At 64.1% G+C, this 228107-nt stretch carries 204 protein-coding genes, 8 tRNA genes and 4 pseudogenes (1 of these 216 running past the window's edge); 128 read left to right on the forward strand and 88 right to left on the reverse strand.

Annotation, left to right across the window (positions count from 1 at the left end; all coding sequences use genetic code 11):
* Both PQQ53_RS17145 and PQQ53_RS17150 read left to right on the forward strand, forming a co-directional pair.
* Positions 1-331: electron transfer flavoprotein subunit alpha/FixB family protein (locus PQQ53_RS17145; protein ID WP_408325021.1), on the forward strand; the 331-nt coding region annotated here is incomplete at its 5' end.
* A gap of 108 nt (positions 332-439) precedes the next feature.
* Positions 440-2230, forward strand: a complete 1791-nt coding sequence (locus PQQ53_RS17150) for an acyl-CoA dehydrogenase (protein WP_408325023.1) — start codon at positions 440-442, stop codon at positions 2228-2230.
* Between the two features lie 157 nt (positions 2231-2387).
* Here the strand turns inward: PQQ53_RS17150 and PQQ53_RS17155 are convergent, their stop codons facing one another.
* Complete coding sequence (locus tag PQQ53_RS17155) at positions 2388-3674, reverse strand: D-amino acid dehydrogenase (protein ID WP_408146984.1); 1287 nt, start codon at positions 3672-3674, stop codon at positions 2388-2390.
* A 169-nt stretch (positions 3675-3843) separates the two neighbouring features.
* Here PQQ53_RS17155 and PQQ53_RS17160 point away from each other — a divergent pair, with 169 nt between their 5' ends.
* The gene (locus tag PQQ53_RS17160; RefSeq protein ID WP_408146986.1) at positions 3844-4332 is read left to right on the forward strand and encodes an Lrp/AsnC ligand binding domain-containing protein; all 489 of its coding nucleotides are present in this window, start codon (positions 3844-3846) and stop codon (positions 4330-4332) included.
* A 99-nt stretch (positions 4333-4431) separates the two neighbouring features.
* On the forward strand, positions 4432-5580 hold the full coding sequence (locus tag PQQ53_RS17165) for a PA0069 family radical SAM protein (RefSeq protein ID WP_408146988.1): 1149 nt from the start codon (positions 4432-4434) through the stop codon (positions 5578-5580).
* 14 nt (positions 5581-5594) lie between these two features.
* Here PQQ53_RS17165 and PQQ53_RS17170 read toward each other — a convergent pair whose 3' ends face one another.
* Complete coding sequence (locus tag PQQ53_RS17170; protein WP_121315366.1) at positions 5595-6062, reverse strand: NINE protein; 468 nt, start codon at positions 6060-6062, stop codon at positions 5595-5597.
* Between the two features lie 260 nt (positions 6063-6322).
* Positions 6323-7507, reverse strand: a complete 1185-nt coding sequence (locus PQQ53_RS17175; RefSeq protein WP_408325025.1) for a PQQ-dependent sugar dehydrogenase — start codon at positions 7505-7507, stop codon at positions 6323-6325.
* A gap of 172 nt (positions 7508-7679) precedes the next feature.
* Here PQQ53_RS17175 and rpsP point away from each other — a divergent pair, with 172 nt between their 5' ends.
* From rpsP to PQQ53_RS17205, 6 genes are all read left to right on the forward strand, one after another.
* The gene (rpsP, locus tag PQQ53_RS17180; RefSeq protein WP_013090118.1) at positions 7680-7934 is read left to right on the forward strand and encodes a 30S ribosomal protein S16; all 255 of its coding nucleotides are present in this window, start codon (positions 7680-7682) and stop codon (positions 7932-7934) included.
* Positions 7935-8054: 120 nt separating this feature from the next.
* Entirely contained in the window at positions 8055-8789 is a 735-nt protein-coding gene (gene rimM / locus PQQ53_RS17185; RefSeq protein ID WP_408325027.1) for a ribosome maturation factor RimM, read from the forward strand.
* 25 nt (positions 8790-8814) lie between these two features.
* Complete coding sequence (gene trmD / locus PQQ53_RS17190) at positions 8815-9582, forward strand: tRNA (guanosine(37)-N1)-methyltransferase TrmD (protein WP_408325029.1); 768 nt, start codon at positions 8815-8817, stop codon at positions 9580-9582.
* A gap of 146 nt (positions 9583-9728) precedes the next feature.
* Complete coding sequence (gene rplS, locus PQQ53_RS17195; RefSeq protein WP_408146998.1) at positions 9729-10115, forward strand: 50S ribosomal protein L19; 387 nt, start codon at positions 9729-9731, stop codon at positions 10113-10115.
* A 92-nt stretch (positions 10116-10207) separates the two neighbouring features.
* On the forward strand, positions 10208-10927 hold the full coding sequence (locus tag PQQ53_RS17200) for an NUDIX hydrolase (RefSeq protein ID WP_408147000.1): 720 nt from the start codon (positions 10208-10210) through the stop codon (positions 10925-10927).
* 151 nt (positions 10928-11078) lie between these two features.
* On the forward strand, positions 11079-12017 hold the full coding sequence (locus PQQ53_RS17205) for a CobD/CbiB family protein (protein WP_408147002.1): 939 nt from the start codon (positions 11079-11081) through the stop codon (positions 12015-12017).
* Positions 12018-12151: 134 nt separating this feature from the next.
* On the opposite strand, the gene PQQ53_RS17210 is transcribed toward PQQ53_RS17205, so the two are convergent.
* The 3 genes from PQQ53_RS17210 to PQQ53_RS17220 are packed head-to-tail and all read right to left on the reverse strand — an operon-like array spanning position 12152 to position 14680.
* On the reverse strand, positions 12152-12472 hold the full coding sequence (locus tag PQQ53_RS17210) for a putative signal transducing protein (protein ID WP_408155197.1): 321 nt from the start codon (positions 12470-12472) through the stop codon (positions 12152-12154).
* Position 12473: 1 nt separating this feature from the next.
* On the reverse strand, positions 12474-13424 hold the full coding sequence (gene rsgA, locus PQQ53_RS17215; RefSeq protein WP_408155195.1) for a ribosome small subunit-dependent GTPase A: 951 nt from the start codon (positions 13422-13424) through the stop codon (positions 12474-12476).
* The gene (locus PQQ53_RS17220) at positions 13421-14680 is read right to left on the reverse strand and encodes a M48 family metallopeptidase (RefSeq protein WP_408147008.1); all 1260 of its coding nucleotides are present in this window, start codon (positions 14678-14680) and stop codon (positions 13421-13423) included. Before PQQ53_RS17220 ends, rsgA begins: the two co-directional genes overlap by 4 nt.
* A 201-nt stretch (positions 14681-14881) precedes the next feature.
* Here PQQ53_RS17220 and orn point away from each other — a divergent pair, with 201 nt between their 5' ends.
* Positions 14882-15493 (forward strand): oligoribonuclease, encoded by a 612-nt coding sequence (gene orn, locus PQQ53_RS17225; RefSeq protein ID WP_408325031.1) that lies wholly within the window; start codon positions 14882-14884, stop codon positions 15491-15493.
* A 25-nt stretch (positions 15494-15518) separates the two neighbouring features.
* Here the strand turns inward: orn and mog are convergent, their stop codons facing one another.
* Positions 15519-16172 (reverse strand): molybdopterin adenylyltransferase, encoded by a 654-nt coding sequence (mog, locus tag PQQ53_RS17230; RefSeq protein ID WP_408325032.1) that lies wholly within the window; start codon positions 16170-16172, stop codon positions 15519-15521.
* Positions 16153-16764, reverse strand: coding sequence for a ribosome biogenesis factor YjgA (yjgA, locus tag PQQ53_RS17235; protein ID WP_408147014.1), 612 nt, complete (start codon positions 16762-16764; stop codon positions 16153-16155). The genes mog and yjgA overlap by 20 nt, the downstream gene beginning before the upstream one ends.
* A gap of 355 nt (positions 16765-17119) precedes the next feature.
* Between yjgA and pmbA the strand changes: the two genes are divergently transcribed.
* On the forward strand, positions 17120-18490 hold the full coding sequence (pmbA, locus tag PQQ53_RS17240; RefSeq protein ID WP_408155189.1) for a metalloprotease PmbA: 1371 nt from the start codon (positions 17120-17122) through the stop codon (positions 18488-18490).
* 145 nt (positions 18491-18635) lie between these two features.
* Here pmbA and PQQ53_RS17245 read toward each other — a convergent pair whose 3' ends face one another.
* The 3 genes and pseudogenes from PQQ53_RS17245 to PQQ53_RS17255 form a co-directional block, all read right to left on the reverse strand.
* Positions 18636-19136 carry a dihydrofolate reductase gene (locus PQQ53_RS17245; protein WP_408147018.1) on the reverse strand — a complete coding sequence of 167 codons (501 nt, stop codon included), beginning with the start codon at positions 19134-19136 and terminating at the stop codon, positions 18636-18638.
* Between the two features lie 124 nt (positions 19137-19260).
* Positions 19261-20079, reverse strand: a pseudogene (locus tag PQQ53_RS17250) (sigma 54-interacting transcriptional regulator); the annotation flags it as partial.
* Positions 20000-20494, reverse strand: coding sequence for a hypothetical protein (locus PQQ53_RS17255; RefSeq protein ID WP_408325034.1), 495 nt, complete (start codon positions 20492-20494; stop codon positions 20000-20002). The pseudogene PQQ53_RS17250 and the gene PQQ53_RS17255, both read right to left, overlap by 80 nt.
* A 532-nt stretch (positions 20495-21026) precedes the next feature.
* Here PQQ53_RS17255 and PQQ53_RS17260 point away from each other — a divergent pair.
* Together PQQ53_RS17260 and PQQ53_RS17265 are read left to right on the forward strand one after the other, a co-directional pair.
* Entirely contained in the window at positions 21027-22421 is a 1395-nt protein-coding gene (locus PQQ53_RS17260; protein WP_408147022.1) for a sigma-54 dependent transcriptional regulator, read from the forward strand.
* 368 nt (positions 22422-22789) lie between these two features.
* Complete coding sequence (locus PQQ53_RS17265) at positions 22790-23761, forward strand: thymidylate synthase (protein ID WP_408155185.1); 972 nt, start codon at positions 22790-22792, stop codon at positions 23759-23761.
* Between the two features lie 136 nt (positions 23762-23897).
* Here PQQ53_RS17265 and PQQ53_RS17270 read toward each other — a convergent pair whose 3' ends face one another.
* Both PQQ53_RS17270 and PQQ53_RS17275 read right to left on the reverse strand, forming a co-directional pair.
* A complete protein-coding gene (locus tag PQQ53_RS17270; RefSeq protein WP_408325036.1) occupies positions 23898-26657 on the reverse strand; it encodes a DUF6600 domain-containing protein in 2760 nt (919 codons plus the stop codon).
* A gap of 215 nt (positions 26658-26872) precedes the next feature.
* The gene (locus tag PQQ53_RS17275; protein ID WP_408147028.1) at positions 26873-27586 is read right to left on the reverse strand and encodes an ArsR/SmtB family transcription factor; all 714 of its coding nucleotides are present in this window, start codon (positions 27584-27586) and stop codon (positions 26873-26875) included.
* 210 nt (positions 27587-27796) lie between these two features.
* Between PQQ53_RS17275 and PQQ53_RS17280 the strand changes: the two genes are divergently transcribed.
* Together PQQ53_RS17280 and PQQ53_RS17285 are read left to right on the forward strand one after the other, a co-directional pair.
* Complete coding sequence (locus PQQ53_RS17280; RefSeq protein WP_408325038.1) at positions 27797-27946, forward strand: hypothetical protein; 150 nt, start codon at positions 27797-27799, stop codon at positions 27944-27946.
* A gap of 193 nt (positions 27947-28139) precedes the next feature.
* A complete protein-coding gene (locus PQQ53_RS17285) occupies positions 28140-28646 on the forward strand; it encodes an acyl-CoA thioesterase (RefSeq protein ID WP_042321988.1) in 507 nt (168 codons plus the stop codon).
* Between the two features lie 284 nt (positions 28647-28930).
* Here the strand turns inward: PQQ53_RS17285 and fumC are convergent, their stop codons facing one another.
* The 5 genes from fumC to PQQ53_RS17310 form a co-directional block, all read right to left on the reverse strand.
* The gene (gene fumC, locus PQQ53_RS17290) at positions 28931-30331 is read right to left on the reverse strand and encodes a class II fumarate hydratase (protein WP_408325040.1); all 1401 of its coding nucleotides are present in this window, start codon (positions 30329-30331) and stop codon (positions 28931-28933) included.
* Between the two features lie 15 nt (positions 30332-30346).
* The gene (locus tag PQQ53_RS17295) at positions 30347-32023 is read right to left on the reverse strand and encodes a phospholipase D family protein (RefSeq protein WP_408325041.1); all 1677 of its coding nucleotides are present in this window, start codon (positions 32021-32023) and stop codon (positions 30347-30349) included.
* Positions 32024-32301: 278 nt separating this feature from the next.
* On the reverse strand, positions 32302-33264 hold the full coding sequence (gene panS, locus PQQ53_RS17300; protein ID WP_408147036.1) for a ketopantoate/pantoate/pantothenate transporter PanS: 963 nt from the start codon (positions 33262-33264) through the stop codon (positions 32302-32304).
* A gap of 276 nt (positions 33265-33540) precedes the next feature.
* On the reverse strand, positions 33541-34953 hold the full coding sequence (locus tag PQQ53_RS17305; RefSeq protein WP_408147038.1) for an MATE family efflux transporter: 1413 nt from the start codon (positions 34951-34953) through the stop codon (positions 33541-33543).
* 281 nt (positions 34954-35234) lie between these two features.
* The gene (locus PQQ53_RS17310; RefSeq protein ID WP_011489423.1) at positions 35235-35453 is read right to left on the reverse strand and encodes an RNA-binding S4 domain-containing protein; all 219 of its coding nucleotides are present in this window, start codon (positions 35451-35453) and stop codon (positions 35235-35237) included.
* Between the two features lie 320 nt (positions 35454-35773).
* Between PQQ53_RS17310 and PQQ53_RS17315 the strand changes: the two genes are divergently transcribed.
* The 3 genes from PQQ53_RS17315 (at position 35774) to PQQ53_RS17325 (ending at position 39036) form a co-directional block, all read left to right on the forward strand.
* On the forward strand, positions 35774-36229 hold the full coding sequence (locus PQQ53_RS17315; protein ID WP_408325043.1) for a hypothetical protein: 456 nt from the start codon (positions 35774-35776) through the stop codon (positions 36227-36229).
* Positions 36230-36325: 96 nt separating this feature from the next.
* The gene (locus tag PQQ53_RS17320) at positions 36326-36592 is read left to right on the forward strand and encodes a hypothetical protein (RefSeq protein ID WP_408155176.1); all 267 of its coding nucleotides are present in this window, start codon (positions 36326-36328) and stop codon (positions 36590-36592) included.
* Positions 36593-36906: 314 nt separating this feature from the next.
* Positions 36907-39036, forward strand: coding sequence for an ATP-dependent helicase (locus PQQ53_RS17325; RefSeq protein WP_408147044.1), 2130 nt, complete (start codon positions 36907-36909; stop codon positions 39034-39036).
* A gap of 99 nt (positions 39037-39135) precedes the next feature.
* On the opposite strand, the gene PQQ53_RS17330 is transcribed toward PQQ53_RS17325, so the two are convergent.
* The 8 genes from PQQ53_RS17330 to fdxA all read right to left on the reverse strand — a co-directional run bounded on the left by PQQ53_RS17330 (position 39136) and on the right by fdxA (position 43956).
* Positions 39136-39903: a DUF4088 family protein gene (locus PQQ53_RS17330; protein WP_408147046.1), complete on the reverse strand. Its 768-nt coding sequence runs from the start codon at positions 39901-39903 to the stop codon at positions 39136-39138.
* 279 nt (positions 39904-40182) lie between these two features.
* Positions 40183-40506, reverse strand: coding sequence for a branched-chain amino acid transport AzlD family protein (locus PQQ53_RS17335; RefSeq protein WP_408325045.1), 324 nt, complete (start codon positions 40504-40506; stop codon positions 40183-40185).
* Positions 40503-41318, reverse strand: coding sequence for an AzlC family ABC transporter permease (locus tag PQQ53_RS17340; RefSeq protein WP_408325047.1), 816 nt, complete (start codon positions 41316-41318; stop codon positions 40503-40505). The genes PQQ53_RS17335 and PQQ53_RS17340 overlap by 4 nt, the downstream gene beginning before the upstream one ends.
* A 200-nt stretch (positions 41319-41518) precedes the next feature.
* Positions 41519-42349, reverse strand: coding sequence for an AraC family transcriptional regulator (locus PQQ53_RS17345; RefSeq protein ID WP_408325049.1), 831 nt, complete (start codon positions 42347-42349; stop codon positions 41519-41521).
* Positions 42350-42552: 203 nt separating this feature from the next.
* Complete coding sequence (locus PQQ53_RS17350; RefSeq protein ID WP_408147054.1) at positions 42553-43029, reverse strand: CreA family protein; 477 nt, start codon at positions 43027-43029, stop codon at positions 42553-42555.
* A gap of 272 nt (positions 43030-43301) precedes the next feature.
* A tRNA-Asn gene (locus PQQ53_RS17355) sits at positions 43302-43377 on the reverse strand.
* A 62-nt stretch (positions 43378-43439) separates the two neighbouring features.
* A tRNA-Asn gene (locus tag PQQ53_RS17360) sits at positions 43440-43515 on the reverse strand.
* A gap of 117 nt (positions 43516-43632) precedes the next feature.
* On the reverse strand, positions 43633-43956 hold the full coding sequence (fdxA, locus tag PQQ53_RS17365; protein ID WP_020069367.1) for a ferredoxin FdxA: 324 nt from the start codon (positions 43954-43956) through the stop codon (positions 43633-43635).
* A 292-nt stretch (positions 43957-44248) separates the two neighbouring features.
* Here fdxA and pncB point away from each other — a divergent pair, with 292 nt between their 5' ends.
* The 5 genes from pncB (at position 44249) to PQQ53_RS17390 (ending at position 50249) form a co-directional block, all read left to right on the forward strand.
* The gene (gene pncB / locus PQQ53_RS17370; protein ID WP_408147056.1) at positions 44249-45445 is read left to right on the forward strand and encodes a nicotinate phosphoribosyltransferase; all 1197 of its coding nucleotides are present in this window, start codon (positions 44249-44251) and stop codon (positions 45443-45445) included.
* Positions 45446-45608: 163 nt separating this feature from the next.
* On the forward strand, positions 45609-46271 hold the full coding sequence (locus tag PQQ53_RS17375; RefSeq protein ID WP_408325050.1) for a LutC/YkgG family protein: 663 nt from the start codon (positions 45609-45611) through the stop codon (positions 46269-46271).
* A 64-nt stretch (positions 46272-46335) separates the two neighbouring features.
* Positions 46336-47760 carry a sodium:proton antiporter gene (locus PQQ53_RS17380; RefSeq protein WP_408325052.1) on the forward strand — a complete coding sequence of 475 codons (1425 nt, stop codon included), beginning with the start codon at positions 46336-46338 and terminating at the stop codon, positions 47758-47760.
* Positions 47761-47814: 54 nt separating this feature from the next.
* Positions 47815-48804, forward strand: a complete 990-nt coding sequence (locus PQQ53_RS17385; RefSeq protein WP_408325054.1) for a 2-hydroxyacid dehydrogenase — start codon at positions 47815-47817, stop codon at positions 48802-48804.
* The gene (locus tag PQQ53_RS17390; RefSeq protein ID WP_408325056.1) at positions 48801-50249 is read left to right on the forward strand and encodes a DNA recombination protein RmuC; all 1449 of its coding nucleotides are present in this window, start codon (positions 48801-48803) and stop codon (positions 50247-50249) included. The genes PQQ53_RS17385 and PQQ53_RS17390 overlap by 4 nt, the downstream gene beginning before the upstream one ends.
* Before the next feature lie 155 nt (positions 50250-50404).
* Here PQQ53_RS17390 and PQQ53_RS17395 read toward each other — a convergent pair whose 3' ends face one another.
* From PQQ53_RS17395 to PQQ53_RS17415, 5 genes are all read right to left on the reverse strand, one after another.
* Complete coding sequence (locus tag PQQ53_RS17395; RefSeq protein ID WP_074764961.1) at positions 50405-50680, reverse strand: hypothetical protein; 276 nt, start codon at positions 50678-50680, stop codon at positions 50405-50407.
* 82 nt (positions 50681-50762) lie between these two features.
* On the reverse strand, positions 50763-52064 hold the full coding sequence (moeA, locus tag PQQ53_RS17400; protein WP_408147067.1) for a molybdopterin molybdotransferase MoeA: 1302 nt from the start codon (positions 52062-52064) through the stop codon (positions 50763-50765).
* Between the two features lie 61 nt (positions 52065-52125).
* Positions 52126-52752: a molybdenum cofactor guanylyltransferase MobA gene (mobA, locus tag PQQ53_RS17405; protein ID WP_408325058.1), complete on the reverse strand. Its 627-nt coding sequence runs from the start codon at positions 52750-52752 to the stop codon at positions 52126-52128.
* A gap of 11 nt (positions 52753-52763) precedes the next feature.
* A complete protein-coding gene (gene moaA, locus PQQ53_RS17410) occupies positions 52764-53873 on the reverse strand; it encodes a GTP 3',8-cyclase MoaA (protein ID WP_408147071.1) in 1110 nt (369 codons plus the stop codon).
* 210 nt (positions 53874-54083) lie between these two features.
* Complete coding sequence (locus tag PQQ53_RS17415; RefSeq protein WP_408325060.1) at positions 54084-57341, reverse strand: Rne/Rng family ribonuclease; 3258 nt, start codon at positions 57339-57341, stop codon at positions 54084-54086.
* A 732-nt stretch (positions 57342-58073) separates the two neighbouring features.
* Here PQQ53_RS17415 and PQQ53_RS17420 point away from each other — a divergent pair.
* Genes PQQ53_RS17420 through PQQ53_RS17435 form a run of 4 tightly spaced genes read left to right on the forward strand, consistent with a single transcriptional unit; the run spans position 58074 to position 61189 of the window.
* Positions 58074-59099 carry an RluA family pseudouridine synthase gene (locus PQQ53_RS17420; protein WP_408147167.1) on the forward strand — a complete coding sequence of 342 codons (1026 nt, stop codon included), beginning with the start codon at positions 58074-58076 and terminating at the stop codon, positions 59097-59099.
* A complete protein-coding gene (locus tag PQQ53_RS17425; protein WP_168665143.1) occupies positions 59092-59751 on the forward strand; it encodes an HAD-IIIA family hydrolase in 660 nt (219 codons plus the stop codon). The genes PQQ53_RS17420 and PQQ53_RS17425 overlap by 8 nt, the downstream gene beginning before the upstream one ends.
* Positions 59748-60152: a Rieske (2Fe-2S) protein gene (locus PQQ53_RS17430; protein ID WP_408325061.1), complete on the forward strand. Its 405-nt coding sequence runs from the start codon at positions 59748-59750 to the stop codon at positions 60150-60152. The genes PQQ53_RS17425 and PQQ53_RS17430 overlap by 4 nt, the downstream gene beginning before the upstream one ends.
* 32 nt (positions 60153-60184) lie before the next feature.
* A complete protein-coding gene (locus PQQ53_RS17435; RefSeq protein WP_408325063.1) occupies positions 60185-61189 on the forward strand; it encodes a S49 family peptidase in 1005 nt (334 codons plus the stop codon).
* An 84-nt stretch (positions 61190-61273) separates the two neighbouring features.
* Here PQQ53_RS17435 and PQQ53_RS17440 read toward each other — a convergent pair whose 3' ends face one another.
* Both PQQ53_RS17440 and PQQ53_RS17445 read right to left on the reverse strand, forming a co-directional pair.
* On the reverse strand, positions 61274-61993 hold the full coding sequence (locus PQQ53_RS17440) for an SAM-dependent methyltransferase (RefSeq protein WP_408325065.1): 720 nt from the start codon (positions 61991-61993) through the stop codon (positions 61274-61276).
* Positions 61990-62607 (reverse strand): Maf-like protein, encoded by a 618-nt coding sequence (locus PQQ53_RS17445; protein ID WP_408147081.1) that lies wholly within the window; start codon positions 62605-62607, stop codon positions 61990-61992. Before PQQ53_RS17445 ends, PQQ53_RS17440 begins: the two co-directional genes overlap by 4 nt.
* 257 nt (positions 62608-62864) lie before the next feature.
* Between PQQ53_RS17445 and PQQ53_RS17450 the strand changes: the two genes are divergently transcribed.
* The 22 genes from PQQ53_RS17450 (at position 62865) to nagZ (ending at position 83001) form a co-directional block, all read left to right on the forward strand.
* Complete coding sequence (locus PQQ53_RS17450) at positions 62865-63509, forward strand: DUF177 domain-containing protein (protein ID WP_408325067.1); 645 nt, start codon at positions 62865-62867, stop codon at positions 63507-63509.
* Positions 63510-63610: 101 nt separating this feature from the next.
* Positions 63611-63790, forward strand: coding sequence for a 50S ribosomal protein L32 (gene rpmF, locus PQQ53_RS17455; RefSeq protein WP_006051932.1), 180 nt, complete (start codon positions 63611-63613; stop codon positions 63788-63790).
* Between the two features lie 124 nt (positions 63791-63914).
* A complete protein-coding gene (gene plsX, locus PQQ53_RS17460; protein WP_408147085.1) occupies positions 63915-65021 on the forward strand; it encodes a phosphate acyltransferase PlsX in 1107 nt (368 codons plus the stop codon).
* Positions 65021-66010, forward strand: coding sequence for a beta-ketoacyl-ACP synthase III (locus PQQ53_RS17465; protein WP_408147087.1), 990 nt, complete (start codon positions 65021-65023; stop codon positions 66008-66010). The genes plsX and PQQ53_RS17465 overlap by 1 nt, the downstream gene beginning before the upstream one ends.
* A 103-nt stretch (positions 66011-66113) precedes the next feature.
* Positions 66114-67049, forward strand: coding sequence for an ACP S-malonyltransferase (fabD, locus tag PQQ53_RS17470; protein WP_408155154.1), 936 nt, complete (start codon positions 66114-66116; stop codon positions 67047-67049).
* A 107-nt stretch (positions 67050-67156) separates the two neighbouring features.
* Positions 67157-67903, forward strand: a complete 747-nt coding sequence (gene fabG, locus PQQ53_RS17475; protein ID WP_408155152.1) for a 3-oxoacyl-ACP reductase FabG — start codon at positions 67157-67159, stop codon at positions 67901-67903.
* A gap of 154 nt (positions 67904-68057) precedes the next feature.
* On the forward strand, positions 68058-68297 hold the full coding sequence (gene acpP, locus PQQ53_RS17480; RefSeq protein ID WP_121315318.1) for an acyl carrier protein: 240 nt from the start codon (positions 68058-68060) through the stop codon (positions 68295-68297).
* Positions 68298-68516: 219 nt separating this feature from the next.
* Positions 68517-69755 carry a beta-ketoacyl-ACP synthase II gene (gene fabF, locus PQQ53_RS17485; RefSeq protein WP_408147093.1) on the forward strand — a complete coding sequence of 413 codons (1239 nt, stop codon included), beginning with the start codon at positions 68517-68519 and terminating at the stop codon, positions 69753-69755.
* Positions 69756-69851: 96 nt separating this feature from the next.
* Positions 69852-70253 carry a protein YgfX gene (locus tag PQQ53_RS17490; protein ID WP_494477699.1) on the forward strand — a complete coding sequence of 134 codons (402 nt, stop codon included), beginning with the start codon at positions 69852-69854 and terminating at the stop codon, positions 70251-70253.
* 101 nt (positions 70254-70354) lie between these two features.
* Positions 70355-70954 carry an RNA polymerase sigma factor RpoE gene (rpoE, locus tag PQQ53_RS17495; RefSeq protein WP_006051939.1) on the forward strand — a complete coding sequence of 200 codons (600 nt, stop codon included), beginning with the start codon at positions 70355-70357 and terminating at the stop codon, positions 70952-70954.
* Between the two features lie 82 nt (positions 70955-71036).
* Complete coding sequence (locus PQQ53_RS17500) at positions 71037-71657, forward strand: sigma-E factor negative regulatory protein (protein ID WP_408155150.1); 621 nt, start codon at positions 71037-71039, stop codon at positions 71655-71657.
* A gap of 4 nt (positions 71658-71661) precedes the next feature.
* Positions 71662-72705: a MucB/RseB family sigma factor regulatory protein gene (locus PQQ53_RS17505; RefSeq protein ID WP_408325162.1), complete on the forward strand. Its 1044-nt coding sequence runs from the start codon at positions 71662-71664 to the stop codon at positions 72703-72705.
* A 35-nt stretch (positions 72706-72740) separates the two neighbouring features.
* Complete coding sequence (locus tag PQQ53_RS17510) at positions 72741-74261, forward strand: DegQ family serine endoprotease (protein WP_408147098.1); 1521 nt, start codon at positions 72741-72743, stop codon at positions 74259-74261.
* The gene (locus PQQ53_RS17515) at positions 74261-74524 is read left to right on the forward strand and encodes a glutaredoxin family protein (RefSeq protein WP_408147170.1); all 264 of its coding nucleotides are present in this window, start codon (positions 74261-74263) and stop codon (positions 74522-74524) included. Before PQQ53_RS17510 ends, PQQ53_RS17515 begins: the two co-directional genes overlap by 1 nt.
* A gap of 202 nt (positions 74525-74726) precedes the next feature.
* Positions 74727-76520 carry a translation elongation factor 4 gene (gene lepA / locus PQQ53_RS17520; RefSeq protein ID WP_408155146.1) on the forward strand — a complete coding sequence of 598 codons (1794 nt, stop codon included), beginning with the start codon at positions 74727-74729 and terminating at the stop codon, positions 76518-76520.
* A gap of 18 nt (positions 76521-76538) precedes the next feature.
* A complete protein-coding gene (gene lepB / locus PQQ53_RS17525) occupies positions 76539-77432 on the forward strand; it encodes a signal peptidase I (RefSeq protein ID WP_168665157.1) in 894 nt (297 codons plus the stop codon).
* 175 nt (positions 77433-77607) lie between these two features.
* Positions 77608-78810, forward strand: coding sequence for a ribonuclease III (rnc, locus tag PQQ53_RS17530; protein WP_408147103.1), 1203 nt, complete (start codon positions 77608-77610; stop codon positions 78808-78810).
* A gap of 54 nt (positions 78811-78864) precedes the next feature.
* Positions 78865-79764 (forward strand): GTPase Era, encoded by a 900-nt coding sequence (gene era, locus PQQ53_RS17535; RefSeq protein WP_408147105.1) that lies wholly within the window; start codon positions 78865-78867, stop codon positions 79762-79764.
* On the forward strand, positions 79751-80656 hold the full coding sequence (gene recO / locus PQQ53_RS17540) for a DNA repair protein RecO (protein ID WP_408325069.1): 906 nt from the start codon (positions 79751-79753) through the stop codon (positions 80654-80656). The genes era and recO overlap by 14 nt, the downstream gene beginning before the upstream one ends.
* Entirely contained in the window at positions 80653-81417 is a 765-nt protein-coding gene (gene pdxJ / locus PQQ53_RS17545) for a pyridoxine 5'-phosphate synthase (protein ID WP_408147109.1), read from the forward strand. The genes recO and pdxJ overlap by 4 nt, the downstream gene beginning before the upstream one ends.
* Positions 81418-81440: 23 nt before the next feature.
* Entirely contained in the window at positions 81441-81902 is a 462-nt protein-coding gene (gene acpS, locus PQQ53_RS17550; protein WP_408147111.1) for a holo-ACP synthase, read from the forward strand.
* Positions 81903-81972: 70 nt separating this feature from the next.
* Positions 81973-83001 carry a beta-N-acetylhexosaminidase gene (gene nagZ / locus PQQ53_RS17555; protein WP_408325071.1) on the forward strand — a complete coding sequence of 343 codons (1029 nt, stop codon included), beginning with the start codon at positions 81973-81975 and terminating at the stop codon, positions 82999-83001.
* A gap of 114 nt (positions 83002-83115) precedes the next feature.
* On the opposite strand, the gene PQQ53_RS17560 is transcribed toward nagZ, so the two are convergent.
* The 4 genes from PQQ53_RS17560 to earP all read right to left on the reverse strand — a co-directional run bounded on the left by PQQ53_RS17560 (position 83116) and on the right by earP (position 87511).
* On the reverse strand, positions 83116-84492 hold the full coding sequence (locus PQQ53_RS17560; RefSeq protein ID WP_408325073.1) for a sigma-54-dependent transcriptional regulator: 1377 nt from the start codon (positions 84490-84492) through the stop codon (positions 83116-83118).
* A gap of 385 nt (positions 84493-84877) precedes the next feature.
* Positions 84878-85084, reverse strand: a complete 207-nt coding sequence (locus PQQ53_RS17565) for a CsbD family protein (RefSeq protein ID WP_062127806.1) — start codon at positions 85082-85084, stop codon at positions 84878-84880.
* 282 nt (positions 85085-85366) lie between these two features.
* Positions 85367-85924, reverse strand: coding sequence for an elongation factor P (gene efp / locus PQQ53_RS17570; protein ID WP_042322091.1), 558 nt, complete (start codon positions 85922-85924; stop codon positions 85367-85369).
* Between the two features lie 381 nt (positions 85925-86305).
* Positions 86306-87511: an elongation factor P maturation arginine rhamnosyltransferase EarP gene (earP, locus tag PQQ53_RS17575; protein WP_408325074.1), complete on the reverse strand. Its 1206-nt coding sequence runs from the start codon at positions 87509-87511 to the stop codon at positions 86306-86308.
* Between the two features lie 259 nt (positions 87512-87770).
* On the opposite strand from earP, the gene uvrC reads away from it, so the two are divergent.
* From uvrC to PQQ53_RS17615, 8 genes are all read left to right on the forward strand, one after another.
* Positions 87771-89948 carry an excinuclease ABC subunit UvrC gene (gene uvrC / locus PQQ53_RS17580; protein ID WP_408147120.1) on the forward strand — a complete coding sequence of 726 codons (2178 nt, stop codon included), beginning with the start codon at positions 87771-87773 and terminating at the stop codon, positions 89946-89948.
* Positions 89949-90213: 265 nt separating this feature from the next.
* The gene (gene pgsA / locus PQQ53_RS17585; protein WP_408147122.1) at positions 90214-90807 is read left to right on the forward strand and encodes a CDP-diacylglycerol--glycerol-3-phosphate 3-phosphatidyltransferase; all 594 of its coding nucleotides are present in this window, start codon (positions 90214-90216) and stop codon (positions 90805-90807) included.
* Positions 90808-91053: 246 nt separating this feature from the next.
* Positions 91054-91129: transfer RNA gene (locus PQQ53_RS17590), tRNA-Gly, on the forward strand.
* A gap of 64 nt (positions 91130-91193) precedes the next feature.
* Positions 91194-91269: transfer RNA gene (locus tag PQQ53_RS17595), tRNA-Gly, on the forward strand.
* A gap of 113 nt (positions 91270-91382) precedes the next feature.
* Positions 91383-91456 (forward strand) — tRNA-Cys (locus tag PQQ53_RS17600).
* A 339-nt stretch (positions 91457-91795) separates the two neighbouring features.
* On the forward strand, positions 91796-92545 hold the full coding sequence (locus tag PQQ53_RS17605; protein ID WP_408325075.1) for a TraB/GumN family protein: 750 nt from the start codon (positions 91796-91798) through the stop codon (positions 92543-92545).
* A gap of 155 nt (positions 92546-92700) precedes the next feature.
* Positions 92701-93681 (forward strand): sensor domain-containing diguanylate cyclase, encoded by a 981-nt coding sequence (locus PQQ53_RS17610; RefSeq protein WP_408155132.1) that lies wholly within the window; start codon positions 92701-92703, stop codon positions 93679-93681.
* 109 nt (positions 93682-93790) lie between these two features.
* A complete protein-coding gene (locus PQQ53_RS17615; protein ID WP_408325077.1) occupies positions 93791-94291 on the forward strand; it encodes a GNAT family N-acetyltransferase in 501 nt (166 codons plus the stop codon).
* Positions 94292-94403: 112 nt separating this feature from the next.
* Here PQQ53_RS17615 and PQQ53_RS17620 read toward each other — a convergent pair whose 3' ends face one another.
* The 3 genes from PQQ53_RS17620 to PQQ53_RS17630 are packed head-to-tail and all read right to left on the reverse strand — an operon-like array spanning position 94404 to position 96369.
* A complete protein-coding gene (locus PQQ53_RS17620) occupies positions 94404-95291 on the reverse strand; it encodes a cytochrome c oxidase assembly protein (protein ID WP_408147130.1) in 888 nt (295 codons plus the stop codon).
* An 18-nt stretch (positions 95292-95309) separates the two neighbouring features.
* Entirely contained in the window at positions 95310-95771 is a 462-nt protein-coding gene (locus PQQ53_RS17625) for a copper chaperone PCu(A)C (protein WP_408147131.1), read from the reverse strand.
* A gap of 19 nt (positions 95772-95790) precedes the next feature.
* A complete protein-coding gene (locus tag PQQ53_RS17630) occupies positions 95791-96369 on the reverse strand; it encodes an SCO family protein (protein WP_408147133.1) in 579 nt (192 codons plus the stop codon).
* Between the two features lie 490 nt (positions 96370-96859).
* On the opposite strand from PQQ53_RS17630, the gene otsB reads away from it, so the two are divergent.
* Both otsB and otsA read left to right on the forward strand, forming a co-directional pair.
* On the forward strand, positions 96860-97609 hold the full coding sequence (gene otsB / locus PQQ53_RS17635) for a trehalose-phosphatase (RefSeq protein WP_408147135.1): 750 nt from the start codon (positions 96860-96862) through the stop codon (positions 97607-97609).
* Positions 97610-97664: 55 nt separating this feature from the next.
* Positions 97665-99122: an alpha,alpha-trehalose-phosphate synthase (UDP-forming) gene (gene otsA / locus PQQ53_RS17640; protein WP_408325079.1), complete on the forward strand. Its 1458-nt coding sequence runs from the start codon at positions 97665-97667 to the stop codon at positions 99120-99122.
* A gap of 112 nt (positions 99123-99234) precedes the next feature.
* Here the strand turns inward: otsA and PQQ53_RS17645 are convergent, their stop codons facing one another.
* Positions 99235-101070 carry an ABC transporter ATP-binding protein gene (locus PQQ53_RS17645; protein WP_408147139.1) on the reverse strand — a complete coding sequence of 612 codons (1836 nt, stop codon included), beginning with the start codon at positions 101068-101070 and terminating at the stop codon, positions 99235-99237.
* A gap of 97 nt (positions 101071-101167) precedes the next feature.
* Between PQQ53_RS17645 and PQQ53_RS17650 the strand changes: the two genes are divergently transcribed.
* The 4 genes from PQQ53_RS17650 to PQQ53_RS17665 all read left to right on the forward strand — a co-directional run bounded on the left by PQQ53_RS17650 (position 101168) and on the right by PQQ53_RS17665 (position 104559).
* Entirely contained in the window at positions 101168-101302 is a 135-nt protein-coding gene (locus tag PQQ53_RS17650) for a hypothetical protein (RefSeq protein ID WP_408147141.1), read from the forward strand.
* Between the two features lie 489 nt (positions 101303-101791).
* Positions 101792-102856 (forward strand): glycosyltransferase family 4 protein, encoded by a 1065-nt coding sequence (locus tag PQQ53_RS17655; RefSeq protein WP_408147143.1) that lies wholly within the window; start codon positions 101792-101794, stop codon positions 102854-102856.
* A 232-nt stretch (positions 102857-103088) separates the two neighbouring features.
* Positions 103089-103943 carry a hypothetical protein gene (locus PQQ53_RS17660; protein ID WP_408325081.1) on the forward strand — a complete coding sequence of 285 codons (855 nt, stop codon included), beginning with the start codon at positions 103089-103091 and terminating at the stop codon, positions 103941-103943.
* A 151-nt stretch (positions 103944-104094) separates the two neighbouring features.
* Positions 104095-104559, forward strand: coding sequence for a DUF2214 family protein (locus PQQ53_RS17665; protein WP_408147148.1), 465 nt, complete (start codon positions 104095-104097; stop codon positions 104557-104559).
* A gap of 180 nt (positions 104560-104739) precedes the next feature.
* Here PQQ53_RS17665 and PQQ53_RS17670 read toward each other — a convergent pair whose 3' ends face one another.
* On the reverse strand, positions 104740-106617 hold the full coding sequence (locus tag PQQ53_RS17670; RefSeq protein ID WP_408325082.1) for an ABC transporter ATP-binding protein: 1878 nt from the start codon (positions 106615-106617) through the stop codon (positions 104740-104742).
* A 211-nt stretch (positions 106618-106828) separates the two neighbouring features.
* On the opposite strand from PQQ53_RS17670, the gene PQQ53_RS17675 reads away from it, so the two are divergent.
* Positions 106829-107077 (forward strand): hypothetical protein, encoded by a 249-nt coding sequence (locus PQQ53_RS17675; protein WP_408147152.1) that lies wholly within the window; start codon positions 106829-106831, stop codon positions 107075-107077.
* Positions 107078-107139: 62 nt separating this feature from the next.
* Here the strand turns inward: PQQ53_RS17675 and PQQ53_RS17680 are convergent.
* From PQQ53_RS17680 to PQQ53_RS17695, 4 genes are all read right to left on the reverse strand, one after another.
* A tRNA-Val gene (locus PQQ53_RS17680) sits at positions 107140-107214 on the reverse strand.
* 48 nt (positions 107215-107262) lie between these two features.
* On the reverse strand, positions 107263-107997 hold the full coding sequence (gene dnaQ, locus PQQ53_RS17685) for a DNA polymerase III subunit epsilon (RefSeq protein ID WP_408147154.1): 735 nt from the start codon (positions 107995-107997) through the stop codon (positions 107263-107265).
* 102 nt (positions 107998-108099) lie between these two features.
* A complete protein-coding gene (rnhA, locus tag PQQ53_RS17690; RefSeq protein ID WP_168664348.1) occupies positions 108100-108549 on the reverse strand; it encodes a ribonuclease HI in 450 nt (149 codons plus the stop codon).
* Entirely contained in the window at positions 108546-109403 is an 858-nt protein-coding gene (locus tag PQQ53_RS17695; RefSeq protein ID WP_408325083.1) for a methyltransferase domain-containing protein, read from the reverse strand. The genes rnhA and PQQ53_RS17695 overlap by 4 nt, the downstream gene beginning before the upstream one ends.
* 19 nt (positions 109404-109422) lie before the next feature.
* Between PQQ53_RS17695 and gloB the strand changes: the two genes are divergently transcribed.
* The 7 genes from gloB (at position 109423) to PQQ53_RS17730 (ending at position 119708) form a co-directional block, all read left to right on the forward strand.
* Positions 109423-110214, forward strand: a complete 792-nt coding sequence (gene gloB, locus PQQ53_RS17700) for a hydroxyacylglutathione hydrolase (RefSeq protein WP_408155118.1) — start codon at positions 109423-109425, stop codon at positions 110212-110214.
* 156 nt (positions 110215-110370) lie between these two features.
* Positions 110371-112059: a transglycosylase SLT domain-containing protein gene (locus PQQ53_RS17705; RefSeq protein WP_408147161.1), complete on the forward strand. Its 1689-nt coding sequence runs from the start codon at positions 110371-110373 to the stop codon at positions 112057-112059.
* Between the two features lie 202 nt (positions 112060-112261).
* Entirely contained in the window at positions 112262-113503 is a 1242-nt protein-coding gene (locus PQQ53_RS17710) for an MFS transporter (protein ID WP_408325085.1), read from the forward strand.
* A 453-nt stretch (positions 113504-113956) separates the two neighbouring features.
* Complete coding sequence (gene carA, locus PQQ53_RS17715; RefSeq protein WP_408325087.1) at positions 113957-115111, forward strand: glutamine-hydrolyzing carbamoyl-phosphate synthase small subunit; 1155 nt, start codon at positions 113957-113959, stop codon at positions 115109-115111.
* A gap of 180 nt (positions 115112-115291) precedes the next feature.
* Positions 115292-118546 (forward strand): carbamoyl-phosphate synthase large subunit, encoded by a 3255-nt coding sequence (gene carB / locus PQQ53_RS17720; RefSeq protein ID WP_408325088.1) that lies wholly within the window; start codon positions 115292-115294, stop codon positions 118544-118546.
* A 155-nt stretch (positions 118547-118701) separates the two neighbouring features.
* Positions 118702-119178: a transcription elongation factor GreA gene (greA, locus tag PQQ53_RS17725; protein ID WP_408146212.1), complete on the forward strand. Its 477-nt coding sequence runs from the start codon at positions 118702-118704 to the stop codon at positions 119176-119178.
* A 20-nt stretch (positions 119179-119198) separates the two neighbouring features.
* Positions 119199-119708 carry a DUF4149 domain-containing protein gene (locus tag PQQ53_RS17730; RefSeq protein ID WP_408325090.1) on the forward strand — a complete coding sequence of 170 codons (510 nt, stop codon included), beginning with the start codon at positions 119199-119201 and terminating at the stop codon, positions 119706-119708.
* Between the two features lie 146 nt (positions 119709-119854).
* Here the strand turns inward: PQQ53_RS17730 and PQQ53_RS17735 are convergent, their stop codons facing one another.
* Positions 119855-120382: a YhbY family RNA-binding protein gene (locus tag PQQ53_RS17735; RefSeq protein WP_408146216.1), complete on the reverse strand. Its 528-nt coding sequence runs from the start codon at positions 120380-120382 to the stop codon at positions 119855-119857.
* A gap of 190 nt (positions 120383-120572) precedes the next feature.
* Here PQQ53_RS17735 and PQQ53_RS17740 point away from each other — a divergent pair, with 190 nt between their 5' ends.
* From PQQ53_RS17740 to phoR, 11 genes are all read left to right on the forward strand, one after another.
* Complete coding sequence (locus PQQ53_RS17740) at positions 120573-121235, forward strand: RlmE family RNA methyltransferase (protein ID WP_121315280.1); 663 nt, start codon at positions 120573-120575, stop codon at positions 121233-121235.
* Positions 121236-121425: 190 nt separating this feature from the next.
* Positions 121426-123315 carry an ATP-dependent zinc metalloprotease FtsH gene (ftsH, locus tag PQQ53_RS17745; protein WP_168662533.1) on the forward strand — a complete coding sequence of 630 codons (1890 nt, stop codon included), beginning with the start codon at positions 121426-121428 and terminating at the stop codon, positions 123313-123315.
* Between the two features lie 83 nt (positions 123316-123398).
* Positions 123399-124298, forward strand: coding sequence for a dihydropteroate synthase (gene folP, locus PQQ53_RS17750; protein WP_408325092.1), 900 nt, complete (start codon positions 123399-123401; stop codon positions 124296-124298).
* A gap of 28 nt (positions 124299-124326) precedes the next feature.
* On the forward strand, positions 124327-125685 hold the full coding sequence (glmM, locus tag PQQ53_RS17755; protein WP_408146220.1) for a phosphoglucosamine mutase: 1359 nt from the start codon (positions 124327-124329) through the stop codon (positions 125683-125685).
* Between the two features lie 352 nt (positions 125686-126037).
* Positions 126038-127069: a phosphate ABC transporter substrate-binding protein PstS gene (gene pstS, locus PQQ53_RS17760; protein ID WP_408146222.1), complete on the forward strand. Its 1032-nt coding sequence runs from the start codon at positions 126038-126040 to the stop codon at positions 127067-127069.
* A 159-nt stretch (positions 127070-127228) separates the two neighbouring features.
* A complete protein-coding gene (gene pstC / locus PQQ53_RS17765; protein WP_408146224.1) occupies positions 127229-128230 on the forward strand; it encodes a phosphate ABC transporter permease PstC in 1002 nt (333 codons plus the stop codon).
* Positions 128227-129123, forward strand: coding sequence for a phosphate ABC transporter permease PstA (gene pstA, locus PQQ53_RS17770; protein ID WP_408146226.1), 897 nt, complete (start codon positions 128227-128229; stop codon positions 129121-129123). Before pstC ends, pstA begins: the two co-directional genes overlap by 4 nt.
* A gap of 17 nt (positions 129124-129140) precedes the next feature.
* Positions 129141-129989, forward strand: coding sequence for a phosphate ABC transporter ATP-binding protein PstB (gene pstB / locus PQQ53_RS17775; RefSeq protein WP_408146228.1), 849 nt, complete (start codon positions 129141-129143; stop codon positions 129987-129989).
* A 29-nt stretch (positions 129990-130018) separates the two neighbouring features.
* Positions 130019-130723, forward strand: a complete 705-nt coding sequence (gene phoU / locus PQQ53_RS17780) for a phosphate signaling complex protein PhoU (RefSeq protein WP_074764835.1) — start codon at positions 130019-130021, stop codon at positions 130721-130723.
* Positions 130724-130749: 26 nt separating this feature from the next.
* Positions 130750-131451, forward strand: a complete 702-nt coding sequence (phoB, locus tag PQQ53_RS17785; RefSeq protein ID WP_028199153.1) for a phosphate regulon transcriptional regulator PhoB — start codon at positions 130750-130752, stop codon at positions 131449-131451.
* A gap of 117 nt (positions 131452-131568) precedes the next feature.
* Positions 131569-132882: a phosphate regulon sensor histidine kinase PhoR gene (phoR, locus tag PQQ53_RS17790; RefSeq protein ID WP_408146231.1), complete on the forward strand. Its 1314-nt coding sequence runs from the start codon at positions 131569-131571 to the stop codon at positions 132880-132882.
* Positions 132883-132980: 98 nt separating this feature from the next.
* Here phoR and ppk1 read toward each other — a convergent pair whose 3' ends face one another.
* On the reverse strand, positions 132981-135044 hold the full coding sequence (ppk1, locus tag PQQ53_RS17795; protein WP_408155102.1) for a polyphosphate kinase 1: 2064 nt from the start codon (positions 135042-135044) through the stop codon (positions 132981-132983).
* A gap of 201 nt (positions 135045-135245) precedes the next feature.
* Here ppk1 and PQQ53_RS17800 point away from each other — a divergent pair, with 201 nt between their 5' ends.
* Positions 135246-136871, forward strand: coding sequence for a Ppx/GppA phosphatase family protein (locus tag PQQ53_RS17800; protein ID WP_408146233.1), 1626 nt, complete (start codon positions 135246-135248; stop codon positions 136869-136871).
* Between the two features lie 112 nt (positions 136872-136983).
* Here PQQ53_RS17800 and PQQ53_RS17805 read toward each other — a convergent pair whose 3' ends face one another.
* From PQQ53_RS17805 to PQQ53_RS17825, 5 genes are all read right to left on the reverse strand, one after another.
* Positions 136984-137796 carry a GNAT family N-acetyltransferase gene (locus tag PQQ53_RS17805; RefSeq protein WP_408146234.1) on the reverse strand — a complete coding sequence of 271 codons (813 nt, stop codon included), beginning with the start codon at positions 137794-137796 and terminating at the stop codon, positions 136984-136986.
* Between the two features lie 200 nt (positions 137797-137996).
* A complete protein-coding gene (sixA, locus tag PQQ53_RS17810) occupies positions 137997-138455 on the reverse strand; it encodes a phosphohistidine phosphatase SixA (protein WP_408146236.1) in 459 nt (152 codons plus the stop codon).
* A 295-nt stretch (positions 138456-138750) separates the two neighbouring features.
* Positions 138751-138827, reverse strand: a tRNA-Pro gene (locus PQQ53_RS17815).
* A gap of 94 nt (positions 138828-138921) precedes the next feature.
* Positions 138922-139080 (reverse strand): DUF3309 family protein, encoded by a 159-nt coding sequence (locus tag PQQ53_RS17820; protein ID WP_091792618.1) that lies wholly within the window; start codon positions 139078-139080, stop codon positions 138922-138924.
* Positions 139081-139620: 540 nt separating this feature from the next.
* On the reverse strand, positions 139621-139800 hold the full coding sequence (locus PQQ53_RS17825) for a hypothetical protein (RefSeq protein WP_408146239.1): 180 nt from the start codon (positions 139798-139800) through the stop codon (positions 139621-139623).
* Between the two features lie 170 nt (positions 139801-139970).
* On the opposite strand from PQQ53_RS17825, the gene PQQ53_RS17830 reads away from it, so the two are divergent.
* Positions 139971-140138, forward strand: a complete 168-nt coding sequence (locus PQQ53_RS17830) for a hypothetical protein (RefSeq protein WP_408146241.1) — start codon at positions 139971-139973, stop codon at positions 140136-140138.
* A gap of 377 nt (positions 140139-140515) precedes the next feature.
* Here the strand turns inward: PQQ53_RS17830 and PQQ53_RS17835 are convergent, their stop codons facing one another.
* On the reverse strand, positions 140516-141877 hold the full coding sequence (locus PQQ53_RS17835; protein ID WP_408325094.1) for an MATE family efflux transporter: 1362 nt from the start codon (positions 141875-141877) through the stop codon (positions 140516-140518).
* Positions 141874-142191, reverse strand: coding sequence for a DUF2288 domain-containing protein (locus PQQ53_RS17840; protein WP_408325096.1), 318 nt, complete (start codon positions 142189-142191; stop codon positions 141874-141876). Before PQQ53_RS17840 ends, PQQ53_RS17835 begins: the two co-directional genes overlap by 4 nt.
* Before the next feature lie 109 nt (positions 142192-142300).
* On the opposite strand from PQQ53_RS17840, the gene PQQ53_RS17845 reads away from it, so the two are divergent.
* Positions 142301-143035, forward strand: a complete 735-nt coding sequence (locus tag PQQ53_RS17845) for a pentapeptide repeat-containing protein (protein WP_408146246.1) — start codon at positions 142301-142303, stop codon at positions 143033-143035.
* Positions 143036-143574: 539 nt separating this feature from the next.
* Positions 143575-143829 carry a hypothetical protein gene (locus PQQ53_RS17850; protein ID WP_408146248.1) on the forward strand — a complete coding sequence of 85 codons (255 nt, stop codon included), beginning with the start codon at positions 143575-143577 and terminating at the stop codon, positions 143827-143829.
* 36 nt (positions 143830-143865) lie between these two features.
* Here the strand turns inward: PQQ53_RS17850 and PQQ53_RS17855 are convergent, their stop codons facing one another.
* The 3 genes from PQQ53_RS17855 to PQQ53_RS17865 form a co-directional block, all read right to left on the reverse strand.
* Positions 143866-144192, reverse strand: coding sequence for a hypothetical protein (locus PQQ53_RS17855; RefSeq protein ID WP_408146250.1), 327 nt, complete (start codon positions 144190-144192; stop codon positions 143866-143868).
* Positions 144193-144393: 201 nt separating this feature from the next.
* Positions 144394-145104, reverse strand: coding sequence for a peptidoglycan DD-metalloendopeptidase family protein (locus PQQ53_RS17860; protein WP_408325098.1), 711 nt, complete (start codon positions 145102-145104; stop codon positions 144394-144396).
* Between the two features lie 255 nt (positions 145105-145359).
* Positions 145360-146268 (reverse strand): aldose epimerase family protein, encoded by a 909-nt coding sequence (locus PQQ53_RS17865; RefSeq protein WP_408146253.1) that lies wholly within the window; start codon positions 146266-146268, stop codon positions 145360-145362.
* Positions 146269-146894: 626 nt separating this feature from the next.
* Between PQQ53_RS17865 and PQQ53_RS17870 the strand changes: the two genes are divergently transcribed.
* The 3 genes from PQQ53_RS17870 to PQQ53_RS17880 all read left to right on the forward strand — a co-directional run bounded on the left by PQQ53_RS17870 (position 146895) and on the right by PQQ53_RS17880 (position 150144).
* Entirely contained in the window at positions 146895-147725 is an 831-nt protein-coding gene (locus tag PQQ53_RS17870) for an undecaprenyl-diphosphate phosphatase (protein ID WP_408146254.1), read from the forward strand.
* Positions 147726-148037: 312 nt separating this feature from the next.
* Positions 148038-148114 (forward strand) — tRNA-Arg (locus tag PQQ53_RS17875).
* A gap of 776 nt (positions 148115-148890) precedes the next feature.
* Positions 148891-150144, forward strand: coding sequence for an MFS transporter (locus PQQ53_RS17880; protein ID WP_408325099.1), 1254 nt, complete (start codon positions 148891-148893; stop codon positions 150142-150144).
* A 127-nt stretch (positions 150145-150271) separates the two neighbouring features.
* On the opposite strand, the gene PQQ53_RS17885 is transcribed toward PQQ53_RS17880, so the two are convergent.
* Positions 150272-150484: a YciI family protein gene (locus tag PQQ53_RS17885; protein ID WP_408155082.1), complete on the reverse strand. Its 213-nt coding sequence runs from the start codon at positions 150482-150484 to the stop codon at positions 150272-150274.
* Between the two features lie 219 nt (positions 150485-150703).
* Here PQQ53_RS17885 and PQQ53_RS17890 point away from each other — a divergent pair, with 219 nt between their 5' ends.
* The 8 genes from PQQ53_RS17890 to PQQ53_RS17925 all read left to right on the forward strand — a co-directional run bounded on the left by PQQ53_RS17890 (position 150704) and on the right by PQQ53_RS17925 (position 157424).
* Positions 150704-151633 carry a LysR family transcriptional regulator gene (locus PQQ53_RS17890; protein ID WP_408146260.1) on the forward strand — a complete coding sequence of 310 codons (930 nt, stop codon included), beginning with the start codon at positions 150704-150706 and terminating at the stop codon, positions 151631-151633.
* Between the two features lie 114 nt (positions 151634-151747).
* A complete protein-coding gene (locus PQQ53_RS17895) occupies positions 151748-152242 on the forward strand; it encodes a cupin domain-containing protein (RefSeq protein WP_408146262.1) in 495 nt (164 codons plus the stop codon).
* Positions 152243-152276: 34 nt separating this feature from the next.
* Entirely contained in the window at positions 152277-153296 is a 1020-nt protein-coding gene (locus tag PQQ53_RS17900) for a hydroxyquinol 1,2-dioxygenase (RefSeq protein ID WP_408325164.1), read from the forward strand.
* A gap of 32 nt (positions 153297-153328) precedes the next feature.
* Positions 153329-154795, forward strand: coding sequence for an aldehyde dehydrogenase family protein (locus PQQ53_RS17905; RefSeq protein ID WP_408325101.1), 1467 nt, complete (start codon positions 153329-153331; stop codon positions 154793-154795).
* A gap of 7 nt (positions 154796-154802) precedes the next feature.
* Positions 154803-155870, forward strand: a complete 1068-nt coding sequence (locus tag PQQ53_RS17910) for a maleylacetate reductase (RefSeq protein ID WP_408325102.1) — start codon at positions 154803-154805, stop codon at positions 155868-155870.
* A 31-nt stretch (positions 155871-155901) separates the two neighbouring features.
* On the forward strand, positions 155902-156771 hold the full coding sequence (locus PQQ53_RS17915) for an intradiol ring-cleavage dioxygenase (protein ID WP_408146269.1): 870 nt from the start codon (positions 155902-155904) through the stop codon (positions 156769-156771).
* A 5-nt stretch (positions 156772-156776) separates the two neighbouring features.
* Complete coding sequence (locus PQQ53_RS17920; RefSeq protein ID WP_408146271.1) at positions 156777-157088, forward strand: YciI family protein; 312 nt, start codon at positions 156777-156779, stop codon at positions 157086-157088.
* Positions 157089-157091: 3 nt separating this feature from the next.
* Positions 157092-157424, forward strand: a complete 333-nt coding sequence (locus PQQ53_RS17925; protein WP_408325103.1) for a Rieske (2Fe-2S) protein — start codon at positions 157092-157094, stop codon at positions 157422-157424.
* A gap of 446 nt (positions 157425-157870) precedes the next feature.
* Here the strand turns inward: PQQ53_RS17925 and PQQ53_RS17930 are convergent, their stop codons facing one another.
* Together PQQ53_RS17930 and PQQ53_RS17935 are read right to left on the reverse strand one after the other, a co-directional pair.
* The gene (locus PQQ53_RS17930) at positions 157871-158254 is read right to left on the reverse strand and encodes a DUF427 domain-containing protein (RefSeq protein ID WP_408146275.1); all 384 of its coding nucleotides are present in this window, start codon (positions 158252-158254) and stop codon (positions 157871-157873) included.
* A gap of 356 nt (positions 158255-158610) precedes the next feature.
* Positions 158611-160188: an acid phosphatase gene (locus PQQ53_RS17935; protein ID WP_408155076.1), complete on the reverse strand. Its 1578-nt coding sequence runs from the start codon at positions 160186-160188 to the stop codon at positions 158611-158613.
* A 247-nt stretch (positions 160189-160435) separates the two neighbouring features.
* Here PQQ53_RS17935 and PQQ53_RS17940 point away from each other — a divergent pair, with 247 nt between their 5' ends.
* The 3 genes from PQQ53_RS17940 (at position 160436) to PQQ53_RS17950 (ending at position 163405) form a co-directional block, all read left to right on the forward strand.
* On the forward strand, positions 160436-161893 hold the full coding sequence (locus PQQ53_RS17940; RefSeq protein ID WP_408325105.1) for a cytochrome-c peroxidase: 1458 nt from the start codon (positions 160436-160438) through the stop codon (positions 161891-161893).
* Positions 161894-162486: 593 nt separating this feature from the next.
* Positions 162487-162873: a hypothetical protein gene (locus PQQ53_RS17945; protein ID WP_408146281.1), complete on the forward strand. Its 387-nt coding sequence runs from the start codon at positions 162487-162489 to the stop codon at positions 162871-162873.
* Between the two features lie 82 nt (positions 162874-162955).
* Positions 162956-163405, forward strand: a complete 450-nt coding sequence (locus tag PQQ53_RS17950; protein WP_408325106.1) for an NUDIX hydrolase — start codon at positions 162956-162958, stop codon at positions 163403-163405.
* Positions 163406-163466: 61 nt separating this feature from the next.
* Here PQQ53_RS17950 and PQQ53_RS17955 read toward each other — a convergent pair whose 3' ends face one another.
* Together PQQ53_RS17955 and PQQ53_RS17960 are read right to left on the reverse strand one after the other, a co-directional pair.
* On the reverse strand, positions 163467-164513 hold the full coding sequence (locus PQQ53_RS17955) for a transporter substrate-binding domain-containing protein (protein ID WP_408325108.1): 1047 nt from the start codon (positions 164511-164513) through the stop codon (positions 163467-163469).
* A gap of 142 nt (positions 164514-164655) precedes the next feature.
* Positions 164656-166365 (reverse strand): glutamine--tRNA ligase/YqeY domain fusion protein, encoded by a 1710-nt coding sequence (locus PQQ53_RS17960; RefSeq protein WP_408325110.1) that lies wholly within the window; start codon positions 166363-166365, stop codon positions 164656-164658.
* A gap of 677 nt (positions 166366-167042) precedes the next feature.
* Between PQQ53_RS17960 and ggt the strand changes: the two genes are divergently transcribed.
* Positions 167043-168812 carry a gamma-glutamyltransferase gene (gene ggt, locus PQQ53_RS17965; protein WP_408325112.1) on the forward strand — a complete coding sequence of 590 codons (1770 nt, stop codon included), beginning with the start codon at positions 167043-167045 and terminating at the stop codon, positions 168810-168812.
* 188 nt (positions 168813-169000) lie between these two features.
* Positions 169001-169558 (forward strand): RBBP9/YdeN family alpha/beta hydrolase, encoded by a 558-nt coding sequence (locus PQQ53_RS17970; protein WP_408325113.1) that lies wholly within the window; start codon positions 169001-169003, stop codon positions 169556-169558.
* Between the two features lie 142 nt (positions 169559-169700).
* Here the strand turns inward: PQQ53_RS17970 and PQQ53_RS17975 are convergent, their stop codons facing one another.
* A complete protein-coding gene (locus PQQ53_RS17975; RefSeq protein WP_408325115.1) occupies positions 169701-170921 on the reverse strand; it encodes a CaiB/BaiF CoA transferase family protein in 1221 nt (406 codons plus the stop codon).
* 319 nt (positions 170922-171240) lie between these two features.
* Between PQQ53_RS17975 and alaS the strand changes: the two genes are divergently transcribed.
* On the forward strand, positions 171241-173865 hold the full coding sequence (alaS, locus tag PQQ53_RS17980; protein ID WP_408153829.1) for an alanine--tRNA ligase: 2625 nt from the start codon (positions 171241-171243) through the stop codon (positions 173863-173865).
* Positions 173866-174074: 209 nt separating this feature from the next.
* Here the strand turns inward: alaS and PQQ53_RS17985 are convergent, their stop codons facing one another.
* Positions 174075-175037, reverse strand: a complete 963-nt coding sequence (locus PQQ53_RS17985; RefSeq protein WP_408325117.1) for a LysR family transcriptional regulator — start codon at positions 175035-175037, stop codon at positions 174075-174077.
* Positions 175038-175166: 129 nt separating this feature from the next.
* Between PQQ53_RS17985 and PQQ53_RS17990 the strand changes: the two genes are divergently transcribed.
* The 9 genes and pseudogenes from PQQ53_RS17990 to PQQ53_RS18030 form a co-directional block, all read left to right on the forward strand.
* Positions 175167-176588, forward strand: a complete 1422-nt coding sequence (locus tag PQQ53_RS17990) for a YbfB/YjiJ family MFS transporter (RefSeq protein ID WP_408325119.1) — start codon at positions 175167-175169, stop codon at positions 176586-176588.
* Between the two features lie 113 nt (positions 176589-176701).
* Entirely contained in the window at positions 176702-177733 is a 1032-nt protein-coding gene (locus PQQ53_RS17995; protein WP_408325121.1) for a threonine aldolase family protein, read from the forward strand.
* Positions 177734-177852: 119 nt separating this feature from the next.
* Entirely contained in the window at positions 177853-178383 is a 531-nt protein-coding gene (locus PQQ53_RS18000; protein ID WP_408146302.1) for an NUDIX domain-containing protein, read from the forward strand.
* A 206-nt stretch (positions 178384-178589) separates the two neighbouring features.
* Positions 178590-179048, forward strand: a complete 459-nt coding sequence (locus PQQ53_RS18005) for an acyl-CoA thioesterase (protein WP_408325122.1) — start codon at positions 178590-178592, stop codon at positions 179046-179048.
* A gap of 4 nt (positions 179049-179052) precedes the next feature.
* Positions 179053-179991 carry a branched-chain amino acid ABC transporter permease gene (locus tag PQQ53_RS18010; RefSeq protein ID WP_408146306.1) on the forward strand — a complete coding sequence of 313 codons (939 nt, stop codon included), beginning with the start codon at positions 179053-179055 and terminating at the stop codon, positions 179989-179991.
* Positions 179984-181300 (forward strand): branched-chain amino acid ABC transporter permease, encoded by a 1317-nt coding sequence (locus tag PQQ53_RS18015; RefSeq protein ID WP_408325124.1) that lies wholly within the window; start codon positions 179984-179986, stop codon positions 181298-181300. The genes PQQ53_RS18010 and PQQ53_RS18015 overlap by 8 nt, the downstream gene beginning before the upstream one ends.
* Before the next feature lie 67 nt (positions 181301-181367).
* Positions 181368-182114, forward strand: a pseudogene (locus PQQ53_RS18020) (ABC transporter ATP-binding protein); the annotation flags it as partial.
* A gap of 194 nt (positions 182115-182308) precedes the next feature.
* Positions 182309-183022, forward strand: a complete 714-nt coding sequence (locus tag PQQ53_RS18025) for an ABC transporter ATP-binding protein (RefSeq protein ID WP_408146310.1) — start codon at positions 182309-182311, stop codon at positions 183020-183022.
* A pseudogene (locus PQQ53_RS18030) lies at positions 183019-183204 on the forward strand (hypothetical protein); the annotation flags it as partial. The gene PQQ53_RS18025 and the pseudogene PQQ53_RS18030, both read left to right, overlap by 4 nt.
* 36 nt (positions 183205-183240) lie before the next feature.
* Here PQQ53_RS18030 and iolB read toward each other — a convergent pair.
* From iolB to PQQ53_RS18065, 7 genes are all read right to left on the reverse strand, one after another.
* Positions 183241-184041, reverse strand: a complete 801-nt coding sequence (iolB, locus tag PQQ53_RS18035; protein ID WP_408325126.1) for a 5-deoxy-glucuronate isomerase — start codon at positions 184039-184041, stop codon at positions 183241-183243.
* Complete coding sequence (gene iolE, locus PQQ53_RS18040) at positions 184038-184964, reverse strand: myo-inosose-2 dehydratase (RefSeq protein ID WP_408325127.1); 927 nt, start codon at positions 184962-184964, stop codon at positions 184038-184040. The genes iolB and iolE overlap by 4 nt, the downstream gene beginning before the upstream one ends.
* Before the next feature lie 10 nt (positions 184965-184974).
* Entirely contained in the window at positions 184975-186948 is a 1974-nt protein-coding gene (gene iolD / locus PQQ53_RS18045) for a 3D-(3,5/4)-trihydroxycyclohexane-1,2-dione acylhydrolase (decyclizing) (RefSeq protein ID WP_408153821.1), read from the reverse strand.
* On the reverse strand, positions 186945-189005 hold the full coding sequence (locus PQQ53_RS18050) for a bifunctional 5-dehydro-2-deoxygluconokinase/5-dehydro-2-deoxyphosphogluconate aldolase (RefSeq protein WP_408325129.1): 2061 nt from the start codon (positions 189003-189005) through the stop codon (positions 186945-186947). The genes iolD and PQQ53_RS18050 overlap by 4 nt, the downstream gene beginning before the upstream one ends.
* A gap of 67 nt (positions 189006-189072) precedes the next feature.
* A complete protein-coding gene (locus tag PQQ53_RS18055; RefSeq protein WP_408146321.1) occupies positions 189073-189909 on the reverse strand; it encodes an ATP-binding cassette domain-containing protein in 837 nt (278 codons plus the stop codon).
* A 13-nt stretch (positions 189910-189922) separates the two neighbouring features.
* Positions 189923-191092, reverse strand: coding sequence for an ABC transporter permease (locus PQQ53_RS18060; protein WP_408325131.1), 1170 nt, complete (start codon positions 191090-191092; stop codon positions 189923-189925).
* A gap of 146 nt (positions 191093-191238) precedes the next feature.
* Entirely contained in the window at positions 191239-192285 is a 1047-nt protein-coding gene (locus PQQ53_RS18065) for a sugar ABC transporter substrate-binding protein (protein WP_408146325.1), read from the reverse strand.
* 275 nt (positions 192286-192560) lie between these two features.
* On the opposite strand from PQQ53_RS18065, the gene PQQ53_RS18070 reads away from it, so the two are divergent.
* From PQQ53_RS18070 to PQQ53_RS18085, 4 genes are all read left to right on the forward strand, one after another.
* Positions 192561-193442: a MurR/RpiR family transcriptional regulator gene (locus PQQ53_RS18070; RefSeq protein ID WP_408146327.1), complete on the forward strand. Its 882-nt coding sequence runs from the start codon at positions 192561-192563 to the stop codon at positions 193440-193442.
* On the forward strand, positions 193435-194451 hold the full coding sequence (gene iolG / locus PQQ53_RS18075) for an inositol 2-dehydrogenase (protein ID WP_408325133.1): 1017 nt from the start codon (positions 193435-193437) through the stop codon (positions 194449-194451). Before PQQ53_RS18070 ends, iolG begins: the two co-directional genes overlap by 8 nt.
* Positions 194451-195491 (forward strand): Gfo/Idh/MocA family oxidoreductase, encoded by a 1041-nt coding sequence (locus tag PQQ53_RS18080; protein WP_408325166.1) that lies wholly within the window; start codon positions 194451-194453, stop codon positions 195489-195491. Before iolG ends, PQQ53_RS18080 begins: the two co-directional genes overlap by 1 nt.
* Positions 195492-195608: 117 nt before the next feature.
* Positions 195609-195836, forward strand: coding sequence for a sulfurtransferase TusA family protein (locus PQQ53_RS18085; RefSeq protein ID WP_041759012.1), 228 nt, complete (start codon positions 195609-195611; stop codon positions 195834-195836).
* 143 nt (positions 195837-195979) lie between these two features.
* On the opposite strand, the gene galU is transcribed toward PQQ53_RS18085, so the two are convergent.
* Positions 195980-196861, reverse strand: coding sequence for a UTP--glucose-1-phosphate uridylyltransferase GalU (galU, locus tag PQQ53_RS18090; RefSeq protein WP_408146331.1), 882 nt, complete (start codon positions 196859-196861; stop codon positions 195980-195982).
* A gap of 70 nt (positions 196862-196931) precedes the next feature.
* Positions 196932-199811 (reverse strand): valine--tRNA ligase, encoded by a 2880-nt coding sequence (locus PQQ53_RS18095; protein WP_408325134.1) that lies wholly within the window; start codon positions 199809-199811, stop codon positions 196932-196934.
* 316 nt (positions 199812-200127) lie between these two features.
* Here PQQ53_RS18095 and PQQ53_RS18100 point away from each other — a divergent pair, with 316 nt between their 5' ends.
* The 7 genes from PQQ53_RS18100 (at position 200128) to PQQ53_RS18135 (ending at position 206492) form a co-directional block, all read left to right on the forward strand.
* Positions 200128-200538 (forward strand): Arm DNA-binding domain-containing protein, encoded by a 411-nt coding sequence (locus PQQ53_RS18100; protein WP_408325136.1) that lies wholly within the window; start codon positions 200128-200130, stop codon positions 200536-200538.
* A 167-nt stretch (positions 200539-200705) separates the two neighbouring features.
* Entirely contained in the window at positions 200706-200897 is a 192-nt protein-coding gene (locus tag PQQ53_RS18105) for a hypothetical protein (protein ID WP_408153807.1), read from the forward strand.
* Positions 200898-201246: 349 nt separating this feature from the next.
* A complete protein-coding gene (locus tag PQQ53_RS35070; protein WP_459252110.1) occupies positions 201247-201816 on the forward strand; it encodes a DUF2515 family protein in 570 nt (189 codons plus the stop codon).
* Between the two features lie 89 nt (positions 201817-201905).
* Positions 201906-202208 (forward strand): DUF2515 family protein, encoded by a 303-nt coding sequence (locus PQQ53_RS18120; RefSeq protein ID WP_408325138.1) that lies wholly within the window; start codon positions 201906-201908, stop codon positions 202206-202208.
* Between the two features lie 83 nt (positions 202209-202291).
* Positions 202292-202783 (forward strand): hypothetical protein, encoded by a 492-nt coding sequence (locus PQQ53_RS18125; RefSeq protein ID WP_408325140.1) that lies wholly within the window; start codon positions 202292-202294, stop codon positions 202781-202783.
* Between the two features lie 560 nt (positions 202784-203343).
* A complete protein-coding gene (locus PQQ53_RS18130; protein ID WP_408146351.1) occupies positions 203344-205695 on the forward strand; it encodes a UvrD-helicase domain-containing protein in 2352 nt (783 codons plus the stop codon).
* Entirely contained in the window at positions 205692-206492 is an 801-nt protein-coding gene (locus PQQ53_RS18135; protein WP_408146353.1) for a 5'-methylthioadenosine/adenosylhomocysteine nucleosidase, read from the forward strand. Before PQQ53_RS18130 ends, PQQ53_RS18135 begins: the two co-directional genes overlap by 4 nt.
* A gap of 45 nt (positions 206493-206537) precedes the next feature.
* On the opposite strand, the gene PQQ53_RS18140 is transcribed toward PQQ53_RS18135, so the two are convergent.
* On the reverse strand, positions 206538-208436 hold the full coding sequence (locus PQQ53_RS18140; RefSeq protein ID WP_408325141.1) for a propionate--CoA ligase: 1899 nt from the start codon (positions 208434-208436) through the stop codon (positions 206538-206540).
* 252 nt (positions 208437-208688) lie between these two features.
* Entirely contained in the window at positions 208689-209942 is a 1254-nt protein-coding gene (locus tag PQQ53_RS18145; protein WP_408146357.1) for an MFS transporter, read from the reverse strand.
* 462 nt (positions 209943-210404) lie between these two features.
* Here PQQ53_RS18145 and PQQ53_RS18150 point away from each other — a divergent pair, with 462 nt between their 5' ends.
* Entirely contained in the window at positions 210405-212081 is a 1677-nt protein-coding gene (locus PQQ53_RS18150) for a methyl-accepting chemotaxis protein (protein ID WP_408325143.1), read from the forward strand.
* Between the two features lie 171 nt (positions 212082-212252).
* Here PQQ53_RS18150 and PQQ53_RS18155 read toward each other — a convergent pair whose 3' ends face one another.
* Genes PQQ53_RS18155 through PQQ53_RS18170 form a run of 4 tightly spaced genes read right to left on the reverse strand, consistent with a single transcriptional unit; the run spans position 212253 to position 217356 of the window.
* Positions 212253-213128 (reverse strand): efflux RND transporter periplasmic adaptor subunit, encoded by an 876-nt coding sequence (locus tag PQQ53_RS18155; protein ID WP_408146360.1) that lies wholly within the window; start codon positions 213126-213128, stop codon positions 212253-212255.
* Positions 213129-213141: 13 nt separating this feature from the next.
* Positions 213142-213342, reverse strand: coding sequence for a DUF1656 domain-containing protein (locus tag PQQ53_RS18160; protein ID WP_121315222.1), 201 nt, complete (start codon positions 213340-213342; stop codon positions 213142-213144).
* On the reverse strand, positions 213332-215542 hold the full coding sequence (locus PQQ53_RS18165; protein WP_408325145.1) for an FUSC family protein: 2211 nt from the start codon (positions 215540-215542) through the stop codon (positions 213332-213334). Before PQQ53_RS18165 ends, PQQ53_RS18160 begins: the two co-directional genes overlap by 11 nt.
* An 11-nt stretch (positions 215543-215553) precedes the next feature.
* A complete protein-coding gene (locus tag PQQ53_RS18170) occupies positions 215554-217356 on the reverse strand; it encodes an efflux transporter outer membrane subunit (protein ID WP_408325147.1) in 1803 nt (600 codons plus the stop codon).
* Positions 217357-217676: 320 nt separating this feature from the next.
* Between PQQ53_RS18170 and PQQ53_RS18175 the strand changes: the two genes are divergently transcribed.
* The gene (locus tag PQQ53_RS18175; protein WP_408325149.1) at positions 217677-218615 is read left to right on the forward strand and encodes a LysR family transcriptional regulator; all 939 of its coding nucleotides are present in this window, start codon (positions 217677-217679) and stop codon (positions 218613-218615) included.
* A gap of 281 nt (positions 218616-218896) precedes the next feature.
* The gene (locus PQQ53_RS18180) at positions 218897-219055 is read left to right on the forward strand and encodes a hypothetical protein (RefSeq protein ID WP_168661713.1); all 159 of its coding nucleotides are present in this window, start codon (positions 218897-218899) and stop codon (positions 219053-219055) included.
* A 143-nt stretch (positions 219056-219198) separates the two neighbouring features.
* Here the strand turns inward: PQQ53_RS18180 and PQQ53_RS18185 are convergent, their stop codons facing one another.
* From PQQ53_RS18185 to wrbA, 5 genes and pseudogenes are all read right to left on the reverse strand, one after another.
* The gene (locus PQQ53_RS18185; protein WP_408146370.1) at positions 219199-219918 is read right to left on the reverse strand and encodes an SOS response-associated peptidase; all 720 of its coding nucleotides are present in this window, start codon (positions 219916-219918) and stop codon (positions 219199-219201) included.
* A 271-nt stretch (positions 219919-220189) separates the two neighbouring features.
* Positions 220190-220996 (reverse strand): metallophosphoesterase, encoded by an 807-nt coding sequence (locus PQQ53_RS18190; protein WP_408153793.1) that lies wholly within the window; start codon positions 220994-220996, stop codon positions 220190-220192.
* 55 nt (positions 220997-221051) lie between these two features.
* On the reverse strand, positions 221052-222470 hold the full coding sequence (locus PQQ53_RS18195; protein WP_408325151.1) for an FAD-binding oxidoreductase: 1419 nt from the start codon (positions 222468-222470) through the stop codon (positions 221052-221054).
* Between the two features lie 268 nt (positions 222471-222738).
* Positions 222739-223185 (reverse strand): annotated as a pseudogene (locus PQQ53_RS18200) (DUF2069 domain-containing protein); the annotation flags it as partial.
* Between the two features lie 65 nt (positions 223186-223250).
* On the reverse strand, positions 223251-223853 hold the full coding sequence (gene wrbA, locus PQQ53_RS18205) for an NAD(P)H:quinone oxidoreductase (RefSeq protein WP_408146379.1): 603 nt from the start codon (positions 223851-223853) through the stop codon (positions 223251-223253).
* A 115-nt stretch (positions 223854-223968) separates the two neighbouring features.
* On the opposite strand from wrbA, the gene PQQ53_RS18210 reads away from it, so the two are divergent.
* The gene (locus PQQ53_RS18210; RefSeq protein ID WP_408146382.1) at positions 223969-225285 is read left to right on the forward strand and encodes a YihY family inner membrane protein; all 1317 of its coding nucleotides are present in this window, start codon (positions 223969-223971) and stop codon (positions 225283-225285) included.
* A 196-nt stretch (positions 225286-225481) separates the two neighbouring features.
* Here PQQ53_RS18210 and PQQ53_RS18215 read toward each other — a convergent pair whose 3' ends face one another.
* The 3 genes from PQQ53_RS18215 to PQQ53_RS18225 all read right to left on the reverse strand — a co-directional run.
* Positions 225482-225802, reverse strand: coding sequence for an Mpo1-like protein (locus PQQ53_RS18215; RefSeq protein WP_408325153.1), 321 nt, complete (start codon positions 225800-225802; stop codon positions 225482-225484).
* Positions 225803-226023: 221 nt separating this feature from the next.
* Positions 226024-226857: an alpha/beta fold hydrolase gene (locus tag PQQ53_RS18220; protein WP_408325155.1), complete on the reverse strand. Its 834-nt coding sequence runs from the start codon at positions 226855-226857 to the stop codon at positions 226024-226026.
* Positions 226854-228107, reverse strand: the 3' portion of a protein-coding gene (locus PQQ53_RS18225; RefSeq protein WP_408325156.1) for an O-acetylhomoserine aminocarboxypropyltransferase. 153 nt of this gene lie beyond the right edge of the window; the window shows 1254 of its 1407 coding nt (coding positions 154-1407); the start codon falls outside the window, past its right edge; its stop codon occupies positions 226854-226856. Before PQQ53_RS18225 ends, PQQ53_RS18220 begins: the two co-directional genes overlap by 4 nt.

Consider the following 228107-nt stretch of genomic DNA (forward strand, 5'->3'; position numbering starts at 1 on the left):
TGGTTTGGGCAATGGCGAGAACTATACGAAAGTTCTGGAGCCGCTGGCCGACAAGCTGAACGCGGCGCTGGGCGCCTCTCGCGCGGCAGTCGATGCGGGCTTCGTGCCGAACGACTATCAGGTCGGCCAGACCGGCAAGATCGTTGCGCCGCAACTGTACGTGGCCGTCGGCATCTCGGGTGCGATCCAGCATCTGGCCGGCATGAAAGACTCGAAGGTGATCGTCGCGATCAACAAGGACCCGGAAGCGCCGATTTTCAGCGTCGCCGATTATGGTCTGGTGGGCGATCTGTTTACCCTCGTGCCGGAACTGGTTAGCGAGCTCGGCTAATCGCCGCAGCGCCACAGCGCCGGGTACAAGGCGTCTGGGCGCACACGAAGGGCGCGGGACCGATCAAGTCCGGCGCCCTTTTTTTATCTAGACAGGAGGAGAACCAGAATGAGCTACACGGCGCCCATCAAGGACATGCTGTTCGTGATGAAAGAACTGGCCGGTCTCGAAAGCATCGCGACACTGCCGGGTTTCGAGGACGCGAACCTCGACACGGCTCAGGCCGTGCTCGACGAGTCGGCGAAACTGTGCGGTGAAGTGCTGGCGCCGCTGAACGTCGAGGGCGATCGCAACCCGAGCAGCTGGAAGGCTGGCGTCGTCACTGCGACGCCGGGTTTCAGGGAAGCCTTCCGCCAGTTCGCCGAAGGCGGCTGGCAAGGCGTGCCGCACCCGCTCGACTATGAAGGCCAAGGTTTGCCGAAGCTGATCGCCACGCCCTGCGTCGAGATGCTCAACGCGTCGAACCTGTCTTTCGCGCTGTGTCCGCTGCTGACCGACGGCGCGATCGAAGCGCTGCTCACCGCCGGCACCGAAGCGCAAAAGCAAACCTATGTGCCGAAGCTGATTTCCGGTGAATGGACTGGCACGATGAACCTGACCGAGCCGCAGGCCGGCTCCGATCTCGCGCTGGTGCGCACGCGCGCCGAGCCGCAGGGCGACGGCTCGTTCAAGCTGTTCGGCACGAAGATCTTCATCACATGGGGCGAGCACGATATGGCGAAGAACATCGCCCATCTCGTGCTGGCGCGCACGCCGGATGCGCCCGAAGGCGTGAAGGGCATTTCGCTGTTCATCGTGCCGAAGTTTCTCGTCAATGAAGACGGGTCGCTCGGCGAGCGCAACGACGTGCATTGCGTGTCGATCGAGCACAAGCTCGGTATCAAGGCGAGCCCGACCGCGGTGCTGCAGTTCGGCGACCACGGCGGTGCGATCGGTCATCTGATCGGCGAAGAAAATCGCGGCCTCGAATACATGTTCATCATGATGAACGCAGCGCGTTTCGCGGTGGGCATGCAGGGCGTCGGCATTTCGGATCGCGCGTATCAGAAGGCCGTCGCGTACGCGAAGGATCGCGTGCAAAGCCGCCCGGTGGATGGCTCCGCGAAACAGTCGGTCGCGATCATTCAGCACCCGGACGTGCGCCGCATGCTCGCGACGATGCGCGGCCTCACCGAAGCGTCGCGCGCGCTGGCTTACGTTGCCGCCGCGCATTGCGACATCGCGCATCTTCATCCGGACGACGCGACGCGCGCCGCGCATCAGGCGCTCTACGAATTCCTCGTGCCGATCGTGAAGGGCTGGAGCACTGAACTGTCGATCGACGTGACGAGCCTCGGCGTGCAGGTGCATGGCGGCATGGGCTTCATCGAAGAAACCGGCGCCGCGCAGTACTACCGCGACGCGCGCATTCTGCCGATCTACGAAGGCACGACCGCGATCCAGGCCAATGATCTGATCGGCCGCAAGACCGTGCGTGACGGCGGCAAGGTGGCGAAGTCGCTGCTCGCGGACATCGCCGCAACGGTTGATGCGCTCGGCACTAAGCAGGACCCGGCGTTCGACTCGATGAAGCGGTATCTGGCGCAGGGCCATCGTTCGCTGAGTGCGGCGGTCGACTTCGTGCTGGCGAATACGAAGAGCGATCCGAATGCGGTGTTCGCCGGCAGCGTGCCTTATCTCAAACTCGCGGGCATCGTGCTGGGCGGCTGGCAGATGGCGCGCGCGCTGCTCGTGGCGGCCGACAAACGCGAAGAAGATCCGGCGTTCTATGGCGCGAAGATCGCGACCGCGCAGTTCTATGCGGAGCACGTGCTGCCGCAGGCAGCGGCGCTCGAAACGTCGATTGTCAGTGCGAAGGGTGGGGAGAGCGTGCTGGCTTTGTCGGACGATCAGTTCTGACGCGACACGCCTGGCCGGATGCGCCGGCCTGGAAAAGCAAACGGCGCCTTATAAGGCGCCGTTTGCTTTTATTGCAGCGGTGCGCGCGCGATGATCGATCGGCGCGACTGGCGACTGCTTGCCGAGCGTCAAGCGACGAGGCGCCTGACGTTCGGCTTCAGGCATAGGCCGGCCGATGCGCGCCGCCGGTCTCGCCGAGATAGCGGTGTACCGACAGGTCGTCCGCCTTGATGGCGGGCTGTTTGCCCGACATCACGTCGGCCAGCAACTGGCCCGAGCCGCACGACATCGTCCAGCCCAGTGTGCCGTGACCCGTGTTCAGGAACAGGTTCGCCACCGGCGTGCGACCGACGATCGGCGTGCCGTCCGGCGTCATCGGACGCAATCCGGTCCAGAACGTGGCCTTCGACGTATCGCCGCCGCCCGGGAACAGGTCGTTCACGCACAGTTCCAGCGTGGCGCGGCGCGCCTCGCGCAATGACTTGTCGAAGCCGACGATCTCCGCCATCCCGCCGACGCGAATCCGGTTGTCGAAACGCGTGATCGCGATCTTGTAGGTCTCGTCGAGCACGGTGGACACCGGCGCGGCCGCTTCGTCGACGATCGGCGCGGTGATCGAATAGCCCTTGAGCGGGTAGACCGGAATCTTCAAGAGACCGGTGAGGAATCGGGTCGAATACGAACCCAGCGCGACCACGAACGAATCCGCGCGCACCAGTTCGCCGCCGCATTGCACGCCGGCGACCCGGTCGCCGGCCATCGCGAGCGCGTCGATCGGCGTGTTGTAGCGGAATTGGACGCCCAGTTGCTCGGCCAGCGCGGCGAGGCGCGTGGTGAACATCTGGCAGTCGCCGGTTTCGTCGCCCGGCAGGCGCAGGCCGCCGGTCAGCTTGTGCGAGACCGCGGCGAGCGCCGGCTCGGCTTGCGCGAGCTCGGCCGCCGACAGCAGTTCATACGGCACGTTGGCGTCCTGCAGCACGGCGATGTCTTTCGCGGCGCCGTCGAATTGCTGCTGCGTGCGGAACACCTGCAGCGTGCCGCCGGTGCGGCCTTCGTACTGGATGCCGGTATCGGCGCGCAGTGCCTGCAGGCAGTCGCGGCTGTATTCGGCGAGGCGGACCATGCGGCCCTTGTTCACCGCATAGCGCGCCGATGTGCAGTTCTGCAGCATTTGCCACATCCATTGCAACTGGAATTGCGTGCCGTCGAGCCGGATCGCGAGCGGTGCGTGCTTCTGGAACATCCACTTGACGGCCTTCAGCGGCACGCCAGGCGCCGCCCACGGCGACGCGTAGCCGGGCGAGATCTGCCCCGCATTGGCAAAACTGGTTTCGAGCGCCGGGCCGGCCTCGCGGTCGATCACGGTCACTTCATGACCCGCGCGCGCCAGGTAATACGCGGTCGTCACCCCGACGACGCCACTGCCCAAAACGACGACTCGCATAGCTGCTCCTGGATACTTGCAAAGAGGGTGGGAGGGCGTGCGCTCGTCGATTCGTTCGGTTTCATTCGATTCACGAGGTATAACGCTGATCGCCCAGTGTTAACCGCTATACTATTAACAGTCAGGCAGGTTTTGTTATTGTATTTTCAGAATTTTCAGCAAAAACATCATGCGTACACAGCGCCAGCCGGTCCGAGCCCTCGACAAACTCGATCACAAGATCCTGCGGCTGCTGCAGCAGGATGGCCGGATGGCCATGAAGGACCTGTCCGAGCAGGTCGGGCTATCGGTGACGCCGTGCATCGAGCGGGTCAAACGGATGGAGCGCGACGGCGTGATCACCGGCTACCACGCGCGTGTGAATCCCGCCGAACTGGGCGCGGCGCTGCTGGTGTTCGTCGAGATCACGCTCGATCACAAGAGCGGCAACATGTTCGACCAGTTCCGACGCGAAGTGCAGAAGATTCCCGAGGTGCTGGAGTGCCATCTCGTGTCGGGCGACTTCGATTATCTGATCAAGGCGCGCATCGGCGAAATGGCCGACTACCGCAAGCTGCTTGGGGACATCCTGCTGCAATTGCCGGGCGCGGTGCAGTCGAAGAGCTATATGGTGATGGAAGAGATCAAGGAAACGCTGACGATCGCGGTAGGAGATTAGCCGGGCACCTTGTCACGACAGTGGGCTCGACAAACGGCGTAAATACTGTATATTTATACAGGTATTGTGCGCCGTTTTCTGTTTTGCGTGACCTTGGCCGTGGCTAACTCCGATACCCCTTCCGCTCGAGAATTTCCGATCGCACCGCCCGCGCCTCGCAAGGGGCGCGGGGCGGTGACGAACCTGCAAGGCCGTTATGAAGTCGACCAGCGCGAAGCGGTGGACGACGGCTGGCAGCCGGCCGGGGGCGAAGAAGGCGATGAGCCCAAAGTCTTGCGCACGCAGGTCTTCGAGGAACGCGCCAAATCCATTCTCACGCGCAACGTGTCGCCGGATATTCCGTTCGGCGTGTCGCTCAATCCGTATCGCGGTTGCGAACACGGCTGTATTTATTGCTTCGCGCGGCCTACGCATAGTTATCTGGGGCTGTCGCCGGGTCTCGACTTCGAAAGCCGGATCTACGCGAAGATCAATGCGCCCGAGTTGCTCGAACGGGAACTGTCGAAGAAGTCCTATGTTCCCGAGCCAATTGCACTGGGCGTCAACACGGATGCGTGGCAGCCCGCCGAGCGTGACTTGCGCCTGACGCGCCGAGTGGTCGAGGTGCTCAGCGAACGCCATCAGCCGTTCGCGGCCATCACCAAATCGTCGCTGATCGAGCGCGATATCGATCTGCTCGCACCCATGGCCGCGCGCGGGCAATTCATGGCGGCCATCACCATCACGACGCTCGACGCGGAAATCGCGCGCACGCTTGAACCGCGCGCGGCGACGCCGTCGCGCAGGCTGCGCACGATCCGTACGCTGAGCGAGGCGGGCATTCCGGTTGGCGTCAGCATTGCGCCGGTGATCCCGTTCGTCACCGAGCCGGACATGGAGCGCGTGCTGGAGGCTTGCGCCGAGGCCGGTGCGAGCAACGCGAGCTACATCGTGCTGCGTCTGCCGTGGGAAGTGGCGCCGCTGTTCAAGGACTGGCTCGCTGCGCATTTTCCCGACCGCGCAGATCGCGTGATGAGCCGTGTGCGCGATATGCGCGGCGGCAAGGACTATGACTCTTCCTTTGCCGCGCGAATGAAGGGGGAGGGCTTATGGGCGGATCTGCTCAAGCAGCGATTTCACAACGCCGTGCGCCGTTTGGGCTTGAACCGGCGCGACCGCGGCATTCTCGACATGTCGCACTTTCGCCGCATCGAGCCGGCGCGGGCCGAAGAGCCGGTGCGCGACAATCCGCAACTGAGGCTCTTTTAGCGCGGCGCGCCCAGTCATTGCGAGATCGCTTTCGCCGCTTCCACCTGACTTTCGAAGTAAGTCTGGAACGAAATGGCGAGGCCGGTCATCAGCAGGAACGCGCCGATCAGCAGCGAAAAGATCACGATGAACACCACGGTCCAGCCTGAGCGGCTCTTGCGTTGCGTCTGCGCGTTGAACTGCGCGTCCCATTTTTCGTCCGGACGCAGACCGTAGACGATCGCGGCGAGAAATGCGGCCAGTAGCGAAACAGCACCGAGAAACGCCAGCACCCAGCCGAGGATCGAAGCCCGTTCGCTCGCCACCAGCAGCATGACGCCAGGAATGCCGATCAGCGTGCCGAGCAGATGAGCCCAGCCGAAAATGTCACGTTTGCCGTACAGGTAGAAGCGGTGGGCGCCGAGGCTGCCCAGCAGGAACGCCAGCGCGGCGGTAATCGTCTTGGATCTGAAGCGCGGGGAAGTCGAAACAAGGGTGGACATGTAGGCGTGGGCAGAGTGACAGGCGGTCAAAAGGACCGGCGCGCCGTTGGGCGCGGACCGACGCGCATTCTACGCCCGCCGCGGCCCGAAGGTCATGTGGCGGGCAGGTGGATGGCTATAAGGGATCGCGGTGTGAATGGCGCGCGTTTTCGGGCAGCGGGACGCTTTTTGTGGGGGGCAGCGCGGGGCTGACTTTTCGCGGGAGATGGGAGCGAGTGCCTTCCGCGCGAGGGGGAGCCTTCGCAGCGGGCGCCGCCGGGCTACGGCGCCGAGTACGTCACGCGATAGATCGCGCCTGCGTAGTCGTCGCTGATTAGCAGGGAACCGTCGGGCAACAGCAAGACATCGGCGGGACGGCCCCAGACGGCTTCGCCGGGCTGCAGCCAGCCTTCGGCAAAGACTTCCTGCCGCGCGTTGCTGCCGTCCGGATCGGCGATCACCCGCACAACGCGGTAACCGGCCTTCTTGCTGCGATTCCATGAACCATGCTCGGCAATGAATACATTGTTTCGGTACGCGGGCGGAAACATCGAGCCGGTGTAAAAGCGCATGCCGAGCGCGGCCACGTGTGCGCCCAGTTTGGCCACTGGCGGTGTAAATGCGCTGCAGGGATGGCCCTTGCCGAATTCCGGGTCGGGCGTGTCGCCGCCATGGCAATACGGGAAGCCGAAATCCATGCCGGCGCGCGGCGCACGGTTGAGCTTGTCGTCGGGCACGTCGTCGCCTAGCAGGTCGCGACCGTTGTCGGTGAACCACAGTTCGTGGGTCATCGGATGCCACGCGAACCCGACCGAATTGCGCACTCCGCGCGCCATGACTTCATAGTGGCTCCCGTCCGGATTCATACGGCCGATCATCGCGAAGCGGTCGCGGTCTTTCTGGCAGACGTTGCAGGGCGCGCCTTGCGGCACGTACAGCTTGCCGTCCGGGCCGAAGGCGATGAACTTCCAGCCATGATGTATTTCGCTGGGCAGCGTGTCGATCACGACGGCGGGCTTGGGCGGATCGTTCAGATGCGCGTCGATCGCATCGAAACGCAAAATCTTCGACACCGCCGACACGTAGAGCGCGCCGTCGTGCCACGCGATGCCCGCCGGCGATTCGAGGCCGGAAGCGATAACGTGGCGGCCTGTCACCCGGCCGTTTTGCAACTGGAGCGCATAGACGCGCCCGTCGAGGCTGCCTATATAGAGAATGCCCTTCGGCGAGAGCGCCATCGCGCGCGCGCTCGGCACGTCGTCCGACAGAACCTCGATATGGAAGCCCGGTGGTAATTTGATACGCTCGACCGTCAGCGCAGCGGTCGCCGACAGCATCTGGCCGGCAAGCAGCCCAGCCACCGCATAGCGCAGAACCCGGCTTCGCAACGTGCGTGGGAGACCGGCAAACCACACGACTACGAGAAAAAAAGCGGTCAAAAACGCTGTCGGCGGCAGGAGTTTCACGGGCTCTCCGTTAGGTAATTCGGGCGTTTGGGCGCGATTCGAGGATCCCGTCCGGATGGTCGATGCAACCCCGTCGCTCAGTTTGTCCCGGTAAGTGTTTGTTATGGCGTCGGTTTCCCGCTATAATCGCGTGTTTCAGTCGTTCCGAACCCCGGTTTTCAAGGATTCTAGTATGGTCATCATCCGCTTGGCTCGTGGCGGCTCCAAGAAGCGCCCGTTCTACAACATCGTCGCAACCGATTCGCGTAGCCGTCGTGACGGCCGCTTCATCGAGCGCGTTGGTTTCTACAACCCGGTCGCTACGAAGGGTGAATCCCTGCGTATCGCTCAGGATCGCCTGACGTACTGGCAAGGCGTTGGCGCGCAACTGTCGCCGACCGTCGAGCGTCTCGTGAAGGAAGCGCAAAAGGCGCAGCCGGCTGCTTAATGGGAGCTTGCATGCGTATCGTCGTCGGTTCGGCCGGCGGCTCGCGCAGCTTGCGTGAGCAGTCCGATGCGCGAGTTGGTTTACTGAAGCAGACGTCGAAGCTGGCAGCGAGGTGTTCTTATGTCTGAGCGTGATTCCGGCAGTTTAGGGCGCGTGAAGGCAAAAGCGACAGCTGCGCGCGCGAAGACGTCTGATCAGGCGCCGTTCGGTGCATTCGTCCGCAAACCGGTCGAACGAGCCGAAGGCAAGGCGCAAGCCAATGTTGCAAAAGCTGGCTCCGCTGCGGCAGAAATGCGCGCGGAAACAGTGGAAAGCTGGCCGGCCGATGCGGTCGAGGTCGGCGCAATCGTCGACGCTTACGGCCTCAAAGGCTGGGTCAAGGTAGCCGCGCATGCGGATGCCGGGCACGGCGGCGACGCGTTGCTGAGCGCGAAGCGCTGGTGGCTGTTGAAAGGCCATGAGCGCAAGTCGGCGCCGTCATTGCAGGCGAAAACGCATAGCGACAGTGTGGTTGCCCATCTGGGCGGCGTCACTGACCGCGACGTGGCGCTGGCACTGCGCGGCTCGCGCGTCTATATCAGCCGCAGTGAATTTCCGGCCCTCGACGCCGACGAATTCTACTGGGTCGACCTGCTCGGCCTGGATGTGGTGAACGTTGCCGGAGTCAATCTCGGCAAGGTTGCAGACATGATCGACAACGGTGCGCATTCGGTGATGCGTATCGAATACCCGGCTACCGACAAAAACGGCAAGCCGGTCGCAGGCGAGCGTTTGATCCCGTTCGTCGGCGTCTTTGTCAAAACGGTGGACCAGGCGGCGAAGCAGATCATCGTCGACTGGGAAGCCGATTACTAAAATCATTCGCTGAATGGAGAGAGCGATGCAGTTCGATGTCGTGACGCTCTTTCCAGAAATGTTCCGTGCGCTGACCGACTGGGGTATCACCAGCCGTGCCGCGAAGCAGGAGCGCTATGGGTTGCGTACGTGGAATCCGCGTGATTTCACCACCGACAACTACCGCACAATCGACGATCGTCCGTACGGCGGCGGCCCTGGCATGGTGATGCTGGCGAAGCCGCTGGAAGAAGCGATCCGCGCCGCGAAAGCGGCGCAGGCGGAGCAGGGCATCGGCGCATCGCGCGTCGTGATGATGTCGCCGCAAGGCGCCACATTGAATCACGACCGTGTCATGCGGTTCGCCGCCGAGCCCGGTCTGATCCTGTTGTGCGGGCGTTATGAAGCGATTGATCAGCGTTTGCTCGACCGTGTCGTCGACGAGGAAGTCAGTCTTGGCGACTTCGTGCTGTCGGGTGGCGAATTGCCCGCGATGGCGTTGATGGACGCGGTTGTGCGCCAGTTGCCCGGCGTGCTGAACGACTCGCAATCCGCGGTGCAGGACAGCTTCGTCGACGTGCTGCTGGATTGTCCGCACTACACGCGTCCCGAGGAATACGACGGTGTGCGTGTGCCCGATGTGCTGCTCGGCGGCCATCATGCGGAAATCGAAACGTGGCGGCGGCGTGAAGCGCTGCGCAATACGTTGAACAAGCGGCCCGATCTGATCGTGAAGGCCAGAAAGAACAAGATGTTGAGCCGTGCCGACGAGGCATGGCTTGCAAGTCTCGCAAAGGAAGAGTCGAAGGCGTAAAGCCGGCGGTCTTTCGAGCGGACACCAGGCGGCGCCGCACATGCGTGTACGGCGCCAGATGTGAACCCATCCTCTATCGGGGCCGTAGCCGAGCAGTTTCTGCGAGGCAGGTACGAACGCCGACAAGATGGATCTAGGAGTCAGTGATGAATCTGATTGCAAAACTCGAGCAGGAAGAAATCGCGCGCGTCCTCGGCGAGAAGGCCATCCCCGAATTCGCCCCCGGCGATACGGTGATCGTCAGCGTGAACGTGGTTGAAGGTACGCGTAAGCGTGTTCAGGCTTACGAAGGCGTCGTGATCGCCAAGCGTAACCGTGGTCTGAATTCGTCGTTCATCGTCCGTAAGATTTCGTCGGGCGAAGGCGTCGAGCGTACGTTCCAGACGTACTCGCCGCTGCTGGCAAGCATCGTCGTGAAGCGTCGCGGCGATGTGCGTCGTGCGAAGCTGTATTACCTGCGCGACCGTTCGGGCAAGTCGGCTCGAATCAAGGAAAAGCTGGTCTCGAAAGACCGCGCTGCTTCCCAGGCGTAAATGCTGTAAGAAAAAGCACCCCTTGTGGGTGCTTTTTTGTTTGCCAGGTCAAAATAGCGGCATGTCCCCTATCCGCTCATTCGAGAGACCCGTTGACCCGCCCCGTCTTTGAGCCTGAAACGCTGCCCGTCGAAGCAACCGGTGCCCATCTGCCGCCGGTGGCCGCCGAGCGCCTCACCCCTGATGGCCTGCGCACCCGCTTCGAGCAGCATCTCGACTGGACGCCTGAGCCCAGAATCGAAACGCCATGGCGCAATGCTCAGGGCGATCCGCGCGTGGCCGCGGTACTGGTGCCGCTGGTGGTCCGCAATCATGGACTGACCGTGCTGCTCACGCAGCGCGCCGACCATCTGAACGATCACGCCGGACAGGTGAGTTTTCCTGGCGGCCGTCAGGAACCCTTCGATGCCGATGCCACTGCGACTGCACTGCGCGAAGCGCAGGAAGAAGTGGGCCTCGAGCCGTCGCGAGTGGAAATTCTCGGCGCATTGCCCGACTATCTGACAGGCACCGGCTTTTGCGTGACGCCGGTGATCAGTCTCGTGCATCCGCCGTTTGCATTGGAAATGGATACGCTCGAAGTGGCCGAAGTCTTCGAAGTGCCGCTCGCGTTTCTGATGGACCCGGCGAATCACGAAGTGCGCGTGTTCCGTTATGAGGACGGCGAGCGGCGCTTTTTCACGATGCCGTATCCGCGCAGCAAATCAACGGAGCCGAGCGGGCAGGGCGGCGGCGAAGTCGGCGGCCATCATTTCATCTGGGGCGCGACGGCGGCGATGCTGCGCAACCTGTATCGCTTCCTCGCCGCATGAGTCACTGTGTGGGTCGTTGCGCGAGTTACCACACAAATTGCGCGTGACTGTGCACTTGCCGGGTGTTTGTCAGTGTCGGTGCTCAGTCGAATCCGACCCTGTGCTATCGTTATAAAACAATCGTAAAAACTTAAAAAGCACGGCGCATCGCATGACTTTTTTCTCCGTATTGCTGGCTCTGATCATTGAACAGGTACGCGCGCTGTCACCGAACAATCCGGTGTCTGCGCTGCTTCAATACCATGCGGAGTCGGCGGCGCACGGATTCGATGCCGGCAAGCCCAGGCATGGCCTGCTCGCATGGCTCGTGGTGGTGGTGCCCTGGACGCTGGTCGTCGCGCTCGTCTACTACGTGCTGTATCACATCCATTTCGCACTGGCGTTCCTGTGGAACGTCGCGGTGCTGTACTTCACGCTCGGCTTCCGCCAGTTCAGCCATTACTTCACCGACATCCACCTCGCGTTGAACAACGACGACGTGCCGCGCGCGCGCGAAATCCTGAACGAATGGACCGGGCTCGAAACGGTCGACATGCCGGTCAGCGAAATCGTCCGTCATACGCTGATTCATGCGGTGGTCGCTTCGCACCGCCACGTGTTCGGCGTGTTCTTCTGGTTCCTGATTCCGGTTGGGCCGGCGGGCGCGGTGCTGTACCGGATTGCCGAATATCTCGCGCGAGCATGGGCGCGCCCGGGCGACGAACGCACCGCCGCGTTTTCGAGTTTCGCGCACCGCGCCTTCTTCGTGATCGACTGGGTGCCGGCGCGCTTGACGTCGCTGGGCTTTGCGATCGTCGGCAATTTCGAGGACGCGATTTATGCGTGGCGCAATCATGCGCGTCAGTGGCCCGATGCGAACGACGGCGTGTTGCTGGCCGCGGGAAGCGGGGCGCTGGGCGCGCGTCTGAGCGGGCCGCTGGCCGAACCGTCGAGCCTCGACGCGCTCGCCACAGGCGATGGCGGCCCAATGCAGGTCGGCGACGACTGCACGCCGCGCACGTTGCAATCGGCGGTGGGTCTGGTGTGGCGCGCGGTCGTGCTGTGGATGATTCTGCTCCTGATGCTGACCATCGCTGTGTGGCTGGCTTGAGGCGAGCATGGCGGCAGGTCAAACATAGCGCAATAAAAAAACCGGGCACCGCCCGGTTTTTTTATTGCCTTCGACCCACGCGCAAGCCGTCTTAACCAACCTAACCGACGTTTCGCACGCAAAGCCCGCACCCCTCACCCATCCAGCGGATCACGCGCAGTCCCGCATTGCCAGCACACCGTGAACTGCGCTTCGAGCATTTCGCCGCACTGACGGCAGCGCCAGCCAGGCGAGTCCGCCGCCGGTCCATGCGAAGCCGCGTCGATCAAACGCCGGGCCATGGCCTCGTCGCGTTCATCGACGAGCCATAATTCAGGCGCGCACTGATCTGCCGGAATATCGCCGAGCGCACCGTTCAGATAGCGGTTGTGCAACTCGCACGCGATGCCCGCGGTCTCCAGCACGTTGACCCAATGCTGTCCGGTGATCAGATTCGGCGCGCGCATCAGCTTCATGTCAGCGCACGATCTGGCTGGCTTCGTGCACGAGTTGCGCATACAGCGCATGCCGCTCGCGGCGGATTCGGCCATCGGCGACCGCTTCGAGAATCGCGCAGCCCGGCTCGTGCAAGTGATGGCAGTTGTAAAAGCGGCAGTTCGGCAACAGCGGCCGGAACTCCGGAAACGCGCGCTCCAGCCGGCCTTCGGTCAGATGATGCAGGCCGAATTCCTGGAATCCCGGCGAGTCGATCAGCGCACCGCCCGTGTTGCTGTCGCCCACGTTCGGCAGCGGATAAAGCCGCGTAAAGGTCGTGGTGTGGCGCCCGCTATTCAATGCGGTCGAAATCTCGCGCGTGGCGACTTCGGCATCGGGAATCAGCAGGTTCACGAGCGTCGACTTGCCCATGCCGGACTGGCCGAGCAGCAGTGTCGAATGGCCGTGCAGATGTTCGACCAGGGCCACGCGAGCGGCCTCGGGCTGCATCTTGATCGACACCTCGACGACCGTGTAGCCCAGCGCGCGATATGACTCGAGGCGCTTGCGCGCGCCTTCCAGCGCGCCGGTCACGTCGATCTTGTTGAGCACGATCAACGGCTTTAACTCGTTCGCTTCGGCAGCGACCAACGCGCGGCCGAGCAGGTCCTCGCTGAAATGCGGCTCGGTGGCGAGCACGATCAGCAATTGATCCAGATTGGCCGCGAACAACTTCGACTTGTACTGATCCGACCGATACAGCAGATTGCGCCGTTCGCCGATCTCGACGATCACGCCTTGATCCGCGGAGGTCGGCTCGTAAATCACGCGATCGCCGACCGCCACCTCGCTGCGCTTGCCGCGCGGAAAGCATTGGAGCATCGGCCCGCCGTCTTCGGGCGCGACCAGATAGTGGCGGCCATGCGCGGCCACCACGAGGCCGCCTACGCGCGTGCTGGCCGACGCGCGCGGCGTTTTCGGGGCGCGGCTCATGCGTGCCGCAACAGTCGGTCAATCCGCTGCGACGCCGGCGGATGCGAGTAGTAGAACGCGGTGTAGAGCGGATCGGGCGTCAGCGTCGACGCGTTGTCCTCGTACAGCTTGACGAGCGCGTTGACGAGGTCTTGCGCGTCGGTCTGCGTCGCGGCGAACGCGTCGGCTTCGAACTCGTGCTTGCGCGAGCTGAGGCTGCCGAGCGGCGTGACGAAGAACAGGAACACCGGCAGCGCGAGGAAGAACAGCACCAGCGCGAGACCGCTATTGCCGCCGATCAGCGACGGCCGCACGCCCAGCCCTTCGTAGAACCACACGCATTGCGAGAGCCAGCCGAGCAAGGCGAGCATCACGAGGCTGATCGCGAAGGTGACGAGCATCCGCTTGATCACATGACGGCGCTTGAAGTGGCCGAGTTCGTGCGCGAGCACGGCCTCGATCTCGCTGCCCGACAGACGCGCGAGCAGCGTGTCGAAGAACACGATCCGCTTGGCCGCGCCGAAGCCGGTGAAGTACGCGTTGCCGTGCGCCGACCGGCGGCTGCCGTCCATCACGAAGAGACCCTTGGCGGCGAAGCCGCAACGCTTCATCAGCGCTTCGATACGGCTTTTCAGCGCTTCGTCCTTGAGCGGCTCGAACTTGTTGAAGAGCGGCGCAATGAACGACGGATACAGCACCAGCACGAGCATCTGGAACGCCACCCACACGATCCACGTCCACAGCCACCACAAACTGCCGGCCTGGTTCATCAGCCACAGCACGACGAACAGCAGCGGCAGACCGAACGCCGCGCCGAGCAGCGTGCCCTTGATGCGGTCGAGGAAGAAAATGCGCTTGCTCATCCGGTTGAAACCGAAGCGTTGTTCGATCACGAATTGCCGGTAGTAATCGAACGGCAGGTCGACCACGCTGGTGATCGCGATCACGACGGCGACGAGAGCGATCTGGCCGAGGTAGCCACGCCCGAGCCAGTCGGAGATCGCCAGATCGAGCGCCTGCACGCCGCCCAGCAGCGTGAGGCCGATCAGCACGGCCGCGCTGACGACGACTTCGATCATGGTGAGGCGGGTGCGCTCGACGGTGTAGTCGGCGGCGCGCTGGTGCGCGCTCAACTGGATGGTGCCGGCGAACTGGCTGGGCACCTGCTCGCGATGGCCGGCGACGAAGCGGATCTGCCGCGACGCGAGCCATAGTTTGGTGCCGACCATCGCCACGACGGCGATGACGAACAGAACGGTGAAGTACAGGGTAGGCATCCGGGGATTCCGTGGTATCTATGCGAGAATTATATGTTTGTTCCCGCCTCCTGGCGGGAGATACGCTTAAACCGGCCTTGAACCGATTCCAACCGCTTCAGACCGGCTCGAGCCAACGCTCATACCAATCTCAAACGAACCATCGCCGCGGCAGGCAGGCTTTCCACGAAGCCGCCGGCCGGGCCATCAGGGTTGCTCTCAATGACTGACATCCTCGCATCCACCGAACAGCCGCCGCTCGTACGCAGCGACATGAATCTCGTCTGGCTGGACATGGAAATGACCGGGCTCGAGCCCGACTCCGACCGCATCATCGAAATCGCGGTGGTGGTGACGAATTCGACACTCGACAGGATGGTCGAAGGTCCGGCGCTGGCGATTCACCAGAGCGACGAGACGCTCGCCAAAATGGATCAGTGGAATCAGAACACGCATGGCCGTTCGGGCCTGATCGACCGCGTGAAGGCTTCCACGGTCAGCGAAGCCGACGCCACCGAACAGATTCGCGAATTCCTCGCGCAGTACGTGCCGCCCGGCAAATCGCCGATGTGCGGCAACTCGATCTGCCAGGACCGCCGCTTCATGGCGCGCTGGATGCCGGACCTGGAGCGCTTCTTCCATTACCGCAATCTCGACGTCAGCACGCTGAAGGAACTGTGCCGCCGCTGGCAGCCCGCCATCTACAAGGGTTTCCAGAAGCGCGCGATGCACACGGCACTGGCCGACATCCACGAGTCGATCGACGAACTGAAGTACTACCGCGAGCACTTCCTGATCCCGTCGGCGCCGGACGCGACCACCGCCGCGGAATGAGCGCTCGACGCTCGCGTCTTTAGCGTCAAGCCGGCCGGGGCGCGCGCACCGCGTTCTTCGGCCGGAACGCCTTCACCACGTCGGCGTTGGTTTCCACATACGGCCCGCCGATCAGGTCGATGCAATACGGCACCGCCGCGAAAATGCCCGGCACCTTCACCGCACCGCGGGTTCCGCCCGCGTCCGCATCGCGCAAACCTTCCAGCGTTTCCTTGATCGACTTCGGCTGACCCGGCAGGTTGATGATCAGCGCCGCATGCTCCGCCGTTTCGCGGATCACCGCCACCTGGCGCGACAGGATCGCGGTCGGCACGAAATTCAGGCTGATCTGCCGCATCTGCTCGCCGAAACCCCGCATGTCCTTCGTCGCGACCGCGAGCGTCGCCTCTGGCGTTACGTCGCGCCGCGACGGGCCGGTGCCGCCGGTGGTCAGCACCAGGTCGCAGCCCACTTCGTCGACCAGTTCGATGAGCGTGGCGGAGATGGTGGGCGCGTCATCCTGGATCAGACGGGTGACGACTTGCCACGGCGAGCTCAGGGCCGTGCCGAGCCATTCCTGCAACGCCGGAATGCCTTTGTCCTCGTAGACACCGGTCGACGCGCGGTCGCTGATCGACACGAGGCCGATCACGATTTCGTCGGGGTGCCGGCGCGCGGGTTTATTCGTCGCGGTCGTCATCGTCGTCTTCCGGGGCGTCGTCGGCATCGGAATCGCTTTGCGCGGACGGACCGTCCGCGTTCTTGATCCACTGGAACAGCTCGCGGAAATAGCGCGGCGGCTTGCTTTGCTGCGCTTCCTTGCGGGCGTTGCGGATCAGCGTGCGGCCCTGCTGCGGATCGGCGTTCGGGTGCTGGCGGATGAACTCGGTCAGCGCGGCGTCGTCGGCGAGCAGTTTCTCGCGCGTGCGCTCGATCCAGTGGAGCTTGGCGGTTTCCGCCTTGTTGACGCCGTTGTAGGTGTCGAGCGCGGTGCGCAGCGCGGCGGTTTCCTCGTCGAGCAGCGAGCGCATCACGCGGCCGACGTATTGCACCTGGCGGCGCTTGCCTTCGTGGTCGGTGATGCGGCGTGCTTCGCGCACGGCGTCGTCGAGCTTTTCGGGCATCGGCATGCGTTTAAGCGCGTCTTTGGGCAGCGCGATCAGCGCCGAGCCCAGTTCCTGCAGCTCGTGCATCTCGCGCTTGAGCTGGGACTTGCTGGGACGGTCGTAACCGTTCTCGTCGACTTCCGGCGCAGCGGATTCGATGGGTTGAATGCGGGTTTTGCGTGTCATACCGATATTGTAGCGTGCCGCGCCCGCCGAACCCGCGCCGGGGCTGTGGATACGCCCTCGCGGCAGGCGAAGCCGCAGCCCGAAGCAGGTGGCAGGCAAGTCACGACCGACCTGCGCAAATCCCTTGGCCGCCCCCTCACTCGCCCTTGGTCAGCATGCGTTCCAACCCGCGAACCAGTCGCCGCGCAAGCAGATGAATACGAGCCCCCGCGAATGCCAGGTACGGCGGCGCGTACCTTGCTATGATCGCGGGATGCGTCAACCATCACGCACGCCACCGCGCATCTGCACGAGCATGGGCGTGGCATGTGCGAACACCTTGGGCCGCTCGGCCCCGAACAGGACGGCAACGACAATGGCAGCAGACATGGACGTCAAGCAGCGCTTTTTTCCGCATACCCAGGATGAACTGAAGGAAATCGCCTCGGACATCCTTCGTCACGCGAAGTCGCTCGGCGGCACCGACGCGGCAACCGAGATCTCCGAGGGCGACGGCCTGTCCGTGTCCGTGCGGCGCGGCGAAGTCGAGACGATCGAGCACAACCGCGATAAGATGGTCGGCGTGACGGTGTTCATCGGCAACAAGCGCGGCAACGCGAGCACCTCTGACTTTTCGTCGCAAGCGCTGAAGGACACGGTCGCGGCGGCGTACAACATCGCGCGCTTCACAGCGGAAGACGACTGCGCCGGGCTCGCCGAAGCTGAACTGCTCGAAACCGCGCCGCGCGATCTCGATCTCTATCACCCGTGGAATCTCTCCGCCGACGAAGCGGTCGAAATCGCCCGCCGCTCGGAAGACGCCGCGTTCGCGACCGATCCGCAGATCAAGAATTCGGAAGGCGCGAGCGTGTCGGCGCAGCACTCGCAGTTCGTTCTGGCCACCTCGCGCGGTTTCCTCGCGGGCTATCCGTACTCGCGCCACTACGTCGCGTGCGCGCCGATTGCCGGCAGCGGCCGCAACATGCAGCGCGACGACTGGTACACGTCGACGCGCAGCGCCGACGACCTGGCCGACCCGGAAGCGGTGGGCCGCTATGCGGCGCAACGCGCGCTCTCGCGCATCGGCGCACGCGGCCTCGATACGCGCAAGGTGCCGGTGCTGTTCGAGGCGCCGCTCGCGGCAGGCCTGCTCGGCGCCTTCGTGCAGGCCACGAGCGGCGGCGCGCTGTATCGCAAGACTTCGTTTCTCGTGGACAGCCTCGGCAAGCCGGTGTTCGCGCCGCACGTGCAGGTCGTCGAAGATCCGCACGTGGTGCGCGCCATGGGCAGCGCGCCGTTCGACGAAGAAGGCGTGCGTACCCAGCAGCGTTCGGTCGTGAAGGATGGCGTGGTGGAAGGCTATTTCCTCTCCACCTATTCGGCGCGCAAGCTCGGCATGAAGACCACCGGCAACGCGGGCGGCTCGCACAACCTGTCGTTGCGCAGCTCGAACACGCGTGCCGAGGACGATTTCGAAGCGATGCTGAAGAAGCTCGGCACGGGCCTGTTGTTGACCGAACTGATGGGGCAGGGCGTGAACTACGTAACGGGCGATTACTCGCGCGGCGCGTCGGGCTTCTGGGTCGAGAACGGCAAGATCCAGTATCCGGTCGAGGAGATCACCGTGGCGAGCACGCTGCAGGAGATGTTCCGCCATATCGTCGCGATCGGTGCGGATACGATCACGCGCGGCACCAAGCAGACCGGCTCGGTGCTGATCGAACGGATGACGATCGCCGGGCAGTAAGCGGTCAGCGGGGTTGGCCATGTTGCGGCCGCCACCGCGATAAAAAAACGCCACGCAAGGCTTTGCGTGGCGTTTTTTTTAGGGGGCCGCCTCGTCACGTCTGGTGCAAAGGCGCCCGACGCTTCAGATTCGCAGCAGGACGATCTCAGGCGTGCTTGCGTTTATACGTGACGAAGGCATAGTCGAAGTCGTTCGGCGCATCCGCGCGATGCGTCTCGTGCGCGACTTCTTCCCACTCGTTGTCGTCGAGCTTGGGAAACGTGGCGTCGCCTTCGAAGTCCGCCGAAATCTCGGTGATGATCAACTTGTCCGCCTGCCGCAATCCCTCCGTGTACAACTGCGCGCCGCCGATCAGAAACGCTTCCGGCGCCTGATCCTGAGCGGCGAGGCGCAACGCGTCCTCGAGCGTGGTGGCGGCGTCGCAGCCCTGAAAACGGCGCGTCGCATCGCGCGTCACGACGATGTTGCGGCGTCCCGGCAGCGGCCGGCCGATCGATTCATGCGTCTTGCGGCCCATGATGATGGGCGCGCCCATCGTGGTGCGTTTGAAGAACGCGAGGTCTTCGGGCAGTCGCCAGGGCAACTGGTTGTCGCGGCCGATCACGCCGTTGTTGGCGCGAGCGACGATCAGGGTGAGCGTCGTCATCGAGTGGAAAGGGGAACGTAACCGGACCGATTCTACCTGACGCGCAGGCGCGCTCCGCCCGGCGGTTCCCCCGCGCCCGCGCGCACGCAGCTCTTGCCACCCGCGCCCGCGCCGGCTGGCTGCGTCATTGTCGCGCCGTCTCATCGGCGGCGAAGACCGCCTTGTCTTCGGCGCCGCTCAGTTCGCGCAAGCCGTGCTGACCCATCAGCCGGTACAGCGTGACACGCGAAATATTCAGATCCGCCGCCCCTCGTTCAGCCGATGCCGATGGCGCAGCAACGCCGCCTCGATCGCGCGCTTTTCGGCGGCCTCGCGTGCCTGCGACAGCGTCACGGTCTGCTGCTCGCTGAAATGGGCGAGGTCGTCGGCGGAAATCAGCTTGTTCTCCGCCATCACGATCGCACGGCGCACGCGGTTGATCAGCTCGCGCACATTGCCGGGCCAGTGGTAGTTGTAGAGCGCCTCGATCGCGGACGGTGTAAAGCCGCGGATCTTGGGCGTGCTGTCGGTCTTGAACTTGTGCAGGATGTGCGACGCGAGAATTTCGATGTCCTTGCCGCGCGCCCCGCAGCGGCGGCTCGTCCACGCGCAGCGCGCACAGCCGGTGAAACAGGTCGGCGCGAAAGCGCCCGTCGCGCATCGCGCTTTCCAGGTCGACGTGAGTGGCGGAGATGATCCGCACATCGACCGGAATCGATTCGCGTGCGCCGAGCCGCTCGATCTTGCCTTCCTGCAAAAAGCGTAGCAGGCTCGCCTGGCTCTCGATCGGCAGATCGCCGATTTCGTCGAGCAGCAGCGTGCCGCCGTCGGCCGCTTCGACCCGGCCGATCTTGCGCCGATTAGCGCCCGTGAACGCGCCGCGCTCATAGCCGAACACTTCGGATTGCAGCAGATGATGCGGAATCGCGCCGCAATTGATCGCGATGAACGGCGCCTTGCGGCGCGGCGTCGACCGGAATCGGTAGCGGCAACGGCGGCGCGATCTCGTCCCACAGCGTCACCCGGCCGCCGCTGTTGCCGCGCAGCAACTGCGGCGTCGCCGCCACCATCACCATGCCGGCCGCGCCGCCGCGTTGCCGCGACAGCATCTGGTCGTCGAGCGAAATAGCGCTCACGGATTCGGTGTCGGGCGCGTTGGCGGCGAGCGGACCGGATTCGGTGGCTGTGCCGGTCGCCCAATCCGTCGACGGCGTCGCGCTGCGTTCCGTGCCGGCGAGCGGGGTGTGGGCGGCATCGGCGAATTGCGCCTGCGCAGTCTCAGCGTGGACGCCGGCGGGCAAGGCGATCAGAGCGATCGCCGCGCACAGGGCGGCGCACCGCGCAAATCTGATTGGATCGATGCGCAAAGCGATTCGCATGATGTATCTCCTTGGTGCATAGCATTTAGCGAAACGTGTGCCATCGCTCGCAATCGCCTGATACAACGGCATGCGGGCTGCGAACCTCGGAATAACTTTCGTGAAATCGGACAAAAACGTTTCAACGCTGAAACGGTCGGCACAAAATACCTATAATTCGTTAATCCAGACGATACGAATTACCTTCGCGTGGACGTCAGGAAAGCGCTTCCACTTTGTTTTATTCGTCGGCTGAATAACTGGTTATCGACCGCCAGACCTTGCTGGTAAAAGGTCCCGGATTAAATTCGCATAATTGTTTTCCAAGCGGCGCGCGTATAGTAAGCTCTCGAAAACAGCTTCAGATTTAAAAAAGGCCGATAACAGGCCGTCTCAAACACACACGCCGCTTTCTTGGGGATCAGCTGTCCGCACGGAATGGAATGGCCGTTCGGGTTTTGCTATTCGCGAATCCCGAACGAGTCAGCGTGTCTGAATCGCGGTTCAGGTGCGTGCGTCATCCTTAACGTTCGTTGACGAGAGGATCTGAATAATGGAATCCGCAACGCGGCAACTGATTTATGTTTCACGCGACCCGAGCGCGGAACTGCATACCAGGTTTCATCAGCGCGGCTGGCATGTCGAAGTCGTCGGATCGGCGCGCGATGTGCGCCGGGCGGTTCGCGCCGGAATGGCGGCGGGCGGCCTGCTCGATCTCTCGAGCGATTTCCAGCCGCACGAAATCGCCGCTTTCGAATCTTGCCTGACCATGCCGAACGTCGGCTGGGTGGCAGCCACCACGCCCGGTCAATTACAGGACGCCGCATTGCGCCGGCTCGTGCGCGATTATTGTTTCGACTATGTGACCGTGCCCTATGCAGGCGACCGGATCGTCGATTCGGTCGGGCACGCTTACGGCATGATCTCGCTGGGCGAACCGGCGTCGAACGACGGCTCGCAAGGCGCCGAAGGCGAAATGGTCGGCTCGTGCGATGCGATGCTCGCGTTGTTCCGCTCGATCCGCAAAGTGGCGATGACCGACGCGCCGGTGTTCATCTCGGGCGAATCCGGTACCGGCAAGGAGCTGACGGCGGTCGCGATCCACGAACGCTCGGCGCGGCGCAATGCGCCTTTCGTGCCGATCAACTGCGGCGCGATCCCGCCGCATCTGCTGCAATCGGAGTTATTCGGCTATGAACGCGGCGCGTTTACCGGCGCCAATCAGCGCAAGATCGGGCGGGTGGAGGCGGCCAACGGCGGCACGCTCTTTCTCGACGAAATCGGCGACCTGCCGCTCGAAAGCCAGGCGAGCCTGCTGCGTTTCCTGCAGGAGCGCAAGGTCGAGCGGCTCGGCGGCCACGGCGCGATCGACGTGGACGTGCGCATCATTTCGGCGACGCACGTCGACATGACCGCCGCGATGATCGAAGGGCGTTTCCGTTCCGACCTGTATCACCGGCTATGTGTGCTGCAGATCGACGAGCCGCCGCTGCGTGCGCGCGGCAAGGATATCGAACTCCTTGCGCGCCACATGCTGGAACGGTTCAAGAAGGATGCGAGCCGCCGTTTGCGCGGTTTCGCGCCGGACGCGATCGCGGCGCTGCATAACTATGGCTGGCCCGGCAATGTGCGCGAGCTGATCAACCGGGTGCGGCGGGCCATTGTGATGTCGGAGGGTCGGGCGATCACGGCGCGCGACCTCGAACTGGCGGAGTACGTCGAAATCGTGCCGGTGTCGCTCGCTCAGGCGCGCGAGGCGGCGGAGCGCCAGGCGATCGAGTTGGCGCTGCTGCGTCATCGCGGCCGTCTGGGCGACGCCGCGCAGGAACTCGGCATTTCGCGCGTCACGTTGTACCGGCTGCTGTGCTCGCATGGGATGCGTCATATGGAAGGCGAGCCTATGTCCTCGCCGCATGGGGATTTGCCGGCGTCGGTGCCGCATCTTTAGCGGTACTTGTTTGAGGCGTGCGGTTTTCTTGACGTCCTTTGCCCTTTGCCCTTTGGCCTTTGCCGGCCGGCTGGCGACGGGCTCTGACGGGCTTCGCCCAGGCCTGGCCGGTTTCGACGGTGTTGTCCTTCCAACCGCCCTCGAACTGCGCGCTCCCTAAGGCTTGCCCGTTGCAGAGCAAAGCCCGCTGGCGGGCGGACCGCTAACAGCCCTCGGGTCGTCGGTTCGCGGCGCTCGTCACTCCCCACTATTTTCACTTCGATGACGCCGCGACCGGGCGTCGGTGGGCTGTGCTTGTTAAAATCGGGTTTTCCGCTCAATCCCGAGGCGCGCGTTGACCGTGACTGCGTCTCGTCGAAGGAACCCGCATGAAACAATACCTGGATCTCGTCCGCACGATTCTCGACACCGGCACGTGGCAGGAGAACCGCACCGGCATCCGCACCATCAGCATGCCGGGCGCGATGCTGCGCTTCGATCTCCAGCAGGGCTTCCCTGCCGTCACGACGAAAAAGCTGGCGTTCAAGTCGGCGGTGGGTGAATTGATCGGGTTTCTGCGCGCATCGCGCAGCGCCGCGGATTTTCGTGATCTCGGGTGCAAGGTGTGGGATGCGAACGCCAACCAGAATCCGCAATGGCTTGCCAACCCGTATCGCGAAGGTCCGGACGATCTCGGCGACGTGTACGGCGTGCAGTGGCGGCAGTGGCCGGCGTACAAGGTGCTGGACGCCGGCGCGAGCGCGCAGCTTGCCGATGCGAGCGCACGCGGCTTCCAGGTGGTGACCGAATTCGAGGAAAACGGCGCGCCGAAGGTGCTGCTTTACAAGGCGATCGACCAGTTGCGCCAGTGCCTGGACACGATCATGCAGAACCCCTCCGACCGCCGCATTCTGTTTCACGCGTGGAACCCGGCGGTGCTGGATCAGATCGCGCTGCCGGCCTGCCATCTGCTGTACCAGTTCCTACCGAACGTCGCGCGCCGCGAAATCTCGCTGTGCCTCTATATCCGCAGCAACGACGTCGGACTCGGTACGCCGTTCAACCTGACCGAGGGCGCGGCGTTGCTGCATCTGGTCGGACGCCTGACGGGTTATACGCCGCGCTGGTTTACGTATTTCATCGGCGATGCGCATATCTACGAGAACCAGCTCGATATGCTGAAGCAGCAGCTCACGCGCGAGCCTTACGAGAGCCCGGCATTCGCAATCTCGGACCGTGTGCCTGAATACGCGAAAACCGGCGTGTACGAGCCGGAATGGCTGGAGAAGATCGAACCGGCGGATTTCTCGCTGGTGGGTTACCGGCATCATGAACCGTTGACGGCGCCGATGGCTGTTTGAGCGAGTCGGCGGTTGTTTCGGCAGGGCAGTAGGCAAACCCCCGCGATGTGAATCGCGGGGGTTGATTTTTTGCGCTTGCGCTTATGCCGGAGGCCGCGGCTTTAGGCGTCGAAGGAGTAGCAGGGCGTGGCCGCGCTCAGCCTTTGTGATGCTCGTCGCGATTGCCGCCGCCCGGATGCTGGTCGGCGTGTTGCTGCTGCGGCTGTGGACGCGGCTGCTGCACCTGCGCCGGACGCGGTTCAGGACGCGGCTGTTGAACCTGCTGCGGACGTGGTTCGGGACGCGGCTGTTGAACCTGCTGCGGACGTGGTTCGGGACGCGGCTGTTGAACCTGCTGTGGCCGTGGTTCGGGACGTGGCTGTTGAATCTGCTGCGGACGTGGTTCGGGACGTGGCTGTTGAATCTGCTGCGGCCGTGGTTCAGAGCGTGGCTGCTGAATCTGCGGCGGCCGCGGCTCGGGACGTGCCTGCTGCACCTGCTGCGACCGTGGCTCAGGAGTCGCCTGCTGCACTTGTTGTGGACGCGGCGGTTCGGCCCGGAACGGCTGCATCTGCTGCGGCGGTGATTCGGAACGCGACGCCTGCATCTGCGGCAGCCGAGATTGCGCCCCCGCCTGCGACAGCTGCCCAGGACGATAGTCCTGACGCCCCTGCTGCGCCTGGACCTCCGTGGGCCGCGGCACCTGCGGTTGACCCTGGGTCTGCGTCTGCGGCGAAGGCTGAACTCCCTGCTGACGCCCCTGGAGCTGCATCGCCGAATTCTCCCCAGAACGCGGCACGCCATGCGGTTGCATCCTCGCATTGCCCTGCACGCCGGGCTGCTGCTGCCCGACACCCGACGGCTGTCCGGGATGTCCTTGCGGACCACCGCGCTGCTGCGCCATTGGCGTATGCGGCTGTGTCCATATTGGCTCGTGCCCCGCGTTCACGCCCGGCTGCCGCGCTGGCTGATCCGGCATGCCGCCGCGCTGCTGCGGATAACCTCCCGGACTACCGCCGCCTGCTTGCGGCGGCCGCGGCACGCCCGCCGAGCCGCGGCCCGTTTCGCCCGCCTGCTGCGGAGGCCGGTTGTCGGCTACCTGTGGCAGCATCCCCGGACGCGCCTGCGGCTCAGCCCCATGCGGGAGGCCGGCGGCAGCACCGGAACCTCCGCCCGGCCGCTGTCCAACCTGCTGAACACCGGCAGGCGCGTGAGGCACCGGCGCGCCCTGCGCCGCACCAGGCGTGCGCCCCGCGATATGCGACTGCACGACCCGCACGTTGCGCACCGGCATCGCGCCCGTACCGGTGGCCATCTGCGCCGGCACCGAAGTCCTGACGACAGGCGGGCCGCCGCCCGGCACCCGCCCGCCGCCTTGCGCGAAACGCTGCGCGAGGCTGTCGCGATAAGCGGCGGGCAGCGCGGGACTGCGCGTCGCGACCACCGGCCGCGCCGCCACGCCCGCCGGCGGCCGGTAATTCGCATTGCGCTGACCCGGCCCGAAGCTCTCCCGTACCGGTGCGATTCCCGGGCCGCCGGCGTTGATCCGCGGATGGCGCCATTCGCGCGGGTCGACCTTTTGGGCGAAGCGTCCGACCGGCTGGCCGTGCACGAACGCCGTCGCCGGCACCGCAGTCAGGCCGCCGCGCGCGCGATAGTTGACGTACGTGTTGTGGATGTCCACATGGCGGTTGTAGTTGTTGACGATCGTCGTGCGGTTGATGCGGTCGTAGTACCCGGGGCTCCAGTGATCGTGGCCGCGCCAATGCGGATGCCACGGCTCGCCGGGGCCGAGTGGAAACCACGCGACGCCAGCTGCCACGACCCCGCCGATCGCCAGATTCACGCCCCAGTCGGCCACGCCGCCCGTGCCCGCACCCTCGTCGTCGCCGACGAACGCCACCAGCGCCGGCGCGTAGGCAGGCTGCCCGTCGGGCTCGACCGGTCCCGGCACCCATGCCCACGTATCGTCGACCTGGGCCCAGCGGCCGTAGTGATACGGCGCGAAGCCCCACGGCTGGTCGTCGACCCACGTCCAGCCCCACGGTGCCTGCCAGATCCAGTGGCCGTCGTGGTAGGGCGCCCAGCCGGCGGGCGTGGCGCGCGGCACCCACACTTCGCCGTATTGCGGGCTGTCGCGCCAGGTGCCGTTGGCGTCGAGATCCTGATAGCCGGGGATATCGCGCGATACGTAGCGCGCCGACACCGAGCGGTCTTCGGCGGCATCGCGGCTTACGGCCCACTGGTCGAGGCTGTCGAGGCCGGGCACCTGGTCGTCGGCGAGCTGTTGCAGCTGGGTACCGGTGAAGCGGACCTGCCGGCCGGCTGTGACCGGCACCTGGCCGCCGTCGCCGTAGACGGTCGCGCTGCCGCTGCGCACGGTGACGGTGGTGCTGCTGCCGTCGGGCGCGACGTCGACGCGGTAGTCGCCGGGGCCGTTCACGCCGAGCGCAAGGTTCGGCGTGTCGATCTCATACGACGAACCCGGCAGCAGTTCTCGCACGCGGGTCGACAAGGTGCCCTGGGCGACTTTCAGTTGCGCGCTGTTGTCGTCGAGATTGAGTACGTCGAGGCTGGTGGACTGCCCGAGGCGCACCGCGGTCGAGCCGATGTGCAGCTCGGAGCGCGCGTTCTGATCGTTCCAGAGCTGGTCGCCGGTGGTGAGCGGACGGTTGATCTGCGCGTACGACCAGTCGGTGGCGCCGGCGGGCTCCGTGGTCACGGCGCCGGCGGTGTAGTTCAGGCGGGCGATGCGCCCGGGCGGATCGGCGTCCTGGGTGGCGGCGGTGTCCTGCGGCGCAGGCTGGACGTCCTGCGCCCACGAGGCTTGCGAGGCGAACAGGAAAACGGCGGCCGCGATCAGCGTGTAACCCGGAATGCGGCGCCGCGAGCGGCAGCGGGCGGTGGCGGTTCTCATGACTTATCTCCTGCGGACACGGCAAACGGCTCGGTCCGTAAGTGTCCGTAAGTCACTCTACCCGTGGCGTTTGTTTCAAGGCCCCCACTTTTGTAAGGCGACCTCGCGGGCGTGTAACAAAAGGTCTCGCCGCGTGTTCCGACGCGGGTTGGGCGCCGCGATTCGTCGGCGCATTGGCGGACTATCGTCGCGCAAATCAGGCGCTTGCGATCCACTCACGCCGCGAGAAACGCATCGAAATGACGATGCCCCGCCGGCGTGATGCGCAGGATTCTCGGTCGCTCGGTCCGTTCGACCCAACCGTGCGCCGACCACGAGTCGAGCAACGCCGCGCCGAGCGCGCCGCCCAGATGCGGACGCCGCTCGCTCCAGTCGGGGCAGGTGCAGGCAAAGCGGCGCCGGCGGCTTTTCTGCACCGACATGTCGATGCCCCATTCGGCGAAGCGGGCGGCGCCCTCGGCGGTCGCTTCGAGCGTGGTGCCGTGCAGCGTCAGCAGACCGCGCCCGACGAGCCGCTCAAACACCTGCACCGACAACTCGCCCGCCATGTGGTCGTAGCAGGTGCGGGCGTAACGCATGTCGAGCGGCACGGTGCGCACCGGGCGCGGCACGGCCCGCTGGGGCGCGCTGACCTGCGCGACGTTGGCGAGCGCTTCGATCGATGCGGCAATGTCGGGCGACGCGATCCGGAAATAGCGATGCCGGCCGCGCACTTCGAGCGCGAGCAGACCGCCGTCGACGAGGCGCGCGAGATGGGCGCTGGCCGCCGACGGCGAGAGCCCGGCGATCATCGTCAGTTCGCCGGCGGGGCGGGCGCTGCCGTCCATCAGCGCCCACAGCATCGCGGCGCGGCCGGGATCGGCGAGCAGCGCGCCAATGCGGCTCAAGCCTGGGAAATGGTTCTGGTCGTCGGTGAGCGGGGCGGGCATCGGGTGTCTCCAGGGGCGGCGCGCGAGGCGCCATGCAGTCCACTGTAGCGGGCTGCGGGATTCGATGTTTCAGCGTAGCGTGAACGATCGAGTGCGGCAGCTACGAAAACCCGGTGCGCGCTCGTACTCGCAGCTGACGGGCCGGCGTTTCGGCGCCGCGCCGGCCCGCCAGGCTAGAATCGAAGCCTGTCTTTGCAGGAATACGTTGTGATGAAAACTCTTCTTGCCGTCGCGGCGGTGGTACTGCTGTTCGCTGCCTGCGCGCAGGGCGGCGGCGCATCGGGGTCGGGGTCGGGGGCGGGCACCGGCAGCATCAACATGTACGGCACGATCGACGAAGGAATCACCTTCCGCAAATAAGGCGTCCCTTGAGCGCCTGATCAACCCGCTGCGGCCACGCGCGGCGCCGAGCCCCGTGATCCACAAGCTCGCCGAAAGTCCGCAGGTCTTGCGGACGAAAATTCCGCGTCGCCACCGGCCGAACCCGTCACGCGGTCAATATTGCGCTCGTATAATCGCCTCCTTTCAATGCATCCGATTGACCGGAGTCAAGATGAGCACCCCACCCGTAGCGCCGCTGGACCGTTCGGAAACCACTTTCCGCTTTCTCGCCGAGCCGAGCTCGGTCAATTTCGGCGGCAAGGTGCACGGCGGCGCGCTGATGAAGTGGATCGACGAGACCGCGTACGCGTGCTCGGCGGTGTGGTCGGGACGCTATTGCGTGACGGTCAGCGTGGGCAATATCCGCTTTCGCCGGCCGATCCTGGTCGGCAATCTGGTCGAATTGCGCGCCCGGGTCGTGGCGACGGGACGCACCAGCATGCACATTCACGTCTCGGTGCAAGCGGGCGACCCGAAGGGCGGCGAGCTGCTGCAAACCACCGATTGCCTCGTCGTGATGGTCGCTGTCAACGAGAACGGCCATCCGGTGCCGGTGCCGGCTTTCGTGCCGCAGACCGATGAACAGAAGCGTCTCGCCAAATACGCGATGGACGTGAAGGAAGCGCTCGATGCGATCGTCGAGCTGAAGCCGGAAGAAGTGGCGCAGGGGAAAGTCTGAGCGACGCCCGCGAGGGCGCTGTTCGCGGGCCGCAAGGCCTGCGCAGGCCGTAAGCGGCCGCCACGGACCTTCATGGGCCGCTTGAAACAGGAGGAGGTTGCGCGGCACGCGATTCAACGGCGGCAGGGATCGACATAGGCCGCGAGGGTCCGCCGTCAACCTTCACGGACCGCCCGAACAGGAGCGTTCGCGCGGCCCACAATTCAACGCGCGGGTTTCTTCGACCCGCAAGCCCGCCGCGCGAGCGGCCGGCTCATCACGCCGCAAGCGCAATCCCGCGCGTTTCACCCCGCCGAATGCCCGACCATATCCTTCGGCCGCACCCATTCGTCGAACTGTTGCTCGGTGACAAAGCCGAGCGCGAGCGCCGACGCCTTCAGCGTGGTGCCTTCCTTGTGCGCCTTCTTCGCGATCTGCGCGGCCTTGTCGTAGCCGATGTGCGGATTGAGCGCCGTCACCAGCATCAACGATTCGTTCAGCAAAGTATCGATGCGCTCGCGATTCGGCTCGATGCCCACCGCGCAGTTGTCGTTGAAACTGTGCGCACCGTCGGCGAGCAGGCGCACCGATTGCAGCACGTTGTGCGCGATCATCGGCCGGAACACGTTCAGTTCGAAGTTGCCGCTCGCACCGCCGATATTCACCGCCACATCGTTGCCGAACACCTGCGAGCACAGCATCGTCAGCGCTTCGGACTGGGTCGGGTTGACCTTGCCCGGCATGATCGAGCTGCCTGGTTCGTTTTCCGGAATCGACAGTTCGCCCAGGCCGCAGCGCGGGCCGCTCGCGAGCCAGCGGATGTCGTTGGCGATCTTGTTCAGGCTCGCCGCGACGGTTTTCAACGCGCCGTGCGCGAACACCAGCGCATCGGCTGCGGCCATCACTTCGAATTTGTTCGGCGCCGACACGAAGGGCAGGCCGGTCAGCTTGCCGATCGCCGCCGCGACCTTGTCCGCGAACTGCGGATGCGCGTTCAGGCCCGTGCCGACCGCCGTGCCGCCCTGAGCGAGTTCGTACAGATGCGGCAGCGTCGCTTCCACGTGACGGATGCCATGATCGAGCTGCGCGACGTAGCCCGAAAACTCCTGGCCGAGCGTGAGCGGCGTGGCGTCCTGCAAGTGCGTGCGGCCGATCTTGACGATGTCGGCGAAAGCCTTCGCCTTGCCGTCGAGCGTGTCACGCAGCGTCTTCAGCGCCGGCAGCAGATGCTTGACGATCGCATACGCGGCGGCCACGTGCATCGCGGTCGGGAACACGTCGTTGGACGACTGGCCGCGATTCACGTCGTCGTTCGGGTGTACCTTGCGCGCTTCCCCGCGCTCGCCGCCGAGCAGCTCGCTCGCGCGGTTCGCAATCACCTCGTTGAGGTTCATGTTGGTCTGCGTGCCGGAGCCGGTCTGCCAGACTGCGAGCGGAAATTCTTCGGGATGCTTGCCGTCGATGATCTCGTCGGCCGCCTGCATGATCGCCTTGGCCTTGCTTTCGTCGAGCACGCCGAGGCCGTGGTTCACCTCGGCGGCGGCGCGCTTGATGACGGCCAGCGCGGTGATCAGCTCGGGCGACTGCTTCTCGGTCGAAATACGGAAATTCTGCAGCGAGCGCTGGGTTTGCGCGCCCCACAGACGGGCGTTCGGCACGGCGATCTCGCCGAACGTGTCGCGCTCCATTCGTACGTCTTCAGTCATGTTTGACTCCGCTTTTCAAAGTTCTGCGTTGACGGGCAATAGGGAGAATAGACCTGTTAGTGCGTTCCGGTATAACCCTGCCTGCGGGTCGAAAATGTAGGTGCGGCGCATGCCGTCGTCGACGTCGGTCCACACGAGCGGCGAGAGCGGCGCGCCGATCGAGCGCAGATAGGCGAGCTGGGCGTCGTCGGCGAGCGTGACGCGATAGCTCTGCTCGGGCGAGGTGGCGTGCTCGAAGATCTGCGCGACCTGGGCCGCGAGCGGCGGACTGTGGATCACCAGCGCCAGTTCAGTGTTCAGATTGGCCGAGCGGGGATCGAGATTCATCGAGCCGATCACCAGAATCTTGTGGTCGATCACATAGGTCTTCGCGTGCAGGCTCGCGCGCGAACGCGAACCGGCGATGCCCGCGCGCGGCGTGTCCTGGCGCGGCTTGAATTCGTACAACTCGACGCCTTGCCGCAGCAGCGGCACGCGGTACGGGCTGTAGCCCGCCTGCACCGCGACCGCGTCGGTCGCGGCGAGCGAGTTGGTCAGCACGGCGATGCGCACGCCGCGCTGCGTCAGCTCGCCGGCCGCCTTGATGCCCGCATCGTGCGGAACGAAGTACGGCGAAATGATCAGGAAGTCCTGGTGCGCGTCGCGCATCAGTTCGCCGAGCCGCTGCATCGGCGGGCTGACGTAGTCCGGCGACGGATGCTCGATCTTCTCCGGCCGATCCGCCTTGAACTCGGCGCGCGCCCACGTCAGGCCGAGTTGCTCGCTCGCGATCTGCGAGGCGAGCGGCGTCGCGTTCAGCGGTTTCGCGTTGTAGGGGTCGGCGTTGGTGCGCCAGTGCTGGCGCAAGTCGTCGCGGGTCTGGTCGAGCTCCTTCGGGTCGAACTTCTGCTTGTTCAGCGCGCGCAGCGGATACGCGATGCTGCTGTTCCAGTAGTCGTCGAAACTGGCGGAGATGTCGGATGTAATCGGGCCGGCGGCGAGCACGTCGAGGTCGCGGAACTGCAGCGTTTCGCTCGCGCTGAAATACTCGTCACCGAGATTGCGGCCGCCGACGATCGCCAGCTGGTTGTCCGCGATCATCGCCTTGTTGTGCATGCGGCGCGTGAAATGGCCGATCTGCGTGAACAGGTTCGCCGCGCGTTCGACTATGCCTTCCTGCGCGCTGCCGAACGGATTGAAGACGCGGATCTCGATGTTCTCGTGCGAATTCAGGCCCGCCATGATGCGGTCGATGTCCTTGAAGTTCAGATCGTCGACCAGCATGCGCACCCGCACGCCGTGATCGGCCGCGTAGAGCGCCGCGCCGAGCAGCAGCTTGCCGGTGGTGTCCTCGTTGGCGATGTAGTACTGCATATCGAGGGTCTTGGTCGCCGCGCGGGCGAGCGCGATGCGCATCTGCAATGCGTCGGTGCCGCTCGACAGCACACGGAAACCCGACTGCTCCGGATGCGCCGCTTCGAGCGGGGCGAGCGCGGTGCGCAGCGGGGTGGTTTCGGTGGCGGGGAGTGCACGCGTGACCGGACGCTCGAACGCGGTGGCGGGCGGTTTGGTCGCGCAGGCGCTCAGGAATGCGCTGGCACAGCACAGCAGGACGAAACGTTTCGTTGCCCCCCAAGGGGCCTTTCTCCACGATGCGGCAAATACGCGCTTGCGTTGCAGTGCGCTCTGATTCTGTTCGTGATGCCCCGGCACGCTGTCTTCCCCTTGTTTTCAGGCTTCTCGTGACGGCAGCGCGGATGGCTTGCTCACGCTGTCGAGAAAGGCATTCTAAGGGGAATCGCGGCGGGCGGCTCCGGGGCTGCCGTGTGGGCGTCCTGACGGACTTTTACGGCGAGGTGGATTGCGCGACGGCCATTGCCGGCCCGCGCAGAGCATGCCGGCAATGGCCGCAGTCGATTCGCTGCGCTCATGTCGAGCGCTGCCGCCATCGCTTTGAAAATCTGCAATGGCGGCGCGTGGGCCAGGCCGCTTTAGCTGCGCCCGGCGGCGTTCAACGCACGCTCGCCATCGGGATGCGTCGAGCCTTTCGCCGGGCGTCCCGCCCAGTGGCCCGCGAGCAGCGAGCCGGACAGGTTGTGCCACACCGAGAACAGCGCACCGGGCAAGGCCGCGATCGGCGTGAAATACAGCTTGCCGAGCGTCGCGGCGAGGCCCGAGTTCTGCATGCCCACTTCGATTGCGAGCGTGCGGCAGACGGCTTCGTCGAAGCCGAGCAGACGTCCGCCCCAGTAGCCGCCGAGCAGGCCGATGCCGTTATGCAGCACCACGCCCAGCATCACCACGAGACCGACCGACGCGATGCTCTTCTGCGTGCCGCCTACCACCGCGCCGATGATCAGCAGGATCGCGACCATCGAGATCAGCGGCAGGATCGGCTCGATCTTGCGCACGGCCTTGTGGAACAGATGATTGACGATCAGGCCGACCACGATCGGCAGCGCGACGATTTGCAGGATGCTCATCAGCATGCCGTGCACGTCGACGGCGATCGACGCGTCCACATACAGACGCGTAAGCAGCGGCGTGGCGAACACGCCGACGAGCGTCGACAGCGCGCTGATCGTCACCGACAGCGCGACGTCGCCGCGCGCCAGATAGATCATCACGTTCGACGCCGTGCCGCTCGCCACGCTGCCCACCAGCACCATGCCGGCGGTCAGATCCGGCGGCATGCGCAGCGCCTTGGCGATCACCCAGGCGGCGAGCGGCATCACGAGGTAGTGCAGCACGATGCCGGCGATCACCGGCGCGGGGCGCGTGAAGACGCGCTGGAAATCGGTGACCGACAGCGTGACGCCCATCGCCAGCATGATGATCGTGAGCAGCGTGGTGACGTGCGGCGAGATGCCGGCGAACGAAGCGGGCGAGAAGTATGCGGCGATCGAAACGAGCACGGCCCAAAGCGGAAATAAGCGGGTGACGCGGGCAAGCATGACGGGTGGTCCTTGGTTATGTTTTATTGCGAGAAACGAGGGTCGGTCGAGCGGGCCGTCGGGGCGCCGGCGGCGCGCGTTCGGAAGTCTGCCGGGAGAAAGCGGCATGCCGGGCGGGCGAGGGTGAGCCTTGGGGCGGCGCCGGCCTTTGTGGGGCGTGCTGGCGCAATCCCGGCGCGTGGCGCGGGTGCGCGCCGATGCGTCGAGCCGGCTATTTTACCTTTTGCCGCGAGGCGGCCGGCAGCGGCTGGTTGGCGGGGCAATTCGGGTAGGTGGTCAGGGCGACCCGACAGGCGGCGTAACCTGTCCGCCCGGCACACGCCGCAAGCTCAGCTTGTGAAAGCGCAGCGTCATCAGCACCGCGACGCTCGCGAGGCCGGCCGCGAGCCCCCACCACAAACCGCGGGCGCCGAGGCCGAAGTGAAACGCCAGCGTATAGCCGGTCGGAAAGCCGATGACCCAATAACCGAACGCCGCGGCGATCATCGGCACGCGGGTGTCCTTCAGACCGCGCAGACAGCCGGAACCGACCGTCTGCATCCCGTCGACGATCTGGAAGATCGCGGCCACCCCGAGCAGCGAACTCGCCAGTGCGACCGTCGCCGCGTTGGCCGGGTCGTCGAGATGCAGATAGAGACCGACGATCCAGTGCGGCGCCGCGATCAGCACGATCCCTGACAACATCATGAAGCCGACGCCGAGCGCCAGCGCGACGAAGCCCGCATGGCGCGCGGCGAGCGGCTGCCCGGCGCCGTCCCAGAAGCCGACTCTGACGTTGGCCGCCTGGCCGATCGCGAGCGGCACCATGAAGGCCACCGACGCGACGTTCAGCGCGATCTGATGGGCGGCGAGTTGCGACTCGCCGAGCAGACCGACCATCAGGCCGGTGGCGAGAAAGAGCGTCGACTCGACGCCGTAGGTGATCGCCACCGGCCAGCCGATGCCGAACAGCTCGCCCATTAGCGGCACGTTCGGCCGCGTCGCGACGACGAAATGGCGAAAGCGCGGCCGCAGATGCAGCAGCGCCATTAGCACGAGCGCGGTCAGCCAGACCGTGATCGAAGTCGCGGCCGCCGAGCCGAGAAAGCCGAGCCGCGGCAATCCCCAGGCGCCGTGGATCAGCCCGTAGTTCAGAAACGCGTTCACGACGACGCTCGCGATCGACACCCACAAGAGCCGCCGCGCCGCGCCGATCGCCGGCAGGAACGAGCGCATCAGGCCGACGCCGATCAGGCTCGCGGGCGCGCCCCAACGCAGCACCGCCGCATATTCGCCGACGTTGTGCGCGAGCAGCCCCGGCTCGCCGAACGCAAGCAGGATGTGCGACGAGAACGACAACAGGAAGAACGCCGGCACCGACAGCAGCACCGACAGCACGAAACCGGTCCAGTAGATATGCGGCACGCGGGTGTCGTCCTGCGCGCCGCGCGCATGCGACACACTCACGCTGACCGAGGTCAGCACGCCTTGCAGCAGCGTCACGACGACGAAGAACAGGTTCGCGCCGAGCCCGCCGGCGGCGAGCGCATCGGGGCCGAGCGAGCCGAGCAGGATCGTATCGGTGACGCTCATCGCCATCTGCGACAGCTGCGCGATGGCGAGCGGCGCGGCGAGCCGGGCAGTGTCGGCTGCGTGGCGGGAGAAGGTCGGCGGCCGGGTGGCCACCCGGGTGAAGCCGGATTGAGTCATGAAGCGCTTGCGGCGGAAGTGGCGACAGCGTGTCGGCGTACGCGAACCGCGCGTGGTGCTTGCCTCGCGCGCCAGCGGCGGCGCGTGTCAGCGGCAGCCCGGCAAGCGTCGGCGAAGTAATGCGCGGTGTGGGCGTGAGCCACTCGTGTCGGCTGGGGTTTGTCTGTCGAAACTGACAGCTTATTGCCTTGCATCGGCGATGTCGATCAAAGAAGCACGCTTTTGGTGCGCGGGGTACTGCGAATCTCCGGACTGCGGCCGGGGCGCGGGCAGGCGTTCAGTCAGGCCTCGTGGACCGCGATCCGCGTGTCGCCCAGCAGCACGACCTGGCCCGCGCGAATTTTGCAGGTTTTACGCGTCTCGACCCGGCCGTCGACGGTCACGGCGCCGTCGGCGACCATCATTTTCGCCGAGCCGCCGCTGTCCGCGAGGCCCGTTATCTTCAGGAGATTGTGCAGTTCGACGTAGTCGCCGGTGAGCGTGAAATCGAGGTTGGGCATGGCGTTTGCACCTTCAGGCAAAGGGTTCGCATCATAAGGCAGAAGCTTGCTCCAGATGAAATTCACGGTGAGGGCAGGCTCCGCGCAAGCAATTGCAAGCAGTTGTTATGCAATTGTCGGAAAGTGAAACCCTCCGTAACAGAGGTCGTGCATCGTGAATTTCACTCGTAAAGTGCGGCCATGTAGCAAAGCTTGCTGGATTGGCAGGATAGATCCAGTGGAAGAAGACCGGGCGAGTCACGCGGGACATACCTGCCTTGCGCGACGTCGACATGCGCTACACCGCGCCCGCGTCACAACAACTTTAGAGAGGATTTGCCATGACCAAGATTCATTCACTCCTGATCGGTACCGCCCTCACTGCTTTTGCCGCTACCGCCGCGGTAGCGCAGACCGCGCAGCCGGCTGCGGGCATCAGTGGCCAGGCACAGATCCAGACCCAGGGCGCCGATCTCGCACCGGCCGCGCCCGCCGCGCAGGGCGTCCAGCCGGTGACGCCGCCGCCGACCCGTCTGACGGCGGCGGGCTCCGCCGATCCGCTGGTGCAAAAGCGTGACGCCAACGCGAAGGCGAACGCGGAATATCGCGCGTCGAAGAAGGCGTCGAAGACCGAACTGAAGGATCAGCAAAAGGCCGCCAAGGCGCAATACAAGGAGCAGGTGCGCGACGCGAAGATCAACCAGAAGGCGGACAAGCAGGCCGCCAGCAATGAAATGAAGATGAACATGGAAGGCCAGACCGCCACCCAGGCGGACGGCGCCGACGTCAAGCATTAAGTGTGGAGCGCGGGCGGACGGCCGAGGTTGGCGCGAGGCTGGCTCGAGGTTACCTGTCACGCCGCGCTTTCGCAGCACGTTTTACGGAGGTATCGGATGAAGATCACCCAGTCGACGAAGAATCGAATGTATGCCGCGCTGCTCGCGGGCTGTCTGTCGTCGGTAGCGTTCGCTCAGGCTAGCGATCCGGCCGCCGCACCCGTCACGCACGCGGACAAGAAGGCTGCCAAGGAACAGTCGAAGGCCGACAAGAAGGCGGCTGTCGCGCAAGCCAGGGCCGACAAGACGAAAACGGACGCGCAGGCCGACGCCGACAAGGCCAGCGCCGACGCCAATGTGAAGGATGCGAAGAAGCAGCAGTAAGGCTTAGGCGCGCAAGCGAGGTGCTAGGCACTTCGCGAGCTGCGCCTTGCGTGGCCACACTTGCTGGAAGATGGCCCGTTGCGTGATGACACGCACGGGTCATTTTTTTGCGCGTGTCGGGAAACCTGTTTTTCGAGTGCACTGCGAGCGTCGTACACGGCAGCGCCTTCGCTTCAAGCCGCTGCGCAGGTGCTCACCGGCCTGTAAGCACATAACCGCAACGACCGCCGAAAAAAGGGTCGCTTGTCGTCGATGGTTGTATGGATATACAGTGTGCGTCGCCATCCTGAATCCGTTCAACGCCCAAATCCACCGTGCCCTCCGTCGCCGAATCTCCGCCGCCTTTCGACACCGCCGCCTGGCTGGCGAAGCTCAACGATGCGCAACGCGAAGCCGTCGAATACGGCGCCGATACGCCCAGCGCGCCGCCCGGCGCGCTGCTGGTGATAGCGGGTGCCGGTTCCGGCAAGACCAACACGCTCGCGCACCGCGTCGCCAATCTGGTGGTGAAGGGCGCCGATCCTCGCCGCATTCTGCTCCTGACCTTTTCGCGCCGCGCGGCGCTCGAGATGACCCGCCGCGTCACGCGCATCGCCGGCGCGGCGCTCGGCGCCCGGGCCGCGCTCGCACAAGGGCTCACGTGGTCGGGCACGTTCCATAGCGTCGGCGCGCGGCTGCTGCGTGAGTACGCCGATCTGATCGGGCTCGCGCCGTCCTTCACGATCAACGACCGCGAAGACTCCGCCGACCTGATGAACCTGGTGCGGCACGAGCTCGGGCTGTCCGCGAAGGAGCGGCGCTTTCCCGCGAAGGGCACCTGCTTCGCCATCTATTCGCGCGTCGTGAATACGGGCGCGTCGCTCGGCCATGTGCTGGAGAACGCGTTTCCGTGGTGCCGCGAGTGGGAAGCCGATCTGCGCATGCTGTTCGCCGCCTACGTCGACGCGAAGCAGAAGCAGAGCGTGCTCGATTACGACGATCTGCTGCTCTACTGGTCGCACATGGCCGCCGAGCCTGCCATTGCGGCGGACCTGTCGGCGCGTTTCGATCACGTGCTGGTCGACGAGTATCAGGACACCAACCGCCTGCAGGCGTCGATCCTGCTCGCACTGAAACCGGACGGACGCGGCCTGACCGTGGTCGGCGACGACGCGCAGTCCATCTACTCGTTTCGCGGCGCGACCGTGCGCAACATTCTCGATTTCCCCGCGCAGTTCGATCCGCCCGCGCGCCAGGTCACGCTGGAACGCAACTACCGGTCGACCGCGCCGATCCTCGCCGCGTCGAACGCGGTGATCGAACTGGCCAGCGAGCGCTACACGAAGAACCTGTGGACCGACAAGGCGTCGGCGCAACGCCCGCGTCTCGTCACTGTCGCGGATGAAGCCGACCAGGCGCGCTACATCGTCGAACAGGTGCTGGAGGCGCGCGAGCAGGGCATGAAGCTGAAGTCGCAGGCGGTACTGTTTCGCGCCGCGCATCACAGCGCCGCGCTGGAGATCGAGCTGACCCGGCGCAACATTCCGTTCGTCAAATTCGGCGGGCTGAAATTTCTCGATTCGGTGCATGTGAAGGACGTGCTCGCGGTGCTGCGCTGGGCGGAGAATCCGCGCGACCGCGTCGCCGGGTTTCGCGTCGTGCAGTTGTTGCCCGGCGTCGGGCCGGCCACGGCGGCGAAGGTGCTCGACGAGATCGTCGCGCGCGCGGGCGGCGGCAATCCCGTCGACACCGCCGCTGGTGCGCTGGCCGCGTTCACCGCGCCCGCCCGCGCGCAGGAAGACTGGCACCCGTTCGTCAAGCTGATGTCGAGCGTGTATGGGCGGCAGACGCCGTGGCCCGGCGAATTCGAAATGGTGCGGCGCTGGTACGAGCCGCATCTCGAACGCAATCACGAGGACGCCGCGATCCGTCACGCGGACGTGCTGCAGATGGAAAGCATCGCGGGCACGTACCCGTCGCGCGAGCGCTTTCTGACCGAGCTGACGCTCGATCCGCCCGACGCCACCAGCGACGAATCCGGCGTGCCGCTGATCGACGAGGACTACCTGATCCTGTCGACGATCCATTCGGCGAAGGGGCAGGAGTGGCGCAACGTGTTCGTGCTGAATGGCGTCGACGGCTGCATTCCTTCCGATCTCGGCACCGGCAGCGAGGACGAAATCGACGAGGAGCGGCGCCTGCTCTACGTGGCGATGACGCGTGCGAAAGAGGATCTGCATATTGTCGTGCCGCAGCGCTTTTACGTGCACAACCAGACGCATATGGGCGATCGCCACGTGTGGGCGTCGCGCACGCGCTTCATTCCCGCGCACCTGATGCCGTTGTTCGACGCGTATGCGTGGCCGCGCGTGCCGGTGCCGAGCGCACCGACGGCGGCCGGGCTCGCCGCGGCGGCGCGCGCGAAGATCGAGATCGGGGCGAAGCTCAGGAAGATGTGGGATTGAGCGCCGCAGCGGGCGCTCATGTGCGGTACAACGGGGAGAGTGTCGGGCCGCGCAAACGCAGCCCGGCTAGTGCGCTGTGCCAGCGCACCGCGTGCAAATTCAGCGCGACTGCCGTTGCTGCTGTTGCGGCGCCGGACGCGGCGGCACGAAGAAATTGCGCAGCCATGCCGCGAGACGGGAAAACACGTCATACGGCTCTTCGACGAAAATCTCCGGCTTGAGCAGACGCAGGTATTCCATGATCTGCTGCGCTTCCTGCTTCTGGAACGAGCCGTGCGAAATGCCCAGGCGCAACAATCCGCGCAACTCGCCGAGCTTCTCGCGCGCGGTGCTGCCCACGCTCGTTTCGCATGCCACCTTCGCCTCGTAGACCCGCTGGCGCAACGATTCGACGAGCCGCCATGCGGGCGTCTGCATGACTTCTTCGAGTGCCTGAATGTCCTGCGCCGCGCTCTTGATCTGCGCGGCGAGCGGATCGACCTGCGTCGCGTCGCCTTCCGCTTCCTTGACGATCGCCGCCGCCCATTCGCGACATTGCTTGGCGAGCTCCTCCGGGGTCCATTCCGAACGGGCGGCGAAGCCGAAACCGAACTCGCCCGCCTGCCGCATCAGGATCGCGACGACGTCGGGAAACTCCTTGTCCAACGTGCGTTTGGCCCAGGCGTACTGGCCGCCCTGCAGCATCCGTTGGACCGCGTGTTCGGTCAGCGGCACCATGTTATCGAGCAGCTTGGCGCGCAAAAAGTCCTCAAACGACGGCGTCGCGAACTGCGGGTCGAGCTTCAGCGAGACCCGCAGAAAAGCGTCGAAATCCTTGCGCAGCGACGCAATGGTCTCGTCTTTGAGCTTGAGGGTGATTTGACCCATGTGTTATCCCGTTTGATCCTGCCGCATGGCATCGTCACGTCGTCCGGCCGCTGGCGGACCCGGATGACGCGACGCCGGCCGCCGACGCGGTTGATTCCAGCGTGCTGCCGCGTAATCAACGGGACGCATCCCGATACGCGGACCTCGACTTGATATCGGCGGATTTGAGGGGAACTTGAGGGCGCGCGAGTCGGGCGCTGTAGAGGGGGGCGTCGTCCGGCTGGGCTGCGCGTGGCGCAAGCCGAGCGACGCCGATGTCGCGACGACGGGTACCCGGCGCTATTTCAGCACCACGCATTGCCAGACGAAGAACACCGTCAGGCCGACCGCGATGGTCAGCAGCGGCCGCCGCGTCAGCGCACTGACGACGACGGCGGCCAGCGCGCCAACCAGTTGCGGATTGCGCCAGGTCAGTTCGGCGTCCGCGCCGTGCGGCGAAACCGCCATCGGCACGATGATCGCCGTCAGCACCGTCACCGGCACGAAGCCGAGCGCGGTGCGCACGAGCGGCGAGAACACCAGCCGGTCGCCGAGGACGAAAACGGCGGCGCGGATCACCCACGTGATGAACGCCATACCGAGGATCAGGACGACGTAGTTCATCGCGAGGCCTCCGCGGTTTCGCGGGTGCCGCGTGCTTGACGAGTGCCGTGCGTGCCACGTGTGTTGCTTGGGTTGCTTGGGTTGCGTGTGTTGGATCGCGGCATCGACAACAGGACGCCGACCGCGACGCCCGCGAACACCGCGCCGAGCAGGCCGAGCTTGTACGGCCACGCCTGCCAGAAGAACGCTAGCGTGCCCGCGGTAGCCGCCGCCGCGATGTAGCGCAACGCGACGAGTTGCGGCACGACGATCGCGATGAAGGTCGCGACCATCGCGAAGTCGAGTCCGAGCGATTGCAGGCCCGGGAAGGCTGCGCCGAACAGCAGGCCGGTAATGGTCCAGAGCTGCCAGTTCAGGTACATGGCCAGTCCCGCACCGAAGAAATAGTGCGGGCCGACCGTGCCCGGTTCGCGATGGCGGTAGTGCTCCCAGGCGACCGCGAAGACTTCGTCGGTGAGCAACGCGCCGAGCACGCAGCGCCAGCGCGCCGACAGATGCGCGACGTGCGGCGCGAGTGTCGCGCTGTACAGCACGTGACGCAGATTGACGACGAGCGTGGTCGCCCAGATCACGGCGAAGCTCGCGTGGCCGGCGATCAGCCCGAGTGCGATGAATTGCGCGGAACCCGCGAATACGGCGAGCGACATCAACTGTCCGTGCCACAGATGCAGCGGGCCGGATGCGACGAGGGTGCCGAAAATGACACCGAACGGCGCCGCGCCGACCATCATCGGGATGATGTCGCGCGCGCCGGCGGCGAATTCTTTGAAATGGCCTGTGCGAGTGTGCTGGCCGAGGGTGGAATGGGTCAATCTTGCCTCCTTGATTGGGGAAGCATAGTGGGAGTCGAAGGGGGGAGTCTTGTACGTTCTTGCGGCGGGGGTGGGGAGTGGCTTGGTTCAGCTGAACTCAGTCCGGTGAGGTGACGTGAGTGGAAAGGCTGAAGCAGAAGGCACGCAAACGCGCATACCTCGTTCGCAACGCGCCCAGCCGCATCCCACCCAAAGCCGCCTCAAATTCCCTGCCAGCGCCCCGGGGGCACCCCGAACATGCGTCGGAAATGCCGCGTGAAATGACTCTGATCGGTGAAGCCGCTCGCCGCGGCCACATCCGCCACTGACACACCTTCGCGCAACGGCGCGAGCGAGCGCTGCAAGCGCACCTGGTTGCGCCACGCATGAGGCGGCAAGCCGGTCGCCTGCGTGAAAAGGCGCGCCGCGTGAAACGGCGACAAGCCCGCCGCCCGCGCAACGTCGGCGAGCGTAACGGGTTCGATGAGATCGCCGGTCAGACGCTCCTGCATGATCGCGACGCGCTTATCGTCGGTGGGGAGCTGGGACGGCGCCGGTTGTGTCTGCGAATAACGGACCAGCAGCGTGGACAGCGCGTCGAGCATCGCGGCTTCGGCGGCGAGCGCATCGTTGCCCGCTTCCAGCAGACGGTGCGCGCGCGCGAGCCGCATGGCGAGATCGGCATCGCGGATCACGCCGGGCGCAAAAAACGGCAGCGCCTGCGGCTTGCCGCTGAGTTCGCTCGCGAGATCGTGGATGAAATCCACCGGCGCATACATCACGCGATACCGCCAGCCCGCCTCGACCGCCTTCGAACCCGTATGGAGCTCGCCCGGATTGATGATCGGCACGCCGCCCGCTTCGGCGACGTAATCGGCGCCGCGATACCGATATCCCTCCGCGCCTGCGACGATCACCGGAATCGTGTACGCGTCGTGCCAGTGCGGCGTGAACTCGTGATCGTGATATTCGGCTGTGAGCAGGTCCGCGCCGGGCAGAAGCGGCGTGCGCCAGTAGCGGGCGGAGTCCTGGAAGCGATGGGCGGCGGTCATGATGAAGGTCCGGCAGGACGGTCAGTGTAGCGCGTCGTGAGCGCTCGCGACACAGGCCTGGCGTTTGCCGGCCGCGTGCGTTCGACTGGCCGGCGCGAACCGCGCCGTCTGACGAGCAGGGCGGTTGCGGTCGTGTGGGGCCAGGGCATTGCTGCATCGAGGCGTGCGCAGCGTGCCCCGCGCGTGTAGCGCTAGCGTGATGCCTACTTGACGGGGATGGTCGTGCCGGCCGGCATCGGCACGGCGCTCACGCTGTTTTTCGCGCTGCCGCTGACGACCCGGTCGCTGTACGTGAGATACACCAGCGTGTTGCGCTTCGCGTCGACCACGCGCACGACATGCAGCGATTTGAAGATGAGCGACATGCTGACGGAGAACACATCGGCCTGCTGTTTCACCGGTCCCGTGAAATGAAGCGCGCCGACCTGGCGGCAGGCGATCGACGCTTCGGTCGGATCTTCGGCGATGCCGAGCGTACCCTTGACGCCGCCGGTCCGCGCGCGCGACACGTAGCAGGTCACGCCTTGAACGACCGGATCGTCATAGGCCTCGACGACCACGCGGTCGGAACCCGTGATGCGGAAGTTGGTATTGACGCTGGCGACTTCTTCGCTGTGAGCCGAAGGCAGCATCAATACCGCGGCAACGGCGAGCGCGATGCGCAACGAGGTGGGTTTCATGGGTGTGCCGATATGAATATGAGCGAGCGGTTGGGCGCGAGACGCGCGCCGGCAGACTGCCATCGTATAACGGCATGCAGGAAAGAGGGCCGGGGCCGATGAGCGAGATGATCTGCGTTAGCCGCCGCCGTTGTCCGCGAGCAGGCAATACGGAGCCGGCGACAAAACCGCGAGCCTCGAGCGGACCATGATGACGATCCAGCGATCAAATCCAGTGACGCGCGGCGCACGAAAAGAAAAAGGCCCGCACGGATGCGGGCCTTTCAAAATTTTGGCTCCTCGACCTGGGCTCGAACCAGGGACCTACGGATTAACAGTCCGGCGCTCTACCGACTGAGCTATCGAGGAACAGCAGTACAACTCGATCTACATAAAAAAACCCGTCTTGGTTAACGGGCTTTTGAAATTCTTGGCTCCTCGACCTGGGCTCGAACCAGGGACCTACGGATTAACAGTCCGGCGCTCTACCGACTGAGCTATCGAGGAACAGAACAACAACAGCAGAGAAGCGAAATTTTAGAGGCAGCTTTAGCCCCTGTCAATACCCTGCGTTCATCTTGGTTTAATTTCGAATCCGGCGGGGCACGTGACAGGCTGCGGTGCTCAGCGTGCGAGCAGTGCGAGCTTTTCCTTCACATCCTTGAACTCGTCGGCTTCCGGCAGCGGCGCCTTGGTCTTGGTGATGCTCGGCCAGTTCTTCGCGAGATCGGCATTCAGCTCGATGAAGTTCTGCTGATCGCCCGGCACGTCTTCTTCGGCATAAATGGCGTTCACCGGGCATTCGGCCACGCACACGGCGCAGTCGATGCACTCATCGGGGTCGATCGCGAGGAAGTTGGGACCTTCGCGAAAGCAGTCCACCGGGCACACATCGACGCAGTCGGTATAGCGGCACTTGATGCAGCTTTCGGTCACAACGTGAGTCATTCAGGCAGCTCCTGCATGCGGAATCAGGGAAGGCGCAAGCGCCAAAAGCGCTATTGTAACGTAACGTCAAGAGGCATATACAGCGTTGGGCAATGCCTTTTATATGTTTTCGTGATTAGTTTATGGCGCCCGCCAAGGGGGATTTCTTCGGGCCCGTGACGCAAGCGTTCGCCGGCGCGCTGAATTCGGGCGCATTCGGGTAACATGCGTCAAGTCGACGCGCACGGGCGTGTCCCACGCGCATGGCTTGAGTCCGGCCTTTCGTTTTTCCCGCGGTCCAGTTCGCACCATCATGATTATTACTTCGCTGCTCGATACCGATCTGTACAAGTTCACGATGATGCAAGTGGTGTTGCATCATTTTCCCGCCGCGAATGTGGAGTACCGTTTCCGCTGCCGTACGCCGAATGTCGATCTCGTGCCGTACATCGGCGAGATTCGCGACGAAGTGCGCAAGCTCTGCGACCTGCGCTTCACCGACGACGAGCTCGACTACCTGCGGCGCATGCGCTTCATCAAGGGTGACTTCATCGAGTTTCTCGCGCTGTTTCATCTGAACGAGAAATACATTTCGATCGAGCCGTCGCCGAAGGGTAATGGCGAAATCGACATCGAGATCAAAGGGCCGTGGCTGCATACGATCCTGTTCGAGATTCCGATGCTCGCGATCGTCAACGAGGTCTATTTCCGCAACACCCAGCAAAAGCCCGATTACAGCGAAGGGCGCGGCCGTCTGGTCGAGAAGATCCAGTTGCTGGGCGCGCGCCCCGAATTCGCCGACTGCAAGATCGCCGACTACGGCACGCGCCGCCGCTTCTCGAAGCAATGGCACGAGGAAGTGATCCTCACGCTGAAAGACGGTCTCGGCGAGCAGTTCGCCGGCACCAGCAACGTCTTCTATGCGATGAAGCACAGCCTCACGCCGCTCGGCACGATGGCGCATGAATATCTGCAGGCGTGCCAGGCGCTCGGCCCCCGGTTGCGCGACTCGCAAATCTTCGGCTTCGAGATGTGGGCGAAGGAATATCGCGGCGACCTCGGTATTGCGCTGTCCGACGTATACGGCATGCAGGCCTTCCTGCGCGATTTCGATATGTACTTCTGCAAGCTGTTCGACGGCGCGCGCCACGATTCCGGCGACCCGTTCGACTGGGGCGAGCGCCTGCTCAAGCACTACGAGGCGAACCGCTGCGACCCGCGCACCAAGATCCTCGTGTTCTCCGACGCGCTCGACATTCCGAAGGTGCTGCAACTGTACGAGCGCTTTCGCGGCCGCTGCAAACTGGCGTTCGGCGTCGGCACCAATCTGACCAACGACCTCGGCTACAACCCGTTGCAGATCGTCATCAAGATGGTTCGCTGCAATGGTCAGCCGGTGGCGAAGCTGTCGGACTCGCCGGGCAAGAACATGTGCGAGGACAAGGCTTATCTCGCGTATCTGCGCCAGGTATTCGGCATCGCGCAACCCGAAGAAGAGGCCGCGAAGTAACGCGCTTCGCACCTCGTGCGAGCTCATGCGCCCGTGCATTGGTGACTACTTTGAACGCGCGTGAGCTGGCCGGCAATATGCCGTTCGGCCAGGGTGTTCGCGTGGAGGGTGGCCGGTATAATCCTCGTCACTTCGCACGGCTGCCGACACGAGGACTTCGCACATGGACACATCCATTGCCCGCCGCAACATCCTGGCGCGCATCCGCGCCGCGCAAGGGCGCGAGCCCGAGCCGTCCGCTGCCGAGCGCGAGGCGGCGGCAGATTATGTGACGCGCCATCCGGCCGGCCCGCGTCCGGAGATGCCGGCCGATCTGAGCGCGCGTTTCATCGAAGAAGCGCAGAAGCTGTCGACCACGGTCGACATCGTTCAAACGCTCGCCGACGTGCCAGCCGCGGCGCATCGCTACCTCACCGGGCACGCGTTGCCGTTGCAGGCGATCGCCTGGCAGACCCTGCAAGATCTCAATTGGGCCGAAGCCGGCCTCAGCGTCGAATTCCGCAAGCCGCGCGACGGCGACGTGGTCGGTCTCACCGGCTGCTTTTGCGCGACCGCCGAGACCGGCACGCTGGTACTGCTGTCCGGCCCACAAACTTACGCGTCGGCCGGCTTGCTGCCGGAAGCGCACATCGCCATCGTGCCGGCATCGCGCATCGTCGCGGGTCACGAAGACGCGTTCGGCCTGATCCGCAAGGAGCGCGGCGAACTGCCCCGCGCGGTCAATTTCGTTTCCGGTCCATCCCGCACCGGCGACATCGAGCAGACCATCGTGCTGGGCGCGCATGGCCCTTACCGGGTGCATGTGATCGTCGTGCAGGATGCGTGAGCAGGCCGCGCGGCGACGTCTCGCCGCGCACCCGGCCACCCGCAATAAAAAGGATCTCAACGATATGAAAGGACATGCCGTGAGCATGTGGCTTGTCGCCGCGCTGACGCTGGGCGGATGGTCTCAATCGGCGTCTGCTGCGACGCTCGATGGCGCGACCCTGTCGGCGCTGTGGAGCCTGCCGTTCGCGGGCGTGCTGCTGTCGATCGCTATATTTCCGCTGATCGCGCCGGCGTTCTGGCATCACCATTTCGGCAAGATCGCGGCAGCATGGTCGCTCGTGTTCCTCGTACCGTTCGCGCTCACCTTCGGCATGAACGTGGCCTTCGGCAAGCTGATGCACGCGCTACTCGACGAGTACATTCCGTTCATCGTTCTGCTAACCGCGCTTTATACCGTGGCGGGCGGTATCTGCGTGCGCGGCAATCTGCACGGCACGCCGCGCCTGAACACGGCGATTCTCGCGCTCGGCACCTTGCTGGCGAGCGTGATGGGTACGACCGGCGCGGCCATGCTGTTGATCCGTCCATTGCTGCGCGCCAACGACAATCGCCAGCATGTGGTCCATGTCGTGGTGTTCTTCATTTTTCTCGTGGCGAACGTGGGCGGCTCGCTGTCGCCGTTGGGCGACCCGCCGCTCTTTCTCGGCTTCCTCGAAGGCGTGCGCTTCTTCTGGACCACCCAGCATCTCGCGTTGCCGATGCTGTTCGTCAGCGTCGTGCTGCTGAGCGGCTTCTACGCGCTCGACTCGTACTACTTTCATCGGCGTGAAGAGGAACGCTCGCGCTTTCTCGATCCGACGCCCGAGGGCGCGCCGCGCGGCATCGACGGCAAGATCAATTTCTTGCTGCTCGCCGCGGTGATCGCGCTCGTTCTGATGAGCGGTCTGTGGCGGCCGGAGGTCACGTTCGACGTGTTCGGCACACAGATCGAGCTGCAGAACGCGGTGCGCGACGTTGCGCTGATCGGCGTGACGTTGCTGTCGCTCGCGTTGACGCCGCGCGCGGCGCGCGCGGGCAACGATTTCAACTGGGCGCCGATCGAAGAAGTGGCCAAGCTGTTCGCCGGCATCTTCGTGACGATCGCGCCGGTCATCACGATACTGCGTGCGGGCGAGGCCGGCGCGTTCGCGGGCCTCGTCCACCTGGTCAACGATTCCGCGGGTCAGCCGCGCGACATCATGTACTTCTGGGCGACCGGCCTGCTATCTTCGTTTCTCGACAACGCGCCCACTTATCTCGTGTTCTTCAACCTGGCGGGCGGCGATGCGCAGAAGCTGATGACGAGCGGCGCGACCACGCTCGCCGCGATCTCGGCCGGCGCGGTGTTCATGGGTGCGATCACGTATATCGGCAATGCACCGAACTTCATGGTGAAAGCGATCGCGCAATCGCGCGGCGTTCGCATGCCGAGCTTTTTCGCTTATCTGGGCTGGTCGGGTGGTGTGCTGTTGCCGCTGTTCGCGGTCACCGGCTGGTTGTTTTTCTGATGCTGATTTCGACGCCGAGGCACTCCCGCTCGACGCGCCATACGGAGAATTGCAATGCAGAAGATCCTCGTCGCCCGCTCGATCTTTCCCGATGTGATCGAACGGCTCAAGCAGTATTTCGACGTCGACTGGAACCAGGGCGACGTGTTGCCCGCCGACGAACTGAAACGCCGTCTCGCGGATAAGGACGGCGCGCTGACCGCGGGCGAGCCGATCGATGCCGGCGTTCTGGCGGCGTCGCCGCGTCTGCGCGTGGTGTCGAACATGGCGGTCGGCTACAACAACTTCGACATGGCCGCGTTCAACGCCGCGAACGTGCTCGGCACCAATACGCCGGACGTGCTGAACGAGTCCACCGCCGACTTCGGCTGGGCGCTGATGATGGCCGCCGCGCGCCGCATCGCCGAATCCGAGCACTGGCTGCGCGCGGGCAAATGGCAGAAGTGGAGCTACGACGGTTTTCTCGGCAGCGACCTGTACGGTTCGACGCTCGGTGTGATCGGCATGGGTCGGATCGGGCAGGCGCTCGCGCGGCGCGCGAAGGGCTTCAACATGCAGGTGATCTATCACAACCGCTCGCGCGTGGCGCCGGAGATCGAGGCCGAACTGAACGCTGAATATGCATCGAAGCAGGATCTGCTGCGGCGTGCCGACCATGTCGTGCTGGTCGTGCCGTATTCGAAGGAAAGCCATCACACGGTCGGCGCGGCCGAACTCGCGCTGATGAAACCCACCGCGACGCTCACCAACATTGCGCGCGGCGGCATCGTCGACGACGCGGCGCTGGTCGAGGCACTCCGCTCGAAGCAGATCGCCGCGGCCGGTCTGGACGTGTTCGAAGGCGAGCCGCATCTGAATCCGGATCTGTTGAGCGTGCCGAATATCGTGCTGACGCCGCACATCGCGAGCGCGACCGAGGCCACGCGGCGCGCGATGGCGAATCTCGCCGCCGACAACCTGATCGCCGGGCTCGGCGTTGGGCCGCGTGCAGGCCGGCCGCCGAATCCGGTCAATCCGGACGTGATCGGCAAGGCGCGCTCATGATGATGATTCTGGTGGCGGCCGTCGCGGTGCTGGCGGTCGTCCTGGTCATTGCGCTGGCGTTGCTGATGCGCGCTCATGGCCGCGCCGACGACAGCGAGCAGTTCGAACTGCTCAACGAACGCATCGACGTGGCGACCGGCGCGCAGGCACATGCCTACGAGCGCCTCGAGAGACAATTGCGCAACGACATCACCGAGACCGCACGGGTGTCACGCACCGAGCAGAGCAGCGGGTTCGCGCATTTTCAACAGACGCTCGCCGCGCAGTTCAGCAGCATGATCACGGTGCAAGGCGGCAAGATCGACGCTTTCGCGCAGCAACTCGACGCCGTGCGCCACAGTCTGCAGGCGCAGGCCCAACAGGCGCGCGACGAGCAGGGCCGCTCGCTCAAGCAGTTCGGCGACACGCTCAGTTTGCAACTGGGACAACTGACCGAGGCGAACGACCGGCGCTTCGCCGAAGTCCGCGCGACCATCGAGCAGCGGCTCAAGGACATCGAGGCGAACAACTCGGCCAAGCTCGAAGAAATGCGCCGCACCGTCGACGAAAAACTGCACGCCACGCTCGAACAGCGGCTGGGCGAATCGTTCAAGCTGGTCTCCGACCGGCTCGAACAGGTGCATCGCGGCCTGGGCGAGATGCAGACGCTGGCGGCCGGCGTCGGCGATCTGAAGAAGGTGCTCACCAACGTCAAGACGCGTGGCACGTGGGGCGAAGTGCAACTGGAGGCGCTGCTCGAACAGCTGCTCACCGCCGACCAATACGCGAAGAACGTCGCGACGGTGCCGAAGAGCGCGGACCGCGTCGAGTTCGCGATCCGGCTGCCGGGACGCACGGAGCAGGGCGGCGCGGCCACGCCCGTTTGGCTGCCGATCGACGCCAAGTTTCCGCGCGAAGACTACGAGCGTCTGATCGAAGCGCAGGAGCGCGCTGATCCGGTCGCCGTGGAAGACGCGTCACGCGCACTCGAAGCGCGGATTCGCGCGGAGGCGCGCACGATCGCGGAGAAATATGTGTCGCCGCCGCACACCACGGACTTCGCGCTGCTGTTCCTGCCGACCGAAGGCCTGTACGCGGAAGTGCTACGCCGGCCCGGACTGACGGACCTGCTGCAACGCGACTATCGCGTGACGATCGCGGGGCCGACCACGCTGACGGCGCTGCTCAACAGTTTGCAGATGGGCTTCCGCACGCTCGCCATCGAAAGGCGTTCGAGCGAGGTCTGGCAGGTCCTCGGCGCGGTGAAAACGGAGTTCGGCAAATTCGGCGACGTGCTCGCGAAGACCAAAGCGCAGCTGGAGACCGTCACGCGTTCTATCGAGGCGGCGGAAACGCGCACCCGCATGATGAACCGCAAGCTGCGCGACGTCGAGGCATTGCCGGGCGACGAAGCGAGAGGCTTGCTCGGCGATGCGTTGTCTGGTGTCGAGGCTGACGAGCAGTAGGGTGGCGCGGGTTCGGCGCGCCGTGTGGAGCGCGAGCCCGTGAAGCCGGTTCACCTGTGCGCCTCAAACGTCCGCGTCGAATTCCACCAGCCCGTACGTCAGCGCGAAGATGGCGTGCGTGTCCGTGGGCGCGGCGGCGCGGGTTGCCGCAGGCATTACGCCTCTTCGGGCGCGTCGGTCAGGTGAATTTCAATGCCGCCGAAACGCGATGCGACCCAGTTGTACGCGTGGCACGCGATCCACAACAGCACGAAACCGAGAATCGCGTTCAGCAGCAACGCGCTGAACACCGTGCTCAATTCAACCGAACCGTACCGGATGAACGCGACCAGCACGCCGAGCAGCACGATCGGCACCGAGAACGTCAGATACACGAGGATGAGTGCTTTGGCCGTCTGTCCAGGTGCAATGAACGAGATCTGTTTTTTCATGTAAGTCAAACCCGTGTGTTTTGGTGGTAATGGGTGAAGCAAAGCTGCAAAGTCGCTGGTGACCGCGCCGGGTCCGCAGGCGTCAGATCAGACCGTCGAACAGCATGATGGCGACGCGTTCTCCCTCGGCAATCGCGCCTTCGTCGTGACCGAGCACGATAAAGCAATTGGCCTCGCTCATCGAACTCAACACGCCCGAGCTTTGCGAGCCGGTCGGCGTGACATGCCACTGTCCGTGCGCGTCCTGTTCGGCGACACCGCGCTGGAATTCGGTGCGGCCGGCGCGTTTGCGAATCGCCTGGCGGCTCGCGGCGTGGATCGTCGGCAGCGGGTGCGGCGTTGCGCCGGACATCAGCAGCAGCACTTCGCGCACGATCTGATAGAACGCCACCATCACGGCGACCGGGTTGCCGGGCAAACCGAAAAATAGCGCAGGCAGCCCGACGCCCGGCCGCTCCCCGGACCAGATGCGGCCAAACGCAAGCGGACGGCCGGGGCGCATCGCCAGGCTCCAGAAGGCGACGTCGCCGAAGGTCCGCAGCAGTTGTTGCGTGAAATCGGCCTCGCCGACCGATACCCCGCCCGAGGTCAAGACCACGTCGGCGCTTGCCGCGGCGCTGCGCAATGCGGCTTCGAGCGCAGCGGGTTCATCACGCACCACGCCGAGGTCGAGCGTATCGACGTTCAGGCGCCGCAGCATCGCAAACAGCGTGTAGCGATTGCTGTCGTAGACGGAGCCCGGATCGAGCGGTTCGCCGAGCGAGCGCAATTCGTCGCCGGTCGAGAAGAACGCGACGCGCAAGCGCCGCCGCACATTCACTTCACCGATGCCGAGCGACGCCAGCAAACCAAGATCCGACGCGCGCAGGATGCGGCCGGCGCGCAGCGCGGCGTGGCCACGCGCGAGATCTTCGCCGGCGAGGCGCCGGTTGGCGCCCGGGGCCACGGCGTCGGCGGCAAAGCGGATCGATTCACCATCCGCGCTGCGCTCGACCAATTCCTGCGGCACGACGGTGTCGCAGTCCTGGGGCATGCAGGCGCCCGTCATCACGCGCACGCACTGGTTCGCGTCGACGCGGCTCGTGAAAGGATGCCCGGCCAGCGCTTTGCCGGCAATCGTCAAATCGATGCTGGATGAGTCGGTGGCGAGCGCTGCGCGCTGAAACGCGTAGCCGTCCATCGCGGAATTATCGTGCGAGGGGACGTCGATCGGCGACACGATGTCTGCCGCGAGCACGCGATCGAGCGCGTCGCGCAACGCTACGCGTTCGACGGCCGCAACCGGCGTGGCCCACTCACGAACAATCGCCTGAGCGGCCGAAACGGGGAGCGCGTGAGGATCGTACTGCGCGACGCAGCGGGAAAATTCGTTAAGCGTGGTCATGAAGAACTGGGCGTCGCGACCGGAGAAGGGCGCGGCATGTGCCGTGCGGCCGGGGCGGATCTCAACCGGGGCCTCGATTGCGTTCGAGGTCGGCGAGTTCTTGTAACGAGTTGGCATTGTAAAACGCGCGCTCGTCGGTAAAGACGACTTCCACCGTCGTGTGGCGTGCGTACCACGCGCGAACTTTCCGCTCGCCGGCAGTCAGAAACGCCGCCAGGTCGTTCGCGAGACTCGTGCGCAGCAGGGCGAACACGGGGTGAAGGGACGCTTCGCCGTCGGCGGCGACGGTCGTGACGGTAGCGATGTCCGCTTGCTGGGCGTCCAGCGCTTGCGCGAGGCGCGCGGCGAGGTCGGTGGGCAGCCACGGGGAGTCGCAGGGCGCGCTCAACAGATAGGCGGTGCCGGCAGCGCGCATGCCGGCGAGCAAACCCGCGAGCGGGCCCGGAAAGCCGGCCAGCGTATCGGCGACGACCGTCGCGCCAAACGGTGCGCCCAGTGCGGTGTAAGTGTCGGGATGGCGATTGGCGCTGATCAGCAGCGCGCCGGTTTGCGGTGCGAGGCGCCTCAGTACATGCACGGCAAGTGGCTCGTCGTGCAGCGTTTGCAGCCCCTTGTCGACACCACCCATGCGCGTACCGCGGCCGCCCGCGAGCAGCAGGCCGGTGATCTGTTCGCGCGTGGGCTGCATGCCGCGGCTGCTCAGCCGCCGATGTACGACATTTCGACGCGTCGGCTCGCCTGCTCGCTCGAATCGGCTGGCTGGCTGCCGCGCAGTTGCGAGTAGCGGTCGCTGCGGCCTTGCCAGATTTCGGCGACGGCGGTGGCGATGTCGGCGTCGCTCGCGCCGCCGCGCAGCAACGCTCGCAGGTCGTGGCCCGACGACGCGAACAGGCACAGGTACAGCTTGCCTTCGGTCGACAGCCGGGCGCGCGTGCAACTGCCGCAAAACGCCCGCGTGACGCTCGAAATCACGCCGATCTCGCCGCCGCCGTCCACGTAGCCCCAGCGCTGTGCGGTCTCGGCGGCGCTGTGCGCTTCGAGCGGAACGAGCGGGAACTGTTCGGCGATGCGCGTCACGACATCGGCGGACGGCAGCACTTCGGTCATGTTCCAGCCGTTCGAGGTGCCGACGTCCATGTATTCGATGAAACGCAGCACCGCGTCCGAACCTCTGAAATGACGCGCCATCGGCACGATTTCGCCGTCGTTGGTGCCGCGCTTGACGACCATGTTGACCTTGACCGGCGCGAGCCCGACCGCATGCGCCGCGGCGATCCCGTCCAGTACGTCGGCGACCGCGAAGTCGGCGTCGTTCATGCGGCGAAACAGCGTGTCGTCGAGCGCGTCCAGACTGACGGTCACGCGGGTCAGCCCGGCGTCCTTCAGAACGCGTGCCTTACGCTCCAGCAGCGAGCCGTTGGTGGTCAGTGTCAGATCGATAGGGCGGCCCGCCGGCGTGGTCAATTGTGCGAGCCGTTCGATCAGAAATTCCAGATTCTTGCGCAGCAGCGGCTCGCCGCCGGTCAGGCGGATCTTCTCGACGCCATGTGCGACGAAGAGTCGCGCAAGCTGTTCGATTTCCTCGAAGCTCAGCAACGCGCTATGCGGCAGGAACGCGTAATCCTTGTCGAACACCGCGCGCGGCATGCAGTAGACGCAGCGAAAGTTGCAGCGATCCGTCACCGAAATGCGCAGATCGCGCAGCGGGCGCGACAGCGTGTCGTGCAATACGCCACGGGGTGTCTGCGCCGGGCCGGCGATGACCGGCGCCGAGCTGAGATCGGCTACTGGGATGATGCGTCGGGACATGGAGTGCTTCGTCTGGGTGCTTGAGAGGACCTCTGAATAGTGAATTCTATCGGAAATGCGCCGAATCGCAGCCGGACTCCGGGCCGTGTCGGGGTATACGGGGAGCCGCAGGTCGAGCCGTTTGCGGCGTGGCGTTCGTGCCCACGTTCATACCTATGAAAACAAAAAGCCCGCCGGTGAGGGCGGGCTTTTTGGGTGCAGACGGGCGGCTTACTGCGGATGCTTGCCCGTTTCCACCTGTTGCATCGGCGCGTTGTCGAGCGGCGGCAGCGGCTTACGCTCACGCACCCGGCGAGCCGGCTTGACGGTCTGTGCAGCGGCTTCCTGCGCGGCAAGCAGCTTGTCGGCGTCGGTGTTCACCCAGACGAGACCGGCTTGTTCCAGTACCGGCTTCAGGGCTTCTGCCGACACGGCGCCGGTACGCGGTGCCTGCGGTTCCTGCGGTGCGGTAACGGGCGCCGGCTCGATCACGGCCGGTTGCTCCGCCGGCACCACTGCCGGCTGCGATTCGACGATCTCGGCCTGCGGCACCGGTGCAACTGCGGGTGCCTCGACTGCCACGGCCGGAGCCGGGGTGTCGACCGGAGCCGGTGTGGCCGGGGCTTCAACCACCGGCGCAACTGCCGGCGTTTCGATCTGCACTTGAGCCGGAGCTTCGGCGCGTGCCACCGGTTCGACCAGCGAAACCGTCTCGCTGGCGGCCGGTGCGGCTTGCGCGGGTTCGACCGGTGCGACTGCGGCTTCTGCCGCCGGCGCTTCCACGACCGGCTCTACCACAGCCGGGGCGACCGGCGCCTGCTCGACGGGCACGATGGTTTCCGTCTTCGCAGCTTTCTCGACGGCCAGAGCCGGCGTTTCGGTTGCCGCGTGCAGTTCGGTCACGACGGCGGTTTCGGTCGCGACAGCGGCGACCACCACTTCGACCGGCGTCACGTCTTTTGCTTCGCTGACCTCGGCTTTATGCTCGACCGGCTGACGAGCCGTGCGCACCTGCGCGTCGTCGCTGACGTTGGCATTATCGCCTTCAGCTTCCGCGACGTCCGCTGCGAGGTTGCCGTTCACGTCCTCTTCACGCTCACGACGGCCACCGCGACGGCCGCGACGGCGACGACGACGCTCTTCACCTTCAGCGGTCACCGCTTCCTGATCGACCGGCGCGCCGTTTTCGCTCAGCGCAACCTGGTTGCGCGCGAGTTCGTCCGCTGCTTGCGCGTCGGGTTGCGCGGTGGTCAGCGCATCCGTGGTTTCGGTTTGCTGCTTGCGGCGTTCGCCGCGCTCAGCACGCTCGCCACGTTCACGGCGCTCGCCGCGTTCCTGGCGTTCGCCACGCTCGGCGCGCGGGGCGCCTTCGACAGCTTCCGCACGATCCGTACCGCGATTGTCGCGGTCACGGTTGTCGCGGCCCTCGCGCGCTTCACGCGGCTCACGGCCTTCGCGGGCCTCACGCGGCTCACGTGCTTCACGATTGCCACGCGGTTCACGCGGCTCGCGGCCTTCGCGTGCTTCACGCGGTTCGCGCTCCTCGCGACGCTGCGACGGCTGCTGGCCTTGAGCCTGACGGCCGCCGGTCGTGCCTTCGCCGCGACCCGCCGCATCACGGCCACCTGCGCCGCCACGGCGATTGCGGTTGCGATCGCCGCCGCGTTCGCCGGTGCGCTCACCGCGCTCCGTGCGTTCGCCGCGTTGCGGACGCGCCTGCTTCTCGGTCGTAGCCGGCGCGACAGGCGCCGGTGCTGTCGGCTGCATGCCGAACAGGTTCTTCAGCCAGCCGATGAAACCGCCGTTCGCCGGGGTGACCGCGACCGGAGCCGGGGTTGCCGCCGGACGAACCGGCGCGCTCGGCGCCGGCTTTTCAGGCGTGATGCCCTTCACCGCCGCTTCCTGTTTCGGCTTCACTTCCTCGGCGCGCTTGCTGTAGCCGGTTTCCGATTCCAGCTCGCGAGCCGCTTCTTCGGCCATCTTCCACGAAGCGCGCGGATCGTCGAGGCGCGCATCGTCGTGACGCAGGCGCTCGAGCTTGTAATGCGGCGTGTCGAGGTGCTTGTTCGGGATCAGGACGACATTGACCTTGAAACGCGACTCGATCTTGTTGATTTCGGCGCGCTTTTCGTTCAACAGGAAGGCGGTCACTTCGACCGGCACCTGGCAGTGGATCGCCGCGGTGTTTTCCTTCATTGCTTCTTCCTGAATGATCCGCAGCACTTGCAGCGCGGACGATTCGGTATCGCGGATGTGGCCCGTGCCGTTACAGCGCGGGCAGGTCACGTGGCTGCCTTCCGACAGGGCCGGGCGCAGACGTTGACGCGACAGCTCCATCAGGCCGAAGCGCGAGATCTTGCCCATCTGGACGCGCGCGCGGTCATGCTTGAGCGCGTCTTTCAGGCGCTGCTCGACTTCACGCTGGCTCTTGGCCGACTCCATGTCGATGAAGTCGATCACGATCAGGCCGCCCAGGTCGCGCAGACGCAACTGGCGGGCGACTTCGTCGGCGGCTTCGAGGTTGGTGCGCGCGGCCGTCTCCTCGATGTCGGCGCCCTTGGTGGCGCGCGCCGAGTTCACGTCGATCGCGACCAACGCTTCGGTGTGGTCGATCACGATTGCGCCGCCCGAGGGCAGCGGCACCGTGCGTGAGTACGCCGTTTCGATCTGGTGTTCGATCTGGAAGCGCGAGAAGAGCGGCACGTCGTCGTGGTAGCGCTTCACTTTGCTGACGTTGTCCGGCATCACGATGTCCATGAAGGCGCGGGCCTGGTCATGGATTTCGGTGGTGTCGATCAGGATTTCGCCGATGTCCGGCTGGAAATAGTCGCGGATCGCGCGGATCACGAGGCTCGATTCGAGATAGATCAGCATCGGCTGGCCACTCGAACCGCTTTGCGACGCGGCTTCGATCGCGCGCCACAGCTGCATCAGGTAGTTCAGATCCCACTGCAGTTCTTCGGCGCTGCGGCCGATGCCGGCCGTGCGCGCGATGATGCTCATGCCTTCCGGCAATTGCAGCTGCGCCATGGTTTCGCGCAGTTCCTGACGGTCATCGCCTTCGATCCGGCGCGACACGCCGCCGCCGCGCGGGTTGTTCGGCATCAGAACCAGATACCGGCCGGCGAGCGAAATGAAGGTGGTGAGGGCCGCGCCCTTGTTGCCGCGCTCTTCCTTTTCGACCTGGACGATCAGTTCCTGACCTTCCTTCAGCGCGTCCTGAATGCGTGCGGAGCGCATGTCGACGCCGTCGCGGAAATACTGGCGGGCGACTTCCTTGAACGGCAGGAAGCCATGGCGGTCTTCGCCGTAGTTGACAAAGCACGCTTCGAGCGAAGGCTCGATGCGAGTAATGATGCCCTTGTAAATATTGCCTTTGCGCTGTTCGCGGCCGGCGGTTTCGATGTCGATATCGATGAGTTTCTGCCCATCGACGATGGCGACGCGCAGTTCTTCCTGCTGCGTCGCGTTGAACAACATTCGTTTCATTGATCGGCTCCAGAGCGGCTTAGCTTGCCCTCGGCTGCGCGGTTGTCAGTCGCGAGAGCCTTGAGGGTAGCGGCATGCCGCGCCTTATTGTGTTTTCACAAGCACGCTGGAGCGGGAAAAATGGCGGGAGAATTGCCTGAGAGGGCCCGGCCCCATTAAAAAATGGGCGCGGTGCCGCAGGGCACATGCGAACACGGCTTCAAATAACGACCCGACACGCCGCGGGTTCTGCCGGCAGACCTTCATAAGCCTTTCGTCCACTCTCGCCGGTGCGCCAACTGGGCGCGTGACCGGAGGGTCGGAGGCTGCGGTCATGCCGCAGCGGGAAGTTCGCGCAGGCGGCGCGTCTTTTCCTGCTGGGGGTGTCTCGCCTCATTTTGACGTCGCCATGTCTTGTACTTTCTACAAGACGCCTCGGGCGCACGCCGTATTTTCGCAACCTGCAGCTTCGTACAGTTGGGCGTCCAACCGCCCGATACCGAAGCTGAAAGTTAAATTCTTTTTTACCAAAATTCCGTTACCGTCGAAGCCGACCTTGACCGAACGCGCCTGTGGGCGCCGTCCCTGCCGGGTACCGACTTCGTGCGTGCAACTTGTTGCATCTCATTTGAGGGTGAGCAACCAGACCCCGGCGCAAGTAAAATAACGGTTTATCGCTTGCACCTGCGCAATCCGCCCGAATTCCGGTCACTGCGCCGGCCGCCGCAGACTGCTGGGCAAATTATATTCAGAATGAAAGAGTTAGGCAAAATATCCCAGAAATCGGTCGCAAGCGACCAGGTCTCGATGATCGAGATCGACGACAGCGCGGCCGGACAGCGCATCGACAACTTCCTCTTGCGCGTCTGTAAAGGCGTGCCCAAGAGCCATATCTATCGCATTCTGCGTAGCGGCGAAGTGCGGGTGAATAAGGGCCGGATAGACGCGCAGTACCGGCTCGAGCTTGGCGACCTGGTGCGCGTGCCGCCCATCCGCGTCGCGCAGCCGAACGAAGCCGCCGCGCAGGCGCCCGTGCCGCACGCCAACTTCCAGATCATTTTCGAAGACGACCACATGCTCGTCATCGACAAGCCGGCCGGCGTCGCGGTTCATGGCGGCAGCGGCGTCGCCTTCGGCGTCATCGAGCAGATGCGCGAAGCGCGGCCGCAGGCGAAATTCCTGGAACTGGTGCATCGGCTGGATCGCGAGACCTCCGGCATCCTGATGCTCGCCAAGAAGCGCAGCGCGCTCGTCAATCTGCACGAGCAGATTCGCGAGAACAAAATGGATAAGCGCTACTATGCTTGCGTCCACGGCGAGTGGGCGAGCGACTGGGGCCGCCGCCGCGCAGTCAGGGAGCCGCTGCACAAGTATCTGACCGCAGACGGCGAGCGCCGCGTGCGCGTGCAGGCGGACGGTCTCGCGTCGCACACGGTTTTCAATCTGATCGACCGCTGGCCAGAGTACGCGCTGCTCGAGGCGGAACTCAAGACCGGCCGCACGCATCAGATCCGCGTTCATTTGCAGCATCTGGAACTGCCGATAGTCGGCGACGCCAAGTACGGAGACTTCGCGCTGAACAAGGCGCTGGCGCGCGCTAACGCCAAACCCGGTCTGAAGCGCATGTTCCTGCACGCTTACCGGCTGAAACTCGCGCATCCGGCCACCGGTGCGCCGTTACAGTTCGAGGCGCCGCTGCCGGCCGAGTGCCGCGGCTTCATTGCACAGCTCAACGAATTACGAAATGGGTCACACCCGGAGACGACACCGCATGGCTAGAGAGCAATTTGATCTGATCGTCTTCGATTGGGACGGCACGTTGATGGATTCGACCGCGCACATCACGCGCAGCATCCAGGCGGCCTGCCGCGATCTCGGCCTGCCGGTTCCCGCCGACGAAGCCGCGAGCTACGTGATCGGCCTCGGCCTGCGCGAAGCCCTGCAGATCGCCGCGCCGACGCTTGACCCGTCCGAATACCCGCGACTGGCCGAGCGTTATCGCTTCCATTATCTGGTGAAGGATCAGACCACCGAGTTGTTCGCCGGCGTGCGCGAAATGCTGCAGGAGTTGCGCGATCAGGGCTATCTGCTGGCCGTGGCGACGGGCAAGAGCCGCGTCGGGCTGAATCGCGCACTCGACCAGTCGCGCCTGATCAGCCTGTTCGACGGCACCCGCTGCGCCGACGAGACCTTCTCGAAGCCACATCCCGCCATGCTGCACGAGCTCACGCGCGAACTGGGGCAGGATCCGGCGCGCACCGTGATGGTCGGCGATACGACGCATGATCTGCAAATGGCGATCAATGCGGGTGTCGCGGGTATCGCCGTGACCTATGGGGCGCATCCGGCCGGCTCGTTGAGCGCGCTGTCGCCGAAATTCATCGCGCCGAGCGTGAGCGCGTTGTCTGGCTGGCTGCAAGAGAACGCATGAGTACCGACATAGCCGAAGCGGCAGCCCGGGCCGTTCGCGTTTGCGCGGCGGAAGATCTGGTCGACGGCGGCGCGGGCGTGAGATGCGCCGCGCGGCTCGGCGGCGGTGACGCCGTGGTGTTTTTCGTTCGCTACGACGGCCGCCCCTACGGCTACCTGAACCGATGCGCGCACGTGCCGATGGAGCTTGACTGGGCGGAAGGGCAGTTCTTCGAATCGTCCGGTTTATACTTGATGTGTGCGACACATGGCGCGATTTACGCGCCGGATACGGGCAAATGCGTCGGTGGTCCGTGCCGCGGCGGCAGATTGCGTCCGGTTCAGGTGGAGGAGCGGGATACGCCGGAAGGCCGCGCTGTATTCTGGCTCCCCGACGGCGAATTGAGTCCTGCCACGTCCTGATTTTTCTCCCTTCGATCTTTCCAGAACCCCGCATGTCCGACAATTTGACTCCCGAGCCGCAGGACCCGTCCCCGACCGGCCGCTCCCGCTTGCCCGCCGATGAGCCCGGCTGGGAACGGGCGGCGCTCGAGCGTATCGCGCTCGCGGCAATCACCGAACAGCGCGCCGCGCGCCGCTGGAAGATTTTTTTCCGGTTTCTCTTTCTGGTCGTCCTGCTGCTGGCCGTCTGGGGCGCGTTCAGCTTTTCCGGCGACCGGGTCGCGGTCACGGGCCGTCACACGGCCATGATCGTACTTGACGGGGAAATATCGGCAGATACGAACGCGAACGCCGAAGATGTCAGCGCGGCATTGCAAGGCGCGTTCGAGGATTCGGGCACGGCGGGGGTGATCCTGCGGTGTAACAGCCCGGGCGGTAGTCCGGTGCAGGCAGGGATCATTTATAACGAGATTCGCCGGTTGCGCGCGAAGTATCCGTCGATTCCGCTCTATGCGGTCGTCGGCGATATGTGCGCGTCGGGCGGCTACTATGCGGCCGCGGCGGCTGACAAGATCTTTGTGGATAAGGCGAGCATCGTCGGTTCGATCGGCGTACTGATGGACAGCTTCGGTTTCACGGGCTTGATGGACAAGCTGGGGATTCAACGCCGTCTGCACACATCCGGCGAGAACAAGGGCTTTTTCGATCCGTTCTCGCCAGAAACGCCGAAGATGGACGCGCATGCGCAGGAGATGCTCGATCAGATCCACGCGCAGTTCATCGACGCGGTGCGCCAGGGGCGCGGCAAGCGTCTGCATGAAACGCCGGACATGTTCTCGGGCCTGTTCTGGACGGGGCAAAAGAGTGTCGAATTGGGCCTCGCCGACGGTTTCGGCGACGCGGACCATGTGGCGCGTGATCTTTTCAAGGCGCCGGATATCGTCGATTACACCGTGAAAGAGAGCATTACGGACCGTGTTGCGCGCAAATTCGGTGCGGCAGTCGGCAGCGGCGCCGTCAAGGCGATGGCGCTCGGGGAAAAACTGAACCTGCGTTGATCAGCTATATGTGTGTAAAAGCCCCGCGTGATCACTGGCGATCAGCGGGGCTTTTTTGCGCGTGGGAGCGTGTTTGGCGCAGCGTCAAACCGCCAGCATCAGGAAAATGGCCGGCCGTTTGTGCAGATCGAGCGCCGGTTTCTTCTTCCAGTCGGCCACGGTGCGGCTGGCGATGATTTCCGTGTCCAGCGTCAGGTCGACTGCCACGCATACGAGCGTGGACGGTGCGCATGTCGCCAGCAACGTGTCGAGCAGTTGGCGATTCCGGTAAGGCGTCTCAATAAAAATTTGCGTCTGCTTGCCCTTGCGCGACTGCTGTTCCAGGTCGCGCAGGCGCTTGGCGCGCTCGGCGGCGTCGACCGGCAGGTAGCCGTGGAACGCGAAGCTCTGGCCGTTGAGCCCAGAAGCCATCAGGGCCAGCAGGATCGAACTCGGTCCGACGAACGGCACGACTTTCACGCCGCGTTCATGCGCGCGGCGCACCAGCAGCGCACCCGGGTCCGCGACGGCCGGGCAGCCCGCTTCGGAGACGAGGCCCGCGTCCGTACCGGCGAGAAGCGGCGCGAGCAGCTTGTCGATTTCGCCTGCCGGCGTGTTGACGTTCAATTCGCGAATCTCGATTTCCTGGATCGGCTTTTCGGTGCCGACTTTCTTCAGGAACGCGCGCGTGGTTTTCGCGTTTTCGCCGATGTAGTAATGGAGTGCCGCCGCGCGGGCGCGTACCGGCGCGGGCAGGACGGCGTCGAGCGCGTCGGCGTCGCCTTCGCCGAGCGTGTTGGGAATCAGATAGAGCGTGCCGCTCATTGCGCCTCCAGAAGTGGGTAGCCCGCTGCCAGCAACATGCGTGTCAGTGCGATCAAGGGCAGGCCGACGAGGGCGGTGGGGTCGTCGGAATGGATGGCTTCGAGCAGTGCGATGCCGAGCCCTTCGCACTTGGCGCTGCCTGCGACGTCATAGGGCGTTTCGGCCCGTAAATAGGCTTCGAGCGCGACGTCCGGCAGATCGCGAAACTGCACGCGGGTAGTCACGTCGATGGTCTGCGCGGTGCCCGAGCGGCTATCGAACAGACACAGCGCACTATGAAACAGCACTTCGCGACCGCGCATTGCCTGCAATTGCGCGAGCGCTTTGTCGTGCGAGCCGGGTTTGCCGATCTGCAGGCCGTCATAGGTGGCGACCTGGTCGGAGCCGATCACGAGCGCGGCGTCGGCGCCGCCGAGTGGGCCGGCCACCGCGCGGGCCTTGGCCTCGGCGAGCCGCAACGCGGTGACTTCGGGCGTTTCGCCGGCGAGCGGCGTCTCATCGATCGCCGGCACGACGACATCGAAGGGAACGCGCAGGCGTTCGAGCAACTCGCGACGATACGGCGAACTCGACGCCAGAATCAGGCGTGGCGGGCGATTGGGGGAGTCTGGCATGGTCAACCAACGGCTAGAGAGGCGGGGGCGTACGGGGTTGCGCGGAGCTCGCGCGCGTACGGGCTTAAGTGTTTGACTCGAAAAGACAAAACGGATATGATTTTGGGCTTTTCATCGGTATGCTTGCGCTAGGCGAGTCCCGGTGTGTTCTATAAAAGCTCCGTGCGAGCAGGCATGGAACACAGTGCCGCGGGCTTTACGGGCTGTCTCGCAAACCGGTTTACCCCGGCGAAATCCTTGCCGACGCAGGAGCGCACATGACTCAACATCCTGGCAACCCTGCTGGTCTGCCCGACCCGCATGAGCTCGATCTGTTCGAATTTGCGCGAAGTGGGCGTCAGGCCGCGGGTGTCGTGCGCGTCTCGCAACTGCCGCGCATGTTAAACGAAGTCCCGGCAGAAGCGCCAGACCGCGATACCGCGTTCACCTGGCAAGCCGAAGGGACGACGCAACCGGAATTGCAGGATGACGGCACCGAGGGTCCCCAGCCTTATTTGAGGATGGCGGTTCACGGCGCCGCATGGCTCGAATGTCAGCGGTGCATGACGCCGTATTCGCAGGCGTTCAACGTCGATGCAACTTACCGGATCGTCAACACCGAGGCGGAAGCCGAAGAGTTTCCGCTCGACGAGGATGAAGTCGAAGTGATCGTGGGCTCGCGCCAGTTCGATCTCACCGACTTGATCGAAGAAGAGTTGCTGCTTTCCTTACCGCTTGTGCCAAAGCACGAGGTCTGTCCCGAGGTGCACGAGAGCCTGGTCTCTGGTGTGGCCGGTGCCGAAGGCGAGGCCGACGAAGCCGCGCAGGACGAAGCTGGTGAGGGCGACGAGCCCAAGCGGCCCAATCCGTTCGCGGCGCTCGAAAGTCTCAAGCGCGGTGAGCCGGGCGACAAGAAGCACTGAACAGTTGCATGGGAGCGCGATACGGGCGCATTGGCCATTCGGCCGATGGCGGACACCGGATCGGGCTGTGTTAGAATTCGGAAAATTTTTAGGAGTTAGTCATGGCAGTTCAGCAAAATAAGAAGTCGCCGTCGAAGCGCGGTATGCACCGTTCGCACGATTTCCTGACGGCAGCGCCGCTGGCCGTGGAACCGAGCACGGGCGAAGTGCATCTGCGTCACCACGTTAGCCCGAACGGCTACTATCGCGGCAAGAAAGTCGTCAAGACGAAGAACGACTAATCGTTTCACTGCGTTGCGCCCTTTGGCGTTTCGCGTGGCGATCGGCTCGCTTGACATTTTCCTGGTTCGGCAAAAAGGCGGCATTCAACTGCCGCTTTTTTGTGCCTGAAATTCGTCGCACTCCATGACAGTAAAGCTCACGATAGATTGCATGGGAGGCGACCACGGCCCGTCCGTGACCGTTCCCGCTGCCGTCAACTTCGTTCGTTCGCATCCCGACGCGCAGCTGCTGCTCGTCGGCATTGAAAGTGCGATTCGTGCGCAGCTGAAGAAGTTGAAGGCTCAGGACCTTCCGGCGCTGACCGTCGTGCCTGCTTCCGAGATCGTCGCGATGGACGATCCGGTCGAGGTCGCGCTGCGCAAGAAAAAAGATTCGTCCATGCGCGTGGCGTTGAACCGCGTCAAGGAAGGCGAGGCGCAAGCCTGCATTTCCGCCGGCAACACCGGCGCGCTGATGGCGGTCTCGCGTTACGTGCTGAAGACGCTGTCGGGCATTGAACGTCCGGCCATCGCGTTCGCACTACCCAATCCCGACGGCTACACGATGATGCTCGACCTGGGTGCCAACGTCGACTGCGAGCCGCAGCATCTGCTGCAGTTCGCCGAGATGGGGCACGCGCTCGTGTCCGCACTCGAAAGTAAGGAGCGCCCCACCATCGGGCTGCTCAACATCGGCGAAGAAGTCATCAAGGGCAACGACACCATCAAACGTGCCGGCGAACTGCTGCGCGCGAGTACACTTAACTTTCACGGCAACGTCGAAGGTAACGATATCTTCAAAGGTACGGTCGACGTCATCGTCTGCGACGGTTTTGTCGGCAATGTCGCGCTGAAGACGTCGGAAGGTCTCGCGCAGATGCTGACCAACATCATCAAGGAAGAGTTCGGACGTTCGTGGCTCACCAAGGTGATGGCGGTGCTCGCGATGCCGGTATTGATGCGCTTCAAGAAACGCGTCGACCATCGGCAATACAACGGCGCGGCGCTGCTCGGCCTGCGCGGACTGGTCATCAAAAGCCACGGTTCCGCCGATGCCTACGGGTTTGAGTGGGCTATCAAACGCGGGTATGATGCCGTCAAAAACGGCGTGCTGGAGCGCCTTGCGCGAGCGATGGAAGAGAACGCAGGTTCTCTCGAACAGGCAGCGCGCGACGCAAGCGGTGCGGGTCACGCAAGCCCGATCGCCGGCCAGCCTGCCGAGCCCTACGCTGCGCAATCCTCGAAGGCATAATGGCTCAATCCACAATTTATTCCCGCGTGCTGGGTACCGGCAGCTATCTGCCGCCCAACCGCGTCACCAATCAGGACCTGGCTGAACGTCTCGCCGGCCAGGGCGTCGAGACGAGCGACGAATGGATCGTCGCCCGCACGGGTATCCATGCGCGCCACTTCGCCGAACCTGACGTCACGACCAGCGATCTCGCATTGATCGCATCGCAGCGCGCGATCGAAGCGGCTGACATCGATCCGCAGTCCATCGATCTGATCATCGTCGCAACCTCCACGCCGGACTTCGTGTTTCCGAGCACGGCGTGTCTGTTGCAGAACAAGCTCGGCATCAAGAACCACGGCGCCGCGTTCGACGTGCAGGCCGTCTGTTCCGGTTTCGCGTACGCAGTGGCGACGGCGGACAGCTTCATTCGCAGTGGCCAGCATCGCACGGCGCTCGTGATCGGCGCGGAAACCTTCTCGCGCATTCTCGACTTCAACGACCGCACCACCTGCGTGCTGTTCGGCGATGGCGCGGGCGCAGTGATCCTGCAGGCGTCCGAAGAGCCGGGCGTGCTTGCGAGCGCATTGCACGCGGACGGCAGTCATTCGAACATTCTCTGCACGCCGGGTAACGTGAACGGCGGTGTGGTCGCCGGCAGCGCGTTTCTGCACATGGACGGGCAAGCGGTGTTCAAGCTCGCCGTCAACGTGCTCGAAAAGGTCGCGGTCGAGGCGCTCGAGAAAGCCAATCTGACAGCCGGGCAGATCGACTGGCTGATTCCGCATCAGGCCAATATCCGCATCATGCAAAGCACTTGCCGCAAGCTCGGCTTGCCGCAGGAACGCATGGTCGTCACGGTGGGCGAGCACGGCAATACGTCGGCTGCGTCCATTCCGCTCGCATTTGACGTCGCGGTGCGCGACGGCCGCATCAAGCGCGGCCAGAACGTGCTGATCGAAGGCGTCGGCGGCGGCTTCACCTGGGGCGCGTCGGTTATCCGCTTCTGATAGCGGCGACGCAACGAGCGGCGCTGCTTGCGGCGTCCGCGTGGCGGCGTGAGGTCGACGCCGCGCGCCACCCACATCTGACTAAATCGATTTTGGGGACGATATGAAATTTGCGTTCGTTTTTCCTGGGCAGGGCTCGCAGTCGGTCGGCATGCTCAACGCATTCGCCGATCACGCGATCGTGCGCGAGACGGTTCAGGAAGCGTCCGACGCGCTCAATCAGGACCTCGGCAAGCTGATTGCCGAAGGCCCTGCCGAAGATCTGAATCTCACCACCAACACCCAGCCGGTCATGCTGACCGCGGCCTACGCGATCTATCGCGCGTGGCAGCAGGCAGGCGGCCCGGCGCCGGCGATCGTCGCAGGCCACAGCCTCGGCGAATACACCGCACTGGTCGCCGCTGGCGCGATCGCATTCCGCGATGCCGTGCCGCTCGTGCGTTTTCGCGCGCAAGCGATGCAAACCGCGGTGCCGGTCGGCGAAGGCGCCATGGCCGCGATTCTCGGCCTTGACGACGACACGGTGCGCGCAGTGTGCGCGGAAGCGTCGGTGGCGGGTATCGTCGAAGCGGTGAATTTCAATGCGCCTGCGCAAGTCGTGATCGCCGGCCATAAGGCTGCGGTCGAAAAGGCCTGCGAGGTTGCGAAGGCGAAGGGCGCGAAGCGCGCGTTGTCGCTGCCGGTCTCGGCGCCGTTCCACTCGTCGCTGCTCAAGCCGGCGTCGGACCAGTTGCGCGAGTATCTGGCGAGCGTCAATGTGCAGGTGCCGGCCATTCCCGTCATCAACAACGTCGATGTCGCCGTGGTCAACGAACCGGCCGCGATCAAGGATGCGCTGGTGCGCCAGGCAGCCGGCGCGGTGCGCTGGGTCGAGAGCGTTCAGGCGATGAGCGCACAGGGCGTCACGCACGTGATCGAGTGTGGTCCGGGCAAGGTCCTTGCGGGTTTGACCAAGCGTATCGACGGCAATCTGGTCGGCGCGTCGGTGTTCGATCCGGTGTCGCTCGAAGAAACGCTGAAGCTCGTGACGGCAGGCTGAAGGCCGCGTCACATCGTAAGCGCCGGAAGAGCGGCGCTTGAGCGCCGCCGCATCACGCATCGGCATCAGGAATCAATCAGCCCTTAGACGGGCATCCGGACTGACAGATGGAAAAGACTCTCGACAAGCAGATCGCGATCGTGACGGGCGCCTCGCGCGGCATCGGCCGTGCGATCGCCATGGAACTGGCGCGCCAGGGCGCGACGGTGATCGGTACGGCGACCAGCGAAAGCGGCGCCACGGCGATCACCGAAGCGTTTACTGCGGCCGGCGTGAACGGTCGCGGCGCGGTGCTCGACGTGAACGACGCGGCTGCGGCGGAAGCGCTGATCGAAGGCGCCGTGAAGGAATTCGGCGCGCTGCACGTGCTGGTGAACAATGCGGGCATCACGCAGGATCAGCTTGCCATGCGCATGAAAGACGACGACTGGGACGCGGTGATCGACACCAACCTGAAGTCGGTGTTCCGTCTGTCGCGCGCGGTGCTGCGCCCGATGATGAAGGCGAAGGGCGGCCGCATCATCAACATCACTTCGGTAGTCGGCTCGTCCGGCAACCCTGGGCAGATCAACTACGCCGCCGCCAAAGCTGGCGTTGCGGGTATGACGCGTTCGCTCGCACGCGAGATCGGCAGCCGTAACATCACCGTGAATTGCGTTGCGCCGGGCTTCATCGATACCGACATGACCAGGGGTCTGCCGGAAGAGCAGCAGACCGCGCTGAAAACGCAAATTCCGCTGGGCCGTCTCGGCAGTCCAGAAGATATCGCGCATGCCGTCGCGTTCCTTGCGTCGCCGCAAGCGGGGTATATCACCGGCACGACGCTGCATGTGAACGGCGGAATGTACATGTAGTAGCCAAATTCGGTTACTATCCGCGCCTTGACGCGTTTGCAAAAGCGTAAGGCGCATGCCTTGACAGGAACCCGATGCGCTGCTTTTTTGCCGGGTCAAACCTGATAAAATGCGCGCACCTGTATTTTTGAACTTCTTTTCCCTTGGAGGGGTAATGGACAATATCGAACAGCGCGTCAAGAAGATCGTCGCAGAACAACTGGGCGTTGCGGAAGCTGAAATCAAGAACGACGCTTCGTTCGTGAACGACCTCGGCGCCGACTCGCTCGACACCGTTGAGCTCGTGATGGCCCTCGAAGACGAATTCGGCATGGAAATTCCGGATGAAGAAGCCGAGAAGATCACCACCGTTCAGCAAGCGATCGACTACGCTCGCGCGAACGTCAAGGCCTAAAGTCATTCGCGCCTGCGTTTCTGCGCTGGCGGCGTATGACGCCCTGCCGTGTCGGTTGCCGACGCCAGCGGGGCTGGCGCTATTTGCCGTGCAGGAGCCAGCGATGCTGACAGCGCAAATTTTCGCGCGATTGCCGACTTAACAGCCACAGGGCGCACAGGGCAGATTCCTGTGGCCGCTGTGGCTTTTGCTTTTGTCATCTATGAAAAAGGGGTTACCGTGAGCCGCCGTCGTGTTGTTGTTACAGGCCTGGGGCTGATTTCGCCTGTTGGCAATAATGTTGCCGACGGCTGGGCCAATCTGGTCGCCGGCAAGTCGGGTATTGCCAATATCACGAAGTTCGATGCGTCGAACTTTTCGACTCGTTTCGCCGGCGAGGTGAAGGGCTTCAATATCGAGGACTACATCCCCGGTAAGGAAGCGCGCCATATGGATACGTTCATCCATTACGGCGTGGCTGCCGGCATCCAGGCGATGCAGGACAGCGGCCTCGAAGTCACCGACGAGAATTCGGAGCGTATCGGTGTGGTGGTCGGTTCGGGCATCGGCGGTCTGCCGATGATCGAAGTGACGCAAACCGAACTGCTCAATCGTGGCCCGCGCCGTATTTCGCCGTTCTTCGTGCCGGCGTCGATCATCAACATGATCTCCGGCCATCTGTCGATCAAGTTCGGCATCAAGGGTCCGAATCTCGCCATCGTCACTGCATGTACTACGGGTCTGCATTGCATCGGCGAGGCTTCGCGCCTGATCGAATACGGCGACGCCGACGTGATGATCGCGGGCGGTGCGGAATCGACCGTGTCGCCGCTCGGTGTCGGCGGCTTTGCGGCGGCGCGCGCGCTGTCGCAACGCAATGACGATCCGGCCACCGCAAGCCGTCCGTGGGACAAGGACCGCGATGGTTTCGTGCTGGGCGAGGGCGCCGGCGTGATGGTGCTCGAAGAGTACGAACACGCGAAGGCGCGCGGTGCGAAGATTTACGCCGAAGTCAGTGGTTATGGGATGAGCGGCGACGCCTATCACATGACCGCGCCGCTGGAAGACGGCGACGGCGCACGCCGCTGCATGCTGGCCGCTTTGAAGAACGCGGGCATCAATGCCGATCAGGTGAATTACCTGAACGCGCACGGCACGTCCACGCCGCTCGGCGACCTGGCTGAAACCACCGGCATCAAGCGTGCGTTCGGCGATCACGCCAAAGACATGGTCGTGAACTCGACCAAGTCGATGACGGGCCACCTGTTGGGTGGCGCGGGCGGTCTGGAGTCGGTGTTCACCGTGCTGGCCGTACATCATCAGGTGTCGCCGCCGACTATCAACATCTTCAATCAGGATCCGGCCTGCGATCTCGATTACTGCGCGAACACCGCGCGGGAGATGAAGATCGACGTCGCGCTGAAGAACTCGTTCGGGTTCGGCGGCACGAACGGCACGCTGGTCTTCAAGCGCGCCTGATCGCCTGAACGGGTGACGCGCCACTCGACGACGCCGGCCCGGCCGGCGTTCTCCCTTGCATCGGCAACGCCCGAAGGAGCGACGCAGCGGATTGCGCTGCGTCGCTCCTTGTCCATTCGCCTGGCATTGGGAATCTTCGTGCTGATTGCGACGGCGGCCGTCTACACCAGCGTCGCGTCGCATCTTGGCGCGTGGCAAGCCGTTCCGTTGACGCTTGCCGTGGGGGCGTTGCTCACGCTTTGTGAGATCAGGTATGAGCGTGCGCAGCCAGTCGCGCTGCGTATCGGTCGGGATGCGTTATCGGTCTGGGGCCGCTCAGGCACGCTGCTGGCACAGGGGCGGATCTCCGGCTGTTCACAGTGGAGTGGCCGCTTGCTGGTCCTCGCGCTCAAACCGGACGAGGGACGTGCGAACACCTTGCTGCTTGCCGCCGACTCGCTTCCGGCGCCCGTTTTCCGTGAATTGTCGGTGTTGGGCCGACGCGCCGCTGGCGCCTGACTGTAACGACTGTAACCGCTGTTACCGGAGTAACGTGCCCTCATGATGGGAACGCTACAATGGTGCCCCGCCATGCGCCCTATAGTTAACGGATTTATCAGGTGAGCGAAAAAGAAATTGATCAGGTGCTGGTCGAACGCGTCCAGAAGGGCGACAAGGCCGCGTTCGAGCTTCTGGTCTCCAAATACCACCGCAAGATTCTCAGGCTGATCTCACGCCTCGTGCGAGACCCCGCCGAAGTGGAGGATGTCGCGCAGGACGCCTTCATCAAGGCGTACCGGGCGTTGCCGCAGTTTCGCGGGGAATCGGCTTTCTATACGTGGTTGTACCGGATTGCGGTCAACACGGCAAAGAACTACCTTGCCACCCAAGGGCGGCGGGCACCCACTTCGACCGAAGCAGATGCTGAAGAAGCTGAAACTTTCTCGGACGCCGACCAACTAAGGGATATCAACACGCCTGAGTCGATGTTGATGAGCAAGCAGATCGCTGAGACGGTCAATGCTGCGATGGCGGTTTTACCGGAAGAGTTGCGCACCGCCATTACTCTTCGTGAAATTGAAGGTTTGAGTTACGAGGAAATCGCTGAGATGATGGGTTGCCCGATCGGCACTGTCAGATCACGAATTTTCCGCGCTCGCGAAGCCATTGCGGCAAAATTGCGTCCGTTGCTTGACACACCTGAAGGCAAGCGCTGGTAATTCCCAGCCGGCCGATCGGGGCACGGCTGCAATATCTGGATTAGTGGTGTCACTACGGGGTATTTGTAAGATGGGGAGCATCATGGGGTCAGTCTCGATGCAATCGCAAGCCAGCTCGCGCGGCGAGCGTCTGTCCGCTTTTGTCGACGGTGAGCTGTTCGGCGAAGAGCATCTGAATCTGGACAAGTTTCTTTCCGGGCTGGACGGTGAAGACCGTGCGGCTTGGTCGAGCTATCACCTGATCGGCGACGCGCTGCGTTCCGACGATCTGGCGATCAGCCCAGCAACCAGCAGCGCGTTCCTGAACGGTTTCTCCGCGCGCTTCGACAACGAGCCGCACGTGCTTGCGCCTGCTGCCATGCCGGTCGCGCGTCGTCTGCTGGCGCTGCGCCGCCGTGTCGTGCCGGCCTTTGCCGTGGCGGCCGCTGCCGCTACGCTGACGTGGATCGTCGTGCCGCAACTGCAGGGCGTGCCGGGCGGTCCGGGCGCGCAACTCGCATCGGTTCATGGCGATTCGGTGCAGCGCGTGGCGATGGTGCCGGTGCCGGCGGCGGCTCAGCCGATCGCGCAGGACGCGAACATCATCCGTGACGCGAGTCTCGATCAATATCTGGAAGCTCACCAGCAATTCGCGCAACAACCGGTTATGACGGGCTCGATGCCGGTGATTCGCGCTGCCTCAGTCTCTACGCAAGGCCAATAGTTTGATGCAGACTCTGCGGTTGAATAAAACGACTATCTGGGGGCGGCTGCCGGCATTTCTGTTCTGCGCAGCCGTATTGTTGTCCGCCACACCGCGGGTCTTTGCACAAACCGCCGATCCGCTCGTCGTCCGTCGCACGGCTGCGGATCTGCTCGATCGCATCCATCAGGCCGCTCAGCAGCAGAACTACGAAGGCGCGTTCGTCTATCAGCGCGGCAATTTCGTGCAGACTTCGCGTATCGCGCATTACTCGACCCATTCTGACGGCGAATTCGAGCAACTCGAAAGTCTCGACGGCAAGCCGCGCAAAATGCTGCGCCATAACGACGACCTCTACACGTTCGTGCCGGAGCGGCGTTTGCTGGTGGTCGAGAAGCGTCAGAACAAGGACTCGTTCCCGGCATTGCTTGCGGTGAGCGGTGAACAGGTTCTGTCCGTCTATGAGCCGAAGCTGCTCGGAGACGACCGCGTCGCGGGCGTCGACAGCCAGGTGATCGAACTCGATCCGAAAGACGCGTATCGCTTTGCTTACAAGCTGTGGGCCGACAAGAAGACCGGCCTGCTGTTGCGCGCGCAGACGCTCGACCCGAACGGCCAGGTGCTCGAGCAACTGTCGTTTTCCCAGATTCGCATCGGTGTGCCAGTCGACAAGGCCGGCATCGTCAACGGAATTCGTAATACGGCGGGGTGGACCGTGGTGCGTCCGCCGGTCGAACGCGTCGACATGGCCGCGCAAGGCTGGCAGATCGCGCCGACCGTGCCGGGCTTCCGGATGATTCGTCAGTTGCGCCGCCCAATGGCTGCGCGCGAAGCGGGTCAGCCGACCATTCCGGTGGACCAGGCCGTGTTCTCCGACGGCCTCGCGGCCATTTCAGTGTTCATCGAACCGGTCGAGAACAACACGCGCAAGGAAGGCTCGGGCAACAGCGGCGCCACGCACGTGCTCGTCAAGCGCCGGGGTGACTTCTGGATTACTCTGCTTGGTGAAGTGCCCCAGACCACATTGCAGCAATTCGCCGCTGCCATAGAATACAAATCTCCGAAGTAACCCTCCGAATCCTGAATCCCTCGGCTTGCTACGATATGACGACTTTCTCGGTGCGCAAATTCCTCGCGGCCGCGGTGGTAGCGGCGTGTTTGCCGCTCGTACCGCAAACGGCGTCGGCGGTTCCTGCCGCCAATCTGCCTGATTTCACTGATCTGGTCGACAAGGTCGGCCCGGCGGTCGTCAACATCCGCACGACCACGCGCGTGTCGAACAGCGGTCCCCGCAGCGGCCTGCCCCCGGGTATGGACGATGGCGACATGTCGGAATTTTTCCGCCGTTTCTTCGGCATTCCGTTGCCACAGTCGCCACAGTCCCCTCAGTCCCCCGGTTCGCCGCGTGGCGGCGACAACGGCAGTGGCAGCGGCGGCAGTCAGGACACGCCGGATAGCAATGATCCGGAACAGAACAGCGGCGTCGGCTCGGGCTTCATCCTGTCGGCCGACGGCTACGTGATGACTAACGCCCACGTCGTCGACGATGCGGACACCATCTACGTCACGCTGACGGACAAACGCGAATTCAAGGCGAAGCTGATCGGTGTCGACGACCGCACCGACGTCGCCGTCGTGAAGATCAGCGCCGCCAATCTGCCGACTATTACCATCGGCGACTCGAACAAGGTGCGTGTGGGCGAGTGGGTGGTCGCGATCGGCTCGCCGTTCGGTCTCGAGAATACGGTGACGGCCGGCATTGTCAGCGCGAAGGGGCGCGACACGGGCGACTATCTGCCGTTCATCCAGACCGACGTGGCCGTCAATCCCGGCAACTCGGGCGGTCCGCTGATCAACATGCAAGGCGAAGTGATCGGCATCAACTCGCAGATCTATAGCCGCACCGGCGGATTCATGGGCATCTCGTTCGCGATTCCGATCGACGAGGCGATGCGCGTGGCCGATCAGCTGAAGAGTTCGGGCAAGGTGGTGCGCGGCCGTATCGCGGTGGCGATCGGCGAAGTCACCAAAGACGTCGCCGATTCGCTCGGTCTGCCCAAGGCGCAGGGCGCACTGGTCAGCAGCGTCGAGCCGGGCGGCCCGGCGGATAAGGCCGGCGTGCAGCCGGGCGACATCATCCTGAAGTTCAACGGTCATTCGGTCGACACGGCAACGGACCTGCCGCGTATGGTCGGCGAAACGAAGCCGGGCACCAGGTCGACGATCACGATCTGGCGTAAGGGGCAAACACGCGATTTGCCGGTCACGATTGCCGAGATGCAGCCGGACAAGACCGCGAAGGCGGATCAGAAGAAGCCGCAGCCGCCGAAGCAGCGCGCGACGAATGCGTTGGGTCTGGCCGTCAGCGACATCCCGGCTGATCAGTTGAAGGCGCTGAAGCTGCAGAATGGCGTGCAGATCGACGCAGTGGACGGCCCGGCGACCCGCGTCGGCCTGCAGAAGGGCGACATCGTTCTGCGGGTGGGCGATACGGACATTACGAGCGCGAAGCAGTTCGACGAACTGAGTGCGCATCTCGATTCGACGAAGATGGTCGCGCTGCTGGTTCGTCGTGGCGAGAACACGCAGTTCGTGCCGATCCGTCCGCGAAGCGCGCAGAAATGATGAGCCAGGCGGCGCCGCTCACGCTCTACGGGCGGGCGTGGTGCCACCTCTGCGACGATATGCGCGCCGCGCTCGAGCCGTTGCTGGCCGAATTCGGCGCGCAGGTCGAGGTGGTGGACGTCGATAGCGATCCGGTGCTGGAAGCCCGTTACAACGAACGGGTGCCGGTTCTGGTCTGCGACGGCGTCGAGTTGTGTCACTATCACCTCGATGCAGCGCGGGTTCGCGCCGCACTGGCCTTGCGTGTCGTCACGACCCGCTGAAGCTGCTCCCGAGTTCTCAGGCGATGCGCCGACCCGCATCGTTCTCATCAGATTTCACGCTTCTCCTGAGCCGTCTTTTCCCGGGCTTCGCAAGATGCGCCGGGCGATAGCCTTTTCGGCTAAAATAGATAGGTTTTTCACCTACTTACAAGGCGTGCTCCGCTATTGTCCGAGCGCGCCTTTTTCGCTTGATCGGCACTGAATGGATCATATTCGTAACTTCTCGATCATTGCGCACATCGACCATGGCAAGTCGACGCTCGCCGATCGCATCATCCAGATCTGCGGCGGCCTGTCCGACCGCGAGATGGAATCCCAGGTGCTCGACTCGATGGATCTCGAGCGCGAGCGCGGCATCACCATCAAGGCACAAACCGCCGCATTGACGTATCGTGCCCGCGACGGGCAGGTCTACAACCTGAACATGATCGACACGCCGGGCCACGTCGACTTCTCGTACGAAGTCAGCCGCTCGCTGTCCGCATGCGAAGGCGCGCTGCTGGTCGTCGACGCGAGCCAGGGCGTGGAGGCGCAAACCGTCGCCAACTGCTATACGGCGATCGAACTCGGCGTCGACGTGATTCCGGTGCTCAACAAGATCGACCTGCCGGCGGCCAACCCCGAAAACGCAATCGCCGAAATCGAAGACGTGATCGGCATCGACGCCACCGACGCCACGCGTTGCAGCGCGAAGACCGGCCTCGGCGTCGAAGACGTGCTCGAAGCGCTGGTCGCGAAAGTGCCGCCGCCGAAGGGCGATCCGGAAGCGCCGCTGCAGGCGCTGATCATCGACTCGTGGTTCGACAACTACGTCGGCGTCGTGATGCTGGTGCGTATCGTCAACGGCACGCTGCGTCCGAAAGACAAGATCCGCATGATGGCGACCGGCGCGCAGTATCCGGTCGAGCACGTCGGCGTGTTCACGCCGAAGTCGAAGAATCTCGAGTCGTTGTCGGCGGGGCAGGTGGGCTTCATCATCGCAGGCATCAAGGAACTGGCCGCCGCGAAGGTGGGCGACACCGTCACGCTGGTGAACCGTCCGGCTTCCGAACCGCTGCCCGGCTTCAAGGAAGTGAAGCCGCAGGTGTTCGCCGGTCTCTATCCGGTCGAAGCGAACCAGTACGACGCGCTGCGTGACTCGCTTGAAAAGCTGAAGCTCAACGACGCTTCGCTGCAATACGAGCCAGAAGTGTCGCAGGCGCTCGGTTTCGGCTTCCGTTGCGGCTTCCTCGGTTTGCTGCACATGGAGATCGTGCAGGAACGTCTCGAGCGCGAGTTCGACATGGACCTGATCACCACGGCGCCGACCGTGGTGTACGAAGTGCTGCAACGCGACGGCACGATCATCATGGTCGAGAATCCGGCCAAGATGCCGGAGCCGTCGAAAATCGAAGAAGTGCGAGAGCCGATCGTCACCGTGAATCTGTACATGCCGCAAGACTACGTCGGCTCGGTGATCACGCTGTGCACGCAAAAGCGCGGCACGCAGATCAACATGCAGTACCACGGCCGCCAGGTGCAATTGACGTACGAAATCCCGATGGGCGAAGTCGTGCTCGATTTCTTCGATCGCCTGAAGTCGATCTCGCGCGGCTACGCGTCGATGGATTACGAGTTCAAGGAATACCGCGCATCCGACGTCGTGAAGGTCGACATGCTGATCAACGGCGACAAGGTGGATGCGCTGTCGGTCATCGTGCACCGTTCGCAAAGCCAGTATCGCGGCCGCGAAGTGGCGGCAAAAATGCGCGAGCTGATTCCGCGCCAGATGTACGACGTGGCGATCCAGGCGACGATCGGCTCGAACATCATCGCGCGTGAAAACATTAAAGCGTTGCGTAAGAACGTGCTGGCAAAATGCTACGGCGGTGACATTTCGCGTAAGAAGAAGCTGCTCGAAAAGCAGAAGGCAGGCAAGAAGCGAATGAAGCAGGTGGGCTCGGTCGAGATTCCGCAAGAGGCTTTCCTCGCGATCCTGCGTGTCGAAGACAAATAAGTTGAATAACGGAACGCTATGAATTTTGCGCTGATTCTTTTTGTGCTCGTCATTTTGACGGGTGTCGCATGGGTCGCGGACAAACTGGTTTTTCTGCCGAAACGGCGCCGCGCGGCGCAAGCCGCGGTCGCTGAGTTCGACAGTCAGCAAGCACGCATCGGCGAGCGTTTCGCCGACGAAAACGCAGCACAAACGCGTGCACGTCTGCGTGACGACAAGCTGCGTCAGCCGTGGTGGCTCGAGTATTCGGCGAGCTTCTTTCCGGTGATTCTGGTGGTGTTCGTCGTGCGCTCGTTCGTGGTCGAGCCGTTCAAGATTCCGTCGGGTTCGATGGTGCCGACGCTGCTGGTGGGGGACTTCATCCTCGTCAATAAGTTCGAATACGGCATCCGTCTGCCGATCACCAATACGCAGGTCACCCAGGGCAATCCGCTCACGCGTGGCGACGTAGTGGTGTTCCGTTATCCGAAAGACGAATCAGTCGACTACATCAAGCGCGTGATCGGTTTGCCGGGCGACGTGGTCGAGTATCAGGACAAGAAGCTCACGGTCAATGGCAAGCCGGTGCCCGAAACGCCGTTGCCCGATTATCTCGACGAAGAGCGCCTCGGCTACGCGAAGCAATTCGAAGAAGATCTCGACGGCCGCAAGAACGCCGTGCTGAATAATCCGGCCGTGCCGCCGTTCATCGTCGGCGCCGAAGATTTTCCTTATCGCGACAACTGCACGTACAACGCACGCGGCGTGATTTGCAAAGTGCCGCCGGGCAATTACTTCATGATGGGCGACAACCGCGATAACAGTGCGGACAGCCGTTATTGGGGTTTTGTGCCGAACCAGAATATCGTCGGCCGCGCATTTTTTATCTGGATGAACTTCAGCGATTTGAAACGCATCGGCTCATTCCACTGAGTTCTTTTGCGTCGATCGCACGACACGCCGCGCTGATGACCGGCATATCGGTCACATCACTCGCGGCGTGTTATCACGCCACTTTAAGAACCCGCGGTAACGTCACTTCACCACGCTTTTTCCGCTGGCCGCCCCGCGTTTTCGCCGGGTCAGGCGCCCGCGTTATACTCTGCCCATGCCCCTATCTCCGTTGGAAAGCCGACTGCGCTACGAATTTCGCAATGCGGAATTGTTGCGCCAGGCTTTAACGCACCGTAGTCATAGTTCCACGCATAACGAACGGCTCGAGTTTCTCGGCGACTCCGTTCTGAATTGCGCGGTGGCTGCGCTTTTGTTCCAACGTTTCGGCAAACTGGACGAGGGCGATCTGTCGCGCGTTCGCGCCAATCTGGTGAAGCAGCAGTCGCTTTACGAAATCGCTCAGGCGCTCAATATTTCGGAAGGCTTACGGCTCGGTGAAGGCGAGTTGCGCAGCGGCGGCTTCCGCCGGCCGTCGATTCTCGCCGACACGCTGGAAGCGGTGCTGGGCGCGGTGTTCCTCGACGGCGGCTTCGACGCCGCGCAGACGGTCATCAAGCGGCTCTACGTGCCGATTCTCGATCACATCGACCCGCGCACGCTCGGCAAGGACGCGAAGACGCTGTTGCAGGAGTATCTGCAGGGCCACAAGATCGCGCTGCCGACCTACACGGTCGTCGCTACGCATGGTGCGGCGCACAATCAGCAATTCGAAGTCGAATGCACAGTGCCGAAGCTGGACGTGAAAGTGTCCGGCTCAGGCGCGAGCCGCCGTGCGGCGGAGCAGGCGGCCGCCAAGAAAGCGCTCGACGAAGTGATGGCGGCGGCACCCGCGGTCGTCGCCAAGCCCAAGCGCTCGAAAGGCGCGCGCGCAGCAAAAAACGTCGAGCCGGAGATCGTGCCGGGCGTGACGGGTGTCCAGACTGCGCTGGATTTGCGCAGTCCGGAGCGTAAAGGCGAGCGCGGCGCCGCACGAGGCGAGCCGCGCGCGGCTGCCGCAGTGGATTCCGCTGCCGAAAAGCCCGCTGCCGAACGATCCATACTGACCGCCACCGGCGCGCCGCTCGCCGTTATTCGCGCCGCGCACGTCGAATACAGCGGGCAAGACAAAGCCGAGCGCGCCGAGAAGGGCGAGAAATCGGACAAGGCGAGCACGCACTCGAACGAGAAAGTCGCCGACAAGCCGGCCGACGGCAAAACCGATACCGCCTCCGCTCGCCACACAGACCGGCAACGCGGTCGCGAAGCCACACCTGGTACTGCCGCCGTATCCGCGCCAGGCGCGCAGGCGGCACCCACCGAACACGAACCCGGCGTAGCCGACGCGGTGCAAACGCGCGTCGCCGACGCGGGCCATTGATTGCCCTCGGCGCGCCGCTTGCGCGTGCCGCTCTGAACCTGCCGTAGCCCGAATATGAACGCTCCCACTCCCACTGGTTTTCGCTGCGGCATGGTCGCGATCGTCGGCCGCCCTAACGTCGGCAAGTCCACGCTGATGAACGCGCTGGTCGGCCAGAAAGTCAGTATTACGTCGCGCAAGGCGCAGACCACGCGCCATCGCATCACCGGCATTCACACGCTCGAAGACGCGCAGTACATCTTCGTCGACACGCCGGGTTTTCAGACCAAGCACAGCGGCGCGCTGAACCGTTCGCTCAATCGCGCGGTCACGTCCACGCTGACCTCGGTCGACGCTATCCTGTTCGTGATCGAAGCCGGCCGTTTCGGCGCGGATGATCAGAAGGTGCTCGATCTGATCCCGCCGTCGGTGCCCACGCTGCTGATCGCGAACAAGCTCGACCGCGTCGCGGATAAAGATTCGCTGTTTCCGTTCATGCAGCAGGTCAGCGCATTGCGTCAGTTCAGCGAGATCGTGCCGCTGTCGGCCAAGCATCCCGACGACATCAAGCGTCTGATGGCGACCGTCAAGCCGTTCCTGCCGGAAGGCGCGCCGATTTACGGCGAAGACGACCTGACCGATCGCAGCGAGCGCTTCCTCGCCGCGGAGATCCTGCGTGAAAAAGTGTTCCGCTGGACCGGCGACGAACTGCCGTACACGAGTACCGTGCTGATCGACAAGTTCGAAACCGAAGGCCGCCTGCGCCGCATTTTCGCGACCATCATGGTCGACCGTGACATGCACAAGGCGATGATCATCGGCCAGAAGGGCGCGAAGCTGAAGCAGATCAGCACCGAAGCGCGTCTCGACATGGAAAAGCTGTTCGACGGCCCGGTCTATCTGGAAACCTTCATCAAGGTGAAGAGCGGCTGGGCCGACAACGAAGCCGGACTTCGCGCGTATGGGTACGAATGACGCGTGGATGACGCTGAATTCCGACGCAGCGCCGGATGAGCCGCAACCGGCCGCGCCGGCGCGCGAGCCGTCGAAACCGGCGCGCAGTAGCGCCAAAAAATCTTCCAGCAAAAGCGCCGAGGGCGCCGAAGGCGAGCCGCGCAAAACGCCGACCCGCGCGCCACGCACGTCCGTTTCCCAATACCGGATCGCGGAGCAGCCTGCTTTCGTTTTGCATAGTTATCCGTATCGCGAAACCAGTCTGATCATCGACGTGTTGTCGCGCGATCACGGCCGGCTCGCGCTCGTCGCGAAGGGCGCGAAGCGTCCGCACTCCGCGTTGCGCGGCGTGTTGCAGACTTTCCAGCCGCTTGCCCTGTCGTGGTCGGGCAAGTCCGAAGTGCGCACGCTGACCGGCGCCGAGTGGGTCGGCGGCATGCTGCCGTTGACCGGCGACGCGTTGCTCTGCGGCTTCTACGTCAACGAGCTGCTGGTCAAATTCTGTGCGCGCGAAGACCCGCATCCCCAACTGTTCCATCACTACGTCGTCACGATGACGCGTCTCGCGCACGACGAGCCGCCCGTGCAGGTGCTGCGCTCGTTCGAACGCGTGCTGCTGCGCGAGACCGGTTACGCGATGTCACTCGATCGCACCGTCGCGCGTAAAGCCGTGCTGCCCAAGGGGCGCTACGTGTTCGATCCGGAGCGCGGCGTGCGCGAAGCGTCCGACGACTGGCCCGCGCAATGGCCGGTCATCGCCGGACAGACCTTGCTCGATATGGAACAGGACGATTACCATCGAGCGCAGACCGTGGCGCAAAGCAAAACGCTGATGCGCTTCCTGCTCAACACCTACCTTGGCGGCACGCCGCTCGCGACGCGCCAGATCCTGATCGACTTGCAGAACTTATGAGCTTCTTTCTTACGTCGCCGACTGTGATTGACCTGGGCGTGAACATCGATCACGTCGCCACGCTGCGCAATGCGCGCGGCACGTCCTACCCCGATCCGATCCGCGCGGCGCTGATGGCCGAGGAGGCAGGCGCGGATGTGATCACGCTGCATCTGCGCGAAGACCGCCGGCATATCGTCGACGCCGACGTACGCAAGCTGCGTCCGCTGCTGAAGACGCGCATGAATCTCGAATGCGCGGTCACCCAGGAGATGCTCGACATTGCCTGCGAAGTACAGCCGCATGACGTGTGTCTCGTGCCGGAAAAGCGCGCGGAGCTGACGACCGAAGGCGGCCTCGACGTCGCCGGGCAGTTCGAAGCGGTGCGTGCCGCCTGCAAACAACTCGCCGAAGCGAACTCGCGCGTATCGCTCTTCATCGATCCGGACGAAACGCAGATTCGCGCCGCGCATGAAGCGGGCGCGCCGGTGATCGAACTGCACACGGGCCGTTACGCGGAAGCGCACGACCCCGCCGAACAGCAGCGCGAATACGAGCGTGTGGTGCGTGCGGTCGAATTCGGCATGACGCTCGGCATCAAGGTCAACGCGGGCCACGGCTTGCACTACACCAACGTGCAGCAGATCGCGGCGATCGACGGAATCGTCGAGTTGAACATCGGCCATGCGATCGTCGCGCACGCGATCTTCGCCGGCTGGGACAACGCGGTGCGCGAGATGAAGGCGATCATGGTCGCTGCGCGTCTCGGCGCGCGCGGCTGATGCGGCCCGGGGCGGACTCGCACATGACGATCTATGGCATCGGCACCGACATCGTTCAGGTCAGCCGCATAGCCGCGGTGATGACGCGCACCGGCGGTCGCTTCGCGGAGAAGGTGCTCGGCCCGGACGAACTGCGCGTGTATCACGCGCGCCAGGCTCGTTCGGCGGCGCGTGGTCTCGCGTTTCTCGCCACGCGGTTCTCGGCGAAAGAAGCCTTCTCGAAAGCGATCGGCCTCGGCATGCACTGGCCGATGACCTGGCGCGCGTTGCAAACGCTCAACAAGCCAAGTGGCGAACCGATGGTGGTGGCGTCCGGCGAACTGGCCGATTGGCTCGACGCACGCGGCATCACGGCGCGCGTCACGATCAGCGACGAGCGCGATTACGCGGTGTCGTTCGTGATCGCGGAAACGACGCAGACGGGCGGGGCGCATGCTTCGGATGCACCGACCGGGACGCCACCCACGCCGTCCGCCGCCCGATAAAAATACGCTGAGCGCGGGCCACCGTCGGCCGCGTCTTTCCTTGCCCAATGCTTCCTTCTCGCGGAATTCGATGAAAACCACTCCCGGACCGGTGATGCTCGACGTGGTCGGCAAAACGCTGAACGACGACGACAAGCGCCGCCTTGCCCATCCGATGACCGGCGGCGTGATCCTGTTCGCGCGCCACTACGAGAGCCGCGCGCAACTGATGGCGCTGACCGACGCGATCCGCGCGGTCCGCCAGGATCTGCTGATCGCCGTCGATCACGAAGGCGGCCGCGTGCAGCGCTTTCGCACCGACGGCTTCACGGTGCTGCCGGCGATGGGCAAGCTCGGCGCGCTGTGGGACAGCGACGTGCTGCACGCTACCAAGGTGACGACCGCGGTCGGCTATATCCTCGCCGCGGAGTTGCGCGCGTGCGGCATCGACATGAGTTTTACGCCGGTGCTCGATCTGAACTACGGGCAATCACAAGTGATCGGCGACCGCTCGTTCCATCGCGATCCGCGCGTGGTGGCCTTGCTCGCGAAAAGTCTGAACCACGGCCTCGCACTGGCCGGCATGAGCAATTGCGGCAAGCACTTTCCGGGGCATGGTTTTGCGCACGCGGACTCGCACGTCGCGATGCCCGTCGATGATCGCCCGCTCGACGAGATCCTGCGCGACGACGTGGCGCCGTATGACTGGCTCGGTTTGTCGTTGGGATCGGTGCTGCCCGCGCATGTGGTCTATCCGCAGGTCGATGCGAAGCCGGCCGGTTTTTCCCGCGTCTGGCTGCAGGACATTCTGCGCAAGAAGCTGCGCTTCGAAGGCGCGATTTTCAGCGACGACCTGTCGATGGAGGCCGCGCGCCAAGGCGGCACGCTGACCGAGGGCGCGAGCGCCGCGCTCCACGCCGGTTGCGACATGGTGCTGATCTGCAATCAGCCGGAGGAAGCGGAGAAGGTGCTCGATGCGCTGCGTTTCACGCCGTCGAAGGAATCGCGGCGGCGTCTGAAGCGCATGAGGCCGCGCGGCAAGGCGCTGACGTGGAGCAAGCTGGTTGCCGAGCCGCCATATCTGCAAGCGCAGGCGTTGCTTCGTAGCGCGTTCGCCTAGGTTGTCGAAGCTGCGCGAATTTTGCCGGCCGATCGACGAAAAAACGGCGCCTTTGATTTTTGATCAAGGCGCCGTTTCTTATCGGCTTCCGTCAGCCCAGAGCGGTTGTCGAACTCAGTTCAAGCGCATGCGCTGCAGCTTGTTGTACAGCGTCTTCGGACTGATGCCGAGCAGCGACGCCGCACGATGACGCGTCCCGCCGACCGCGTCGAGCGTCGCGCGAATCAGCATTTCCTCGACGTCCGCGAGCGGCGTGCCGACGGTGACCTGCACGCGGCTGCCATTCAGATCGCGGCCGTTCACTGAGCCCTCGTCGGCGCGCAACGACTCCAGTACTTCACCTGACGCGTGATACGCACGCCGCACCCGGTCCTGCAATTCGCGCACGTTGCCCGGCCATTCGTACGCGAGACACTCGCGCAGGAAATTCGGTCCGATCTGCTTGGCGACCTCGGTCGTGCCGCGTGCGGCCGCTTCGAGATTCAACTCGTCGACCACCGCCTGAGCGATCAGCGACGGGTCGTCGCCGCGCTCGCGCAGCGGCGGCAGGATCACCGCGGCGGCTTCGAGGCGCAACGCGAGCTCCTGGAGCAGAGTACCGTCTGCCACCGCCGCGCGCGGCGGCTTGCGCGTCGAGGCGATCAGCCGGAAGTCGGTCGCGACCTGATTGGTGCCGCCGACGCGCATGAAAGTCTGTGAATCGAGCGCGCGCAGCAACGCTTCCTGTTGCGCGCGCGGCAATTCCGCGATTTCGTCGATGAACAGCGTGCCGCCGCTCGCCTGCTCGAACAGGCCCGGCTCGCGCTGCTCGGCTACGCCGAATGCGCCGCGTTCGTGACCGAACAGCAGGCTGTCGAGCGAGCGATGCACGCCGCCACCCGCGCCGCGCACATCCAGCGTGACGAACGGACCTTTGCGGCGCCGGCTCATGTCATGCAGCGTGCGCGCCGCGACCTGCTTGCCGGTGCCGGTTTCGCCGCAAATCAGCACGGCCGCTTCGGTGGGCGCGATATGTTCGATCGTGTCGTACACGTGCTGAATCTCGCCGCTGCGGCCGAGCATCGAGCCGAACCTGCCGAGCTGGCGCAGCGACGCGCGCAAGGTCTGTACTTCCTCGGTCAGTTCATAGGGACGCGGAATGCGCGCGAGCAGGCTGCGCAAGCGCGGAATATTGACCGGCTTGAGCAGGTAGTCCCAGATGCCGTGCCGCAGACCTTCGATCGCGCTCTCGACCGTCGCATTGCCGGTCATCACGATCACCGGCAATGCGCCGCCGGGCGGATGCGCGGGCAAATGCTGCAGCAGGTCGAGACCGCTGCCGTCCGGCAGATTCAGGTCGACCAGCACGACGTCGGGAATGAAGCGCGTCAGCGCCGCCCGGGCCTCGGCGATGGTCGTCGCGGTGTCGACAGAGAAGCCGTCGGCGGCGAGGATAGCGGACAGGCCTGACAGGCTATTGGGATCGTCTTCAACAATCAGGGCGTGTGGCATGGCGAGCGCAATTTTTTGGGATGGATGGGATACCCGCTGTGTTGCGCCGCTGCTTCGATTGGCGCGCGATAGGGGAGCGACAGCTGGCCGGGACGAGGGGTCGGATGCCGATGCAGGTCGTTCGAGGCTGGCACACGTTGCCAGCGCCGGTCGGCCGCGCTCATGCTGCTCGCGCACCAGCCCTGGCGGGCAACCAGTCGGGCGGCTGCCATGGGCATAAGCGGTGTGAGCGCGGTTCCCCGCATGCAGGGCATTCCTGCATCTGGCCGGGCGCGGCAGGCAACGATTCGACTCACGAAGTTCTGGTCCTTTGACTTATCACGGCGACGCCCGTCCTGCGCCAACTGCCGCAGGCGAGGCGTCTGTAGTTCTTTCATCTGGTCTGTCAGAAATCCCGGTTGCTATCGAAAAACCGGCGAACTTCCAGTTCCGCCTGTTCGCGGGTTTTACCGTAGCGTTCCTGGATCAGACCGGCGAGCTTGTCGGCGCGCCCTTCGGCCTTCGTCAATTCGTCGTCCGTCAATTCGCCCCATGCCGTCTTCGCCTTGCCGACCATCTGTTTCCACTTGCCTTCAGCAATGTCGTTATTCATGGTGCTCTCCCGAGTTGAGAAAAATAAGCCGTACTGGCATGCCCTCGTAACAAGCAGGGACTGTGCCACGAACATTTACTTAAATTTATCAATGATTTGCCCGCTGACGGGCGGGAAGATCGGGAAGGTGGGGCGGCAATTTGGAGAAGCTTGCCGGTAAAGTTTTCCTCAACCATACACGGCGTAGCAGAAAAGAAAAAGCGCCCAGATCGGGCGCTTTTTTTTCCATTTTTTTCGCAGCGCGGGCGTTGCGCCGGCGCTGGATTCAGGCGTGCAGGCGCTTTAAGCGCGGCTGCGGTACTCGTGCGTACGCGTGTCGATTTCGATCTTGTCGCCGATGTTGCAGAAGAGCGGCACTTGCAGTTCGAAGCCGGTGGTCAGCTTCGCGTTCTTCAGCACCTTGCCCGACGACGTATCGCCCTTGACGGCCGGTTCCGTGTAGATGATCTCGCGGACCAGCGTGGTCGGCAGTTCGACCGAGATGGCCTTCTCGTTGTAGAACACGACTTCGCAAGCCATGCCGTCTTCGAGGTAATGAAGAGCGTCGCCCATCATTTCGCTTTCGACTTCGAACTGGTTGTAGTCGGCGTCCATGAACACGTACATCGGGTCGGCGAAGTACGAATACGTCACTTCCTTGCGTTCCAGCACGACGACGTCGAACTTGTCGTCCGCCTTGTACACGCTTTCCATGCCTGCGCCGGTCAGCAGGTTCTTGAACTTCATCTTGACGACGGCGGAGTTACGGCCCGATTTGTTGTATTCGGCCTTTTGCACGACCATTGCGTCTGCGCCGATCATCACGACGTTGCCGGTGCGGAGTTCCTGTGCGGTCTTCATAAAACTATCCTGTACGAAATAAGTAGCTCAACTTTGCTCAACGGCATACGGCGCAAGCGGCTTCGCCGCTTCACTCATTGCGCGCCGCGCCGCATGGGAGCGGCGGCGGGAAGCCAATGTGGGAAGCGTGGCCGGCTTGCCGTGGGAACCGGAGGCGGAGCCGCATCGCGCAGCTCGTTGATTCCGGCAATCCCCAACAATCCGTTACCTGCTTTTTACCCGGTGCGGGCGTGTACGCGAGTGGCGCCGAACGACAGCATACGGCCCTTTTTTGACTTTTGCGCTCTTGACCCGAGGGGCGGAGCGCGTCAGGTATCTTTCGACGCCGGGTTCGTTGTTGCGATCGGGCCGCGCTTGCGTCGTCGGCCGTTGGATAACCGCTTATTTTAACTGAGTTTTTGCGAACAAGGCCAGATTTCCGGCGAGGTCGCCCACCTGGGCGAGTTCGACGGCCCATTCGGCCGCGCGGCGTTGCAGCGCCGGGCCGTGGCGCTGGAATTCCGCCCAGTCCGGGCGGCCCGCGCCGTTCCATGCGTGCCAGAAGCGCGCGAGGGCGTCGCGCGCATCGGCGGGCAGCGCGCGCGCGTAGTGCGCGAGCGCCGCGTCGAGCTTCGGCAGATGGGCCTCGTCGGCTTGCGGGTAGATGTGCCAGACGAAGGGCTTCGCCGCCCACTGGGCTCGCACGAACGAGTCTTCGCCGCGCACGAAATTGATGTCGCTCGCCCACAGCAGCGCGTCGTAGCCGGCTTGCGCGGTGAACGCGAGCGCATGCGCGGTGAGGTTGCCGCGGCTCGCGTGCGAGCCGGCGGTGAACGAGGGCAAACCGAAAAAGCGCGCGATCGCGCCGGAAATGCGGCCTTCCGGCACTAGCAGCACGACCGGCGCGGCACTGTCGCGCCATTGTTCGAGCAGGCTGTCGACGGCAGGGTTTTCGTACGCGAACAGCGAGACGACGGTCGCCGCGGCGGGCGGCGGCGCGTGGCCGGTGGTTTGCCGCCACCATGCTTCGCGCGCAGCCGGCGATGCCTCGAAGGCAGCGCGCGCAGCGTCGAGATGGCGTTCCTTCAGCACGCCGCCGGTGCCGGGGCCGAGCCCCGGGAAAAAGAACGTCTTGGTCAGCGCATAGCGTGGATGGGGGGAGGGACGCAGGTGAAAATCCGCCACCCAGTCTTCGGCGCTCAGATATTCGAGGTTGAACCAGAGCGGCGCGCGCGCGCGTTCGGCCATCGCGGCCACATAGATCGGCGGCAGTTCGCAGCCGAACGCCTCGATCACCACGTCGGCCACTTCGAGCGTGTCGCCCGCATGGGTTGGCTCGTGCCAATGTTCGACGACGATCCCGCCGACCGTCTGCCGCGCGCGATCCAGCGCGAGCGACGGGCACAGCTTCTGGAACGCATGCAGATCGTCGACGAACACGCGCACCTGCCAGCCGTGCTCGCTCGCGAGTTGGCGCGCGAGGCGCCAGCACACGCCGATGTCACCGAAATTGTCGATCACCGCGCAGAAGATGTCGCAGGCAATCGCGGTGGAGGCGCCAGGGGATGCGGCGGCGGTCTGTTCAGAGGCGGGCGGAACGGAGGACATGGCGGCCTGGATGGCGGATTCGAACGATGGGCGCGGCTGACGCGAAGGACGATCCCGCGAACGCCGCACACTGCGGTGCACCGCCCTCGGCTCAAGCCGGAGCGCTGCCGGGTCGGCGCATGGCAGGGCTCGAATGCACGCGGAATGTTCTAAACTGGCGATTCTAAAGCCTCGGCCACGATTGCGCGCGCCCGTTTCACGCGAGCGCGCGGCACACGATGCAAGGCCCCGCGAGACAGTCCCACCCAATCGATCCCGCATGACCGAACCCGAAGCAACCGACGCTTTCGAGCCGAAAAAAGTGCTCGCCCAACTGCCGCATCTGCCAGGCGTCTATCGTTATTACGATACGCACGGCGCGGTGCTGTACGTGGGCAAGGCGCGCGATCTCAAGAAGCGCGTGTCGAGCTACTTCACGAAGACGCAACTGTCGCCGCGTATCGCGATGATGGTCACGCGCATCGCGCGCGTCGAGACGACCGTCACGCGCTCCGAGGCCGAAGCGCTGCTGCTCGAAAACAATCTGATCAAGGCGCTCGCGCCGCGCTACAACATTCTGTTTCGCGACGACAAGTCGTACCCGTACCTCAAGCTGACCGGCCACAAGTTTCCGCGCATGGCGTATTACCGGGGTTCGGTGGATCGCAAGAATCAGTACTTCGGTCCGTTCCCGAGCGCGTGGGCGGTGCGCGAGAGCATCCAGATCCTGCAGCGGGTGTTCCAGTTGCGCACCTGCGAAGACTCCGTGTTCAACAACCGCACGCGGCCTTGCCTGCTGCATCAGATCGGCCGCTGCACGGCGCCGTGCGTCGCCAATATCAGCGAAGAGGATTACGCGCGCGACGTCGCCAACGCGTCGCGCTTCCTGCTCGGCCGTCAGGGCGAAGTGATGAAAGAGCTCGAGCAGAAGATGCACGCGTTCGCGAGCGAGCTGAAGTTCGAGCAGGCCGCCGCGGTGCGCAACCAGATGAGTTCGCTGTCGACGGTGCTGCATCAGCAGGCGATCGAAGTCGGCAGCGATAGCGACGTCGACATTCTCGCGGTGGTCGCGCTGGGCGGGCGCGTCTGCGTGAATCTCGCGATGGTGCGCGGAGGGCGCCACCTGGGCGACAAGGCGTATTTCCCCGCGCACGTGGAAAGTGCGTTGACGGCGGACGAGGGCGGGCTCGAAGAGGGCGGCGAGGACGAGGCGCTGGCCGGCGTTTCCCTGACTGCGCGCCTCGCGGCGGAACAGAACGCGAGCGGCGACGCTCATTCCGCCGATGTGGCCGATGCCGATGCGCTCGCGATCGCGCAGGACATGCCCCCCGAAGACGAAGAGGCGGAAGAAGACGATGCGGATGCCACCGCCTCCGAGCCGGTGAAACCGCGCAAAGGCCGCGCGTCCGGCGGGATCGAATCCGAAGTGCTCGAAGCGTTCATCGCGCAGCACTACCTCGGCAATCGCGTGCCGCCCGTGCTCATAGTCAGTCACGCGCCGGCCACGCGCGAACTGGTCGACGTGCTGATCGAGCAGGCCGGCCACAAGGTGACCGTGCTGCGTCAACCGCAAGGTCAACGGCGCGCATGGCTCGCGATGGCCGAGCAGAATGCGCGGCTCGCACTTGCCCGTCTGCTGTCGGAGCAGGGCTCGCAACAGGCCCGCACGCGCGCGTTGACCGACACGCTCGGCATGGAGTGCGACGACCTCGCGCATCTGCGCATCGAGTGCTTCGACATCAGCCATACGATGGGCGAGGCGACCCAGGCGTCGTGCGTGGTGTATCACCATCACAAGATGCAGTCGTCCGAATACCGCCGCTACAACATCACCGGCATTACGCCCGGCGATGACTACGCGGCGATGCGCCAGGTGCTCACGCGCCGCTACGAGAAGATGGTCGCGCAAGCCGCCGCGAATGCCGCCGACGAAGCCGCTGAATTGCAAGGCGAAGCCGCGGCCGATCCATCGCTCGCGCCGGATGCCGCGGAACCGGCGGCGGCCGGCGGCATTCTGCCGACCATCGTGTTGATCGACGGGGGCAAGGGGCAGGTCGAGATCGCGCGCCAGGTGTTCACGGAACTGGGTCTCGATACCGGTATGCTGGTCGGCGTCGCGAAGGGCGAGGGCCGCAAGGTCGGCCTCGAAACCCTGATCTTCGCCGATGGCCGCGCGCCGCTCGAACTCGGCAAGGAAAGCGCCGCGCTGATGCTGGTCGCGCAGATTCGCGACGAAGCGCACCGCTTCGCGATCACCGGCATGCGCGCGAAGCGCGGCAAGACGCGCCAGACTTCGCGGCTCGAAGAACTCGAGGGGGTCGGCGCGAAACGGCGTCAACGGCTGCTCGCGCGGTTCGGCGGCTTGCGCGGCGTGGTGGCGGCGAGCGTCGAGGATCTGGCGAGCGTCGAAGGCATTTCGCAGGCACTGGCCGAGCAGATTTACCGGCAATTGCATTGAAGCTGGCGCGGCGGGCGGGCCGCGTGTCGGGCGGGGCGCAGCCCGCCCGTGGCCGATGAGCGGTCAACGAGCGACCAGCGAGCGACGGGGCGGCGATCAGTTAACCCCAAGTCCGCACCCGGTTCGCGATCAGTCAAGCCCCAGTCCGCGCCCGGGCAGCGGCACCCACCGGGCCCGCGCCCCCAGGCCCGCGCGCCGCTTTGCTTGTAGCAGGCCCTGTGACACGGCACAATTGCATCTCACTCGTCAGACGCTGCGCCTGCCCATGCCGTTTAATTTCCCGATATTCCTGACCTGGCTGCGGATCGTCCTGATTCCGCTCGTCGTCGGCGTGTTCTATTTGCCCGACATGATGATGAGCCCCGCGCACCGCAATCTGGCGGCGGCGACGATCTTCATTCTGGCGGCGCTCACCGACTGGTTCGACGGCTATCTGGCCCGCAAGTGGAATCAGACTTCGGCGTTCGGCGCGTTTCTCGATCCGGTCGCTGACAAACTGATGGTGACGGCCGCGCTGCTGGTGCTCGTGCAACTCGCGCGGATCGATTCGGCGATTGCGCTCGTGATCGTCGGACGCGAAATCGCGATCTCGGCGTTGCGCGAGTGGATGGCGCAGATCGGCGCGTCGAAGAGCGTCGCGGTGAATTCGCTCGGCAAGTTCAAGACCGCCTGTCAGATGATCGCCATTCCGATGCTGCTGTTTTACGGCCCGTTGCCGTTCGGTGGCGGCGTGACGGTCGACACGCGTGTGTGGGGCCTGTGGCTGATCTATCTCGCCGCGTTCCTGACGATCTGGTCGATGCTCTACTACATGAAGCTCGCGTGGCCGCAGATTCGTGAGAGAGGCGGCATTGCGTGATGGGTCGATGGACAGGTCGACGGTACGCGCGAGGCACGCGAAAGCGTGTTTGAACCTCGCCGCGAACATGGCCTGCGCATGAGCGAAAACTTTTATTAAAGACATTCGCAAAAGGGGGTTGACACCCATCGGTCGTTTCTCCATAATCTCGTTTCTCCGATGCGCGCAGCTTGAAGCGACGGACGAAGTAAGACCGCAGTTGCAGTCAATAAGGCAGTAGTTAGCAGCAAGTAGTAGAAGTACAACGCGGGAGTAGCTCAGTTGGTAGAGCGCAACCTTGCCAAGGTTGAGGTCGCGAGTTCGAGCCTCGTCTCCCGCTCCAGATTTTTGAAGCACCGCGTTGTTTGGCGTAGTAAAAAATGCAGCGCGTTGTGAAGCAGTGCAATGCGGGAGTAGCTCAGTTGGTAGAGCGCAACCTTGCCAAGGTTGAGGTCGCGAGTTCGAGCCTCGTCTCCCGCTCCATACATAAGGGGAAGCAGCGCTTCCCTTTTTGTTTGGTGGGCTGATCGTTCTGAATGTTCTGATCGGCCACCAGACAAATCTGCGAGCCTGCAGTTAGGTTCCAGTCCGCTTGCGGCGCGATAGCAAAGCGGTTATGCAGCGGCCTGCAAAGCCGTTTAGGCCGGTTCGACTCCGGCTCGCGCCTCCAGTAGTTGATGTAAAGAAAAGCCCCGACTTGTCGGGGCTTTTCTGTTTTCTGCGGCGAATTTCGCGCGCACGTCGGCAATTCCAGAAAAAGATAACCGGATCGATCGATTGTCGTATCGCGCTGTTCACGAAGCACCTGCTATCCGCTGATGCCCGCACGCAAAGCTGATACATCGTGTCTCCCTCATCGTGACGGTTATCACGCACAATTCGTGATTCGCGCGGCGACCACTGCATCAGCAGTTCGCTTTGCACCTGCTCAGCAGGCCGCACGTAACCAACGAAAATCGTAGGACCGCGCGCGCATTCTTGCGTCATTGCCCGTCCACACCGAGGCCGCATGTACCTACAACTCACCGGCACCAACGTGCGCCTGCTTGGCTCGATGCATCTGTTTCCCGCGACGAGCCGTAGAACACCGCCCTGGGTCGCCGACGCCTATGACTGGGCCGAAGCGTTGGTCTTCGAATCCGATCCGCCGACCATCCTGCCGTTCCTGAAGACCGAGCCGCAAAGCGGCACCGCTCGATTGCGGCCTTTGATGTCCCAGGACGCATGGGCACAACTGCAGGCGCTGTGGCCCGTCGATGGCCCCGTGGCGCCGTTAGTCGAGTTGTGTCCGTGGGCCGCGCTGGTGGTCGCGCCGACACTGTTCCAGCAGGTCGTCGAAGGCGTCGAGCCACGCATGCTGCGCTCGGCGATTGCGCAAGCCAAGCCGTATCGCTATCTCGAGACCGCGCGGGAAGTGGCGACACTGCTCGAATCGATTCCGCTCGATGCCATCGGCGCTGCACTCGACTTGCTGATGGCCGATCGCGATGAGCCGCAACGCACGCTCGAACGGATGCACGCGGCGTGGCTGGAGGGCGATCTGCAAGCGGTGCAGCAGATCGCCGTCGGATCAACGATGTTCAATCTGCCGGGCATCCGCCACGCCATTCTCGACGCGCGCAATCGCGCATGGGCGCAGCGTTTGAAGGACATCCTCCAACAACGCGAGCGCACCCTGGTGGTGGTCGGCGCGCTGCATCTGTGCGGTCCCGGCAATCTGATCGAGTGCCTCGCGCGGCCTGTCGAAGCGGTCTTCTGAGCGCGTGACGGCTCGGCCGCCGCTTGCCGCCGCGCCGCCGCAATGGCGCCTCAGGCTGGAACTCTGACGGCGTCGCTCAATCCCACCCTGAAGAATGCCGCTATACACTGGCTACCCAAGATTTTCGATCATCACGAAGGCCCAGGGAATACGACATGCATGTCCCACCGACGCCCAGCAATGAAAGCGCCCGTATCGACACCCTGCGTGCGCTGCATATTCTCGACACCTTGCCGGAAGAGCGCTTCGACCGCCTGACCCGGCTCGCGAAGCGCCTGTTCGACGTGCCGATCGCGCTCGTGAGTCTCGTCGATACGAACCGCCAGTGGTTCAAGTCGTGCGCCGGGCTGACGGCGAGAGAGACGTCGCGCGACGTGTCGTTCTGCGCGCACGCGATTCTGGACGACGACATTCTGATGGTGCCCGACACGCTGGCCGACGAGCGCTTTCACGACAATCCGCTCGTGACGGATGACCCGAACATCCGCTTCTATGCCGGTTGCCCGCTGACGGTCGCGAACGGCAGCAAGCTGGGCACGCTCTGTCTGATCGACGTGAAGCCGCGCGGCCTCGACGACGAAGAGCGGGCGTTGCTGCGCGATCTCGCGCACATGGCCGAACAGGAACTGGCGGCGGTGCAGCTCGCCACGCTCGACGACCTCACGTTGCTGTCCAACCGGCGCGGTTTCGAAGCGCTCGCGCAACATGCGCTGAACGTCTGCAAGCGGATGGAGAAGTCGGCGTCGTTGCTGTTCTTCGATCTCAACGACTTCAAGCAGATCAACGACACGCTCGGCCACGCCGAAGGTGATCGCGCATTGCAGACCTTCTCTGAAGTCTTGCGCACCGCGCTGCGCGAAAGCGATGTGATCGGCCGGCTCGGCGGCGACGAGTTCGTCGCACTGCTCACCGATGCGGACAGTGCCGAAACGCAGCAGGTGACGCAGCGTCTCACGCAGTTGCTCGACGAACGCAATGCCGAGGCGCGGCGCGGCTATCAGATCCGCTATAGCGTGGGGCAGACGGCCTACGATCCGGCTCGCCACGTATCGATTGCCGAATTGCTCGCTGCGGCCGATGCGGCGATGTATAGCCATAAGCAAGCGTCGAAGGCGCGTGCTATGCCACGCGGTTGATGCGCGGTGTGGCCGCACGGCTGCACGGTTGCGTGGCTGATGGCCGTCGCGCGCGGCATAATTGCGGATTAATGCCCGCGCCGCGGCACCTCCTTTCTGAAAGCATCCGATGACCGAATCGCAGCATATCGCCGCCACGCGGCTCGCCCAACTCGAATGGCGCTGGAAAAGCTTCGCGGACCTCACGAGCGTGGAAGTCTATGAGATGCTGGCCGCGCGCAGCGCGGTGTTCGTCGTCGAGCAGAACTGCGTGTATGGCGACATCGACGGGCTCGACGCGCAAGCCTGGCATCTGTCGGCCTACGGTCCTGGCGTCGACGGCGCGGCGCCGCAACTGGCCGGTTATCTGCGCGTGCTGCTGCCGGATACCACGGACGCCGACGTGCGCATCGGCCGTGTGCTGACCACGGCGGCATTCCGCGGCATCGGTCTGGGCAACGCGATGCTCGAACGCTCGCTTACGCACATTCGCGCGCAATGGCCTGCCACGCCGATCCGTCTGCATGCGCAGGCGCATCTGCAAGGCTTCTACGGCGCATTCGGTTTTGCGCCGGTCTCGGACGTTCACGACGACGACGGCATCCCGCACGTGTGGATGCGTTCGGCCTGAGCGGGGCGCGATGAAGGGCGACGCGCCGGTGCAGGTTATCTGGCGTGCGTCCACCGTCTGGCTTTACTCGCTTCGCTTCAGTCGTTCAGATTTCAACTGACCGCCAGACCCGCTATCCGCGCCGGCCACCTGCCGTCGCGGACGCGGCATGGGGCAAATCCCGCGCCGTCTTCGCACGTCGTTCGGCGCCCAGGCGTCCGCGTGCCGACAGCCGCATCCAGTGACGCAGCGCGATTAGCGCGCCGATCACGCTCATCATCGAACCCGGAATCCACAGCAACAGGCCGCCGATCTGCTGATCGCGCATCGGGCTGAGCCACGTGAACGCGCGGCCGCAGATCGAATAGATCGGATACAGCTCATGCGGCGTGAAAAAGATGAATGCGCCGAGGATGATCTGCGGCGGAATCGCGGCGATCACCACCAGCACGCGCTTGCCGGGCGACAAACGCGCCGGCGGCGCCGGCCGTGGATCGAGCACGAGCCACCAGAACAGCAGCCCGTCGATCACCATGCTCCAGTTCATTACGCGATAAAGCCGCCAGTCGAGCATCGCGACGAAATGGATCGGCGACATCAGCCAGAAGTAAATCAGCCCGACGAACAAAGTGACCGCGACGACCGGATGCATCACCACGTCGAGCAGCTTGCGAACGACCGGCGTCGCCAGCGCGGGCAGCACGAAGCGCTGCCGCCAGCTGAACGGAATGCCCGCGCGCAACGCCGCGCCCGGATACGACAGGGCGATGAAGAACGGGCCGAGGTGATGAAGAACCAGATGCTGCAAGCGATGCATGAAGAACTCATGCTCGAAGAAATAGTCGAGCCGCGTATGCAACACGACATATAGCGCCACCAGCCCGAACCAGAAGGAAAGGCGCCGCGCGAGCGACAGCTTCGCACGGTGCGCACCGCGCACGAACAGAATCGCCGGCACCAGCAGCGCGATCACGACCGTCGGCGAAAATTCCCAGGGATCGAGCCAGTAGAGCAGATTCATCGCTGCACGCTACTCGGGTTACTTGGTCTGTGCCGGCGACTTGACGGCGAATGGCGTGTCGAGTGTTTCGCCGTCGGAGAACTTCAGCGTCATATGCACGGTGTCGCCCGGTGCGATCTTGTGCTTCGCGTCTTCGAGCATCACGTGGTAACCGCCGGGCGCGATCGACACCTGGCCGTGCGCGGGCACCGTCAGCTTGTCGACCATCACCATCTTCTGCGACGAGCCGTTCGACACGGTCTGATGCAGCATCGCGTCGCCATAGTCGTTGCTCGAAATATCGACGAGGTCGACGGGCTTGTCGCTTGCGTTGACCAGCGTCGCGTAGCCGGCGGCGGGCAGGTTGTTCGGCAGCCAGCGGACCCATGCGTCCTTGACGCTGATCGCGTTGGCGCCGGCGGCTTGCGCAGCCGAGGCGAAACCGAACGAGAGGGCGAGGGCGCAGCTCAGTGAAGCGAACGTTTTGATCTTGATCGACATGAATGGACTCGGGGAAAGGTCAGGAACGGTCATCGATGACACGGCGCAGGTCTTGCGCGATCGTATCGGGCGTGTCGTGATCGGTGGCCAGCAGGCGCGCGTGGCCCTGGCTGTCGAACACGTAAACAGCGGAGCTGTGCGTGACTTCGTAATTGCCGCGAGGGTCGCGCTTTTCCATCTGATAGGCGACGCGGTAACGCTTGGCGAGCGACTCGATCTGCCAGTCGGTGCCGGTCAGCCCTTCGGCATGCTGCGAGTCGAACGCGCCGACGTAATCGCGCAATGCTTGCGGCGTGTCGCGCGCGGGATCGACGGTGATGAACAGGATGCGCACCTTCTGCGCGTCCGGGCCGAGCTTGCCGAGCACTTGCATGAGCCGGCCCATCGTTTCGGGGCAGACGTCGGGGCAATGCGTGTAGCCGAAGTAGACGAGCGCCGCGCGGCCCTTGAACGAATCGCCGGTGACGGGGCGGCCGTCGCCGCCGGTCAGCTTGAAGTCGAGATCCGGCAGATGGCCGGTCACATTGGTCAACTGCCAGGGCTGCGTGCGAGGCGTGCAGCCGCTCAGCGTGGTCAAGGCGGTGAGGGCGCCTATCATCAGGGTCAGCGCGAACCGGCGCGCGGACTGTCGCCGGCGTAATGCGGCGAGAGGCGGATGCGGGTGTCGGGATGCGATGATCGGGAACAAAGCAGGGCTCAATGACTCGATTGAAGAGCGGCACATGACGACGCCGATCCACGGCGCCGCCGGATTCCACCTGATTTTCCTGCGGCGCGTAGGCCGTCATAGTGTGCAAAGATGGCTTCGACGGCGACCGTCTGCGTGGCTGCGACTGTAGCGCAAAATCGCCGGCGGTGTCGCGCAATGCCCACGGCGCGCGGTTCGCCGGGCAATTTGTCGCAGTTGGATGAAAGCCCGTTGAAGCCGGACTGTTCTCTTTTTGAACGCCATCACCGTAAGCCGGCGCGCGCAGCGGCCGGTTGGCCGAAGTCCGGACTTCCGGCTTACTTTCTCGAAAAAATGACGGATGCGCGGTAAGATGCGCACACTTTTCCGGCCGCAGAAGGCTGAAAGGCGAACCCAGGCGATGCAAGCACTTCCGGCTGTTCTGTCTCCGAGTGAGACGGCATTTTTCTTCGACTTCGACGGCACGCTCGTCGAACTCGCACCCACGCCGGACGGCGTGCTGGTGGACCCGCGCGCGCTCGTGCTGCTGGCCGACTTGCGTAATCTGACGAACGGCGCGGTCGCGATCGTGTCGGGCCGCGGCATCGACAGCATCGACGCTTTCCTCGGTATGCCCGATCTGCCGATTGCCGGTTTGCACGGCGCCGAGCGGCGCGACGCGAATGGTGATACGCAGCGCATCGGTTTCCATGACGAGCGGCTCCTTCGCATGGAGCAGGTGCTCGCGCAGGTCGTCAACGAACATCCGGGCATGCTGCTCGAGATAAAGGGCGCGGCGCTCGCGCTGCATTACCGCAATGCGCCGGACCGCGAGCCGGTCGCGCGCGAGGCGACCCAGCGGCTGGTCGCCGATTATCCCGACGCTTACGTATTGCAGCCGGGCAAGATGGTCTACGAAATCAAGCCGAAGGACGTCGACAAGGGGCGCGCGATGCGCGCGTTCCTCGACGAGCCGCCGTTCGTCGGCCGCCAGCCGGTGTTCGCCGGCGACGATCTGACCGACGAGAAAGGCTTCGCCGTCGTCAACGAGCGCGGTGGACTGTCAATCAAGGTCGGCGCGGGCGAGACGATGGCGCATACGCGCATCGAGTCGGTTCCGGCGCTGCTCGACTGGCTTGAATCGATTGTCGCGGCGGCGCGCGCAGCATGATGCCGGCGCCGCATCGTTTGACGCAAACAACGCACTGCATCGGGAATCGCGCTTCATGAGCCGACTGATCATCGTATCGAACCGGGTGGCCCCGATCTCGGAGGGCGGGCCGGCGGCGGGCGGGCTGGCGGTCGGCGTGTATGACGCGCTGAAGGAAACCGGCGGCATGTGGTTCGGCTGGAGCGGCGACGTGCTCAGCTCCGGCCAGCCGCAGATCAAGATCGAGGAGCGTGGTCCCGTGACCTTCGCGACCGTCCCGCTGATGCGCCGCGACTACGACCAGTACTACCGTGGCTTTTCGAACGCCACGCTATGGCCGGCGTTCCACTATCGCGCCGACCTGCTGCAATATGACCGGCACGACTTCGAAGGCTACTGCCGCGTCAATGGCTGGCTCGCGCAGCAACTGGTGCCGCTGCTGCGCGAAGACGATGTGATCTGGGTCCACGACTATCATCTGATCCCGTTCGCGCAGGCATTGCGTGCGGCCGGTGTGAAGAACCGCATCGGCTTCTTTCTGCATATTCCATTTCCGGCTTCGCAGGTGCTGCTGGCCGTGCCGCCGCATCGCGAGCTGGTCGAGGCCTTGTGTTCGTTCGATCTGCTCGGCTTCCAGACGGAGCCGGATCTGCGCGCGTTCGGCGACTACATCGTCAACGAAGCGCAGGGCACGGTCGACGTGTCGGCCCGCGGCCCGCAGACTATCCGCGCGTTCGGCCGAACGTTGCGCGCGGCGGCTTATCCGATCGGCGTCTATCCGGACGAGATCGCCGAACTCGCGAAAGCGGGCGAGCGCGGCAAGCCGGTGCGCACGATGAAGGCGACGCTGCATTCGCGCAAGCTGATCATGAGCGTGGACCGCCTCGACTATTCGAAGGGGTTGGTCGAACGTTTTCGCGCGTTCGAACGTCTGCTCGAGCACGTGGCCGCGCAACGCAACAAGGTGTCGTTCCTGCAGATCGCGCCGCCGACGCGCGCCGATATGCACGCGTATCAGGACATCCGCCTGCAGCTCGAAGGCGAGTCGGGGCGCATCAACGGACGCTTCGCCGAACTGGACTGGACGCCGATTCTCTACATCCACAAGCAGTACGAACGCTCGGTGCTGGCTGCGCTGTTTCGCACCGCGCACGTCGGCTACGTCACGCCGTTGCGCGATGGGATGAACCTCGTCGCCAAGGAATACGTGTCGGCGCAGGATCCGGAGAACCCCGGAGTGCTGGTGCTGTCGCGCTTTGCCGGCGCGGCGCAGGAGCTGGAGGGGGCGCTGATCGTCAATCCGGCCGACATCGACGGCATGGCCGAGGCGCTCGCCAATGCGCTCGCGATGCCGCTCGCGGAACGTCAGGCGCGCTATCACGACATGATGGTGCAGTTGCGCGAGAACAATGTGTCGGTGTGGCGCGATAACTTCATGCGCGACTTGCAGAGTGGGGAGAGTGCGAAGTCCGGCAGAAGCAGGAAGGTGAGGGCAGGCTCGAGGCAGACGGTGCGCGACAGCGTGGAGCAATAGCGACAGCATCAGGAATAGCCGCCGGGCCTTCTGATCGCCCAGCCTGAAAAACAGAAAAGCCGCTCACGTGAGCGGCTTTTTCTTTGGCTGATAACTTCGCGCGGCGCGCCGTTCAGACCACGTGCTGTTCGTCGACCTTCTTGCCGCCGATGTGTAGCGTCGTACCTTTGCCGTACTGCTTCGCGAGCAGGTCGCGATACAGGCCCGGGCGCTGGCGCAGCTCTTCCGGGCTGCCGTCGTCGATCACCTTGCCGGCGCTCATCACGATGATGCGGTCGAAGTTGTTCAGCGTCGACAGCCGGTGCGCGATCGCGATCACCGTGCGGCCGACCATCAGCCGGTCGAGCGCCTTCTGGATTGCTTCTTCCGAGGCGCTGTCGAGCGCCGAGGTGGCCTCGTCGAGCAGCAGGATCGGCGCGTTTTTCAGAATCGCCCGCGCAATCGCGATCCGCTGACGCTGGCCGCCCGACAGCTTCACGCCACGGTCGCCGACGATCGTGTCGTAGCCTTCCGGCATCGCTTCGATGAAGTCCGAGCAACGCGCTTCGCGCGCGGCCGCGAGCACTTCCTCACGGCTCGCGTCGGGGCGCCCGTAAGCGATGTTCTCGTACACCGTGCGATGGAACAGCGAAATGTCCTGCGGCACCAGCGCGATCGTGTGGCGCAGGCTGTCCTGCGTGACCGCCGCGATGTCCTGGCCGTCGATCCTGATCGCCCCGCCCTGCGTTTCGTAGAAGCGCTGCAACAGTGCCAGCACAGTGGACTTGCCCGCGCCCGACTTGCCGATCAGGCCGACCCGCTGGCCGGGTTCGATATGCAGGTCGAAGTGATCGAGAATCGGACGGCGGCGCGGGTAGGCGAACGTCACGCCTTCGAAATCGACCCGGCCGCCTTGCGGCACGAGTTCGGTCGAATCGTCGCGATCCGGCATGCCGTGCGGTTCGAGCAGCGTGCGCACGGCTTCCGCGAGCCGCGCGACGTGCTGCGTAACGTCGACGAGCGCGACGGCCAGGTCGCGCGTGCCGTGCAGAATCGTGAAGCCAAGCGAGCTGACGAGCACGATGTCGCCCGAGGTCGCCTTGCCTTGATCCCACAGCCACAGCGCCCAGCCCAGCAGGCCCGCCGACAGCAGCGCGGTGATCACCGCATGCAGCAGGCGCAGCTTCTCCAGATAGAGCAGGCTTTGCTGGCGCGCGTCCATCTCGGCCTTGACCGTTGCACCGAAGCGCTGCTGCTCGCGAAACGTCATGCCGAACGCGCGCACGAGACCCATGTTGCTGATCACGTCGACCAGTTCGCCGTCCACCGACGCCGCCCTGGTGGCGAAATGGTGATGGCGCGCCGAGCCGCGCCCCGCGAGCTTGTACAGCACCACCGACAGAATCGCCGAGCACAGCATCAGGCCGCCGGCCATGAGCGGATTCACTGCGATGATCATGACGATTGCACCGAGCACCGCGATGCACGGCGGCAGCACGTTCCAGGCGGTGGTGTTCTCGGCGGTGTAGACGGCGTTCGAGGTCGCCGTGATCCGGCTCGCGAGCATGCCGGGCTGCTTCTCGGAGTAGTAGCTCGGCGAGTGTCCGCTCAGGTACTGAAACAGGTCGCGCCGCAGGTCGCCGGTCACGGCGACGAACGTATGCGCGGCGACCCAGCCGCCGACCCGCCACAGCAGGTTGTCCGCGGCGATCAGACCGACGAGGATGGCGAACGCCCCCCACAGCGGACCGGGATGATGCCGGCCTTCGCCGAGCACGTCGATCAGATGTTTGATCGCGTATTGCGAAGCGAGCGCACAGCCCACGGCCGCAAACACGCTGCACAGTACGATCGCATGCGCGAGCGGATGGCGGCGGATAAAGCGGAAGAGAAACGCAAGCGGCCGGTGCGCATAGCTCGCGAGCTTTGCGTTCTGGGCGTTACGCTGGGCGAGGGTTAATTGTTCCAATTGATCGTGAGGTCGAGGTGTTTCGGGTTGTGCATGCAATGCGCGGGCCACGGGAAAAAATGGATTCGCCGCGAAGCCGATGCTTCGCATTGTAAACATGCAAAAGCGATTGCGCCCTGTGTATCCGGGCATTGGCGCGATTGATTTCGCGATAGACCTCCGCGCCCCGCAGTTGCTGGACCCGCTGATGGGCGAGTGGTTCACGCAGGTGACGGACAAATTCAAGATATAATTACAGTTTGCATTCAACCGCGCTGCGGCATTTCTTCAACGTGTGCCGGCAAAGTTGACGCAAGAGCTTACAGATGCCGCATTCGCGGTCGCTGCCGCATTCGCGGTCGCTGCCGCAAGCCAGTTGCCACTGTAGAACTGTCTTATAAAACAAGGGTTTGCAAAGTGTTTCGCGTTTGTAACAACGTAAAGACTTTGAAATGTTGTGGTGCAGCGAGAATCCCGGCACCGATAATGCATGCTCTGTAGAGCCCGGCAAGCCTGGAAAAATCTGACAGTTTGTCAACGTAGGTCTCACGTGTGCGTTTACTCGCACATGCGCAGACGGTGACCGGCCAGTCTGGGCTCACTCCCAAGCGATCCATCGCAGGATTTCTCGAAAGAATCAGGCCCGCCCCGGCATGTCCGGCCAGACGGCCCTGGCGAGCAAGCGAGTCGCTTTTACCAAACGCAGTACTTTTGCCTGATTTTTTACTAGGAGTTCTCCATTATGCGAATCGCTCAAATCGCTCCGCTGCACGAGGCGGTTCCTCCCAAGCTGTATGGTGGTACGGAACGCGTGGTGTCCTATCTGACCGAGGCACTGGTCGAGCAAGGCCACGACGTCACGCTCTTCGCGAGCGGCGATTCGCAAACTTCGGCGAAACTCGAAGCCTTCTGGCCGCAGGCGCTGCGCCTCGACCCGACGATCCGCGACGTGATGGCGCCGCACATGCTGCTGCTCGAAGAAGTGCGCCGCCGCGCGGACGAATTCGACGTGCTGCATTTCCACATCGACTACTACCCGTTCTCGCTGTTCGCGCGCCAGCCGGTGCCGTTCGTCACGACGCTGCACGGCCGTCTCGATCTGCCGGAACTGCAGCCGATCTTCAACACGTTCAACGATGTGCCGGTGGTGTCGATCTCGGACAACCAGCGCACTCCGCTGCCGCAAGCGAACTGGCTGCAAACCGTTTATCACGGTCTGCCGGAAAACGTGCTCACGCCGATCAAGGGCGTCGAGCCGGGCTACCTCGCATTCCTCGGCCGCGTCTCGCCGGAGAAGGGTCTCGACCGTGCGATCCGCATCGCCGGCCAGGCAGGCATGAAGCTCAAGGTCGCCGCCAAGATCGACAAGGCCGATCGCGCCTATTACGAAGAAGTGATCAAGCCGCTGATGGCGCTCCCGCACGTCGAATACATTGGCGAAATCGGCGAAGCCGAAAAGCGTGAGTTCCTCGGCAACGCGCATGCACTGGTGTTCCCGATCGACTGGCCGGAGCCCTTCGGTCTGGTGATGATCGAAGCCATGGCTTGCGGTACGCCGGTGATCGCGTTCAACCGCGGTTCGGTGCCGGAAGTGATCGAGAACGGCGTGTCGGGTTTTGTCGTCGAAGACGAAATCAGCGCGGTCGCGGCACTCAAGCGCCTGCACACGCTGCCGCGCGCCGGAGTGCGCAAGGCGTTCGAAGCGCGCTTCTCGTCGAAAGTGATGGCGAAGAACTACGTCGCTACCTACGAAGAACTGCTGCGTCAGAAGCACCGCACGGTGCTGCGCGAAGTCAACGCGAACTGATCCCTAGCAATTCAGGCGACTGAAAGAGCGCTTCGCGGCGCTCATCAGTGCCACCAGCAACGCCCCGTGAGCCAGCGCTCACGGGGCGTTGTTGCATGCGCGCCGCGTTTTTTGCAATGTGTGGACGAAAGTAGACTGTTCGTGCCGGTAAGAATGAGCCACTCTCGGTAATATCCCTATAATGGCCGTGCCGCAAATTTGGCTGCGGCGCCGCCGACGACAGGAGGATGCCTTGGCGAGAACGAAAGAGACGCGAGCGAATGCCGCGCCCGGCGCCGGAACGATTTTCGCGTTACGCGCCATCGGTCTCGTGCTTGTCGCTCGCTGGCTTTTTTCGATGGCGCAGATGGATCTCGCCGCTGCGCTGTCGGCGATGGTGTCGTCGCCGTGGGCGTGCATCAACCTGGTTTTCCTGTTCCTGCTGATTTTCCTGCCGGGCGCGCGCGCCGTGGCCGAGCGTCCGTTTCATCCGTTGCCGCAATGGCTGCGGCAGGCGCTGCGTCTGTTCGCTTTCCTCGGGTTTGTATTCGCGCTCTGGTCGGTCGGCGCATTTGTGGCAAGCGCCGGCTGGCGGCGCGCCGTGCAAGCGGTGGCGGCCACCAACGGCTGGCTGCTGGTCGCGCCGCTCCTGTACGCGGCGGTGCTGTGGATCTGCCGGCCGCGCCCGCTGTGGCGGACCAATATCGCCGCGCGGCGTTTTGCGATCGGCCGTTATGCGGTGGCGCTCGATCCGGCCACGCGTACCGTGATCGTATGGGCCGAGCGTCGCAAGGTGGGGCAGTACGACGCGCGTGAGCTGTCCGTGCGGTGGGCTGCGGGGCAAGACAGCCGGCCCACGTCGGCACCGACCCCCGCAGTCGCGTTCGGTGCGATGGGCGAGCCGGGCGCCACCGGCGCGCCGCTAGGTTCGGTCGCGGCCCCGGCACTCGTGCGCGGCGCGTTCGGCCGCCGTCCAGGAGTCGAATTGTTGTGGGATTCGCCGGCCGCCGCGGGCCACAATCGGCAAACCGTATTTCGCGCCACGCTGACGACCGAGGGCGATCGGGTCGCCGCTCGCGCGCTTGACGCAACTCTGCGGCAAGTCTGAAGCTGCATGCTTTGTGCAGTCGGTCACATCGTGTGGCCGATCGGCACGTCGTCAATCGAGCCTTGGCCGATAATGAAGTCATGGTGCCCGGCCGTTCAGCGCGGGTGAGTGGACATACATCGATCGTGTCGCGTCCTTTGCAGGAGTCGCTATGCTGGTTCGCTGGTTGCTTGCCGCCCTTCATCTGCTCGCTTACGGGTTTGCGCTCGCGTCGATTCTACGACGCACCTGGGCGCTGCGCCGCGCGTCCGTGCCGGCCGCCTTGCGCTCCGTATTTCGCGCGGATACCCGGTGGGGACTGTCCGCGCTGGTGTTGATCATCACCGGCTTGATGCGCGTTTTTGGCGGCTACGAGAAGGGTGCGGACTACTATCTTCACGAGCCGCTCTTTCACGTCAAGATGACGCTGCTCGTGCTGATTCTGATCTTCGAAGTGCCGTCCATGCTCGCGCTGATGCGCTGGCGCGCGTCGATCCGCAAAGGCACTCCGCCGAATCTGAAAAAAGCGCGTTCGTATGCGCGCTACAGCGTGATCCAGACGGTGTTGCTGGTGCTGATGGTGTTTGCGGCAACGGGGATGGCGCGCGGTATCGGCTTGCCGGTCGGTGCGGTGTAGGCGGGCGTCAGCGGCGGCAAGGCGAAGCGAAGCGGGGCGTGACGGGCGCAGTCGCGTGCAGGACATCGCGTGCACGGCAATGTGAAGGCCGTGCACGCGCGCAGCACCGGCAGAACCTGCCTTTCCACGGCTCACATGTATCGAGCCGCCTGGCGTCCCGCCACACATGCTTGCTGCAATTTACTTTCCCACCAGCAAGCTTGCATCGTCCATCCGATCCGCCTTGGACCCGGTGGTCCCACGCATGAGCTCCGATTCGCCGAGGCCCTTGACGAGTTCCAGCGCCTGGCGTTCGAACAGGCGTCGGTACAAGCCGTTCTCGCGTCTGATCAGCGCGTCGTGACTGCCTTCCTCGATCACCTTGCCCTTGTCCAGCACCAGTAGTCTGTCCAGCGCACGCACGGTGGACAGGCGGTGCGCGACCACCAGCGTCGTACGGCCGATCATCAGCCGCTCCATCGCCTGCTGGATCAGCACTTCGCTTTCGCTGTCGAGGCTCGACGTCGCTTCGTCCAGAATCAGGATCGGGGCGTCGGAGAGGAAAGCCCGTGCGATCGCGACGCGCTGACGTTCCCCGCCCGAGAGCTTGACGCCGCGTTCGCCGACCAGCGTGTCATAGCCATTGGGCAGCGCACTGATGAAGCCATGCGCACTCGCGAGTTGCGCGGCCCGCTCGATCTCGGCGCGGCTTGCGCCGGGCCGCGCATAGGCGATGTTCTCGGCGAGCGAGCGGTGAAACAGCACCGGCTCCTGCTGAACGATCGCGATCTGGCTGCGCAGCGACGCTTGCCGCACCTGCGCGATGTCCTGGCCGTCGATCGTGATCCGGCCGCCGGAAATATCGTAGAGGCGCTGGATCAGCTTGATGAAGGTCGTCTTGCCCGACCCCGAATGCCCGACCAACCCGACGCGCTCCCCCGGCGGGATGCGCAGGGAAAAGTTGTCGTAGAGCGGCTGGTCGTGCGCGCCGTAGTGGAAGCTGACGTGCTCGAAGCGGATCTCGCCCTGGCCAATTGCGATCGGACCCGCGCCGGGGCGGTCTTCGATGCCGAGCGGCTGGCTCTCCAGCGCGACCAGTTCTTCCATGTCGTTGACCGAACGTTGCAGGTTGCGGATGTGCATGCCGACATCGCGCAGATAGCCTTGCAGCATGAAGAACATCGTCAGCGCGAAGGTGATGTCGCCGACGCTCGCCTCGCCGCGTGCCCACAGCAGCAGCGCCACACCGAGAATGGCAGCCTGGATCGCCGCCAGCATGCCGCCCTGAACGCCGCCGTTGATCGTGCCGCGCACCCATGTGCGGCGCGTGCGGTGACGCCACTTGCCGATCACGCGCTGAAGCAGCGCTTCCTCGCGTTCTTCCGCGCCGAAAGCCTTCACCACGCCGTTGCAGCTGACCGCATCCGCGAGCGCGCCGCCCATGCGCGTGTCCCATGCGTTCGCGAGGCGCGCGGCCGGCGCGACGAAGCCGAGCGACATGGCCACGGTCACGGCGATATACAGCAGCGAGCCGACCCCGACGACCACGCCCATCATCGGCCAGCGCCAGCCGAGCAGCACGGCGGCGCCGATCAGCATGGCCAGCGACGGCAGTAGCGCGATCAGGAGCGTGTCGTTGAGCAGGTCGAGCGCCCACATGCCGCGCGTGATCTTGCGCACGGTGGAGCCGGCAAAGCTGTTGGCGTGCCAGTCGGTCGAAAAGCGTTGCACGCGATGAAACGCGTTCGCGGCGATCTCGCTCATCATCTTCAGCGTGAGCCGGATGATGTTGAAGTACACGCCCTGGCGAAGCAGCGTCGCGCCGAGGCCGAGCGCGGCCAGCACGCAGAAGGCCGTGATCGCCGCGCGCCAGGCGCTCTCGTTGCCGGCCGGGCCGGAGGCGATTGCGTCGACGAGGCGTCCGGCGAACACCGGCGTGAGCACGTCAGCCAATGCCGAACACAGCACCAGCGCCGCGATGACGACGATGCGCCACGGCTGTTGCGCCCAGTGATTGAAGGTGAAACCGAGGACATCCTTGAAGGCTTGTCCGCGAAAGTCGAGTTTTTTGTTAGCCATTTGCCACGACCCGGCGACGCATGAACGCACCGAGGTTCCAGTCAGAAGCGAAGGGACGAGACAGTCAAGCGTGCCGGCATGCACCGGAAATGCGACTCTGGGCTGTCTGGGATCTGCTCGTTACGCCCTTCCGGGCGCACTCGCACATGCGACGGGCCGACGACGTTTAAGGTCGTGAGGGCGATCGCGAGACCATGCGAGGGAGAGCGGTATGCACTGCGAACATGTGACGCCTCCCTTTTGGTCGAATGAGATGGAGAAGATGGGCGGCGCGAATGCACCGGAAACCAACTATATCAGCAGTATCCGGCAGTCGCAAACTTACGAAGTTCCGGTGTCGACGGTGAAACCCGATGACGAAATCCGTCGCGAAAAGGGTATTCGTATCCGTACGCGCCGAACCGCGCTCGACCCAATTGAAGATCGAAAAACGCCGCTTCAAAACCCGGACGAAAAATAGAAAAGGGCTTATGCATTTCTGCATAAGCCCTTTAGTCTTCGGTGATCGACACACCAAAATTCTGGTGGGTAGTACTGGGATCGAACCAGTGACCCCTGCCGTGTGAAGGCAGTGCTCTACCGCTGAGCTAACCACCCGAAGAGATTGAAATTATGTCAGTGATTTTCGCTTTCGTCTAGTCTTTTTTAAGTAATCTGCTCATTTTCTGCGGGAGCGGGTTCGAGGCGCCAAACGCTCGTGCCCTTGACCGCTTTGTCGAGACCATCGAGCACCGCCTGGTGAGCAGCAACTTCGTCGTCGCTGGCGGCGATGACGACCAGCTCCAGCGACTCGAGCGCGACACGCGGCGCATGCGCATCGCTACCCGCATGCGATTCGCCGAGCATGTCGATGACGAGGCTCTCCTGGCCGCGCGTCATCGCCAGATAGACTTCGGCGAGCAGCTCCGAGTCGAGCAGTGCGCCGTGCAGCGTACGGTGGGCGTTGCTGACGCCGAAGCGGTCGCACAGCGCATCGAGCGAGTTGCGCTTGCCGGGGAACATCTGCTTGGCGCGCGCGAGCGTATCGATGATCTCGCCGCAGTAGGTGCTTACCTTCGGCAAGCCGAGCAACGCGAATTCGGCATCGAGAAAGCCGATGTCGAACGGCGCGTTGTGAATGATCAGGTCCGCGCCCTGGATGAAGTCGCGAAACTGATCGGCGATCTCGCCGAACTTCGGCTTGTCGCTGAGGAATTCCGTGGTCAAGCCGTGCACGGCCAGTGCGCCCGGATCGCTGTCGCGTTCCGGATTGATGTAGAAGTGCAGGTTGTTGCCGGTGAGCCGGCGGTTCACCAGCTCGACGCAACCGAGTTCGAGGATCCGGTCGCCGGTGCGGGCATTCAGGCCGGTGGTTTCGGTATCGAGGATGAGTTGACGCATGTCGGATTAGCCTGCCTCAGAAAATTGCAGCGAAGAAAAAGAGCGGCGAAAAGAGTGGCGAAAAGAGTGGCGCCAGGAATTGCAAAGCGGTGCGCGCGACGCTCATCCGATTTGCGCGAGTGACGCGACGCCGCGATTGGCCAGTTGATCGGCGCGTTCGTTTTCCGGGTGTCCGCTGTGTCCGCGCACCCAGCGCCATTCGACTTCGTGCTGCGCGACGAGCGCGTCGAGCCGCTTCCACAGGTCGGCGTTCTTCACAGGCTGCTTTGCCGCAGTGATCCAGCCTTTCTTTTTCCAGCCGTGAATCCATTCGCTGATGCCCTTCTGCACATACTGCGAGTCGGTGTGCACGACCGCCTTGCAGGGGCGCTTGAGCGCTTCGAGCGCGGCGATCACGCCCATCAGCTCCATGCGATTGTTGGTCGTGTTGGCTTCGCCGCCGAACAGTTCTTTTTCCTGGTCGCCGAAGCGCAGCAACGCGCCCCAGCCGCCGGGGCCGGGGTTGCCCTTGCAGGCGCCGTCGGTATAAATGTCGATGAAATCGGGAGTCATTGAGTGTGGTTGCGTGTGTTCGGAGTGGCGGCGGGCGCGAGGCCCGGTGCGAGCACGGGTTTCTTCACTTTTAGCGGACCGACGAGGCGCATGCCGCGCACGCGCTTGATCGCCTTGATCATGTAAGTGGCGCCGAAGATCGGCCACCAGCGGTCGCCGGCGGCTTCCACGAAGCCATAGCGGGCGAGCCATTGCTCGCTGCCGAGCGGCGGACGATAGCAGCCGAAGCGCCCGCGTTCAAGGTCGAAGCCCAGCAGCTTGATCCAGTCTTTCAGGCGCGTGAAGGCGATCAGATCGACTGCGGCAGGCACGAACGGCCGGCCGGTCATCTTGCCGACCGATTGCCGCGCGCCCCAGAGCGACAGCGAGTTGAAACCGAGAATGATCAGCTGGCCTTCGGGCATCAGCACGCGCTCGGCTTCGCGCAGCAGCCGGTGCGGGTCACTCGTGAATTCCAGCGTGTGCGGCATCACGATCAGATCGACGCTCTGTGCTTCGAACGGCAGATCCAGCAGGTCGCACCACACCGCGCTGCGGCCGGCCGGCGCGGGCAGGCCCGCCGACCCGGCCGACGCGGCGCCGCGGTTCGATCCATGGCGAGTTCCGGCATGCGTCAGGCCGCGCGGAAAAGCGTAGGGCGCGCTGGCGCCGCTCGCGGCGTCGAGCACGAGGCCGCGGCACGGCATGCGGTTCTCGCGCAATGCATCGAGTTGTGGCAGGCCGAGTTGCAGCGCATGATAGCCGAACACGTCCGACACCACGCGGTCGAGCTGAGTCTGCTCCCAGTCGAGCACGTAGCGGCCAGGCGGTGAGTCGGTCCAGGCGGGCCAGTCTATAATTGCTCGGTCAGTCATATCAAAGAATGCGTCGCCTATGAATGCGCTCGAGTACGTACCGGTCCCGGCGTTTGAAGACAATTACATCTGGGTCGTTTCCGACGGACACCATGCGGTCGTCGTCGATCCGGGTGAGGCGGCCCCCGTGCGTGCCTATCTGGCGAAACGCGGATGGCAGCTGAGCGCTATTTTACTCACGCACCATCATCAAGACCACGTCGGTGGGGTGGCCGATCTGCTGAATGGCCAGGCCGTGCCGGTCTACGGCCCCGCCGGTGAAGCAATCGAGCATCTCACACACCGTCTCGAAAATGGCGATCACGTGTCGATCGCGACGCCCGCGCTCGAATTGAGCGTGCTCGACGTGCCCGGTCACACGAGCGGCCACATCGCGTATTTTCAGGCCGCCGATTCGCGCGGCACGCCGCACGTCTTTTGCGGCGACACGCTGTTCGCGTGCGGCTGTGGCCGGTTGTTCGAAGGCACGCCGAAGCAGATGCTCGCTTCGCTGGACGCGCTCGCCGCGCTGCCCGGCGCGACCGAGGTCCACTGCGCGCACGAGTACACGTTGTCGAACATTCGCTTCGCGCTCGCCTGCGAGCCGGACAATGCCGAGCTCCAGGCCTGGCGCGACAAGGCGAGCGAGCTGCGGGCGCGCCACGTGCCGACGCTGCCGACGACCATCGCCCACGAGCGCGCGGTGAATCCGTTCCTGCGCGCGGACCAGCCGGCGGTGCAGGCGAGCCTGCAGGAGCAGCTGCATGAAAAGGTGTCCGATCGGCTGACGGCGTTTACATTGATGCGCGAATGGAAGAACCGCTTTCGCTGATCCGCACCGCATTAGCCGCTCTTCACGCTAAAAATCGGAAAAATTCGCCAAGCCCAAGATTTCCTTGATTTTTTTACTAAGTTTCCGATTGACGTAAACGTTGCCGTTTCGTACTATCGGCTGCAAATTCCAGCCCTTGTGGAAGCCGAGACGTTCATGCGATTTATCTTCAGTGCGTTATTGGTCCTGACACTCGCCGCTTGCGCGAGTCAAGGACCGACAACGAGCAGTTCCACCGCAACCAATCCCGCCAGCCAGCAAGCCGTAGCCGACGCACTTCGCAAGACAGCCACCGCTAAAGAAACGATCAACGTCGATCAGGGTTCGGTCAGTCAGTTGACCAGCTCGGACGCCGATCTGTGGGGCCGTATTCGCCGTGGTTTCCAGATGCCGGACCTGCAGACCGACCTCGTCGACATGCAGGCCAACTGGTATGCGCAGCGTCCCGATTACGTGCAGCGCATGACCGAGCGCTCGCAGAAGTACCTCTATCACATCGTCGAAGAGCTCGAAGCGCGGCATATGCCGACCGAACTCGCGCTGCTGCCGTTCATCGAATCCGCGTATAGCCCGCAGGCGTTGTCGGTCGCGAAAGCCGCCGGCATGTGGCAGTTCATGCCGGGCACCGGGCGCACCTACAACCTCAAGCAGAACATGTGGCAGGACGAGCGCCGCGACGTGCTGGCGTCGACCAGCGCCGCGCTCGACTATCTGTCGCGTCTGCATGACATGTTCGGCGACTGGCAGCTCGCGCTCGCCGCGTACAACTGGGGCGAGGGCAACGTGCAGCGCGCGATCGCGCGCAACGAGGCGGCGGGTCTGCCCACCGACTACCTCAGCCTGCGCATGCCGAACGAGACGCGCAACTACGTGCCGAAGCTGCAGGCGGTCAAGAACATCGTGATGAACCCGCAGGTCTACGGGCTCACGCTGCCGTCGATTCCGAATCACCCGTATTTCGTCACGGTGACCACGTCGCACGACATCGACGTGGAGATGGCCGCGAAGCTCGCGAATCTGTCGACGGATGAATTCCGCTCGCTGAACCCGTCGTTCAGGAAGCCGGTGATTCTGGGCGCAACGCAGCCGCAGATCCTGCTGCCGTTCGACAACGCCAGCGCATTCGAACGCAACCTGAAGGCGTATTCCGGCTCGCTTTCGTCGTGGACCACGTACACGGTCGACCAGCGCGCGACGCCCGCGGCGATCGCGCAGAAGATCGGCGTCGACGCCGACACGCTGATGGAAGTGAACAAGATTCCGGCCGGCATGCGGCTCAAGCCCGGCTCCACGATCGTGGTCCCGCGCGCTTCGGACGACGACGAAGACATCAGCGCCGACGTCGCCGAAAGCGCGGTGCTGGCGATGGAGCCCGACGTCCCCGATACTCGCAAGATGCTGATCCGCGTGCGCCGCAATCAGTCGATGGCGGCGATCGCGGTGCGTTACGGCGTGTCGGTCGGCCAGTTGAAAGCGTGGAACCGCACGCGTCGCGATCAGGTGTCGCGTGGCCAGGTGATCGTGTTGCACGTGCCGGTCGGCAAGGCCATGCCGAGCGAGCCGGGTCCGGAGCGCATCGCAACCGACGTTCAGGGCGGCGGCGTCGAGAAGATCGGCACCCGTGTCGCAGACACGCGCAGCGAATCGCGCTACGATAAAAAGAAGGGTCGTGGCCGGTATGTGATGAAGGTCGCCGACCCGGTAGGGAAGGTCAGCAAGCCGACGGCATCCAGTGCCAGCAAGGTCAAGGTGACCAAAGTGTCGGCTTCCACGTCCAGCAAGGCGTCGAAGGCCACGGCAGAGAGCCGCCCGAAGACCGTGGCCAACGCGAAGAAGAGTAAGTAGACCAATAGCGGCTCCCACGGTAGTGACCACATGCGTTGCGGGGGCAGCGCATGAATTGCGCTCCGATCACGCACCGTGTTTATTCCAACGCCGTCACCTGTGGTGACGGCGTTTTTCATTCCGCCGCGCATTTCAAGGCGAATCGCGCGTATTTCCTTTATCTTTCGTGCTTTGGCCACGTCGGTCGTTCCTAGCGAAGCTTATGTCGTCGACTCAACTGCGCGTCTTTCTCCTGTTTTCCGCGGGCTACTTCGTTTCTTATGTGTTTCGCGGCGTCAATCTCGGCTTCGCGCCGTTCATCACGCACGACCTCGGTTTGTCGGCCACCGATCTGGGCTTGCTGACGAGCCTGTATTTTCTCGGCTTCGCAGGCGCGCAGATTCCGGCCGGCGTGCTGCTCGATCACTTCGGCGCGCGCCGGGTGACGGCCGCCACGTTGCTGTTCGCCGCATCGGGCATCTGGGTGTTCGGCGCCGCGCAAGGCGTCGGCATGATGATGGTCGGGCGGCTGCTGATCGGCGTCGGCGTGTCCGTGTGTCTTGGCGCGGCCTTCAAGGCCTTGGCGCAGCATTTCGCGACGGCGCGCTTGCCGCTGATGAACGGGCTGGTGATGGCGATCGGCGGTTTCGGCGGCGTGATGGTGGGCTCGCCGCTGACGTGGGTGCTGGGTTTCGCCAGTTGGCGTTCGGTCTGTATCGGACTGGGGCTGCTGACCGTGCTGGTCGCTCTCGCGCAATGGATGCTCGCGCCGGACACGAAGGAAAGCCACCACCAGGCAAGCCTCGGCGCGCAGTTCAAGGGCACCTTGCATATTCTGCGCAGCGCGGCGTTCTGGAAGATCGCGTCGTTCTCGGTCGTCACGCAAGGCGTTTTCTATGCGATGCAGTCGCTCTGGGTCGGCGCGTGGCTGCGCGACGTGCAGGGTTTCGAGCCGCACGAAGCCGCCGCGCTGGTCTCGATTCTGGGCTTCGCGATGATGGCCGGCTGCGTCGGTTTCGGCGCGGCGGCGCGCAGTCTCGAACGGCGCGGCATCTCGCTGAATGCGTTTTGCGGCGTCGGCATGGCGCTGTTTGTGCTGACGCAGTTGCTGATCATGTTCAAGGCGCCGCTGCCCGCAGGCCTTTTGTGGGCGGCATATGGGATATTCGGCGGCACCGGCATTCTCAGCTACGCCGTGATGGCCCGGCATTTCCCGGCGCAGATGATTGGCCGGGTGAACACGACGCTGACCCTGATCATTTTCCTTCTGATTTTCGGCTTCCAGGTCGGCGTCGGCGCAGTCCTGTCGCACTGGCCGGCGAGCGGCGGGCATTATCCGCAGGCCGCGCACATGACCGCGTGGGGAATTCTGGTGGCGCTGCAGGTGCTGAGCGCAATGTGGTACGCGTTACCCATCCGGAAGACGGCTCGGCCGTCCGAAGTGGGCGCCGAGCAGCAGGCGTGAGCCCCGCGGCTCGGCAGTCCGCCCGGCGCGCGTAAATTCAACGGTGCCACCCGATTCGCATCGTGCAAATTTTTGTTTGATGGCGGACAGCCTTGTCCCGCAAGGCTTTGGGCGCGTTGTCCAGACCCATTCCCATGCCGGCTTGCCATCTCGGATTTGGAGGGAAGGGCGTTTTCAGGCTATAATTTCAAGGTTTGAGCTTATCAACCCGCACCCTAGCGCCTACCTCTCCCATACCGTTCATCCGCCGCGCGCCATTGGCGTAGCAAGAAGGGCCCCCGCGTCTGGCCGATCCGTCCGCTCAATGGATGCATCGGACCCATCGCACACCCCTTGCAACGTCCAACAGCAGGTCGCGAGCGAGTCTGCGCGCGCATCCCGTGGATGTGTTTCGCTGCGGCTCGCAGTCGGATAGGCAGGTCGGCAACAGGGTGTTCCCCCAAGGAGTCTCCCGTGTTGCCGTCATTTTCTCCCGCTCTGCTCGCGCTCGCCGACGGCACGGTCTTTCGTGGTTACTCGATCGGCGCCCCCGGGCATACCATCGGCGAAGTCGTGTTCAACACCGCTATCACCGGCTATCAGGAAATCCTGACTGACCCGAGCTACGCGCGCCAGATCGTGACCCTCACGTATCCGCATATCGGCAACGTCGGTGTGAACGCCGAAGACGTCGAAGCTACGAAAGTCCATGCCGCCGGCCTGATCATTCGCGATCTGCCGGTCCTCGCGTCGAACTTCCGCATGGAGCGCACGCTCCCGCAATACCTCCAGGACGAAGGCGTGGTCGCCATCGCCGGTCTCGACACCCGCATGCTGACTCGCGTGCTGCGCGACAAGGGCGCGCAGAACGGCGCGATCCTGGCGGGCTCGGACGACGAGGCCAAGGCCATCGAACTCGCCCGTTCGTTCCCCGGCCTTTCGGGCATGGACCTCGCGAAGGTCGTCTCGACGAAGGAAACCTACGAGTGGACCCAGACCGAATGGCGTCTGGGCACCGGCTACGGCAAGCAGAATGCGCCGAAGTACCGCGTGGTGGCGTTCGACTACGGCGTCAAGTTCAACATCCTGCGCATGCTGGCCGAACGCGGCTGCCACGTCACCGTGCTGCCGGCGCAGGCGAGCGCGGCCGACGCGCTGGCGCTCAACCCGGACGGCGTGTTCCTGTCGAACGGCCCCGGCGATCCGGAGCCGTGCGACTACGCGATCGCGGCTACGAAAGAACTGATCGAGCGCGGCATTCCGACTTTCGGCATCTGCCTCGGCCACCAGATCATGGGCCTCGCGGTCGGCGCAAAGACCATGAAGATGAAGACCGGCCACCACGGCGCGAATCATCCGGTGAAGGATCTGGACGATGGCCGCGTGGTCATCACGTCGCAGAACCACGGTTTCGCGGTCGATGCCGACACGCTGCCGGCCAACGCGCGCGCCACGCACTTGTCGCTGTTCGACGGCACGCTGCAAGGCTTCGCGCTGACCGACAAGCCGGCGTTCTGCTTCCAGGGTCACCCGGAAGCATCGCCCGGCCCGCACGACATCGCTTATCTGTTCGACCGCTTTACCGCGTTGATGGACGCGCAGAAGGGCGGCAAGAGCGCAGCGGCTTAAGACAGCGCAGCGGCCTCGCGCCGCAGGCCCGCTTCAGCGGTAGCCCGGCGGCGCGAGGCTCGCGAGGCGCCTCGTGCGCATAGACGGCGAGCCGCAAAGAACAGAGCAAGGCAGAGCGCGCGCAACGTAACAACGCCGCGCGCCGACAGAAGAATTCAGGAATACATTAGCGAGAGCGTTATGCCCAAGCGGACAGACATCAAGAGCATCCTCATCATCGGCGCGGGTCCGATCATCATCGGCCAGGCGTGCGAGTTCGATTACTCGGGCGCGCAGGCATGCAAGGCGCTGCGTGAGGAAGGCTACAAGGTCATTCTCGTCAACAGCAATCCGGCGACGATCATGACCGACCCGAACACGGCCGACGTGACCTACATCGAGCCGATCACGTGGGAAGTGGTCGAGCGCATCATCGCGAAGGAGCGCCCGGACGCGATCCTGCCGACGATGGGCGGCCAGACCGCGCTGAACTGCGCGCTCGATCTGCACGCGCACGGCGTGCTGGAGAAGTACGAGGTCGAGCTGATTGGCGCATCGCCGGAAGCGATCGACAAGGCGGAAGACCGCCAGAAGTTCAAGGACGCGATGACCAAAATCGGTCTCGGTTCGGCCAAGTCGGGCACCGCGCATTCGATGGAAGAAGCGTTGCAGGTGCAGGCTGATATCGCAGCGCAAACCGGCAGCGGCGGCTATCCGGTCGTGATCCGTCCGTCGTTCACGCTGGGCGGCTCGGGCGGCGGCATCGCGTACAACCGCGACGAATTCGAAGAGATCTGCAAGCGCGGTCTGGACCTGTCGCCGACGCGCGAGCTGCTGATCGAAGAATCGCTGCTCGGCTGGAAAGAGTACGAGATGGAAGTGGTCCGCGATACCAAGGACAACTGCATCATCGTTTGCTCGATCGAAAACCTGGATCCGATGGGCATCCACACCGGCGACTCGATCACCGTTGCGCCGGCGCAAACGCTGACCGACAAGGAATATCAGATCCTGCGTAACGCGTCGCTCGCTGTGCTGCGCGAGATCGGCGTCGATACGGGCGGCTCGAACGTGCAGTTCTCGATCAATCCGAAAGACGGCCGGATGATCGTGATCGAAATGAACCCGCGCGTGTCGCGCTCGTCGGCGCTGGCGTCGAAGGCGACCGGCTTCCCGATCGCCAAGGTCGCGGCCAAGCTGGCAGTGGGCTACACGCTCGACGAACTGAAGAACGAAATCACCGGCGGCCAGACCCCGGCCTCGTTCGAACCGACGATCGACTATGTCGTCACCAAGATTCCGCGTTTCGCTTTCGAGAAATTCCGCGAAGCCGATTCGCGCCTGACCACGCAGATGAAGTCGGTCGGCGAAGTGATGGCGATCGGCCGCACCTTCCAGGAGTCGTTCCAGAAGGCGCTGCGCGGTCTCGAAGTCGGCGTCGACGGTCTGGATGAAAAGACCGATAACCGCGACGAGATCATCCGCGAGATCGGCGAAGCCGGTCCGGACCGCATCTGGTACGTCGGCGACGCGTTCCGCGTCGGCATGACGGCCGCAGAAATCTTCGAAGAGACCGCGATCGACCCGTGGTTCCTCGCGCAGATCGAACAGATCATCCTGAAGGAAAAGGCGCTGGCCGGCCGCACGCTCGCGAGCCTCTCGAAGGAAGAGCTGAAGTATCTGAAGCAGAGCGGCTTCTCGGATCGCCGTCTGGCCAAACTGCTCGGCGCGAAGCCGGGGGACGTGCGTCAGCGCCGTATCGAGTTGAACGTGCGCCCGGTGTACAAGCGCGTCGACACCTGCGCGGCCGAGTTCGCCACGAAAACCGCGTACATGTACTCCACGTACGAAGAAGAGTGCGAAGCGAACCCGACCAACAACAAGAAGATCATGGTGCTGGGCGGCGGCCCGAACCGGATCGGCCAGGGCATCGAGTTCGACTATTGCTGCGTGCACGCCGCGCTCGCGATGCGCGAAGACGGCTACGAAACGATCATGGTCAACTGCAACCCTGAGACCGTTTCGACCGACTACGACACCTCCGATCGTCTGTACTTCGAATCGCTGACGCTCGAAGACGTGCTCGAAATCGTCGACAAGGAAAAGCCGGTCGGCGTGATCGTGCAATACGGCGGTCAGACGCCGCTGAAGCTCGCGCTCGATCTCGAAGCGAACGGTGTGCCGATCGTCGGCACGTCGCCGGACATGATCGACGCCGCTGAAGACCGCGAGCGTTTCCAGAAGCTGCTGCAGGACCTCGGTCTGCGCCAGCCGCCGAACCGCACCGCGCGCGCGGAAGACGAAGCGCTCAAGCTCGCCGACGAAATCGGCTACCCCCTGGTGGTGCGTCCGTCGTACGTGCTCGGTGGCCGCGCGATGGAAATCGTTCACGAGCCGCGCGACCTCGAGCGCTATATGCGCGAGGCCGTGAAGGTGTCGAACGATTCGCCTGTGCTGCTCGACCGCTTCCTGAACGACGCGATCGAATGCGACGTGGATTGCATCTCGGACGGCGAAGCGGTGTTCATCGGCGGCGTGATGGAGCACATCGAACAGGCGGGCGTCCACTCGGGCGACTCGGCTTGCTCGCTGCCGCCGTATTCGCTGTCGCAGGAAACCGTCGCTGAACTGAAGCGCCAGACCGGCGCGATGGCGAAGGCGCTGAACGTGGTCGGGCTGATGAACGTGCAGTTCGCGATCCAGCAGGTCCCGCAGGCGGATGGCTCGAAGGAAGACATCATCTACGTGCTCGAAGTGAATCCGCGTGCGTCGCGTACGGTGCCGTACGTGTCGAAGGCGACCAGCCTGCCGCTCGCGAAGATCGCGGCGCGTGCGATGGTCGGCCAGAAGCTCGCTGACCAGGGCGTGACGAAGGAAATCGATCCGCCGTACTTCAGCGTGAAGGAAGCCGTGTTCCCGTTCGTCAAGTTCCCGGCCGTCGACCCGGTGCTCGGACCGGAAATGCGTTCGACCGGCGAAGTGATGGGCGTGGGCCAGACGTTCGGCGAGGCGCTCTTCAAGTCGCAGCTCGCGGCGGGTTCGCGTCTGCCGGAGTCGGGCACGGTGTTGTTGACCGTGATGGACGCCGACAAGCCGAAGGCTGTCGAAGTCGCGCGCATGCTGCACGAACTCGGTTATCCGATCGTCGCGACCAAGGGCACGGCTGCTGCGATCGAAGCGGCCGGCGTGCCGGTGAAGGTCGTCAACAAGGTGAAGGACGGCCGTCCGCACATCGTCGACATGATCAAGAACGGCGAGATCGCGCTGGTCTTCACGACCGTCGACGAAACGCGCGCCGCGATCGCCGATTCGCGTTCGATTCGCATGAGCGCACAGGCGAACAAGGTCACGTACTACACGACGATGTCCGGCGCACGGGCTGCAGTGGAAGGTTTGCGCTATCTGAAGAACCTGGAAGTCTATGATTTACAAGGACTCCATGCTCGCCTAAACTAAGGCTTCGAGTTTCTGTCTCAGGATGTACGTGCCGCGGTTAAGCGGCGTTCCGCAGGTGCTGGGGCCGGAGTTATGCTCCATGGCACTGGTCCCTGCGGAATGCACTTAACCGCGGTGATTTTTTTTACGGCTGTTTTTTGCCTCTAGAGTTGTTTATGAGCACTATTCCATTGACTAGGCGCGGCGCGGACATGTTGCGCGACGAATTGCAGCGGCTGAAATCGGTCGAACGTCCGGCAGTGATCAATTCGATCGCGGAAGCGCGTGCGCAGGGCGATCTGTCGGAAAACGCGGAATACGACGCTGCGAAGGAAAAGCAGGGCTTTATCGAAGGCCGGATTGCCGAGATCGAATCGAAGCTGGCCGGCGCGCAGGTGATCGACCCGTCGAAGGTGGACGCGGACGGCCGCGTGGTGTTCGGCGCGACGCTGGAACTGGAAGACCTGGAGTCGGGTGCGTCGGTCAAATATCAGATCGTCGGCGACGACGAAGCGGACATCGACCATGGCCTGATTTCGATCAGCTCGCCGATCGCGCGCGCCTTGATCGGCAAATCGGAAGGCGACGTTGCGTCGGTGCAGGCGCCGGGCGGCGTGCGCGAATATGAAATCATCGCGGTTAGCTACGTTTGAGGGTGGCCCGGGAGTCCCAGATGCCACATCGATTTTTCCGTCTTTTGACGGTGGTGTGGGTCGGTAGTCTGCTGACTATCGGCTATGCCGTCGCGCCAGTGCTGTTCACGTCGCTCGACCGGATCTCGGCAGGCGCAGTGGCGGCACAACTATTTCGCATTCAGGGCGTGGTGGGAGTGGTGTGCGGCATTTTGCTGCTGGGTCTCGCGAATGTGCTGGTTCGCCGCGGCAGTGAGGCTTATCGCCGTTTGCGCTGGCTGATCGCCGGCATGCTGGTGTGTGTGCTGGTGGGTTACTTCGCGCTGCAGCCGTTCATGAATGCGATGCGCGAGGCCGCACTCGAAGCGGGCACCGACGTCGGGCATTCGGTTTATGCGGCACGCTTCGGTATGCTGCACGGGGTGTCGAGCGTGTTCTATCTGATCGAAAGCCTGCTTGGCGTGGCGCTCGTGTGGAAGCTGCCAGCGAGCATCGGTACCGCGACGACGGAGCAGGGCGCTCGCGGTGCTGCGGGGAAAGTGGCGGGCTGAGGCGGGTTGGGCAGGTACTGCTTGCGCTTGCTAGCCGCTCTTTCCGATTTCTGTGACTTTGCCGAACCCGCTTGCGTGGGCATCCCGCCGCGTTTCAAGCCAGCGTTGTTCAAGGTGCAGACCTTTCCGCACCTCTTGCCACCTGCTTACTTCGACGACTGATGCGAGCGCTTCGCGCTGGTTTGACGCTTCTTGGCACGCTTGATGTTGCCGCCTTGCGTGACGCGTTCATTGCCGCGCACAACGACCGCTTTTGCCTTCGGCTTGCGCATCGGAATTTCACTGGGTTTGACGACCGTCACGACGCGTGGCGCGCGACCCTTGCCAGGCTTGGCTTCAACAGCTGCTTCGCGGGCGCTCGGCAGGGCGCCGCGCTTTGTCTTCACGGCCGGTTGAGCCGATTCCGGCTTCCAGATCACGAGCAGCTTGCCGATGTGCTGGATCGGCGCGGCGCTCAGCTTGTCGCAAATCTCTTCATAGATCGCGATGCGTTCTTCGCGTTCGTCGCCGAACACGCGGATTTTGATGAGCTGATGAGCGCCAAGGTGGACCTTGATCTCGGAGAGCACAGCGTCGGTCAAGCCTTCGGCGCCGACGAGCACGACCGGTTTGAGCGCATGTGCCTGGGAGCGCAACTCGGCGCGTTGGTCGGAAGAGACTTTGAGGGCGGGCATGGGAAGTGGGAGACTCGACTAAAATGGCGGCACCTGCGTTCCCGATCGATTTGCTCGATCGGTCGATTCAACAGGGCGGCGCGTCAGAACAACAGAATCGCGGATGACCGTCAGTTTGGCGGTGGCCGCGCGAATTAACCGCGTATTATCCCCTAAAGCGCGTCACCACGCAGCAAGAGTTCAATCTTTAATGGCAAAAAACAAGTTCAATACCGCGTGGCTGCATGACCACATCAACGATCCGTACGTGAAAATGGCGCAGCGGGAGGGTTATCGCGCCCGCGCAGCCTACAAGCTCAAGGAAATCGACGAGCAGGACAAGCTGATCCGTCCGGGGCAGGTGATCGTCGACCTCGGCTCCACGCCCGGCAGCTGGAGCCAGTACGCGCGCAACAAGCTCGCCAAAGGCTCGCAGCGCGATGCAGAGCGCGAAGGCGGTATCGACGGCACGATCATCGCGCTGGATCTGTTGCCGATGGAGCCCGTGGCCGACGTTCATTTCATCCAGGGCGACTTCCGTGAAGACTCGGTACTGGGCCAACTGGAAGAATTGGTTGGAGAACGCCAGGTTGACCTTGTAATTTCGGACATGGCGCCCAACCTGTCGGGAGTGGCGGTGGCGGATGCCGCGCGAATCGAGCATTTATGCGACCTCGCGCTGGAATTCTCACAAAATCACCTGAAACCGGATGGTGCCCTTTTAGTCAAATGCTTCCACGGCAGCGGTTATAGCCAGATTGTCGAAAAGTTCAAGCGTCAGTTCAAGGTGGTGGCGGCCCGCAAGCCGAAAGCGTCGCGGGATAAGTCGTCAGAAACGTTTATTTTGGGTAAGCATCTCAAGCGGCCCGCATAGGGGGCGCTGCAGGACGGTTCCGCATCTGCCGATAAAATGCCTCTGGCGCGGGAAATTGGCGCTTGATTGGCACGCTGCGCTATTTCTGTGGTAGCGAAACCTTATGGCAGGGGTCTGCGGACTGGATTAGAATGCTTTCGTGGTGCCGCAAGGCAAATGTAGGCGCCCGTCTAAGTGAAGGAGTGGTGCTTTGAACAACAATATGTTTTCGAAGGCAGCAGTGTGGCTGGTTATCGCACTGGTGCTGTTTACGGTGTTCAAGCAGTTCGACAAGCCCCGTGTCCAGGAAGGCGTTTCCTATTCGCAGTTCATGGACGACGCGAAGGCCGGCAAAGTCAAGAACGTCATTGTCCAGGGGCGGAACCTCACGGTCACTCCAGCAGACGGCCAGAAGTACCAGATCGTGTCGCCCGGCGACATCTGGATGGTCGGCGATCTGATGAAGTATGGCGTTCAGGTGAGCGGCAAGGCTGACGACGAACCCAATGCGCTGGTGTCCGCGCTGTACTACCTCGGGCCGACGATCCTGATCATCGGGTTCTGGTTCTACATGATGCGACAGATGCAGGGGGGCGGGAAAGGCGGAGCATTCTCGTTCGGCAAATCCCGTGCGCGCCTGATCGACGAAAACAACAACGCAATCAATTTCACCGACGTCGCCGGTTGCGACGAAGCTAAGGAAGAAGTCTCCGAGCTGGTCGACTTCCTGCGCGACCCGCAGAAATTCCAGAAGCTCGGTGGGCGCATTCCACGTGGTGTGCTGCTGGTCGGCCCTCCGGGAACGGGTAAGACGCTGCTGGCGCGCGCTATCGCTGGCGAAGCGAAGGTGCCGTTCTTCAGCATTTCAGGTTCGGACTTCGTCGAAATGTTCGTCGGTGTCGGCGCGGCTCGTGTGCGCGACATGTTCGAGCAGGCCAAGAAGCACGCACCGTGCATCGTGTTCATCGACGAAATCGACGCGGTCGGTCGTCATCGTGGCGCCGGCATGGGCGGCGGTAACGACGAACGCGAGCAGACGTTGAATCAGATGCTGGTCGAGATGGACGGTTTCGAAGCGAACTCGGGCGTGATCGTGATCGCTGCAACGAACCGTTCGGACGTGCTGGACAAGGCGCTGCTGCGTCCGGGCCGTTTCGACCGCCAGGTGTATGTCGGTCTGCCGGATATCCGCGGCCGCGAACACATCATGAAGGTGCATCTGCGCAAGGTGCCGATTTCGAACGATGTCGACGCGGCAGTGATTGCGCGTGGCACGCCGGGCTTCTCGGGCGCGGATCTCGCGAACCTCGTGAACGAAGCGGCACTGTTCGCGGCTCGCCGCGGCAAGCGCATCGTCGAAATGACGGACTTCGAGGATGCGAAGGACAAGATCTTCATGGGTCCGGAGCGCAAGTCGGCCGTGATTCGCGAAGAGTCGAAGCGCGCGACGGCTTACCACGAGTCGGGCCATGCGGTGATTGCCAAACTGTTGCCGAAGGCCGATCCGGTGCACAAGGTCACGATCATTCCGCGCGGCCGTGCGCTGGGTGTGACGTGGCAGTTGCCGGAGCATGACAACGAAACGTACTCGAAGGACTATCTGCTCGATCGTCTTGCGATCCTGTTCGGCGGCCGGGTGGCGGAAGAGCTGTTCCTGAACCTGATCAGCACCGGCGCGTCAGACGACTTCAACAAGGCGACTCAGACGGCTCGCGCCATGGTGGCTCGCTTCGGGATGACGGACGCGCTCGGACCGATGGTCTACGTCGACGACGAAAACGATGCAACGCCGTTTGGCCGTGGTTTCACGCGGACCATTTCGGAAGCGACGCAGCAGAAGGTCGACGCGGAAATCCGCCGTGTGCTGGACGAGCAGTACAACCTCGCGAAGCGCCTGCTGGATGAAAACCGCGACAAGGTCGAAGCGATGACCGCCGCACTGATGGAGTGGGAAACGATCGACGCCGATCAGATCAACGACATCATGGCTGGCCGTCCGCCGCGTTCGCCGAAGAGCTCGCCGCCATCGGCAAGCGACGCCTCGTCGGGTGGTAGCCCGGGCACTGAGGTCAAACCAGGCAGCGCAACCGCGCCGGCCTGATAGGCGACCAGTAGAAAGTGCGGGCCGGTGTGTTTCACACCGGCCCGTTTTGCATTTATCCGTTTTACGTGAAGCATTGCTACGTGTCGAAAGCCGATCTGTCTTCTCCTCTCATTCCAGAGCCGCTGCAATGCGGCCGCTTCAAGCTGACCTTTGAACGCCCGTTGGTCATGGGTATTCTGAACGTCACGCCCGATTCATTCTCCGACGGTGGCCAATACGCGATGCGCGGCGATGCGCTGCGTCAGGCCGAACGCATGATGCTCGAGGGCGCGGACATCATCGATATCGGTGGCGAATCGACTCGGCCCGGTGCGCCGCCAGTGCCGCTCGACGAAGAGCTGGCGCGCGTGATTCCGCTCATCGAGCAACTGCGCGGGGCCAACGTGCCGTTGTCGATCGATACGTACAAGCCGGAAGTGATGCGCGAGGCATTGAGCGCGGGCGCCGATCTGATCAACGACATCTGGGGTTTCCGGATGCCCGGTGCGATTGACGCGGTTCGCGATAGCGCATGCGGGTTATGTGTGATGCATATGCTCGGCGAGCCGCAGACCATGCAACTCGGCGAGCCCGCCTATGACGACGTCGTGAGCGAGGTTCGGCATTTCCTCGAGGAGCGGGTGGCGACGTTGCAGCAAGCGGGGGTCGCGCGCGCGCGCATCAGCGTCGACCCCGGTTTCGGCTTCGGCAAGGCGGTGATCGAGCATAACTACGCGCTGCTCGCGCATTTGCCGGACACAGCGCCGCAAGCCGTGCCGCCTTATCCGATTCTCGCGGGCATGTCGCGCAAGTCGATGATCGGCGCAGTGGTCGGGCGTCCGGCTGCGGAGCGCGTCGCGGGTAGTGTTGCCGCCGCCGTGTGCGCGGCCGAACGGGGTGCTGCGATTGTGCGCGTGCATGATGTTGCGCAAACAGCAGACGCATTGAAAGTATGGGCAGCCATGCGCGACGCGGCGATTCACGGCCGCGCGCGTGGTTGAACCCACTGCAAAACGAGGGAGAAATAATATGGCGCGTCGTTACTTCGGAACGGACGGGATTCGAGGCAAGGTCGGCGAAGGGCCCATTACGCCGGAATTTGTGCTGCGGCTTGGCTACGCGGCCGGTAAGGTGCTGGCGGGCGCGGATCGCCGGGCCAGATCGAGCACTCGGCCAACGGTGCTGATCGGCAAAGACACGCGCGTATCGGGCTACATGCTCGAAGCCGCGCTCGAGTCGGGCTTTTCGGCGGCCGGCGTGGACGTGATGCTGGCGGGCCCGATGCCGACACCCGGCATCGCCTATTTGACGCGCGCGCTGCGGCTCGCCGCCGGTGTGGTCATCAGCGCTTCGCACAATCCGTACTACGACAACGGCATCAAATTCTTTTCCGCCGACGGTAACAAGCTGCCGGACGAAGTCGAGGCACAGATCGAAGAGCAGCTCAATCTGCCGCTCGCCTGCGCGGCCTCCGAGCAGCTCGGCAAGGCGCGGCGCCTCGATGATGCCGCCGGCCGCTATATCGAGTTCTGCAAGAGCACGTTTCCGGCCGCGTTCGACCTGCGCGGCATGAAGCTGGTCGTCGATTGCGCGCACGGTGCCGCGTACGACGTCGCGCCGCACGTGTTCCATGAACTCGGCGCCGAGGTGATTCCGATCGGCGTTTCGCCGAACGGCTTCAACATCAATGACGGCGTCGGCGCGACCGCGCCGGATGCGCTGGTGCGCGCCGTGCGCGCGAATCACGCCGACCTCGGCATTGCACTCGACGGCGACGCCGACCGTCTGCAGGTGGTGGACGCGGCTGGCCGCCTGTATAACGGCGACGAACTGCTGTACGTACTGGTGAAGGACCGCATTGCGACCGACGGCAACGTGGATGGCGCAGTGGGCACCCTGATGACCAATATGGCCGTCGAGGTGGCGCTGCAGGAGGCGGGCGTGAAGTTCGTCCGCGCGGCGGTGGGCGATCGCTACGTGCTCGAGCAACTGCGCGAGCACGGCTGGCAACTCGGCGCGGAGGGCTCCGGACATATCCTCTCCCTCGACCGCCATTCGACCGGCGACGGCATCGTCTCCGCCTTGCTGGTGCTCGCGGCGATGCAGCGCAGCGGGAAATCGCTCGCTGATCTGCTCGACGGCGTCACGCTGTTCCCGCAGAAACTGATCAATGTGCGCATGAAGCCGGACGCAGACTGGAAGGGCAGCGAAGCGATCCGTCGCGCGATCGGCCACGCCGAGAGCGCGCTGAATGGCCGCGGTCGCGTGCTGATCCGCGCATCGGGCACCGAGCCTGTGTTGCGCGTGATGGTCGAGGCCGAGAACGTCGACGACGCGGTGCTTCATTCGGAAGCAATCGCCGACGCGGTCAAGCAGGCCACGGCGTAAGCGACGTTTTTTGGCGGGCAAGCGGTGGGACGATAGGATATCGTCCTGCCGCCTGCCGCGATCAGCCGGGCACGACCCGCGCAAACCTCAGCCCCTTTAGCCCGCCAACGCCCTCACGCAATCCACCCCGCCTCACCCCGCGCAAACGTTCGCGCCCCATCTTTTTCGCCTAATCTCCCTAAGAACGGACATCTCCGCTGCGACGCCGTCAGTTCCTCCGCTCAAATCCTTTCATGTCAGTAACCTGACTGTCACGCGCGTTTCACGGTTAGTCACGTTTTTGTCACAAAGAGACCCTAAGCTTCGCGGTGTTCGTGTTACTCGCTCACACCGCTCACACCTTGGAGGTCTCATGAAATTGATGCAAACCGTGTTCGCTGGCGTCGCTGGCGCGCTTTTCGCGATCGCAGCGCAAGCCGCAGACATCACCGGCGCGGGCAGCACCTTCGCAGCACCGATCTACACGAAGTGGGCCGACGCCTATCAGAAGTCCGGCGGCGGCAAAGTGAACTACCAGGGTATCGGTTCGTCGGGCGGCGTGAAGCAGATCGTCGCGAAGACGGTCGACTTCGCCGGTTCGGACGCTCCGCTGAAGGACGACGAACTCGCCAAGGAAGGCCTGTTCCAGTTCCCGACGGTGGTCGGCGGCGTGGTGCCGGTTGTCAACGTGCCGGGCGTGAAGCCGTCGGAACTCGTGCTGTCGGGTGAAGTGCTCGGCGACATCTACCTGGGCAAGATCAAGAAGTGGAACGATCCCGCGATCGTTGCGCTGAACCCGAAGCTCAAGCTGCCGGATACCGATATCGCCGTGGTCCGCCGCGCCGATGGTTCGGGCACCAGCTTCATCTGGACGAACTATCTGTCGAAGGTCAACGCGGACTGGAAGTCGAAGGTCGGTGAAGGCTCGACGGTCAACTGGCCCACGGGTACGGGCGGCAAGGGCAACGACGGCGTTGCAGCCTTCGTGCAACGTCTGCCGGGCGCAATCGGCTACGTGGAATGGGCGTACGCGAAGCAGAACCACATGACGTACGTCGCGCTGAAGAACTCGACCGGCACGGTCGTCGAACCGAAGACGGAAACCTTCAAGGCAGCGGCAGCGGGCGCGGACTGGTCGAAGTCGTTCTACCAGATCCTGACGAACGAGCCGGGCAAGAACGCATGGCCGATCGTCGGCGCGACGTTCGTGCTGCTGCACACGGCGCAGGACAAGCCGGCGCAAGGCACCGAAACGCTGAAGTTCTTCGACTGGGCATTCAAGAACGGCACGCAAGCCGCGAACGATCTGGACTACATCTCGCTGCCGGATTCGGTCGTGTCGGAAATCCGCACGCAGTGGAAGTCGAAGGTGAAGGACTCGGCAGGCAAGCCGATCGCCGACTAAGCTTTGCAGTAGGCAACAGCATCACGTAACACATTGGCCGTCCTCATGTGGGGACGGCCAATGGCATTATCCCGGGGGATCATCCCGGCATTCACCCGAGCATTACCGGCCGCACGACACGTGTCATACGGCAACTGGAAACAGGTCCATCAGGCTCTCATGTCCGATATCCATTTAGCGTCTGGCGCAGGCAGGGCCACCCCGCCCGGCAGCACGTCGCAGCAGAAGGCGCCCAGCCGCGCCGGCGACGTGATCTTCGGCGGCCTGGCGCGCTTCTCCGCCATCATCACTTTGCTGCTGCTCGGCGGCATCATCGTTTCACTGATCATCGCTTCCATGCCGTCGATCAGGGAGTTCGGCTTGAGCTTCCTGTGGACCGCCGAATGGGATCCACCCAGCAAGCAGTTCGGCGCGCTGGTGCCGATCTACGGCACGATCGCCACCTCGATCATTGCTCTCATCATCGCGGTGCCGGTCAGCTTCGGCATCGCGCTTTTCCTGACCGAACTCGCGCCCGCGTGGCTGCGCCGACCGCTCGGCATCGCCATCGAACTGCTCGCCGCGATCCCGTCGATCGTGTACGGCATGTGGGGTCTGCTGGTGTTCGCGCCGATCTTCGCGACGTGGTTCCAGAAACCGCTCGGCGCGGTGCTCGGTGGCATTCCGTTCGTTGGCGCGCTGTTCCGCGGCCCGCCGATCGGCATCGGCATCCTGTGCGCGGGCGTGATTCTCGCGATCATGATCATCCCGTACATCGCGTCCGTGATGCGCGATGTGTTCGAAGTCACGCCGGTGCTGCTGAAGGAATCGGCGTACGGCATCGGCTGCACGACGTGGGAAGTGATGTGGAAGATCGTGCTGCCCTTCACCAAGAGCGGCGTGATCGGCGGTGTCATGCTGGGCCTCGGCCGCGCGCTCGGCGAGACGATGGCGGTCACGTTCGTGATCGGCAATACCAATCTGCTCGACAACATTTCGCTGTTTTCGCCGGGCAACAGTATCACGTCGGCGCTCGCCAACGAATTCGCCGAAGCGGACCCTGGCCTGCACACGTCGGCGCTGATGGAACTCGGCCTGATCCTGTTCGTGATTACTTTCATCGTGCTGTCGGTTTCGAAGATCATGCTGCTTCGCCTGGAAAAAGGGGAGGGTGCGAAATGAGCCAGTCCACTTTGAATATGCCGGGTTCGAACGACGCCGCCGCGCTCGAAGCGATGCGCGTGCGTCTGCAAGGACGCCGCCGCCTGAAGAACGCGCTCGCGCTGACCATGTCGCTCGCGGCGATGGCATTCGGTCTGCTGTGGCTCGTATGGATTCTCTATACGACGCTGCGCCTCGGTATCGGCGGCTTGTCGGTCGAGTTGTTCACGCAGTCGACGCCGCCGCCGAACACCGACGGCGGCGGTCTCGCCAACGCGATTGTCGGCAGCGCGATGCTGGTCGGACTCGCCACGTTCGTCGGCACGCCGATCGGCATTCTGGCGGGCGTCTATCTCGCCGAATACGGCCAGAAAGGCTTGCTCGCGAATGTCACGCGCTTCATCAACGACATTCTGTTGTCCGCGCCGTCGATCGTGATCGGTCTGTTCGTGTACGCGCTGGTGGTGGCGAAGATGGGCCACTTCAGCGGCTGGGCCGGCGTGTTCGCGCTCGCGCTGCTGCAGATTCCGATCGTGATCCGCACTACCGAAAACATGCTGAAACTGGTGCCGAACGCGCTGCGTGAAGCGGCCTTCGCACTGGGTACGCCGAAGTGGAAGATGGTGCTGTCGATCACGCTGAAGGCGTCGATTGCGGGCATCGTCACGGGCGTGCTGCTCGGGGTTGCCCGGATTGCGGGCGAAACCGCGCCGCTGCTGTTCACGGCGCTGTCGAATCAGTTCTTCACGTTGAACATGGGCCAGCCGGTCGCGAATCTGCCGGTCACGATCTACAAGTTTGCGATGAGCCCGTTCGCGCAATGGCAATCGCTCGCGTGGGCCGGCGTCTTCCTGATCACGCTCGCGGTGCTGGGACTGAACATCCTCGCGCGCACGATCTTCTCGAATAAGTAAGGGCGGAGTGTAATCCGATGAATATGGCAGAAACCCAACTCAATCCGATCTCGCGTCCCACTGCGCCCGCCGGTTTCGATCCCGCCCAGAGCGGCCAGGCGTCGTCGCCGTCGCGCCCGAAGATCGAGGTCAACGACCTGAACTTCTTCTACGGCAAGTATCACGCGCTGAAGAACATCAACCTGCAGATTCCCGAAGGCAAGGTGACCGCGTTCATCGGCCCGTCGGGCTGCGGCAAGTCCACCCTGTTGCGCACCTTCAACAAGATGTACGCGCTCTATCCGGAACAACGCGCTGAAGGCGAAATCCTGATGGACGGCGAAAACCTGCTGACGTCCAAGCGCGATATTTCGCTCCTGCGCGCGCGGATCGGCATGGTGTTCCAGAAGCCGACGCCGTTTCCGATGTCGATCTACGACAACATCGCGTTCGGCGTGAAGATGTTCGAAACGCTGCCACGCTCGGAGATGGACGACCGCGTCGAATGGGCGCTCACCAAGGCGGCGTTGTGGAACGAAGTGAAGGACAAGCTCGGCCAGAGCGGCTACGGTTTGTCCGGCGGCCAGCAGCAGCGTCTGTGTATCGCGCGGGGCATCGCGATCCGTCCGGAAGTGCTCTTGCTCGACGAGCCGTGCTCGGCCCTGGACCCGATTTCGACGGGCCGCATCGAAGAACTGATCGCCGAGCTGAAGAGCGATTACACGGTGGTGATCGTCACGCACAACATGCAACAGGCGGCCCGCTGTTCGGACTACACTGCCTATATGTACCTCGGCGAACTGATCGAATTCGGCGATACCGAAAAGATCTTCATCAAGCCGGTCCGCAAGGAAACGGAAGACTACATCACGGGCCGCTTCGGCTGATCCGCCGAGCCAAACAACGGGAGTACGACATGTCCGATAAACATCTGTCCAGCCAGTTCGATGCCGACCTGAACCTGGTTTCGTCGAAGGTGCTCGAAATGGGTGGCCTCGTTGAATCGCAGATCGTCAACGCGATGCAGGCGCTCAACGAGTTCGATCTCGATATCGCGGAACAGGTGATCGCCGCCGAAGACCGTCTGAACAAGATGGAAGTCGACATCGACGAAGAGTGCAGCAACATCATCGCGCGCCGTCAGCCGGCCGCGCGCGACCTGCGCCTGTTGATCGCGATTTCGAAGACCATCACGAATCTCGAACGCGCCGGCGACGAAGCCGAAAAAATCGCCAAGCGCACCAAGCGTTTGATGGAAGACGGCGCGTCGCGCACCATCAATATCGCCGAGATCAAGCTGTCGGGCGAAATGGCGGTGTCGATCCTGCGCCGCGCGCTCGACGCGTTCGCGCGCCTCGATACGGTAGCCGCAGCGCAGATCGTGCGCGACGACAAAGCGATCGACGAAGAATTCCGCGCGTTCGTGCGCAAGCTGATTTCGTACATGACCGAAGATCCGCGCTCCATTTCCGTGGGCCTCGATTTTCTGTTCATCGCGAAGGCAATCGAACGCATCGGCGACCACGCGAAGAACATCGCCGAATTCATCATCTACATCGTGAAGGGCACCGACGTGCGGCACAAGTCGCGCGACGCGCTCGAACGCGAAGCGCTCAGTTAATCCAGAGATAAGGACCAGAGGTGCCGATGCCTAGCAGCATTCTCGTCATTGAAGATGAGCCCGCTATTTCCGAACTGATTTCGGTCAATCTTCAACACGCCGGACACTGCCCGATTCGCGCGTACAACGCGGAGCAGGCGCAAAATCTGATCAGCGACGTGCTGCCCGACCTCGTCCTGCTCGACTGGATGTTGCCGGGAAAATCGGGTATTGCGTTCGCCCGCGATCTGCGCAACAACGAGCGCACGAAGCACATCCCGATCATCATGCTGACCGCCCGCGGCGATGAGCAGGACAAGGTGCTCGGCCTCGAAATCGGCGCCGACGACTACGTCACGAAGCCGTTCTCGCCGAAGGAGCTGATGGCGCGTATCAAGGCGGTGCTGCGCCGCCGTGCGCCGCAGCTGACCGAAGACCTCGTCGCGATCAACGGCCTCAAGCTCGACCCGGCGACGCATCGCGTGGCCGCGCATGCCGAAGGCAGCGAGATCAAGCTCGATCTCGGTCCGACGGAATTCCGCCTGCTGCACTTCTTCATGACGCACCCGGAGCGCGTGCACAGCCGCACGCAACTGCTCGATCAGGTGTGGGGCGATCACGTGTTCGTCGAAGAGCGCACGGTAGACGTGCACATCAAGCGCCTGCGCGCGGCGCTCAAGCCGGCCGGGTGCGATGCTATGATTGAAACGGTACGCGGCAGCGGCTACAGGCTGGCGAAGAGCGCCTGAGATCGGCGGGCGGCGCTTGCGCCGTCAAGGGTTCGCGTACCTCGCGTACATCAGATTCGCAACACCTGGCGCCGCCCCTCCGTCGCGGGGCGCGTTTTTTTCTTCGATCGCTAGACCATGAACATCATCTGGGCGCGCTCCATCGTGTCGGTCGTGCTGCTGGCTGTTCTGTGCGTGGTGGTCGGCGCGCTCGTGAACATCAAGGCAGGACTCGTTCTCGCGATCGTCATGCTGCTTGCACAGAGCATCTTCAGCACCTTTCACAAACAGCGCCTGTGGCGCCTGCTCGATGCACCGGTGTACGGCGAAGTGCCGAGCGCGCCAGGCATCTGGGGCGAAATCTACTACCGTCTGCACAAGCTCGCGAAGCGCTGGCACGCGCAGGTGCGCCAGGTCGAGCAGCAGCACTCGCGTTTCATCCAGGCCATTCAGGCCTCGCCGAACGGCGTCGCGATGCTTGACGACCACGACCAGATCGAGTGGTGCAACGCGATCTCCGAGAGCCACTTCGGTCTCGATGCGAAGCGCGATCTGCGCCAGCACATCACGCATCTGGTGCGTCACCCCGATTTCGTCCGCTACCTGAATTCGCACCGGTACGAGGAAATGCTGATCATGCGCGGCATGGGCGACAAGCGCCAGAACGTGCTGTCGGTGCAGGTGTTTCCGTACGGCGAGAATCGCAAGCTGGTGTTGTCGCAGGACATTACCGAGCTGGAGCGCACCGACGCGATGCGGCGCGACTTCGTCGCTAATGTCTCCCATGAACTGAAGACGCCGCTGACCGTGCTCTCCGGTTTTCTGGAGACGTTGCGCGAGTTGCCGTTGAGCGAGGCCGAGCGCTCGCGCTATCTCGAACTCATGGAACAGCAGGCGTCGCGCATGCGTCATATCGTCAGCGACCTGCTGGTGCTCGCGAAACTCGAGGGCGATAACAAGCCGCCGAGCGAACAGATGATCGACATGCGCGCGGTGCTGCGCCATCTGCAGGACGACGCGCAGAGCCTGTCGAGCGACCATCACCGGATCATGTTCGACGCCGACGAAGGGTTGACCGTGACTGGCGTCGAAACCGAGATTCTCAGCGCGTTCGGCAATCTGGTGACGAACGCGATTCGCTACACGCCGGACGGCGGCGCGATCAAGGTGCACTGGCACGCGCAAGGCGGCCATGCGGTGTTCTCCGTCACTGACAGCGGACTGGGCATTCCGGCTGCGGACATTCCGCGTTTGACCGAGCGGTTCTATCGCGTCGACCGTAGCCGCTCGCGTGACACGGGCGGCACGGGCCTCGGCCTCGCGATCGTCAAGCACGTGCTGCAACGGCACGATGCGCAGCTCGACGTGAAGAGCGAGGAGGGGCGCGGCAGTACCTTCACCGTGCGCTTTCCGGTGTATCGCACCGCGCGCCGGCTGCCGGCGCCAGTTTGACGGCGGACGCCTCGGCACAAAAAAACCGCCTGAAAAGGCGGTTTTTTTTATGTTCGCTTCGGCGGCTCGCGAAGACGGTGAGCACCGTAGCATCGTTTTTACGGGCAGAACTTCCCGAGCAGACCCATCTGCGCATTGCGCGACGACTTGCCGGGCCGCCGCCGGCGATAGTGCCCGTCGCTTTGCATCAGCCAGGCCGACTGATTGTCGCCGAGAAACGCCGACAGCCCTTCGGCGATCACACGCCGCTTCAGACGCCGGTTGTTGACTGGGAACGCGACTTCCACGCGCCGGAAGAAGTTGCGGTCCATCCAGTCGGCGCTCGACAGATACACCCGCTCCTTGCCGCCGTCGTAGAAGTAGAAGATGCGATGGTGTTCGAGAAAGCGCCCGACGATCGAGCGCACTGTGATGTTTTCCGACAGTCCCGGCACGCCTGGCTGCAACGAGCACACGCCGCGCACGATCAGATCGATCTTCACGCCCGCCTGCGATGCTTCGTACAACTCGGCGATCACCGTAGGTTCGAGCAGCGCGTTCATCTTCGCGACGATGCGCGCCTTCTTGCCGGCGCGCGCATGCTCGGCTTCGGCGCGAATCGCCTCGACCAGTTTCGGATGCAGCGTGAACGGCGACTGCCACAGTTCGTGCAGCTTCAGCTCGCCGCCGATGCCGGTCAGTTGCTGGAACACGTGGTGCACGTCTTCGCAGATCGTTTGATCGGCGGTCATCAGGCCGAAGTCGGTATAAAGCCGTGCGGTACGCGGATGATAGTTGCCGGTGCCCAGGTGCACATAGCGCTTGAGCGTCGTCTTGCCGCCCACCGACGAGCGCCGCACGATCAGCATCATCTTCGCGTGGCACTTGTGGCCCACCACGCCGTACACGACGTGCGCGCCGACCGCTTCGAGCTGCGAGGCCCAGTTGATGTTGGTTTCCTCGTCGAAGCGCGCGAGCAGCTCGACCACCACCGTGACTTCCTTGCCGTTGCGCGCGGCCTGCATTAGCGCGTCCATCAGCGGCGAGTCGGTGCCGGTGCGATAGATGGTCTGCTTGATCGCCATCACGTTGGGATCTTTGGCCGCCTGCAGCAGCAGTTCGAGCACCGGCTGGAAGCTCTCGTACGGATGATGCAGCAGCACGTCGCCCTGATCGATCACGTCGAACATGTTGGTGCTGTTGGCGATCTGCGACGGCGTCGCAGGGATATGCGGCACGAACTTCAGATCGGGCCGGTCCACCATTTCCGGCAACTGCATCAGCCGCACCAGATTGACGGGGCCGTTCGCGAAGTAGCAGTCCTTGGTGGAGAGGCCGCTTTCGTCGAGCAGCCGCCGCACGACGTGCGAAGGCGTCTCCGCCGACACTTCGAGCCGCACCGCATTGCCCAGATGGCGCGCCGGCAATTCGCCCTGCAACGCGACGCGCAGATTGGTGATTTCGTCTTCGTCGACGAACAGCTCGCTATTGCGCGTGATGCGAAACTGATTGCAACTGCGCACCACCAGGTTCGGAAACAGCTCGCCGACAAAGCGCTGCAGCAGTGAGCTCAACAGCACGAAGCCGTGCGGATAGCCCGACAGGTCCTGCGGCATGCGCACGAGCCGCGGCAGCGCGCGCGGCGCCTGCACGATGCCCATCATCGCCTGGCGGCCGAACGCGTCCTTGCCCTCGAGTTCGACGACGAAGTTCAGGCTCTTGTTGAGCACGCGCGGAAACGGATGGGCGGGATCGAGACCGATCGGCGTGAGCACCGGCAGCAGTTCATCGAAGAAGTAGTTGCGCGCCCATTCGGTCTGCGCTTCGTTCCACGCTTCGGTGCCGTGAAAATAGATGCCTTCTGCTTCGAGCGCGGTGAGCACTGTGTCGTGCAGCATCGTGTACTGACGATGCACGAGCTTCTGTGCGCGCTCGACCACGAGATCGTAGACATGCTGCAACGACATACCGTCCGGCGACAGCCCGCCGGGGTTGTCGCGCATCTGTTCCTGCAGTCCGGCCATGCGGACTTCGAAGAATTCGTCGAGATTGCTACTGGTGATGCAGATGAAGCGCAGGCGTTCGAGCAAAGGGACGGCTGGGTCGGCAGCTTGTGCCAACACACGCTCGTTGAAACCCAGAATGCCCAGTTCGCGATTCAATAAGGGATAGCGGATGGACATCGGCAGCGAGAATGGAATGTCAGGTAGAGAGGCGGAAAGACGCTCGGAAATTCTCACAGTAAGATGACGTTGTTATGACATTCTCGATTTTTTGATTCTACGCCCGATTCGTTGCGTGTCGTCAATATGACGCAGTGTATATGGGACCATGGGGCACCCCCATCTCTGCGAGGTGACACCGTGAGGCCCCATACGCTTAGAATGGCGTCTTTGAACAGCGCGGCCGGACATCGGGCGTCGCGAGCAGCGGGCGGTCCCGCCACGCCCGCCGCGCTTACCGCCGCCGCGCTTGCGCGCATGGAGTCTGCATACCCGATGGTCAATACGCCACAACTTCTTGCCGCCGTCGATCTCGGTTCGAATAGCTTCAGGCTGATCGTCGGCCGGGTCGAGGAAACCGACGCGGGCAGCCAGATCTATCAGGTCGACGCGTTGCGCGAGCCGGTGCGTCTTGCTGCCGGTCTGTCGCGAGACAAGATGCTCGATCGCGCGTCGCAGGTGCGCGGCTGGGACGCGCTCAAGCGTTTCGGCGAACGGCTGCGCGACTTCCATCCCGATCACGTGCGCGCGGTCGCCACCAATACATTGCGCATCGCCAAGAACGCCGGCGAGTTTCTCGGCGAGGCGCAGGCCGCATTGGGCTTCCCGATCGAAGTGATCGCGGGGCGCGAGGAAGCGCGTCTGATTTACGCGGGCGCTGCACACTCTGTGCCGGCCAGTCCGGGCAAGCGGCTGGTGGTCGATATCGGCGGCGGCTCGACGGAATTCATCATCGGGTCGCACTACACGCCGATCAAGATGGAGAGCTTGTATATCGGCTGCGTGAGCCATAGCCGCGCGTTTTTCCCGGCCGGCAACGTCGACGAATACACGATGCGTCAGGCCGAACTCGCCGCCGGCCGCGAAATCCAGATCATTTCCGCCGAGTACAAGAAGACCGGCTGGGAACAGGCGATCGGTTCGTCGGGCACGGCGCGCGCGTTGGCGGAACTGGTCGAAGCGAATAATTTCAACGATCCGGGCGTCACGCACGGCATCTCGCGCGGCGGGCTCGAACGGCTCAAGCGCGCGTTGATCAAGGCGGAGAATGTCAACCGGCTGAAGCTGGTCGCGTTGAAGGGCGACCGCATTCCGGTGTTGGCCGGCGGCCTGTCGATCATGATCGCGGTATTCGACGAACTCGGCGTCGATTACGTCGACACCACCGACGGCGCACTGCGCCTCGGCGTGATGTACGACCTGCTGGGCCGCTCGCAGCACGAAGACATGCGCACGGTGACGGTGGAAGGCTTCATGCGCCGCTATGGCGTGGATCGTGCGCAGGCGGGGCGCATCGGCGATCTGTCGGTGAGCTTTTACGACCAGTTCGCGGAGCCCGACGAAGAGCGTCGCGTGGAAAACCGCATGTTCATCGGCTGGGCGGCGGCGCTGCATGAAATCGGGTTGTCGATTTCGCACAGCGCCTACCACAAGCATTCGGCCTACATCGCCAGCAATGCGGACATGCCCGGCTTCTCGCGCACCGACCAGGCGCGGCTCGCCGCGCTCGTGCTCGGTCATGCGGGCAAACTCGGCAAGCTGTCGCAAACGCGCGAGGTGGAGTGGCCGCTGCTGTTCTGTCTGCGGCTCGCGGCATTGCTGTGCCGCCGGCGGGCGGATGTCGGTTTGCCGGGGATCACGGTCGCACGGGCCAATGGCGGCTACGAAGTGCGCTTGCCGAACGAATGGGTAGCCAACAATCCGCTGACCGACTACAGCCTGATCCAGGAAGCCGCGGAATGGGAGAAAGTCGGCATTCCGTATCGCGTCGTCTATACGGACGAGTGATAGGCGCTTCGCCGCCCGCTTGTGACGTGCATCGTGATGCGTTCGTGAACGCATCAAAGAAAAAGCCCGGCGACCACCGCCGGGCTTTTTGCGTCAATCACGCCATGCGCACCTAGCGCGGCAACACATCGCCGAGGAAGTGACGTGCATAACGCGCATTGATGTCGGACAAACGGAACAGCGTCAGAAAGTCCGCCGTGTTGAAGTCGGGGTCCCATGCGGGCGCACCGCAAATCTTCGCGCCCAGACGCAGATAACCCTTCACGAGCGGCGGCGGCGCCACTTCGGCGCCCGTCTGCAATTCGTCGACCGGCAGCGGCGTATGCGCGAATGCGCGGTATTCCGGCGCCGTCAGCGCGCTCTCGCGCAGCGAGCAATACAGGTTCGCCGCGTAGTGGCCGCCGTCGACCATCGCGACGCTCGCGCAGCCGAGCATCGTCTCGTAGCCGTTGTGCTTCATGTACGCGGCGAGCCCGGCCCACAGCGACATGATCACCGAGCCGCTGCGATAGTCGGGATGCACGCACGAGCGGCCCACTTCGACCATCTTCGCGCGCAGGTGCGTCAGGCGCGACACGTCGAATTCACTCTCCGCATACAGGCGGCCGATGCGCGCGGCCTGGTGCGGCGGCAATGCGCGATAGGTGCCGACCACTTTCAGCGTGTCGAGATCGCGCACCAGCAGATGATCGCAGTAGGCGTCGAACGCATCGACGTCGAGACCCGCTGGGCCCGTCAAACGTGCGCCCATCTCGTCGGCGAACACACGGTAGCGCAGACGCTGCGCTTCGCGCAGTTCTTCGTCGGTGCGTGCCCATGTGACTTGCAGCCGATGCTGCGCGGTGACCGTTTCCTCGGCGCGCGGGAGGCGGCGCGTTTCGAAGATCGAAGCGAGGGGCAGGGTGGGCGTCGGCAGTTCTCGCATTGGGGGTCCTGGTCGAAAAAAGGAAGATTTCTTTTTTCGCCAATGTAGTAACGCCTGGTGACGCTCGCATGGCAAAGCCATGACGATTGGATGACTGGCCGTAAGCCGCGTGCGCGCGGGTTGTAATGTCGGGCGTCGTGCGCGCGCATGATGGATGCGCGCGAACTGTGTACTGCCGAAGGTCTTTTATGCGCGTCGGCTCAGACCAGATCGGGAGTGATGGCGGCACGCAACACGGCCTGTTCGCCGCTGTCGCGCTCGCGGCTCGCGATCCACCACACGCCGGCTTTCTTCAGCGGCCAGCTTGCGCTGCTGTCGCCGAGCAACTGCGCCGCGACGTGGCCGAGCGTCGGTTGATGCCCGACGATCACTACTGTCTGCGCGATGCCTTTGGGCCAGCCAGCGGCGTCGAGCACGTCGGCCGCGCTGGCGTTCGGTGCGAGCTCACGCACCACGCGATACTGGTCGCTGAGCGTCTCGGCGGTCTGGATGGTGCGCACCGCGGGACTCGCGAGCACGACGGCGTCGGCGGGCAGGCGGGTACGCAGCCACTTGGCGACGATTTGCGCCTGCTTGCGGCCGCGCGTGGTGAGCGCGCGGGCAAGATCGCCGGCGGCGAATTCTTCGGCTTCGGCGTGACGCCAGAGAATCAGGTCCATGCGTGTCTCCTTGACGCTGGTTGCGGTGCGCTTGTAGCCGCCGTAGTTGCGGCTGTGTTTGCGGCTGTGTTTGCGGCTGTGTTTGCGGCGATAGGCAGCGTTGGCTTTTTATTCATCGTCAATCACTGTCGCATGCGGGACGGGTGGTTCGCAAGGCGAGGAGGATCGCGCTTGTGTTCTTCCATTCGCGCGACGCATCTCGAACGCGCGAGCGCAAAAGTGAAAACGCAAAGTTAGAGCCCAAAAGCAAAAACCCGCGAAGCCGAAGGCTACGCGGGTTTCGTATTGCTTTTCGTGGTCGGAGCGAAAGGATTCGAACCTTCGACCCTCTGATCCCAAATCAGATGCGCTACCAGGCTGCGCTACGCTCCGACGAATCCGAGATTCTACGTGGCATTGGGTGCCAGAGTCAACCATGAATTGCGTCGGACTGAAAAGGGCGTTCAAGGGCGCGTGTTTCTGTGCGTTATATGCGTCCCATCAGCAGCAACACGATCACGATGATCAGCACGACGCCGACCAGTCCGGTCGGCCGGTAACCCCAGCCGCTGCTGTACGGCCAGCTCGGCAACGCGCCGATCAGCAGCAGGATGAGCACGATCAGCAGGATGGTTCCAATGGTCATTTGAGTTCTCCCTGTCCGGCCCTCGGATGACTGGGCCGCATCGTCGGTTGGTTCGGCGCATGCGCGCCGGGACGTTGACGCGCATCGTGCGCGTGCCTGGCAAGGTCATGCTCAGCAAGGCATGTGCCTATGAGGTGGCAATGAATTGGACAATGGGCGAGGCGGGCGCGCGAATGCAAGGGCTAACGCGACAAGGTGAGGAGGTTGTGACGACGAGGAAAAAGCCGCACACGTAGTGCGTATTCGAAGCGTGACTGCGTGAGGAGAGCGCAGGTGCCGCGCAGCGGCGCTCGCGTGGTGCTGTATCGACAAGCGGGTCAATCAACACGCGTTGAAACGGAGCATACGATTGTCGGCGGCGCGGCGCTTCCTGCGGCGCAACGCGCCCCATCAGCCGATTTTTTCAGGCTGTTTGCATCACCACGAGAACGACGACCGGTTATTTCCACGACCTGGCCAACGCCGATCCGACCACGCCAATACGATGGATCAACCAGTCAATCGCTCACCGTGCAAGTCCGGCAAACCCCCGCGTCACGCTCAATGCCGCGGACGTCTCCAATGCGGCATGTGCAGGTGCTGATGAGTCAGCCAGTGGTGCAGCATCCCTTCGCCGTCGTGTTCGCGCCTATACGTTCTCGATTCGAAAATCGACAAGGCAAGCAGCACGATCAGGCCTATGGCAAGTCCGACCAGACCCGCGATCGCTTCAGCGTCCATGACAGTCTCCTCTCACAAGCGGCCACGATTTCATAGTAGATCACGCATCGCGAAATGACAGGGGCGGTAAGCGTGCCGCGGCGTCGCGTATCGTACTTTGCGGTTAGACTCACGGCGCTCCGGTGGTCGCGTGGCCGCCGATATCTGCTATGTCTGGAGAGTCGACTACTATGTTCCGCGTTCCGATAATTGCCTTGCTGCTGTTCGCCGGTCTTGCCGGCTGTGCGGACAATCCGTCCGGCCGCCACCAGGGCCCGCCGCAAGATCCCGCCGACTATCACGGCGTACCCACCGATACGCGCCCGCCGTCGATGGTGCCGGCTCCAGCTGCGCCTTGAGGAGGGCGCGGGCGTCCATTGGAATAGGAGGCGAAGCGCCGGCGCGGGCACGCCGGTGCTTCTGACCCGCGCAGACTGTTCGCGCGGAGAGCGCGGGCTGAGATGATTCTAGGACGAGCATCGCCAGCGATATGTATGCGCTTGTTTCAAGCCGTAACGGGGTACCGCAATGCGAAATGAATAGCGCAATGGATCGCGCTCGAGTGGGCGGTAGGCCGTGTGAATCGCCTACTTCGGGTGCCTTGTCGACATACGGTGGGAAAAATCGCACCGCCACGAAAGCATCCCTATTCCACTCACAGGCGTCCAACGCGCCACGTGATGCGAGCGCAAGCACGCATGCGTGGCGTATCCGAATTTTGCCCGGGCGATGACGCTCACGCCGCAGCGCCCCCCGCGCCACGCACGACACCCGGCAAGTACCGCGCAAGCGTGATGCCGCGTGCGGCCATGAAGATCATCATCGCGGCCCATAGACCGTGATTGCCGTGCAGCGCCAGCAACGCCGACGACACCGCCACAAATACCGCCAGCGATACGATCATCGACACCATCAGTTCGCGCGTGCGGGTCGCGCCGATGAACACGCCGTCGAGCAGAAAGCCCCACACGGAGACCACTGGCGAGAGCGCGGCCCACGGCAGATAGGTTTCGGCGGCAACGCGCACCGCGGCCTGATCGGTCAGACGTTCGACGATCCACGCGCCCGCCCCCCAGTACACCAGCGCAAAACACAGCGCGCCGAGCGCGGACCACAGCGCGGTGACCTTGACCGCCTGCGCGAACGCGTGCCGGTCGCGTGCGCCGATGGCCGCGCCGACGAGCGCCTCGGCGGCATGCGCGAAGCCGTCGAGTCCATAGGCCATGAAGGTCTGGAAATTGAGCAGCAGCGCATTGGCGGCGAGGGTCGCGTCGCCTTGCCGCGCACCGAGATGCGCAAACCAGCCGAACGACGACAGCAGGCACAGCGTGCGCACGAAGATGTCGCGGTTGAGCACGACCAGACGCTTGAGCGCCGCCGTGTCGAACAACGCGGCGCGGTTCAGCGCGGGCAGGCCGCGCGGTCGGCCATGCCAGAGCAGCGCGGCGCCGAGCACGAAGCCGAGCGCGTCGGCGGTGGCGGTGGCCGCGCCGATGCCGGCCACGCCCCAGTCGAAGCCGTACACGTAGAGGAGCACTGCGGCAATGTTCACACTGTTGATGAACACCTGCGACAGCAGCGCGAGCCGCACCCGCTGCGTGCCGAGCAGCCAGCCGAGCACCACGTAGTTGCCGAGCGCGAGCGGCGCGGCCCAGATCCGCGCATGGCTGTAAAGCCGCGCGTGCCGCTGCACCGCGTCACTGCCGCCGAGCGCGCGCAGCGCGTAATCGATCAACGGGAGTTGCAGCGCCAGCACCGCCGCGCCGATGGCGAGCGCCATCAGCAGCGCGCGAATGACGGTGTTGCGCAATTCGGCGTGATCGCCCGCGCCGTGCGCCTGCGCGACGAGCCCGGTGGTGCCCATGCGCAGGAAGCCGAAGCCCCAGAACACGAAGTTGAAGAACAGGCCGCCGAGCGCGACGCCGCCGAGATATGACGCGCCTTCCAGATGGCCGGCGACGGCGGTGTCGACCGCGCCGAGAATCGGCTGAGTCAGGTTGGCAAGGACGATCGGAAACGCGAGCGCCAGCACCCGGCGATGCCAGCGCACTGGAACAGCGGACGCGGGCGCATCGGCGCCGCGTGCGGCTTCGCTCAAGTGCGTTCCTGCACGCACACCCATGGCGACACCACGACCGCCCACAGGTCGGGGTCGCGCGCGGCGAAATCGGCGGCGGTGTCCGCCTGCACGCGCTCGACGAGGCCGGCCGACAGCCATTGCGTGACCTGGGCGGTGTCGTCGCCGGCGATCGCTTCGGCGACGCTCACCAGATCGAGGTCGCGTGCGACGCGCAGCAGCATGCCGCGTGCGAAAAAGCGTTCGAGTTCGGTCCAGCCGATCTTTGCGGTTTCGGCGAGCAGCTTGGCGTACAGCGGGCTGTGGGTGCTGTGGGTGGCGTCGTTGGAAGTCATCGTAAGCGGGTTCTGACGGGGCCGTTACTATAAACCATCGGCGCGAACCGCCAGGGCGGGGCGCGTTCCGGTACGCTTGGGGTCTTTCGAAAATCGATTCTGAACCTTCATGTCACTGGATTCAACGACGCCCGCCGCGGGCGCGCAAAGCGGCGCCGTGAGCGACGCCACGCTCACCCGCGCCGACGTGGAGCGCCTGCTTGCCGCGCGCCCCGCCGATGCCGGCCACCCCGTGCCGCTTCACTTCACCGATTGCGATTTCGAGGGTGCCGATCTGTCGCGACTCGATCTGCGCGGTGCGGAATTTCATCGCTGCACGATCGCGGAGACTTCGTTTTTCGGCGCGGCGCTCTCGCATACCCGTTGGGTCCGTTGCCGTGGGCGTGAGGCGGATTTCGGCTCGGCCGATCTGGTCGACGCCGCGTTTCAGTCGAGCGATCTGAACAACACCGGCTGGCGGCGCGCGAAGCTCGCGTCGGCGTCGTTTCGCGGCTGCAAGCTGACCGGCGCGAATTTCGAGGCTTGCACGGCGTTGGGCTTGAGCTTTGCCGAAACCCTGCTGGTGGGCGCGCATCTGCGCGGCCTGTCGTTTCGCAAGGCGACGCTGCAGCAACTCGATTTTTCCGATGCCGACCTCGCCGGCGTCGATTTCCGCGAGGCGGTTTTCGATGGCGGCAGCCTGAAGGATGCTCATCTGAAGGGCGCACGTTTCGACGGAGCGGACCTGCGCGAGGCGGATCTCAGCGGCATGCGGCTCGTCGATGCCGCCCTTTTCAAAGGCGCGACGATTTCACATCAGCAGGCCGCGGTGCTCGTCACCGAACTGGGCTTGCGAGTGATGTGAGTTGCGGTTTTGGTCCGGCCGGATTCGGTGATCCGGCCACGCCAAACGATTGCGTGCCGGTATTCGTCATTTGAATGACTAAATCAGAAGGCCGTTTGAATTGAGATCGAAATTGGTCGGTTGATTTGATACTATTGTTATTCCGCTATCCGCGAATTTTCTCGAGAACAAATAAAACGGTTAATTCGGAAGTGATTATTCGTTAATCCATGGGTTTGGTGCGTTGGCGCACCAAGATTACGCAAATCATTAAGCGTCGGTTTAAGGCTGAACTGGTTAGTTAAAATCGGCCAGTGGCCTTTCATCAGGCCATTGGCGCGAATTTTTCCAGAGCCTTGTTTTGTGCGGTTCGCGGCAGTATTTAGTGTTTCGGCGCGCGGCTTCGATTATGTCAGCCGTCGAAGCGTGCGGCGGTTTTAGCCGGTTTAATCCCGACAATTTCTGTTCCCGGCGCGCGGATTCCGTACGCCGCGTCACATTGATTGCGAAATTAATCCATTGCGCTTGTAAATGGGGGTTGTTACATTTCGTTCTGGCGCATGGTGAACCGGTCCTTTGCCGATATGCGCCGAACCCCCGTTAGCCCGGCCTCGTGCCGGGCTTTTTTTCTCAGCAGACCGGCACGGGTCACGGCGGATTCATACGCGCAATGGATCATTAAAGATTATCTTTTCATTGCGCCGGCCATGACCTGGTTGATCATTTTTCTCGGCGTCTGGCCGATCGCGCTTAGCATGCTGTTTCGCTTTGCCGCGCGTATCGATCCACGCTCCGGGCGCTGGCGCCGCCGCTAACTCGGGGCGCGGCAGTTCGTATGCCGCTGCCGCTTTTTATTGCTTGCAGCGAACCACCATCGACCGGTTCTTCACGTTCGCGCCGAAAATGCCGCCGACCGAGCCGCCCGAGGTCGCCCCGTTGTCGACATCTTTCGACACGACGTCGTAGCCATAATTGCCACAAACTTCGCCCGCCTGCTTGTAGCACTCGGCCCAGCTGGAGCTCGCGTCGCTGCCGCTGCAGTTGATGGCGAAGCCGGTGTCGCCGCTCGGCAGGTAAGTCATGGTGGTGGTGCTGGAGCAGCCGCCGAGGCTGCCCAACGTCAGCAGGCCGAGACCGACCGCTGCGGCCGTCACGACGGACGCCAATGCGCTCTTCATTGCAGATTCCTTACAGATAACGGAGAAAGACGCGGCGCGAGGCCGGGCCTTTCTGGATTGAGCGCTTTATAGCACGCCAGGTTCCCACGCTCCTGCGGCAGGGCGCATACCCGGCGCGGCACGGGCGTGCGGAACAGCTGCCCACACGAACATCGAAGCACGCGGCTGGGACGCTGAATACGCGTGGCGCTTCGCATGCGTTCAGCGCGGCGGCAACGCCTGCGACGGGTCGATCGAACGGCCCTGATAGCGCAGCTCGAAATGCAGCATCACACGGTCGGTATCGGTGTCGCCCATCTCGGCGATTTTCTGGCCGCGCTTGACCGATTCGCCTTCCTTGACGAGCAGCACGCGGTTGTGCGCGTAGGCGGTCAGGTACTCAGAATCGTGTTTGAGGATCAGCAGATTGCCATAACCGCGCAAGCCGTTGCCCGCATACACCACCGTACCGGACGCCGCGGCGACCACGGGCGTACCCGCTGCCGCCGAGATGTCGATGCCCTTCGAATTGGCGCCGTTAAAGCGCCGTATCACCGTGCCGTCGGCCGGCCACACCAGCGAGATCGTCGACGCCGGCGCGGCGGGCGGCGCGCTTTCCGCCGGCGCGGGGCGCGGCGCCGCCGACGCGCTGCCATTGCCGCTGCTGCGCACCGCACCGCTCGTCGATGCCGCGCCGCCCGGCGGTGCGACGCGCAGCACCTGGCCGACCTCGATGCTGTCCGGATTGGTCAGGTTGTTCCAGCGTGCGATGCTTTGCACCGACTGCCGGTTACTGCGCGCGATCCTGGACAGCGTATCGCCCCGTTCGACCCGATAAAAACCTGGCCCCACCGGCGCCGACCCGCACGCGGCGAGCACTGCCAGCAACGACGCGCAGGCGAGTCGTTTCATCATTCTTGTTGTTCCCAGCATTGGACCTCGCAAAGCGCTGCCGCGCGCCGATCCCGATCACGTGGCAGGTAGATGCAAAGCGTCCGATTCTAACGGTTTTGCACTGCAGCATCCAAAAACGGGACGGCAGGGCGAAGTTGCGAGGTACGCCACGCGGCGCGCAATGCCGCGCGGGGCGGCCAGCCCGGCCGCGAAGACCATCGGCAGAGGTTTGCGAAAACATCGTCAAGGCCGGTGCAGAAAGTCGCTGCAAAAGCCTCGGCGAGGTCCCGGCTCTCAAGCCGTCTTTTCGACGCTGATGCGCAGCGCCGCCGTCTCGGTTTGTCCCGGTTCGAGCCAGCGCAATCCCATACCGTTGTGGATCGCGTCCGGCAGACCCAGCCACGGTTCCACACAGTAGAAATCCGACTCGGCGGCTTCGGTCCATGTCGTGACCGCGTACCAGGGCACGGAGCCCGGCCGTTGCAGATCGATCGTGACGACCCGTTCGAGGCCCGGCGCGACGAGCCGCACCGGCCGATCCGGCGCGCCGACGAGGCAATGGAAGCGATCGTGGATGCGCGCTTCGTCGAGCGTGTAGCGCGCTTCGCCCGGCTCGGCGGCGCTGATCGAGCCGTCGGCCTGCTGGTGGCGCCGCTCGGTGCGCGGCAGCTCGATCGTGGTTTCACCGCGCTGCGCGTGCGGCAGCGTGAAGTAGAAGTGATGACCGGCGTAGTAGGGCAGGCGCGCGTCGCCGGTATTGGTGGTGGTGAACGTGACGTCCAGCGTGCGCGCATCGACGAGGCTATACGCCGCCTCGAAACGAAAGCCGAACGGATAGCCGCCGCGGGTCGCTGCGCTGTCGCGCAGGACGAGGCGCAGACCGGCGCCATGCACGTCGGCGTGCGCTTCGAACGGAAGGTCGCGGGCGAAACCGTGCATCGGCAGCTCGCGCACGGTGCCGTTGGCGTCGCGCCAGAAGCCGATCTCGCCATCGACGCGATGCCGGCCGAGAAACGGAAAGAGCAACGGATTGCCGCCGCGAATCCGCGCCGGCTGGCTCCAGTCGGCGTGCTCGGGCCAATGGATCACCTCTTCGCCATCGATCGTCCATGACAGCAGACGACCGCCGGCTTGCGGTGAAAAGCGGAGCACAGAGGCGTCCTGGGCGATCTCGAGAATGTCCTGTTGCGGGGAAAGCGGCATGGTCGATGAGCTGGTGAGTGAGGGTTGAGGGAGGTGCGAAGGGCGCGCGGGCATATTTCGCTGCGGCCCACGCTGTGGGCGTCCGGCACCACGCGAGAGAAGGATTTTGCTCTGCTTTGCGCTACGGGGAAACCCTTCTGGGGAAATTGCGGGTGTCGGAAAAAGGCGATCCCTAACGATAATTCGTCTGACTGCCCGGTACTCCGGCTACCGGGCGAGATGGGCTCAGGAGGCGTTATGGATCTCGCAATGGCAATGGGTTTGGCTTTGTTCGGCATGTTCGCGGCAAGCACTTTCTATTTCTTTCACAAGCTCGAACGCTGATTGCGGCATTGTTCTGCGCGTAGCCGGCCGCTCAGCTCGGACCTCGCGCGGGACCTGATTCAGGCCCTCTCTTGAGGGCATCACTCTCTGCGATGAACCTGGGGCCGCTTTCGGCAGCCCGTTTCTTTGCCGCGGCGTAACAACGGTTTCCAGTTGTGACGCAGCGCATCAATATTTCCCCGAATGTGACTCGGACGCTTGGCGCTGACATTCCAGCCAGGCATAATCGGTGCGATTTTGTTCGCCCGATTTCCCTTTCGCGGCGTGCATTTACCTCACATTTTCCTTACAAGGACCGCCGCGTGAACCTGTCGTTTCTGATTTTTCTGAGCGTGCTGCAGGGCGTCACCGAACTGTTCCCGGTGAGTAGCCTCGGCCATACGCTGCTCGTGCCCGCACTGTTCGGCATCCATATCGACAAGCATGCGCCGCAGTTGCTGCCGTTCCTCGTCGCGCTGCACCTCGGCACCGCGTTCGCCCTGCTGTGGTATTTCCGCAAGCGCTGGTGCGCGCTGGTGCGCGGCTTCTTCGCGTCGTTCGGCGGCCGCCGTAACGACGACGCGCACATGATGTGGGCGCTGATCATCGGCACGATTCCGGCGGGGCTGGTCGGGCTGCTGCTCGAAAAACGCCTCGAGCGGATTTTTCACGACCTGCGTATCGTCGCGATCGCGCTGATCGTCAACGGCGTGCTGCTGTGGTTCGGGGATCGCCTGCAACGTACGCGCGCGCATCAGTCGCCGGAAAAGCTGACGTTTCGCCAGGCGTTCTTTGTCGGCCTCGCGCAGATCGGCGCGCTGATTCCGGGTTTCTCGCGCAGCGGCCTGACGATGATCGCCGGCAATGCGGCCGGCCTGACCACGGAGAAGGCGGCCGAGTTCTCGTTCCTGCTCGGCACGCCGATTATCTTCGCCGCCGGCGTGCTGGAATTGCCGAAGCTGTTCCATGCACCGGGCCAACTCGCGGACGCGCTGCTGGGTGGCGTGCTGACCGCGATCGCCGCGTATCTCAGCGTGCGTTTCCTGATGCGCTATTTCGAAGGCCGTGGACGCCTGGCGTCGTTCGGCGTGTACTGCGTGATCGCGGGGGTCGTGTTCCTCGGCTGGTTTGCGCTGCATCCGCAACCAGTCTGAACGCATTCGGCGTGGCCGCCGCACGCGCGCGCGGGGAGTGATCGGTTATAATCCGGGCCCGGCTCAAGCTGCCGGGCCCGTTTGTTTTGTGAGCGGATGAGTTTTCCTGACAGGGGGCCTGGCGAGGGTCGTCGGATCGAAGCGGCCCGTAGCGCGTGGCACCGGGTTTCCGGTCGCCGGCCCGGTCAGTTACAATTTCGGTAAGCACGAACCCTGTGGCTTGTGCGAGCACAGGTTCCACGATTCCCGTACGCGGGTTCTCATTGCGGGCGATGCACGTCGTGCGCGGTTGTTGCATCGCCTCACTTCATTACGGCAGTAGCTCAGCTGGATAGAGCATCGGCCTTCTAAGCCGAGGGTGGGGGGTTCGAGTCCCTCCTGCCGTACCAGTCAAATCAAACAGAAAGCCCGGTTTCGATAGCCGGGCTTTTTGCTTTCTGGCGTCCGCGCAAGCGCCGGTGCAAGCGATTTTTCGCGGCTTCTGCCGTTGTTTGCAAAGCGGCAGGAGGTATCGCGACCAGGATTCGCTCAAGCGCAAAGGTGCAACTCCCCGATCGCGGCATTCGAGAACTATGGTCAAGCTAAAGATTGCCGATATCACTCGCGTGGGGGCAGCGTAGTGTCGATGGGCTCAGACGTGATGGGGCCGACATTCCTTGCGCTGATCATGTTGAACGCGATGTTCGCCATTGTGGCGTCATGCCCTGGCAGGCAACGTACCAACCCAACCTTTGTCGATATACGAAGGCCGTTTTGCAAGGCATTGCCGCCATGTTCCGGCCCGCACGCAAAGTCAACTGAATCCGTCCTGAAGCGAGCCGCCGCCTGGCCCCGCTGATGTCTAGGGGGGAATCCCCTGGGACACTGGAAACCGCCCAATTTCTTCGGCGTCCGCGACGCGCTGCCCTTTCCAGTACACGCTTCCCGCTTGCCGGTGCCGATTATTCGTCTTTCGCAAATGGCGCGTTCGCCAGTTCTTCGATACCCGGGTGGGGCTCGTTGCACCTATCTTCGGGGCATCGCCGGATGGGTTCGACAGAGTCTCGCGAACCAAACTGGCGACCCACCATCCTTCGCGACTGAGGTCGCACACAAAAAATCGGAGTTGGACCATGCGCTGACACTTCGGAGAGCGCACTGGTAGCCAATGTCAACGGAGACGGAAATGAATGCAAACAAGTGGGACAGCTCCTACGAATGGAAAGCAGTCACGCTACTGGCGCTTGGTTTTGGCCTGGTTGGACTGGACCGCTGGCTCATCGCGCCGCTATTTCCATCCATCATGAAGGACCTCAACCTGAACGCGCAGGACGTCGGTAACTGCATTGGCGTGCTCGGCCTTTCGTGGGGCGTCTTTGCGGCACTGATGGGTGGCATCTCGGACAAGATTGGGCGCAGGAAAGTACTTATCCCGGCAATCCTCGCGTTTTCGCTCCTGTCCGGCTTCTCCGGACTTGCGGGCGGGCTGTTCAGCCTGATTGCCATCCGAAGTTTAATGGGCGTCGCAGAAGGCTCCTTCTGTCCCACGAGCTTTGCTGCCACCGCTGATGCATCGCACCCACGCAGACGCGGCCTGAACCTCGGCCTTCAGCAAAGTGGGTTTGCTCTGTTCGGATTGGCGCTTGCGCCAATCATCGCGACACAGTTGCTGGGCTTCGTCACATGGCGGTGGGTGTTTGCTCTCGTAGCAGTCCCGGGGCTGATACTCGGTTTGAGTATGTTTTATGTCATTCGCGAGCCGAAGCCGGCGCCGAAAGTCGCCTCCGAGGAGACTCCTGCTTCGCTCCGCCACGTTCTGAAGAGCAGAAACATTATCGTGGCGATGGGAGCACTTTGCTGCGCGATGACTGGCGTCTTCGTCCTCGGCGCACTCTTGCCCTTGTATCTAACGGGGTACCTGTTGCTCGACACGCAGCGAATGGGACTGGTCGTCTCGGCCATCGGTTTCGGCGGGTTTCTTGGTCAATTTGGCTTGCCGGGTCTGTCCGACATCGTCGGACGCCGCCTGGCAAGCATCGTGGGCTTTGCAGGGACCGCCGCGATGCTGTACATCTTCCGCGAACTCGGCCCGCAGCCGTTACCGCTGTTTGCTGTCCTGTTCGTGGCTTCATTCTTCACGCTGGGTCTGGTGTCGTTGCTCTCGGGGCCGGTCGCGACTGAAGCTGCGCCTGTCGGACTTGTATCGACGTCCATCGGTGTCGTGGTCGGTGTCGGTGAAATCTTCGGCGGCGGAATCGCGCCTGCCCTTGGCGGCTATGTTGCCGCGCACTTCGGAATTCAAAACATTCTCTGGCTGCCGATGTTCGCCGTGGTGCTCGGCATCGTCGTTAGCCTGCTGCTCAGGGAGACCGCGCCGGCTGTCCTGCAGCGTCGTCAGCCCATGCGTGCCGGTCTGGCGGCAGGAGAGCAGCCGAGATAGACCATGACGGGACCCTGGTGTCGAACGCGGGCCCTACGATGAGGCACCCGAATCATCGCGGTTATCAACACGCTTGTTGAAAGCATGGATGCAAACGCTTTGCCATAACCCAATTCTGGCGAATGGGTCATTGGCATTGAACTCGATGACATCCTTTTTGCGCTCTGCCTCGATCAGGAAAAAAAGAGCCAATCATGGTTTCATCATCGTCGTCCAGCAAAGGACCTGAGACGACTGTCTTGATATTCGCGTTTGAGAAGTACGATTTGTGGTCCGCATAGTTGTCGAGCCGGGTCTGAGCCTGGCCAGGTTTGTCGAGCGCGTGAATGACGTAAAACATGAGCATCCTCCTGAGAAGTGTCGCCGCATGAAGGGCGAAAGTGGTGGGAGTTTTCCTGGCGTAGGTGCGAAATGGGCATTCCACAAACCGGCATTCTGGCGGCGGTAAGTCACCGCGCCACACGCGCATCCGCTGTGAGGGCGCGACGTTGTATGTGACGCGCAGCGGGTCCTCCTGTCCATATACACTGATACTTTTGCTGACGATGGAAGGATGCGTATGGACCGGTTTCTGAGCATCGAGGCGTTCGTGCGGGTCGCAGAAGCGAGCAGCTTCGCTGAAGCCGCCCGACAGCTTGGTGTGACCAGTTCAGTCGTGACGAATCGAATTCAGCAGCTGGAGAAATTCGTCAATGCTCCTCTCTTTCACCGAAGCACGCGCCATGTGCGGTTGTCAGAGGTGGGAGAAGCGTTTTACCGCGAGTGCGCGGAAGTAGTGGGTCGGGTGAATGAGCTAACCGACCAGATGCGTGAGCTGCGCGCAACGCCTACAGGTCGCCTTCGCATTCAGATGCTGCCGGGATTTGCGCTTGGCCACTTTGGTATTCCGATGGCCGAGTTCAACCGGCGCTATCCTGGCATCCAGCTTGACGTGATAGTCAACGACCGCGTCGTTGACCCGGTTGAAGAAGGGTTCGACATAGCATTTCAAATATTCCCTGCGATTTCGGAATCGCTCATTGAGCGACGCCTCTTCACTGTCCGCCGCCTATTCTGCGCGGCCCCAGCCTACATCGCTGCCCATGGTGCGCCGCGGCACCCGCGCGACTTGTTGCAGCACACAACAGCTCTCTATTCGGGATATCCCTCACGCAACCGCTGGACGCTAACGCGCGGAGAAGAGGTTGTCGAGATGGAGCTGCCGGGCATGATTCGGTCAAACTCGGTCCATCTACTTCGCGATTACGCGCTGACTGGCGGCGGTGTCGTGTGCTTGCCGACGCTAGTCGCTAGCGCTTCGCTTCTCGACGGCTCGCTGGTGCCTATTTTGACGGAGTACCAGCTTTCGCATCTGAGTTTCGCAGCGGTCTATCCCGCCACGCAGCGGCAGGCCCTGAAGGTCAAGGCTTTAGTCGAGTTTCTCGCGGAGCATATCGGTCCTGAACCCGCTTGGGACGTGCCCTTGATTGAGCGCGGCTGGGTGTCTTGACGACGTCGATTATTCGCGAAGCGCAAATGCCGTAATCGTCATCACGCGGGTTGTTGCAGCTGCCTCCTGCTCCTAAAGTTCAAGCTAACGAAAGCTTAACAACAGGAGACAGCAATGACCGACACGGCATTCCATACCGTCTTTGGCTCGCTCGATAGCTATCACAAGGGCGACATTGAAATCACGAGCGGAAGTGCTCGCCACTATGCCTTCTCGAACGTCTTCGAGGTGGCTTCCCAATCGGCTCCCTACGAGAAGATCGTAGTCGGCAAAAATCTTGAGTACGTCATCGAAGTGGTCCGGACCGAGGGCCGTTCGGCATGGTTCGTCTGCGCGCATGACGAGTTCACCATTCTGATGGATGGCGAGGTTCGAATCGACTTCATCAAGCTCGATACGCCGCCTACGACAGGAAGCGGGACCGTTCTCGCTGGAGATGAGCCTGCTGGCCGTCGGATGGGGCATGTCGTACTGCGAAAAGGGCATCAGGCCATGTTGCCAGCAGGCTGCGCGTACCGGTTCACGGCTCGCAAGCCCGGGGTCGCGCTCGTGCAGACCATCCTGGGTGAACTGTCGGTGCAGAAATGGGCAGACGTCTGCCTGCATTGACATTCACTCATCGAACATTCCAAGGAGACAAGCTATGGCCACCCTTGAAACCAATGACCACTCCATCGGTTTTGCTGCCGACACCGTGCGTGCGACTGAACCCGACGCAATAACCGGGTATCGTCGCTTCACCCTCGGTGCATTCGAATTTCAACGCGACGAGTATTTCGTGAAGATCAACTGGCCGGCGAAAGGCCAGACGCGCACGCACGCAGTTCCCGCGGACGCGTTCCTGCGCGCAATGATGCGTGATGTCGCGTGGGGATTTTTCTATGGATGGGTGAATTTCGACCACGTGTTTGGCACGCGCAATCACTACGGCAAGGTCGATGTCTATGCCGGCACGTTCAACGGCGTCATGAAAGACGCCGGGGTCGACTATACCGAGACCTTCGAAACGCCGAACATCATGGCCACCTTCAAAGCCATGTTGCACGACTGGACCAATGAGGGCTTCGACCCGTTTGCTGCACCAGAGGAAACCGGCACCGCGTTCGGCCGCAAACATGGCGAAAACGGCGCGGCAATCGAACGTACCCGTATCGCAACGCGCAGGATGCCTGGTCTCGAAGGTGATTCGCCCTTGCGCAACGACCTGCCGGTCAATCGGGCATTCCTCGATGTCGTACAGGACGAGCCTGAAGTTCATGCCGAGCCTGGCTTCGAGGGCGAGCTGCATGCCTTCAACCTCTTCAAGTATCTGTCGCGCTCCGACGTGACATGGAATCCGTCCGTCACGTCCGTCTGCGGTCGCAGTCTGTTCTGTCCGACGACCGAGGAATTCATTCTGCCGGTGTTTCATGGGAACGACCGGGTCGAATGGTTCCTGCAACTCTCCGACGAAATCGTCTGGGATGTCGGCGACAAAAACACGGGTGCACCGCGTGCCCGCATCACGATGCGCGCGGGCGACATCTGCGCGATGCCGGCCGACATCCGACATCAAGGGTATTCGACGAAGCGCTCGATGTTGCTTGTCTGGGAGAACGCAACTCCGGACCTTCCGCAACGGTACGAGAGCGGCGAATTTGCGCCGTACCCGATCGAGTTTTGAGTAGCGAGCCAGCAATAACCCGAGGACGATTCATGCAAACCCAACTCTTCATCGACGGACGCTTTGTCGATGCCGTCGACGGCGGCACCATCGACGTGCTTAATCCTCACGACGGCTCGCTCATCACGAAGATTGCGGCGGCCAGCGAAGTAGACGTTGACCTGGCTGTCGAGGCAGCAACGCGCGCTTTCCCGAAATGGTCGACCATGGCTGCAGCGGAACGCGGACGACTTTTGTTGCGCCTCGCCGATGCTATCGAGGCAAATGCGGAGGAGCTCGCCCAACTGGAGTCGCTGGACACGGGCCATCCGATTCGCGACTCGAGGGCTCTCGACGTACCGCGCACCGCTGGCTGCTTCCGCTATTTCGGCGGTATGGCCGACAAGCTGCAAGGCTCCGTGATTCCCGTCGAGACCGGCTTCCTGAACTACGTGCAGCGCGCACCGATCGGGGTTGTCGGGCAGATTGTGCCGTGGAACTTTCCGCTTATGTTCACGAGCTGGAAAATGGGTCCCGCCCTCGCCGCAGGGAACACAGTGGTGCTAAAACCTTCGGAAATCACACCGCTATCGACTCTGCGCATCGTCGAACTCATGGATGAGGTCGGGTTCCCCACGGGCGTGGTGAATATCGTTCCCGGGTATGGCCACACGGCCGGTCAGCGTCTCGCCGAGCACCCGGGTGTAGGCAAGATTGCGTTCACGGGCTCGACGGCGACGGGCCGACGCATTGTCGAGGCGTCACAGGGAAACCTGAAGCGTGTCCAGCTGGAGCTGGGCGGCAAGGGCGCCAACATCGTCTTCGACGACGCCAACCTCGATGCCGCGATTAACGGCGCGGCATGGGCGATCTTTCACAACCAGGGGCAGGCATGCATTGCTGGTTCGCGTCTTGTTTTACACGAACGCATCGCTGACGAGTTCCTTGAGCGGTTCGTTTCGTTGGCGTCTTCTGTCCGCGTGGGCAATCCGCTTGACCCCAATACGGAGATGGGGCCGCTTACCTCGAAGCAGCACCTGGATCGCGTGCTGACGTTCGTCGACGTTGCGCGCGAACAGGGCGGTCGTGTGCTCGCGGGCGGGAGCGCGCCGCAAGACCCTGCGCTTGCAAATGGTTACTACGTCCGCCCTACGGTTATCGAGGCGAAGACTGCCGCCGACCGTATCGCGCAGGAAGAGGTATTCGGGCCGTTTGTCACCGTGCTTCGCTTCAGCAGTGACGAAGAGGCTCTTTCTATCGCGAATGGCACTGACTATGGTCTTGGTAGTGGTCTCTGGACTCGTGACCTGTCGCGTGCGCACAAGACTGCCGCGCAAATCCGCGCGGGCATGTGCTGGATTAATTGCTACAAGCGAGTCAATCCTGGCAGCCCGTTCGGTGGTGTGGGGCAGTCGGGATACGGTCGTGAAATGGGCTTCGAGGCTATGCACGACTACACCGAAGCACGGTCCGTGTGGGTCAACGTCGACGGCAACGTGCCGCCGCACTTCAAGCGCTGAGGCCTGAATGGAGCGCTTTGTCTACCAGAGTACGCCCTCCCGCGTGGTTTTCGGGAGCGGCGCGCTTTCGAAGCTCCCCGAAGAGCTGGATAGGCTGGGGGCCCGACGCGCGCTCATCCTGTCGACCCCTGAGCAGTTGCAGTTGGCTAACCGGGTGAGGGGCATATTGGGTGAGCGCGCCGCTGGCGTGTGCGCACAAGCAGTCATGCATGTGCCGGTTGAGGTCGCACGCGCGGCATGTGAGATGGCCGCGGAGCTTGGCGCGGACTGCTGTGTCGCGATAGGTGGCGGCTCTACGATTGGGCTGGGTAAAGCGATAGCGCTTGAGTCGTCACTGCCAATCATCGCCGTGCCGACTACCTATGCGGGTTCAGAGATGACACCAATCTTTGGCCTCACCGAGGGACGCCTGAAGCGAACCGGACGTGACGCCCGCGTGTTGCCCCGTACCGTGTTATATGACCCGTCCCTGACGCTTTCCTTGCCGGTGGACATCTCCGCTGCATCCGGAATCAACGCCATGGCGCATGCAGTCGAGGCGCTGTATGCAGAGGATGCGAATCCCATAGTCAGTCTGATGGCGGAAGAGTCGATACGCGTCTTGGGCGAGTCGTTGCCGAAAATCGTGCGTGCGCCAGGCGACAGCGAGATGCGAAGCCAGGCACTGTATGGTGCATGGCTTGCGGGAACCTGTCTTGGTGCAGTCGGCATGGCACTTCACCACAAGCTCTGCCATACGCTCGGCGGCACATTCAATTTGCCTCATGCCCAAACGCATGCGGCTATGCTTGCGCACACAGCCCACTATAACCACCGTGCCGCGCCCGAGGCGTTACAGAAAGTTGCGAGAGCCCTTGGCGGCCATGAGCCCGCCGAAGCGGGTCGCCTTTTATTCGAACTGATTCGGCAACTGGGGATTCCGGTTGCGCTGGCAGATATAGGACTACCTGAAAGCGGTCTCGATGAGGCCGCTGAACTGGCGTGCAAGAACCCGTATGTGAACCCTCGTCCCGTTGAGCGCGGAGCGATTCGTCAGCTTTTGCAGAATGCATGGGAGGGGCGGGCGCCACATTGAGGCAAAGAGTCTGGTAAATGGAGGAGACTTGATGATTGAAAACCAACAGGGCGACAGCGCGTTGACCGAACAGGTCATCGCCAGCTTCGCAGGCACGCCGGACGCACGCTTGCGCATCTTGATGCAAAGCCTGGTCCAGCATCTTCACGCATTCGTGCGCGAGGTGGAACCGACTGAAGCGGAGTGGATGGGAGCTATTCGCTTTCTCACCGAGACCGGCAAGATGTGCGATGACCTCGTTCGTCAGGAGTTCATTCTCTTATCGGATACGCTTGGGGTCTCGATGCTCGTCGACGCGATAAACCACCGCTATGCAACGGGGGCGACAGACACGACTGTGTTTGGTCCGTTCTACATCAAGGGAATGCCTGAGCGCGCATATGGGGAGAACATGGCTTTGACGCCGGGGTCCCCGGTCGTCGTGCGGGGACGCGTATTGGATACCGATGGGGAGCCAGTAGCAGGGGCCGTTCTCGACGTCTGGCAGACCGCGGAGAACGGCATGTATTCAGGCCAGGATATCGCTCAGCCGCACGGCAATCTTCGAGGACGCTATCGGAGCGACTCCGAAGGGCGCTACGCAATCACCACAATCTTGCCCGTCAGCTATCCAATCCCAACCGATGGTCCGGTTGGCAGGATGCTCGGCGCAACCGGCAGGCACCCATGGCGACCTGCGCATCTGCATTTCATGATTGATGCGCCAGGGCGGCGCAAGCTAGTCACTCATCTGTTTGATGAGGACGACCAATTTTTGGAGTCGGACGCAGTCTTCGGTGTCAAACCTTCTCTAATGGTCGCATACCGGGACCGTCCCGCGAATGATGAGCTGGCGCGACAGTTCAAACTGGCCGGCCCATACCGCGAAGCGTGTTACGACTTTGTCCTCGACCGGAGCTAATCAAAATGGCCCGCTTTTACGCCGTCTTCGCCACGGACAAGCCGGACATGCGAGAAGTCCGTGAACGCGTTCGCCCGAACCACCGAACCTATTTGCGAAGCGCGGCGCAGCACGGTGTGTTTGTGCGTCTCGGCGGCCCCACTTTGGCGCCGCAATGCGATGCCATGAATGGCACCTTGCTGGTGGTGGAGGCAGACGACCTCGATGCCGTCATGCAATTTGTCGGAAACGACCCATACATGAAGGAAGGTCTTTTCGCGCGTGTGGAAGTGCGCCCTTGGGACTGGAGCCTCGGCAACCCTGAGCGGCGGGTGTGAGCGATGTGCGCAAGCCGATTGTGCTGGTTTGCCGAAGTCCCGGATGGCGGTGCGCGCGTCATTGACGAAAAGCGTGCTGGACGTCCCGTGGTGGTCGTGCGGCGTGGGCTACAGGTGTGGGCATACGTCAATCGTTGCCCGCATTTTTCGGTTCCTCTCGATTTTGAGCCTGGAACCATCTTTTGTTACAAGGCGCAGGTGCTCATGTGCGCGCATCATAGCGCGCTGTTCAGATTCGATGATGGTCGGTGCATCGAAGGACCATGTGAAGGCTCGGCCCTGGAAGCGGTGCCGGTCGAGGTCGAACAAAGCGGGTGGGTGGTCCTCACTCGATAGCCGCGATAGGCACGTCGTCAGGGAATCAACGCGGCGTCGCTCAATTTTTAGATTTCATTGCACATGAACTTACTCGCCAGATATGTCTTTACTTCATCATAAGTTAAAGACTTTCTTCGACACATAAGGCCATATGGCGGACGGAGCTCTTTTTTCAGGGCGCACGGAAAGAAGGCTCCTCTGTTTGGACGCGCAAGTAGCAAAAAACGAAGCGTTATGCGAAGGATGTCCCGTGTATTTGTGTACTGTCGGAGATGTTGCGCTCGCAGCTCACAACGCCATTGCGCTCACGTTCTCAGCCAGTTTTCCTACGCCGATGCTCATGCTATCCAACGCGTTGACCACGTGACCAGGTTCGTGATCGATGTGAGCGCCGGCGACCCCATCGCACCTCATCACGCGCGCCGCGAAGCGGGACCTCGGCCGTTTCGCCAGGCACGAGGTTCCTACTTGCCCGGCTGCACGTCGATCGAATCGACCCGGTCCGGATAGAACGCCAGATGCTGCGCGATCTCCTTCACCGACGCGTACGGCGCCTCATACGTCCACACCGCATTCACCGTCCGCTCGCCGCCGATCGGCACGCTGTAGTACGCGCAGTCGCCCTTATACGGGCAGTAAGTCGAATGATCGGTGCGCTCCAGCAAGGTCATTTCGACATCGGTACGCGGCACGTAATACACCGGCGGATAAGCCGCTTCGTGCAGCACCAGTGCCTTGTGCGTATCGGCGATCACCCGTCCGGCCACGGTCACGACCACGCGGGCCCGCGCCGGCTCGACCGTGATGGGATGAGCGGGACCGGGCACCTTGATGGTTTTTTCAGTCATCTCGTCGAACTCCTGAATGAGCGGGCAGTGCTGCCACGCGTGAGGAAGGATGGGCGGCCGGCATCGACGGCAACGCGCGTGCCTTGGGTCGAAGCATACGCCGCTCACGAAAACGCGTGCGCTCGGCGCGTGCCTCGATGGCGGAGAAGCGGACAGGCCGCGCGGGCCATGCCCAGGACGAAAAAAAGGGCAGCCGAGGCTGCCCGTCGAAGTCTCGCCATCAGGCGGACTGTTGCTTGTCGATTGCGCGTCCACTGGCCGCGCTCCGTGGTGCGCCGAATGGGCGTTGCCGACCCGCTGGGGCCGGCATGGATAGCCGGGCCGAAACCAATGCGCCGCGCCCGGCTGCCACGTCCTTAATGCTTGATATCCAGCGCCGCGGTCAGGTCGCCCAGCGGCTTGCCGCCGTTGCTGGTCAGCGCCGCGTCACGCGCCGCGATACCCGGCAGCGTCGGCAGCGAGTAACGATGCGTGATGAAGCGCAGAATCGACGTCGTGTCGTACTGCGTGTGATCGACGTAACCCTTCTTCGCGAACGGCGAGATGATCAGTGCGGGAATGCGCGTGCCCGGACCCCAGCGGTCGGCCTTCGGCGGCGCCACGTGATCCCAGAAACCGCCGTTTTCGTCGTAGGTCACGACCACCAGCATGTTGTTCCACTGCGGACTCTTCTGCAGATGCGAGATCACGTCGGCGATGTGCTGGTCGCCGCTCGCGACGTCGGTGTAGCCCGGGTGCTCGTTCAGGTTGCCCTGCGGCTTGTAGAACGACACCTGCGGCAGCGTGCCGGCATCGATCGCCTTGATGAACTCGGAACCGCCCATGCCGCCGTCGAGCAGATGCTGCGCGCGGTTTGCGGTGCCCGGTGCGAGATCGGCGAAGTAGTTGAACGGCTGATGGTGCGGCTGGAAGTTCGGTGCCGTCAGGTTCGCACCGTAGATCACATTCGACGTGCCGTTCTGCGCCGCGGCTGCCGCTGCGCCCCATGCGCCGCCGTACCACGCCCACGACACCTTCGCGTCGTTCAGCAGGTCGCCGATGTGCTTTTGCGTCTGCGGCGGCAGCGTGGTCGCCTGGCTCGGATCGGCGAGATTCGCGTCACCGCCGGACGCCGCCTTGTTGCCGCTCGGCTGATACGCCGGCTGCATCGTGTTGATCGCGTAGAAGTCCGGCGTCAGGTTGCCCGACAGCACGTACTTGGGCGGACCGCTTTGCGCCGAAGCCGGCGAGTTCGACGCGACCTTGAGCGTCACGCCGTCGCTTTCCACCGCCGAGATCGAGGCGGCCGCCGGGCTCTTGTCCGCGTTCGGATAGATCGGCGTGCACGCGCAGACGAGCCACTGGTGATTCAGGAACGAGCCGCCGAACGCGCCCATGAAGAAGTTGTCGGCGAGCGTGTATTGCTGGGCGATCTTCCAGAGCGGCAGCTTGTCGGCGTTGAGCGAGTAGTGGCCCATCACGAGGCCGCCCGAATCGGCCCAGGCGGCGAACTTGTCGTTCTTGCCGCCGTTGATCTGCATCTGGTTCTCGTAGAAGCGGTGATAGAGGTCGCGCGTCGTCGCGGTGATCGGCGTGTTGAAACCCTTCGGGTCGTCGATCGCGAACGGGCTGTTCGGCAGATTGGCCGTCATCGCCTGCGTGACCACCGGCGTCACGCCGGTTTGCGTGAGGCCGTTCCATACCTGCGGCAGCGTCGCGAGCGGCGTGCCGTCGCGGTCCACCTGGGTGGAGTTCGCCGCGCTCACGTTCTGCAGACCGTTCGCGCCCGGGAAGTTGCCGTACAGATTGTCGAAGCTGCGGTTTTCCGCGTAGATCACCACGACCGTCTTGATCGACGTGATGTCCGGCTGCGTGACTTCGCTGCCGCCGCACGCATACAGACTCAGTGCCGCTGCGATCGCGATGGGCGTCGCGCAGATCAGTTTCTTGTTCATTTGAATGATTTCTCTCTCTCGCGTTGGGGACGGGCCGCGCGCATTCCTTACACGAACGACCGCCGGCGAAAGTTTCGCAAGGGAATTTGACAGAGAGATGTAATTAATTACGAAACGCCTTTGTCGGGAATTTTCCGTCGGCTGAGTGTCATTTGATAGACATTAAAATGAAATATGCTCGCCGACTTCGATATCGCACACTCACATCGTTCATATGCGGCTTGGTCTGACGGGGATTCGGGAAACAATGATGCGGCGAGGCGAACGGCGAAGCGCCGGGCAGGCGGGAGCGGGTGCGCGGCGGGCGGTGTTCGCCGCGATGAGCGCGATGACGGTGACCTTGGTGCTGGCAGCTTGCGATGCGGGCGGTGCCAGCGCGGATGCCGTCGCAGGAGAGAATGCGCAGGGCGGCGCGAAAGCCGGAGCGAGTGCAGGCGCAACTTCCGCGGCGAACCACGCCAATGCGCCCGTCTCCGCCGCACCCGAGGCGGCCTCCGCCGTGAAGGTCGCAGGCCATGACGCCGGCCGGTCGCGCGCGCAGGTCTACGAATCCGTGCGGCAAATGACGGCGCTCGGCAAGCAGCTCTTTTTCGACGCGTCGCTCTCCGGCTCGGGCAAGCTCGCTTGCGCGTCGTGCCACAGTCCGGAGCACGGCTTTGCGCCGGCTAATGCGTTGTCGGTACAGCTGGGCGGCAGCGACATGCACCGCACCGGCATGCGCGCCGCGCCGACGCTGAAGTATCTGCAAGCGGTGCCGGCGTTCGCCGAGCACTACCACGAGTCCGACGACGAAGGCGACGAAAGCGTGGATGCCGGACCCACCGGCGGCCTCACGTGGGACGGGCGGGTCGACCGTGGTGGCGAGCAGGCGCGCATTCCGCTGCTGTCGTCGTTCGAGATGGGCAGCACGCCGGCCAAAGTCACCGCGGCGGTCAAGGCCGCGCCATACGCCGACGCGTTCCGCGCGGCCTTCGGCGAGCACATTTTCGACAACGACGCCGCCACCTTCAAGGCCGTGCTGCAGGCGCTCGAAACGTTCGAGCAAACGCCCGAGGTCTTCTATCCGTACACCAGCAAGTACGACGCGTATCTGGCGGGCAAGGCACAGCTGACGCCAGCCGAACTGCATGGCCTGCAACTCTTCAACGACGAACAGAAGGGCAATTGCGCGAGCTGCCACATCAGCCAGCGCACCCGGGACGGCGCGCCGCCGCAGTTCAGCGACTTCGGTCTGATCGCGATCGGCGTGCCGCGCAATCGCGCGCTGCCGGTGAATCGCGATCCGCGCTTCTACGACCTCGGCGCATGCGGCCCGGAGCGCACCGACCTGAAGGGGCGCGACGAATTCTGCGGCCTTTTCCGCACGCCGACGTTGCGCAACGTCGCGTTGAAGCAGAGCTTCTTCCACAACGGCATCTATCATTCGCTCGAGCAGGCGGTGCGCTTTTACGCCGAACGCGACACGAACCCGGCAAAGTTCTATCCGGTCTCGAAGGGCAAGGTGCAGAAGTTCGACGATCTGCCGCAGCGCTACTGGGCCAACCTGAATACCGACGCGCCGTTCGACCGCAAACCGGGCGACAAGCCGGTGTTCGACGCAGCTGAGATCAAGGATGTGGTGGCGTTTCTGAAGACGCTGACCGATGGGTACCAGGCGCCCGGCGCACGGGTCCATGTGGCGACCACCGCTGCGGCCGCAAACTGACGGTGGAAGAGGGCAGGCCGGGCTATGGTTTCCGTGGCCTGCCTCCGGGTGACGAGCGGCTGCGCTCAGTCGAACTGAACCGGCGAGGATGCAATAGCAGGCGCCGATCAGCAGCGAAGGACACACAGGTGACGCCGACGCGCATGCGCAGAGTGGGCCAGCGCGCGGCCGGCACGCCGCCCATCCGTACGATACGTTGCGTCAATCCGGGATCGGGGCCGCTCGCGGCCGGCACGAGCGCGACGCACAGCAGCGCGAGGGTGGCGGCGAAAATCTCCCGGGCAAGAAAGAAGTTCAGGACGAGCAGTCGGAAGCTTGACGGCTGTGGGAAGGGAATCGCTAATCTTATGAAGACGCTTCATAAGACGCTAGGGGAATCGCCCTAAAATCGACAGCGTCTGCCGCGCCGTTGACGGATGATGCGGTAGCTGAAGGCCTGCAGCCCGCGTCGAGTCGATCCGCTTGCCGCGCGTCAATGGCAAGCCGCGTCGCGCTGGCCTTTCCCGAGGGCATGCTATCCTTTTGGGGTCCAGATCAAGAGCCGCGGCCCACGCGCTCGAAACCGCTCCGAACACTTTCGAGGAGAATCTTTCATGTCGATACGAACCCGTGTGCTGCTTCATCTGACCTGCGCGAGCCTGCTGCTGGGCGGCGCAATCGGCGCGCAGGCGGCGAATCTCGGCTTTCTGAATGACACGCCGATGTCCTACATGAAGCAGCGCGACGTGGAGTCCGTGAAGAAGGCCGTCTTCGCCGCGCTCAACGACACGAAGGACGGCGAAAGCGCCCACTGGGTCAACGAAGGCACAGGCAACAGCGTGAAGATCGACGCAACGATCGCCGTCGTCGACACCACCAACGATGGTGGGCGTACCTGCCGCAATCTGGCCGTCGAACTGAATGCGAAGGGCCAGTCGATGCATCTGCGTCCGCAGTTCTGCAAGCAAGGCGCCGCCTGGCAATTGCAGAAGAAAAACTGAGGATGCAGGTCGTGATGGCTGCGCGCGCCGGCCTGCTGCCGGCGCCGCTCGAAGCCGCGCGCTGCGGCGGCGCGGCGCGTCGATGAGCCCGCGGGTCGTTTCTTGCGGGATCATTCTGCTCGACCCGGATGGCCGGTTGCTGCTCGCGCACGCCACCGAAACGTCGCACTGGGACATTCCAAAGGGGCACGGCGAAGAGGGTGAAGCGCCGCACGTCACCGCGTTGCGTGAGATGGTCGAGGAGACCGGCATCGCGATCGCGCCGGAGCGTCTGAAGGATCTCGGCCTGTTCGTCTACCGGCGCGACAAGGACCTGCATCTGTTCGCCGCGCGCGCCAGCGCCGACGAACTCGATCTGAGCGCATGCACCTGCACGTCGCTGTTCCCGCGGCGCTCCGATGGCACGCTGATTCCCGAGATGGACGCGTACCGTTGGGCCGCGATCGATGAAATTCCTAAGTATGCGAGCCGCAGTCTCGCGCGGCTCTTTCAGACGACGCTATCGCTGGCGGAGTTGCATCGGTCCTTATAGAGGCGGAGACGGCGACCGTTTGCCGTTCGCCCCCCACTCCCTGACGCGCCACGCGCCACGCTTAATCCAGCGCGCGGTCGTTCGGATGCGCGAACAGTGCGCGGTTCGATTCCGACAGCGGAAAATTCAGATTGATGCCGTGCGGCGGGATCGGCTGCGTGAACCACTGCCTGTACAGACGTTCTGCGTCGCCGGAAGTCTGCGAGCGCGAAATCACCCGGTTCACGAGCGTGCGGAAAGGTTCGTCGCCCTTGCGGAACATGCACGCGTAGACTTCGTAGCCGAGCGGCGTGCCCGTCACGACGAAGTCGTCGGGGCGTGGATCGGTCGACTTGAAGCCATACACGATCGGCTCGTCCATCACGAAGGCCACGGCCCGGTCCTCCTTGACCGCGGTAAAGGCTTCCAGATGATCGCGCGCGCTGGTGATGCGCATGTTCAGATGCTTGTCGGTATTCAGGCGGCGCAACAGACGTTCGTCGGACGTGCCCGCGGTCGTCACCACCGTCTTGCCGGCCAGATCCGGAAAATCCGTAATGCCGCTGTTCTTGCGCGTGATCATGCGCACCGCGTACTGGAAAAAACTGTTCGAGAACGCGGCCACGTTTTCGCGCTCCACAGTGTGCGTGGTCGAACCGCATTCCAGATCGATCTGGTTGTTCAGCAGCATCGGCGTGCGGTTCGACGAGGTCACGGTGATCTCGTGAACCTTCAGCTGCGGCATGCCGAGCGTTTTCCTGATTTCATCGACGATCTGCAGCGCGATGGTCTGCGAATAGCCGACCGTCTGTTTGCCGTCGAAATACGAGAATGGGATCGACGCTTCACGCACGCCGAGCACGATCACGCCGTCGTCGTGGATTTTTCTCAGCGTGCCGGTGAGTTCGTCCGCGTGAGCGGGGTCGACAAGCGAAGCCGCGCCGAGCGTGGCGAGCGCCACGAGCGCGCAACGCGCCCGATAGGCGAAACGTGCGGGGTAGGCGGCGCGCGCCGCACGAACGGCGCATGTGCGCTGTGCGTGGCGTGCGCCGTGAGCCGTGCCCGGCGTCGTCAACGTTCCGGTACTTGCTCCGGCACTTGCCCCGCGGTGGCGGGCTGCAACTTTCATCGGGCCTCCCGGACCGGCGCGCCCACCAGGCCGCGCTGTGACTGTCGATAGACCATCATGCAACGAAACGGCGTGCAGCCCGTGAAGCGGGATGCACGCCGTCTGCAACTTCAGATGCGCGAAGACCGGCGGCCGCTCCAGCTTACGCCGGCTTGCCCCAGCTGTCGCGCAGGCTGACGATGCGATTGAACACGGGCTTGCCCGGCTTCGAATCGACGCGGTCGGCGACGAAATAGCCGTGGCGCTCGAACTGATAGCGCTGCTCTGGCAGCGCGTCGCGCGCGCCCGGCTCCAGGTAGGCGTTGACCACGCGCTTCGAATGCGGATTCAGCGCTTCGAGGAAGTCGCGCCCGCCGGCGTCCGGTTGCGGCTCCTTGAACAGCCGGTCGTAGATGCGCACTTCGGCGGGGCAGGCGGCGGCCGCGCTGACCCAGTGAATGTTGCCCTTGACCTTGTAGGTGTTCGCGCCTTCGGTGCCCGACTTGCTGTCCGGGAAGTAGTTGCAATGCACCGCGACGACGTTGCCGTTCTCGTCCTTGTCCGCGCCCGTGCATTCGATCACGTAGCCGTAGCGCAGCCGCACCTTGTTGCCTGGGAACAGGCGGAAGTAGCCCTTCGGCGGCGCTTCGTTGTAGTCCTCGCGCTCGATCCACAGTTCGCGCGAAATCGGAAACTCGCGCACGCCCTGTTCCGGATGATGCGGGTGGACCGGCGCGCTGCACGGCTCGGTGACGCCTTCGGGGAAGTTGTCGATGATCAGCTTGAGCGGATCGAGCACGGCGGCGATACGCGGCGCCTTCTCGTCGAGATCGTCGCGCAGCGCGCCTTCGAACACGCTCATGTCGATCCACGAATCGACCTTGGTGATGCCGATGCGCTCGCAGAACAGCTGGATCGACTCAGGCGTGAAGCCGCGCCGGCGCAGGCCGACGATGGTCGGCAAACGCGGGTCGTCCCAGCCGTCCACGTGGCCTTCGTTGACGAGTTGCAGCAGCTTGCGCTTGCTGGTGATCGCGTAGGTGAGGTTCAGGCGCGAAAACTCGATTTGTTGCGGCAGCGGGCGCGTGAAGATGCCCGCGTCGGCGAGCTCGTTCAGAATCCAGTCGTAGAGCGGCCGATGATCTTCGAACTCGAGCGTGCACAGCGAATGCGTGATGTTTTCCAGCGCGTCCGAGATGCAGTGCGTGTAGTCGTACATCGGGTACACGCACCATTTATCGCCGGTACGGTAGTGATGCGCGAAGCGGATGCGGTAGATCACCGGGTCACGCATGTTGAAGTTCGGCGACGACATGTCGATCTTCGCGCGCAGCACGTGCTCGCCTTCCTTGAACTCGCCCGCCTTCATGCGGCGGAACAGGTCGAGGTTCTCCTGCACCGAGCGCTCGCGGAAGCGCGACGGCGTGCCGACTTCCGTGGCCGAGCCGCGGTTCGCGCGCATTTCCTCGGCCGACTGGCTGTCCACGTAGGCCTTGCCGCGCTCGATCAGCAGCTCGGCGAATTCGTACAGCTTGTCGTAGTAGTCGCTCGCGTAGTAGAGCTGCTCCTTGCCGTCTTTTTCCCACTCGAAGCCGAGCCAGCGCACCGAGTCGATGATCGAGTCGACGTATTCGACGCTTTCCTTTTCCGGATTGGTGTCGTCAAAGCGCAGATGGCACACGCCGCCGTAGCTGCGCGCGATGCCGAAGTTCAGGCAAATGCTCTTCGCGTGACCGATGTGCAGATAGCCGTTCGGTTCGGGCGGAAAGCGCGTTTCGACGCGCTGGTCCCACTTGCCGGTGCGGTTGTCGTCGTCAATGATGTTGCGGATGAAATTGGATGCCGCTGGCGCGTCGTTGCGTTCGGTATTCATGCGAGAAGGTGAAAGTCTGTCGGGGGCGCGTGGTGCGTCCACTTATCCGACAATTCTACCTGAGCAGTCCGGCGACGACAGGCGAATGCGGCGCGCAGCCAACGGTTGAGCGCTTCTGGCGCGGATTTTGGGGGTGCCGGGGCGCTGTAACAGGAGGTAAAACGTTTTGTTCGCGTGCTCGCGAGCGACTTAGTATGCCAGCGGCGCGGGGTTCGTCCGACGCACGCGGCGCTGGCAGGCCTGGGCCTCCTTGCCTCGGGTTTTTCGGGGTTTTCGAAGCCGCGGGAGGTGGTCCGTGACGTGGCGTGGGCGTGGTGTTGGCCGCACGGTGTTGGCCGTATTCCCATCGCAGCCGCGTCGCGTTCACGTCGAACGTATGTCAACCCGGCAGACGGACGGTTTTAATTCGCCTTGATCCGCATCAGGCCGCCTGCGGGCCGCCCGCGACTGCGTGAACACAACGGCGGCCGGTCACACGCCTCGCATGAGGCGAGGCCCGCTCTTCGAGGCCCGCCTTACCCGCCGCTCGAAATTTCCCTGGGCCGTGCGGCCTGCGCGTCGGCGCGCAGTGCTTGCACCTGCCGCAGCCGTCCGCATAGGCCGCACCGCCCGTTGTCGCCTTGCACGAACGGCCGCCGTTCGTGCACCATGGCGCCCTTCGTTGCCGGAGTTCTCGGATGTCTGTCCCGACGCACGGCGCGCTACGCGCGCCTTTCGCTTCTGTTTGCCGCTCCTCTTTTTACCGCTCCCGGATCGTCATGGCTTCGGCCCTGTTTGCCGCGTTCGCCGGCGGCGCGGTCGCACCGGCCCCCGCGCTGGCGAAAACGCCGCCGCCCAGGACGGTGCTCGACGCGTCGGCGGTAGCCGTGCCGGATCGCTATAGCGCCGACGCCGCGCAGCAGATCTTCGCTGCGGGCGGCAACGCGGTGGATGCCGCCGTGGCGATCGCCTTCACGCTGGCCGTGACCCGGCCGGACGCGGGCAACATCGGCGGGGGCGGGTTCATGACGGTGTTCATGGACGGCAAGCCGTATTTTCTCGACTACCGCGAGCGCGCGCCGCAACAGGCGACCCGCGGCATGTACGTCGACGACAAGGGCAACCTGGTGCCCGGCATGAGCGTGGTCGGCCATCGCGCGGTGGGCGTACCGGGAACCGTCGACGGCATGTGGGAGGCGCAGCGGCGTTTCGGCAAGCTGAAGTGGAAGCAGGTGCTCGCGCCCGCGATCCGCTATGCGACCGATGGCTTCATGGTCGACCCGTCGCTGCAACAGCGTCGCGATGCTGCTCTGAAAAATTTCGCCGGCAGGACCAATTTCGATGCCTACTTTTCGACCCTGAAGGCAAGCGCGACATTCCGCCAGCCCGAACTCGCGCAGACCTTGTCGCGGATCGCCGGCGACGGCGGCCGCGAGTTCTACGAAGGCCGCACCGCGGACCTGATCGCCCAGCAGATGTACGGTCACGGCCTTATCACGAAGCAGGACCTGATTCAGTACAAGGCGGTATGGCGCCAGCCGCTTTCGGCCGACTGGAACGGCTACCGCGTGATCACTGCGCCGCCGCCGAGCTCGGGCGGCATCGGCTTGATCCAGATGCTGAAGATGAGAGCCGATCTGAAGCAGGCGTTCGACGGTCTCGAGCTGAATTCCGCTCCGTACATTCATCTGATCGCTCGGATCGAGGACCGCGTATTCGCCGACCGGCAGCAATACCTCGCCGATCCGGACTCGTACAAGGTGCCGACCGGCAAGCTGATCGACGACGCTTATCTCGCGCAGCGCGCCGACGAAGTCAAGCCCGACGAAGTGCCGGGCGCGGCGCTGGTGAAGCCCGGCCTCGGCGACGCGATGCCGGAGAAGGCGCAAACCACGCATTTCTCGGTGGTTGACAAGTGGGGCAATGCGGTGTCGAACACCTATACGCTGAACGGAGATTTCGGGGCGGGCGTGGTGGTGGACGGCGGCGGCTTCCTGCTGAACGATGCGATGGATGATTTCGTGACCAAGCCGGGCGGCGAGGGCGCGCCTGGCCCGAGCGGCGCGGAACTCAACACGGTGGCGCCGGGACGCCGCCCGCTCTCGTCGATGACGCCGACGCTTTTGCTGAAGGACGACCGTGTGGCGCTGGTGATCGGCACGCCTGGCGGCTCGCGCATTCTGACGTCGATTTTCCAGGTGATGACCAACCTGTACGACTTCAACATGACGCCGACGGATGCGCTGGCCGCGATGCGTTTTCACCATCAGTTGCTGCCGCAGAAGACGATCTACTTCGAGCCGTTTCATCCGGTTAGCGGCGAGCTGGCCGAGCAGTTGAAGGCGATGGGCTACACGCTGGAGGAACAGTCGTTCAATGGCGATGTGCAGATGATTCGCGTCGAGGGCGCGACGCCTGAGCCGGCGGCGGATCCGCGCGGTGTGGGGGTGGGGCGGGTGATGCGGTGAACCGGGGGCGTACGGAAACGAGGGAAGCGGCTATGACGCGGGCTTTGGCAGTGGGTTGTGAGAGGCGGGGCCGCAATGAGCCGGATGCAATAGGCTAGTTGTAATGGGCGGGCACGGCACGAGGCCGGCGGCAAACGGCAAACGGCAAACGGCAAACGGCAAAAAACAACTACAGGCGGGGAAACACAATGAGCGAAAACCTGAACATACTCGTGCTGCCGGGCTACCAGAACTCCGGCGTCGGCCACTGGCAAACCCGCTGGGAGGCACTCGATCCCGCGCTCACGCGCGTGCAGATGCCGGATTGGGACCATCCCGCGCGCGACGCGTGGTGCCGCGCGCTCGACGCCGCCGTGGCCGCCGCCGATGCGCCGGTGGCGTTCGCCGCCCATAGTCTCGGCTGCCTGACGGCCGTCTTCTGGGCGTCGCACTACGCGAGCGCGGCGCAGCTTGCGAAGGTGGCGGGCGCATTGCTGGTTGCGGTGCCCGACCCATCCGAGCCTCACTTTCCACAGGACGCCAGCGGCTTCGCGCCGGTGCCGCTTACGCGCTTGCCGTTCGCGACCATCGTCGTGGCGAGCAGCGACGATCCCTATGGCGACGTGCCGTTTTCGCAGACCTGTGCGAACGCGTGGGGCAGCCGCTGGATCGATATCGGCGCGCGCGGCCACATCAACGCGGACAGCGGACTCGGCGATTGGGACGAGGGGCGGCGCTGGCTGGCTTCGGTGGTCGCGCAGGGTTGAGCCGGGTGTCGGCGCTGCACTGCGCCGCCAGCAGGGCCGACGTGAGAGCGTGATCACCGCATGGTGCGCGATGTGGCGGCCGCCAGGCCATCAAACCGTCACGACCGCACCGCTCCGAACCCGCCCCGCCACGCCGCTCGACTCAGATTACCGACTTCGCCCGCAGCTCCGCAACCTTCGCTTCGTCATAGCCCAGCACGTCGCGCAGAATGCTCCCGGTGTGTTCGCCGAGCATAGGCGGGTGCGCCAGCGCTTCGGGCGGTGTGCCGCTCATGTTGATCGGATTGCGTACCAGCTTGACCGTGCCGCCCGACGGATGCGGCAGATCGACCCGCATCCCGCGCGCCACCACCTGTTCGTTCTCGAACACCTCGCCGAGATCGTTGATCGGCCCACAGGGCACGCCGGCCGCCTCGAGCGCGGCAATCCACTGCTGCTTGCCTTGCAGTCGAACCATGTCGGCGAGGATCGGCACGAGGATGTCGCGATGACGCACGCGCGCCGGGTTGGTCGCGAAACGCTCGTCGTCGGCGAGTTCGGGGCGGCCGCCCGCTTCGACGAACTTGCGGAACTGCCCGTCGTTGCCGACCGCAACGATGATCCAGCCGTCGCTCGTCTGGAAGGTCTGGTAGGGCACGATGTTCGGGTGCGCGTTGCCCCAGCGCACCGGCGGCTGGCCGCTCGCCAGGTAGTTCGAATTCATGTTGGCGAGCATCGCCACCTGCACGTCGAGCAGCGCCATGTCGATGTACTGCCCTTCGCCGGTGCGGTCGCGGTGCGTGAGCGCGGTGAGCACGGCGATGGTCGAATACATGCCGGTCATCAGGTCGGCGATCGCGACGCCGGCCTTTTGCGGGCCGCCGCCTGGCTGGCCGTCGCGCTCGCCGGTAATGCTCATGAAGCCGCCGATTCCCTGCACGATGAAGTCGTAGCCGGCGCGCTGCGCATAGGGGCCGGTCTGTCCGAAACCTGTCACCGAGCAGTAGATCAGGTCGGGCTTCACCTCTTTGAGCGACGCGTAGTCGAGCCCGTACTTCTTCAACTGGCCAACCTTGTAGTTCTCCAGAACCACGTCGCTTTGCGCGGCCAGTTCGCGGATGATCCGCTGGCCTTCGGGCGACGCGATATCGACCGTGACCGAGCGCTTGTTGCGATTCGCCGCGAGGTAGTACGCGGCCTCACGCGTGTCCGTGCCTTCCGGTGTCTTGAGATACGGAGGCCCCCAGTGGCGAGTGTCGTCGCCGACTTCGGGACGTTCGATCTTGATGACGTCGGCGCCGAAATCTGCGAGCGTCTGCGCGCACCAAGGCCCGGCGAGCACGCGAGTGAGGTCCAGCACGCGGATATGACTGAGAGCGCCCATCTTGTTGAATGTCTCCTAGGTAGCCCAAGCGGCGCGCAAGGCGCCACGGATGGGGGCAATCTTAAGCGATTCCCGCATGCCGGCGCAGTCAGCCGAACGTCATAGGACGAATCGCGCGTAGCCCGCACCTGGCCCGGCGCGCATCCCGCGCTTGTCTCGATACCACAGGCTACTCAGGCAAACCTGGCCAAACGGCTAACCGTGCTGGGCGGGCTGCCGCGCAGCCGCGCCGATCCCGTATAATCAGTCGTTTAAGAAACAAACAGTTGGCGCATCCCATGATGCCGCCGGTAACAGCCAGGACCGTCCCCCGCACGCTATGAAAGCCGCCGAAATCCGCGAGAAATTCCTCAAGTTCTTCGAATCGAAGGGCCATACGATCGTTCGCTCGTCGAGCCTTGTGCCCGGCAACGACCCGACACTGCTCTTCACGAATTCGGGAATGGTGCAGTTCAAAGATGTGTTCCTCGGCGCGGAATCGCGTCCGTATTCGCGTGCCACCACCGCGCAGCGCAGCGTGCGCGCGGGCGGCAAGCACAACGATCTGGAAAACGTCGGCTACACCGCGCGTCACCATACGTTCTTCGAAATGCTGGGCAACTTCTCGTTCGGCGACTATTTCAAGCGCGATGCGATTCACTACGCGTGGGAATTGCTGACGGGCGTGTACCAGTTGCCGAAGGACAAGCTCTGGGTCACCGTCTATCACGAGGACGACGAAGCGCACGACATCTGGGCGAAGGAAGTGGGCGTGCCGGTCGAGCGCATCATCCGCATCGGCGACAACAAGGGCGCGCGCTACGCGTCGGACAACTTCTGGCAGATGGCCGACACCGGCCCGTGCGGCCCGTGCTCGGAAATCTTCTACGACCACGGCCCGGACGTGTGGGGCGGGCCCCCGGGATCGCCCGAAGAAGACGGCGACCGCTACATCGAGATCTGGAATCTCGTGTTCATGCAATTCAACCGCGACGCCCAGGGCAACATGACGCCGCTGCCCAAGCAGTGCGTCGACACCGGCATGGGTCTGGAGCGTATCGCCGCGGTGCTGCAGCACGTGCACAGCAACTATGAGATCGACCTGTTCCAGGCGCTCATCAAGGCGGCGGGCCGCGAAACCGGCGTGAGCGACCTGACCAACAACTCGCTGAAGGTGATCGCCGATCACATCCGCGCATGCTCGTTCCTGATCGTCGACGGCGTGATCCCGGGCAACGAAGGCCGCGGCTACGTGCTGCGCCGGATCGTGCGCCGCGCGATCCGTCACGGCTACAAGCTGGGCAAGAAGGGTTCGTTCTTCCATCGCATGGTCGCGGATCTCGTCGCGCAGATGGGCGGCGCCTATCCGGAACTGAAGGATGCGGAGCAGCGCGTGACCGATGTCTTGCGTCAGGAAGAAGAGCGCTTCTTCGAAACCATCGAGCACGGCATGTCGATTCTCGACGCCGCGCTGGCCGACCTCGAAGCGAAAGGCGGCAAGACGCTCGACGGCGAACTCGCGTTCAAACTGCACGACACCTACGGTTTCCCGTTGGACCTGACTGCGGACGTATGCCGCGAGCGCGAAGTGACGGTCGACGAACCGGCCTTCGACGAAGCGATGGCGCGCCAGCGCGAACAGGCGCGCGCGGCGGGCAAGTTCAAGATGGCGCAAGGCCTCGAATACTCGGGCGCGAAGACCACGTTCCATGGCTACGAAGAAATCGTCTTCGACGACGCCAAAGTGATCGCGCTGTACGTGGACGGCGCATCGGTGCAGCAAGTGGCGCACGGCCAGCAGGCCGTCGTCGTGCTGGACCACACGCCGTTCTACGCGGAGTCGGGCGGCCAGGTTGGCGACCAGGGCTTGCTGGCGAACGCCAGCGTGCGCTTCGCCGTCGCCGACACATTGAAGGTGCAGGCCGACGTGGTCGGCCATCACGGCACGCTCGAGCAGGGCACGCTGAAGGTGGGCGACGTCGTGAAGGCGGAAATCGATGCGGTGCGCCGCGCCCGCACGGAGCGCAATCATTCGGCTACTCACCTGATGCACAAGGCGCTGCGCGAAGTGCTCGGTTCGCACGTGCAGCAGAAGGGCTCGCTCGTCGACGCCGACAAGACCCGTTTCGACTTCGCGCACAACGCGCCGATGACGGACGAGCAGATTCGCCGCGTCGAAGAAATCGTCAACGCCGAAGTGCTGGCGAACGCGCCGGGCATCGTGCGTCTGATGCCTTACGACGAAGCGGTGAAGGGCGGCGCGATGGCGCTGTTCGGCGAAAAGTACGGCGACGAAGTGCGCGTGCTCGACCTCGGTTTCTCGCGTGAGCTGTGCGGCGGCACTCACGTGCATCGCACCGGCGACATCGGCCTCTTCAAGATCGTGATGGAAGGCGGCGTGGCGGCGGGCATTCGCCGCGTGGAAGCGATTACGGGCGACAACGCGGTGCGCTTCGTGCAGGACCTCGACGCGCGCATCAATGCGGCCGCGGCGGTGTTGAAGGCGCAGCCGTCGGAACTGACGCAGCGGATCAGCCAGATGCAGGAGCAGGTGAAGTCGCTGGAGAAAGAACTGAGCGCGTTGAAGTCGAAGCTGGCGTCGAGCCAGGGCGACGAACTGGCCGGTCAGGCGATCGAAGTCGCCGGCGTGCACGTGCTGGCGGCCACGCTGGACGGTGCGGACGTCAAGACGCTGCGTGAGACGGTCGACAAGCTCAAGGACAAGCTCAAGAGCGCGGCGATCGTGCTGGCTTCGGTCGAAGGCGGCAAGGTGAGCCTGATCGCCGGTGTGACCGCCGATGCAAGCAAGAAGGTCAAGGCGGGCGAACTGGTCAACTTCGTTGCGCAGCAAGTCGGCGGAAAGGGCGGTGGCCGGCCGGACATGGCGCAGGCTGGCGGCACCGAGCCGGCGAATCTGCCTGCTGCGCTGGCTGGCGTGAAGGCCTGGGTCGAAGGCCAGCTCTGATTCGAGTCTGATTGAACCGTTTGGGCCACGTAGGGCGCCAGAAGTTGGGCGTGTCGCGTGGCCCAGGTTTTTTGCCGTGCCGTCGTCGCGCCGGGTTGTGTGCTGACGCGGCGCGATTCACGGGTTCGCACGCGAGCGGGGCTGCGGTCGGTTCCCGGCGTTTGTGCGGATTCGGCAGTGGCGTCTTGTGCGGGCGCCGCTGGCAACGATCAGACGGCGCCCGTATTCGCGGCCGTTGCCCTGGCCGTCGCGGCCATTGTGTCCATCCCGATCGCTGCGTCCGCCGGTGCGGCCACACTCCCGTCTTCGGCCGGCACGAGCGTGCGCCGCAGCGCATTGAGCGCGGACGAAAAATGGCCGCGTCGCCACACGAGCAGTGTTTCGATCGCCCCGATATCGGGCAGTTCGTGAACCGTGATATTGCTGGCGTCGGCTTGCAGATCCAGCACGGAGCGCGGCGCCACCGCCACGCCCGCACCGGCCGCCACGCACGCGACGATCGCGTGATATGAGCCGAGTTCCAGCACGCGCGCCGGCCGCACGCTGTGCTCCAGATACCACTTCTCGATATAAGCCCGGTACGCACAGCCACGCTCGAACGCGATCAGCGTCGATAGCGCGATGTCGCGCACTTCGTGTATCGGCCGATGTCCGCGCGGCGTGAGCATCACCAGTTCTTCCTTGAACACCGGCACCGTCTCGAACAGGTCGCCGAGCGAAGCCGGGTCCGGCGGCGTCGCCACGAGCGCCGCATCCACTTCGAACTCGCGCACTCGCTCGATCAGCTTGCCGGTCGTGCCAGTCTCCAGTTCCAGCGCGACGGCTGGCCACTGCTGGTGATATTGCGCGAGCAGGGCGGGCAGGCGCGTCGCCGCGACGCTTTCCATCGTTCCCAAACGCAAGCGACCGCTCGGACGATCCTCGCGCACCGCGTGACGCGCCTCGTCGGCGAGCGCGAGCAGGCGCTCGGCGTACGGCAGCAGCGTTTCGCCCGCCGGCGTCAGGACGAGCCGGCGGCCGTCGCGGATAAACAGGTCGGTGCCGAGTTGCTCCTCGAGCTGCTTGATGCGTGTGGTCACGTTCGATTGCACGCGATTGAGCTTGGCAGCGGCGCGCGTGACGCCGTTTTCCCGCACGACCGCGCGAAAAATGGTCAAGGCGGCCAGATCCATGATTCTCTCCGGGTGATGGCTTGTATCCGAATTATTCATTTTTCGTGATCAAAAGGTCAAGCTAATATGCACTTGACCGACCGACCCGGCTGCTGCGCCGGCCCGCCTCACCGTCATCTATCGCCGATCATGACCGACCTCGCTTCCCGCACCTACGATCGCTTCTCCGAGCCCCATGCCGCGCGCCGCGCGGCGCTCGCCTGCATGGTGACGCTGGCCGTCACGCTGGGCATCGGGCGATTCGCGTTCACGCCGCTGCTGCCGCTGATGCTGCATGGCGGCGCGCCCGGTCAGCCGCAGCTCGACATTCAGCAGGGCGGCTGGCTGGCGTCGTTCAACTACGCGGGCTATTTCATCGGCGCGGTCAGTTGCGCCGCGTTGCGGGTCGAACCGGCTCGGATGGTGCGTGTGGGGCTTGTCGCGACGGTTCTGCTGACGCTGGCGATGGGCGTCACGAGCCAGTTCTGGGTGTGGGCGGCGGTGCGCTTTATCGCCGGCGCGGTCAGCGCGTGGACGTTCGTCTTCGCGTCGCAGTGGGGCCTGCGGCGGCTCGCCGAACTCGGCGCGCAGGCGTGGAGTGGGGTGATTTATACCGGGCCGGGGCTGGGGATCGCCGGGACCGGGTTGCTGGTGAATGCTGCAGGCGGCTATGGCGCGGCCGCTGGGTGGATCGGCTTTGGGTTGATCGGCGCGGTTCTGTCGATTGTGGTTTGGCCGGTCTTTGGCGGCGCGTCCGGCGTCAGTGGGAAACTGGCGGCGGCTCGCAAGGCCGCTCCAGCGGACAGCGGGGATGCGGCGCGGCGTGTCGGCGGGCAACAAGCGGTCAGCGAACGGGCGGCGAGCCGGTTCACCGCCAACCCTGCTTCTGGCGAGCGCGCCGTGGGCCAACCCGACGCAGCGCTCCCCGGCAAACATCCCGCTAGCCAGTCAAACCCCGGCCAGGCCCACCCAACCCCCGCTCCGCACCGCGCCGACGCCCTCTGGCTGATCCTGCTCTACGGCATCCCCGGCTTCGGCTACATCATCACCGCGACTTTCCTGCCGGTGATCGCACGTCATGCGCTGCCTGGATCGTCGTGGCCCGACCTGTTCTGGCCGATGTTCGGCGTGGCGCTGATGGTCGGCGCGCTGTTGGCGGCGCGTCTGCCGACGCATTGGGATAACCGCACACTGCTCGCCGGCAGCTATGTACTGCAAGCCTTCGGCATCGCACTCGGGATCGTCTGGCCGACGGCGGGTGGCTTTTCTCTGGGCAGCATCCTGATCGGCCTGCCGTTCACCGCGATCACGCTGTTCGCCATGCGCGAGGCGCGGCGTCTGCGCGGCGACGACGCGGCCGGTCTGATGGGCTACGCGACGGCGGCCTACGGCATTGGTCAGATCGTCGGGCCGCTGGTTGCCGCGCCGATCGCCGGGCACACGGGATCGTTCTCGCCGGCGCTCTGGCTGGCGGCGGCCGCGCTGCTGCTCGGCGCGGCGGGTCTGGTCGTGGTGGCGCGCGTGCCGCATGGCCGAGGCCGGGGGCGTATGCCGGACTGCGGTTGCAATTAGCGCTCGCGGAGTTGCCCGGCCCAACGCGCAAGCGGAAAACAAATAACCCGCCGCCGCACTAAAATGACCGCTTTCCGTCATTACCGCGCCCGTCGCCAGGCGCTGCGCCTCCCATGCAACATTTCGCGTCCGATAACTACGCCGGCATCTGTCCCGAAGCGCTCGACGCGCTGATTGCCGCCAACAACAGCGGTCACGAGCCGGCCTACGGCGACGACTCCTGGACCAACCAGGTCTGCGACCGTCTGCGTGAGCTGTTTCAGACCGATTGCGAAGTCTTCTTCGTGTTCAACGGCACGGCGGCCAATTCGCTGGCGCTCGCGTCGCTGTGCCAGTCGTATCACTCGGTGATCTGCCACGAACTCGCGCACATCGAAACCGACGAATGCGGCGGTCCGGAATTCTTCTCGGGCGGCTCGAAGCTGCTGACCGCGCCGGGCATCGGCGGCAAGCTCACGCCGGATGCGATCGAGGCGGTCGTTACGCGCCGCGCCGATATCCACTACCCGAAGCCGAAGGTCGTCACGCTCACGCAATCGACGGAAGTCGGCACCGTCTACAGCGTCGAGGAAGTGCGGGCGATCGCGGCGATCGCCAAACGGCGTCATCTGAAAGTGCATATGGACGGCGCGCGTTTCGCCAACGCGGTCGCGGCGCTGGACGTGCATCCGTCGGAGATCACGTGGCGCGCGGGCGTCGACGTGCTGTGTTTCGGCGGCACCAAGAACGGTTTGCCGGTCGGCGAGGCGGTGGTGTTCTTCGACCGCGCACTCGCCGACGATTTCGCCTACCGCCTGAAGCAGGCGGGCCAACTGGCGTCGAAGATGCGCTTCATCTCGGCGCCGTGGCTCGGCCTGCTCGACAACGACGTCTGGCTGCGCAATGCGCGTCACGCGAATGCGATGGCGGAATTGCTGCAGACGCGGTTGCGGGAAATTCCCGGCGTGAGCATCATGTTCGAGCGTGAATCGAATGCGGTCTTCGCGCAACTGCCCGCGCAGGCCGCGAAGGCGATGCGCGCGCGCGGCTGGAAGTTCTACGAGTTCATCGGCGCGGGCGGTTGCCGGTTGATGTGCGCGTGGGACACGCAGCCGGAGACGGTCGAGCGTTTCGCCGCCGAAGTGCGCGAGTTGTGCGCGGCGTGAAAGCGTGGTGACGCGGTGAGTGGCCGAAGCCGTGCCTGACACCGCGCACAAGACACAGCCAGACACGATCAGGCAAAACAGACACAAGCCAGAAGAGACACCTCACGACACCTCACGCCATGACCGAATACCGATTTTGTCCTCGCTGCGCCACCCCGCTGGCCGAGCGCGCCGATCCCGCGCATGAAGGCGGCCGTATCCGTCAAAGCTGTCCCGATGCCGCGTGCGGCTACGTCCACTGGAACAATCCGCTGCCGGTGGTGGCGGCAATCGTCGAATACGAAGGCAAGATTCTGCTCGCGCGCAATGCCGCGTGGGCCGAGGGCATGTTCGCGCTGATCACCGGCTTCCTCGAAAATGGCGAGACGCCGGAACAGGGCATCGCCCGCGAGGTGTTCGAAGAGACCTCGCTGCATGCGGAGACGGTCGAGCTGATCGGCGTCTATGAGTTCATCCGCAAGAACGAACTGATCATCGCGTATCACGTGAAGGCGCATGGAACCGTTGCGCTGTCGCCCGAGTTGCTCGAGTACCGGCTGGTCGAGCCGGCGAAATTGCGGCCGTGGCGCGCGGGCACCGGTCAGGCGCTCGGCGAATGGATGCGGCGGCGCGGCTTGCCGTTCGAGTTCGTCGAGAAGCCGGGGCAGTAGGCAACGCGATAAGCAACGCGATGAGCGCGCCATCCAGGCCGACGCGGACCAAGCAGCGAAGCCGCAGGCAACCGGCTACGCGGATGATGCCGTCATCCACGAAGCCTTCGCCGACGGCCGCCGCCGCATACCGCCCGAGTCGCCCGAGCCGCCCGAGCCGCATCGGCGCAATTACCCAACCGCATAACGGCCACGCCACACGTCCAATGAACAAACCTGCTCCCGCCGTCCGCACCGCGTATCCGCATTTCCTGCCGATCACCACCCGCTGGATGGACAACGACGTCTACGGCCACGTGAACAACGTCGTCTACTACAGCTACTTCGACACCGTGGTGAACGAGTATCTGATCCGCGCGGGCGTGCTCGACTTCGAACATGGTGCGACGATCGGACTCGTGGTCGAAACGCATTGCAGCTACTTCGCGCCGCTGGTGTTTCCCGATCGCGTCGAGGCGGGCTTGCGGGTGACGCGTCTGGGCACATCGAGCGTGCGCTACGAAGTGGGGCTTTTCAAGGAAGGCGCCGCGCAGCCCGCCGCGCAGGGGCACTTCGTGCACGTCTACGTGGACCGCGTCACGCGGCGTCCCGTGAAGCTGCCCGCCGAGTTGCGCGCGGCGCTCGAACCGCTTTGCGCCGCCGTGCGGGTGGACCAGACGGAATAGCCGCGTGCAGTCGTTCGTCATCAATCTGCTCAACGGCGTCAGCTACGGCCTGTTGCTGTTCATGCTGTCGGCCGGGCTGACGCTGATTTTCAGCATGCTCGGCGTGCTGAACTTCGCGCATGCGAGCTTCTACATGCTCGGTGCGTACGTCGGTTTCTCGGTGGCGGCGCGCGCCGGGTTCTGGAGCGCGCTCGTGGTCGCGCCGCTCGTGGTCGGCCTCGTCGGCGCGGCGCTGGAGCGCTGGCTGTTGCGGCGCGTGCGCGTGCATGGCCATCTGCCCGAACTGCTGTTGACGTTCGGCGCCGCGTATCTGCTCGGCGAACTGGTCAAACTCGGCTGGGGCCTCAACCCGCTTTCCGCGACGGTGCCGCCCATGCTCGACGGCCCGCTGTTCACCGTCTACGGCGCGGCGTTCGCGCGTTACCGCGCGTTCATGATGGCGGTCTCGCTGGCGATGCTGGCGGTGCTGTACGCGGTATTGCGCGTGTCGAAGGCGGGGCTGATCGTGCGCGCGGCGCTCACTCACGCGAGCGCCGTCGAAGCGCTCGGCCACAACGTCCCGCGCGTGTTCACCGGCGTGTTCGCCGCCGGCACAGCGCTCGCCGCGCTGGCCGGCGTGATCGGCGCGCCACTCTTCGTGATCGAACCGGCGATGGCGGAGTCGCTCGGTTCGATCGTCTTCGTGGTGGTCGTGATCGGCGGGCTCGGCTCGTTGAGCGGCGCGCTCGTGGCGTCGCTGCTGGTCGGCTGTGTGCAGACGCTGGCGGTCGCGAGCACTGTGTCGCTGGGCGAGGTGCTGTCGATCATCGGGGCATCGGCGCCGGCCGAATGGGACGCGCTGACGCTCGCGCAACTCGCGCCGCTGATCCCGTACTTGCTGCTCGTCGCGATGCTGGTACTGCGTCCGCGCGGGCTGTTCGGACGGCACGGCGATCATGCGTAAGCGCGGCAGGGTAGCGGAACCGTCCCGCACGCCGGTTCCTCCGGCAGTGCCCGCGCCACCCGTTCGCGGGCTTTGGCGCACTGTCGCGCCGTGGCTGGCGCTCGTCGCGTTCCTCGCGGTGCCGCCGTTCGTCTGGCCGCAAAGCTGGCTGCTCGCCTATCTGGCGCAGAGCGCGTCGATGATCGTCTTCGCACTCTCATACAACCTGCTGCTTGGCGAAACCGGGCTGCTGTCGTTCGGGCATGCGGCGTATGCCGGGCTCGGCGCGCTTGCCGCCGCGCAGGTGTTCAACCGGATCGGCGCGCCGCTCGCGCTGCTGCCGTTGATCGGCGGGCTCGGCGGCGCGCTGTGCGGCGTGGTGTTCGGCTTCATCGCGACGCGGCGCTCAGGCACCGCGTTCGCGATGATCACGCTCGGCCTCGGCGAACTCGTGGTGGCGGCCGCGTGGGCGCTGCCCGACTGGTTCGGCGGCGAGGCGGGCGTGGCGATCGATCGTGCGAGCGGAACACCGCTGGGCGCGTGGCGTTTCGGTCCGGCGCGCGAAGCCTATGCGCTGATCGCGCTGTGGTGCCTGCTGGCGAGTGCGGCGATGTTCGCGTTGTCGCGCACGCCGTTCATGCGGCTGGCGAACGCGGTGCGCGACAACCCGGCGCGGGCCGCGGCGATCGGCTGCTATCCGCGGCGCGTTCGCTACGGCGTAGTGGTGGCGGCGGCGTTTTTCGCGGGTATCGCGGGCACGCTGGGGCTGATCAATATCGAACTGGTATCGACGGAAAGCGTCGGCATGATGCGCTCGGGGGCGGTGCTGATCGCCACGGTGATCGGCGGTACGGCGGCATTTTTCGGGCCGGTCGCGGGTGCGCTCGTGCTGACGTTTTTCAGCGTCGTGGTGGCGAGCGTGACGCGTGCGTGGTTGTTCTATCTCGGGCTTTTCTTTGTCGTCGTCGTGGTGGCGTCGCCGGATGGTCTGGCGGGTTTCGTCGAACGGCATGCGACGCGGCTCGCGGTGCATGGCTGGCGTCGATGCCGCCCGGTTTATCTGTGGGGCACGGCTGGCGCGTTGTTGTGGGGTGCGGCTGTCGTGCTCGTAGTGCAGTGGGCCTACGCGGTGCAATTTGGCGTCGATGACGGTGCCGCTTTCGGCGATGCTGGCGCGCCGTGGCCGCTGGCCGTGTCGCCGCTTTGGCTCGGCGTCATCGTCTTCATGCTTGCCGTGTCGGGCGCGCTTGCCTCGCGATATGCGAGTCGCGCTCGCGCGCGACTCGCTGCTCAGTTGGGCTCGGCGCAGACGGTTAGAGGTCCGCGATGATTCAATCTCCCACGCCAGCAAGTCTCGCCGTTCACCCAGGCCCGACGTCACCGCCCGGAGATCCGCGATGATTCCCGCACTCGCCCTCTACGGCATCAAAAAGCGTTTCGGGTCCACGCAGATTCTGCGCGGCGTCGACCTCGCGATCGAACCCGGCGAGCGCCATGCGCTGATCGGCCCTAACGGCGCGGGCAAGTCGACGCTCTTCAATCTGATCGCCGGCGGCGTGCGGCCGAACGCGGGGCGCATCGATCTGTTCGGCGCGGAGATCACGCGTCTCGCGCCGGCCGCGATCGCGCGTCGCGGGCTCGCGCGCAGCTTCCAGAGCACCAGCGTGTTCGCGCGCCTCACCGTGTTCGACAACCTGCGCTGCGCGGCGATGCTGGCCGAGCGCGGCCGCATGCGCTGGTGGCAGCGTTTGAGCGGCGCGCGTACGGTCGATGCCCACGCCGCTCAGGTGCTTGACGCGGTCGGCCTGAGCGCGCGCCGCGACATGCAGGCCGGCACGCTCAGCTACGCCGAACAGCGCGCGCTCGATCTCGGCATCGCGCTCGCGGGCGGCGCGCATACGTTGCTGCTCGACGAGCCGACCGCCGGCATGAACCGCGCGGAAGCAGTGCGCGCCATCGAACTGATTCGCGAGGCGACCGCAGGCCGCACGCTGCTGATGGTCGAGCACGACATGGACGCGGTCTTCGCGCTCGCCGACCGGATTTCCGTGCTGGTGCAAGGGCGGATCATCGCGAGCGGCACGCCGGCGGCGATTCGCGCGGATGCGGCGGTGCGCGCGGCGTATCTGGGTGAAGGATCCGGCGGGAGGGCCGGCGAACAGGCTCGCGGACGGACCGGAGAACAGACCGCCGAACAGTTGCGCGGACAGATCGGCAAAGAGTCCGGCAAAGAGTCCGGCACAGCGTCCGGCACAGCGTCCGGCACAGCGTCCGGCACAGCGTCCGGCGAAAAGACCGCCGAAAGACCCGTCAACCGTCGCGACACGCGAGGAGACGCATGAGCACACTGCTCGACATTCGCGCACTGAACGCGTGGTATGACGCAAGCCAGGCCTTGCATGGTGTCACGCTGCGCATCGAGCAAGGCGAAGTGCTCGCGCTGGTCGGGCGCAACGGCTCCGGCCGCTCGACGCTGGCACGCGCGATCATGGGCCTCGTGCGCAGCGAGGGCGAACTGCGCTTCGCGGGCCGCCCGCTCGACGGTCTGCGCACTTTCGAGCGAGCGCGCCTCGGGCTGGGCTATGTGCCGGAGCATCGGGACGTGTTTCCGGCGCTGAGCGTCCACGAGAATCTGCAACTCGGCGTCGCGCCACGCGCTCGCGGCCGCACGCCGCGCTTCACTTTCGACGACGCTTACGCGCTGTTTCCCGTTCTCGCCGAACGCAGACGCACGCGGGCCGGTGCGCTATCGGGTGGCGAGCAGCAGATGCTCACGCTCGCGCGGGCGCTGCTCGGCGATCCCGACTTGCTGGTGATCGACGAGCCCGGCGAAGGTCTCGCGAGTCTCGTGATGGAGCAGGTCGCGGACTGTCTGCGGATGCTGCGCGAGCGTGGCGTCGCGATGCTGCTGATCGAACAACGCCTCGTGATCGCGCGGGAGATTGCTGGCCGTGTCGCCGTGATGGGGCATGGCGAGATCGTGTTCGACGGTGAGATGACGTCGTTTCTGAAGCGCGCCGACGTGATACAGGAGTGGTTGGGCGTCGGTTGAAGTCCGGCGACGTGAAGATGTTCAATTCACTGGTCACGAATACGCGCACCTACATCGAGGACAGTTCGAACTCCGGCGTCATGAAGTTCGACCTGTACGGCTACCGCCGCGACGTGGCGAAGGGCACGGTGCGCATGGGTGCCGACGGCGGCTTGAGTGTCGATCTGGCGGTGCGAAAGTAGGCGGCATGTTTCGCCCGCGCAAGGCGGGCGAAACGATCAAGCATCCTTAGTAATGATCCACTCGTGCGCCGGGTCGTTGCGGAAATGCCAGACCCGTTGTGCGCCGGCCATCACGTTCAGATAGTACGAATCGTAGCCATACGGCACGACGACCGGATGGTAGCCGCGCGGTACCATCACGACATCGTGATTCTCCACCGCCATCGACTCATCGATGTCGCGCATGTCGGTGTACACGCGCTGGAACGCGAATCCTTGCGGTGGGTCGAGCCGGTGATAGTAAGTCTCTTCGAGCGAGCTCTCTTGCGGGATGTTGTCGGTGTCGTGCTTATGCGGCGGATAGCTCGACGCGTGGCCGCCCGGCGTTCTGACTTCCACCACGAGCAGCGATTCGGCGGGCTCGGTTTGCGGAAGAATATCGCATACGTAGCGCGTATTCAGGCCTTTGCCGCGCGTGGAGCGCTTCATGGTGGCCGGTTCGATCAGGCGTGCCGGAAACTCGCCCTTGGCAGGCGCACTCGCCACGCCGATCTCCGCAGCGCGGCACGCGCGCACCGTCGCCCGCACGTTGGGCGGCAGATAGACCGCATACGGCGCGGCGTCTTCGAACACGCTGTCGCGTGAGCCGAGCGAGCTCCACGTGGCGTCGGCGGTTTCGATATCCACCGCACCGGTGAGCACGACGATGCACACTTCGCGCGACGCTTCGAGCACGTGCACGACTTCGTTCGTCTCCAGCCGATACGCGGCGAAGCCCACGTAGCGCCAGCATGCGGACTGCGGCGTCACTCGCACGATCGTCTGGCCTTCGCTTTGTGCTTTCACCAATAAGCTCATGCTGCCTCCTTCGTCGTTGTGTTCGCGGTGTCGAGCGGCGCATCGACCAACGCACGCAAGGTCAGGTAGCCCTTTTGCGCGTAATCGAACGACGGCGCCACCACCGGGTCCTGCTCCGCCTCGACCACCAGCCAGCCGCGATAACCGTGCCGCTTCAGGCGCTCGATGATCGCCGCGAAATTCACCGCACCGTCGCCTGGCACCGTGAACGCGCCGGCAATCACCGCGTCGAGAAAACTCCAGTTGCGATTGCGCGCGAGCTTCATCACGGCAGGGCGCACGTCCTTGCAGTGCACGTGGCATACCCGTGCGATGTGTTTGTCGAGCACCGCAAGCGGATCGCCGCCGGCAAACGTGATATGTCCGGCGTCGAACAGCAGGCCGACGGCCTCGCCGGTGCGGGCCATCAGTTGATCGACGTCGGCGGCCGTCTCGACATACGCGCCCATGTGATGATGGTACGCGAGCCGCACGCCGCGGCTTAACGTATAGCGCGCGAATTCGTCGACGCGTGCCGCGTACGCGGCCCACTGCGCGTCGCTGAAAAAACGCGGCCGTTGATAGAGCGGCTGCGGCGCGCCCTGAATCGAATCGGCCACTTCACCATACACCATCACTGTCGCACCGTTTTGCGCGAGCAGCTCGAGATGTGGGCCGACCGCGGCGATTTCTTCTTCGACCCTGCGTCGAGCGAGGCGTCCCGAATACCAGCCGGAGACCAGCGCGAGATCGTACTGCGCGAGCAGTGTTTTCAACGCCTGCGGCTCGCGCGGAAACTTGTTGCCGAGTTCGAAGCCCTGATAGCCGATCTGGCGGCCTTCTGTCAGCGCAACGTCGAGCGGCGTCTCGCCGCCGAGCGACGGCAGATCGTCGTTCATCCACGACAACGGGTTGATGCCGATGCGTACCTCGAAAGCAGTCATGCGAATGTCCTCATTCGTGGTCGGCGGGTTCGTCGGAGGCGGCCGGGTCGGCGCGCGCGGCGAGCTGTGCGTCGTATTGCGCGCGTGCGTCCCGCACGGCATCGCGTGACGAGACCTCGGGGACGGCGACTTCCCACCACCAGCCGCCGTCGTCGGTAGTGCGGGCCGGGTCGGTGTCGATGCTGATCACGTAGGTGCGATCCGCGTCGCGCGCGCGTTGCAGCGCGGCTTCGAGTTCGGCGATATTAGAGGCATGTTCGGCTTGCGCGCCGAGCGAGCGCGCATGCGCGGCGAAGTCGATGTGCGGTGCGCCGAGCGGTCCTTGCACGCAGTTCTCGAGCAGATTGTTGAACGGCGCGCCGCCGCATGCCTGTTGCAAGCGGTTGATGCAGCCGAAGCCGCGATTGTCGAGCACCACGATAATCAGTTTCGCGCCGAGCATCACCGAGGTCGCGATCTCGCTGTTCATCATCAGATAGCTGCCGTCGCCGAGTATGACGATCACGTCGCGCTCGGGCCGCGCGAGTTTCACGCCGAGGCCGCCGGCGATCTCGTAGCCCATGCACGAATAGCCATACTCGACGTGGTACGCGCCCGGCTTGCCGGCGCGCCACAGTTTATGCAATTCGGCGGGCAGGGTGCCGGCCGCGCACACCACGATGTCGTGCGTCGCGGAGTGGGCACTCGAACGCTGCACCGCGCCGATCACATCGCCCTCGTAGGGCAGCACGGTGTCGCGTTGCGGCGCATGCGTGAGCGTGCCGACCGTATCGCGCCAGCCGGACGCGAGCTTGTGTGCGCGCGCGGTCCACGTGCGCTCCGCATGCCAGCCTGGCAGCGCCTCGGCGAGGGCGTCCAGCGCGAGCCGCGCGTCCGCTTCGACGACCAGCGCGCGATGCTTGAGGCCGTCGAACGCGTTTGCATTGATGGCGATCACGTCGGCCTGCGTGAACAGCGTGTTCGAGCCGGTGGTGAAGTCCTGCAAGCGGGTGCCGATCGCGAGCACGCAGTCCGCGTCATGCGCGAGTGCGTTCGCGGCCGGCGAGCCGGTCACGCCCAACGCGCCCGCGTTCAGCGGATCGTTCCATGCGAGCGAGCTCTTGCCAGCCTGCGTCTCCGCGACCGGGATGCCGTGCGTGGTCGCGAAGCGGTGCAATGCATCGGCCGCACGGCTATAGAGCACACCGCCGCCCGCCACGATCAACGGACGTTTCGCGTGCCGCAAGCGCGCGCAAGCGGCGTCGAGCTCGTCGACGCGCGGCGCGGGTGCATGAAAACGCACGACGCGCGGCGCAAAGAAATCCGCCGGGAAATCCCACGCCTGCGCCTGCACGTCTTGCGGCAACGCGAGCGTGACGGGGCCGCACAACGCCGCGTCGGTCAGCACGCGCAGCGCACGCGGCAGCGCGCTCAGCAATTGCGCGGGGTGCACGATGCGGTCGAAGTAACGCGATACCGGTTTGAACGCATCGTTCGCGGACACGCCGCCGTCGTTGAAATCCTCGACCTGCTGCAACACAGGGTCGGGCGCGCGCGAGACGAAGATATCGCCCGGCAGCAACAGCACCGGCAGACGGTTCACGTGCGCGAGCGCCGCCGCCGTCAGCAGATTGGTTGCGCCCGGTCCGATCGACGTGGTGACCGCCATCATGCGGCGGCGGAAATGCGCCTTCGCATACGCGATCGCGCTGTGCGCCATCGCCTGTTCGTTGTGGGCGCGCAGCGTGGGCAATTCCTCGCGATGCTGATAGAGCGCTTCGCCCATGCCCGCGACATTGCCATGGCCGAAGATCGCGAACACGCCGCCGAACAGCGGCTCGGTGCCGTTGCCGTCCTCGGTCGTCACGCGCTGCGCGGCGAGATAGCGCACGAGCGCCTGGGCCGTCGTCAGACGGACGGTGCCGCCTGAAAGCGGACGCGCCGGCGTGGCGTCGCTCGCGGACGCCGTGTCGTGATGCTCATTGTGCATTGCGCGCTGGTTCATGCCGCCTGCTCCTGATGAACGTGATTCGATGCGCCCGCCGCCGGTACGTTGCCGCTGTTGTCCCCCGTGCTCGCGTCACGTGCTGCACGCCATGACGCGATCAACGTTTCGAAGGTATGGCGCACGCGCGCGATCAACTCGTCGTCGCCGATTTCGCAGGCGAGCCATGCATGGCTCGGCTCGTGGAAGATCGTGCGACCCACCGTGAAGCCTCGGCACGTGGCCGATCGGGCGGCCGCGCGAAAGCCCTCGTTCAACTGCTCGACGCCCGCCGACAACCCCAGCAGCACCACGCCCCGGCAATACGGATCACGTTCGGCGATCAGCGCGTCGACGGCTTGCCATTGCGAGGCGTCCATCGGTTCGAGCTTCCACCACTCCGGATAGATGCCGATGTTGTACAGCCGCTTCAGCGCGCGGTACACGATGTCCGGCGCCTGCGGCAGCTGCGCGTGCTTCGGCGGAATCACTTCGAGCAGCAGTTCATGGCCGCTCGCCTGCGCCGCGTCATAGAGCGCGCGCAGTTGCGCCTCCTGTTCGAGCCGCTGTTCGATGGGCTCGTCGGGATGGAACTGCACGAGGCATTTGACGACGTGTTCCTGCGGCCACGCGATCAGCGACGTGCCGATCGAGCGGCCATGATCGAACACCAGCGGCACCGAGCCCGGCAATTCGACCGGGCGGCCGATCCACCAGCCACGGCCGGTGGCGGCGTTCAGCGCGTCCTGACCGTAGCGGTCGTCGATCAGTACACCGATGCGATCCTGCAAGCCCAACGCGCTTTCGGTCTGCGCGACGGCTTCGACGAACAGCCCCTTCAACCGCGCGATGCGTGCTTCGTCGGCGCCAGTTTGCTGCGCGAGTTCGAAGAACTGGTTGCGATGATCGAATGCGAAGCCGAGCACTTCGCGCCACGGCTTGCGAGCCGGCGACACGCGATGCAGACGCGCGAGCGTCGCGTCGCGATCGGGGCGGCGCATCCGTTGCGGATCGGCTTTCGCTTCGCGCAGGAAGTAGTCGAGTTCGGCTGGCGTCGGCATGGCCGGCGCGCAACCATGTCGCGACACGACCAGCGCACCGCTCGCATTCGCGGCGCGCGCGCAGGCTTCGAGCGGTTCATCGCGCAGCCATCCGGAGAGAAAGCCGGACGCGAAGGCGTCACCCGCGCCGAGCACGTTCAGCACTTCGACTTCCACGCCGCCGTGAAGCGGCGTCGCGTCGAGCGAAGCGGGCACCGCGCCGTCGATGATCTGGCAGCCCAGCGGCCCGCGTTTTAACACCAGCGTCGCGGGCGTGACGGCGCGCACCGCCGCGAGCGCATCGGCCAGTTCGGCTTTGCCGCCGGCGATGCGAAACTCTTCCTCGGTGCCGATCACCAGATCGAACAGCGGCAGCATGCTTTGCAAATGCGCGGTGACGCCTTCGCTCGCGACGAATCGGGTCTCGCCGTCCGCCTTGCCGGTAAGCCCCCACAACACCGGCCGATAGTCGATGTCGAGCACCGTGCGCACCTGATTGCGGCGCGCGTAGTCGAGCGCGCGGCGGCTCGTGCGGTTCACCTGTTCGGTGGAGAAGTGCGTGCCGGTAATCAGCAGCGCCTTCGACGACGCGATGAACGCTTCGTCGAAATCGGCTTCGTCGACGGCCATGTCCGCGCAGTTCTCGCGGTAGAAAATCAGCGGGAACGTGTCGCGGTCTTTCAGGCCGAGCAGTACCAGCGCGGTCAGGCGTTCATTGTCGATCCGCACGTGGCTGACATCGCAACCTTCCTTGACGAGCGTTTCGGTGAGAAAGCGCCCCATGTGATCGTTGCCGACGCGCGCGAGCATCGCCGCCGAAAGCCCGAGACGCGCGCAGCCGAACGCGATATTCGCCGACGACCCGCCGAGATACTTCGCGAAGCTCGACACGTCTTCGAGCCGCGCGCCGACCTGCTGTGCGTAGAGATCGACGGCGAGGCGGCCGAGGCACACGATGTCGCGGCTGCGGCCCGGCGCGAACCGTCCGCTGTCCGCCGAAGCGGGCGTGGTCCCGCTGGATGTGCTGGAGTGATCCATGAGTATCCCTGAGTAGCTGAGCGCGTGTCACCGGCGAACGAGGCGCCGGTCGATACGCGCGAATCGGTCAGATCGTCGCGCCTTCCAGTTCGCCGATCATCTTCTGCATCTCGGCGCCGCCGGCCATCATGTCGAGCACCTGGTCCTTGCTGATGGTGTCCTTGGTGAACGTGCCGAGGGACCTGCCGCGGTTGAGCAGCGTGAACGAATCGCCGATCGGATACGCGTGGTGCACGTTGTGCGTGATGAAGATCACCGAGATGCCTTTGGCGCGCGCCTTGTGAATCAGCTTCAGCACGTTGAAGCTCTGCTTCACGCCGAGCGCGGCAGTCGGCTCGTCGAGAATCAGCACGCGCGCGCCGAAGTGAATCGCCCGTGCAATCGCGAGGCATTGCCGCTCGCCGCCGGACATCGTGCCGATCGGCTGATGCGGGTCGCGTACGTTGATGCCCATTTCCGCAAGCTTGTCGCGCGCGGTCGTGGCACTAGTGTCGAGGTCCATCACCTTCAGGAAGCCGAACAGTTTCTTCTGCGGCTCGCGGCCCATGAAGAAGTTGCGCGCCACCGAGAGCAGCGGCACTAGCGCGAGATCCTGATAGACGGTGGCGATGCCGAGATCGAGCGCGTCTTTCGGCGACTCGAACAGCACCGGTTGGCCGTCCACCAGATACTGGCCGGAGGAGGGCTGATGCACGCCGGCCAGGGTCTTGATCAGCGTCGACTTGCCCGCGCCGTTGTCGCCGAGCAGGCAGTGCACTTCGCCGCGTTTCAGACGCAAGGTCACGCCGCTTAACGCGATCACCTTGCCGAAGTACTTGCTGACGTTTTCCAGCGCGAGGATCACGTCGTCGCCGGGCGCCTCGTTGGCATTCGGCGGCGGGGTCACGGTATTCGTATCGGACATGATCGTCTCCTCGTTACGACTGCGCGACGCGGCGGCGCACGTAGTGATTGAACAGCACGGCGATCAGCAGCATCACGCCGAGGAACACGCGGAACCAGTCCGAACTGACGTTGGTGTACGTAATGCCGATTTGCACCACGCCGAAGATCAGCGCGCCGAAACACGCGCCGATCACCGACCCGTAGCCGCCCGTCAGCAGCGTGCCGCCGATCACCGCGGCGATGATCGCTTCGAATTCCTTCTGCAAACCACGGTCGGCCGCGGCCGAACCGATGTCGCACACTTGCAGCACCGCGAACAGGCACGAGCAGAACGCGGTCAGCACGAACAGCGAAATCTTCACGCGACGCACCGGCACGCCGACGTTCTTCGCCGCGTTCGCGTCGCCGCCCACCGCGAGAATCCAGTTGCCGGCGCGCGTTTTCGCGAGCACAAACGCGCAGATCGCGGCGAGCGCGAGCCACCACAGAATCACTTTGGGAATACCCGGCACGAGCGCATGGCCGTTGTCGAGCAGGGTGCCGATGCCGTGATGCGCGAGCATCAGGAACAGGCCGTGAAAGGCGACGCCGTGAAACAGCGTGTTCGCGAGCCAGTCCTGTTGCGCGAGATCGCCGACGCCGGAGACGATGGTGCGGTCGGCGAACATGATCGACAGCGCAAGCGTGAGGCCGCGCAGGATGAACAGGAACGCGAGCGTGACGATGAACGACGGCAGGCGTGTGCGCATCACCAGATAACCGTTCAGCGCGCCGAGCAGCATCGAACCGACGAACGCGAACAGGATCGCGAGCGAAATCGGCCAGTGAAAATAGACCGAGGGAATCGCGACCATCATGCCGGCGAAGCCGATCATCGAGCCGATCGACAGATCGAATTCGCCTGCGATCATCAGCAGGCACGCGCCCACCGACAGGATGCCTAAATACGCCGACACCTGCGACCAGTTCATGACGCCGTCGAGATTGAACATGCCGGAGTTGCCGGCGCTCAACGCGAACACGAGAAACACCAGGACTGCGCCGGAAATCGCGGCGAATTCCGGGCGATTGAGCAAGTGACCGAACTTCGATTCCTTGCGCACGCGTTCATCCGTATCCGGCAGTGGCGGCGCGGCGTTCTCGCGCGGCGCGCCGGGAGTGGTCTTGACGTGCGGTGGGAAGTGTTTGCCGGCTACACCCATGATGTCTCCTTGGTGCCCGGTTGCGTCTCTGGCCAGGCGGGGACGCACTGAGAGGACGACAGCCGGTGAAATGCGCGCGGGCGGCAGGCGGCCCGCTCCGACTTCGAGCGTGACCCGCCTCGCGCGTGACTAGCTAAAGAAAAGAATCAGCGATACTGCCCTGCGTATTTGATGACCTTGTCGAGGTTTTCCTTCGTGATGAAGCCCGGACCCGAACGGATGTTCTTTGGCCCATACGACGGCGCGAGGCCATAGGTGGCAAGGCGTGCCTTGAACTTCGGATTCGCTTCGAGAATCTGGCGGATCTTCACGGGGTCGGTGGTGTGCTCCTTCTTCACGATCGCCAGCACGGCGACCGGGATATAGCCCTGCAGGTACGGCTGCTGGTCGATCGCGAACTGGATCGTGCCGTTCTGGATGGCCTTCGCGATGTCATCGGAGAAGTCGAAGGTGGCGAAGTAGATCTTGCCGGCCAGACCCATCTGCTGCACCGCTTTCAAGGTGGCCGACGCCGGGGTCGGTCCGAGCGTCAGGATCGCGCCGGTGTTCGGATGGTTGCGCAAGAACGCACTGACTTTCGATTGAATCTCGGTCGGGTCCTGGCCGGAGTCGATCGTCGAGGTCTTGTAGTCGACGCCGATCGCATCGGCGAAACCACGGCAACGGTCGAACGACACGGTGTTGGTGGCCAGGTGATTCACGCACACGAACGACTTCACGCCCGCGGCCTTGGCCTTTTCGCCGGCCGCTTTGCCGGCTACGTATTCGGGTTGGCCCACGTGCATGATCGCGCCGAGTTGCGCGCTCTGCTCTTCGGTGCCGGAATTGATCGTGACGAGCGGAATCTTCTTCGCGGTCACTTTGCCGATCGAGCTTTTCAGCACGTCGAAATCGGCGATGGTGACGATCACGCCGTCGTAATTGCGCGCGGCGGCCTGCTCGACCAGACGCGCCATATCGGCGATGTCGCCGTTCGGCGGATTGCGGTAGTCGGTCTCGACGTTGAAATCCTCGTCGGCCTGTTTGATCGCGTTCTTGATGGTGTTCCACCACGAGTCCGAATCCGGCGCGTGGCTGATCAGCACGAAGTGAGCGTCAGCCGCGCGGGCGGCCGATGCCGCGCCGAATCCCGTCGCCAACGTCAACGCCGTCACCAGAACCCTGAGCGTAGCCTTGCCCTTGCAAAGTCTCATTGTCTCCACCTTTCTCGGTCTGTCGTTATTGAGGGAGCGTCTGGCGGGCGGCTTTCCATCCGCATACTGGCCGGCGCAGGTCCACCGAGCACCATCGCTCACGACCAAGAGTAGGTCATCTTCCGAAGCGTTGCAATGAAAATTTCATGACAAATAAAAATGGAAAATACGTTCCATTTGGTGGGGAGCCTGCCTATAATCGGCAGCGTCGGAATGCCGTGCGGCGGGCTTCGCACATGGCTGCCGCACTGCAATAAAGCACTTGAGAGAGAGTCATGGCGGAAGAGAGCACCGAGGAATTGCCGAGCGTCGAGGAATTGATGCAGCGCATCGCGGAAAACTACGAGGCGTTGCCGCGGCAGTTGAAGAACGTCGCGACCTATATCGAACAGAATCGCTCGAGCGTGATGGTGGACCGCACGAGCGACATCGCCGCGAGCTGCGGCGTGCATCCGTCGGCGGTGGTGCGGTTTGCGCAGCGCTTCGGTTTTTCCGGCTTCTCCGATCTGCAGGCGGTGTTTCGTCAGGCTTACACGGGGCAGGGCACGTCCTCGCCGAGTTATCAGCAGCGCATTCGCAAGCTGATCGACGAGAAGCCCGGCGCGTTGTCCGGCGGCGCGGTGGCGCGAGAATTCATCGCGGCGTCGCGCGGCGGTCTCGAAGAGCTCGAAGCGGGACTCGACGACAAGCAGTTCGACGCCGCGGTGAAGATGCTCCAGCAGGCCGACAACATCTATGTGGTCGGCGTGCGGCGCTCGTTTCCGGTGGCGAGCTACATCGTCTATGCGTTGCAGCACACGCCCAAGCGCGTGCATCTCGTGTCCGGTTTCGGCGGCATGTATCGCGAACAGATTCGCAGCGTGAAGAAGGGCGACGTGGTGATCGCCATCAGCTTTGCGCCGTATGGCAAGGAAACGCAGTACTGCCTGCGCGTCGCGCATCATCATCAGGCGAAGACGCTGGTTATTACGGATAGCCAACTGTCGCCGCTGTCGCGCTACGCCACTACGCAACTGTATGTGAAAGAGGGCAGCGCGTTCGCGTTCCGCTCGCTGACCAGCACGATCTGCCTGTGCCAGGCGTTGTTCATCGCGCTCGCGTACAAGCTCGAATTGAATGTTGAAGAATCCAAAGACACTGGAGGGTACGATGACTGACGCGGCAAACAGAATCGATGTGGCGATATTCGGCGCGGGGCGCATCGGCAAGATTCATGCGGCCAATCTCGCGCGGCATCCGGGCGTGCGGCTCAAGTACGTGGTCGATGTGAATCGCGAGGCCGCCGCGGCGCTCGCCGCCGAGCATGGCGCACAGGTCGCGGATATCGACGGCGCGATGGGCGACGCCGCCGTGGGCGCAACCGTGATCTGTTCGAGCACAGATACGCATGCGGACCTGATCGTCAAATCGGCCGCGCAGAAGAAGCACGTGTTCTGCGAGAAGCCGGTCGATCTGACGCTGGAGCGCGCGCGGGTGTGCGCCGACGCAGTGGAGCGCGCGGGCATCGTGTGCATGATCGGTTTTCAGCGCCGCTTCGATCCGACCTTCTCCGCGTTGAAAGCGCGCATCGACGCGGGCGAGATCGGCACGCCGGAAATGCTCGTCGTGACGAGCCGCGATCCGGGCGCGCCGCCCGTCGACTACATCAAGCACTCGGGCGGCATCTTCAAGGACATGCTGATCCACGACTTCGACATCTTCCGCTGGATTCTCGACGATGAAGCCGACACGCTGCACGCGACCGGCAGTTGTCTGAGCGACCCGGCGATCGCCGACGCGGGCGACATCGATTCGACCGCCGTGACGATCCGTACGAAGCGCGGGCGCCTCTGCCAGATCAACACCGCGCGCCGCGCCGCGTATGGCTACGACCAGCGTTTCGAAGTGCTCGGCAGTACCGGCATGCTGCAGGCGGGCAACGTGCGGCCGACCGAAGTCACCGCATATTCGAAGACCGAAGTGTCGACCGACGTGCCCGAGGCATTTTTCCTCGAACGTTATCGCGCGGCCTACGCGCTCGAAATCGCGCATTTCTTCGACGCGGTCACGCACGGCAAGCCGGTGCGCACGACCGTCGCCGACGGTTTGAAAGCACTCGAACTCGCCGACGCCGCGACCCGCTCGTGGCGCGAGGGCCGTGCGGTCACACTTGGCGAGGCCTCGTGATGAGGCCGGTCGCGCAGCGGCTTCGTGTCGGCGTAGTCGGGTTGGGCCGGCTCGGCAAACGGCACGCGGAGAATCTCGCGTATCGTGTGCCGGGCGCGACGCTCGCCGCCGCGTGCAGTCCGCTGGAAGACGAGCGGGCATGGGCGCGCGAGACGCTGCCCGAGCCGCGTCTTTACGCCGATTACGCGGACCTGCTCGCCGATCCCGACGTGGACGCGGTGTGGCTCGTCACGCCGTCGTCGTTGCACGCGCAGCAGATCATCGACGCGTTGCGCGCCGGCAAGCATGTGTTCTGCGAAAAGCCTTTGTCGCTCGATCTCGCCGAGTGCGAGCGCGTGCTCGCCGAAGCCGCGCGGCATCCGCATCTGCAGGCGACCATCGGCTTCATGCGCCGTTTCGATCCGAGCTACCGCGATGCGTTCGACAAAATCGCCGCGGGCCAGATTGGCCGGCCGTTCCTCGTGCGCTCGCAGACCACTGACAGGAACGACACCGATGGCTTCTTCGTGCGCTTCGCGGCAACCTCGGGCGGCATCTTCCTCGACTGCACCGTGCACGATATCGACGTCGCTCGCTGGCTGCTTGGCAAGCCGCGCGCGAAACGCGTGTTCGCGGCGGGCGCGGTCGCGCTCCACGATGGCCTGCGTGAATTCGGCGACGTCGACAACGGCGTGGCGATCTGCGAGTTCGAAGACGGCAAGCTTGCGATGTTCTACGCGTCGCGCACCCAGGCGCACGGCAACGACACGCACAGCGAGGTGATCGGCACGGCCGGCGCGCTTGCGATCGGTCACAATCCGCGCGCGAATCGCGTCGAGATATACGACGCGACGGGAATTCGCAACGAGTGCACGCCGAACTTCTTCGATCGCTTCGAAGAAGCGTTTCTGCACGAGGCGCGCGCGTTCGTCGCGGCGGTGCAGGGCGGCGCGGCGGCCCATGCGCAGGCGGGAGCGAGTCTGGCCGACGCGCTGGAAGCGACGCGCATCGGCGTCGCGTTGCGGCGGTCGCTGGAAAGCGGCGAGGCGGTGACGCTATAGCGCTGCAATCGGCGCGCCGGTGCCGTCTCGGGCGGCGACGCGCGGCCTGCTGTAGAATTTGACCCTCTGTCCGGCGTCGCTCACGACGCCTCGTCCCGAAGGTCATCGTCGATGCAAATTCAGATTCACAAGGAAGTCGATGCGCGCGGGCTGATGTGCCCGCTGCCCATTTTGCGCGCCAAGAAGGCGCTCGCCGACATGGAAAGCGGCCAGATACTCAAGGTGCTGGCCACCGATCCGGGCTCGCAGCGCGATTTCGCCGCGTTTGCCAGGCAAACCGGCAATGAAATCGTCGAAAGCTCGGCGCATGACAAGGTGTTCACGTTCCTGATGAAACGCCGCTAGGCCACGGAAGCCACGGCGTTCACGGCTTCACGGCGCTCGAACACGCACGCGTCAAACAAAAGGCGCTGTGTCCGCCAATGCGGGACACAGCGCCTTTTTCATTTCAGTTCGATGAAACCGGAAGATGCGCGCGCAAGCGCCGCTCAACCTTCCAGAACCGGCGAACGCGTGCGCAGGTATTCGGCGAAGTCGGCGGCCACTTCCGGGTGACGCAGCGCGAACTCGACCGTCGCCTTCAGGTAACCGAGCTTGCTGCCGCAATCGAAACGCGTGCCGTGATACTTGTACGCGAGCACCTGTTCGTCGGCGAGCAGCGACTGGATCGCGTCCGTCAGCTGCAATTCACCGCCCGCGCCCGGCTTGATCGAGCGAAGGTGATCGAAGATACGCGGCTTGAGCACGTAGCGGCCCACCACGCCGAGGTTCGACGGCGCCACATTCGGCTCCGGCTTTTCGACGATGCCCGACATCTTGATGATCGAATCTTCCCACTCCTTACCGTCGACGATGCCGTACGACTTGGTTTCCTGCGGCGGGATTTCTTCGACGCCGATCACCGAGCTGTGATAGTGGTCGAACACCTCGATCATCTGCGTCATGACGGGCGGCGTGCCGTACAGCAGGTCGTCAGCGAGAATCACGGCGAACGGATTGTCGCCCACCAGCTTTTCCGCGCACATCACCGCGTGGCCGAGGCCGAGCGCTTCCGCCTGCCGCACGTAGAAGCAGTCGACGTGGCTCGGCTTGATGCTGCGTACCAGTTCCAGCAGCTTGTCCTTGCCGCGCGCTTCCAGTTCGGCTTCGATTTCGTAGGACTTGTCGAAGTGATCTTCGATCGCGCGCTTGCTGCGGCCCGTGACGAAGATCATTTCGGTGATGCCTGCCGCCATCGCCTCTTCAACCGCGTATTGAATCAGCGGCTTGTCGACGATCGGCAGCATTTCTTTCGGGCTCGCCTTCGTGGCGGGCAGGAACCGGGTGCCAAGACCTGCTACCGGAAAGACCGCTTTTGTAACTTTTAGCATGTGAATACCCTGCATCCTCTGGTTAGCTATCAGTCCTTGCCCGCCTTCAGCGGCGGGCGAGGAGCGTTAATCAGACCGGCAAGCGCGCCAGCTGGGCTTTCAGCTTGCCCACGGTGGCTTCGAATTCGGCCAGTCTTTTCTGCTCCTGCTCAACGACTGCCGGCGGTGCCTTCGCAACGAAACTTTCATTCTGCAATTTGGCATTGCATTTGCCGACTTCCGTGCTCAACCGCACAATCTCCTTCGACAAACGCTCGCGCTCGACCGCGATGTCGATCTCCACCTTCAGCACGAGCTTATCATTGCCAACGATAGCAATTGGCGCGCCATCCGCCTGAGCGTCGAGCGCGGCCTCGTCGGCAATGATCTGCACTTCCGACAAACGGGCCAATGCCTGGGCGTACGGAGCAAAGGTGCGCAGGCGCTCCGCGTTGCCGGTGGCGAGCAACGGCACCTTGACCGCCGGCGACAGATTCATTTCGCCGCGCAGATTCCGGCACGCATCGATCACCGCTTTCAGGTCGGCCGCCCATTGCTCGGCATCCTCGTCGATCTTCGACGGCTCTGCGATGGGGTAAGGCTGCACCATGATGGACGCTTCGCCCTCGGCTGCACCCTCGGGATAACGTCCGGCCAACGGCGCCACTTTCTGCCACAGCGCTTCGGTGATGAAAGGAATCACCGGATGCGCGAGGCGCAGCACCGTCTCGAGTACGCGCAGCAGCGTGCGGCGGGTGGCGCGCTGCTGATTCGGCTGACCCGTCTGGATCTGCACTTTCGCGAGTTCGAGATACCAGTCACAGTATTCGTCCCACACGAACTTGTACAGGGCGTTGGCCACATTGTCGAAACGATAGTCTGAAAAGCCCTTGGCAATTTCCGCTTCGACACGTTGCAGGCGCGACACGATCCAGCGGTCCGCCGACGAGAAATTCAGGTGGCCGTCCGGGCCGCATTCGCCGCATTGTTCCGGCTTGCCGAAGCCGCAATCGTGGCCTTCGCAGTTCATTAGCACGAAGCGCGTGGCATTCCACAGCTTATTGCAGAAGTTGCGATAGCCTTCGCAGCGCGCGAGGTCGAAGTTGACGTTGCGCCCGAGCGTGGCCATCGACGCCATCGTGAAGCGCAGCGCGTCGGTGCCGAACGCCGGAATGCCGTCGGGGAATTCCTTGCGGGTTTTCTTTTCGATCGAGGCGGCCTGCTTGGGATTCATCAGGCCGGTGGTGCGCTTGGCGACCAGCGCGTCGAGGTCGATGCCGTCGACGATATCGATCGGGTCGAGCGTATTGCCCTTGCTCTTCGACATCTTCTGGCCTTCGGCGTCGCGCACGAGACCGTGCACGTAGACCGTGTCGAACGGCACCTTGCCGGTGAAGTGCGTGGTCATCATGACCATGCGCGCGACCCAGAAGAAGATGATGTCGAAGCCGGTGACCAGCACCGACGACGGCATGAAGTGCTGCAGTTCCGGCGTTTCGTTCGGCCAGCCGAGCGACGAGAACGGCACCAGAGCGGACGAGAACCACGTGTCGAGCACGTCTTCATCGCGCTTCAGGGCGCCCGTGTAGCCGGCTGCGGCGGCCTTGGCGCGCGCGTCCTCCTCGGTCTTCGCGACGAAGATTTCGCCGTTTTCGCCGTACCAGGCCGGAATCTGATGACCCCACCAGAGCTGGCGCGAGATGCACCAGTCCTGGATGTTTTCGAGCCACTGGTAGTACGTGGTGGTCCAGTTTTCCGGCACGAACTTGATCTCGCCGCTGCGGACCACGTCCAGCGCGGTCTCGGCGATCGATTTGCCCGGATTGAAGGTGCCTTCCGGCGCCGGCTTGCTCATTGCGACGAACCACTGGTCCGTCAGCATCGGCTCGATCACGACGCCGGTGCGGTCGCCGCGCGGCACCATCAGCTTGTGCGGCTTGACCGATTCGAGCGCGCCGAGCGCTTCGAGGTCGGCGACCACCTGCTTGCGGGCGTCGAAACGATCGAGGCCGCGGTATTTTTCCGGCGCGTTGTCGTTGATCTTCGCGTCGAGCGTGAGGATTTCGATCATCGGCAGCTTGTGGCGCAGGCCGACCTGATAGTCGTTGAAGTCGTGCGCGGGCGTGACCTTTACGACGCCCGTGCCGAACTCGCGGTCGACGTAGTCGTCGGCGATGATCGGCACTTCGCGGCCCGACAGCGGCAGCGTGACCGTCCTGCCGATCAGCTGCGCGTAGCGCTCGTCTTCCGGATGCACCATCACGGCGGTGTCGCCGAGCATGGTTTCCGGACGCGTGGTGGCGACCGTCAGATGACCCGAGCCGTCGGTGAGCGGGTACTGGATGTGCCACAGGTGGCCGTTTTCTTCCTCGCTGACCACTTCGAGATCGGACACGGCGGTGAGCAGCACCGGGTCCCAGTTGACGAGACGCTTGCCGCGATAGATCAGGCCCTGTTCATACAGGCGCACGAACACGTCGCGCACGGCGGCCGACATCTTGTCGTCCATCGTGAAGTATTCGCGCGACCAGTCGATCGACGCGCCCAGGCGACGCACTTGATTCGTGATGGTCGAGCCGGACTGCTGCTTCCATTCCCACACGCGTTCGACGAATTTCTCGCGGCCGAGGTCGTGGCGCGACACGCCCGTGGCGTCCAGTTGACGCTCGACGACGATCTGCGTGGCGATCCCCGCGTGGTCCGTGCCCGGCACCCACAGCGTGTTTTCGCCGAGCATGCGGTGATAGCGGGTGAGGCCGTCCATGATGGTCTGGTTGAACGCATGGCCCATGTGCAGGGTGCCGGTGACGTTCGGCGGCGGCAGTTGAATCGAGAAATCCTTGCGGTTTTCGTCGAAGGAGGGCGCGGCGTAGTCGCGCTTTTCCCATTCGGGGCCCCAGTGGGCTTCGATGGTGTGGGGCTCGAAGCTTTTGGCAAGCGTTGAGGTGGTGTCGCTCGGGGTCTCGCTCATGTGTCGATCGGCTGGTGGATGCAAAGAATGCTCGATTATAAGCGGCGCGGGGCGGGCGGGGATTTTTGCGCGTGGCGTGGTGGGGGTGGGGGTTTGGGGGTTTGGGCCTTTTCCTGGTTGGCCTTTCCTTGATTTCGCGGTGGTCTATTAGTGTTGCCCCTGCGGGGGTAATTTCTCTTGTTCATGACGTGTTGTGATGTGCCATTTAACACACAAATTCTTTATAAATCAACGGTTTAGCGTTTATAGTGCCTCGCCTGGTTCACCTGTGTTCACGGCGTGAATTGTCCTGAAATTGTCCAAGGGAAAAAACGCAATGGCCAACCACCCGAAATTCAGGCTCGACCGTGCGTTCATGCGCACGCTCGACCGGACCCTTCCACGGGAATACGCCTGCAACATCCTGCGAGGCTTCGCCGTGCGCGTCGCGTCGAACGGCACGGTCTCCTACACCTACCGCTATCAGGACGCGACCGGCAAGCCGAAACGCGTCACGGTCGGCCGCTGGCCGGACATCGACCCGGGAGCGGCGCGCGATGCAGCGAAGGCGCGCGGCGCGCTGACTGACCGCAACGGCGACACGCTCGCCGTCCTACTGGCGAAGTCCGAGGCGCGCACTGCTGCTCAGAAAAAGGTCGGCACGATTAACTTGCGCGCCTTCCTTGTCGATCACTACGACGACCACCTTCGCACGCATGGCGCACCGGTACGAAAAACAGCGACCTGATCCGCTCGAAGTCAGGCTTCGCGCATCTGCTTGATCGCGACCTGAGCGCGATCACGGCGTGGGACGTTGAGAAGTGGCGCAGTGAACGCCTGCGAGCGGGTCGCAAGCCTGGCACCTGCAACCGCTACATCAACGCATTGCGCGGCGCATTCTCGCGCGCCGTCGAAATGGAAATCATCGACGCGCATCCGATGAGGACCGTGAAAAAGCAGCGCGAGCCGGAACCGGACGGCGACCGCTACCTGATGCCAGAAGAAGAACAGTGCCTTCGCGATTCGCTCGATGCCTACGACGAAGCCGTCCGCGATGAACAGCGCAATGTCGCGCGCCGTTTGCGTCGCCGGATCAACGCACGTTAGCGTCGGGGTGCGCGCAGCGTGCGCAGGCAAAAATTGACCCCCTGATCGTCGGCTGCGCCGAAAAAAAAGACTCTTCTGCGGGGTTTCCAGCCGAACGATTTTTTTTCGTTTCCATCCCCCTACCGGCAGGGCCGCCGCTGATCGCAATATTCGCGAGGCATAGAACCGTATCCCAAAAACATGGGTCGCCTGCAATCTGCTAGATTCACCCCGCTGAAAATGGCCGCTCAAAAGTCGATGCGGCTAGCCCCTATATCTGTGCGTGCGCCGCAAACGAATGTCGCAATGTATGATGAAAAGAAAATGAATAGCGGCGAGTAAGTTTCATGCAAAAGTGCGACAACCTAAGGTGTCCAGTCTGTTACCCGAACTGGAAAGAGGAAGAGGCCGCAGCAAAAAACGCGCCGAAGACGACAAGCAGGACTGTATCGACTGCTGGTGCTTCTATCAGAAGAAGGCCGAGGCCATCGTAGCCGTTGACGATCCGATCGCACGCAACCGGCGTATCAATGCGGCCTATGCACAATTGTGGCTGGACGATCACCGCTTCCAGTGGGCGGGACTCGCTGCATTTGCATCCAAGCAGGTCGGCTGCGGCCTGCTCAATGCCGCCGAGATGATCGGCAAATCGGCTTCGGACAGTGCCGCCAATCTGTGCAAGGTAACGAGTGTTGGCCCTGCTGCATGGATGATGGCCTACGGGGCCCAGTCTGCCGCGGGTGCTGCAAGGTCTATCAGATGCTGGCAAAAGGCAACACGTCGCTGTTTCTGGACGTTTGGCCGCTGCACATGTTCTACAGGCAGTTTGGGCTGGAGCGGTTCAAAAGATGCCTGCCAGAGCGAAAGCTCTTGCGCGGCTCTGTCACGTGACCGATTGGGAACAGTGTCCCGTTCGCTGAGGAGCGGCCGCAGACATTGAATGCCTTTTCCGCAATTGATAGTGGTCGCACCGAAGACGGCGTCGGAGATCTCGCGATACACGAGCAAATCAACATCTTGTAACCGGCCATGTACAACGATCCGACATTCGCGCTACTGATGCGCGCCAACCAGTTCGCGTGGGCGCTGAATATCCCAACTGGCTCAGCACGCGAGATCCAGCTCGCACTGGCGAATCAGTGCACCGTGTCAGGAGCGAACGCACAAAAAAGTGAACTATTCAGCAAGCAGCCTCTTGCGAATCTTGCCGATCCGCAACAGCGCATGGCATTTGTTTTGCGCGCCGCACAGCGATTCAACGAGCTACTGCATCATCCGACAGATAAATACGACGTTGAAAACTCCCTCTATCTAATCGCGCATTCGAGGTAATCATGCAGCGTCGGAATATCAGACGGCTCGGGTATCTGTCATGCGCATTGATTGGCTGCGCAATCGCATGGAGTATCTACGCGATGACAAGGCCTGTCGATGAAGTCGTGCTGACGCTCGGTGAGCCGTACGAGCAGGTGCGCAAGCAATCGCACTCGACGTTACCGCCGGTTGAACCTGATACAAGCTGGGCCGGCGTACTGATACGCCCTGCAAAACTCCGATTTGTTGATTCACGTTATGGCTTCGTAACGCCGGCAGCGAAGTTTTTCATGGTTCAGTATGACAAGAACGGCAACGTCGGATCTCTTGTGCTGTCACCACAGGTTGAAACGCTGCCGCTTGACGAATCAATGGCTATCCTCACGGACCTACAGACCAATTCAGACGGGGTGGGTGGAAACCGTTTCACTCTTCGACCAATCGTCCCATCGAAGACACTCAGGCGACGCGTAGTGCAATTCGAGCATGCAACGCACCAACGACACGATGGCAGGCCGACGAGAAATATCAGGTTTCGCTCAATATCCGATGCTTTCGGACTGACGACCGACCAGACGACGAGCGCTACCTGATTACCCTCGATCTTGGTTCTCCGGTATTTGAAGACCATCCCGACGACTGATTCAGCATTCGAAACGCGATGTCCGCTTGTCCACAAACTCTCAGGCCGGTACTTCGGGTAAATCTACCCGAGTCGTGATGCCATCGGCGGGGCAGCGATTGCATCGCCGATAGCGCTGCGGCTCGAATCCCCGCGCGAGGTGGCGCTGGCAGCACGCCGGACCTATATGCCAAGGTTCGGCGGTCGCAGGCCGTCTGAGGACCGTTCTCGGGGTCGCGCGAAAAACGCGCGAAGATTGTCCGCCGATTGTCCTGAACGCAAATAAAAAGGTTCTGTTTGCATGCCCTCATATCGCGCAAAACCTTTGCTGATAAGGCTTTGCGTGGCCTGCAAACATTTTTCATAAATTTCCCTGTGCGGGGCGGCACTAATGGACCACCGCGACCTCAAGAAAAGGCCAAAACCCCAAAAACACAACCCAAAAAAGCCCAACAAACCCAAAAAAACCCAAAAAAACCCAACCCCCGCCGGGGCATATAATGACGCACGAACTGCCGCCCCTCCAAAAAAATGCCCGATCTGCTAGCCAATCTCAACCCCGAACAACACGCCGCCGTCACGCTTCCCAACGAGCCCGCGCTGATTCTCGCCGGTGCGGGCAGTGGTAAAACCCGCGTTCTGATCACGCGTATCGCGTGGCTCATCCAGCACGGTCTCGCGTCGCCCGCCACGATTCTGGCGGTGACCTTCACCAACAAGGCCGCCCGCGAAATGATGTCGCGGCTGTCGGCGCTTCTGCCGATCGACACGCGCGGCATGTGGATCGGCACTTTCCACGGCCTGTGCAATCGCATGCTGCGCGCGCATCATCGCGACGCGGGGCTGCCGGCCACCTTCCAGATTCTCGACACCGCCGACCAGTTGTCCGCGCTCAAGCGTCTGATGAAGGGCCTCAACATCGACGATGAAAAGTACCCCGCGAAAAACCTCCAGTACTTCATCAACAACGCGAAGGAACAGGGGCTGCGGCCGAAAGACGTCGACGCCACCGACAACTTCAACCGCAAGTTCGTCGAGCTATACGAAGCCTACGACCAGCAATGCCAGCGTGAAGGCGTGGTCGACTTTCCGGAGCTGCTGCTGCGCTGCTACGAACTGCTCGCGCACAATCCGCCGTTGCGCGCGCACTATCAGGCGCGCTTCAGGCACATCCTCGTCGACGAGTTTCAGGACACCAACAAGCTGCAATACGCGTGGCTCAAGCTGCTGGCGGGTCAGACCAACTCGATCTTCGCGGTCGGCGACGATGACCAGTCGATCTATGCGTTCCGCGGCGCGAACGTCGGCAACATGCGCGACTTCGAGCACGAGTTCAGCGTGCGTCATCTCATCAAGCTCGAACAGAACTACCGCTCGCACGGCCACATTCTCGACGCCGCCAATCAGCTGATCGCCAACAACTCGCGGCGCCTCGGCAAGAATCTGCGCACGGATGCCGGCCACGGCGAACCGGTGCGCGTCTACGAGTCCGCGACCGATTCGCAGGAAGCCGGCTGGATCGTCGAGGAAATCAAGGCGCTGATCAGCACTGGCACGTCGCGTAGCGAAATCGCGATTCTCTACCGCAGCAACGCGCAGTCGCGCACGATCGAACATACGCTCGTCAATGCGGGCATCGCGTATCGCGTGTACGGGGGCTTGCGCTTTTTCGAGCGTCAGGAAGTCAAGCACGCGCTCGCGTACCTGCGTCTGATCGACAATCCGAACGACGACACCGCGTTCGCGCGCGTCGTCAATTTCCCGACGCGCGGCATCGGCGCGCGTTCGATCGAGCAGCTGGCCGACGCGGCACGTCTGTACAACTGCTCGATGGCCGCGGCGATTCCCTACGTCGCGGGCAAGGCGGGGTCGAGTCTCGCGGCGTTCGCGAATCTGGTCGGCAAGATGCGCGCGGAAACGGAACGGATGAGCCTGCCGGAAACGGTCGAATACGTGGTCCGCGCAAGCGGCCTCGCGGACTTCTATCAGAACGAGCGTGAAGGCCAGGACCGGCTGGAGAACTTGCAGGAACTGGTCAACGCGGCCGCCGCGTTCGTCAGCGAAGAGGGCTACGGGATGGACACGCCGGCGCGCTCGATTCCGCTGCGCCCCGGCGCGAGCGCCGCGCCCGAACTGGCGGTCGCCACCGACGATCCGAATACGGTCGTGCTGGACGCACCCGGCATCGCCGATCCGGCGCAAAACCCGGACACGATGACGCCGCTCGCCGGTTTCCTGTCGCACGCATCGCTCGAAGCGGGCGACAACCAGGCGCAAGCCGGCCAGGAAGCGGTGCAATTGATGACGGTGCACGCGGCCAAGGGGCTCGAATTCACGGCGGTGTTCATCACCGGTCTCGAAGAGGGGTTGTTCCCGCACGAGAACAGCGCGATGGAATCGGACGGTCTGGAGGAAGAGCGTCGCCTGATGTACGTGGCGATCACGCGGGCGAAGGAGCGTTTGTATCTGTCGTTCGCGCAGAGCCGGATGCTGCACGGCCAGACGCGCTACAACATCCGTTCGCGCTTCTTCGACGAGCTGCCACAGGAAACGCTCAAGTGGCTCACGCCGAAGGTCGAGGCGGGCGCGCGTTGGGGCGGCCGCTCGGATAACGCGGGTTATGGGCGCGACTGGTTTGCGCGGCCCGGTTATACGGGGCCCGCATCGTCGACGCCGGCGCCGTTGCCGTCCTTCGCGAACGAGCAGCGCGCGGCCGAGACGGGCTTTCGCGTCGGGCAACAGGTATTCCACACCAAGTTCGGCGAAGGCACGATTACCGCCCTCGAAGGCGGCGGCACCGACGCGAAGGCGCAAGTCAAGTTCAAGCGGCATGGCGAGAAGTGGCTCGCGCTGGCGGTCGCGAAACTGCAGGCGGTCGAATGAGCGGCGCTTTGGGTAGCGGCGGCGCGCCGCATTCGCATCGTCCACTGGGGATTCTGGCGGCATTACCGCAGGAACTCGGCGATCTCATCGAAGCGATGCGCGCCGAGTCCGGCGTGCGCACGATCACGCACGGTCAGCGCGACTATCACCTCGGCACCGTCCACGGCGCGCCGTGCGTCGTGACGCTGGCGCGTGTGGGCAAGGTCGCGGCGGCCGCAACGGTGAGTGCGCTGATTCATGCGTTCGACGTCGAAGCGGTCGTGTTCACCGGCGTCGCGGGCGGGGTGGGCGCCGAGGTGCGGGTCGGTGACATCGTCGTCGCCGAAGCGCTGTTGCAGCACGACCTCGATGCCTCGCCGCTGTTTCCGCGCTTCGAAGTGCCTTTGCTGGGCGTCTCGCGCTTTGCCGCCGATGTCGCGCTGGCCGAGCAGCTCGCGGCGGCTTGCGAGCGCTTCGTCGCGGAAGCGGGCGCGGCGTCGGCGGCGCGCTTCGGCACACGCGAGCCGCGCGTGCATCGCGGCTTGATCATCAGCGGCGATCAGTTCGTTGCCAGCGCGGCGGGCGTCGAGGCGCTGCGCGCTGCGTTGCCGGATGCGCTCGCCGTCGAGATGGAAGGCGCGGCGATCGCGCAGGTCTGCCATGAGTACGGCGTGCCGTGCGCGGTCGTGCGCACGATCTCCGATACCGCCGACGATCATGCGCCGGCGTCGTTCGTGTCGTTTTTGACGGAAATCGCGGGGGTGTATTCGAACGCGATCCTGACGCGGTTTCTCGACACGCGAGGCGCCGCGGTCTGAGGTTCGAAAGCGGGCGATGAGGTAAGCGCACCGCGCCTGCTCACGTCACACTTTTCCGTCCAACGCCTCCCGCACCTGCTGCAACGCCGCCGGGTCTTCGATAGTCGGCAGATCGCCCGGCTCGCGCCCTTCGGCGAGCGCCGCGATCGCGCGGCGCAGCAGTTTGCCCGAGCGCGTCTTCGGCAGCATCGACACCACCACCACGCGCGCCGGCCGCGCAATCGCGCCAAGCTGGCGCTCGACCGTCGCCGTGAGTTCGGCTTCCAGGCGAGCGCGCTCGCTGCTATCCGCATACGGCTGCGCGCCGCGCAGCACCACGAAAGCCATCGCCGCCTGACCCTTCAGCGCATCCGTCACGCCGACCACCGCAACTTCTGCGACAGCCGCGTGACTCGACAGCGCTTCCTCGATCTCGCGCGTGCCGAGCCGGTGGCCCGCGACGTTGATCACGTCGTCGGTGCGGCCCAGGATCGTCACGTAGCCGTCGTCGTCCTGCACGCCCCAGTCGAAAGTCGAATAGACCTGCTGGTTCGGAATGCTCGACCAGTAGGTGCCGATGAAGCGGCTGTCGTCGCCCCATACCGTCGACATGCAGCCCGGCGGCAGCGGATAGCCGAGCGTGAGCACGCCTTTTGCGCCGGGCGGGCAGGGCTCGCCGGTCAGTTCGTTGCGCAACGTGAGATCGAACCCGGCCGACGGCACGCCCGGCGAGCCGAGCTTGGTCGGCAGCGCTTCGACCCCGCGCGGAATCGCCAGCATCGGCCAGCCGGTCTCGGTCTGCCAGTAGTTGTCGATCACCGGCTTGCCGAGCGCGTCGCTGATCCACGCGGCGGTCGGCTCGTCGAGCGGCTCGCCGGCGAGGAACAGCGTGCGCAGGCTTGACAGATCGGCTTGCTTCAGCAGCGCAGGGTCCTGCCGCTTGAGCACGCGCAATGCAGTCGGCGCGGTGAACATCAGATTGATTTTGTGCTGCTCGACGAGGCGCCACCAGATACCGCCGTCGGGGCGAATCGGCGTGCCTTCGTACATCACGGTGGTCAGGCCCGCGATCAGCGGCGCGTAGACGATGTAGCTATGGCCGACCACCCAGCCCACGTCCGACGCGGTGAACATCGTGTCGCCGGGCTTGCCCTGGAAGATGTGTTCCATCGACGCCGCCAGCGCCACCGCATAGCCGCCCACGTCGCGTTGCACGCCCTTAGGTTTGCCGGTCGTGCCGGACGTGTACAGCACATACGAAGGCTCGTTCGATTCGAGCCACTCGCACTGCACGTGCGCGTCGAAGAACTGTTCGCGCAACGGCTCGTATGCGGTCAAGTAGTGAGCGTTCAGGCGTTCGGGCGCGAGTTGCCGGTCGATCAGCAGCACGTGCGGCGTCTTGTGCATCGCGCGCGCGAGCGCCTCGTCGATCAGCGGCGCGTAGTCGATCACCTTGCCGCCGCGCGCGCCGGCGTCGGCGGTGACGATCAGCACGGGCTTCGCGTCGTCGATGCGGGCCGCGAGGTTCGGTGCCGCGAAGCCGCCGAACACCACCGAGTGAATCGCACCGAGGCGCGCGCAGGCAAGCATCGCGAACAGCGCTTCGGGGATCATCGGCAGATAGAGCAGCACGACGTCGCCGCGCTTCACGCCGAGCGAGCGCATCACCGCGGCCATGCGGTTGATCTCCGCGTGCAATTCGGCGTACGTGTAGCGCCGCTCGATACCGGTTTCGGTCGACACGTACACGAGCGCATTCTGCTGCGCGCGCTCGGCGAGATGCCGGTCCACCGCGTTGTGACAGAGATTCGTGCGACCGCCGACGAACCAGCGCGCGAACGGCGGATTCGAGCGGTCGAGCACGGTGTCGAACGGCGTGTGCCAATGAATCCGTTGCGCCTCGTCGCGCCAGAAAGCCTCGGGGTGCTCGATCGAACGGCGGTGGAAGTCGCGATAGCTGGTCATCTGCGGCGATCCTTCTGCTGCGTAAGTGAACGGAGGTCGGGTCGTACGGCCGTATTGCGCGGCGCGGAGCAGGGTGTGCGATTGCACAGGCATCACACAGGCATCACACAGGCACCGCCTGAGCATCGCACAAGCATAGAGTACGCGCAGTGCGGCGGACAACGCGGGTTCACCATGAGCGGCGCACGCGCATAACCAAAAGAAAAAGGCGCCGCAGCGCCTTTTCCCTGATGCAACGCCCGCTCAAACCCATCAGGCTTTCGCGCGCTTGCCCTCGACATCCGGCAACAGCACCGTCAGCACGCCGATCAGCGGCAGGAACGAGCAGACCTTGTAGACGAACGCGATGCTGGTGGCGTCGGCCAGTTGCCCGAGGACCGCCGCGCCGATGCCGCCGAGGCCGAACGCGAAGCCGAAGAACATGCCCGCGACCATCCCCACCTTGCCGGGGATCAACTCCTGGGCGTAGACGAGGATCGCTGAGAATGCCGAGGCCAGCACCACGCCGATGATCACCGTCAGCACGCCGGTCCAGAACAGGTTCGCATACGGCAGCAGCAGCGTGAACGGCGCGACGCCGAGGATCGACACCCAGATCACGTACTTGCGGCCGATCCTGTCGCCGATCGGGCCGCCGATCACCGTGCCCGCCGCGACCGCCGCGAGGAATACGAACAGATGAATCTGAGCGGCCTGCACCGACAGATGGAACCTGTCGATCAGATAGAACGTGAAATAGCTGTTGATGCTCGCGAGGTAGAAGTACTTCGAGAACACCAGCAGGATCAGCACGCCCATCGCGAGCATCACCTGGTTGCGCGACAGCGTCGCGTGCGCCACGTTGCTACGCGCCTTCCTGACTGACGGATGCTGTTTGTACCAGCGGCCGATCTGCGTGAGCACGACGATCGCGACGAGCGCCGCCGCCGAGAACCACGCGATGCTGCGCTGGCCGTGCGGAATCACGATCAGCGCGGCGAGCAGCGGTCCGAGCGACGAACCCGCGTTGCCGCCGACCTGGAACAGCGACTGCGCGAGGCCGTGACGGCCGCCCGAGGCCATGCGCGCGACCCGCGACGACTCCGGATGGAACACCGACGACCCGCAGCCGACCAGCGCCGCCGCGACCAGCAGCACGCCGAAGCTCGGCGCGACCGACATCAGCAGCAGGCCCGCGAGCGTGAAGCCCATGCCGACGGGCAGCGAATACGGCTTCGGATGCTTGTCGGTATAGGCGCCCACGAGCGGCTGCAGTAGCGACGCGGTGATCTGGTAGGTCAGCGTGATCAGCCCGATCTGCCCGAATGACAACGAAAAGTTGTCTTTCAGCATCGGATAGATCGCGAGGATCAACGACTGGATCATGTCGTTGAGCAGGTGCGAAAAGCTGATCGCACCCAGCACGGAATACACCGTGCGCTGGACCTTGGCGGCCGGTTGCGCGGCAGGGGTGCCGCTTGCGGGTGGCGCGCCGGCGAGGGCGCTTTTGTCGAGGCTCGTTTCCATACGCTAGATGAGAGAGAACAAAGGTGGCGAATAAGGCGTCAGCGGAGTCCGGCGGATCGCGCGTTCTGGGGTGGTCTGCTGCGGCATTTCGACGCGATTTCCGGTGTTTTCAGTCGTTGATCGAAGTTTAATGTGGCTTGAGTGAATTGTAAGGACAAGTTTTGTCGCGAATCGGACATGGGGTCATATGAATGGGCGTCAACGGTCTGTCGCTGGCGGAGCGCGTCCTCATACGCCGGTGGCGATTCAGCCGTCTGATAAATGCGGCCTGGCGATTTTTGGCCGTGTATAAAACCGTCGCGGGCGCGAAGCTTACGAGGCGGAGCGTCAAGGACCGGGCGACACGCGGTCGGCAGGCGCGAGCGGCTTAAAGATCGCAGACTTGCTGCCGTCAACCCGGAGAGATAGGCAGCAATGCCGGAACCGACCTTTCCGGCAGGACGATACGTGGGGACGGGGAATATGAAAGCAGTTTTGCCAGGCGGGCAGCAGGGCGCGGGGTTCTTGGCGCAAGGACAGGCGGCAGGCACGGCGCCGTCGCATAAACAGGGCGGCCGCTCGCGCGCCGTGAAGGTCAGCGGCTTGTCGGTGAAGGCGACGCTGCGCGTCGCGTTCGCGGTGCTGCTGATCGGCACGCTGCTGATCGGCGTGTTTTCGCTGATGCAGATCGGCCGTCTGAATGCGTCCGCGCAATCCATCTACGATCAGGGCCACGTCGCGAGCCGCGCAGCCGAAGAGGCGCGCGGCCACATGCTGCGCGCAAGCCGCGCGCAAAAAATGCTGCTGACCGCGACCACCGCGAAAGAGCGCGACGAACTCGGCGCCGACATCGACAAGGGTCTCGCCGGTCTGAACGCGCAACTCGCCACGCTCCAGCAGTACGTCGACAGTTCCGACGCGAAGGCGCTCGGGCAGCAGAAGGCGTTCGCCGCCGCCGTCACCACATGGAGCGGCCATCTGCGCGACTTCGTGACGCTCGTGAAAGCGCAGCCGCTCGATCTGTCGCAGATGAACTGGCAGGTCGGCACGCAGGACGTGTCACTGCTGGTCGAAACCGGCAAGCTCGAAAAACTCGTCGACGAACTCGTCGCGCAGCGCGGCACCGCCGCGAAGGCGACCATCGACGCGTCGGGCTTCATCTATCACTCGTCGTTCGTGATGATTGCGGTGATGACGCTCGGGCTGATCGCGCTCGCGTTCGGCATCAGCGAGTGGGTGGTGCGGCGTCTGGCCGGCCAGCTCGGCGGCGAGCCCGCGTATGCGAAGGAAATCGCCAGCCGGATCGCGGCGGGCGATCTGTCGAACCGGATCGCGCTCGGCCGCAAGGACACGTCGAGCATGCTGTACGCGCTGCACGACATGCAAAGCGGACTCGCGACGACGGTCTCCGACATCGCGTCGAGCGCGGATGCGATTGCGACCGCGTCGGGCGAAATCTCGATGGGCAACCTGGATCTGTCGCAACGCACCGAGCAGCAGGCGATGGCGCTCGAGCGCACCGCGAGCAGCATGGAGCAGTTGACCTCGACGGTGCGCCAGAACGCGGACAACGCGAAGCAGGCGAGCACGCTCGCGAACAACGCGTCGGAGATCGCGGAGAAGGGCGGCGCGGTGGTGAGCCGCGTGGTCGCGACGATGAACGACATCAACGAGAGCGCGCGCAGTATCGGCGACATCATCGGCGTGATCGAGGGGATCGCGTTTCAGACGAACATTCTCGCGTTGAACGCGGCGGTCGAGGCGGCCCGCGCGGGCGAGGAAGGACGGGGGTTTTCGGTAGTCGCGGCCGAGGTGCGCAACCTCGCGCAGCGCAGCGCCGCCGCCGCGAAGGAGATCAAAGGATTGATCAACGCGTCGGTCGAACGCGTGAGCAACGGCTCGACGCTCGCTCAGGATGCCGGGCAGACGATGGATGAAGTGGTCAAGGCGGTGAAGCGCGTGACCGACATCATGGGCGAGATCTCGGCGGCCTCGTCCGAGCAGAGCGCCGGCATCGAGGAGATCAACCTCGCGGTCACGCAGATGGACTCGGGCACGCAGCAGAACGCCGCGCTGGTGGAGCAGGCCACGGCCGCGGCCCGCTCGCTGGACGATCAGGCGCGCGGCCTGAAGGCGATGGTGGGGAAGTTCAGGTTGTAAGCGGATGGGGTGGCGCTGACGGTGTTTGCAGAGCGTCTACCCTGCGCGAGTGCAGGATAGACGCTCCCTCAACGGCACGATTATTCGCAGCGGGTGCGCCGTGCGGCACCGCACGGCAGGGCACGGCACCACACGGCACCGCACTTCGTCGTGCAGCCAGCTGCGCCGCCGTCAACTCGCCTTCGCGTCGCCCGGTTTCACGACGATCGTGCAGGTGATGCCTGCGGCCAGCATCACGTCGTTGGGCACCGAATCGATCTTCACGCGCACCGGCACGCGCTGCGCGAGGCGCACCCAGTTGAAGGTCGGATTCACGTCCGCGAGCAGTTCGCGGCTTTGCGGATTGTCGCGATCGTAGATGCCGCGCGAAATGCTTTCGACGTGGCCTTGCAGCGTGCCGCCGCTCATCAGCCGGACTTCCGCCTTGTCGCCGATGCGCACGTGCGGCAGCTTGGTTTCCTCGAAGTAGCCGTAGACCCAGAACGAGTGGCTGTCGACGATCGCGAGCTTCGCGTTGCCGGCGCTCGCGTAGTCGCCGCGGAACACGTTCAGGTTGGTCACGTAACCATCGACCGGCGACACCACGCGCGTGCGCGCCAGGTTCAGCTTCGCGGCGTCGAGCGCGGCGAGCGCCTGCTGATACGAAGCCTCGGCGGCCGACGCCGTATGCGTCGCGTTTTCGCGGCTTTCCTTCGATACCACCAGCGCGTCCATGTCGGCGCGGCGCTGCGCGTCGTCGCGCTTCATCTGCAGTTCGGCCTTGCGCGCGGCGACCGCGGCTTGCGCCTGCTCGACCGCGATCTGATAGTGCGACGGATCGATCTGCATCAGCAGGTCGCCCTTTTTCACCAGCTGGTTGTCCTTCACCGGCAGATCGACGACCGCCCCGGAAACGTCCGGCGCGACGTTGACGATCTCGGCGCGCACGCGCCCGTCGCGGGTCCAGGGTTCATCCATGTAATGCACCCACAACACGCGTCCAATCAGGATCGCGACGATAAAAATAATGGCTGTCGCGACGAAGCCAAAGATATTTCGGATGGTCATGTTTCGACTCTGATCAACGATAAACGGCGAGACCCAGCACGCCGCACACACACACGAGCAGGCTGGCCCGGAACAAGGACGGATGCCACACCACGCGATACAGGCCCGTATAGGCGATCACGCGATCCAGCACCCAGGTAAGCGCGGCGCCCGCGATGAACAGCAGCACGATGGCCGGCATGTAGGCATCGAGGATGGCGATATCACGAGGCATGAAGAACTCCTTCTGGCGCGCCGGCGCGTCCGCTCGTCAGCGGTTCGAGCGGTGATTGCGGATCGAGCAGCGCGGTACGGATGAAATGCAGTTGACTCAGAATGCGTTGCAGCCGATGCCGCTCTTCGCGCGGCGGCGAGAAGCCGGCCAGCACCTGCTGAAGCTGGTCGATCGCATCGGTCGTGCTGGCGAGCGCGTGCGCGAAGCGCGCCTCGCGCGGCCGCTCGAACAGCGCGCTCAGCGCGTCGCGCATCGTCTGCAACGAGATGCGCCACGGCGTCGATTGCGCGTAGCGGGCGTCGGCGGGCAGTGCGGCGACTTCCTGGCGCAGATCGATCAGCGCATTGCCCACTTCGAGCACCGAGAACAGCCAGCGCAACGTGTCGCGTTTGAGTTCGGGCTCATTTTGCGCGAGCGCATTGATCTGGAACATCAGATCGCGCGCGCCGCTTTCGAAACGCGAACGCACCCGGCGCAAACCCGCGCGGCTCGCCAGTACCACCTGACGGCGCAGGTCCACCAGCAGGCGGTTGCGCAGCCACGGCGTGGACGGCGGCAGCAACACCGCGAACGCGATCGACGACACCAGCATCGACAGGATCAGCGCCATCGAGTCGTTCATGAAGGCGCTCGGATCGTAGTGCATCAGGTTGTCCGGGCCGGCCAGGAAACAGAAGAAAATGCAGTAGCCGACGCCGTAGCCGGCCAGCAGCGGCCGCGTGGTCATGAACACGCCGAGCAGCAGGAACGGCGTGAGCGCCGCGCACAGCATCACAAAGCCGTCGATGTGCGGAAACACGCCGAACACCGCGATCATGCCCATCAGCGTGGCGACCACCGTGCCGCCCGCCATCTGGAACGCGGTGCGTTTCGGATTCGGCGACGACGACGCCAGCGCGCACACCGCCGCGGCGTTGAGCGTCAGCGTCGAGCCGCTCGGCCACGCGGTCGCGATCCAGAACGCGCCGAGCACGATCATCACGATGGTCGCGCGCAGGCCCGCGACACCCGCGGCGATTGCGTTCGTCTTCGGTTCGTAGCGGTCGATCCAGCGTTCGCGCGCATGCGTATCGACCGCCAGTGAAGCGTAGGTGGCCGCGTACGCATGCAGGTCGTCGATGAAGCGGTACAGCAGCTCGGCGCCTGTGTCGAAGTCGAGCAGCGGCGCGTCGGGATGCGTTTCCAGTTCGGCGCGCGTCGCGCGCACGCGCTTCGGCAACTCGGCCTTGTAGGTGTCGAGTTGCGCGGCGGCGTGCGCAGCATCGGCGGCGCTCAGTACCGGCGCGCCGGACTTCGCGAGCAGCGGGGCGATCTCCTTGAAATACGGATCGAGCGCGGCGATCGCGTCGCGCGCGCCGTTCGTGCCGGTCGCGCGCAGCCGGTTCATCAGCTGATGCAGCGCGTGAAAGCGCGTCGATGCGGTCATGAACTCGCTGTTCAGCCGCGCGAGACGGCCGCCGCGCATCCGCGAATCGGGGCCTTCGAACACGGCCACGCTGCGCGCCGCTTCGAAACCGACGATGTCGGCGATGAAGCGCGCATTGGTCGCTTCGATCTGCGCGCGGTCGTTGCGCCCGGCCAGCGTCGCGGACACGTATTCGACGAAGGCCGAGAAACGGGCGCGCACGGTGCCGCGCATCTGCAAGCCGGCGAACTGCGGAAATACGAGGCCGCTCACCGCGCCCGCGCTGATGATGCCGATCACGACTTCGGCGACTCGCGTGAGCGCGCTCAGAAACGCGCCGTCCGGATGCTGCGAGGCGGGTATGCCGATCAGCGCGGCGGTATAGCCGGCCAGCACGAAACCGTACGAACGGAAGTTGCGGTTGCGCGCTGCGCCCGCGGTGCAGATGCCGACCCAGACCGCCGTCGACACGATGAACATCTCAGGCTGCTGCGCGAACAGGCCGAGCAGCGCGAGCATCACGACGAGGCCGACGAGCGTGCCGCAGATCCGGTAGAAGCTCTTTGCGAACACCATGCCGCTTTGCGGCTGCATCACGATGAACACGGTGGTCATCGCGGTGCGCGGCTGCGGCAGGTCGAGCTTCATCGCAATGCCGAGCGCGAGAAAGCACGCGGCGAGCGCCTTGAACATGTAGACCCACGTGAGGCCGTCGGTGCGCGCCCATTCGGCGGCGGCCGAGCATAGCGCGGCGAACGACGCGGGGCGCGCGGTGGAGGAGGGAGACGCTGACATGGCCGGCTTCCTTACTCCGCCGCCGGCGTTGCGGCGATGGCGCGCGGGGCGGTGGCCGCCGCAGCCGTGGTCGTGGTCGTGCCGGTTGCGGCGACGTTGCCGGTGCGCGTACGGTCGGTTGCCTGGCTGGCTACGCCTGCCGACGCGGAGCCTTTTGCCGGTTTGGCTGCGGGCTTGCGTGCGACGGTCGCGGCGTTGCTCTTGCCGGTGGCATCGTTGTCGCCGCTGGTGGCATCGTTGTCGGCCCTGCCCGGGAGACTCGCCGACGCGGCAACGTTGGCCGGCTTCACGGCGACGTCGCCGTTCGCTGGCAACGCGTTGCCTTTACCCTTGCCGTGCGCCGGCAGCGTTTCGCTCGCCGTCGGACCGTTGGCGGGCTCGTCGAGCCCACCGCCCAATGCCGTGACGAGCGACGCATGCGCGCCGAGGCGCTCGGCCTGGATCTTCGCGACGCCTTCCTGTGCGCGCAGCAACTGGTTCTGCGCGATCAGCACGTTCAGGTAATCGGTCAGGCCGCGCTTGTAACCTTCCCGCGACAGATCGTAGTTCTTGCGCGCCGCCGCGACCGAGCGGTCGGCGTCGTCGGACTGGGTGGCGAGCGAGCGGATGCGGATCACCTGATCGGAGATATCCTTCAGCGCGCCGACGATCGACTGGTTATAGCGCTCCACCGCCTCGTCGTAACCCGCCGACGCCGCGCCGAGTTGCGAGCGCAGCCGGCCGCCGTCGAAGATCGGCAGCGACAGTGCCGGACCCGCGCTCCAGCTATGCGACGGACTCTTCAGGAACTGGAACAGCGGCCCCATGGCCGCATAGCCGCCGATCGACGCCAGCAGGTTGATGTCCGGATAGAAGTCGGCCTTGGCGACGTCGATGCCGCGCGCCTGCGCGGCCACCGTCCAGCGCGCCGCGACCACGTCCGGCCGATGGCCGATCAGGTCCGCCGGCAACGCGCTCGGCAAACCGGCCGGCGCGGCGAGCGACAGCGTCGGGCGCTGAATCGTGTCGCCCGCGCCCGGACCCTTGCCGGCCAGCGCGGCGAGCTGATTGCGGCCGAGCGCGATCTTCTCTTCGATTTCGTCGATCTGGCGCTCGTATTCCGGCATCGGCGTTTCGGCCTGGCTCACTTCGAGCTGCGTGCCGATGCCGCCTTTCAGGCGCCGGTTGGCCAAGTCCACGATCTGCTGCTGTTGCTGCAAGGTGGCCCTGGCGATGTCGAGCAGCGCGTAGTCGAGCGACATCCCGATGTACGTGCGCACCACGTTGCCCTGCAGTTCGAGCTGGGCGGCGCGCGCGTCCGCGGCGCTGGCGTGGGCTGCGTCGAGCGCGCGTTCGGCGGCGTTCTTGTCCTTGCCCCAGAGGTCGAGGTGATACGACAGGCCGAGCGTGCCGGTGTTGTTCCACGATTGCTCGCCCGCGAGCGGGCCCGGGCCGTAGTACACGTTGTCGGCCCACTTCTGACGCTGGATCGACAGACTGCCGTTGACCTGCGGCGCCAAGGCCGAGCGGGCGACGCCCGCCATCGACATCGCTTCGCGCACGCGCGCCTGGGCGGCCGCGAGGCTCGGGTTGCCAGTCTGCGCCGCTTCGATCCACTGGTTCAACTGCGGGTCGTTATAGGCGCGCCACCAGTCGGCGGCCGGCCATTGGGCGTCGGCGTTAGCGGCGCGAATCGCGTTGCCGGCGTCGAGCGAGGACGCCTCGACGCCACGGTTTTGCGGCGCAACGCCTCCGGTACTTGCGCAGCCGGCGATTGTTAATAGGATCGTAAGAACCGCGGCAGCGGAGACCCTTTTCGGTACCGGAGACTGCACGATTTCCTCCAAAATTGACTATAGAAGCTTGTGCGTCATTATATTTTTTGATTGATTGGGGAATAACCGGTAAAGATGCAAGGCATTTTTACGGCATATGAGACAATCGCCTTTGCGAATCGTGTAACAATCGCTTCCGATTAATCGCAACTGGATTGTAGGGAGTGGAGTTGGCGATAAAGCGCTGACTTTGGGTCGATTGCAACGGGTTGCAGGGGAGCGGGGTAGGTGCTGAAGGGCTGGCTCCGGTCGGCTGTGGCCAGGTTGCATGGGATCGGGGTAAGTGCTAAAGCGCTAACTCCGGTCGACAGGGAATAGGTATGGATACGCTTCAAAACATGCGCGTATTTGTCCGGGTCGTCGAAGCGGGTAGCTTCACGGGTGCCGCGCAGCATCTGAATACGACCACGGCCTACGCGTCGCGCGCGGTTTCCGATCTGGAAGCCCATCTGCGCACTCGCCTTCTGAACCGGACCACGCGCCGCATCGCGCTGACCGAGGCGGGCGAGCGCTATCTGCAACGCTGCGAGCAGATTCTCGCCTACGTGGACCAGGCCGAAGCCGAGGCGAGCGACGCGCATGCGCGTCCGTCAGGCAAACTCAAGGTTCACGCGATGACGAGCTTTGGCCAGCACTACGTGGTGCCGGCCGTCGGCCGCTATCAGGCGCGCTATCCGGACGTGCACATCGAGCTGACGCTCGCGCAGCGCATGCCCGATCTGCTCGACGAAGGTTTCGACGTGTCGCTGACGCTCGCCACCGGTCTGCCGGATTCGGGGCTCGTGTCGCAGCGCCTCGGTAGCGCGTTCAGCATCGCGTGCGCGTCGCCGGCCTATCTGGAGCGGCGCGGCGTGCCGCAAACGCCCGCGGATCTCGCGAACCATACCTGTCTGCAAATGGTGACGCCGGTGTTTCCGCCCGACCGTTGGACCTTCGACGGTCCGAACGGCGAGGAAACGGTCACGCTCGGCTCGACCACGTTTCAGGTGAACGTCGCCGAGGCGATGGCAGTCGCGGTGTGCCAGGGCATGGGCATCGGGCTGATTCCGATCTATTCGGCGATTGGCGGTCTGCGTAGCGGAGAACTCGTGTGGCTGCTGCCGGAGTACACGTCGCAGGAAATGAATCTGTATGCGCTCTATCCGTCCAGGCAGTATCTGGATGCGAAAATCCGCACATGGGTCGAGTTTTTGCGCGACGAACTGCCGGCCACGCTGGCGGTGGATCAGGAAGAATTGCGCCAGTTCGCGCGCTCCTGACGCGGCGCGGCGCCGGTTTGCGCGCTTGGGCCCGTTTGTGCCCGTTTGTGCCCGTCTGTGCCCGTTTACGCCGTCGTGCGCCGCCCTTTGGGGCGCGATTCTCGACGCGGCGGGCTAATCGCGCACGGCGGCCTGTTATACGCACGTGCGGCGTCGCAACATTTCCTTACTTCCGGTTCGCGGCCGATTTGCTAACGTGTGGTTCACGCGCTGCCGCTTCAGCCGGACGCGCCTGGTCGCTGCCGTTCGGCACGTCGCAACAACTGAAGGACGAGGGATTCATGGATACGCATCTGATGATCGGCGTGGCCGTCATGCTGGGACTGATCGGGATCGCCGCATCGCGCGATCTGTTGCGCCGCCTGCGCGAACAGCAGCCGCAACTGGTTCCCATCAAGGTTGAACGCCCGGATCTGCGGGCACAGCGGCGCGACCGCTGAGCTTGAGCACGGCGCTTCGCTTGAGCGCGCCGCGTTGTCGTAACCGAGGTTGCGGCCAGCGGGCTTGCTCTTGCTGAGTTCCGCTTGTCGTTCTTCGCTTGTTGTTTTTCGCGTCTCGTTTCTTGCGAGACGCGCCTGCGCTGTCATTGCAGCGCTTCGATCAACCCCGGCTCGTCGTTGAGCGTGCGGTCCACCTCGTGACTCACACGGTGCCAGCGAAAGCGGCCGGCGGGCAAACCGGCGGTGCGCGCCAGTTGCTCGAGTTCGTCGGACCGCAACGCCGGATCCAGCCAGCGGCGCGCCGCGTCCGGTGCGAAGGCGAGCGGGCGGCGGTCGTGCACGTCGATCAGACCCGCGTCGGCGCTGGCCGTCACGATCACGAATCCCATCCCGTCCGTTTGCGGCTCGGCGCCGCGCACGCTCGACAACGCGGCGAGATACATCGGCTCGTCTTTCTTCAGATGCACGAAGTAGGGTTGGCGGCTTTTTGCGTTCGCTTGCGCCGGGTCGTCCGGGCTGCTGTCGGTGGACGCGGCTTCCACACGCCATTCGAACCAGCCGTCCGCCGGCACCAGCACGCGGCCGGTTTTCCACAATTGCTCGAAGTAACGCGCGGTCGGCGCGGTGTCGGCGCGCGCATTGATCGTCTGCGGTAGATGCTGTTCGCACGCCCAGTCCGGGCGGTATCCCCAGTGAATCGCGCGCAGCGTTTGATCGGGATAGATCGCAAGCGGATGCGTGCCGGGCGCCAGGTTGTAGCCTGGGCGGCGGTCGGCGGCGTCGAAGAGCATCAATGGATCGGTCAGGCCGAGATGCCCGGCGTAACGCTGCGGATCGCGATACTGGCTGATTCGACCGCACATGAGCGACCTCCGGAGAACGATCTGCGTGGCGGGTTGGCGCGATTTGGGCCTGGCCGGTTGGGGATCGGGCCGGCTTTGCTGGCTTGTTTTGGGAGCATCAGCCTTATGCCGGCTCGGCCAGCAGCCAGTGACCTGTCGCCAATAACCAGCGACCACAGCCCCGTCACAAGTCACCAGCCGCAGCCCGTCAGCCACGACCACACAACCACCCGCCCACAGCGTAATGCCTGCGCTCCAGCCGCGCTACCCAGACCCGCCCCAAGGCACAACGCTAAATCTCGACGACCTTATCCCAGGCGAACAGGGGGTTTTCCCACTGCCCCGTGCGCCGGTCGAAATAGCCGCGCGGGTTACACACGACGCGCGTGCCGTCCACCGCATAGTCGAACGACGTATGCGTATGTCCATGAATCCACAGCGCGACAGGCGCGCGCACCAGCTCCGGCAAATGATTGACGAAACCCGCCGACACCCGGTCCTGCGCGTAGCGCTCGGCGAGACTCAGCCGATGCGGCGCGTGATGCGTGACGACGATCGTCTTGCCGCCGAACGGTTTCGCCAGCTCGCTTTCGAGCCATGCGCGTGCCTGCCGGTGCAGCGCGAGCGAGTCGGCGGGCGTGAAGTCGCGGGTGGCGTCGTGGGTGTCGTGCGGCCAGTTCATCTGGATCAGCCCGCGGAAGTCGAGCATGACCCGGCTCGATGCGTCGATCGCTTCGGCAAGCGCGTCGGGGTCGGCGCCATACAGCGCGAAGTCGGTCCACAAAGTCGTGCCGAGCACGCGCCAGCGGCCTTGGGGATCGACCAGCGCGGCGTTGTTCAGCACGCGGACGTTGTCGACCTGCGCGGCGGCGTCGTAGAGCGCGCTTTCGAGCGCGCCGAACTCGCCGTCGTAGTACTCGTGATTGCCGGGCACGTAGACCACGGGCGTCGCGCCGTCGAAGGTTTGCGCGGCCCAGCGCGGGCCGGCCGCGTGATTGTGGATGTCGCCGGCCAGCACGATCAGATCCGCTTGCGCATGCGGAATCAGCTCGGGCTCGTCGTTTTCCAGATGCAGATCGGACAGCACTCGAATTTTCACGGCAACGGCTCCTGCAAAGGCCTCCGCATGGGAGACGGAGGCTTCGGACGTTAGCTTAGCGTAGCACCTTGCCCGGGTTCATCAGGTTCAGCGGATCGAATGCGCGCTTGACGGCGCGCATCATTTGCACTTCGACGTCCTGCTTGTAGTGGGCGGCCTCGTCGACCTTGAGCTGGCCTAGCCCGTGCTCCGCGCTGATGCTGCCGCGATGCCGGTGCACGCTGTCGTAGACGATCTGGTTGATCGGGCTCTGATACTGCTTGAGAAACGCCTTCGCGTCGACGCCCTCGGGCGCCTGCACGTTGTAGTGCAGGTTGCCGTCGCCGAGATGCCCGAACGTGACCATGCGGGCCCCCGGCGCCGCCTGCGCGACGGCCGCGTCGGTCGTCTCGATGAAGTCGCCGATGCGCGAAATCGGCGCCGCGATGTCGTGCTTGATGTTCAGACCTTCCTCGGCCTGGGCGAGCGGAATGTGTTCGCGCAGATTCCAGAACGCGCGCGATTGCGCGAGGTTTTCCGCGACCACCGCGTCCTGCACCAGACCTTCGTCGAGCGCGGTTTCCATCAGACGCTCGAACAGCGCGCGTGCGTGCTCCTCGCTTTCGCTGTCCGACAGTTCCAGCAGCACGACTTGTGCGTGCGGCTCGGCGAACGGGTAGCGCATCTGCTCGAAATGCCGGCCCACGAGCCGCAGACAGAAGTCCGACATCAGTTCGAAGCCGGTCAGAAGCGGCCCGGCGACGCGCTGCGTGAGCGACAGAAAGTCGAGCGCCGCGTGCGGCGAGGCGAGAGCGGCGAGCGCGGTGACCCGCGCGGCCGGCTGCGGGTGCAGCTTGAGCACGGCCGCCGTGATGATGCCGAGCGTGCCCTCCGCGCCGATGAACAGATCGCGCAGATCGTAGCCGGTGTTGTCCTTGCGCAGTCCGCGCAGGCCGTCCCACAGTTCGCCTTGCGGCGTCACCACTTCGAGACCGAGGCAGAGCTCGCGCGTGTTGCCGTAGCGCAGGACGCCAGTGCCGCCCGCGTTGGTGGCGAGATTGCCGCCGATCGTGCAGCTGCCTTCGGCGGCGAGGCTCAACGGGAACAGGCGGCCGGCCGCGTCGGCGTGCCGCTGTACGTCGGCGAGGATGACGCCGGCTTCGACGGTGATCGTGTTGTTGTGCGGATCGATATCGCGCACGCGATTCAAACGCCGCAAGCTGATGACGGCCTGCGCGCCGCTCGCATCGGGCGTGGCGCCGCCGGCCAGACCCGTGTTGCCGCCTTGCGGCACCAGCGCGATGCGATGCTCGACGGCGAGCCGGACCAGCGCCGCGACTTCGGCGGGCGTGGCCGGGCAGAGCACCGCGCAGGCCGCGCCGCTGTAGCGGCGGCGCCAGTCGGTGAGATACGAGGCGGTGTCGTGCGGATCGGTCAGCACTTGCGCGGCGCCGATGGCGTCGCGGCAGGCGGTGAGGAAAGCGGTCTGGGTCATGTTGGTCGGTCGGCGTTCGGGCGGAAAGATCGGACGGAGCGAGTGCTTTTGTCTTGGTCTTGCCGGTTTTTCGTCAGGGGCTCGGGTTGGAGTGGCTGTCGGGATCGGGCGGCGCGGCGGTGGCTACGCGGGGCGCTGCGGCATGCGCTGCTGGATGCATGGCTGACTGTGTCGCTGCTGTGCGTGTTGCCGGCGACGCTGCGGACTGCGTTGCTGCTTCGATGACATCACGATCGCTCACCCGGTTTTCAAGGGCATCGCCAGCGGCTTGCTTCGCTGCCTCCTTCGCAGCGCGCTTCGCCGCCCGCTTGAACGGCGCGACATAAGTCAGCGCGCAAACAAAAAATATCACTGCGAGCGCGGCCTGCAACCAGCCGAGGCGCGCGCTCAGCCCGTGGTCGCTCCAGCCCCGTACGACGCCTTCGGCGAAATACAGCAGGATAAGCATCGACGCCCACTGGAGGGTGTAAAGCCGGCGCCGCCATACGCCAGGCAGCGCGCACAGCAGCGGCAATGCCTTGAGCACGAGCGCAGAGCCGCCGGGACGCAATGGCGCGAGCCACCACTCCCATGCGACGGCCAGCGCGATCAGCGCGAGCAAAGCGGCAATGGCGCCGAGCGCGGCAGCGGGTTTGGACGCTACGGGCAGGGCGGTGGAATGCAGGGACGCGGCCGTTGCGTCGTCGGTTGGGTGGGCCGCCGCCTCTGCCGACACCACGCCGCCCGGATTCGACCCAGGCTTCAACTCATGCTTCATCCCGGACGTCACCCCTGGCCCGCTCACGGCCTTTCGCTCATGGACGCCGCCGTGCGCGCGACGCGTGCGCCGAGTGCGATGGCGAGCGTTTTCTCATCGGCGGAGATGCCTTGCGCGGCGCTGCCCGCGCGGGCGAAATGCGACGCCCCGTACGGCGTGCCGCCGGTTTGGGTCGTGCTCAACGCACTCTCCGTGTACGGGATGCCGACGATCAGCATGCCGTGGTGGAGCAGCGGCAGCATCATGCTGAGCAGCGTGGATTCCTGGCCGCCGTGCAGACTGCCGGTGGACGTGAACACGCAGGCCGGCTTGCCGGACAGGGCGCCCGCCAGCCACTGCGGCGTGGTGCCGTCGAGAAAGTATTTGAGCGCCGCGGCCATGTTGCCGAAGCGGGTGGGCGAGCCGAGCGCGAGGCCGGCGCATTCTTCGAGATCTCGCAGTTCGACGTAGGGCGGTCCTTCGGCGGGAATGTCCGGCTGCGTCGCTTCGCAGACGGTGGAAACCGCCGGCACGGTGCGCACGCGCGCCTGCATGCCGGGGACGCTGTCGACGCCGTGCGCGATCGCCAGCGCGAGCTCGCGGGTGGCGCCGTGACGGCTGTAATAAAGCACGAGAATGTCTTTCATAGGCCTCATCGGTGAACGGGTATTATAGGGGCTCGGTCCGCTCTGCTGGCCACTCATAGCCGTTCGGCCAGGTGCCGCGCGCGCTTCCCCAAGCACCGGTTCAAGAGGCAAGGAGATGGGTTTGTTGTCCAGGGTGCGTTTCGATCTCGACACGCTCAAACGACTCGCGCGCTTTGCCGCGCAGCGCATCGGCGAAGACCGGATTCCGCAGGTGGCCGGCAGTCTCACGTTCACGGCGATGCTGGCGCTCGTGCCGCTCGCCACGGTCGCGTTCGCGTTGTTCACCGCGTTTCCGATTTTCAGTTCGTTCCAGGATTCGCTGCAGCTTTTCCTCGCGGACCACCTGATGCCCGCGCAACTGAACAGTCAGATTTTCAAGTATCTGAACCAGTTCGCGTCGAAGGCGAAAGGGCTGACCACGATCGGCATGATCCTGCTGTTTCTCACGGCAGTGATGACCATGATGACCGTCGAATCCGCGTTCAACGTGATCTGGCGGGTGCGCAAGGCGCGGCCGATCGCGCAGCGCATTCTGGTCTACTGGGCGATCATCACGCTTGGGCCCATTCTGATCGGCGTGAGCCTGTCGATCTCCTCGTATCTGTTCACGCAGTCGATGACCTTCAGCGCGGCGCAGCGCATCACGCCGCTCATCGAATGGGCGCTGGCGGGCGCCGCGCTGCCGCTGACGGCGCTCGCCTTCACGATTCTCTACGTCTATCTGCCGAACTGCCGCGTGGAATGGCGCGACGCGGTGATCGGCGGCGTCACCGCCGCGATCGCGTTCGAGCTCGCCAAGCGCGGTTTCGGCTATTACGTGCGCCGCATTCCGACCTACACCGCCGTGTACGGAGCGTTCGCCGCCGTGCCGCTGTTCCTCTTGTGGATGTACCTGTGCTGGTTCATCACGCTCGCGGGCGCGATGATCGCCTCCGCGTTGCCGGCAATTCGCATCGGCCAGTTTCACCGGCCCACCTTCGACGGCAGCAATCTGTTCGATTCGCTCGAACTGCTCGCGCGGCTCTCGGAAGCACGCGACGCGGGCGGGCGCGGCTACACGGTGCCCGAACTTGCGCGGATGCTTCGGCGCGATATGGACATCACGCTCTACCTGCTGCAGCGGCTCGAGGAGATCGACTGGATCGCGCGGCTGGAGGACGACGCCGGTCCGCATTTCCTGTTGCTGGCGAACCCGGCGCAGGTCACGGTCGAGCGCCTGTTCGACATGTTCGTGATCGACCGCGCGGAGCTCGCGTACCAGCTCGACCTGGAGTCCACGCGAGTGGATGGCGCGACGCTGCTGGCCTCGCTCGACAACGACAAGCTGAAGGTGACGCTCGCCGCTTTGCTGGCGGCGCGCGCGGCGGCCAAAGCGGCTCGTGCCGGGGAGAGCGAGCGCGTCGCGCCGTCGATGCCGCATCAGGCGGCTTGACACGATGCGGGGCGATTGATGCCTGAAGGCGCGGGATGTGGGACGAATGCGCGCCGCCCGCGAACGGGCGGCGCTCGCATGATGGCGCCACCAGGCGCGCTGGAAATAGCGGTGAAGTGATCGAGGCAGGCTGGCAAAGAAAGCGGCACGGCATGCCCGCTGACGCGCCAATCACATTGGCCAACCCGCTGCCCAGCTAAAGCGAAATCCTGCCGACGCAAATGTCCTTGAACATCACCCAGTCGCCCATCAGGCTATAGAGCGGATGGCGGAAGGTCGCCGGCCGGTTCTTCTCGAAGAAAAAATGCCCGACCCAGGCAAACCCGTAGCCGCAAATTATGGCTGCCGGCAGCCATAGCCAGTCGCCGGTGGCGAGCGCCATCGCCAGACAGCCGATCACGCCGAGCGATCCCACGAAATGCAGCCGCCGCGAGACCATATTGCGATGCTCGCTCAGATAGTACGGATAGAACTCCGCGAAACTCGCGAAGTGATCGGTATGCGCGGTGTGAGCCATGATGGCCTCCGATGTGGACGCTTGCCGCCGTCATGCCCGTCGCTCCGGGTGGTTTCGCCGCGTGCCGCCATGCTTCGCACGCGTTCGCAACGCGACAGGCTTGAACCATTGTGCGGCTATCGGGCCCCGCGCGCAACCTGGCCATTCGGACGATGGCGCGGCTGTTCCAGCACGCGTATCGTGCTAACTCACTTGCCGGTTTACGCGACGCCTCACGGCCGCTAGCGGGCTTCGCGAGGCGGCCTGGAAGCGAAGCTGAACAGCGCATCGAGCGTGGTGTCGGGCTGTTCGGTCATCAACGCGTGGCCCGCGTCGAGCGTGACGGTGTCGACCGGCACGCCCGCTTGTGCAAGCGCGTCGGCGAGCGCTTTGGCGGCGCGCGGCGGCGTCATCGCATCGCGCCGGCCGACGATCAGGCGCGTCGCGCAGCGCACCTGGGCGGCGCGGGCGAGACCGTCCGCGTAGTCGTTGCACGCGGTGAAGTCGGTATGGAAAAGGTGCGGTTCGCCGCGCGCCGAAACGCGCTCCATCAGGCGCTGATTCATGCCGTGCAGCCAGAAGCCCGGGCCGGGGCAGGAGGGCTTGGCTGCGAGCGTCGAATGCGACCATTGGTTGACCATGCCGATCGCGTCAGGCTCGCGATGCAGCGCGGCGTCGAGCAATGCGCCGGAGACGGCCATCGGCATCGCGGTGGCGAGCAGCGCGAGATGCGTCGCGCGTTGCGGATAGCGGCCGGCGAAGTCGAGCGCGATCAGCGAGCCCATGCTGTGGCCGGCCACGAATGCGCGCTGCACACCGGCGGCGTCGAGCAGTGCGGCGAGCCAGTCGGCCAGCGCGCTCACGCTGGTGAGCGCGGGGCCGCTGCTGCGGCAGTGGCCGGGCAGGTCCACCGCCAGCACGCCGAAGCCGTGGTGCGCGAAGTAGCGGCTTTGCAATGCCCATACGCTGTGGTCGTGCTCGGCGCCGTGGATGAACACCGCTGTAGGCAGGCCGGCGTCGAGTGGTTTGCCACCGGTGTACGCGTAAGCGGGTTGGCCCTGAACGGTGACGATCATGCGGACTCCGGGCGGGGTTTTGCGGCGGTGTCGGAGGGGGCTGGCGAGCGGGTTTTTGCGGTTGCGGTGTCTGCGGCGGATGCAGTCGCCGCGCCGCTTCGGGCCACCGCAGCGCCGCCCGATTTCTGCGCGGCCTTCAACGCGCGCTTGAGGTCGTCGATCAGATCGTCGGGATCTTCGAGGCCGATCGACAGGCGGATCGTGCCTTCGGCGATACCGGCGGCGGCAAGCGCGGCGGCATCCATGCGAAAGTGGGTGGTCGATGCGGGATGAATCACCAGCGAGCGCGCGTCGCCGACATTCGCGAGATGCGAGAACAGCGACAGCGCTTCGATGAAACTGCGCCCGGCCGCGCGGTCGCCACGCAGATTGAAGCTGAACACGGCGCCCGCGCCGCGCGGCAGCAGGCGCTGCGCGAGCGCATGGTCGGGATGCGACGGCAGCTCCGGATAAGCGACCGTTTCGACCGCGTCGTGAGCGGCAAGGAACTCGACCACGCGGCGCGTATTGGCGACGTGCCGTTCCATACGCAAAGGCAATGTCTCGATGCCTTGCAGCAGTTGCCACGCGGCTTGCGGATGCAGGCACGCGCCGAAGTCGCGCAGACCTTCGCGGCGCGCGCGCAGCAGGAACGGAGCGATCGTGCTTTCCTCGCTGAACACCATGCCGTGGAAACCTTCGTACGGCTCGGTGAATTCGGGAAAGCGCCCCGACGCGTCGAAGTCGAACGTGCCGCCGTCCACCAGCACGCCGCCGATCGTCGTGCCGTGGCCGCCAAGGAATTTGGTGGCCGAGTGATAGACGAAATCCGCGCCGTGCTCGAACGGTTTGAGCAGATAGGGCGTCGTGAAGGTCGAGTCGACCAGCAGCGGCACGCGGTGCTCGTGCGCGATCTGCGCGACGGCGGCGATGTCGAGCACGTCGAGCCCGGGGTTGCCGAGCGTCTCGCCGAACAGCAGCCGCGTATTCGGGCGCAGCGCGGCGCGCCACGCGTCGAGCTCGCCTGGTTTGACGAAGGTCGTCTCGATGCCGAAGCGCCGCAGCGTGTAGTGCAGCAGGTTGTGCGAGCCGCCGTACAGCGCGCTGGAGGCGACGATGTGCGAGCCCGCGCCCATCAGCGTGACGATCGCCAGATGCAGGGCCGCCTGGCCGCTCGCCGTGCCGATCGCGCCCGCGCCGTTTTCCAGCGCGGCCACGCGCTCCTCGAACACGGCCACCGTCGGGTTGGAGATGCGCGAATAGACGTGGCC

Origin of the sequence: Paraburkholderia strydomiana, assembly GCF_046030495.1 — a bacterium.
Classification (GTDB): Bacteria; Pseudomonadota; Gammaproteobacteria; order Burkholderiales; family Burkholderiaceae; genus Paraburkholderia; species Paraburkholderia strydomiana_A.

What these genes read in the sequence shown, in the direction of transcription:
- PQQ53_RS17310 (WP_011489423.1), bottom strand. Translation starts at nt 35,453, where the DNA reads ATGCCCAACCTCGATTTCACGCTCACCGGCGACTACGTCGAACTGCAC.
- iolE (WP_408325127.1), bottom strand. Translation starts at nt 184,964, where the DNA reads ATGACTGCTTTCGAGGTACGCATCGGCATCAACCCGTTGTCGTGGATG.
- nagZ (WP_408325071.1), top strand. Translation starts at nt 81,973, where the DNA reads ATGAAAACCACTCCCGGACCGGTGATGCTCGACGTGGTCGGCAAAACG.
- PQQ53_RS17170 (WP_121315366.1), bottom strand. Translation starts at nt 6,062, where the DNA reads ATGTCCACCCTTGTTTCGACTTCCCCGCGCTTCAGATCCAAGACGATT.
- PQQ53_RS17805 (WP_408146234.1), bottom strand. Translation starts at nt 137,796, where the DNA reads ATGCGAGAACTGCCGACGCCCACCCTGCCCCTCGCTTCGATCTTCGAA.
- PQQ53_RS17840 (WP_408325096.1), bottom strand. Translation starts at nt 142,191, where the DNA reads ATGACTTCCAACGACGCCACCCACAGCACCCACAGCCCGCTGTACGCC.
- PQQ53_RS18210 (WP_408146382.1), top strand. Translation starts at nt 223,969, where the DNA reads ATGGGTTTGTTGTCCAGGGTGCGTTTCGATCTCGACACGCTCAAACGA.
- lepB (WP_168665157.1), top strand. Translation starts at nt 76,539, where the DNA reads ATGAATTTTGCGCTGATTCTTTTTGTGCTCGTCATTTTGACGGGTGTC.
- lepA (WP_408155146.1), top strand. Translation starts at nt 74,727, where the DNA reads ATGGATCATATTCGTAACTTCTCGATCATTGCGCACATCGACCATGGC.
- era (WP_408147105.1), top strand. Translation starts at nt 78,865, where the DNA reads ATGAACGCTCCCACTCCCACTGGTTTTCGCTGCGGCATGGTCGCGATC.
- PQQ53_RS17955 (WP_408325108.1), bottom strand. Translation starts at nt 164,513, where the DNA reads ATGAAAGTTGCAGCCCGCCACCGCGGGGCAAGTGCCGGAGCAAGTACC.
- PQQ53_RS17735 (WP_408146216.1), bottom strand. Translation starts at nt 120,382, where the DNA reads ATGCCCGCCCTCAAAGTCTCTTCCGACCAACGCGCCGAGTTGCGCTCC.
- PQQ53_RS17940 (WP_408325105.1), top strand. Translation starts at nt 160,436, where the DNA reads ATGATGCGGCGAGGCGAACGGCGAAGCGCCGGGCAGGCGGGAGCGGGT.
- gloB (WP_408155118.1), top strand. Translation starts at nt 109,423, where the DNA reads ATGAATGCGCTCGAGTACGTACCGGTCCCGGCGTTTGAAGACAATTAC.
- PQQ53_RS17275 (WP_408147028.1), bottom strand. Translation starts at nt 27,586, where the DNA reads ATGCCCGCCCCGCTCACCGACGACCAGAACCATTTCCCAGGCTTGAGC.
- acpS (WP_408147111.1), top strand. Translation starts at nt 81,441, where the DNA reads ATGACGATCTATGGCATCGGCACCGACATCGTTCAGGTCAGCCGCATA.
- PQQ53_RS17625 (WP_408147131.1), bottom strand. Translation starts at nt 95,771, where the DNA reads ATGTCGATCAAGATCAAAACGTTCGCTTCACTGAGCTGCGCCCTCGCC.
- PQQ53_RS17605 (WP_408325075.1), top strand. Translation starts at nt 91,796, where the DNA reads ATGTACCTACAACTCACCGGCACCAACGTGCGCCTGCTTGGCTCGATG.
- ppk1 (WP_408155102.1), bottom strand. Translation starts at nt 135,044, where the DNA reads ATGTCCATCCGCTATCCCTTATTGAATCGCGAACTGGGCATTCTGGGT.
- PQQ53_RS17650 (WP_408147141.1), top strand. Translation starts at nt 101,168, where the DNA reads ATGCAAAAGCGATTGCGCCCTGTGTATCCGGGCATTGGCGCGATTGAT.
- ggt (WP_408325112.1), top strand. Translation starts at nt 167,043, where the DNA reads ATGTCTGTCCCGACGCACGGCGCGCTACGCGCGCCTTTCGCTTCTGTT.
- PQQ53_RS17350 (WP_408147054.1), bottom strand. Translation starts at nt 43,029, where the DNA reads ATGAAACCCACCTCGTTGCGCATCGCGCTCGCCGTTGCCGCGGTATTG.
- PQQ53_RS18080 (WP_408325166.1), top strand. Translation starts at nt 194,451, where the DNA reads ATGAGGCCGGTCGCGCAGCGGCTTCGTGTCGGCGTAGTCGGGTTGGGC.
- acpP (WP_121315318.1), top strand. Translation starts at nt 68,058, where the DNA reads ATGGACAATATCGAACAGCGCGTCAAGAAGATCGTCGCAGAACAACTG.
- pdxJ (WP_408147109.1), top strand. Translation starts at nt 80,653, where the DNA reads ATGAGCTTCTTTCTTACGTCGCCGACTGTGATTGACCTGGGCGTGAAC.
- PQQ53_RS17255 (WP_408325034.1), bottom strand. Translation starts at nt 20,494, where the DNA reads ATGCGAATCGCTTTGCGCATCGATCCAATCAGATTTGCGCGGTGCGCC.
- PQQ53_RS18175 (WP_408325149.1), top strand. Translation starts at nt 217,677, where the DNA reads ATGGATACGCTTCAAAACATGCGCGTATTTGTCCGGGTCGTCGAAGCG.
- PQQ53_RS17895 (WP_408146262.1), top strand. Translation starts at nt 151,748, where the DNA reads ATGACCGACACGGCATTCCATACCGTCTTTGGCTCGCTCGATAGCTAT.
- PQQ53_RS17930 (WP_408146275.1), bottom strand. Translation starts at nt 158,254, where the DNA reads ATGACTGAAAAAACCATCAAGGTGCCCGGTCCCGCTCATCCCATCACG.
- PQQ53_RS17960 (WP_408325110.1), bottom strand. Translation starts at nt 166,365, where the DNA reads ATGAATACCGAACGCAACGACGCGCCAGCGGCATCCAATTTCATCCGC.
- PQQ53_RS17630 (WP_408147133.1), bottom strand. Translation starts at nt 96,369, where the DNA reads ATGATAGGCGCCCTCACCGCCTTGACCACGCTGAGCGGCTGCACGCCT.
- PQQ53_RS17695 (WP_408325083.1), bottom strand. Translation starts at nt 109,403, where the DNA reads ATGACTGACCGAGCAATTATAGACTGGCCCGCCTGGACCGACTCACCG.
- PQQ53_RS18000 (WP_408146302.1), top strand. Translation starts at nt 177,853, where the DNA reads ATGACCGAATACCGATTTTGTCCTCGCTGCGCCACCCCGCTGGCCGAG.
- PQQ53_RS17380 (WP_408325052.1), top strand. Translation starts at nt 46,336, where the DNA reads ATGAAAGGACATGCCGTGAGCATGTGGCTTGTCGCCGCGCTGACGCTG.
- PQQ53_RS17950 (WP_408325106.1), top strand. Translation starts at nt 162,956, where the DNA reads ATGAGCCCGCGGGTCGTTTCTTGCGGGATCATTCTGCTCGACCCGGAT.
- PQQ53_RS17655 (WP_408147143.1), top strand. Translation starts at nt 101,792, where the DNA reads ATGCGAATCGCTCAAATCGCTCCGCTGCACGAGGCGGTTCCTCCCAAG.
- PQQ53_RS17305 (WP_408147038.1), bottom strand. Translation starts at nt 34,953, where the DNA reads ATGACTCAATCCGGCTTCACCCGGGTGGCCACCCGGCCGCCGACCTTC.
- otsA (WP_408325079.1), top strand. Translation starts at nt 97,665, where the DNA reads ATGAGCCGACTGATCATCGTATCGAACCGGGTGGCCCCGATCTCGGAG.
- sixA (WP_408146236.1), bottom strand. Translation starts at nt 138,455, where the DNA reads ATGGACCTGATTCTCTGGCGTCACGCCGAAGCCGAAGAATTCGCCGCC.
- galU (WP_408146331.1), bottom strand. Translation starts at nt 196,861, where the DNA reads ATGCTAAAAGTTACAAAAGCGGTCTTTCCGGTAGCAGGTCTTGGCACC.
- PQQ53_RS17985 (WP_408325117.1), bottom strand. Translation starts at nt 175,037, where the DNA reads ATGGATCTGGCCGCCTTGACCATTTTTCGCGCGGTCGTGCGGGAAAAC.
- PQQ53_RS18120 (WP_408325138.1), top strand. Translation starts at nt 201,906, where the DNA reads ATGTACAACGATCCGACATTCGCGCTACTGATGCGCGCCAACCAGTTC.
- rpmF (WP_006051932.1), top strand. Translation starts at nt 63,611, where the DNA reads ATGGCAGTTCAGCAAAATAAGAAGTCGCCGTCGAAGCGCGGTATGCAC.
- PQQ53_RS17710 (WP_408325085.1), top strand. Translation starts at nt 112,262, where the DNA reads ATGTCGTCGACTCAACTGCGCGTCTTTCTCCTGTTTTCCGCGGGCTAC.
- PQQ53_RS17610 (WP_408155132.1), top strand. Translation starts at nt 92,701, where the DNA reads ATGCATGTCCCACCGACGCCCAGCAATGAAAGCGCCCGTATCGACACC.
- PQQ53_RS17615 (WP_408325077.1), top strand. Translation starts at nt 93,791, where the DNA reads ATGACCGAATCGCAGCATATCGCCGCCACGCGGCTCGCCCAACTCGAA.
- mobA (WP_408325058.1), bottom strand. Translation starts at nt 52,752, where the DNA reads ATGCAGCCCACGCGCGAACAGATCACCGGCCTGCTGCTCGCGGGCGGC.
- PQQ53_RS17270 (WP_408325036.1), bottom strand. Translation starts at nt 26,657, where the DNA reads ATGAGAACCGCCACCGCCCGCTGCCGCTCGCGGCGCCGCATTCCGGGT.
- PQQ53_RS17820 (WP_091792618.1), bottom strand. Translation starts at nt 139,080, where the DNA reads ATGACCATTGGAACCATCCTGCTGATCGTGCTCATCCTGCTGCTGATC.
- PQQ53_RS17320 (WP_408155176.1), top strand. Translation starts at nt 36,326, where the DNA reads ATGAAGATCACCCAGTCGACGAAGAATCGAATGTATGCCGCGCTGCTC.
- dnaQ (WP_408147154.1), bottom strand. Translation starts at nt 107,997, where the DNA reads ATGCGTCAACTCATCCTCGATACCGAAACCACCGGCCTGAATGCCCGC.
- recO (WP_408325069.1), top strand. Translation starts at nt 79,751, where the DNA reads ATGGGTACGAATGACGCGTGGATGACGCTGAATTCCGACGCAGCGCCG.
- earP (WP_408325074.1), bottom strand. Translation starts at nt 87,511, where the DNA reads ATGTCCTCCGTTCCGCCCGCCTCTGAACAGACCGCCGCCGCATCCCCT.
- PQQ53_RS17990 (WP_408325119.1), top strand. Translation starts at nt 175,167, where the DNA reads ATGACCGACCTCGCTTCCCGCACCTACGATCGCTTCTCCGAGCCCCAT.
- PQQ53_RS17910 (WP_408325102.1), top strand. Translation starts at nt 154,803, where the DNA reads ATGGAGCGCTTTGTCTACCAGAGTACGCCCTCCCGCGTGGTTTTCGGG.
- PQQ53_RS17845 (WP_408146246.1), top strand. Translation starts at nt 142,301, where the DNA reads ATGTCACTGGATTCAACGACGCCCGCCGCGGGCGCGCAAAGCGGCGCC.
- PQQ53_RS17880 (WP_408325099.1), top strand. Translation starts at nt 148,891, where the DNA reads ATGAATGCAAACAAGTGGGACAGCTCCTACGAATGGAAAGCAGTCACG.
- PQQ53_RS18065 (WP_408146325.1), bottom strand. Translation starts at nt 192,285, where the DNA reads ATGAGACTTTGCAAGGGCAAGGCTACGCTCAGGGTTCTGGTGACGGCG.
- PQQ53_RS18180 (WP_168661713.1), top strand. Translation starts at nt 218,897, where the DNA reads ATGGATACGCATCTGATGATCGGCGTGGCCGTCATGCTGGGACTGATC.
- PQQ53_RS17330 (WP_408147046.1), bottom strand. Translation starts at nt 39,903, where the DNA reads ATGGGTCAAATCACCCTCAAGCTCAAAGACGAGACCATTGCGTCGCTG.
- pstB (WP_408146228.1), top strand. Translation starts at nt 129,141, where the DNA reads ATGAATATGGCAGAAACCCAACTCAATCCGATCTCGCGTCCCACTGCG.
- PQQ53_RS17160 (WP_408146986.1), top strand. Translation starts at nt 3,844, where the DNA reads ATGCGTACACAGCGCCAGCCGGTCCGAGCCCTCGACAAACTCGATCAC.
- PQQ53_RS17865 (WP_408146253.1), bottom strand. Translation starts at nt 146,268, where the DNA reads ATGCCGCTTTCCCCGCAACAGGACATTCTCGAGATCGCCCAGGACGCC.
- PQQ53_RS17265 (WP_408155185.1), top strand. Translation starts at nt 22,790, where the DNA reads ATGAAACAATACCTGGATCTCGTCCGCACGATTCTCGACACCGGCACG.
- PQQ53_RS18215 (WP_408325153.1), bottom strand. Translation starts at nt 225,802, where the DNA reads ATGGCTCACACCGCGCATACCGATCACTTCGCGAGTTTCGCGGAGTTC.
- PQQ53_RS17855 (WP_408146250.1), bottom strand. Translation starts at nt 144,192, where the DNA reads ATGAAGAGCGCATTGGCGTCCGTCGTGACGGCCGCAGCGGTCGGTCTC.
- moeA (WP_408147067.1), bottom strand. Translation starts at nt 52,064, where the DNA reads ATGACCACGCTTAACGAATTTTCCCGCTGCGTCGCGCAGTACGATCCT.
- fabG (WP_408155152.1), top strand. Translation starts at nt 67,157, where the DNA reads ATGGAAAAGACTCTCGACAAGCAGATCGCGATCGTGACGGGCGCCTCG.
- PQQ53_RS17730 (WP_408325090.1), top strand. Translation starts at nt 119,199, where the DNA reads ATGCCACATCGATTTTTCCGTCTTTTGACGGTGGTGTGGGTCGGTAGT.
- PQQ53_RS18100 (WP_408325136.1), top strand. Translation starts at nt 200,128, where the DNA reads ATGGCCAACCACCCGAAATTCAGGCTCGACCGTGCGTTCATGCGCACG.
- PQQ53_RS17385 (WP_408325054.1), top strand. Translation starts at nt 47,815, where the DNA reads ATGCAGAAGATCCTCGTCGCCCGCTCGATCTTTCCCGATGTGATCGAA.
- PQQ53_RS17665 (WP_408147148.1), top strand. Translation starts at nt 104,095, where the DNA reads ATGCTGGTTCGCTGGTTGCTTGCCGCCCTTCATCTGCTCGCTTACGGG.
- PQQ53_RS18070 (WP_408146327.1), top strand. Translation starts at nt 192,561, where the DNA reads ATGGCGGAAGAGAGCACCGAGGAATTGCCGAGCGTCGAGGAATTGATG.
- rnhA (WP_168664348.1), bottom strand. Translation starts at nt 108,549, where the DNA reads ATGACTCCCGATTTCATCGACATTTATACCGACGGCGCCTGCAAGGGC.
- PQQ53_RS18140 (WP_408325141.1), bottom strand. Translation starts at nt 208,436, where the DNA reads ATGACCAGCTATCGCGACTTCCACCGCCGTTCGATCGAGCACCCCGAG.
- PQQ53_RS17205 (WP_408147002.1), top strand. Translation starts at nt 11,079, where the DNA reads ATGACTTTTTTCTCCGTATTGCTGGCTCTGATCATTGAACAGGTACGC.
- rpsP (WP_013090118.1), top strand. Translation starts at nt 7,680, where the DNA reads ATGGTCATCATCCGCTTGGCTCGTGGCGGCTCCAAGAAGCGCCCGTTC.
- glmM (WP_408146220.1), top strand. Translation starts at nt 124,327, where the DNA reads ATGGCGCGTCGTTACTTCGGAACGGACGGGATTCGAGGCAAGGTCGGC.
- PQQ53_RS17375 (WP_408325050.1), top strand. Translation starts at nt 45,609, where the DNA reads ATGGACACATCCATTGCCCGCCGCAACATCCTGGCGCGCATCCGCGCC.
- uvrC (WP_408147120.1), top strand. Translation starts at nt 87,771, where the DNA reads ATGACCGAACCCGAAGCAACCGACGCTTTCGAGCCGAAAAAAGTGCTC.
- PQQ53_RS18050 (WP_408325129.1), bottom strand. Translation starts at nt 189,005, where the DNA reads ATGGATCACTCCAGCACATCCAGCGGGACCACGCCCGCTTCGGCGGAC.
- PQQ53_RS17465 (WP_408147087.1), top strand. Translation starts at nt 65,021, where the DNA reads ATGGCTCAATCCACAATTTATTCCCGCGTGCTGGGTACCGGCAGCTAT.
- PQQ53_RS17415 (WP_408325060.1), bottom strand. Translation starts at nt 57,341, where the DNA reads ATGAAACGAATGTTGTTCAACGCGACGCAGCAGGAAGAACTGCGCGTC.
- fdxA (WP_020069367.1), bottom strand. Translation starts at nt 43,956, where the DNA reads ATGACTCACGTTGTGACCGAAAGCTGCATCAAGTGCCGCTATACCGAC.
- PQQ53_RS17445 (WP_408147081.1), bottom strand. Translation starts at nt 62,607, where the DNA reads ATGCCAGACTCCCCCAATCGCCCGCCACGCCTGATTCTGGCGTCGAGT.
- pstS (WP_408146222.1), top strand. Translation starts at nt 126,038, where the DNA reads ATGAAATTGATGCAAACCGTGTTCGCTGGCGTCGCTGGCGCGCTTTTC.
- PQQ53_RS17620 (WP_408147130.1), bottom strand. Translation starts at nt 95,291, where the DNA reads ATGAATCTGCTCTACTGGCTCGATCCCTGGGAATTTTCGCCGACGGTC.
- pstA (WP_408146226.1), top strand. Translation starts at nt 128,227, where the DNA reads ATGAGCCAGTCCACTTTGAATATGCCGGGTTCGAACGACGCCGCCGCG.
- rplS (WP_408146998.1), top strand. Translation starts at nt 9,729, where the DNA reads ATGAATCTGATTGCAAAACTCGAGCAGGAAGAAATCGCGCGCGTCCTC.
- carB (WP_408325088.1), top strand. Translation starts at nt 115,292, where the DNA reads ATGCCCAAGCGGACAGACATCAAGAGCATCCTCATCATCGGCGCGGGT.
- PQQ53_RS17260 (WP_408147022.1), top strand. Translation starts at nt 21,027, where the DNA reads ATGGAATCCGCAACGCGGCAACTGATTTATGTTTCACGCGACCCGAGC.
- plsX (WP_408147085.1), top strand. Translation starts at nt 63,915, where the DNA reads ATGACAGTAAAGCTCACGATAGATTGCATGGGAGGCGACCACGGCCCG.
- PQQ53_RS17505 (WP_408325162.1), top strand. Translation starts at nt 71,662, where the DNA reads ATGCAGACTCTGCGGTTGAATAAAACGACTATCTGGGGGCGGCTGCCG.
- PQQ53_RS18220 (WP_408325155.1), bottom strand. Translation starts at nt 226,857, where the DNA reads ATGATCGTCACCGTTCAGGGCCAACCCGCTTACGCGTACACCGGTGGC.
- PQQ53_RS18155 (WP_408146360.1), bottom strand. Translation starts at nt 213,128, where the DNA reads ATGACCATCCGAAATATCTTTGGCTTCGTCGCGACAGCCATTATTTTT.
- PQQ53_RS18145 (WP_408146357.1), bottom strand. Translation starts at nt 209,942, where the DNA reads ATGGAAACGAGCCTCGACAAAAGCGCCCTCGCCGGCGCGCCACCCGCA.
- PQQ53_RS18005 (WP_408325122.1), top strand. Translation starts at nt 178,590, where the DNA reads ATGAACAAACCTGCTCCCGCCGTCCGCACCGCGTATCCGCATTTCCTG.
- PQQ53_RS17510 (WP_408147098.1), top strand. Translation starts at nt 72,741, where the DNA reads ATGACGACTTTCTCGGTGCGCAAATTCCTCGCGGCCGCGGTGGTAGCG.
- PQQ53_RS18130 (WP_408146351.1), top strand. Translation starts at nt 203,344, where the DNA reads ATGCCCGATCTGCTAGCCAATCTCAACCCCGAACAACACGCCGCCGTC.
- pmbA (WP_408155189.1), top strand. Translation starts at nt 17,120, where the DNA reads ATGGCAGCAGACATGGACGTCAAGCAGCGCTTTTTTCCGCATACCCAG.
- greA (WP_408146212.1), top strand. Translation starts at nt 118,702, where the DNA reads ATGAGCACTATTCCATTGACTAGGCGCGGCGCGGACATGTTGCGCGAC.
- PQQ53_RS17220 (WP_408147008.1), bottom strand. Translation starts at nt 14,680, where the DNA reads ATGCCTACCCTGTACTTCACCGTTCTGTTCGTCATCGCCGTCGTGGCG.
- iolB (WP_408325126.1), bottom strand. Translation starts at nt 184,041, where the DNA reads ATGAGCTTATTGGTGAAAGCACAAAGCGAAGGCCAGACGATCGTGCGA.
- PQQ53_RS17905 (WP_408325101.1), top strand. Translation starts at nt 153,329, where the DNA reads ATGCAAACCCAACTCTTCATCGACGGACGCTTTGTCGATGCCGTCGAC.
- PQQ53_RS17390 (WP_408325056.1), top strand. Translation starts at nt 48,801, where the DNA reads ATGATGATGATTCTGGTGGCGGCCGTCGCGGTGCTGGCGGTCGTCCTG.
- wrbA (WP_408146379.1), bottom strand. Translation starts at nt 223,853, where the DNA reads ATGAAAGACATTCTCGTGCTTTATTACAGCCGTCACGGCGCCACCCGC.
- PQQ53_RS18105 (WP_408153807.1), top strand. Translation starts at nt 200,706, where the DNA reads ATGGAAATCATCGACGCGCATCCGATGAGGACCGTGAAAAAGCAGCGC.
- PQQ53_RS17285 (WP_042321988.1), top strand. Translation starts at nt 28,140, where the DNA reads ATGAGCACCCCACCCGTAGCGCCGCTGGACCGTTCGGAAACCACTTTC.
- alaS (WP_408153829.1), top strand. Translation starts at nt 171,241, where the DNA reads ATGAAAGCCGCCGAAATCCGCGAGAAATTCCTCAAGTTCTTCGAATCG.
- PQQ53_RS18095 (WP_408325134.1), bottom strand. Translation starts at nt 199,811, where the DNA reads ATGAGCGAGACCCCGAGCGACACCACCTCAACGCTTGCCAAAAGCTTC.
- iolG (WP_408325133.1), top strand. Translation starts at nt 193,435, where the DNA reads ATGACTGACGCGGCAAACAGAATCGATGTGGCGATATTCGGCGCGGGG.
- PQQ53_RS17245 (WP_408147018.1), bottom strand. Translation starts at nt 19,136, where the DNA reads ATGACGACGCTCACCCTGATCGTCGCTCGCGCCAACAACGGCGTGATC.
- PQQ53_RS17515 (WP_408147170.1), top strand. Translation starts at nt 74,261, where the DNA reads ATGAGCCAGGCGGCGCCGCTCACGCTCTACGGGCGGGCGTGGTGCCAC.
- phoU (WP_074764835.1), top strand. Translation starts at nt 130,019, where the DNA reads ATGTCCGATAAACATCTGTCCAGCCAGTTCGATGCCGACCTGAACCTG.
- fumC (WP_408325040.1), bottom strand. Translation starts at nt 30,331, where the DNA reads ATGACTGAAGACGTACGAATGGAGCGCGACACGTTCGGCGAGATCGCC.
- PQQ53_RS18195 (WP_408325151.1), bottom strand. Translation starts at nt 222,470, where the DNA reads ATGACCCAGACCGCTTTCCTCACCGCCTGCCGCGACGCCATCGGCGCC.
- pstC (WP_408146224.1), top strand. Translation starts at nt 127,229, where the DNA reads ATGTCCGATATCCATTTAGCGTCTGGCGCAGGCAGGGCCACCCCGCCC.
- PQQ53_RS17675 (WP_408147152.1), top strand. Translation starts at nt 106,829, where the DNA reads ATGCACTGCGAACATGTGACGCCTCCCTTTTGGTCGAATGAGATGGAG.
- PQQ53_RS18185 (WP_408146370.1), bottom strand. Translation starts at nt 219,918, where the DNA reads ATGTGCGGTCGAATCAGCCAGTATCGCGATCCGCAGCGTTACGCCGGG.
- rnc (WP_408147103.1), top strand. Translation starts at nt 77,608, where the DNA reads ATGCCCCTATCTCCGTTGGAAAGCCGACTGCGCTACGAATTTCGCAAT.
- PQQ53_RS18015 (WP_408325124.1), top strand. Translation starts at nt 179,984, where the DNA reads ATGCGTAAGCGCGGCAGGGTAGCGGAACCGTCCCGCACGCCGGTTCCT.
- PQQ53_RS17420 (WP_408147167.1), top strand. Translation starts at nt 58,074, where the DNA reads ATGAAAGAGTTAGGCAAAATATCCCAGAAATCGGTCGCAAGCGACCAG.
- PQQ53_RS17345 (WP_408325049.1), bottom strand. Translation starts at nt 42,349, where the DNA reads ATGACCGCCGCCCATCGCTTCCAGGACTCCGCCCGCTACTGGCGCACG.
- PQQ53_RS17155 (WP_408146984.1), bottom strand. Translation starts at nt 3,674, where the DNA reads ATGCGAGTCGTCGTTTTGGGCAGTGGCGTCGTCGGGGTGACGACCGCG.
- PQQ53_RS17705 (WP_408147161.1), top strand. Translation starts at nt 110,371, where the DNA reads ATGCGATTTATCTTCAGTGCGTTATTGGTCCTGACACTCGCCGCTTGC.
- PQQ53_RS17335 (WP_408325045.1), bottom strand. Translation starts at nt 40,506, where the DNA reads ATGAACTACGTCGTCCTGATCCTCGGTATGGCGTTCATCACGTGGGTG.
- PQQ53_RS17450 (WP_408325067.1), top strand. Translation starts at nt 62,865, where the DNA reads ATGACTCAACATCCTGGCAACCCTGCTGGTCTGCCCGACCCGCATGAG.
- PQQ53_RS17800 (WP_408146233.1), top strand. Translation starts at nt 135,246, where the DNA reads ATGGCGTCTTTGAACAGCGCGGCCGGACATCGGGCGTCGCGAGCAGCG.
- efp (WP_042322091.1), bottom strand. Translation starts at nt 85,924, where the DNA reads ATGAAGACCGCACAGGAACTCCGCACCGGCAACGTCGTGATGATCGGC.
- PQQ53_RS17280 (WP_408325038.1), top strand. Translation starts at nt 27,797, where the DNA reads ATGAAAACTCTTCTTGCCGTCGCGGCGGTGGTACTGCTGTTCGCTGCC.
- PQQ53_RS17970 (WP_408325113.1), top strand. Translation starts at nt 169,001, where the DNA reads ATGAGCGAAAACCTGAACATACTCGTGCTGCCGGGCTACCAGAACTCC.
- pncB (WP_408147056.1), top strand. Translation starts at nt 44,249, where the DNA reads ATGATTATTACTTCGCTGCTCGATACCGATCTGTACAAGTTCACGATG.
- pgsA (WP_408147122.1), top strand. Translation starts at nt 90,214, where the DNA reads ATGCCGTTTAATTTCCCGATATTCCTGACCTGGCTGCGGATCGTCCTG.
- PQQ53_RS17900 (WP_408325164.1), top strand. Translation starts at nt 152,277, where the DNA reads ATGGCCACCCTTGAAACCAATGACCACTCCATCGGTTTTGCTGCCGAC.
- PQQ53_RS17395 (WP_074764961.1), bottom strand. Translation starts at nt 50,680, where the DNA reads ATGAAAAAACAGATCTCGTTCATTGCACCTGGACAGACGGCCAAAGCA.
- mog (WP_408325032.1), bottom strand. Translation starts at nt 16,172, where the DNA reads ATGACGACCGCGACGAATAAACCCGCGCGCCGGCACCCCGACGAAATC.
- iolD (WP_408153821.1), bottom strand. Translation starts at nt 186,948, where the DNA reads ATGAACCAGCGCGCAATGCACAATGAGCATCACGACACGGCGTCCGCG.
- panS (WP_408147036.1), bottom strand. Translation starts at nt 33,264, where the DNA reads ATGCTTGCCCGCGTCACCCGCTTATTTCCGCTTTGGGCCGTGCTCGTT.
- PQQ53_RS18165 (WP_408325145.1), bottom strand. Translation starts at nt 215,542, where the DNA reads ATGTCAGCGTCTCCCTCCTCCACCGCGCGCCCCGCGTCGTTCGCCGCG.
- PQQ53_RS17435 (WP_408325063.1), top strand. Translation starts at nt 60,185, where the DNA reads ATGTCCGACAATTTGACTCCCGAGCCGCAGGACCCGTCCCCGACCGGC.
- otsB (WP_408147135.1), top strand. Translation starts at nt 96,860, where the DNA reads ATGCAAGCACTTCCGGCTGTTCTGTCTCCGAGTGAGACGGCATTTTTC.
- PQQ53_RS17850 (WP_408146248.1), top strand. Translation starts at nt 143,575, where the DNA reads ATGGTGAACCGGTCCTTTGCCGATATGCGCCGAACCCCCGTTAGCCCG.
- PQQ53_RS18055 (WP_408146321.1), bottom strand. Translation starts at nt 189,909, where the DNA reads ATGTCCGATACGAATACCGTGACCCCGCCGCCGAATGCCAACGAGGCG.
- PQQ53_RS17825 (WP_408146239.1), bottom strand. Translation starts at nt 139,800, where the DNA reads ATGGACGCTGAAGCGATCGCGGGTCTGGTCGGACTTGCCATAGGCCTG.
- PQQ53_RS17920 (WP_408146271.1), top strand. Translation starts at nt 156,777, where the DNA reads ATGGCCCGCTTTTACGCCGTCTTCGCCACGGACAAGCCGGACATGCGA.
- PQQ53_RS17860 (WP_408325098.1), bottom strand. Translation starts at nt 145,104, where the DNA reads ATGCTGGGAACAACAAGAATGATGAAACGACTCGCCTGCGCGTCGTTG.
- PQQ53_RS18150 (WP_408325143.1), top strand. Translation starts at nt 210,405, where the DNA reads ATGAAAGCAGTTTTGCCAGGCGGGCAGCAGGGCGCGGGGTTCTTGGCG.
- PQQ53_RS17210 (WP_408155197.1), bottom strand. Translation starts at nt 12,472, where the DNA reads ATGAAGCTGATGCGCGCGCCGAATCTGATCACCGGACAGCATTGGGTC.
- PQQ53_RS17890 (WP_408146260.1), top strand. Translation starts at nt 150,704, where the DNA reads ATGGACCGGTTTCTGAGCATCGAGGCGTTCGTGCGGGTCGCAGAAGCG.
- PQQ53_RS17830 (WP_408146241.1), top strand. Translation starts at nt 139,971, where the DNA reads ATGTTCCGCGTTCCGATAATTGCCTTGCTGCTGTTCGCCGGTCTTGCC.
- moaA (WP_408147071.1), bottom strand. Translation starts at nt 53,873, where the DNA reads ATGTCCCGACGCATCATCCCAGTAGCCGATCTCAGCTCGGCGCCGGTC.
- PQQ53_RS17440 (WP_408325065.1), bottom strand. Translation starts at nt 61,993, where the DNA reads ATGAGCGGCACGCTCTATCTGATTCCCAACACGCTCGGCGAAGGCGAC.
- PQQ53_RS18025 (WP_408146310.1), top strand. Translation starts at nt 182,309, where the DNA reads ATGAGCACACTGCTCGACATTCGCGCACTGAACGCGTGGTATGACGCA.
- PQQ53_RS18125 (WP_408325140.1), top strand. Translation starts at nt 202,292, where the DNA reads ATGACAAGGCCTGTCGATGAAGTCGTGCTGACGCTCGGTGAGCCGTAC.
- PQQ53_RS17935 (WP_408155076.1), bottom strand. Translation starts at nt 160,188, where the DNA reads ATGAACAAGAAACTGATCTGCGCGACGCCCATCGCGATCGCAGCGGCA.
- PQQ53_RS17740 (WP_121315280.1), top strand. Translation starts at nt 120,573, where the DNA reads ATGGCAAAAAACAAGTTCAATACCGCGTGGCTGCATGACCACATCAAC.
- trmD (WP_408325029.1), top strand. Translation starts at nt 8,815, where the DNA reads ATGCAGTTCGATGTCGTGACGCTCTTTCCAGAAATGTTCCGTGCGCTG.
- PQQ53_RS17975 (WP_408325115.1), bottom strand. Translation starts at nt 170,921, where the DNA reads ATGGGCGCTCTCAGTCATATCCGCGTGCTGGACCTCACTCGCGTGCTC.
- PQQ53_RS17670 (WP_408325082.1), bottom strand. Translation starts at nt 106,617, where the DNA reads ATGGCTAACAAAAAACTCGACTTTCGCGGACAAGCCTTCAAGGATGTC.
- PQQ53_RS17500 (WP_408155150.1), top strand. Translation starts at nt 71,037, where the DNA reads ATGGGGTCAGTCTCGATGCAATCGCAAGCCAGCTCGCGCGGCGAGCGT.
- rimM (WP_408325027.1), top strand. Translation starts at nt 8,055, where the DNA reads ATGTCTGAGCGTGATTCCGGCAGTTTAGGGCGCGTGAAGGCAAAAGCG.
- fabD (WP_408155154.1), top strand. Translation starts at nt 66,114, where the DNA reads ATGAAATTTGCGTTCGTTTTTCCTGGGCAGGGCTCGCAGTCGGTCGGC.
- PQQ53_RS17925 (WP_408325103.1), top strand. Translation starts at nt 157,092, where the DNA reads ATGTGCGCAAGCCGATTGTGCTGGTTTGCCGAAGTCCCGGATGGCGGT.
- PQQ53_RS17425 (WP_168665143.1), top strand. Translation starts at nt 59,092, where the DNA reads ATGGCTAGAGAGCAATTTGATCTGATCGTCTTCGATTGGGACGGCACG.
- PQQ53_RS17150 (WP_408325023.1), top strand. Translation starts at nt 440, where the DNA reads ATGAGCTACACGGCGCCCATCAAGGACATGCTGTTCGTGATGAAAGAA.
- PQQ53_RS17560 (WP_408325073.1), bottom strand. Translation starts at nt 84,492, where the DNA reads ATGCCACACGCCCTGATTGTTGAAGACGATCCCAATAGCCTGTCAGGC.
- phoB (WP_028199153.1), top strand. Translation starts at nt 130,750, where the DNA reads ATGCCTAGCAGCATTCTCGTCATTGAAGATGAGCCCGCTATTTCCGAA.
- PQQ53_RS17995 (WP_408325121.1), top strand. Translation starts at nt 176,702, where the DNA reads ATGCAACATTTCGCGTCCGATAACTACGCCGGCATCTGTCCCGAAGCG.
- PQQ53_RS17885 (WP_408155082.1), bottom strand. Translation starts at nt 150,484, where the DNA reads ATGTTTTACGTCATTCACGCGCTCGACAAACCTGGCCAGGCTCAGACC.
- PQQ53_RS17315 (WP_408325043.1), top strand. Translation starts at nt 35,774, where the DNA reads ATGACCAAGATTCATTCACTCCTGATCGGTACCGCCCTCACTGCTTTT.
- PQQ53_RS17430 (WP_408325061.1), top strand. Translation starts at nt 59,748, where the DNA reads ATGAGTACCGACATAGCCGAAGCGGCAGCCCGGGCCGTTCGCGTTTGC.
- PQQ53_RS18060 (WP_408325131.1), bottom strand. Translation starts at nt 191,092, where the DNA reads ATGGGTGTAGCCGGCAAACACTTCCCACCGCACGTCAAGACCACTCCC.
- phoR (WP_408146231.1), top strand. Translation starts at nt 131,569, where the DNA reads ATGAACATCATCTGGGCGCGCTCCATCGTGTCGGTCGTGCTGCTGGCT.
- PQQ53_RS18135 (WP_408146353.1), top strand. Translation starts at nt 205,692, where the DNA reads ATGAGCGGCGCTTTGGGTAGCGGCGGCGCGCCGCATTCGCATCGTCCA.
- yjgA (WP_408147014.1), bottom strand. Translation starts at nt 16,764, where the DNA reads ATGACACGCAAAACCCGCATTCAACCCATCGAATCCGCTGCGCCGGAA.
- rsgA (WP_408155195.1), bottom strand. Translation starts at nt 13,424, where the DNA reads ATGAGCCGCGCCCCGAAAACGCCGCGCGCGTCGGCCAGCACGCGCGTA.
- PQQ53_RS17565 (WP_062127806.1), bottom strand. Translation starts at nt 85,084, where the DNA reads ATGAATAACGACATTGCTGAAGGCAAGTGGAAACAGATGGTCGGCAAG.
- orn (WP_408325031.1), top strand. Translation starts at nt 14,882, where the DNA reads ATGACTGACATCCTCGCATCCACCGAACAGCCGCCGCTCGTACGCAGC.
- PQQ53_RS17945 (WP_408146281.1), top strand. Translation starts at nt 162,487, where the DNA reads ATGTCGATACGAACCCGTGTGCTGCTTCATCTGACCTGCGCGAGCCTG.
- PQQ53_RS18160 (WP_121315222.1), bottom strand. Translation starts at nt 213,342, where the DNA reads ATGCCTCGTGATATCGCCATCCTCGATGCCTACATGCCGGCCATCGTG.
- PQQ53_RS17915 (WP_408146269.1), top strand. Translation starts at nt 155,902, where the DNA reads ATGATTGAAAACCAACAGGGCGACAGCGCGTTGACCGAACAGGTCATC.